Annotated in this window: 198 protein-coding genes and 6 pseudogenes (2 of these 204 only partly in view); 55 read left to right on the top strand and 149 right to left on the bottom strand. The window is 33.6% G+C overall.

Features of this window, described 5'->3' with window-relative positions; translation table 11 throughout:
- On the bottom strand, positions 1 to 806 hold the 5' end (the start) of the coding sequence (lip2, locus tag KI230_RS01515) for a YSIRK domain-containing triacylglycerol lipase Lip2/Geh (protein WP_045177499.1). It extends 1,270 nt beyond the left edge of the window; only the first 806 of its 2,076 coding nucleotides appear in the window; its start codon is at positions 804 to 806; its stop codon lies off the left edge, out of view.
- Positions 807 to 1,223: 417 nt separating this feature from the next.
- Between lip2 and KI230_RS01510 the strand changes: the two genes are divergently transcribed.
- Positions 1,224 to 2,537, top strand: coding sequence for a YjiH family protein (locus KI230_RS01510; RefSeq protein WP_001077730.1), 1,314 nt, complete (start codon positions 1,224 to 1,226; stop codon positions 2,535 to 2,537).
- A gap of 126 nt (positions 2,538 to 2,663) precedes the next feature.
- On the opposite strand, the gene KI230_RS01505 is transcribed toward KI230_RS01510, so the two are convergent.
- The gene (locus tag KI230_RS01505; RefSeq protein WP_000936720.1) at positions 2,664 to 3,332 is read right to left on the bottom strand and encodes an N-acetylmannosamine-6-phosphate 2-epimerase; all 669 of its coding nucleotides are present in this window, start codon (positions 3,330 to 3,332) and stop codon (positions 2,664 to 2,666) included.
- 139 nt (positions 3,333 to 3,471) lie between these two features.
- Here KI230_RS01505 and rpiRa point away from each other — a divergent pair, with 139 nt between their 5' ends.
- On the top strand, positions 3,472 to 4,272 hold the full coding sequence (rpiRa, locus tag KI230_RS01500; protein ID WP_000667382.1) for a pentose phosphate pathway transcriptional regulator RpiRA: 801 nt from the start codon (positions 3,472 to 3,474) through the stop codon (positions 4,270 to 4,272).
- Between the two features lie 276 nt (positions 4,273 to 4,548).
- Here rpiRa and KI230_RS01495 read toward each other — a convergent pair whose 3' ends face one another.
- Positions 4,549 to 5,409, bottom strand: coding sequence for an ROK family protein (locus KI230_RS01495; RefSeq protein WP_000291445.1), 861 nt, complete (start codon positions 5,407 to 5,409; stop codon positions 4,549 to 4,551).
- A gap of 157 nt (positions 5,410 to 5,566) precedes the next feature.
- Here KI230_RS01495 and KI230_RS01490 point away from each other — a divergent pair, with 157 nt between their 5' ends.
- Positions 5,567 to 6,448 carry an N-acetylneuraminate lyase gene (locus KI230_RS01490; protein ID WP_001030738.1) on the top strand — a complete coding sequence of 294 codons (882 nt, stop codon included), beginning with the start codon at positions 5,567 to 5,569 and terminating at the stop codon, positions 6,446 to 6,448.
- Between the two features lie 39 nt (positions 6,449 to 6,487).
- Positions 6,488 to 8,020, top strand: coding sequence for a sodium:solute symporter family protein (locus KI230_RS01485; RefSeq protein ID WP_045177497.1), 1,533 nt, complete (start codon positions 6,488 to 6,490; stop codon positions 8,018 to 8,020).
- Between the two features lie 104 nt (positions 8,021 to 8,124).
- Here KI230_RS01485 and KI230_RS01480 read toward each other — a convergent pair whose 3' ends face one another.
- The 4 genes from KI230_RS01480 to KI230_RS01465 form a co-directional block, all read right to left on the bottom strand.
- Positions 8,125 to 9,345: a NupC/NupG family nucleoside CNT transporter gene (locus KI230_RS01480; protein ID WP_001022967.1), complete on the bottom strand. Its 1,221-nt coding sequence runs from the start codon at positions 9,343 to 9,345 to the stop codon at positions 8,125 to 8,127.
- A gap of 10 nt (positions 9,346 to 9,355) precedes the next feature.
- Complete coding sequence (locus tag KI230_RS01475; protein WP_000002075.1) at positions 9,356 to 10,279, bottom strand: pseudouridine-5'-phosphate glycosidase; 924 nt, start codon at positions 10,277 to 10,279, stop codon at positions 9,356 to 9,358.
- Positions 10,254 to 11,372, bottom strand: a complete 1,119-nt coding sequence (locus tag KI230_RS01470) for a carbohydrate kinase (protein WP_001283968.1) — start codon at positions 11,370 to 11,372, stop codon at positions 10,254 to 10,256. Before KI230_RS01470 ends, KI230_RS01475 begins: the two co-directional genes overlap by 26 nt.
- Before the next feature lie 342 nt (positions 11,373 to 11,714).
- Positions 11,715 to 12,704: a PTS sugar transporter subunit IIC gene (locus tag KI230_RS01465; protein ID WP_001822575.1), complete on the bottom strand. Its 990-nt coding sequence runs from the start codon at positions 12,702 to 12,704 to the stop codon at positions 11,715 to 11,717.
- Between KI230_RS01465 and KI230_RS13725 the strand changes: the two genes are divergently transcribed.
- On the top strand, positions 12,655 to 12,795 hold the full coding sequence (locus KI230_RS13725; protein ID WP_072353785.1) for a hypothetical protein: 141 nt from the start codon (positions 12,655 to 12,657) through the stop codon (positions 12,793 to 12,795). The genes KI230_RS01465 and KI230_RS13725 overlap by 50 nt on opposite strands.
- 158 nt (positions 12,796 to 12,953) lie before the next feature.
- Here KI230_RS13725 and KI230_RS01460 read toward each other — a convergent pair whose 3' ends face one another.
- From KI230_RS01460 to KI230_RS01450, 3 genes are all read right to left on the bottom strand, one after another.
- Positions 12,954 to 13,631: an ABC transporter ATP-binding protein gene (locus KI230_RS01460; RefSeq protein ID WP_000911017.1), complete on the bottom strand. Its 678-nt coding sequence runs from the start codon at positions 13,629 to 13,631 to the stop codon at positions 12,954 to 12,956.
- 12 nt (positions 13,632 to 13,643) lie between these two features.
- Positions 13,644 to 14,693 (bottom strand): ABC transporter permease, encoded by a 1,050-nt coding sequence (locus KI230_RS01455; protein ID WP_000477931.1) that lies wholly within the window; start codon positions 14,691 to 14,693, stop codon positions 13,644 to 13,646.
- A gap of 248 nt (positions 14,694 to 14,941) precedes the next feature.
- Positions 14,942 to 15,832, bottom strand: a complete 891-nt coding sequence (locus tag KI230_RS01450; protein WP_001033876.1) for a 5'-nucleotidase, lipoprotein e(P4) family — start codon at positions 15,830 to 15,832, stop codon at positions 14,942 to 14,944.
- A gap of 583 nt (positions 15,833 to 16,415) precedes the next feature.
- Here KI230_RS01450 and brnQ2 point away from each other — a divergent pair.
- Together brnQ2 and KI230_RS01440 are read left to right on the top strand one after the other, a co-directional pair.
- Positions 16,416 to 17,723 carry a branched-chain amino acid transport system II carrier protein BrnQ2 gene (brnQ2, locus tag KI230_RS01445; protein WP_045177490.1) on the top strand — a complete coding sequence of 436 codons (1,308 nt, stop codon included), beginning with the start codon at positions 16,416 to 16,418 and terminating at the stop codon, positions 17,721 to 17,723.
- Positions 17,724 to 17,985: 262 nt separating this feature from the next.
- Entirely contained in the window at positions 17,986 to 18,810 is an 825-nt protein-coding gene (locus tag KI230_RS01440) for a formate/nitrite transporter family protein (RefSeq protein WP_000659770.1), read from the top strand.
- A 214-nt stretch (positions 18,811 to 19,024) separates the two neighbouring features.
- On the opposite strand, the gene KI230_RS01435 is transcribed toward KI230_RS01440, so the two are convergent.
- The 25 genes from KI230_RS01435 to esxA all read right to left on the bottom strand — a co-directional run bounded on the left by KI230_RS01435 (position 19,025) and on the right by esxA (position 40,982).
- On the bottom strand, positions 19,025 to 19,423 hold the full coding sequence (locus KI230_RS01435; protein ID WP_000415665.1) for a DUF4064 domain-containing protein: 399 nt from the start codon (positions 19,421 to 19,423) through the stop codon (positions 19,025 to 19,027).
- A 149-nt stretch (positions 19,424 to 19,572) separates the two neighbouring features.
- On the bottom strand, positions 19,573 to 19,947 hold the full coding sequence (locus tag KI230_RS01430; protein ID WP_000822161.1) for a DUF4467 domain-containing protein: 375 nt from the start codon (positions 19,945 to 19,947) through the stop codon (positions 19,573 to 19,575).
- A 622-nt stretch (positions 19,948 to 20,569) separates the two neighbouring features.
- Complete coding sequence (locus tag KI230_RS01425) at positions 20,570 to 21,058, bottom strand: antitoxin YezG family protein (protein ID WP_001837543.1); 489 nt, start codon at positions 21,056 to 21,058, stop codon at positions 20,570 to 20,572.
- Positions 21,059 to 21,068: 10 nt separating this feature from the next.
- Positions 21,069 to 21,569: a TIGR01741 family protein gene (locus KI230_RS01420; RefSeq protein ID WP_000142063.1), complete on the bottom strand. Its 501-nt coding sequence runs from the start codon at positions 21,567 to 21,569 to the stop codon at positions 21,069 to 21,071.
- Positions 21,570 to 21,579: 10 nt separating this feature from the next.
- Positions 21,580 to 22,080 (bottom strand): TIGR01741 family protein, encoded by a 501-nt coding sequence (locus tag KI230_RS01415; RefSeq protein ID WP_000142136.1) that lies wholly within the window; start codon positions 22,078 to 22,080, stop codon positions 21,580 to 21,582.
- Between the two features lie 10 nt (positions 22,081 to 22,090).
- On the bottom strand, positions 22,091 to 22,591 hold the full coding sequence (locus tag KI230_RS01410; RefSeq protein WP_214958302.1) for a TIGR01741 family protein: 501 nt from the start codon (positions 22,589 to 22,591) through the stop codon (positions 22,091 to 22,093).
- 10 nt (positions 22,592 to 22,601) lie between these two features.
- A complete protein-coding gene (locus KI230_RS01405) occupies positions 22,602 to 23,102 on the bottom strand; it encodes a TIGR01741 family protein (protein ID WP_000863384.1) in 501 nt (166 codons plus the stop codon).
- A gap of 10 nt (positions 23,103 to 23,112) precedes the next feature.
- Positions 23,113 to 23,613: a TIGR01741 family protein gene (locus tag KI230_RS01400; protein WP_000141966.1), complete on the bottom strand. Its 501-nt coding sequence runs from the start codon at positions 23,611 to 23,613 to the stop codon at positions 23,113 to 23,115.
- A 10-nt stretch (positions 23,614 to 23,623) separates the two neighbouring features.
- Positions 23,624 to 24,124 (bottom strand): TIGR01741 family protein, encoded by a 501-nt coding sequence (locus KI230_RS01395; RefSeq protein ID WP_000142152.1) that lies wholly within the window; start codon positions 24,122 to 24,124, stop codon positions 23,624 to 23,626.
- Positions 24,125 to 24,134: 10 nt separating this feature from the next.
- Positions 24,135 to 24,635 carry a TIGR01741 family protein gene (locus KI230_RS01390; protein WP_072384828.1) on the bottom strand — a complete coding sequence of 167 codons (501 nt, stop codon included), beginning with the start codon at positions 24,633 to 24,635 and terminating at the stop codon, positions 24,135 to 24,137.
- Positions 24,636 to 24,645: 10 nt separating this feature from the next.
- Complete coding sequence (locus tag KI230_RS01385) at positions 24,646 to 25,146, bottom strand: TIGR01741 family protein (RefSeq protein WP_000141964.1); 501 nt, start codon at positions 25,144 to 25,146, stop codon at positions 24,646 to 24,648.
- A 198-nt stretch (positions 25,147 to 25,344) separates the two neighbouring features.
- Entirely contained in the window at positions 25,345 to 25,956 is a 612-nt protein-coding gene (locus tag KI230_RS01380) for a DUF5080 family protein (RefSeq protein WP_045178243.1), read from the bottom strand.
- Between the two features lie 144 nt (positions 25,957 to 26,100).
- Positions 26,101 to 26,784: a DUF5079 family protein gene (locus KI230_RS01375; protein ID WP_045178244.1), complete on the bottom strand. Its 684-nt coding sequence runs from the start codon at positions 26,782 to 26,784 to the stop codon at positions 26,101 to 26,103.
- Positions 26,785 to 26,994: 210 nt separating this feature from the next.
- Positions 26,995 to 27,489 carry a TIGR01741 family protein gene (locus tag KI230_RS01370; protein WP_000142122.1) on the bottom strand — a complete coding sequence of 165 codons (495 nt, stop codon included), beginning with the start codon at positions 27,487 to 27,489 and terminating at the stop codon, positions 26,995 to 26,997.
- A 10-nt stretch (positions 27,490 to 27,499) separates the two neighbouring features.
- Positions 27,500 to 29,344: a DNA/RNA non-specific endonuclease gene (locus KI230_RS01365; RefSeq protein WP_000159026.1), complete on the bottom strand. Its 1,845-nt coding sequence runs from the start codon at positions 29,342 to 29,344 to the stop codon at positions 27,500 to 27,502.
- Positions 29,345 to 29,353: 9 nt separating this feature from the next.
- Positions 29,354 to 29,671, bottom strand: coding sequence for a type VII secretion system extracellular protein EsxD (gene esxD, locus KI230_RS01360; protein ID WP_000175723.1), 318 nt, complete (start codon positions 29,669 to 29,671; stop codon positions 29,354 to 29,356).
- On the bottom strand, positions 29,671 to 30,345 hold the full coding sequence (locus tag KI230_RS01355; RefSeq protein ID WP_000655877.1) for a DUF5081 family protein: 675 nt from the start codon (positions 30,343 to 30,345) through the stop codon (positions 29,671 to 29,673). The genes esxD and KI230_RS01355 overlap by 1 nt, the downstream gene beginning before the upstream one ends.
- Complete coding sequence (gene esxB, locus KI230_RS01350; RefSeq protein ID WP_000509667.1) at positions 30,345 to 30,659, bottom strand: WXG100 family type VII secretion effector EsxB; 315 nt, start codon at positions 30,657 to 30,659, stop codon at positions 30,345 to 30,347. Before esxB ends, KI230_RS01355 begins: the two co-directional genes overlap by 1 nt.
- A 15-nt stretch (positions 30,660 to 30,674) precedes the next feature.
- Positions 30,675 to 31,067, bottom strand: a complete 393-nt coding sequence (gene esaC, locus KI230_RS01345; protein WP_001010291.1) for a type VII secretion substrate EsaC — start codon at positions 31,065 to 31,067, stop codon at positions 30,675 to 30,677.
- A 29-nt stretch (positions 31,068 to 31,096) separates the two neighbouring features.
- Positions 31,097 to 35,536: a type VII secretion protein EssC gene (gene essC / locus KI230_RS01340; protein WP_000549283.1), complete on the bottom strand. Its 4,440-nt coding sequence runs from the start codon at positions 35,534 to 35,536 to the stop codon at positions 31,097 to 31,099.
- 21 nt (positions 35,537 to 35,557) lie between these two features.
- A complete protein-coding gene (essB, locus tag KI230_RS01335) occupies positions 35,558 to 36,892 on the bottom strand; it encodes a type VII secretion protein EssB (RefSeq protein ID WP_000240338.1) in 1,335 nt (444 codons plus the stop codon).
- Positions 36,893 to 36,904: 12 nt separating this feature from the next.
- Complete coding sequence (gene esaB, locus KI230_RS01330; protein ID WP_001071606.1) at positions 36,905 to 37,147, bottom strand: type VII secretion protein EsaB; 243 nt, start codon at positions 37,145 to 37,147, stop codon at positions 36,905 to 36,907.
- Positions 37,119 to 37,577, bottom strand: a complete 459-nt coding sequence (gene essA, locus KI230_RS01325) for a type VII secretion protein EssA (protein ID WP_000928935.1) — start codon at positions 37,575 to 37,577, stop codon at positions 37,119 to 37,121. Before essA ends, esaB begins: the two co-directional genes overlap by 29 nt.
- Positions 37,577 to 40,606, bottom strand: a complete 3,030-nt coding sequence (gene esaA / locus KI230_RS01320) for a type VII secretion protein EsaA (protein ID WP_000728952.1) — start codon at positions 40,604 to 40,606, stop codon at positions 37,577 to 37,579. The genes essA and esaA overlap by 1 nt, the downstream gene beginning before the upstream one ends.
- A gap of 82 nt (positions 40,607 to 40,688) precedes the next feature.
- Complete coding sequence (gene esxA, locus KI230_RS01315) at positions 40,689 to 40,982, bottom strand: WXG100 family type VII secretion effector EsxA (protein WP_001240826.1); 294 nt, start codon at positions 40,980 to 40,982, stop codon at positions 40,689 to 40,691.
- A 247-nt stretch (positions 40,983 to 41,229) separates the two neighbouring features.
- Here esxA and KI230_RS01310 point away from each other — a divergent pair, with 247 nt between their 5' ends.
- Positions 41,230 to 42,123 (top strand): CHAP domain-containing protein, encoded by an 894-nt coding sequence (locus tag KI230_RS01310; protein ID WP_000751200.1) that lies wholly within the window; start codon positions 41,230 to 41,232, stop codon positions 42,121 to 42,123.
- 140 nt (positions 42,124 to 42,263) lie between these two features.
- On the opposite strand, the gene KI230_RS01305 is transcribed toward KI230_RS01310, so the two are convergent.
- From KI230_RS01305 to KI230_RS01295, 3 genes are read right to left on the bottom strand one after another with little or no spacing between them, the layout of a single operon-like run.
- Positions 42,264 to 42,851 (bottom strand): DUF5080 family protein, encoded by a 588-nt coding sequence (locus KI230_RS01305; protein WP_045178250.1) that lies wholly within the window; start codon positions 42,849 to 42,851, stop codon positions 42,264 to 42,266.
- A 33-nt stretch (positions 42,852 to 42,884) separates the two neighbouring features.
- Positions 42,885 to 43,532, bottom strand: coding sequence for a DUF5079 family protein (locus KI230_RS01300; RefSeq protein ID WP_045178252.1), 648 nt, complete (start codon positions 43,530 to 43,532; stop codon positions 42,885 to 42,887).
- 27 nt (positions 43,533 to 43,559) lie between these two features.
- The gene (locus KI230_RS01295) at positions 43,560 to 44,210 is read right to left on the bottom strand and encodes a DUF5079 family protein (RefSeq protein ID WP_045178253.1); all 651 of its coding nucleotides are present in this window, start codon (positions 44,208 to 44,210) and stop codon (positions 43,560 to 43,562) included.
- A 270-nt stretch (positions 44,211 to 44,480) separates the two neighbouring features.
- On the opposite strand from KI230_RS01295, the gene KI230_RS01290 reads away from it, so the two are divergent.
- From KI230_RS01290 to KI230_RS01275, 4 genes are all read left to right on the top strand, one after another.
- The gene (locus KI230_RS01290; RefSeq protein WP_045178254.1) at positions 44,481 to 46,004 is read left to right on the top strand and encodes a DUF6583 family protein; all 1,524 of its coding nucleotides are present in this window, start codon (positions 44,481 to 44,483) and stop codon (positions 46,002 to 46,004) included.
- Positions 46,005 to 46,071: 67 nt separating this feature from the next.
- Positions 46,072 to 47,238 (top strand): ABC transporter permease, encoded by a 1,167-nt coding sequence (locus KI230_RS01285; protein ID WP_138277876.1) that lies wholly within the window; start codon positions 46,072 to 46,074, stop codon positions 47,236 to 47,238.
- The gene (locus KI230_RS01280) at positions 47,235 to 48,155 is read left to right on the top strand and encodes an ABC transporter permease (RefSeq protein WP_045178256.1); all 921 of its coding nucleotides are present in this window, start codon (positions 47,235 to 47,237) and stop codon (positions 48,153 to 48,155) included. The genes KI230_RS01285 and KI230_RS01280 overlap by 4 nt, the downstream gene beginning before the upstream one ends.
- 13 nt (positions 48,156 to 48,168) lie before the next feature.
- Positions 48,169 to 48,828: an ABC transporter ATP-binding protein gene (locus tag KI230_RS01275; protein WP_000570070.1), complete on the top strand. Its 660-nt coding sequence runs from the start codon at positions 48,169 to 48,171 to the stop codon at positions 48,826 to 48,828.
- A 51-nt stretch (positions 48,829 to 48,879) separates the two neighbouring features.
- Here the strand turns inward: KI230_RS01275 and lytM are convergent, their stop codons facing one another.
- Together lytM and KI230_RS01265 are read right to left on the bottom strand one after the other, a co-directional pair.
- Positions 48,880 to 49,830: a glycine-glycine endopeptidase LytM gene (gene lytM, locus KI230_RS01270; RefSeq protein ID WP_000736795.1), complete on the bottom strand. Its 951-nt coding sequence runs from the start codon at positions 49,828 to 49,830 to the stop codon at positions 48,880 to 48,882.
- Positions 49,831 to 50,155: 325 nt separating this feature from the next.
- Positions 50,156 to 51,148 carry a choloylglycine hydrolase family protein gene (locus tag KI230_RS01265; protein WP_045178260.1) on the bottom strand — a complete coding sequence of 331 codons (993 nt, stop codon included), beginning with the start codon at positions 51,146 to 51,148 and terminating at the stop codon, positions 50,156 to 50,158.
- 233 nt (positions 51,149 to 51,381) lie between these two features.
- Here KI230_RS01265 and KI230_RS01260 point away from each other — a divergent pair, with 233 nt between their 5' ends.
- On the top strand, positions 51,382 to 52,758 hold the full coding sequence (locus KI230_RS01260) for an MFS transporter (protein ID WP_045178262.1): 1,377 nt from the start codon (positions 51,382 to 51,384) through the stop codon (positions 52,756 to 52,758).
- A gap of 76 nt (positions 52,759 to 52,834) precedes the next feature.
- Here KI230_RS01260 and KI230_RS01255 read toward each other — a convergent pair.
- The 3 genes and pseudogenes from KI230_RS01255 to KI230_RS01245 all read right to left on the bottom strand — a co-directional run.
- A pseudogene (locus tag KI230_RS01255) lies at positions 52,835 to 53,185 on the bottom strand (IS1182 family transposase); the annotation flags it as partial.
- Positions 53,186 to 53,430: 245 nt separating this feature from the next.
- A complete protein-coding gene (locus KI230_RS01250) occupies positions 53,431 to 53,823 on the bottom strand; it encodes a hypothetical protein (protein ID WP_001159765.1) in 393 nt (130 codons plus the stop codon).
- 49 nt (positions 53,824 to 53,872) lie between these two features.
- Positions 53,873 to 54,053, bottom strand: a pseudogene (locus KI230_RS01245) (NADH-quinone oxidoreductase subunit L).
- A gap of 150 nt (positions 54,054 to 54,203) precedes the next feature.
- Here KI230_RS01245 and rbsR point away from each other — a divergent pair.
- The 4 genes from rbsR (at position 54,204) to rbsK (ending at position 57,676) form a co-directional block, all read left to right on the top strand.
- Positions 54,204 to 55,202 (top strand): ribose utilization transcriptional repressor RbsR, encoded by a 999-nt coding sequence (gene rbsR, locus KI230_RS01240; protein ID WP_000757881.1) that lies wholly within the window; start codon positions 54,204 to 54,206, stop codon positions 55,200 to 55,202.
- Between the two features lie 231 nt (positions 55,203 to 55,433).
- Positions 55,434 to 56,315 (top strand): ribose/proton symporter RbsU, encoded by an 882-nt coding sequence (gene rbsU / locus KI230_RS01235; RefSeq protein ID WP_000029204.1) that lies wholly within the window; start codon positions 55,434 to 55,436, stop codon positions 56,313 to 56,315.
- A 14-nt stretch (positions 56,316 to 56,329) separates the two neighbouring features.
- Positions 56,330 to 56,734, top strand: a complete 405-nt coding sequence (gene rbsD / locus KI230_RS01230) for a D-ribose pyranase (RefSeq protein ID WP_000747873.1) — start codon at positions 56,330 to 56,332, stop codon at positions 56,732 to 56,734.
- Positions 56,735 to 56,761: 27 nt separating this feature from the next.
- A complete protein-coding gene (gene rbsK, locus KI230_RS01225) occupies positions 56,762 to 57,676 on the top strand; it encodes a ribokinase (RefSeq protein ID WP_045178265.1) in 915 nt (304 codons plus the stop codon).
- Positions 57,677 to 57,773: 97 nt separating this feature from the next.
- Here rbsK and KI230_RS01220 read toward each other — a convergent pair whose 3' ends face one another.
- Positions 57,774 to 57,908, bottom strand: coding sequence for a hypothetical protein (locus KI230_RS01220; protein ID WP_001789470.1), 135 nt, complete (start codon positions 57,906 to 57,908; stop codon positions 57,774 to 57,776).
- A gap of 18 nt (positions 57,909 to 57,926) precedes the next feature.
- Here KI230_RS01220 and KI230_RS01215 point away from each other — a divergent pair, with 18 nt between their 5' ends.
- Positions 57,927 to 58,688 carry a class I SAM-dependent methyltransferase gene (locus KI230_RS01215; RefSeq protein WP_000031267.1) on the top strand — a complete coding sequence of 254 codons (762 nt, stop codon included), beginning with the start codon at positions 57,927 to 57,929 and terminating at the stop codon, positions 58,686 to 58,688.
- Positions 58,689 to 59,124: 436 nt separating this feature from the next.
- Here KI230_RS01215 and KI230_RS01210 read toward each other — a convergent pair whose 3' ends face one another.
- Positions 59,125 to 60,561, bottom strand: coding sequence for a 6-phospho-beta-glucosidase (locus KI230_RS01210; RefSeq protein ID WP_000164001.1), 1,437 nt, complete (start codon positions 60,559 to 60,561; stop codon positions 59,125 to 59,127).
- A gap of 15 nt (positions 60,562 to 60,576) precedes the next feature.
- The gene (locus KI230_RS01205; protein ID WP_000066933.1) at positions 60,577 to 61,368 is read right to left on the bottom strand and encodes a PTS sugar transporter subunit IIAB; all 792 of its coding nucleotides are present in this window, start codon (positions 61,366 to 61,368) and stop codon (positions 60,577 to 60,579) included.
- A gap of 148 nt (positions 61,369 to 61,516) precedes the next feature.
- On the opposite strand from KI230_RS01205, the gene KI230_RS01200 reads away from it, so the two are divergent.
- On the top strand, positions 61,517 to 62,221 hold the full coding sequence (locus KI230_RS01200; protein WP_045178269.1) for a GntR family transcriptional regulator: 705 nt from the start codon (positions 61,517 to 61,519) through the stop codon (positions 62,219 to 62,221).
- A gap of 107 nt (positions 62,222 to 62,328) precedes the next feature.
- On the opposite strand, the gene lrgB is transcribed toward KI230_RS01200, so the two are convergent.
- The 22 genes and pseudogenes from lrgB to KI230_RS01090 all read right to left on the bottom strand — a co-directional run bounded on the left by lrgB (position 62,329) and on the right by KI230_RS01090 (position 86,471).
- Positions 62,329 to 63,030: an antiholin-like protein LrgB gene (gene lrgB / locus KI230_RS01195; RefSeq protein ID WP_000607067.1), complete on the bottom strand. Its 702-nt coding sequence runs from the start codon at positions 63,028 to 63,030 to the stop codon at positions 62,329 to 62,331.
- Entirely contained in the window at positions 63,023 to 63,466 is a 444-nt protein-coding gene (gene lrgA, locus KI230_RS01190) for an antiholin-like murein hydrolase modulator LrgA (RefSeq protein WP_045178271.1), read from the bottom strand. The genes lrgB and lrgA overlap by 8 nt, the downstream gene beginning before the upstream one ends.
- Positions 63,467 to 63,578: 112 nt before the next feature.
- Entirely contained in the window at positions 63,579 to 64,319 is a 741-nt protein-coding gene (locus KI230_RS01185; RefSeq protein WP_045178274.1) for a response regulator transcription factor LytR, read from the bottom strand.
- Positions 64,320 to 64,321: 2 nt separating this feature from the next.
- Positions 64,322 to 66,076 (bottom strand): sensor histidine kinase, encoded by a 1,755-nt coding sequence (locus tag KI230_RS01180; RefSeq protein ID WP_000950281.1) that lies wholly within the window; start codon positions 66,074 to 66,076, stop codon positions 64,322 to 64,324.
- Positions 66,077 to 66,320: 244 nt separating this feature from the next.
- Positions 66,321 to 66,995, bottom strand: coding sequence for an iron-sulfur cluster repair di-iron protein ScdA (gene scdA, locus KI230_RS01175; protein ID WP_045178276.1), 675 nt, complete (start codon positions 66,993 to 66,995; stop codon positions 66,321 to 66,323).
- Positions 66,996 to 67,138: 143 nt separating this feature from the next.
- Positions 67,139 to 68,860, bottom strand: a complete 1,722-nt coding sequence (gene tarS, locus KI230_RS01170) for a poly(ribitol-phosphate) beta-N-acetylglucosaminyltransferase (RefSeq protein ID WP_045178278.1) — start codon at positions 68,858 to 68,860, stop codon at positions 67,139 to 67,141.
- Positions 68,861 to 68,892: 32 nt separating this feature from the next.
- Positions 68,893 to 70,581 carry a teichoic acid ribitol-phosphate polymerase TarL gene (gene tarL, locus KI230_RS01165; RefSeq protein ID WP_000240920.1) on the bottom strand — a complete coding sequence of 563 codons (1,689 nt, stop codon included), beginning with the start codon at positions 70,579 to 70,581 and terminating at the stop codon, positions 68,893 to 68,895.
- Positions 70,582 to 70,602: 21 nt separating this feature from the next.
- Positions 70,603 to 71,628 carry a ribitol-5-phosphate dehydrogenase gene (locus KI230_RS01160; RefSeq protein ID WP_000610203.1) on the bottom strand — a complete coding sequence of 342 codons (1,026 nt, stop codon included), beginning with the start codon at positions 71,626 to 71,628 and terminating at the stop codon, positions 70,603 to 70,605.
- Complete coding sequence (locus KI230_RS01155; RefSeq protein WP_000872486.1) at positions 71,621 to 72,337, bottom strand: D-ribitol-5-phosphate cytidylyltransferase; 717 nt, start codon at positions 72,335 to 72,337, stop codon at positions 71,621 to 71,623. Before KI230_RS01155 ends, KI230_RS01160 begins: the two co-directional genes overlap by 8 nt.
- 275 nt (positions 72,338 to 72,612) lie before the next feature.
- Positions 72,613 to 73,782 (bottom strand): teichoic acid glycerol-phosphate transferase TarF, encoded by a 1,170-nt coding sequence (gene tarF, locus KI230_RS01150; protein WP_000598262.1) that lies wholly within the window; start codon positions 73,780 to 73,782, stop codon positions 72,613 to 72,615.
- Between the two features lie 814 nt (positions 73,783 to 74,596).
- Positions 74,597 to 76,291 (bottom strand): teichoic acid ribitol-phosphate polymerase TarK, encoded by a 1,695-nt coding sequence (gene tarK, locus KI230_RS01145; protein WP_000167978.1) that lies wholly within the window; start codon positions 76,289 to 76,291, stop codon positions 74,597 to 74,599.
- 21 nt (positions 76,292 to 76,312) lie between these two features.
- Positions 76,313 to 77,338: an alcohol dehydrogenase catalytic domain-containing protein gene (locus KI230_RS01140; RefSeq protein ID WP_000610183.1), complete on the bottom strand. Its 1,026-nt coding sequence runs from the start codon at positions 77,336 to 77,338 to the stop codon at positions 76,313 to 76,315.
- The gene (locus tag KI230_RS01135) at positions 77,331 to 78,047 is read right to left on the bottom strand and encodes a 2-C-methyl-D-erythritol 4-phosphate cytidylyltransferase (RefSeq protein WP_000638475.1); all 717 of its coding nucleotides are present in this window, start codon (positions 78,045 to 78,047) and stop codon (positions 77,331 to 77,333) included. The genes KI230_RS01140 and KI230_RS01135 overlap by 8 nt, the downstream gene beginning before the upstream one ends.
- 527 nt (positions 78,048 to 78,574) lie before the next feature.
- Positions 78,575 to 79,618 carry a galactitol-1-phosphate 5-dehydrogenase gene (locus tag KI230_RS01130; protein ID WP_045178282.1) on the bottom strand — a complete coding sequence of 348 codons (1,044 nt, stop codon included), beginning with the start codon at positions 79,616 to 79,618 and terminating at the stop codon, positions 78,575 to 78,577.
- 23 nt (positions 79,619 to 79,641) lie between these two features.
- Positions 79,642 to 79,788 (bottom strand): hypothetical protein, encoded by a 147-nt coding sequence (locus KI230_RS01125; protein ID WP_000230358.1) that lies wholly within the window; start codon positions 79,786 to 79,788, stop codon positions 79,642 to 79,644.
- Between the two features lies 1 nt (position 79,789).
- On the bottom strand, positions 79,790 to 80,845 hold the full coding sequence (locus tag KI230_RS01120) for a zinc-binding dehydrogenase (protein ID WP_053520940.1): 1,056 nt from the start codon (positions 80,843 to 80,845) through the stop codon (positions 79,790 to 79,792).
- A 17-nt stretch (positions 80,846 to 80,862) separates the two neighbouring features.
- Positions 80,863 to 82,122 carry a PTS galactitol transporter subunit IIC gene (locus KI230_RS01115; protein WP_000120119.1) on the bottom strand — a complete coding sequence of 420 codons (1,260 nt, stop codon included), beginning with the start codon at positions 82,120 to 82,122 and terminating at the stop codon, positions 80,863 to 80,865.
- Between the two features lie 226 nt (positions 82,123 to 82,348).
- Positions 82,349 to 82,627 (bottom strand): PTS sugar transporter subunit IIB, encoded by a 279-nt coding sequence (locus tag KI230_RS01110; protein ID WP_000815795.1) that lies wholly within the window; start codon positions 82,625 to 82,627, stop codon positions 82,349 to 82,351.
- A gap of 22 nt (positions 82,628 to 82,649) precedes the next feature.
- Positions 82,650 to 83,117, bottom strand: a complete 468-nt coding sequence (locus KI230_RS01105) for a PTS sugar transporter subunit IIA (protein ID WP_045178286.1) — start codon at positions 83,115 to 83,117, stop codon at positions 82,650 to 82,652.
- Positions 83,102 to 85,198, bottom strand: coding sequence for a BglG family transcription antiterminator (locus tag KI230_RS01100; protein ID WP_001012736.1), 2,097 nt, complete (start codon positions 85,196 to 85,198; stop codon positions 83,102 to 83,104). The genes KI230_RS01105 and KI230_RS01100 overlap by 16 nt, the downstream gene beginning before the upstream one ends.
- A gap of 130 nt (positions 85,199 to 85,328) precedes the next feature.
- Positions 85,329 to 85,426: pseudogene (locus KI230_RS01095) on the bottom strand (hypothetical protein).
- A 109-nt stretch (positions 85,427 to 85,535) separates the two neighbouring features.
- Complete coding sequence (locus tag KI230_RS01090) at positions 85,536 to 86,471, bottom strand: nucleoside hydrolase (RefSeq protein WP_000823230.1); 936 nt, start codon at positions 86,469 to 86,471, stop codon at positions 85,536 to 85,538.
- Between the two features lie 361 nt (positions 86,472 to 86,832).
- Here KI230_RS01090 and KI230_RS01085 point away from each other — a divergent pair, with 361 nt between their 5' ends.
- The gene (locus KI230_RS01085) at positions 86,833 to 88,362 is read left to right on the top strand and encodes a PTS transporter subunit EIIC (RefSeq protein WP_000838204.1); all 1,530 of its coding nucleotides are present in this window, start codon (positions 86,833 to 86,835) and stop codon (positions 88,360 to 88,362) included.
- Between the two features lie 320 nt (positions 88,363 to 88,682).
- On the opposite strand, the gene KI230_RS01080 is transcribed toward KI230_RS01085, so the two are convergent.
- Both KI230_RS01080 and KI230_RS01075 read right to left on the bottom strand, forming a co-directional pair.
- The gene (locus KI230_RS01080; protein ID WP_001031882.1) at positions 88,683 to 89,636 is read right to left on the bottom strand and encodes an L-lactate dehydrogenase; all 954 of its coding nucleotides are present in this window, start codon (positions 89,634 to 89,636) and stop codon (positions 88,683 to 88,685) included.
- Between the two features lie 310 nt (positions 89,637 to 89,946).
- Positions 89,947 to 90,054, bottom strand: coding sequence for a hypothetical protein (locus KI230_RS01075; RefSeq protein WP_001791329.1), 108 nt, complete (start codon positions 90,052 to 90,054; stop codon positions 89,947 to 89,949).
- A 154-nt stretch (positions 90,055 to 90,208) separates the two neighbouring features.
- On the opposite strand from KI230_RS01075, the gene KI230_RS01070 reads away from it, so the two are divergent.
- The 4 genes from KI230_RS01070 (at position 90,209) to nikA (ending at position 93,738) form a co-directional block, all read left to right on the top strand.
- Positions 90,209 to 91,354 carry a globin domain-containing protein gene (locus KI230_RS01070; protein WP_045178293.1) on the top strand — a complete coding sequence of 382 codons (1,146 nt, stop codon included), beginning with the start codon at positions 90,209 to 90,211 and terminating at the stop codon, positions 91,352 to 91,354.
- Positions 91,355 to 91,379: 25 nt separating this feature from the next.
- Positions 91,380 to 91,553 carry a hypothetical protein gene (locus tag KI230_RS01065; RefSeq protein WP_000773985.1) on the top strand — a complete coding sequence of 58 codons (174 nt, stop codon included), beginning with the start codon at positions 91,380 to 91,382 and terminating at the stop codon, positions 91,551 to 91,553.
- Positions 91,554 to 91,708: 155 nt separating this feature from the next.
- Entirely contained in the window at positions 91,709 to 92,065 is a 357-nt protein-coding gene (locus KI230_RS01060; RefSeq protein WP_000215216.1) for a DUF488 domain-containing protein, read from the top strand.
- A 197-nt stretch (positions 92,066 to 92,262) separates the two neighbouring features.
- Positions 92,263 to 93,738 (top strand): nickel ABC transporter substrate-binding protein, encoded by a 1,476-nt coding sequence (gene nikA, locus KI230_RS01055; RefSeq protein ID WP_000669653.1) that lies wholly within the window; start codon positions 92,263 to 92,265, stop codon positions 93,736 to 93,738.
- A gap of 313 nt (positions 93,739 to 94,051) precedes the next feature.
- On the opposite strand, the gene KI230_RS01050 is transcribed toward nikA, so the two are convergent.
- Complete coding sequence (locus KI230_RS01050) at positions 94,052 to 95,194, bottom strand: PrsW family intramembrane metalloprotease (protein ID WP_010922818.1); 1,143 nt, start codon at positions 95,192 to 95,194, stop codon at positions 94,052 to 94,054.
- 455 nt (positions 95,195 to 95,649) lie between these two features.
- Between KI230_RS01050 and fadX the strand changes: the two genes are divergently transcribed.
- The 6 genes from fadX (at position 95,650) to KI230_RS01020 (ending at position 104,148) form a co-directional block, all read left to right on the top strand.
- Positions 95,650 to 97,212, top strand: coding sequence for a fatty acid degradation protein FadX (fadX, locus tag KI230_RS01045; RefSeq protein WP_000810042.1), 1,563 nt, complete (start codon positions 95,650 to 95,652; stop codon positions 97,210 to 97,212).
- A gap of 25 nt (positions 97,213 to 97,237) precedes the next feature.
- Positions 97,238 to 98,743: a long-chain-fatty-acid--CoA ligase FadD gene (gene fadD, locus KI230_RS01040; RefSeq protein ID WP_045178298.1), complete on the top strand. Its 1,506-nt coding sequence runs from the start codon at positions 97,238 to 97,240 to the stop codon at positions 98,741 to 98,743.
- 111 nt (positions 98,744 to 98,854) lie between these two features.
- Complete coding sequence (fadE, locus tag KI230_RS01035) at positions 98,855 to 100,066, top strand: acyl-CoA dehydrogenase FadE (RefSeq protein ID WP_000142189.1); 1,212 nt, start codon at positions 98,855 to 98,857, stop codon at positions 100,064 to 100,066.
- Positions 100,067 to 100,251: 185 nt separating this feature from the next.
- A complete protein-coding gene (fadB, locus tag KI230_RS01030; protein WP_045178300.1) occupies positions 100,252 to 102,513 on the top strand; it encodes a 3-hydroxyacyl-CoA dehydrogenase/crotonase FadB in 2,262 nt (753 codons plus the stop codon).
- Positions 102,514 to 102,542: 29 nt separating this feature from the next.
- The gene (locus KI230_RS01025; protein WP_045178302.1) at positions 102,543 to 103,727 is read left to right on the top strand and encodes a thiolase family protein; all 1,185 of its coding nucleotides are present in this window, start codon (positions 102,543 to 102,545) and stop codon (positions 103,725 to 103,727) included.
- 313 nt (positions 103,728 to 104,040) lie between these two features.
- A complete protein-coding gene (locus tag KI230_RS01020; protein WP_031762187.1) occupies positions 104,041 to 104,148 on the top strand; it encodes a hypothetical protein in 108 nt (35 codons plus the stop codon).
- A 181-nt stretch (positions 104,149 to 104,329) separates the two neighbouring features.
- Here KI230_RS01020 and coa read toward each other — a convergent pair whose 3' ends face one another.
- Positions 104,330 to 106,375, bottom strand: coding sequence for a staphylocoagulase (gene coa, locus KI230_RS01015; protein WP_045178304.1), 2,046 nt, complete (start codon positions 106,373 to 106,375; stop codon positions 104,330 to 104,332).
- Positions 106,376 to 106,564: 189 nt separating this feature from the next.
- Here coa and KI230_RS01010 point away from each other — a divergent pair, with 189 nt between their 5' ends.
- Positions 106,565 to 106,909, top strand: coding sequence for a complement inhibitor SCIN family protein (locus KI230_RS01010; protein WP_000211593.1), 345 nt, complete (start codon positions 106,565 to 106,567; stop codon positions 106,907 to 106,909).
- Between the two features lie 162 nt (positions 106,910 to 107,071).
- Here the strand turns inward: KI230_RS01010 and KI230_RS01005 are convergent, their stop codons facing one another.
- The 3 genes from KI230_RS01005 to pflB all read right to left on the bottom strand — a co-directional run bounded on the left by KI230_RS01005 (position 107,072) and on the right by pflB (position 112,198).
- Positions 107,072 to 108,835 (bottom strand): glycerophosphoryl diester phosphodiesterase membrane domain-containing protein, encoded by a 1,764-nt coding sequence (locus tag KI230_RS01005; protein ID WP_045178339.1) that lies wholly within the window; start codon positions 108,833 to 108,835, stop codon positions 107,072 to 107,074.
- A gap of 335 nt (positions 108,836 to 109,170) precedes the next feature.
- A complete protein-coding gene (gene pflA, locus KI230_RS01000; protein ID WP_031910327.1) occupies positions 109,171 to 109,926 on the bottom strand; it encodes a pyruvate formate-lyase-activating protein in 756 nt (251 codons plus the stop codon).
- 22 nt (positions 109,927 to 109,948) lie between these two features.
- Positions 109,949 to 112,198, bottom strand: coding sequence for a formate C-acetyltransferase (gene pflB / locus KI230_RS00995; protein ID WP_000894660.1), 2,250 nt, complete (start codon positions 112,196 to 112,198; stop codon positions 109,949 to 109,951).
- A gap of 587 nt (positions 112,199 to 112,785) precedes the next feature.
- Here pflB and hptA point away from each other — a divergent pair.
- From hptA to hptR, 3 genes are read left to right on the top strand one after another with little or no spacing between them, the layout of a single operon-like run.
- Entirely contained in the window at positions 112,786 to 113,754 is a 969-nt protein-coding gene (hptA, locus tag KI230_RS00990) for a hexose phosphate-binding lipoprotein HptA (protein ID WP_000837105.1), read from the top strand.
- The gene (hptS, locus tag KI230_RS00985; protein WP_045178310.1) at positions 113,751 to 115,307 is read left to right on the top strand and encodes a hexose phosphate transport sensor histidine kinase HptS; all 1,557 of its coding nucleotides are present in this window, start codon (positions 113,751 to 113,753) and stop codon (positions 115,305 to 115,307) included. The genes hptA and hptS overlap by 4 nt, the downstream gene beginning before the upstream one ends.
- A complete protein-coding gene (gene hptR / locus KI230_RS00980) occupies positions 115,300 to 116,058 on the top strand; it encodes a response regulator transcription factor HptR (RefSeq protein ID WP_023914547.1) in 759 nt (252 codons plus the stop codon). The genes hptS and hptR overlap by 8 nt, the downstream gene beginning before the upstream one ends.
- A gap of 358 nt (positions 116,059 to 116,416) precedes the next feature.
- On the opposite strand, the gene uhpT is transcribed toward hptR, so the two are convergent.
- A complete protein-coding gene (uhpT, locus tag KI230_RS00975; protein WP_001008722.1) occupies positions 116,417 to 117,796 on the bottom strand; it encodes a hexose-6-phosphate:phosphate antiporter UhpT in 1,380 nt (459 codons plus the stop codon).
- 232 nt (positions 117,797 to 118,028) lie between these two features.
- Between uhpT and KI230_RS00970 the strand changes: the two genes are divergently transcribed.
- Complete coding sequence (locus tag KI230_RS00970) at positions 118,029 to 118,523, top strand: isoprenylcysteine carboxyl methyltransferase family protein (RefSeq protein ID WP_000603755.1); 495 nt, start codon at positions 118,029 to 118,031, stop codon at positions 118,521 to 118,523.
- A gap of 360 nt (positions 118,524 to 118,883) precedes the next feature.
- Here KI230_RS00970 and KI230_RS00965 read toward each other — a convergent pair whose 3' ends face one another.
- The 8 genes from KI230_RS00965 to KI230_RS00930 all read right to left on the bottom strand — a co-directional run bounded on the left by KI230_RS00965 (position 118,884) and on the right by KI230_RS00930 (position 127,577).
- Entirely contained in the window at positions 118,884 to 119,852 is a 969-nt protein-coding gene (locus KI230_RS00965) for a sugar phosphate isomerase/epimerase family protein (RefSeq protein WP_000690411.1), read from the bottom strand.
- A 54-nt stretch (positions 119,853 to 119,906) separates the two neighbouring features.
- Entirely contained in the window at positions 119,907 to 120,947 is a 1,041-nt protein-coding gene (locus KI230_RS00960) for a Gfo/Idh/MocA family protein (RefSeq protein WP_000163820.1), read from the bottom strand.
- A gap of 24 nt (positions 120,948 to 120,971) precedes the next feature.
- Positions 120,972 to 122,048, bottom strand: a complete 1,077-nt coding sequence (locus KI230_RS00955; protein WP_000153466.1) for a Gfo/Idh/MocA family protein — start codon at positions 122,046 to 122,048, stop codon at positions 120,972 to 120,974.
- Between the two features lie 73 nt (positions 122,049 to 122,121).
- Entirely contained in the window at positions 122,122 to 122,961 is an 840-nt protein-coding gene (locus KI230_RS00950) for a sugar ABC transporter permease (protein WP_017804596.1), read from the bottom strand.
- Position 122,962: 1 nt separating this feature from the next.
- On the bottom strand, positions 122,963 to 124,231 hold the full coding sequence (locus KI230_RS00945; protein ID WP_000166899.1) for a sugar ABC transporter permease: 1,269 nt from the start codon (positions 124,229 to 124,231) through the stop codon (positions 122,963 to 122,965).
- A 2-nt stretch (positions 124,232 to 124,233) separates the two neighbouring features.
- Positions 124,234 to 125,505 carry a maltodextrin ABC transporter substrate-binding protein gene (locus KI230_RS00940; RefSeq protein ID WP_000034973.1) on the bottom strand — a complete coding sequence of 424 codons (1,272 nt, stop codon included), beginning with the start codon at positions 125,503 to 125,505 and terminating at the stop codon, positions 124,234 to 124,236.
- Between the two features lie 12 nt (positions 125,506 to 125,517).
- A complete protein-coding gene (locus KI230_RS00935) occupies positions 125,518 to 126,615 on the bottom strand; it encodes an ABC transporter ATP-binding protein (protein ID WP_000818910.1) in 1,098 nt (365 codons plus the stop codon).
- A gap of 383 nt (positions 126,616 to 126,998) precedes the next feature.
- The gene (locus tag KI230_RS00930) at positions 126,999 to 127,577 is read right to left on the bottom strand and encodes a M23 family metallopeptidase (RefSeq protein WP_000166919.1); all 579 of its coding nucleotides are present in this window, start codon (positions 127,575 to 127,577) and stop codon (positions 126,999 to 127,001) included.
- 208 nt (positions 127,578 to 127,785) lie between these two features.
- On the opposite strand from KI230_RS00930, the gene KI230_RS00925 reads away from it, so the two are divergent.
- Together KI230_RS00925 and KI230_RS00920 are read left to right on the top strand one after the other, a co-directional pair.
- Entirely contained in the window at positions 127,786 to 128,412 is a 627-nt protein-coding gene (locus KI230_RS00925) for an FMN-dependent NADH-azoreductase (protein ID WP_214958301.1), read from the top strand.
- A 188-nt stretch (positions 128,413 to 128,600) separates the two neighbouring features.
- The gene (locus KI230_RS00920; protein ID WP_000643623.1) at positions 128,601 to 129,374 is read left to right on the top strand and encodes a tandem-type lipoprotein; all 774 of its coding nucleotides are present in this window, start codon (positions 128,601 to 128,603) and stop codon (positions 129,372 to 129,374) included.
- A 297-nt stretch (positions 129,375 to 129,671) separates the two neighbouring features.
- Here KI230_RS00920 and ggt read toward each other — a convergent pair whose 3' ends face one another.
- Genes ggt through KI230_RS00900 form a run of 4 tightly spaced genes read right to left on the bottom strand, consistent with a single transcriptional unit; the run spans position 129,672 to position 136,155 of the window.
- Positions 129,672 to 131,678 carry a gamma-glutamyltransferase gene (gene ggt / locus KI230_RS00915; RefSeq protein WP_000236408.1) on the bottom strand — a complete coding sequence of 669 codons (2,007 nt, stop codon included), beginning with the start codon at positions 131,676 to 131,678 and terminating at the stop codon, positions 129,672 to 129,674.
- 37 nt (positions 131,679 to 131,715) lie between these two features.
- Complete coding sequence (locus tag KI230_RS00910; RefSeq protein ID WP_045172812.1) at positions 131,716 to 133,491, bottom strand: ABC transporter substrate-binding protein; 1,776 nt, start codon at positions 133,489 to 133,491, stop codon at positions 131,716 to 131,718.
- A 16-nt stretch (positions 133,492 to 133,507) separates the two neighbouring features.
- Positions 133,508 to 134,671 carry an ABC transporter permease gene (locus tag KI230_RS00905; protein ID WP_000240104.1) on the bottom strand — a complete coding sequence of 388 codons (1,164 nt, stop codon included), beginning with the start codon at positions 134,669 to 134,671 and terminating at the stop codon, positions 133,508 to 133,510.
- A gap of 5 nt (positions 134,672 to 134,676) precedes the next feature.
- The gene (locus tag KI230_RS00900) at positions 134,677 to 136,155 is read right to left on the bottom strand and encodes an ABC transporter permease (protein WP_072384831.1); all 1,479 of its coding nucleotides are present in this window, start codon (positions 136,153 to 136,155) and stop codon (positions 134,677 to 134,679) included.
- On the opposite strand from KI230_RS00900, the gene KI230_RS00895 reads away from it, so the two are divergent.
- Positions 136,112 to 137,704 (top strand): ABC transporter ATP-binding protein, encoded by a 1,593-nt coding sequence (locus tag KI230_RS00895; RefSeq protein ID WP_045178315.1) that lies wholly within the window; start codon positions 136,112 to 136,114, stop codon positions 137,702 to 137,704. The two genes, KI230_RS00900 and KI230_RS00895, sit on opposite strands and share 44 nt — an antisense overlap.
- 264 nt (positions 137,705 to 137,968) lie before the next feature.
- On the opposite strand, the gene KI230_RS00890 is transcribed toward KI230_RS00895, so the two are convergent.
- From KI230_RS00890 to mupG, 9 genes are all read right to left on the bottom strand, one after another.
- Complete coding sequence (locus KI230_RS00890; protein ID WP_000686460.1) at positions 137,969 to 139,081, bottom strand: RES family NAD+ phosphorylase; 1,113 nt, start codon at positions 139,079 to 139,081, stop codon at positions 137,969 to 137,971.
- Positions 139,068 to 139,991 carry a sce7725 family protein gene (locus tag KI230_RS00885; RefSeq protein WP_000291765.1) on the bottom strand — a complete coding sequence of 308 codons (924 nt, stop codon included), beginning with the start codon at positions 139,989 to 139,991 and terminating at the stop codon, positions 139,068 to 139,070. Before KI230_RS00885 ends, KI230_RS00890 begins: the two co-directional genes overlap by 14 nt.
- Before the next feature lies 1 nt (position 139,992).
- Complete coding sequence (locus tag KI230_RS00880) at positions 139,993 to 140,835, bottom strand: sce7726 family protein (RefSeq protein WP_000370334.1); 843 nt, start codon at positions 140,833 to 140,835, stop codon at positions 139,993 to 139,995.
- Positions 140,836 to 141,039: 204 nt separating this feature from the next.
- Positions 141,040 to 143,829 carry a type I restriction endonuclease subunit R gene (locus KI230_RS00875; RefSeq protein ID WP_214958300.1) on the bottom strand — a complete coding sequence of 930 codons (2,790 nt, stop codon included), beginning with the start codon at positions 143,827 to 143,829 and terminating at the stop codon, positions 141,040 to 141,042.
- A gap of 178 nt (positions 143,830 to 144,007) precedes the next feature.
- Entirely contained in the window at positions 144,008 to 144,862 is an 855-nt protein-coding gene (locus tag KI230_RS00870) for a hypothetical protein (protein ID WP_000422380.1), read from the bottom strand.
- 223 nt (positions 144,863 to 145,085) lie between these two features.
- Positions 145,086 to 145,961, bottom strand: a complete 876-nt coding sequence (gene rpiRb, locus KI230_RS00865) for a pentose phosphate pathway transcriptional regulator RpiRB (protein WP_000181832.1) — start codon at positions 145,959 to 145,961, stop codon at positions 145,086 to 145,088.
- A gap of 2 nt (positions 145,962 to 145,963) precedes the next feature.
- A complete protein-coding gene (locus tag KI230_RS00860) occupies positions 145,964 to 147,418 on the bottom strand; it encodes a PTS transporter subunit EIIC (RefSeq protein WP_031590257.1) in 1,455 nt (484 codons plus the stop codon).
- 11 nt (positions 147,419 to 147,429) lie between these two features.
- Positions 147,430 to 148,326 (bottom strand): N-acetylmuramic acid 6-phosphate etherase, encoded by an 897-nt coding sequence (gene murQ, locus KI230_RS00855; RefSeq protein WP_000432020.1) that lies wholly within the window; start codon positions 148,324 to 148,326, stop codon positions 147,430 to 147,432.
- Positions 148,326 to 149,381: a 6-phospho-N-acetylmuramidase gene (mupG, locus tag KI230_RS00850; protein ID WP_000145564.1), complete on the bottom strand. Its 1,056-nt coding sequence runs from the start codon at positions 149,379 to 149,381 to the stop codon at positions 148,326 to 148,328. The genes murQ and mupG overlap by 1 nt, the downstream gene beginning before the upstream one ends.
- A 589-nt stretch (positions 149,382 to 149,970) precedes the next feature.
- On the opposite strand from mupG, the gene ptsG reads away from it, so the two are divergent.
- Complete coding sequence (gene ptsG / locus KI230_RS00845; RefSeq protein ID WP_214958299.1) at positions 149,971 to 152,016, top strand: glucose-specific PTS transporter subunit IIBC; 2,046 nt, start codon at positions 149,971 to 149,973, stop codon at positions 152,014 to 152,016.
- Here the strand turns inward: ptsG and KI230_RS00840 are convergent.
- Entirely contained in the window at positions 151,995 to 152,096 is a 102-nt protein-coding gene (locus KI230_RS00840) for a hypothetical protein (protein ID WP_000979526.1), read from the bottom strand. The genes ptsG and KI230_RS00840 overlap by 22 nt on opposite strands.
- Before the next feature lie 192 nt (positions 152,097 to 152,288).
- Here KI230_RS00840 and KI230_RS00835 point away from each other — a divergent pair, with 192 nt between their 5' ends.
- From KI230_RS00835 to KI230_RS00800, 8 genes and pseudogenes are all read left to right on the top strand, one after another.
- Positions 152,289 to 153,929 (top strand): alpha-keto acid decarboxylase family protein, encoded by a 1,641-nt coding sequence (locus tag KI230_RS00835; protein WP_000813531.1) that lies wholly within the window; start codon positions 152,289 to 152,291, stop codon positions 153,927 to 153,929.
- A 66-nt stretch (positions 153,930 to 153,995) separates the two neighbouring features.
- A complete protein-coding gene (locus KI230_RS00830) occupies positions 153,996 to 154,553 on the top strand; it encodes an isochorismatase family protein (protein ID WP_001566877.1) in 558 nt (185 codons plus the stop codon).
- A gap of 275 nt (positions 154,554 to 154,828) precedes the next feature.
- On the top strand, positions 154,829 to 156,184 hold the full coding sequence (brnQ1, locus tag KI230_RS00825) for a branched-chain amino acid transport system II carrier protein BrnQ1 (RefSeq protein ID WP_000728169.1): 1,356 nt from the start codon (positions 154,829 to 154,831) through the stop codon (positions 156,182 to 156,184).
- Positions 156,185 to 156,436: 252 nt separating this feature from the next.
- On the top strand, positions 156,437 to 157,621 hold the full coding sequence (rocD, locus tag KI230_RS00820; protein ID WP_001084436.1) for an ornithine--oxo-acid transaminase: 1,185 nt from the start codon (positions 156,437 to 156,439) through the stop codon (positions 157,619 to 157,621).
- A gap of 38 nt (positions 157,622 to 157,659) precedes the next feature.
- Positions 157,660 to 158,691 carry an N-acetyl-gamma-glutamyl-phosphate reductase gene (gene argC, locus KI230_RS00815; protein ID WP_000598479.1) on the top strand — a complete coding sequence of 344 codons (1,032 nt, stop codon included), beginning with the start codon at positions 157,660 to 157,662 and terminating at the stop codon, positions 158,689 to 158,691.
- 11 nt (positions 158,692 to 158,702) lie between these two features.
- A pseudogene (argJ, locus tag KI230_RS00810) lies at positions 158,703 to 159,944 on the top strand (bifunctional glutamate N-acetyltransferase/amino-acid acetyltransferase ArgJ).
- Positions 159,945 to 159,959: 15 nt separating this feature from the next.
- Positions 159,960 to 160,724 (top strand): acetylglutamate kinase, encoded by a 765-nt coding sequence (gene argB, locus KI230_RS00805; protein ID WP_000668881.1) that lies wholly within the window; start codon positions 159,960 to 159,962, stop codon positions 160,722 to 160,724.
- Positions 160,725 to 160,991: 267 nt separating this feature from the next.
- A complete protein-coding gene (locus KI230_RS00800) occupies positions 160,992 to 161,471 on the top strand; it encodes a YagU family protein (RefSeq protein ID WP_001802886.1) in 480 nt (159 codons plus the stop codon).
- 327 nt (positions 161,472 to 161,798) lie between these two features.
- On the opposite strand, the gene ausB is transcribed toward KI230_RS00800, so the two are convergent.
- The 10 genes from ausB to KI230_RS00750 form a co-directional block, all read right to left on the bottom strand.
- On the bottom strand, positions 161,799 to 162,443 hold the full coding sequence (gene ausB, locus KI230_RS00795; protein ID WP_000215724.1) for an aureusimine biosynthesis 4'-phosphopantetheinyl transferase AusB: 645 nt from the start codon (positions 162,441 to 162,443) through the stop codon (positions 161,799 to 161,801).
- A 12-nt stretch (positions 162,444 to 162,455) separates the two neighbouring features.
- Complete coding sequence (ausA, locus tag KI230_RS00790; RefSeq protein ID WP_045178342.1) at positions 162,456 to 169,631, bottom strand: aureusimine non-ribosomal peptide synthetase AusA; 7,176 nt, start codon at positions 169,629 to 169,631, stop codon at positions 162,456 to 162,458.
- 446 nt (positions 169,632 to 170,077) lie between these two features.
- Positions 170,078 to 171,328: an MDR family MFS transporter gene (locus tag KI230_RS00785; RefSeq protein WP_000826862.1), complete on the bottom strand. Its 1,251-nt coding sequence runs from the start codon at positions 171,326 to 171,328 to the stop codon at positions 170,078 to 170,080.
- A 385-nt stretch (positions 171,329 to 171,713) separates the two neighbouring features.
- Complete coding sequence (locus KI230_RS00780; RefSeq protein WP_000706137.1) at positions 171,714 to 172,739, bottom strand: NAD-dependent formate dehydrogenase; 1,026 nt, start codon at positions 172,737 to 172,739, stop codon at positions 171,714 to 171,716.
- 173 nt (positions 172,740 to 172,912) lie between these two features.
- Positions 172,913 to 173,272, bottom strand: coding sequence for a Na-translocating system protein MpsC family protein (locus tag KI230_RS00775; RefSeq protein ID WP_001092004.1), 360 nt, complete (start codon positions 173,270 to 173,272; stop codon positions 172,913 to 172,915).
- Positions 173,273 to 173,488: 216 nt separating this feature from the next.
- Positions 173,489 to 174,520, bottom strand: coding sequence for an acyl-CoA dehydrogenase family protein (locus KI230_RS00770; protein WP_000171648.1), 1,032 nt, complete (start codon positions 174,518 to 174,520; stop codon positions 173,489 to 173,491).
- Positions 174,521 to 174,532: 12 nt separating this feature from the next.
- Positions 174,533 to 175,294 carry an ABC transporter permease gene (locus tag KI230_RS00765; protein WP_000197961.1) on the bottom strand — a complete coding sequence of 254 codons (762 nt, stop codon included), beginning with the start codon at positions 175,292 to 175,294 and terminating at the stop codon, positions 174,533 to 174,535.
- A complete protein-coding gene (locus tag KI230_RS00760; protein WP_000826671.1) occupies positions 175,291 to 176,265 on the bottom strand; it encodes an ABC transporter substrate-binding protein in 975 nt (324 codons plus the stop codon). The genes KI230_RS00765 and KI230_RS00760 overlap by 4 nt, the downstream gene beginning before the upstream one ends.
- 13 nt (positions 176,266 to 176,278) lie before the next feature.
- Complete coding sequence (locus tag KI230_RS00755; RefSeq protein ID WP_000590844.1) at positions 176,279 to 177,019, bottom strand: ABC transporter ATP-binding protein; 741 nt, start codon at positions 177,017 to 177,019, stop codon at positions 176,279 to 176,281.
- A 341-nt stretch (positions 177,020 to 177,360) separates the two neighbouring features.
- Positions 177,361 to 177,873, bottom strand: a complete 513-nt coding sequence (locus tag KI230_RS00750; RefSeq protein WP_000171919.1) for a DUF4242 domain-containing protein — start codon at positions 177,871 to 177,873, stop codon at positions 177,361 to 177,363.
- A gap of 177 nt (positions 177,874 to 178,050) precedes the next feature.
- On the opposite strand from KI230_RS00750, the gene KI230_RS00745 reads away from it, so the two are divergent.
- The gene (locus tag KI230_RS00745) at positions 178,051 to 178,254 is read left to right on the top strand and encodes a hypothetical protein (RefSeq protein WP_000356963.1); all 204 of its coding nucleotides are present in this window, start codon (positions 178,051 to 178,053) and stop codon (positions 178,252 to 178,254) included.
- Positions 178,255 to 178,548: 294 nt separating this feature from the next.
- Here the strand turns inward: KI230_RS00745 and KI230_RS00740 are convergent, their stop codons facing one another.
- Positions 178,549 to 179,508 (bottom strand): cation diffusion facilitator family transporter, encoded by a 960-nt coding sequence (locus KI230_RS00740; protein WP_001013481.1) that lies wholly within the window; start codon positions 179,506 to 179,508, stop codon positions 178,549 to 178,551.
- 645 nt (positions 179,509 to 180,153) lie between these two features.
- Complete coding sequence (locus KI230_RS00735; RefSeq protein ID WP_045178327.1) at positions 180,154 to 181,641, bottom strand: aldehyde dehydrogenase family protein; 1,488 nt, start codon at positions 181,639 to 181,641, stop codon at positions 180,154 to 180,156.
- 426 nt (positions 181,642 to 182,067) lie between these two features.
- Here KI230_RS00735 and KI230_RS00730 point away from each other — a divergent pair, with 426 nt between their 5' ends.
- On the top strand, positions 182,068 to 182,451 hold the full coding sequence (locus KI230_RS00730) for a YbaN family protein (RefSeq protein WP_001237005.1): 384 nt from the start codon (positions 182,068 to 182,070) through the stop codon (positions 182,449 to 182,451).
- A gap of 6 nt (positions 182,452 to 182,457) precedes the next feature.
- Positions 182,458 to 182,784, top strand: a complete 327-nt coding sequence (gene isdI, locus KI230_RS00725; RefSeq protein WP_000480603.1) for a staphylobilin-forming heme oxygenase IsdI — start codon at positions 182,458 to 182,460, stop codon at positions 182,782 to 182,784.
- Between the two features lie 64 nt (positions 182,785 to 182,848).
- Here isdI and cap8P read toward each other — a convergent pair whose 3' ends face one another.
- The 21 genes and pseudogenes from cap8P to KI230_RS00620 form a co-directional block, all read right to left on the bottom strand.
- Positions 182,849 to 183,994, bottom strand: coding sequence for a type 8 capsular polysaccharide synthesis protein Cap8P (gene cap8P, locus KI230_RS00720; protein WP_000723452.1), 1,146 nt, complete (start codon positions 183,992 to 183,994; stop codon positions 182,849 to 182,851).
- Between the two features lie 76 nt (positions 183,995 to 184,070).
- Positions 184,071 to 185,333, bottom strand: a complete 1,263-nt coding sequence (cap8O, locus tag KI230_RS00715; protein ID WP_045178331.1) for a type 8 capsular polysaccharide synthesis protein Cap8O — start codon at positions 185,331 to 185,333, stop codon at positions 184,071 to 184,073.
- A 53-nt stretch (positions 185,334 to 185,386) separates the two neighbouring features.
- Positions 185,387 to 186,274, bottom strand: coding sequence for a capsular polysaccharide type 5/8 biosynthesis epimerase CapN (gene capN / locus KI230_RS00710; RefSeq protein ID WP_045178333.1), 888 nt, complete (start codon positions 186,272 to 186,274; stop codon positions 185,387 to 185,389).
- Complete coding sequence (gene cap8M / locus KI230_RS00705) at positions 186,274 to 186,831, bottom strand: type 8 capsular polysaccharide synthesis protein Cap8M (RefSeq protein WP_000825098.1); 558 nt, start codon at positions 186,829 to 186,831, stop codon at positions 186,274 to 186,276. Before cap8M ends, capN begins: the two co-directional genes overlap by 1 nt.
- 10 nt (positions 186,832 to 186,841) lie before the next feature.
- Positions 186,842 to 187,994 (bottom strand): annotated as a pseudogene (cap8L, locus tag KI230_RS00700) (type 8 capsular polysaccharide synthesis protein Cap8L).
- Between the two features lie 33 nt (positions 187,995 to 188,027).
- On the bottom strand, positions 188,028 to 189,266 hold the full coding sequence (gene cap8K, locus KI230_RS00695) for a type 8 capsular polysaccharide synthesis protein Cap8K (protein WP_001238807.1): 1,239 nt from the start codon (positions 189,264 to 189,266) through the stop codon (positions 188,028 to 188,030).
- A gap of 8 nt (positions 189,267 to 189,274) precedes the next feature.
- On the bottom strand, positions 189,275 to 189,832 hold the full coding sequence (gene cap8J / locus KI230_RS00690) for a type 8 capsular polysaccharide synthesis protein Cap8J (RefSeq protein ID WP_000636147.1): 558 nt from the start codon (positions 189,830 to 189,832) through the stop codon (positions 189,275 to 189,277).
- Positions 189,829 to 191,223: a type 8 capsular polysaccharide synthesis protein Cap8I gene (gene cap8I, locus KI230_RS00685; protein ID WP_001034053.1), complete on the bottom strand. Its 1,395-nt coding sequence runs from the start codon at positions 191,221 to 191,223 to the stop codon at positions 189,829 to 189,831. Before cap8I ends, cap8J begins: the two co-directional genes overlap by 4 nt.
- The gene (gene cap8H, locus KI230_RS00680; RefSeq protein ID WP_001216935.1) at positions 191,216 to 192,295 is read right to left on the bottom strand and encodes a type 8 capsular polysaccharide synthesis protein Cap8H; all 1,080 of its coding nucleotides are present in this window, start codon (positions 192,293 to 192,295) and stop codon (positions 191,216 to 191,218) included. Before cap8H ends, cap8I begins: the two co-directional genes overlap by 8 nt.
- A 2-nt stretch (positions 192,296 to 192,297) precedes the next feature.
- The gene (gene cap8G, locus KI230_RS00675) at positions 192,298 to 193,422 is read right to left on the bottom strand and encodes a type 8 capsular polysaccharide synthesis protein Cap8G (RefSeq protein WP_045176813.1); all 1,125 of its coding nucleotides are present in this window, start codon (positions 193,420 to 193,422) and stop codon (positions 192,298 to 192,300) included.
- Positions 193,423 to 193,425: 3 nt separating this feature from the next.
- Positions 193,426 to 194,535 carry a type 8 capsular polysaccharide synthesis protein Cap8F gene (gene cap8F, locus KI230_RS00670; protein ID WP_001028286.1) on the bottom strand — a complete coding sequence of 370 codons (1,110 nt, stop codon included), beginning with the start codon at positions 194,533 to 194,535 and terminating at the stop codon, positions 193,426 to 193,428.
- A gap of 12 nt (positions 194,536 to 194,547) precedes the next feature.
- Complete coding sequence (cap8E, locus tag KI230_RS00665; RefSeq protein ID WP_000459062.1) at positions 194,548 to 195,576, bottom strand: type 8 capsular polysaccharide synthesis protein Cap8E; 1,029 nt, start codon at positions 195,574 to 195,576, stop codon at positions 194,548 to 194,550.
- Positions 195,566 to 197,389 (bottom strand): type 8 capsular polysaccharide synthesis protein Cap8D, encoded by a 1,824-nt coding sequence (cap8D, locus tag KI230_RS00660; protein ID WP_000940790.1) that lies wholly within the window; start codon positions 197,387 to 197,389, stop codon positions 195,566 to 195,568. The genes cap8E and cap8D overlap by 11 nt, the downstream gene beginning before the upstream one ends.
- Before the next feature lie 19 nt (positions 197,390 to 197,408).
- Positions 197,409 to 198,173: a type 8 capsular polysaccharide synthesis protein Cap8C gene (gene cap8C, locus KI230_RS00655; protein WP_000565293.1), complete on the bottom strand. Its 765-nt coding sequence runs from the start codon at positions 198,171 to 198,173 to the stop codon at positions 197,409 to 197,411.
- Positions 198,174 to 198,175: 2 nt separating this feature from the next.
- On the bottom strand, positions 198,176 to 198,862 hold the full coding sequence (gene cap8B, locus KI230_RS00650) for a type 8 capsular polysaccharide synthesis protein Cap8B (protein WP_138277871.1): 687 nt from the start codon (positions 198,860 to 198,862) through the stop codon (positions 198,176 to 198,178).
- A 15-nt stretch (positions 198,863 to 198,877) separates the two neighbouring features.
- Positions 198,878 to 199,546 carry a capsular polysaccharide type 5/8 biosynthesis protein CapA gene (capA, locus tag KI230_RS00645; RefSeq protein ID WP_000446299.1) on the bottom strand — a complete coding sequence of 223 codons (669 nt, stop codon included), beginning with the start codon at positions 199,544 to 199,546 and terminating at the stop codon, positions 198,878 to 198,880.
- Positions 199,547 to 199,890: 344 nt separating this feature from the next.
- A complete protein-coding gene (adhE, locus tag KI230_RS00640) occupies positions 199,891 to 202,500 on the bottom strand; it encodes a bifunctional acetaldehyde-CoA/alcohol dehydrogenase (protein ID WP_000955781.1) in 2,610 nt (869 codons plus the stop codon).
- 385 nt (positions 202,501 to 202,885) lie between these two features.
- Positions 202,886 to 204,061, bottom strand: coding sequence for a spr1629 family repressor/antitoxin (locus KI230_RS00635; RefSeq protein WP_045176823.1), 1,176 nt, complete (start codon positions 204,059 to 204,061; stop codon positions 202,886 to 202,888).
- A gap of 5 nt (positions 204,062 to 204,066) precedes the next feature.
- Positions 204,067 to 204,834 (bottom strand): spr1630 family ClpXP-sensitive toxin, encoded by a 768-nt coding sequence (locus KI230_RS00630; protein ID WP_045176825.1) that lies wholly within the window; start codon positions 204,832 to 204,834, stop codon positions 204,067 to 204,069.
- Between the two features lie 156 nt (positions 204,835 to 204,990).
- On the bottom strand, positions 204,991 to 206,526 hold the full coding sequence (locus tag KI230_RS00625) for a bifunctional metallophosphatase/5'-nucleotidase (protein WP_214958298.1): 1,536 nt from the start codon (positions 206,524 to 206,526) through the stop codon (positions 204,991 to 204,993).
- A gap of 50 nt (positions 206,527 to 206,576) precedes the next feature.
- Entirely contained in the window at positions 206,577 to 208,121 is a 1,545-nt protein-coding gene (locus KI230_RS00620; protein ID WP_045176830.1) for a DNA-binding protein, read from the bottom strand.
- Positions 208,122 to 208,349: 228 nt separating this feature from the next.
- On the opposite strand from KI230_RS00620, the gene KI230_RS00615 reads away from it, so the two are divergent.
- From KI230_RS00615 to phnE (KI230_RS00600), 4 genes are all read left to right on the top strand, one after another.
- Positions 208,350 to 209,306, top strand: a complete 957-nt coding sequence (locus KI230_RS00615) for a phosphate/phosphite/phosphonate ABC transporter substrate-binding protein (protein WP_000787672.1) — start codon at positions 208,350 to 208,352, stop codon at positions 209,304 to 209,306.
- A gap of 213 nt (positions 209,307 to 209,519) precedes the next feature.
- Positions 209,520 to 210,293: a phosphonate ABC transporter ATP-binding protein gene (gene phnC, locus KI230_RS00610; RefSeq protein ID WP_045176832.1), complete on the top strand. Its 774-nt coding sequence runs from the start codon at positions 209,520 to 209,522 to the stop codon at positions 210,291 to 210,293.
- A 1-nt stretch (position 210,294) separates the two neighbouring features.
- On the top strand, positions 210,295 to 211,095 hold the full coding sequence (gene phnE / locus KI230_RS00605; protein ID WP_001127863.1) for a phosphonate ABC transporter, permease protein PhnE: 801 nt from the start codon (positions 210,295 to 210,297) through the stop codon (positions 211,093 to 211,095).
- Positions 211,092 to 211,907, top strand: coding sequence for a phosphonate ABC transporter, permease protein PhnE (phnE, locus tag KI230_RS00600; RefSeq protein ID WP_000191092.1), 816 nt, complete (start codon positions 211,092 to 211,094; stop codon positions 211,905 to 211,907). The genes phnE (KI230_RS00605) and phnE (KI230_RS00600) overlap by 4 nt, the downstream gene beginning before the upstream one ends.
- Before the next feature lie 130 nt (positions 211,908 to 212,037).
- On the opposite strand, the gene deoB is transcribed toward phnE (KI230_RS00600), so the two are convergent.
- The 4 genes from deoB to deoD form a co-directional block, all read right to left on the bottom strand.
- Complete coding sequence (gene deoB / locus KI230_RS00595; RefSeq protein WP_000197806.1) at positions 212,038 to 213,216, bottom strand: phosphopentomutase; 1,179 nt, start codon at positions 213,214 to 213,216, stop codon at positions 212,038 to 212,040.
- Between the two features lie 27 nt (positions 213,217 to 213,243).
- Positions 213,244 to 213,906, bottom strand: a complete 663-nt coding sequence (gene deoC / locus KI230_RS00590) for a deoxyribose-phosphate aldolase (RefSeq protein WP_000667269.1) — start codon at positions 213,904 to 213,906, stop codon at positions 213,244 to 213,246.
- A gap of 80 nt (positions 213,907 to 213,986) precedes the next feature.
- Positions 213,987 to 215,339, bottom strand: coding sequence for a tetracycline efflux MFS transporter Tet(38) (gene tet(38), locus KI230_RS00585; RefSeq protein ID WP_001100300.1), 1,353 nt, complete (start codon positions 215,337 to 215,339; stop codon positions 213,987 to 213,989).
- A gap of 6 nt (positions 215,340 to 215,345) precedes the next feature.
- Positions 215,346 to 216,053 carry a purine-nucleoside phosphorylase gene (gene deoD, locus KI230_RS00580; protein ID WP_000843292.1) on the bottom strand — a complete coding sequence of 236 codons (708 nt, stop codon included), beginning with the start codon at positions 216,051 to 216,053 and terminating at the stop codon, positions 215,346 to 215,348.
- Between the two features lie 235 nt (positions 216,054 to 216,288).
- On the opposite strand from deoD, the gene KI230_RS00575 reads away from it, so the two are divergent.
- Positions 216,289 to 217,044, top strand: a complete 756-nt coding sequence (locus KI230_RS00575) for a GntR family transcriptional regulator (RefSeq protein ID WP_001789411.1) — start codon at positions 216,289 to 216,291, stop codon at positions 217,042 to 217,044.
- Positions 217,045 to 217,234: 190 nt separating this feature from the next.
- On the opposite strand, the pseudogene sasD reads toward KI230_RS00575, so the two are convergent.
- From sasD to sbnF, 14 genes and pseudogenes are all read right to left on the bottom strand, one after another.
- Positions 217,235 to 217,974 (bottom strand): annotated as a pseudogene (gene sasD, locus KI230_RS00570) (cell-wall-anchored protein SasD).
- A 367-nt stretch (positions 217,975 to 218,341) separates the two neighbouring features.
- Positions 218,342 to 218,941 (bottom strand): superoxide dismutase, encoded by a 600-nt coding sequence (locus tag KI230_RS00565; protein WP_000874681.1) that lies wholly within the window; start codon positions 218,939 to 218,941, stop codon positions 218,342 to 218,344.
- Positions 218,942 to 219,208: 267 nt separating this feature from the next.
- Entirely contained in the window at positions 219,209 to 220,639 is a 1,431-nt protein-coding gene (locus tag KI230_RS00560; RefSeq protein ID WP_000834084.1) for an oligosaccharide flippase family protein, read from the bottom strand.
- Positions 220,629 to 221,867 (bottom strand): O-antigen ligase family protein, encoded by a 1,239-nt coding sequence (locus tag KI230_RS00555; RefSeq protein ID WP_045176833.1) that lies wholly within the window; start codon positions 221,865 to 221,867, stop codon positions 220,629 to 220,631. Before KI230_RS00555 ends, KI230_RS00560 begins: the two co-directional genes overlap by 11 nt.
- Entirely contained in the window at positions 221,848 to 223,014 is a 1,167-nt protein-coding gene (locus tag KI230_RS00550) for a glycosyltransferase family 4 protein (RefSeq protein ID WP_000692509.1), read from the bottom strand. Before KI230_RS00550 ends, KI230_RS00555 begins: the two co-directional genes overlap by 20 nt.
- A 210-nt stretch (positions 223,015 to 223,224) precedes the next feature.
- Positions 223,225 to 223,917, bottom strand: coding sequence for a sugar transferase (locus KI230_RS00545; RefSeq protein WP_000736082.1), 693 nt, complete (start codon positions 223,915 to 223,917; stop codon positions 223,225 to 223,227).
- The gene (locus KI230_RS00540; protein ID WP_001789408.1) at positions 223,880 to 224,860 is read right to left on the bottom strand and encodes an NAD-dependent epimerase/dehydratase family protein; all 981 of its coding nucleotides are present in this window, start codon (positions 224,858 to 224,860) and stop codon (positions 223,880 to 223,882) included. Before KI230_RS00540 ends, KI230_RS00545 begins: the two co-directional genes overlap by 38 nt.
- A 69-nt stretch (positions 224,861 to 224,929) precedes the next feature.
- Positions 224,930 to 225,052, bottom strand: coding sequence for a hypothetical protein (locus KI230_RS00535; RefSeq protein ID WP_001805695.1), 123 nt, complete (start codon positions 225,050 to 225,052; stop codon positions 224,930 to 224,932).
- A gap of 143 nt (positions 225,053 to 225,195) precedes the next feature.
- Entirely contained in the window at positions 225,196 to 225,972 is a 777-nt protein-coding gene (locus KI230_RS00530; RefSeq protein ID WP_000183771.1) for a (S)-acetoin forming diacetyl reductase, read from the bottom strand.
- Positions 225,973 to 226,183: 211 nt separating this feature from the next.
- Positions 226,184 to 226,810 (bottom strand): DMT family transporter, encoded by a 627-nt coding sequence (locus KI230_RS00525; RefSeq protein WP_000414628.1) that lies wholly within the window; start codon positions 226,808 to 226,810, stop codon positions 226,184 to 226,186.
- Between the two features lie 195 nt (positions 226,811 to 227,005).
- Positions 227,006 to 227,770, bottom strand: a complete 765-nt coding sequence (sbnI, locus tag KI230_RS00520) for a bifunctional transcriptional regulator/O-phospho-L-serine synthase SbnI (protein ID WP_001015549.1) — start codon at positions 227,768 to 227,770, stop codon at positions 227,006 to 227,008.
- Between the two features lie 3 nt (positions 227,771 to 227,773).
- Positions 227,774 to 228,976, bottom strand: coding sequence for a staphyloferrin B biosynthesis decarboxylase SbnH (sbnH, locus tag KI230_RS00515; protein ID WP_001223709.1), 1,203 nt, complete (start codon positions 228,974 to 228,976; stop codon positions 227,774 to 227,776).
- A complete protein-coding gene (gene sbnG, locus KI230_RS00510; RefSeq protein ID WP_001186804.1) occupies positions 228,976 to 229,752 on the bottom strand; it encodes a staphyloferrin B biosynthesis citrate synthase SbnG in 777 nt (258 codons plus the stop codon). Before sbnG ends, sbnH begins: the two co-directional genes overlap by 1 nt.
- On the bottom strand, positions 229,727 to 230,686 hold the 3' portion of the coding sequence (gene sbnF, locus KI230_RS00505; RefSeq protein WP_072384832.1) for a 3-(L-alanin-3-ylcarbamoyl)-2-[(2-aminoethylcarbamoyl)methyl]-2-hydroxypropanoate synthase SbnF. It continues 891 nt past the right edge of the window; 960 of the gene's 1,851 nt are visible here — the last part of the coding sequence; its start codon lies off the right edge, out of view — the gene reads right to left on this strand; the stop codon is at positions 229,727 to 229,729. The genes sbnG and sbnF overlap by 26 nt, the downstream gene beginning before the upstream one ends.

Raw genomic sequence — 230,686 nt, 5'->3', positions numbered from 1 at the left:
AGTTGTTTATTATCAGTATTTTTATCTGTCGGTTTCTCTGGGGAATTTTGACCATCGATATGTTTACTTAAATCGCCAACTTGTGGTTTCTGTTCACTTTGGCGAACAGTATCATCTTGCTTTGCATCTATGATTTGATGCGCGGGTTGATGTGTATCTTGTTGATTTGGATGTTTGTCCGTGGTTGCATCTTGTGCTTTTGTTGATTTAGGTGCAGTTTTATCATTAGACGGGGGTGTAGTTGAAGTTGGTGCTGCTTTATCATGATTGGGTAATACCTTTTGTGCCGGAATGGATGGTTGTGATTTATCAACATCATTCGATTGTGACGTTGTCGATTGTGATCCATTACGTTCAGCATGATGGGTATTTTGAACCTGATCATTTTGACGTTCAGTATTATTAGTCGCATTATTTTGGTGTGACTGTTTAGAACCTTGTCGTTCAGAATCTTGCTTTACTTGATTATCATTTTGCGTTCTGATTGTTTTACTATTTTGTGTTGATTGATGCTTCGATGATTGAAGCGTGTCTTTACCTTCTGTCACTGTTCCACTTTTACCATTCTCTTTATGCATATCGTCTAATTGCTTTCCTGACTGCATTTGATGTGACGTTATCGCGTTCCCTTGTTCTCCCGGTTGATTTAGTGTTTCTTTTTGTGCCGCTGCATTGGACGTTGGTGTTTTTTCCGAGGCTTGTGCTTCATGTGATGACACAACAAACATTGTAGCCGCTAACACTGACACCACGCCTATTGAATACTTTCTAATACTATACTTTCTTTCTTCTTGTCCTCTTAACATATAATCACCTCAAAAGTATTTTTTTGACCCCCTCTTGAGAATGAAAAACAACTGCACCTTCAATATAACATGACATATATTATTTTTTGATTAAGACTACAAAATTAATAAAAATTTAATAATACGATATTAAATCGATACTAATCATTTACAAATATGTGCATTTCCAAATAATTTATAAACACTTTTAGTTGTGGCGTTGAATCAACACAACAACATTTAAGATAAATATTTTATTAAGTAATATAGTTTCAATCTATATATAATTAGTTAATTTGTATTGGTATGAAAATAATTCAAACTATACAATTATAGTAAGTTTTCAGATTTTTCTAAATTAAAATAATGATTCATCTCATTAAGGGGAAGATGCATCATACAGTTTTGTGTATTCATTTAAACAAAGGGGTTGCTTTAATGAATCAATATCATTCTAATGCACAACAACCAAGTGCATGGCGTTTTTTTGTCTATAGTTTAGTGGGCATACTATGTTTCTTTATTCCTTTTACGATTAATGGTAACAACACTATTTTCGTCGATCATGTTCATCTAGCCATTCGCTCAATCATAGGTCCACTTATGCCCTATGTTGCACTGATTATGATTTTAATTGGTACAGCGTTACCAATAGTGAGACGTACTTTTATGACTTCAATCACAAACTTGGTCATTACATTATTTAAAGTTGCAGGTGCAATGATTGGTATAATGTATGTATTTAAAATCGGTCCATCAATACTATTTAAAGCTAACTATGGTCCGTTCTTGTTTGAAAAATTAATGATGCCATTAAGTATCTTAATTCCAGTAGGTGCAATTGCGCTTTCTTTATTAGTAGGCTATGGCTTATTAGAATTTGTCGGTGTTTATATGGAGCCTATTATGAGACCTATTTTTAAAACACCAGGAAAATCCGCTGTCGATGCAGTAGCTTCGTTTGTCGGCAGTTATTCCTTAGGATTATTGATTACTAATCGTGTCTATAAGCAAGGGATGTACAACAAACGAGAAGCCACGATTATTGCGACTGGCTTTTCAACAGTTTCAGCAACTTTTATGATTATCGTTGCTAAAACTTTAGGATTAATGCCGCATTGGAATTTATACTTTTGGATAACTTTAGTCATCACATTTGTCGTGACTGCAATTACTGCATGGCTACCGCCAATCACCAATGAATCAACAGAATATTATAACGGACAAGAAGGAGAACAAGAAGTTGCTATTGAAGGAAGCAGACTGAAAACTGCATATGCAGAGGCGATGAAACAAAATGCATTAACACCATCTCTCGTGAAGAACGTTTGGGACAATTTGAAAGACGGTTTAGAAATGACTGTTGGTATTTTACCTTCTATATTATCGATTGGTTTTTTAGGACTGATTGTAGCGAACTATACACCATTCATTGATTGGCTTGGCTATATATTCTATCCATTTATTTATATCTTCCCAATTGCTGATCAGGCTGTACTTGCAAAAGCGTCAGCGATTTCTATTGTAGAAATGTTTCTACCATCTTTGTTAGTAACTAAAGCTGCAATGAGTACTAAATTTGTCGTCGGTGTAGTAAGCGTATCAGCCATTATCTTTTTCTCAGCATTAGTGCCATGTATACTAGCAACTGAAATTAAAATACCTGTCTGGAAACTCATCATCATTTGGTTTTTACGCGTGGCGTTGTCGCTATTAATCACCATCCCCGTCGCTTTACTTATTTTTGGATAAAGTTGAAAATAAAATCACTATCATAAACAAACAAAACGAGATGAACCCATTACATTCATTCAGCCACCTAAGATAATTAGGTGCCTTTAATTAATGATGGTCATCTCGTTTTTTTATCGTTATCATTTAATCTTCCATAATTTGAACAAAACGTTTCGTAATTTCTTTTGGTCGTGTTATCGCACCACCAACGACTGAACAATGAACGCCTAAGTCCATCACACGTTTATACATATCCGGTGTAATGACATTACCTTCCGCAATAACTTTTGCATCAACACTTTGTAGTACATCTTTTAAAAATTGGAAGTCATTTTGATAAAGTAATTGTCCTTGCGTATAACTAGTATAGCCATGTAACGTCGTGCCAATATAATCAAAGCCAAGTCGTGCGGCATTTTTAGCTTCTTCAACGGTCGCGATATCAGCCATGATTTCAACGTTCGGTGCATGTGTTCTAATATATGATACTAATTCGTCTAACGTTTCTTTCGGACGTTGCTGTAACGTTGCATCCAATGCAATGACTTCACATTGGCTTTCTATCAGTTCATCAACTTCTTTTGACGTTGCAGTAATGAAAACATCTGAGTGATCATAGTCACGTTTCACAATGCCAATAACTGGTAAATCTACCGTTTCTTTAATTGCTAAAATGTCTTCCTTAGTATTTGCGCGAATACCAACAGCACCACCTTCATACGCAGCTAATGCCATTTTCGACATAATAAAAGATGAATGCAATGGTTCATCTGGTAGTGCCTGACAAGATACTATTAATCCATGTGGTAACATTATTCCTCACTCCATAAGTCGTTTTTTCACGTAAAGTCATTTACAATATATCATTAAGATAATTTTTATCAATGCTTTTTACTATCTTGAAAATATTTTTCATATATAATAGTAATCATTAAGATGAAGGGGTGACACAATGAAATTTGAGAATCGTGTTCAACGTTATCAACATTTATTTACAAAAACTGATAAACGCATCGTCAATTATATAAGACAAAATGGTTATAGCGATGCCTTTTCAACGATTAACTCCTTAGCCCATGCGATTGGTACATCACCAGCAACGATGACACGCTTTAGTCATAAGCTGGATTATGAGAATTTCCAAGATTTAAAATTTAATATTCAACAAGAAATGACAGAGACAGTTATTGAAAATAGCCCAATTATTCAAAGAATTCATAAATATCATCAACAAATCATTCAACAAACTGGTGAATTTATTGATAACGACATTATCCAAACCTTTATCGACAAACTTCAATCAAGTCGACATATACTCTTTGCTGGACTAGGTAGCTCTGGTTTATCAGCGACTGAATTTTATTATCGTATGATTCGTATGGGGCTAAAAGGTAATGTTACTACCGATTCACATTTAATGAAAATATCGGCATCCCTACTATCTCATTCGGATATGTTTATTGCTATGTCAAATAGTGGTAATACTTCGGAATTAATTTCTGCAGCGGAAGTCGCCAAATCTCATGGTGCATATGTCGTTGCCATCACAAATTTTGAAGGTAGTAAACTTACAGATTGTGCAGATTTAGTACTTTTAACAACGGATCAATCGCGTAATACCGACCATCAATTTATCAACACACAAATTGCGACACTCTTTTTAATCGATATCGTGAGTTATCATTTATTAGAAAATACGAATCTGAGTCAAACTTATCAACATACTAAATCTATTATCCTAGACAACAAATAACTAGTAGTATATTCAAATCCACCTGCAACTGTAGACAATCATCGTGATTGTCCCAACGAGTTGCTAGGTGCTTTTTTAATTTCAATACCAAATATTTTTTTCATTTTCTAAAATTTTAATATCTCAGCTTCTTCAATTTAATATGTCTGTGGCACACTGTTGGTTGATATAGTTTAGATTGGTCCTAGATAGAGTGTGATGTGTGGAACTAACAACAGCTCTCATCTCTCGTAACGGTTTCAAATTCTATTTTAGAATGACTCCTTCTTTCAACTATCATTGCAAACAGCCATATAATGCTGCATCATTTTTACTCTTAGTCGTTTGTATTGGTGCATAAACATAGTCTTTTGGTAAATAGTGTGCAACTTTCGGCTCGATATATTTAATGAGATTATCTCCTTGTTCAGATATACCGCCCCCAATTAATATAAGCCCTGGATCATACATGACCTGTATTTGGGCAATCCCTTCTGCTACATCTTCTGCCCACTCATTCAATATTTGTTTTGCAATATCATCACCTTCTTCAGCTGCTTCAAACAATACTGGCACATGTGTGCTTCTCGTAAATCCTCCGGCAATCATGCGCTTTTTCAATGCACTCGTTGCAGCACGTTGCTCAAACGTTGTATTTTCAGTTGGACGATACAATAAATACCCAACTTCATTTGCCTTATGAAGCTCACCATTATCAATATGACCTTGATTATTCTTGTACGCACCCCCAATGCCTGTACCAAGCGTCATACAAAAGATCCGTTCTGCTTGATATTGATGTAATTTCAATTCGCCTAGTAATGCAGCGTTTACATCATTTTTTACTTTGACATAAGGAGACAGTGATTTTAATAATCGCTTAAAATTAGTACCTTTATAATTCGGAATGGTTGGCCCTGCGTATACAATTTCGCCTTTTTGTTCATCAACAACGCCTGCTGATGAAATACCTATGACAGGTTGGATCAACTGATATTGCTTCATATATCCTGTTACAATCTCATATACTTTGTCAGTAATAAGCTCACTTTTGTTGTCCGGCGTTGATATTTGTTGATAGTCAAACATATTCAATTGCTTATCAATAACTGCCGATTTAATTTGAGTGCCTCCAATATCGATTGCGATGTAATACACCTTACTCACTCCATTTCTATTGATTTTGAAAAACATTTTCATTAATTATACATAAATATGACTACAATTTTCAAAAAGATATTGTTACATTTTATGATAGCGTTTACAATTATAGCTGTAAACTATATTATCAAATGATTTTTGGAGGGACTTCATAATGAACAAAGATTTAAAAGGTTTATATGCAGCGTTACTCGTTCCTTTTGATGAAAATGGTCAAGTAAATGAACAAGGACTCAAACAAATTGCTCAAAATGCCATTGAAACTGAAGAATTAGACGGTCTTTATGTAAATGGTAGCTCAGGCGAAAACTTTTTATTAAATACAGAGCAGAAGAAGCAAGTTTTCAAAGTTGCCAAAGAGGCAGTTGGGGATAAAGTGAAATTGATTGCTCAAGTAGGTTCGTTAGATTTAAATGAAGCCATTGAACTTGGAAAATATGCCACAGAACTCGGTTATGATGCACTTTCTGCCGTAACACCATTCTACTATCCATTTACTTTTGAAGAAATTAGAGATTACTATTTCGATATTATCGAAGCAACTCAGAACAATATGATTATTTATGCAATACCAGATTTAACAGGTGTGAATATTTCTATTGAACAATTCAGCGAGCTATTTAATCATGAAAAAATTGTTGGTGTTAAATATACAGCGCCAAACTTCTTCCTACTCGAACGTATTAGAAAAGCATTCCCAGACAAATTAATCTTATCTGGCTTTGATGAAATGTTAGTTCAAGCTACGATTTCTGGCGTAGATGGTGCAATTGGTTCTACATATAACGTTAATGGTCGCCGCGCTAGAAAAATCTTCGACTTAGCAAGACAAGGTCAAATTCAAGAAGCTTACCAACTACAACATGATTCAAACGACATTATCGAAACAGTGTTATCAATGGGGATTTATCCAACATTGAAAGAAATATTACGTCATCGTGGCATTGATGCAGGATTACCGAAAAGACCTTTCAAACCTTTTAACGAAGCACATCGACAAACATTAGATCAACTCATTGCAAAATACGATTTATAGACATCAAAGAATCAATACATTGTAAAGGGGATGTTGCCCATGAAAGAAGTTGGATTTGGCACACTAAACTGGGTTGCCGTTATCATTTATCTACTAGCTATGTTACTCATTGGCGTTTATTTTACCAAGCGCGCGAGTCAAAGTACGAATAGTTTCTTTACCGCAAGTGGTCGCTTGCCATCTTGGGTAGTTGGTTTTTCCATTTATGCTACTACATTAAGTGCAATTACGTTTATGTCTACACCAGAGAAAGCATTTTTAACAGATTGGTCATATATTGCAGGTAACATCGCTATCGTAGCAATTATTCCATTACTCATTTATTTCTATGTTCCATTCTTTAAAAAGTTAAAGGTAACATCTGCATATGAATATTTAGAAGCTAGATTCGGCCCTAGCATACGTGTTATTGGCTCATTATTATTTGTCGTTTACCATTTAGGGCGTGTTGCAATCGTTATCTACTTACCAACATTAGCAATCACATCTGTATCAGACATGAACCCTTATATCGTTGCATCACTCGTTGGTTTACTATGTATTTTATATACATTTTTAGGTGGATTCGAAGGTGTGGTTTGGAGTGATTTCATTCAAGGCGTCATTTTATTAGGCGGCGCTTTAGTTATTATTATTCTAGGTGTTATGAACATTAAAGGCGGTTTTGGCACTGTCTTTGCAGATGCGATTGAGCACAAAAAATTAATTAGTGCAGATAATTGGAAGCTAAACACTGCGGCAGCTGCCATTCCAATTATTTTCCTAGGAAATATTTTCAACAACTTGTATCAATACACAGCGAGTCAAGACGTCGTGCAGCGTTATCAAGCTTCTGATAGTTTAAAAGAAACAAATAAATCGTTATGGACAAATGGTATCCTAGCTTTAATTTCAGCACCCTTATTTTATGGTATGGGTACAATGCTGTATTCATTTTATACACATGAAGCTGTTTTACCAAAAGGCTTCAATACATCATCTGTAGTGCCATATTTCATTTTGACTGAGATGCCACCATTTGTAGCAGGATTACTTATTGCAGCCATTTTCGCCGCTGCACAGTCTACCATTTCATCTAGTTTAAATTCTATATCTGCTTGTATTTCAATCGACATTAAGCAACGCTTCTTCGGAAAAGGTAGCGAGCGACACGAAGTTAACTTTGCACGTTTGATTATCATCATTGCAGGTATTTTCGGTTTTGGAATGTCACTATACTTAATTGCTTCTAATTCAAATGACTTATGGGATTTATTCTTGTTTGTAACTGGATTATTCGGTGTTCCATTAGCTGGTGTATTTGCAGTTGGTATTTTCACTAAACGTACGAATACATTCGGTGTTATTTGTGGATTAATATTGGGTATCATCTTTGCTTATGTCTATAATGGTGTTGGCAAAGGTAACTCACCTTTCTATGTATCTACCATTTCATTTACAGTTGCTTTTGTCTTTGCTTATATACTTAGCTTCATTGTCCCTTCAAAACATAAAAAAGATATAACGGGATTAACAATTTTTGAAAAAGATAAACCATCAACATACATTTCAAAAACGGCTACGAAAAAGTAGATTGTTATGATAAAACCCCGTCACTAAGTTATGATGCGCTGTTGCGCCAACTTGGTGACGGGGTTTAGCTTTGCCATGAATTTAATTTAGGTGCTTCGATTAATTTACAATACTAAGCCAATGATTGATCCTGAAATGATTGAAGCTAGAGTTGAACCAAGTAGCAACCTCATTGCAAAGGATGCAACTTTTTCTCCTTGCTTATCACTAATTCCTTTAATTGAACCAACGATGATACCAACAGTACCGAAATTAGCAAAACTCACTAAGTAAACTGAGATAATACCTTGTGTTCTAGCTGATACATCACCCAAAACATTTTTAAAATCTAGCATTGCTACAAACTCATTGGTAATTAATTTTGTAGCCATTAAAGAGCCAGCTGGAACAGCTTCACTCCATGGAATCCCCATTAAGAATGCGATTGGTGCAAACACATAGCCAATAAGCTGTTTAAAGTTCAAACCAACACTACCAAACATGATATTAATTGCTTCCATTAATGAAATAAATGCTAACAACATTACGGCTACTACAACAGCGATTTTAAACCCATCCATCGCACTATCACCAATCATTTGGAAAAAGGCAACTTTCTTAGGCTTTCCTGTTTTTCCATTCAATGTTTTAGTTTCTGTGGATTTCGTTAAGTTATCAATTTCAACATCAGTATCATCAGATTTATAGGGATTGATTACACTGGCGATGATAAGCGCACTAAAAATATTTAACATTACTGCTGTAACTACGAACTTAGGTTCAATCATTTGCATATATGAACCCAACATTGCCATACTAACAGCACTCATACCAGATGTCGCAATTGTATATAATTTTGCTCTAGACAACTTTGGTATAATGTCTTTTATAGTTAAATACACTTCTGGCTGTCCAAACATCGCTGTTGAAATAGCAAAGTAACTTTCTAAGCGCCCCATTCTCGTTATTTTATTAATAGCGATACCTACATATTTGATAATAAATGGTAATACCTTAATATAATTAAAAATGCCTATTAATACAGAAATGAACACTAATGGCAGCAACACATTTAAAAAGAACGTAAAGCCATTTTTATTTTGTATATCTCCAAAAACAAAGTTTATACCTGCTTTACTAACATTTATTAACCCTTCAAAAAATGAGCCTAATGCAGTTAAGATTGTTAAACCAATCGTTGTGTTCATCATAAATAACACAATCAACACTTGAATAAATATCATTATTAACGTCTTTTTGAAGTCTATGTTTTTACGATCAAAACTGAATAAAAACGCAACAAATAGTGCAAATGCTATCCCTGTGATAGCGAATAAAATATTCATGTATCATCACCTACAATAATTTATTAACAGCGACAGCAATTTTAGCACCCAACGCCGCATTGTTTTCAACAAGTTTTATATTTGCTGCTAAACTTTTACCATTCGTTTTTTCTACAATTTTCCCTAACAAGAACGGTGTGGCGTCCTTACCTTTAATACCTTGATTTTCCGCTTCAACAACAGCTTCATTTATGATTGCCTCAATATATGCTTTTGATAAGGCATGCTCATATGGAATTGGATTAGCAACAACAATGCCACCTTCAAGATTTAACTGCTGTTTTGTTAAATGAATGTCAGCAAGTCGTTCTGGCGTTTCAACCGAACTTGTTAACTTAACACCGCTTTCGCGAGTGAAGAATGCTGGCAATTCATTCGTTTGATATCCAATAACTGGAACGCCTTTTGTTTCTAAATACTCCATCGTCTTAGGTAAGTCTAAAATTGATTTGGCACCTGCACAGATAACAGTGACATTTGTTTTAGACAGTTCTTCTAAGTCTGCTGAAATGTCCATCGTATGTTCTGCACCTTTATGGACGCCCCCAATACCTCCTGTAACAAAAAATTGAATACCAGCCATTGCAGCACATATCATCGTCGTCGCTACAGTAGTAGCACCAACACACTTCATCGCAACAACTTCTGCTAAATCCCTTCTAGATACTTTAGCAACGTCTTTACTAGTTGCCATTATTTCTAAATCTTCGCTTTCTAAACCAATTTTAATTTTGCCATCTATAATGGCTATGGTTGCTGGAATGGCACCATTATTCCTGATAATTTGCTCTACTGTTGTTGCCATTTCAACATTTTGTGGGTACGGCATACCATGCGAAATAATTGTTGATTCTAATGCTACAATCGGTTGATTGTTCTCCCGTGCTTGCTGAACTTCTCGAGAATACTCAATATACTTTTGTAAATTTGCCATTTTTATAATCCTCCATATCGTGATAAAGTTGCTGTTGATCTAGGTTTTGCCTAACTGTATATTTCGTTTCTATCGTTTTCTTTGCGTTAACCATACCAGCAATTAATATATCTTCAGTAGACATCCCATTTAACCAGCTATATACTACTGCAGCACAGAATGAATCGCCTGCACCTGTAACATCTTTCACACTATTTGATGGCATAACTGACTTGATGATTTCTTCCTCACCACTTCGATAAATGAGTTCTTTCACGCCATTTGTCACAATAACATTTTTAACACCTAAATCATTCCAGCGTTTAGCAGCTATTTTTAAATCATCAGTAGATTCTATTTTTAAATTTAAGTATGTTTCTGTTTCATCTTTATTCGTGATAATCCAATCAATAGCATGTAATGAATCAGGCATATTTTTCATTTTTGGGGAAGAAACCGTGGTGATAACTAATTTGATTTGATGTTTCGTGGTATAGGCACATAAGAAGTTTAATGCCTCTTTGCCTAAATTCAAATCGACAATAATGCACTTAGCCTTTTTCAATAAGTGTGAACGCTTAATTAAAAATTCAGGCGTAATGTAGTCAAACACTTCCATATCTGCTAAGCCATATGTCATGTCGCCTTCTTTACTAATTAAAGCTGTATATGAACCTGTACTCGCATTTTCAAATTGTTGAACATGATCCAAATTCATAAATGGTGTGGACAATCGTTTAATCATTTCCCATTCACTATCTTGTCCACTAGCAGATAAAAAAGCGACCGTTTCGCCAAGCCTACCTAAGTTCTCAGCAATATTTCTTGCTACGCCACCAATAGAGCGTGTTGACGTTACAGGATTTGATGTTTCTGCAACTAAATCTTTATGCACATAAAACTTACGATCTACATTCGCTGCGCCAATACAAACAATAGGATAATCTTCATTTAAAACATATGCCTTTCCCATAACATATTCCTTTTGTATTAATCCTGAAATAATGTTTGCTACGCTGGGTCTAGATAATCCAATTGCCTCAGCAAGTTCACGTTGTGAAATAAACGGATTATCTTTAATTCTTTTTAAAATTTCTTTCTCAGAATCGCTCATAACATCCCTCCTCATATTGACTTAAAATACTTGAATCAGTGAATTTACAAAAATATCGTAGCATGCTGTTATTTCTGTTGTAAACGCTTACATTTGCCGTTATATCAATGATATTTGTTTATAAAATACGCATAATTTCGTAAAAAGTAAGTTCATTCCATCGTGTAAAAGGTACTTGAGAAAATGATAAATGTTTATACAGTATGATATTTGTCGACAATAAATTATGACATTTTTATGTCTTATATTTTTCTATAAAAAAACGTGACTCATTATCGATTTTTTCATCGACTGAATCACGTTACTATGTTTTATTTGTTTTTACTATTCAATATGATGATGCTATGCGTCAACTGCACCTCGATTAATCATGTCTTGCTTAGTAACAATTGGATATTTTTTAAATACGATTGAACCAAGATAACCTGCAAGCGCACCTACAATCGCCATTACTACACCATAAATTACAATAGTCATTGGATGATTAAATCCAAACATTACTAAAAATCCTGCAATCGGTGTAGCTGTACCTGTCGCATCGTTAATTAAACCTGACATAGCAATAATTAAACCAGCAATCGCACCACCAAAGAAATTTGTAATATAGATTGGAATTGGATTGGCTGATACAATATCTGCTTGTGATAAAGGTTCAATACTTACTGCAATCGTAGACTTACGATCACCTAATTTTAAGCGATGGAATAGCGTCCCATTCATAAATGCCGAACTAAATGCTGCCATGGCACCAATAGCCATAGGTACACCCGTTAAACCTAATAATGCTGTCAATGCCATTGAACTCAATGGCGCTGTGCCGACAACCGTGATAATACCACCTAAAATGATACCCATGATAATTGGATTCGTATTCGTACTACTTTGGATAATATCACCAATTCGAATCAATGTACTATTCACTACTGGCGTTAATAATACTGCAATAAGACGAGCTAATGGCGCTAAGATGACAATCGATCCAATTAAGTCGACACCATCCGGCACATATTTCTCTGTATATTTCATCACATATCCAATCATATAACCCGCAAAGAAACCTGGTAATAAATCCATACCACCGCACGCGGCTGCTATAACTAATGCATATACTGGTGATACACCGATAGCTAATGCTGTTAATCCAGCGGCAGCGACACCACCTAGACCTCCCGCAGCGTCTCCTAGCTCTTCTAAAAATTTAATACCGAATACTTCGCCACCAACATATTTATTAAATGCTTCCACTAAAAATGTTGCGATTGCTGCATTAGCTAATGCTCCCATGGCACGCATACCATTAGGTGCTTTATATGTAAATAATGTAAAAATCACTAAGACCAAAAATAAAAATAAAGTACCTATCATTAAATCCATAACCATTGACCCCCATTACGATAATTTTATATTCAATCCCCATATTTAAATATTGAATACTTAGAGGCCATTTTACTACAAAAAATATTATATTTCACGGAATATTTCTAATTTTCGATAATAATTATTATTAATTGAATGTGAAAGTTTATTCAAATAATACATAAACATAAAAATACCGGCACATGATGTACCGGCTTAATAAAACTATTCTACTGTTTCATTTTCAAGATTAAGGACGCCATCTTTCATATGATATGAACGATCACAATATGCTTTAAGTCGTTCATCATGTGTAACAATAATACATGCTTTCTTTCTTTTTTTGGCTTGATCACGTAGAATTTTAATGACTTCAATCGCATTTTCAGTATCTAACGCCGCGGTAGGTTCATCCGCTAAAATAATCGACGGATTCGTATATAACGCTTTGGCTATCGCCACACGTTGTTTCTGACCACCTGAAATTTCTGAAGGTAACTTATTAAGCAATGAAGTTAGACCTAATTGTGACATAAGTTGCTGATAGTCTTCATTAGACATAACATTCTTATTTTTCTTTTTCAATAATGTAAATTGTTGCTTTACCGTTAAAAATGGTACAAGGTTTGTAGCTTGTAAAATAAAACCTATTTCAGACATTCTAACTTTTGCCAATGCTTTTTGCTTCATTGTCGTAATATCTTGGTTATTGATTAAAATGTGCCCAGATGTCGGCGTTTGTAAAGCACCTGCCATAGTTAGAAATGTACTTTTACCAGAGCCAGAAGGTCCAACCAATGCTATAATATCACCTTTATTTATCTCAAAATTTGTATCTTTAACCGCTTCAATGTTACGATTCCCATCTTTAAATGACTTTGTTACATTTTCAAATTTCAACATTTGCTACACCTCCTACCCAATCGCCTTTAACGGATCTATTTTTCTAATTGTTAAAATGGAGAATAAACTTCCTAATACAGAGACAATCATTAACACAATTGCAAATACGAGCAATGTTAGTACATCGAATTTGACAGGTACTGCATCAGGTAAAAATGCACCTGTAACGCCTGTTAACAGTAAGCCAAATGCCGTACCAAATAATGCTAATATGAGCGTCTGCGAAATAACTACGTTCGCTAAATAGCCATTCGTAAATCCTTGAGCCTTTAATATGCCAAATAAACTTGTTTTTTGTAATGTCATGACATATAAGAAAATGCCTATAACTGTAGCTGAAATGACAAATAAGAATGAAATCATAAAGTTTAATGTTAAGTTCTGTGGTTTATAACCTGGTAAATTTTCAATAAAGTCATTAATACTTACCGCTTCAAGCTCTTGGTTTAATTTTTTGTCTTTCCAATTTGTATCACGTACAACAACTGCATTAATTTTATCTCCAGTCAATCTAGGATTGATCTTGGCAATGGTAGCGTCATTCGTGAAAATGACTGGTGACGCATTATATTTTGCACTTTCTGTAAAACCTACGATATGCAATTTTTCATCTGATTGAGATAGTGATAATGTGTCACCAATTTTAAATCCTTTATTTTTAAGCGTTTCATCAGCTAACACTTCATTATCTTTAGTCGCTTTATGCCCTTCTATTAAACTCGGAACTAAAAATGATGACTTTTCAACACCGAACACTAAAACATTGTCTTTTTGATGGCCATTAGACACAATTTCCCCTGTTTGCTTCAAAGTAGCTTGCTTCTTGTATTTATTTTCAATATCTTTCTTGTTAAAAACAGATTGTTGCACAGTTTGATTGGCATCTTTATTTAGAACAATGGCATCTGCTTGCCACTTATCAATGCCTTCTTTATTCATATTGATAAGACCATTCGCCAATCCAGATAATAAAAATAGCAAGTAACTAATCATCGTTAACACACCAATAATTAGTCCAAACTTCAATTTGTTGCGCCGTATTTCATTCCAAGCTAAAAACATGCATTTCTCTCCCTACTACTATGATTTAAACATTGTTTATATTCTTAGATGCACGTACGTCGTGTTGCGCTCTGTAATGTTATACATACACTTATCCTTCATTATACCCGAACTTTTTATATTAAAAGCAAATTTATGGAAAATGCAATTAATTGTCTATTATTTTTGTACGGTACATTTAAAATTAAGGATCAATTTAAAAACGCCTACATATACCTTTAAGTACATGTAGACGTCCAATTCATATATTATTTAACTTCGCCTGTTTTAGGATCGAATTGCTTAATAGCATTTTTACGTAATTTATCTTTTGCTTTGTCACTTGCTTTATAGTTATTGTTGTAAATCGTAGCTTCCCAACTACCATACATTGGGTTAGGGAAAATGATATATTTCTTACCGAAATCGTCTTTATGTTTTTCAATTAATGCTTCACGAGATTCAGCTGTAGCTTCTTTTGGATCTGTAAAGTCTAATAAATTATCTCCAAATAGCATGACAAGTTTATGATCCTTTTGAACCATTTGTCTGCGTGATTCTTTACTCTTATCATCTTTACCTTTTAGTAAAATATGACTCTTCTTAGCTTGAGGGATACCTTGTTGTTTTAAGTTCTTTTGTGTTGCCTTTAAATCTTTTTCTTTATCTCTATCAGAAATATAGTAGATATCGACACCTTTTTTGTCAGCATATTTCAAGAATTCTTTTGCGCCATAGACAGGTTTAGCTTTAGCAGCTTGTACCCATTCATGCCAACCTTCTGGGAAAGGTTTATTATGTATTGATGCATAGCCTTGATATGGAGAATTATCTAAAACTGTTTCATCTAAATCCAAAGCAATAGCTAACTTATGTTTACCTTTATTCTTTTTAATCTCTTTATCTAACTGTGTCTTTGCACTGTTATAACCTTGTAAATATAATGCTTTTGCTTCAGCTGAATTTTGATACCAAGCCACTGCCATAATATTTTGATTACCAAGATTCGCCTTTTGTGATGCTGGTATAGAAGCTTGTTGCGTTTGTTGAACTTCAGCAGAACTTTTGGCAAACGCTGTAGAATTTGTCGTTTGTGGTGCTGAAACTGTAACCGCTACCGATAATGATGCTATTGCAATATACTTTGAAATTTTATTCATCTTATCACCTCATGATTAATATTTAAAATACAGTTAAAATTATAAATGCATTTATTTAATATTGCTATACTATGAAAAGATATTTAATATTATTTCTTGAAAAGCTAACAAATATGTGAACATTTCATATAAGCATGATTTAATGGGAGACCTATCACATGAGAGAGATTTGTGATTTATCACGTAATAAACTTAAATTCATTTGAGTGACTAGGCCTTCCTATCAGACATATTCACTCATCCACGTATCATTATGTGTACAGTGTGCTATCTCTTATTTACCTATTGGAACAACCATAAACTCATCCATAGTTTACCTTTTATAAATAGCAGTCCTCACTCATACAATTTCTCATAAAAATCACAACGCTCCAACGTATTTCCAACTTACTTTCACCTATTTTAATTCATAAAAACGACACTTTAATTGTCATTATCCAATAATAGCAAGACGTTATTATTGCAATCTTTTTTATAAAATAATAGAATCATAGTATTGTCATTTAAAGATAAAGTAAGAACGTTTTTATTTTTCAGATTTTTTAAATTATTATGAATATCTAGTTTTAGGAAGGAAATTACATTGAAAAAACAAGTTATTATTTCGGGCCTCATGTTATTTTCACTATTTTTTGGAGCCGGAAATTTAATATTCCCGCCCATTCTTGGCCATACAGCGGGTCAAAATATGTGGATTGGTATGCTAGGCTTTGCCCTTACAGGCATATTACTCCCCTTTATTACTGTTATTGTTGTTGCATTTTATGATGAAGGTGTTGAAAGTGTAGGCAATCGTATACATCCATGGTTCGGGTTTATTTTTGCTGTCGTGATTTACATGTCTATCGGAGCATTTTACGGTATTCCACGTGCTGCAAATGTCGCGTACGAAATTGGTACAAGACACATTTTACCTGTGCATAACCAATGGACTTTAATTATATTCGCAGCAATCTTTTTTGCCATCGTTTACTGGATTAGTTTAAATCCATCGAAAATCGTTGATAATTTAGGTAAATTATTAACACCATTATTACTATTAATGGTCGCTCTATTAAGTATTGCTGTCATTTTCAACCCTGAATCTGCACTAAGTGCACCTAAGGATAAATATATAACACATCCTTTCATTTCAGGAAGTTTGGAAGGCTATTTTACAATGGATCTTGTTGCTGCGTTAGCTTTTTCCGTAGTCATTGTCAATGGCTATAAGTTTAAAGGCCTCACAGATCGCATGAAAATTTTAAAATATGTCTGCTTTTCAGGTCTTATTGCAGCCATATTACTTGGAATGATTTACTTTGCACTTGCATACGTTGGGGCATCAACGGCTCCAGGAAACTTTAAAGATGGTACAGATATATTGACGTATAACTCATTACGCGTATTTGGTTCATTTGGCAACATAGTATTTGGTATGACAGTGATACTTGCATGTTTAACAACATGTATAGGACTCGTCAATGCTTGCGCCACATTTACTAAGAAACACGTACCTAAGTTTTCTTATAAAATATTCGCACTTATTTTCTCTATCATAGGGTTCTTATTTACAACACTTGGTTTAGAAATGATTTTAAAAATTGCTGTACCATTGTTGACATTAATATATCCCGTGTCGATTGCACTTGTACTCATATCATTTGCTAACATGTTTAGCACATTCAGATTCAGTTGGGCCTATCGACTCGCAACTGTTATTACATTGATTATTTCAATTTTACAAATACTAAATAGTTTCAACTTATTACACGGTGTTATTTTGAAATCGTTTATGATGTTACCTTTAGCAGATATCGATTTAGCTTGGCTTGTACCATTCATGCTCTTGGCAATAATAGGTTTCATCATCGATGTAGTTATACGCCGTCCGAAACAAGCGACAACTTAATAGACGCATAATCTCCTAGTAATGATCGTCGCATAATCTCCTAGTAATGATCGTCGCATCATTACTAGGCTTTTTTATATGAAATTCATGGATTTTCAGCGATACTGTCTGTCTATTGATTATTTTAAAATAATTGATTTGCCAAAAAATCCTATCAGTTATTCAAAAATATTAGTTTTTAAAATTAATTTTGTGAAATTATTCACAAATAAGGCGATTCATAGTATACTCTGATTAACAAATGAAAAGTGAGGATGTCATTGTGAAGGAGAAACATATTAAATGGGATAAGATATTTTATGGGGACGACTGGGTAAATAACGTAGTCGAAACAATAAGAACAAAAGATATATTACAAAGCGTTTATTTAAAACGTTATTTATTACGCGCGATGATGGCAGGATTTATTATCGGGATTATTACGGTCTTCGTATTATCAGTTAAAGCAACACACGAACCAGATTTACCGCCAGGCATTGTGAATATGGCCAGTGCCATTACATTCAGCTTTGCGTTAGTACTCATTTTATTTACAAACTCCGAACTACTAACCAGTAACTTCATGTACTTTACTGTAGGCCTGTATTATAAAGTAATTAAACCAACTAGAGTATTGAAAATATTTTTATTATGCTTTGCAGGAAATATTTTAGGTGCTGCTATTTTATTTAGTTTCATGCGTTTTTCAAATGTAATGACGCCAGATATGTTAAATCAGTTATCAGCAGTTATAGAGCATAAAACGTTGTCTACTGGTTTTGTAAGTATATTAATGAAAGCGATATTCGCCAATTTCTTTATCAATATTTCATTAGTTATTGCCATGCAAATTGACGATGTACTTGCAAAAATGTTTGTCATGATGTTCGGTGTTACCATATTCGCCTTTATGGGTTATGAACATGTCGTTTACAACAGTTGCTTATTTATGGGTGGTTTAATTTATCAAGTTGATACATTGCACTTCATACCAGCTATTTCGAATATCGCTGCGGCTTTTATCGGTAACTATATTGGAGGCGGACTCATTATAGGTTTATTCTATGCTTACTTGAATGATCATCATCAATTTTATAAAAATAATTAACTATATTTGAACAATGCGTTAGTCGATGCCTTTAATATTTAGAAGTGCATTGTCTAACGTATTTTTTTAAGTTCGTCAATGGTTTTTATCCGATGCTATGAGCATTATCAAATACAAAATGCTCTCTTAAAAGCAGTTATTGACTGAAAATCTACTTCTAAGAGAGCACTTTATTTAATTACTTAAGAAATCTTGAAATTTCAATATACGATGTTTATGATAAGTCGCTTATTTCATCTTTAGGCTTGTTATTAGTAAGGAGTTTAATACCACTGACTAACCATAAAGCAAATGTAATTATGTTACCACTTATTACAGCTCCAATAATCAACAATATACCACTCATTTTTTTGTTTTTAGATGCTTTAAACATACCGATTGCACCTAAAATAATTGAAATGATTCCAAATATGAATAGGGATAAGAATAATACAGTGAAAATTGCTGCTGCTGTTTCTGCATCAACTGGGTCAACCTCACCATTAACTGTTGTTGACACATCTGTAGTCATTACACCTGATGCTGCTAAAACCATCAATAGTAAACTAAATACCGTTGCTAAACCCTGAATCACAATTCCTATTATTGTCATTATTTTGATCGATTTTTCCATTGACTTACTCCTTTATTATTATTTACAAACTTACGTTTGTGTTCTTATATATAAATGTTTAAATTTATATCGTGTTTATTTTAAAAATTATTGTCGCTAAAGCTCATTTATTTTTTGAAGCTGGTTAAAAGTTTTAAAGAAAGCATACGTTAATCTTTTTCCACTTCTACATTTTCATCTTCATAATCTGCTTTATGGTCTTTCATATACTTAATTGGGTCTATTTCTCTATTGATTTCTGCCTTACCATCTTTTATTTCATATGCGAAATAATACATTTTTTCACGATCTTTATATAATTGAATACCAATAACAATGACTTTACCATCTTTATAAACATGTGTATTACTGTCTTCTTGTTTAATGTCTGTTTTAATAGTGTTTTGTACTTTCGAGGCAATTTTATTCATTTGATTCTGTTCTTTGTACACTTTATCAATATCTTTTTGATACTTTTCACCTTTATTAGAACAACCTGCCAATATAATTGCTAACATTAAAAATACTACCAATATTCTTTTCATCATTTTTCTCCTTAGATGGCTGTCATTTTCCACACACTACAATACTGATAATACGCTTTATCATTGTGATGTTTGAACAATGTTTTGCCAATTGTTATCAACTTAAAATTCGTTTAAATGTTTGACGCAAGATTTTGATTAATTATGATATTAAAGTCTTCTTAATATAAACATCTATTTCAGTGTTAATTTACAACTATCTACTGAAAATTATGTCATCATAATAAATTATGCAATAACTATTTGATACCTTTACATTGCTATGTATCTCTAAAAATTGCCTCCTATATATTTATTTAATTCCCAAATATTTAACTATTTATAATTATAGTAAAAAACATTTTAATAGTATATACTTTTCTCATATTTTTTTGATATAAGTTTTAAAAAATAAGTCGATGTGCATCAACTTTATAAAATACACTACAATAACCTTTTCAATTAATGGCAATTTTAAATTTATATCGTGATTTATTAATTAGTTAAACTCATTTATCCATGATGTATGGATACCGATAAGCTAATTGACTTTTTAAGTTGCAAATAATCTTATCGTTTACCTTCTTCTTTGAGTCAAATGTAAAACGAGGGTGATTTTGCACAGCCTTCTATAACATATATGCTACTCTTGGTCTTTAACATACTTCTCTACTTCTCGAATTTCTTCCATTTCATATTCCATATCTGGTAAAATACCAAATTTTTTGTACATATAGTAGTTTTCCTTTCCTGATGGGCCAAAACCTAATTTAATCCAATCTATATAATCAAATGATACTTTTAAATTTCCCTTTCTTGTAAAGTCAAATTCACATGATGTCCACGGTTCTAAATCTTCTTTTTTAAAAGTTTCTCTTAACTCATCAAACATTCGATAAACTTTAAACCATGAATTCTTAAAAATATCTTTTGAGACATTGCAATCTTTAGGAATATCTGAATAATAATTCAAATCTTCACTTCCTGGTTTAGTATAATTAAAAACAACCTCTCCACCTTCATCATCTACGTAGGCAATTGTATATACTTTTTCCCATTCTACTGGTATCATTCCACTGATTTCATTTGCAATTTCATTGTACATTTGACTTAGCTTTTCTTCGAAAGTCATGTTATCGCCCCTATAGTTCAGCTTCATCTTGCTCTTTAATATATTGCTCGATTTCTTTAACTTTATTAATTTCGTATTCCATTTCTGGTAAAACACCAAACTTTTTATACATATAATAGTTTTCACGGCCTAATTGATCAAACTCTGTATTTATCCAATCAATATAATCAAATGAAACTTTTAATTTACCTTCGCTTGTAAAATCAAATTCACATGATGTCCATGGTTCAAGACCTTCTTTTTTAAATAAATCCCTCAAATTCATAAACAAGTAATAAAGATTCATCCATAAATCATCAAATATTTCTTCTGAAATATTATAATCTCTAGATATATCCGTGTAATAATTCAATTCATCGCTACCTGGTTTAGTATAATTAAAAATGACCTCTCCACCTTGATCAGTTACATAGGCAATTGTATATATATTTTCCCATTCTACTGGTATCATTCCACTGATTTCATCTGCAATTTCATTGTACATTTGACTTAGCTTTTCTTCGAAAGTCATGTTATCGCCCCTATAGTTCAGCTTCATCTTGCTCTTTAATATATTGCTCGATTTCTTTAACTTTATTAATTTCATATTCCGTTTCTGGTAAAACACCAAACTTTTTATACATATAGTAGTTTTCCTTTCCTGATGGACCAAATTCTGAATTCATCCAATCAACATAATCAAATACAACATTCAATTTACCATCTCTTGTAAAGTCAAATTCACATGATGTCCATGGTTCTAAATCTTCTTCTTTAAATGCGTTTCTTAACTTCTTAAACAATCTATATAAATCCGTCCACAAATCATAAAATACTTTTTCAGAGACATTATACTCTCTAGGGATATATGTGTAATAATTCAAGTCCTCGCTACCTGGTTTAGTATAATTAAAAACGACCTCTCCACCTTGATCATCTACATAAGCAATTGTATATACTTTTTCCCACTCTACCGGTATCATACTGCTAATCTTATTCGCAATCTCGTTGTACATTTGACTTAGTTTTTCTTCGAAAGTCATATTATCTCCCCTATAGTTCAGCTTCATCTTGCTCTTTAATAAATTGCTCGATTTCTTTAACTTTATTAATTTCATATTCCGTTTCTGGTATAACACCAAACTTTTTATACATATAGTAGTTTTCCTTTCCTGATGGACCAAAACCTAATTTAATCCAATCTATATAATCAAACGATACTTTCAAATTACCCTCTCTTGTAAAATCAAATTCACATGATGTCCATGGTTCAAGACCTTCTTTTTTAAATAAATCCCTCAAATTCATAAACAAGTAATAAAGATTCATCCATAAATCATCAAATATTTCTTCTGAAATATTATAATCTCTAGATATATCCGTGTAATAATTCAAATCTTCACTTCCAGGTTTTGTATAATTAAAAATGACCTCTCCACCTTGATCATCTACATAAGCAATTATATATACTTTTTCCCACTCTACCGGTATCATACTGCTAATCTTATTCGCAATCTCGTTGTACATTTGACTTAGTTTTTCTTCGAAAGTCATATTATCTCCCCTATAGTTCAGCTTCATCTTGCTCTTTAACATAATCTTTTATTTTTTTAACCCAATTTATGGCATATTCTTTTTCAGGCCAAATTCCAAATTTTTTATACATATAATAATGTTCTCTTCCCATTGGTCCAAATTCTGAATTCACCCAATCAATATAATCAAAAGATACATTCAATTTGCCATCTCTTGTAAAGTCAAATTCACATGATGTCCATGGTTCGAGTCCTTCTTCTATAAACAATTCTCTTAAATTATCAAATTGCTTATATAATTCATATACTGAGTCCATAAATTCTGATCTTGGTATATTATATTTATTTAACACGCTCGTATAGTAAAATAATTCATCACTGCTTGGTTCAGTATAATTGTAAAACACTTCTCCACTTCTTTCATTTACATAAGCCATTGCATATACCGTTTCCCATTCTACCGGTATCATACTGCTAATTTTATTCGCAATCTCATTGTACATTTCATTTAGTTTTTCTTCGAAAGCCATGTTATCTCCCCTATATTTCAGCTTCATCTTGCTCTTTAATATATTGTTCGATTTCTTTAATTTCTTTCATTTCATATTCCATTTCTGGTATAACCCCAAATTTTTTGTACATATAATAATTTTCACGGCCTAATTGATCAAACTCCGTATTAACCCAATCAATATAATCAAAAGATACATTCAATGTACCTTCTCTTGTAAAATCAAATTCGCATGATGTCCATGGTTCTAGTCCTTCTTCTTTAAATAAATTTCTTAATTCCTCAAACAAATCATATAAATCCATCCATAAATCATCAAATACTTGCACAGAAATGTTATACTCCTTAGGTATATCGGTGTAATAATTCAATTCATCGCTGTTTGGTTTAGTATAATTAAAGAATACTTCACCTCCTCCATCATCTATATAAGCCATTGTATATACCTTTTCCCATTCTACTGGTATCATGCTACTAATTTTATTCGAAATCTCGTTGTACATTTCATTTAGTTTTTCTTCGAAAGTCATGTCATCTCCCCTATATTTCAGCTTCTTCTTGCTCTTTAATATATTGTTCGATTTCTTTAATTTCTTCCATTTCATATTCCATTTCTGGTATAACCTCGAATTTTTTGTACATATAATAATTTTCAAGACTCAATTGATCAAATTCTGTATTTAACCAATCTATATAATCAAAAGATACTTTCAATTTACCATCTCTTGTAAAATCAAATTCACATGATGTCCATGGTTCATGTCCTTCTTTTTTAAAAGTTTCTCTTAACTCATCAAACATTCGATAAACTTTCATCCATAAATCCATAAAAATATCATTTGAGACATTGCAATCTTTAGGAATATCTGAATAATAATTCAATTCTTCACTTCCAGGTTTAGTATAATTAAAAATGACCTCTCCACCTTGATTATCTACATAAGCAATTGTATATACCTTTTCCCACTCAACCGGTATCATTCCACTAATCTCATTTGCAATTTTATTGTACATTTCACTTTGTTTTTCTTCGAAAGTCATGTTATCGCCTCTATTGTTCAGCTTCATCTTGCTCTTTAATATATTGTTCGATTTCTTTAATTTCTTCCATTTCATATTCCATTTCTGGTATAACCTCGAATTTTTTGTACATATAATAATTTTCAAGACTCAATTGATCAAATTCTGTATTTAACCAATCTATATAATCAAAAGATACTTTCAATTTACCATCTCTTGTAAAATCAAATTCACATGATGTCCATGGTTCATGTCCTTCTTTTTTAAAAGTTTCTCTTAACTCATCAAACATTCGATAAACTTTCATCCATAAATCCATAAAAATATCATTTGAGACATTGCAATCTTTAGGAATATCTGAATAATAATTCAATTCTTCACTTCCAGGTTTAGTATAATTAAAAATGACCTCTCCACCTTGATTATCTACATAAGCAATTGTATATACCTTTTCCCACTCAACCGGTATCATTCCACTAATCTCATTTGCAATTTTATTGTACATTTCACTTTGTTTTTCTTCGAAAGTCATGTTATCGCCTCTATTGTTCAGCTTCATCTTGCTCTTTAATATATTGCTCGATTTCTTTAATTTCTTCCATTTCATATTCCATTTCTGGTATAACCCCAAATTTTTTGTACATATAATAATTTTCACGACCCAATTGATCAAATTCTGTATTTAACCAATCTATATAATCAAAAGATACTTTCAATTTACCTTCTTTTGTAAAATCAAACTCACATGATGTCCATGGTTCATGTCCTTCTTCTATAAACAATTCTCTTAGTTTTTCAAATTGATCATGCAACTCATATACTGAATTCATAAATCCTGATCTCGAAATATTATACTTTTTTATCACGCTTGTATAGTAAAATAATTCATCACTTCTTGGTTCAGTATAATTGAAAAACACTTCTCCAGATTCTTCATCGATATATGCCATTGCATATACCTTTGCCCACTCTACCGGTATCATGCTGCTAATCTTATTCGCAATCTCGTTGTACATTTCATTTAGTTTTTCTTCGAAAGTCATGTTATCTCCCCTATATTTTCATTACCGTTAAATAAAAAGCATTAAACAACACCTCTACGTGGCTTAATGCTTCTTCAAAATAATATTACTCATTTTAAACCTAAATAAACTAATGAAACTAAAATAACTGAAACTATTGTTACAATAATAGAAATTCTCAATGATTTTTCACATTACAATTTATTCAACTTCTTATCATTATACTAATCTTGATAAAATCATATTCAGAATAAATAACCAACAACTGAATAATATTGGCCTTATTACAACAAAAGCAAACGCTCCTTTTCTAACTCTAATAATCAAATCCCAAACTACAAATATAATAATGATAAATAAGCTGAGTATGAAAAATGAGATACTTAAGTCACGTGTTTCTGCAGTAATTTGAGGTGTTGATTTTAATGTCATTAATACCGTTAATACTATAGCTACTATCAAAGAAATAATCCCTTTATACTTAGCTATTTCAATGTTTATACGTAAGCTTTCAACTGAATTGTATTCAGATTTATTAACTATTCCACTTGAACTATCTGTAATGTTCTTATATTTTAGTAATAGTGGTCTGTTCCAAAGATTTCTAAAAGCCATCCATGCATAAAACAAACTCCCCATATACAAAATCACATTGAAATTTGTTAACTGATCATAGCTGTCACCTATAAAAATATAAGTGATACCAATTACTACAAACACAATGGCATAGATGATTATAGGCAATACTACTATTTTTTCAGAATACATCACAGCAGTTAAATATATAATATAATACAGTCCGGCTTCGACAATTAATAATAAGAACTCCATATTCGCACCTCAACATTCCATAACTTTTACTTTAATATCGATCCATTTAAATCCATTCACATCATTGAGTATAAAATAATATGGTGATATACGTTGAAGTTGATTTTCTTATTTAAGTATACTTTAAAGAATTTACAAAATCATTTAGTCATCATCTTCTGTGTTTAATTCAAAAATATAGAATCTACTGTATTGCATAATAAATTGAAATGCCACAAATTGTGCTCCAGCGATAACCAACATGCTCACAATAATTATAAACTTGGATTCTACGACATTAGGAATCAATATATATTCGATAATTTTTTCAATATATATAAATGAGCTCAACGCAGTTAATAATAAACCGAAATGTGTTTTAGTTTTACCACCCCAACGTTTTGTTACTTTAGGTAATTTTAATAACGTGAACATTCCGCCAATTACTAATAATAAATAGCTAATTATGATTGAAATCGTACCCATTAACCAATAATTGAATAAATCATAATGGTTTTGTACAGCTGAAAAATAATAAAGGTTACACAGTGCAAATACTACAGTGATAGTAGTTAACACATTTATAACAACTAAAAATCGAGCATATATTTTTTTATATTTCTGTGCACTTTCTTTTTCGAAATCTATAAATCTAATCCATTGAAGTAAACTAATTATGATAATTATTAATTCTATAATTGTCGTTATCTTTAAATAATTAGGAAACCTTTCATAATCTAAACCAAAAAAGAAAGTCAGACATGAAAAAAGTATCAAAAACAATGATATTAAACTTAAGGCTTGTGCACCTGGCTTTCGAAGAGTATCAATATTTTCTTTAGTAGTCATATCTATCTCCTATACATTATCTTTTAAATAGCATATTACGTATTTAAAGCTATATATACTTAGATTCTTTTCGATTAAAAGTTTAAAAACCTAAAATTATCTTTATATTATTATTTGATGAGCATCAACTTTACGGTCTCTATTGCTTTTTACTTAACCGCCAAAAAAGACTAAACAAAGCTTTATTGTTTAGTCTCAAATTAAGATTGTCTATTCTTCTTCTTGCTCTTTAATATATTGCTCGATTTGTTTAACCTCCTCCATTTCATATTCCATTTCTGGTATAACCCCAAATTTTTTGTACATATAATAATTTTGACGGCCCAATTGATCAAACTCTGTATTTATCCAATCAATATAATCAAATGAAACTTTTAATTTACCTTCATTTGTAAAATCAAATTCGCATGATGTCCATGGTTCATGTCCTTCTTTTTTAAATATATTTCTTAACTTTTGAAATTGTTTATACAACTCATACGCTGAATCCATAAATTCTGATTCCGATATATCATATTTATTTAATACACTAGTATAATAGTATAATTCATTACTTCCAGGTTCTGTGTAATAGTAGAACACTTCGCCTCCTTCATCATCTATATATGCCATTGCATATACCTTTTCCCATTCTACCGGTATCATACTGCTAATCTTATTCGCAATCTCGTTATACATTTGACTTAGTTTTTCTTCGAAAGTCATGTTAATCCTCCTATTTATTAATTATATTTTTTAAAAACTGCTCACCATTAATATTATATCTAACTGAAAATTCGGTTGGCCTTTGACTATTACCTTTATATTTAACTTCAACTTTAACATTTTCTATTGACTTCCCAGACTTGATTGCTTTTTCCCATAGTTTTTCCAACTTATACCATTGTCCATTTTCCTTAAATGAACGGTTGATAAATTTACTTTGTGCCACAAGGTTATCTATGTCTTTTGACCCACCAAACATTCTAGCGATTAAATGACCTCCATCATCGTCTGGTAATCTATCCTCTCCCCCCACAGTTCTTTGTGCATGGTTATTACGACCGCCATCTTTTAGAGAAAGATTGTCTACATAAACTTCTTTTATGCGCCCTTTATGATCGGTCCGATATATGTGACCAGTTGGTGTTGTATATTCTATATTTGCTTTTAGTTTCTTAGGTCTAAGTCTTGCATAGTGTTCTCCGAATTCAACCTTGGTGTAGTTTGGTGATTCAACATATTTTGATGAATTTATTTCATGGCTACTTACACTATGTTTACCTTCACTTCTCACCATACTATCTTTCGGACCATGTGTCACGTGATTTTGTGGTGTAACAGCACGTTTCATGTTTTGACCCATGTTTCTCAAAGTAGTTGTTTCAGCAAATTTTATACCACCCATTCCCGCTGGTGCAAGTTGTTGTTTAAATGGATGTGCTATTTCTTTATCAAGTCCATTATTCACTATTCGTTTGACATTTTGTGCTTGTTGTCCAATCCAATTTCTACTTTGTTGAACAGTATGAGTTGCTTGACCACGCATGTTACTCAGCATTTGTCCAACATGAGTATTTTGAGCAAAGTTACGAGATTGATTCAACACACTGTTTTTCATCATTCCCATTTTAGGTGAAATACGACTAACCGCTTGTTGCATTGTCTTTTGCAATCCTGTTTTAACTGCAAATTTTTCTCCGCCTTTGAAGCCTAATTTCATTAAACTTTTCCCAGCACCTTTGAGGAAGCCCATACCTGGCAATGGAATAAGCGAAAGTCCTTCCATGATTCGTTCTTCTTTAGATAGCTTTCTTCCAGTTACAATATTTTTTCCTGTGGCTGCATTTGCTGCTGAATAGGCGGAATAAGCACCAATAGCTACTGCTCCAGCAACAGGATTAATACAAGATAAAACTACCATACCAGCTAGTGCTGCAATCTCTATAGCTTCTTCTTTTTTCTTTTGCTCCTCTAGCTCTTCCGCTTCAGCTACTGTCATGTAATCACAAGAAGCGCCCTGAGTCATCATTTTTTCAAAATCACTCTTAGATAATTTCTTATCTTCTTTTTTCATTTCTTTGTAATGCTGATCAATTACTTTTACAAATTCTTGATCCGATTTTAATATTTCATCGATGCTATAAACATCGCTGTCACTTTTCTTGGCATCTCCCTTTGCAATTTTCCCAGAAGCCCCATAGGTATCTCTACCATGACCACCGCCATTTTTAATTAATATATTTTCCAATTTAACATTCGTTATACCTTTGAATGCTTTATCTATATCTTCTATAAATGGCGTGTCAATAATTTCTTTCATTTTCGAATCTAATTGAGATGCATAATCATATAACTCATTTTGATAATAGCCCATTAATTTAGATCCTTGTGGACCTACTACACTACTTGTTAATGATATTGCGCCATCTTCGTCTAAAGAACTGACATCGCTTACCGCATCATCCATTGTTGTATCTACATCTAAGAAGTCTTGCCCCTCTATTGCATCTATTACACTTTGGATAGATGACTTTTCATTGTCATAATCAGCTGTTAAATATTCAATATCTTTTGTCATGTCATGCACCTATCCCTCAATATTATAGTAAAGCTTGGCAAATTCCGTACCCCAATGTTCATCTGCTTCAAAGAACTTTTGTGCTGAATTCATGACACCACCACCGAGTGTACTCAATGGACCTTTGAGACCACTAATGACTGTTGCAGCACTACTATAGCCGTTTTCCATAGAATGTGAAGCTTTTTCACTACTGTAGTAATTTAATTGCGCAATTTTTCCAAAGTTTTGAGCTATTTCATCATACTTTTGACTAATGCTTTCCAATTCTTTTACAACATGTGCAATCGTTTCAGCTTTAACACTAATTTTTCCACTCAACGTCATTACTCCTCTGCTTTATTAATATGATTTTCATCAGTATTGAATCCAAATAATTCTCGTATAAATGTATTAATGACGCCAATATGAACATTCAGTACTTTATCTTTTAATGGGTATCGAATGAGTAGCAAATCATTTTGTTCATAAATGTTATATAAACTTTGTTGAGGGTCACCTTGATGATTGTATATTTCAATTTCTAAAACACGCCCAATCGTATCGATACTTTCATTATTTAAGTTCTCCAATGTTTCATCGTCAATTTGTTTAAAGTCCCAATCATTGGACTTTTCTTGTCTCATTAATAAAGGATATGATTGTACAATCGACCACCATGCAATGTCTTTATTTATAATTCGTATTTGAAATCCATTATTTTTAAACCGGCTTAACAAAATATATTCATCTTTTTCATAGCTAAATGGTGCAAAATACATATCATTAATTCGAATATTTACAATTGCGCTAATATACTCTCTGACTAATGTAGCCACTTTAAAACCTGCATCAGTTAACTTGTCATTCTCTGTTACTAATTCCTTTTCAATTAAAGCCGCTTTAGCTTCTTCAAAATTTGATGGATCAAACAATTCAAAATTTACGAGAGGTAATTTACTACCACCTAAAATTGTTAATTCTTCGTAAGAAAAATAATCTATTCGCTTAACATCTTTCATCATGGGTTCACCCTATCAAGCCCTTGCTTAATTGATAATGTATCGTATTTCGCTAGATTTTGACTTAAGTTATCAATTGCTTTTTGATGGTCAGCAATCGGTTGTACTAATTCTTCTTGAAACTTTGCCATAATGAGTAACACATCTTTCACCTTATTGGCGAACTGTCCTTCCCAATCACTACCTTCGATATACTCAGCGAGCTGTTGCGTTTGCTTTTGACATGCTTCAATATCTTTAGCTGTTTTTGCCGCTAATTGTTTTGCTTGATCAACCTTGCCACCATCTGCTTTAATACCTTTATATCCACCCATATCTTCACCTCAATATTAATTCATTGCTTTATTAAAATATTCACTTGCCTTTTCTCCAGCAATTTCCTTAGCTTTTTGGAGGGATTCTTTATTTTTATCGATATCTTCACCCAACATTTCAAGCTTTTGTTTCATCAAATTTCTTTTTTCGATATATAACGTATTGGGCGCTTTTCCTTTAACAGTTACACTGTCCTTATTAGCACTAGTTTTTGCAGTTTGTACGTCCTTTGCTGTGCTTTCAATATCATCTAGTGCAAAACTCAAATTAAATTCTAATCGCTTATATTGTTCAGCTTTTCTTAAATATCCAGAACGAACTTCAATTTCATGCGCAATCTCTTCAGCATGCTTTTTAATATCTTTAAATTTCGACTTAACCATTGTTTCAATATCATTAAAATTCATAACATACCTCCCTCCTATTTAATTCATTGCTATTTAAACCATCTAATCTTTTGATAAGCTTGGTTTGCGACCATATATGCTTCATTTTCTTTAATAACAGGTTCTCGTTGAATAAATCTAAATTTAAAGAATTGTTGGTCTGAAATACGAATACCTATACTAAATTGGTTAATCATTTTACGTGCAACATCAATCTGTTTATCATAAGCATCTATTAATTCTTTATGAATGCCGACAAATAAAATGTTCAAGCCAAGTTCTGGTCCTTTTGTAATAAGTTTTTTAACATCATCTTCCGGAATATACGTGCAATCAATAAATGTTTTAAAATCATTGATAATGTAAAGTGAATCTTTTTCAAACGGACCGTCCATTTCTCTTTGTTTTAAGTCTTCAATCATTAGTTGATGAATCGCTTTAATGTCTTCTCTTTCTTCGGCAAAGTTAGCCACTTGATGTCTATAAGCTTTAAACTCTCCACTTGAATCTGCGATACAAATCGCATATTTTTCATTTAATATGTCAATTTCTTTCATCATAATTTCAGCAATATGCGCAATTTCTCTCGGATTTTCTGATGAAATCATTGCTGGTTCAGTTAATTTAATTTTTTGTAGTGTAACACCTTCATAATCTAATCCAATTGGTAAAGCACCATTTGCAACTATATCCGGTAAGCTTAATGATTCTCTGTAATCTTCATATTTAATTTCATCTGGCATCATAGGAATATCACTTGGTGTTTCACCTTTATAAAATTCTGTCATCGCCGATACTTCATCATTAATTTGATCATTATATGATTTGGTCTCATCATGTTTAAATGGTTGGCCAATATGGAATGATACGTTGTCATCGCTACTTAACAATGCTCGACCCACTACATCTTTAACCGCAAATTTTTGCTGTCCTACTACGTTCGACACTTCTGATTTATCATATAAAAACATGGCGATACGCGTTTTCATATTAATGTACATTGGTGTTTTCATAGCGTTAGCTCTTGAGGCAGTTAAGGTTACTTGCATGTCTAATGCTAGCCCTTCACGTGTCATTTTAATCATCATATTTTCAAAAACTTCTTGAAAAGGTGAATCTTTTACTGCGTCAAAGTTATCAATAAGAATAAAGACATGCGGAATTGTTTCACCAGTTAATTTTCGATATTCAGAAATACTAGTAACACGATACTGACTTAAAATCTTCTTACGGCGATCGATTTCATCATTAAATATACGTATCGCCTTAGCAATCTTGTCTTCTTGATCTACTGTAAAGTAATCAGCGACATGCGGTATGTCTGTGACTGGCATCAAACCATTGGTACCGAAATCGAACAAGTACATGTGTGCTTGATCAGGACGATGGTGTCTTGCAACATCGAAAATAATGTTGTGTAAGAACGTTGTTCTACCATATCCTGGACTTCCGATTAACGCGATGTGCCCAGCTTTTTTCAATTGCAATACCATCGGTCCTTGGTATTGTTCTTCTGGTACGTCTTTAAGTCCTAATGTTAATTCCACTTCTTTTGCATCATCTGACCATAATTTTCTGAAATCTGTTTCTACTAAATCTTCTTGATATACATTTTCTGGCAATGGTGGTAACCATGGACGCTTAACTTCTTCAATTTCTAATCGTGTTGTAATAGATTCGATATGATCGATAACCGCTTCTAACTCGGTTTGGTTTTCTTTCGTTTCTTCATCTTCAAGTCCACTCAAGTCTTTGTTGATTGCTTGAAGTTGACCATAGTCATTAATCATGTAAATCGTCTTATCTTCAACTTCTAATTTATCGCCTTCGATGTCATATGTTGCACCACTCCATGCAGATTGGAATAATTCATAAATTTCATTATTACCAACTTGTAAATACGCACGACCTGGTAATGTAATGTCTGCTGCATCTGGTGTTTTTAAAATTTCATTACTGTCTTGTCTATCTTGTACTTTTAATGCCAATTTAAATTTAGAGTTAGACCAAATTTGGTCATCAACAACACCCGATGGTTTTTGTGTCGCAAGTATTAAATGAATACCTAACGAACGTCCAATACGTGCCGTTGATACAAGTTCTTTCATAAAATCAGGTTGTTCTGATTTTAATTCGGCAAACTCATCGGAAATAATGAATAAATGTGGCATTGGTTCTGTTGCAACACCTTCTTTAAATAACTTATGGTATTGATTAATATGGTTAACATCATGCTCTCCGAATAAACGTTGACGTTTTCTCAATTCGGCTTTGATTGATGTTAAGGCACGCATCGCTTCATCGCCATCTAAGTTTGTAATCGTACCAACTAAATGGACTAAATCTTTAAATAAGTTCGCCATACCCCCACCTTTATAGTCAATCAATAGGAACGCAACTTCATGTGGATGAAAATTAATAGCTAAAGATAAAATGTATGATTGGATAATCTCAGATTTCCCTGAACCAGTGGTACCAGCAACTAAACCATGTGGCCCGTGTGCTTTTTCATGTAAGTTCAATGATAAAATATCATCTTTACCTCTTACACCTAAAGGTACTGCCATCGTTTTGTATGTTTCGTTTTGTCTCCATCGATTAACTACATCAAGCTGATCTACTTCTTTCACGTTATACATCTCTAAAAATGTAATACTATCAGGAATTGCATTTTTCAAATGTTCGACGTGTATCAAATTCGCCAAACGTCGCGCGATATATTCTTTATCGACGTTATCAATATTTTCAGGTGTAAATTTCAATTGAACTAATTCTTTTTCTTTCGTAATCAGTTCACCTTCAGTACGAGACTTGATATCAATAATGGTATCTACATGCTCTGGCAAACTTTCAATCACATCTTCAACAAAGATTAATGAAATACCATATTCTGATAAATCTTGGTTTACATATTCTAAAATGACATGATCAATAATTAATGACATATCTGTAATGACAAACACTAATTGCGGTGTGAAAATAATTTGCTCATTACTTCTGCTGCGTTCACGCACAGCTTGGATACGTTCTTTAATCATGCTATAAATTGACGTTAAAATTTGGTCACGTGTTCGTTGATTGTAAACAAACCCTCTAATGTTTTGACCTCTCAATGTCATATGTGGCAACCAACGTGCCCATTTCAATGTTTCAACTTCATCTTCACGTGTCACAAATAGAAACTCTAAATCATGATAACTATGGAACGTTGACAATTGGATTAGCATTTTCTCCAATTCTTCTAAAATGAGATGTCGTGCACCAATATATGCAATTGGTCCATGATTTAAATCATTGATTAATGGTGCTTGTTCTACATCTGTGTAAAATTCATACAATTCTTTAGCATCGTCGAATAGTTCATCACGACGTTGGTTAAATTCTTCTTCTTGGTAATCTAATTTGAATGACTTTTCTACATTCGCAATACCTAACTTATAATGTAAGAAATCGTGATGATGCGATGTTTTTTCATATATTCTTGGTGCTTTCGTTTCAACGATATCTTTAATTTCAGCAACCGTTGGATAATGGTAATTCAAACTAAAACGTTGTGCTTTAATCGCTTTATTAATTTCTTTAGATTTATTATCCAAATAAGCTTTGTAATCTTTCTCTCGTTTTTCAACATCTTTGTTATACTTTTTCTTTTCAGAGAAATACGTTGTAATACCAAATACTATCGTTACTGTACTCATACCAATCATCATTAAAATATAAATACCAATTGGTCTCACTAAAAAGATGACAACAGTTAAAGCAATCATTACTAATGGCGGTATAATGGAACGCCATATCACTGTATTGTTCTTCTGTATTGGCTGTGGTGGTCTTTCAATCTTAATATCATCGGTCGGTTCACGGTGAATAATCCTTGGCGAACGATGGTACGTATTGTAATCATCTGCCTGTGCATGTGGCATCTCTTGTGTTAAGCGAATTAATGACGATGCCACTGTATTCTGACTCAATACATTTAAACCATCAGCTTGTACTTCGAGCCATATCCCTTCAACATAAATATGATCACCAATGTAAGCTTTGTTTGTTAATTGCTCTTGTAGTTCATAGTTAATATACACATCTGTATTTTTATCGTGCACAATGCGTACGTATTGTGATTCTTGTATTGATTGAAAATCTTTAATAATGATGGCATTCATCAAGCTTTGAATGACCATGTCATCATACGCATTTGGTCCAATTGTCATCGTATCTTGAATTGAAGGATACGCAAATGATGCATAATCAGCTTCTGTATAAAGCTGTAATGTAATGTCATCAAGGTCACCTTTTCTAACAAGCACCTTATTAATAGAAGTATGATTCGCTTGCCAAGTACCTTGATTATTTTGTTCTAAATGAATGACTTCGCCTAACGATTTCAACGTAATATCTGCACGCTCGTCTTCGCTAATAGTATATGTCTTACCATCTCGCAAATTGAGCATCTTCAATTGTTTGTTATATTTTATAATCAATTTATGCATTGTCTTTGCCTCAGTCCTATACTATTTTTTTCTTTCAGCTTCTTGGCGTTTTTCTTTATCTTTTTGTGCTTGTTCTTTTTGTTTCTTTTCATTCTCTTCTTGTTGCTTTAATTTTTCATCTTTTGCTTTTGCTTTCTCTTCTTCAGATTTCGCTTTTTCATCTTTAACTTGCTTTTCTTTGTCTAAAATATCTTGCAATTTATCGTTATACTTTTTCGTTTCTTCAGAACGTTTATCATTCGATAAATCTCCGTTATTTTTAATCTCATTTAACTTATTAATCAACGCTAACTTTGTAATATCGTTATCATCTAAATAAGTGGCAATATTAATCGCTTCATCAAGATGTCCTTGTCCTAATTCCATCCAATATAATAAGTAGTCTTTGTTTGAATTTGGTGTCACGTTATTAAGCAAGTTTTCTTTCTTATCTTTTTCTAAACCTTGTTTATTTGTTTGAATATAGCTTTTGGCATAAATGTAAAGCGCTTCTTTGTCTAATTTTTTACCATCTAAATCATCATACGTATTTAGTACTTGCGTATAATCATCCTTCACAAATGCTTGGTATCCTTTTTCAATGCGCTCATTATGCTTCATTACTGAAAAATATAAAAAGGCTAAAAATGCAATTAATAACACACTTAACGTTGTCATACCGATAGCAACCCATTTAAAAACGGTATGCCCTACTTTACGAACATATGCATAATTTTGACTATAATCTTGTTCTTGTTTCTGATACTGTTCATCTAAAAATGCCGTTAGTAAATCTAACGTTGCCGCTTCAATAACTTTAGTTTCAAATGGCGTTCCTTTATGTAGTTCTAAGTTTCCTTCAACTAAAGCATCAAATGATTGTTTCTCATTGAATGCACAGATAACCAGCGCTTTATATCTTGTTAAAAATTCAGCTTCTGACACAGGTAATGGATCAACAACATTTTGTAACCCTCTTGTTTTAGCAATGGGTAATCCATCTCTTGTGAAAAATAATTCATCTGGTGCCAACACAAATGTGTAGCGTGTACGATTTACTTCTTCTAAATTTTTGATATTGAGTAAGTAACGTAATTTTTCATTTTTAGTAAATGATTTAATATTATCAAAAGGTGTATGATTGTCATTAATGTCATAATGTATTTGGAAACTGTCACGTAGTTCAGTTAATTCAGCATCTATAAAATATGGAGAATGTTGTTCTAATAAGTACATTAAATGAAAATGTTCTGGTTTAATTGAAGACTTAGGAATCTCTCTCATATCTAAGCGTAATTTTGTTTTAGCTGCTTCTTCAGCATCTAAAGGCGTTAACATATCTTGCATTTCATTTTTAGGGTTATGATTTTTAACCATCTATTTTTCCTCCTATAGTAACTTCAAAATATCTCCATCAGCGATTTGATAATCAATGAGTCGATCATTTTCAACAAGTAATTGACCTTTCGTCATCACTTTAATTTGTGTATTGACATCAAATATTGAAATGTCCAAACTATCCAATACTAAAGCTATTAAATTTTTTATCGGTAAATATGCTGGTACTGCTAAGTCATATGTGCCGTAATTATAATTAGTAAAATCAAATGTTACTTTTACGTGCTGATTCATTTTTCGTTCGTCTCCCTTTATGAATTGAAAAAATGACAAATCCTAAAGTCAAAAAAGCCCCTACAGACATCAAAATGTACGGGAATATTTTTTTCTCCTGCTTGTTTTGAATATAGGGGCTTTTATCACTCTCCGAAGTCTTTTCTAAGTTAGATTTGGAAAATAACACTTTTTTAGTTTCATTCAAGCGAGTCGAGTGACTCGCTTGATTTTGAAACATATCATTTTTTATTTGTTGTTGTCGTTCTTTTTTCTGCTTAGCAATCGCATCATTAACCGCTTTGCTGTCTTTATTAAATAGCGTTGTATCATATTGATTTAAATCATTATTGATTCGCTTTTCCTCTTCTTGTTGCACGTCAATATTAAGTCCGCCATTATTGCTAGATGCTGTTAAAAAAGTTAAAGCAATCACGCTATTCATCAACATTAGATTAATCTCTCTTTCTTAAAGTGTTTTATAAACATGTTCAGTACAAAACCAATAATCACAAGTACTGTTAATATTACTAGCGCCAAGCCTATAGGATGCTCTGCATTTAAATAATTGAAGAACATGTTATCGATATAAGACAATGGTGAAATTTTATTAGTCACACCTTGTCCAGCCGCTTTCAAATTATTCATAGCTACAAAATATAGACCCAATGCAGCAATCATTAAGAACATACCGATTGATTTTACCTGTCTTAGTAAATACGTATTAATAAGTACGAAGACCATCATAGTTAAAATCACCATTAAGATGAATTTTGCTCTATAGCCAGCTAATACATGGAACTTATTCATTGCAATTAAACCGACAATTAATCCTTCTACCAAACCAGTTGTACCAATAACACCTGACGTGATGACATTATTCCAAAGATGGTTTTTACTACTATAATCATCTTTAATGAAATTCATTTGTCCTTTGGCACGTTCATAACTATAGAAAATATATGCTGTAATCATTGATAGTAAATACATCAATAATACGAATAATGTCGGTGAAATCACGTCTGTATTACCATTATTAGCTAAAACATTTTCTAAGTTTTTCTTTTGAACCGGATTACTCATAAATGCTTTTAATGCTTGGTTTTGTCTGTCGCCATCTTTAGAATTTTGTAATACTTTTTTAAACTCTTTAGCGAACAACTCATTATCTTTATCGTTTTTAGCCATTTGACGGTTCAAATCATTCGCTCTTACGCCTAATGCTCGACCTGTCGCATGTAGTTTATTCACATTATTATCTAATTGATTTAATTGTCCACTAACTGAATCTGCAATTGTTTTTGATTCTTGTGTATCTGATAGCAATTGCGTACTTTTCTCAGAAATTCTACTAATTTCTTTATCTAAATTTGAAGACATCGTATTAAATTCATCATTTTTGCCTTTATCAATTTTTGGTTCTTGTGGCTCTTCAGCAAATGTCTTTTTAACGTTTTCTAACTGATCAATCAGCTTAGAAATATCTTCTTTATTTTTGGTTGTATTCTTTTTGTTATTTAAAATGTCATCAATCAGTTTGTCTGAGTTTTCTTCCATTGAATCAATTTGATGTAACACAGCTACTTTATCGTCTTTGAAACTTTCCATGTCATTGATAACTTGGTCAACCATCATATCAATTAAACGTTTGTTGTCGAATGGTTTATCTTCTCTGCCTTTTGTATCTGTGTACATTTTATAATGCGCATCAAACCTAGATAATGCACTCAATTGCTGGCTTAATGCATCTTTCGATAAGCGACCATCAAGGTTATGATTCAATGTTACGTCCACAACACTCGTTGCTTTCTTATCATTTGGTTCATCTTGACGATTTGCTTGTCCAAATAACAATTGTAAATGCATTGTTTTATCTTTTAAGAAATCTTTCTCAGCATCCTTTTTCAATTTAGCAACGCCATTGACTTCAACTTTATATTCCTTGTTAGATGTATCGAGTTGAACACTTTGATCCTTAATGTCATATTTTTTACCATTAATTTTAATGTCGCCTTCAAAATTAAAATGAGGATCTGTTGCAACAGTTAATTGATTAATATCATTACTTTTAATCGTTTCAGTACGTTGCACTTTGACACCATCATTAATCAAACTACTTGTGTCTTGCGCAACTTGGTTATCATAATCTGTTAAATTAATGTGTTCTGCTAACGGTTTTTTCAAATTATATTCGTTTTTATAACGTTTTGCTTCTTTGACAATTGCTTCGTATTTATTAGCTTCATCCTCATTTAAACCTGCAGCTATAAAGTCTTGTTTAGACATGTTATAGATAAATGTTGTATCTGTATCAGGTTCTTTGACAATATCATCATGAAGTTGTTTCTCTAAGTTTTCAGCGAATTGAGCATTGTTCATTTTAATGCTATTTAGCGCATCTTGTAAGTCTTTGTTGTTTGCAAGCTCATCTTGCAGTGATTCTGTTAATTGCTTACGATAGTCTTCAATCATACCTTTTGAAAATGGTGACTCTTGTGATTGAATGATTTCTCTTAATTTATCTAAGTTTTCTTTAACAGTTTGTTTATATTCTTCTTTACCTGTATCTTGCATACTTGATTGTTGATCAATTTGGCTGTCCATCTGTTTTAATGCATTGATATAGTTATCAAGTTCCACGCTATCTTTTTGCGATTTATAATCTTGTAACATTTTATCCATCGCTGTATTGTGCTCGTCAAATAATGAATTTTGTTTTTCAATTAAAGTCGAAACATTATAATCTGTGTTCACTCTGAACGTATCTGAATTCGCACTCAATAATGATTTATTGTATGTTTGGAACCATTTTGTAATATCTTTGTTTGCAGAAATCGAATTTACAAGCGTATCTGTAAATAATTCCGGGAAGTCGTTAATTGGATTTAATAAGTAATTCGAGAATTTACTATTCACACCATGTTCACGCGTCATAATAGCGCCAACATTTTTTTGTGCATTATGTAAATTATCAATGATGCTTGTTAAATAAATTTCGACTAAGTTTTTGTTAAAGTCGTTAAGTACATTACTTACAACTTTTTCTGTGTTTTTAGCTACTTCTTCTTTTTGTCCTACAGCTGTTTTATACTGTAGTGATATTTTCGATGGTGTTTTAGCGTCTAATTGCATTGCCAATTTTGAAAAGTTTTCTGGGATAACAATCATGACTTGGTATCCGCCATTTTTCAAACCAGACTCAGCAACGTTTCTTGTTACTGTTTCAAATTTATAGTTTTTCTCATTTGCTAACCTTTTAATAAAAGCTTGACCCAGCTCAACCTTTTTACCGTTATATGTCGTTGGTTGATCCTCGTTAACAATTGCGATATGTATTTTATTATTTTTATTACTTACACTTTGGGATCCTTTTTCTGATTGATCTCCATATTTTGTTTGAACAAAAAATATCATACTAACTATGGCAATTATAATAATTAAAGTGACAATTAATGCATAAATCCAATTTTTCTTTTTCATGCTTATTTCCTTTCAGTTGTTTTCTTAAAAAATGCTAAGCAAAGCCACATTAGAAAATGTGACTTTGCCAATTTCAGAATGCTTATTGCAAACCGAAATTATTAGAAAGTTGTTGGTCTTGCTCTTGAACGGCATCAGCAGTGCTATTCAATTGTTGTTTAATTTCTTCTAATAATTGTGCAAATTTTTCTACTTTAGGACTAAGTTGTTGGAATTGCTCTTCGAAACGGCTGAAAGCTTGACCTTCCCAGTTCGCTGCAATTTCACCTTGTGCACGTGTTAAATCAGATAAAATTTGACGGATTTGGTCTGAACCTTGCCCGTAAGATTGCGATTTTGCTCTGATTTCCTCTGGACTCATCTTAATCATTGCCATAACTAGAAACCTCCTGAATATTTTAAGTTTATCAAAACTTTTTAGGGACACTATTTTTTGAAAAAGTGCTCCTTACTCAAATAATATATAAATTATTAGTATATGTATATAGTTTTTTAAGTATTTTTAGCTTTTTTTAAATAAATATATTGAATATACCCATATATTTTTAATTAACCATTCATTTTTGTAATATAAATGTGTATACTAAAATTAAATTAAATACATAAAGGATTAAATGGTTATTATGAAGAAAACAATTTTACTGACGATGACAACTCTTACTTTATTTAGTATGTCGCCTAACTCGGCTCAAGCTTACACGAATGATAGCAAAACATTAGAAGAAGCAAAGAAAGCACACCCAAACGCACAGTTCAAAGTGAATAAAGACACCGGCGCGTATACTTATACTTATGACAAAAACAACGCGCCAAACAACAATCATCAAAATCAGTCACGTACAAACGACAATCATCAACACGCAAATCAACGTGATTTTAACAACAATCAGTACCATTCTTCATTAAGTGGTCAGTATACGCACATTAATGACGCAATTGATTCACACACACCGCCTCAAACGTCACCAAGCAATCCTTTGACACCAGCAATACCGAATGTCGAAGACAATGACGATGAATTAAATAACGCTTTTTCAAAAGATAACAAAGGGCTTATTACAGGCATCGATTTAGACGAATTGTATGACGAATTACAAATCGCCGAATTTAATGACAAAGCAAAGACTGCTGACGGTAAACCTTTAGCTTTAGGTAACGGTAAAATCATTGATCAGCCTCTTATCACAAGTAAGAACAACTTATATACTGCTGGACAATGTACATGGTATGTCTTTGATAAACGCGCCAAAGATGGACACACGATTAGTACATTTTGGGGAGATGCTAAAAACTGGGCAGGCCAAGCTTCAAGCAATGGCTTCAAAGTAGATAGACACCCAACACGAGGATCAATTTTACAAACAGTAAACGGTCCATTTGGTCATGTAGCCTACGTTGAGAAAGTTAATATTGATGGAAGTATTCTAATTTCAGAAATGAATTGGATTGGTGAATATATCGTTTCATCAAGAACCATCTCTGCTTCAGAAGTTTCTTCATATAGTTACATCCATTAAATTAATCATGACATCAATAAAAAGCGACCAGACAACATTTTACTAGATGTAAAATTTTAGCTGGTCGCTTTATTTTGTATGTTATTCGATTATAAAATTACAAAGAAATGTTCTCTAAATTCCCCATTAATCAAAATCGTTTACGAAAGTATAATTGTAGCTATAATAATCCAAGTCGTAACAACTAGTGGCACTATCGTCTTGAATAAGAATATACCGTATTTTTTCTTGCGATATATATCCAGTACTAGCCAAATTAAAATGATTATAACACCAACAAAAATAAATACAGGATTCATCGATATAGCATCTGCCTGTAACTCAGGTTGCATTCTTAATTTAGTGATAATTAACATCACTACTGAAATAATGAAAAAGTAGATACCTCTTATCTTTGATGTCTGTAAATCTAATTCCTGCTCTTCAATGACCTCTTTAGATTCACCCAATTCTTTTGCAATCAAATAATTTACTACCTTAGGTTTCACCCATAAACACTTAATTGCAAAGTACATAAAAATATATGATCCAGTATCCATAAACATTAAAAAGTTGCTTAAATCATTATCAACAAAGCGAGCGCCTATAAAATAGTAAAAAATCAATGTCCCCATTATAACACCATCTAATATTAAACCTATTATTGAAAAACCTTCACTTTTAAACAAACTAGCAATCATAGCTATATAATAAATAGCAAATATTGTTATTAAAATAAAAATTATCATGGTTAGACTCCTATTAATTTTTATGTCTTTCCTTTACATTGTCTTACCTTCATTTTCGATATCTTTCTTAACACTCTTGTATAACGCGTAATTAAAATATGACCTAACAAGTAGAGCATCAACACCTAAATTTATTAGTATACTTAAAAATATAAAGTTCTTTTCATCCGCAATACTAGGCGCAACTTTACTTATATAAAATATAGTTGCTAAAGCAAATAATTTTATAATAATTGCTATAAAGTTAACTGCAGGATTAGGATTTTCACTATCAAATTCATTTTTATAAAATAAAAATAAACCTAACCAAGAAATAAATAACATCAAAGCTACTCCGCACCAATAATAAAACACATCTATATCGTTTACTGCTGCACCAACAACATAAGTAGAAGCAATAAATAATGGCATTGAATAACCAGTTATAACATTTAGTGTCATATACCAAATCACATTCTTTTTCTCAACTTTTACCTTCTCACTTTTTTCTTGTAAATACAGTAAAATTGACACTACTATTGCAAAAATTAAAAATACGACTAAATATAATGGCAACTTATCATAAAGTTTACTATTGAAAAACATAATCGCATCAAAAAACAATGAGAGCAAAATCGTAAATATTACAAAAGGTGTTAAGTACGGTCTTTTTATATTTGCTACAATTTCCTTTATCTCCATTACACTTATCCCCCTATACAAAAATCTTTAATTATCTAAACCTTTTTCGATATCTTTCTTAATACTCTTATATAACGCGTAATTAAAATATGACCTAACAAGAAGAGCATCAGAAGCTAAATTTATTAGAATACTTGTATATATAAATTTTTCTTCATCTGCAGTGTTAGGTACAATTGTACTAATATAGAATAATCCACCAAATGCAAATAATTTTATAATAATTGCTATGACATTAACTGCTTTATTCGGATTTTCACTATCAAATTTATTTTTATAAAATAAAAATAAGCCTAACCAAGAAATAAATAGCATCATCACTATACCTAGCCAATAATTAAAAACGTCAAATCCAAAACCAGCTACCCCAAAAACATAAATAGATGCCAAAAGCAATGGCAAAGTATATCCCACAATAACGTTAAGTGTGAGATATCTAACCACATATCTTTTTTCAACTTTGTAATTTTCATTTTTCTCTTGTATGTACTTCATAATCAAAATTACAGCTGTAAAGGCCATAAACACCAGTAAATACATAGGCAATTTATCATATAGTTTAGCGTAGAAAAACATAATCGCGTCAAAAAATAATGAAACTGCAACTACAAATACTCCCAATACAGTCAAGTATGGTCTTTTTATATTCCTTACAAAATCATCGACTTTCAATTCCATAAATACATAATCCCCCCAATATAGCTTCAATATTTTCAATAAGTTAAATAAATCTTCTTCGCCAAAAAATGCTTATTATTAAGTTAACCGACATTTTTCAAGAATCATTATGTAATCAAACTATTTTTTGTAGTTTATTAGATTTTCAATAACTTATTAAACATTATTATAACTAAAATTCTATTAATTTAAACAAAATTTAAAATAAACCATTTAATAAAATGTATTGTTCTGATATGATTAACTCATAAATAATTGGGAGGAAACAAAATGTCTAAAAAACTAAAAATTATAATTCCTATTATTGTTGTCTTATTATTAATAGGTGGAATCGCATGGGGAGTTTATGCATTTTTTGCTAATACACCGAAAAATACATACCTAAAAAGTGAACAACAAACAGCAAAAATGTATAAAGATTATTTTAATGACCGTTTTGAAAATGAAGTGAAGTTCCAAGAAAAGATGAAAGATAATTCGTTTTTATCTTCATTAGAATTAAGCGCAGATGCATCAGATGAAATTGTTAAAGGGCTTGGCATTCCTAAATCTGTTGTTAATGCATCGAAAATTAAAATGTCATATGGACATGATCCTAAAAAAGAGAAATCAATGATTAATCTTGAACCAACAATCGCAGACTCTGCATTAGGGAAATTCCAGTTAGCTGCAGATAAAGATAAGCATTATTTCGAATCACCATTATTTAAAGGGAAATATAGTGTTAATAATTCTGATTTATTATCAACTTATTCAAAACTTACAGGTGAAGATGAAGAAACAGCAAAAGAAAATGGTATTACAAACCAACAACTAAATTTAAATACTCTTTTTAATAATGCTCAAGCACAACAAAGTGACTACAGCAAAATTGCCGAAAAATATTCCGAACTTATTGTCGACAAATTAGATGACGATAATTTTGATAAAGGTAAAAAAGAAGAAATTAAGGTTAATGGTGAAAAGTACAAAGTTAGACCTGTCACGTTAACACTTAGCAGAGCTGACACTAAAAAAATTACATTAGCTGTATTAGAAGAAGCTAAAAAGGATAAAGACCTTAAAAAATTAATGGAAGAACAAGGTGCTACAAAAGACTTTGAAAAAGACATCAAAAAAGCAATTGACGATGTCAAAGAAACTAAAAAGGATGAATTTGCTAAAATTCAATCTAAAATTTATACCGAAAAACATACGATTGTAAAACGAGAAATTACTATTACCGACAAAGAAAATAATAAAACTAAAATCAAAGGTACTAATACTTTAGAAGACGATAAGTTAAAACTAGATTACGCACTTGATTTCGATCAAGATAAATACACGTATGCTGAAGCGAAATATACAATTAAAGGCGTATCTTCTAAAGAAAAAGATAATAAATATAATGATAAATACGAATTTGGTAAAAAGACAGAATATGATGAATCAAAAATCAAATTAGATAACCAAGAAAAAGTAGATGGCACAAAACGTCAAGATAAAGGTAAAATCACTGTCGCATTAGATAAATATAGCGACGAAAATGAATTCACTTTTGAAAATAATATAGATTCTGACGTAAAAAATAACACTCAGAAATCTACGTTAAATATCGGTATCAAATATGCTGAAGAACCAATTAATTTCATTTTAAAATCTAGCACAAAATTGAAAGAAGATATTGATTTTGATGATAGTGGTGCGAAAGATTTCAATAGTCTATCTTCAAAAGACCGTGAAAAACTTGAAAAAGAAATCGAAAAAAATGGCGGCAAAATGTTTGAATCAATTTTAAAAAAGGCATCTAAATAACTAAAATATAAAAATAAGATTGGAAGGTCATCTTGCCTTTCAATCTTATCATTGGAGGAGTGGTTAAATGAAAACAATACATTTGTTTCGCATCTACCACTCTTTTTTATTGAAAAAGTGGTATTTGATTATCTATTTACTATTTATATTAGCGGCACTCGTTATTACATTAACGACGATCCAACATGTAACAGAAGATGACAATCATTTTAATATAGGTGTCGTAGATAAAGATCAATCAAGTGAAACGAAATTAATCTTAAACTCTATTGGTAAAGGGAGTAACCTAGGAAAAAACGTGAGCATTAAAGCATATGATGATAAGCAAGCACATACTTTGTTAAAAAAACATAAACTTCAAGGCTATTTTGTTTTTGATAAAGGTATGACCAAGGCATTTTATAAACAAGGCGAACTACCAATTTCAGTATATACATATGACCAACAATCCATGAAAAGTGTCGTGCTATCTCAGCTAACAGATTCTGTTTACCAACGTCTTATGCGATCAATGGGTGGCATCTTAGCTTTTCAAGACTTAGCACCGAAAGCATCACATTCTGACAGTATCAATGTTATGACTGATTTGCTGATTACAGGATTAAACCGTTCAGGTGCATTTAACTTAGAACCGATTCATTTATACGATACGGGCAGTTATTATGCAATTACCGGATTTTTAGCAACGGTATTCATCTTTGCACTATCTTTATTTACAGTTTTGAAAATGAATCAAGATACTGTATTGAAAGCGCGATTGAAAATGTTTCATTTTTCTAAAGAGCGTTTGTTAATCATTCGTGCGTTGATTACATGGTTTTATACTATGTTATGGAGTATCGTTGGTGTAGTTTGGATTGTGTTCAGTATTCCGAATACCTTTGAATTATATAATTGGCCAACGTTAGCCATTCATTTAAGCTATTATGTTACCTTTTTAATACTGTGGTTATTACTCATCGAACTTTTAACAACAGGCTTGTTGAATAGTATTAGTAAAGTCATATTAGCTATTGTCATCCTGGTGTTATCCGGTTTAACAATACCTACGATTTTTTTACAACATATAGCAAATGGCGTTTTCAATATTCAACCGTTCGCAGTTGTAACAAATCAATTGTTAGAAATTATTTTAAACAACTACATTTTAGAACTGCACCCTAGTTTCTATCTTAGCTTCATCGCACTTTTGATAATTAATTTAGCTGTATTGGTTTGGAAGTATCGTCAATGAAGCCTTATATACAACTTGTTTTGTTCAAGCAATGGTTACAATACATCTTGCTCGTAACAACCATTGTCATCGCACTCGTACTTATTGGTATCGGTTACCGTGTAGCACATGACAACTTCAAAATACCGATTACCATTCAAGATTTAGACCAAACCACTGCATCAAAATCATTCGTCAATAAAATTAAACAATCTGACTATGTAACTATTAAAAAAGTCGATGAAGATGAAAGCTATATTGAAGATGATGTTACTAAAAAGGAAGCTATTTTAAGCATGCAAATTCCTAAAGGTTTCTCTCAAAAATTAAAAGAGAACCGTTTAAAAGAAACGATACAGTTATATGGTAGAGATGACTTTATAGGTGGTATTGCTATAGAAATTGTTAGTAGTTCATTATATGAACAGCAAATTCCTAACATTATTTATGAACACCTTGAGGATATGAAACAGCATCAATCTATCGATGCTATCAACAAGTCCTATCATAAACATACACCTGAATCTAAAATCAAATTTGTGTCGCTTACTAAACAAGCACAACACTCTATTTCAATTAGCTTAATCTTTGCGGTGATTTTATTTGTTAGCGCTGTTCAAGTAGTACTTCATTATCGTTTAAACCAACAAGCAGCATTGCAACGATTATCACAATATCATTTAAGCCGTTTCAAACTATATAGTACTTATGTAATGACACATACGATCTTGTTATTGTTGGTACTATTGGCAGTTAGTCTATATTTGTCTCAACCACTCAGCTTAATATTTTACTTAAAATCACTGTTACTTATATTGATTTATGAGATAGGTATCGTCTTTATCTTATTCCATATTCAAACAATAAGTCATCGATTATTCATGACATTTATATATGCACTTGCTATGGGTATCGTATACTTGACCATTTTCATGTAAAGGAGCGTAACTGATGATAGAAATTAATAACCTTTCAAAGCGTTACCGTAACAAACAGATTTTCAATCATTTAACCATGTCCTTTGATAGTAATCGTTTAACCGTATTACTTGGCGATAATGGCGCTGGAAAATCAACATTACTTCGTATGATTGCTGGTATTGAAAAAGCTAATGATGGAACTATCAACTATTTCGGCGAAAAATGGAATCAAAGACAAATACAAAATCACATCGGTTATGTGCCACAAGACATTGCGTTATTTGAACACATGACAGTGGCTGAAAACATTAAATTTTTTAAATCACTTTGTAAAAATCCAATTAACGATACAACTATCAACGAATATTTACAGCAATTAAACTTTGATGATACGTCTGCCAAAGTATCTACATTGTCTGGTGGGAATAAACGTAAAATTAATATATTAGTAGGTTTACTAGGTCAACCTCGAATTCTCATTTTAGATGAACCGACAGTTGGTATTGATTTAAAATCTAGACATGACATCCACCAACTACTGAACATTATGAAATCTAAATGTTTAATTATATTAACTACCCATCATTTAGATGAAGTTGAAGCACTTGCAGATGATATCAAGTTAATTGGCCAAGATCCTTTTTATCAACATGTTTTAGAGGACAAGCAATGGGCTTATACCTATTATTAAAACGAAAAAATCCCAAGTTGCGTATGATATCGTAACTTGGGATTTACTGTATTATCTACTTTGCAAGTATGACGTTGGGTCTACTGCATATTGATTACCGATGCCACCAGACATACGTTGGAAGTGTACGTGAGGTGCTGTTGAATTACCCGTACTACCTGAATATGCAATTTGGTCACCAGCTTTGACTTTATCACCAGCTGAAACAGTTAAACGATTATTATGCATATACCATTGGTAGTTATTACTGTTCGCTTCTTTAATCGTTACTTGATTACCCCCACCATAGTTACTCCAACCTGCTTGTACTACTGTACCATCAGTTAATGAGTAAACTGGTGAATTTTCAGGCATTGCATAGTCGACACCGTAATGCGCACCACCACCGTGATATTGTCCATATGGTTGTAGTTGTTTACGACTTGTTAACCAGCTTGCGTCTTTCGCATGACCACTAGCTGTCGCTTTACTTGCTGATCCGCCATTTTGATTAGACGTGCCATTAGGGGAATTGACCTTTCCATTACCATCATGGCTGTTATACGCTTGGTTGTTGTTACTATGTGAATAATAGCTCGCGTCTGGACCTACATTTGATTGATAGCCATATTGATTAATATGCTGTTGGCTTTGACTCGCTGTGTAGTCATTGTTATCTCCTGCTGTTGCTGGATTCACATATGTTTGGCCGCTTCCATTGGCATTTGCATTTTTTGGATAACAGTTATAAAAATAATGCGTATGTCCTTGAGCATCTACGAATGTATAGCTATATTCTTTATTATCAAACATTGCTTGATTCCAGTTACCATCAGGTGTGTGATGATAATCCCCATTAGAATCAATTGTATAATAAGTACCATAAGATACGTCTTGTGATTGTGTTGACATTTGTGTATGTGCTTGTTGGGTGTTTGTCGTTTCTGCTGCATCTGCTTGATGCGCCATTGTAAATGTAGCGAAGCCCATCGTTGCAATCGCTGCTGCTGTTAATTTTTTCATGTATAAAACATCCTCCATTAAAGTTAAAGTTAGTTTTCAATTAAACTGTACTGCACATACTAAAAGAATTAGACAACTGAGTAAAGGATTTAATTCTCATTTTCCAACTATTTAATATTCCCGAAATGTTTTACTAAACTCATTACATTGTCATTACAAAATAGCCATACATTGATATTAAAATGACATCTCTCACTGCATTCGTTTAACCTTTTATAAATTTTCAAAACTAACAACTAATCATTCGTCCATGTTCGCGCTTCAACGCTAATGTATGATAGTAATCATCCATCAAATCATATCAACCAAATTCCATTATCAATCGCTATTGATTGTCATTCAACTTTCTAATAATGATATGCTTCTCAGGCTTAAAAATCGTCATATCTTTTCTATTAATTAAATCATCTGTGAGCTTTAATGCTACTAATTCATTGCTGCCATAATACTTAATATATAACGTTCTTGTAGTTAAATTTATTACGGTCTGATACATCGTATAGTGATTGTCAGCATCATGCGGACGTACAATTCCAATCGGTATATTTACCGCATCTAATAAATAAAATGCATTCATTAAATCCATTTCTTTATCATTGTTTTGAGCAATGTTTGCTTTCATAAATGCCATTCTCACAAAGCGCTCAGTTGAAGTAAATCCACCTGGCAATCCAAATGTACCTGCTTCATTGCCTAAAGGTTCAATCGTTACACCTTCCAATAAATTTGCTGTTGCTGGATAAGGAGAAATATTGATATATTGTCTTAAATTACTATAATGCCAATTTAAGTCTGGATGATTTGTTAAGACACCAATAGGATTATCTTTTATAACCACTTCACCCTCTTTAAATGAAACTTCGACTGTATGTCCAGTTGCATCGGAAACATGATAATGCAATGGCGGAACTTCACCGATGTCATTTAAATATACAGCTACAACATGTATTTGGGATGCTTGTTGTTTCATATCTTCAATGCTTGTTGTATATCCCAAAATCCATGTCACAATTTCATTTTGCGTAATATTCATCGCGTCCGCTTTGTGTGTTGATCCATATGAACTATAATCTCGGAAATATTGTGTTGAAATGGCAACGCCATGTTCATTAACACCATCACCATAAATAAAACCTTCCATATCTGTTCCTGTGCCAATAAAGCCATATTGCGTTTGGCCTGTCGTGCCAGTGCGAGATTTCCAACGATAATTTCTAGGCGTCACTGCTGGCGAACCATCTAATGGATAATCATAATCCATCGTGCGTCCAAGAAGTACTTGATTATTTAAAGTTTGTATTGTGAATCCTGTGCACATTGTTCTCATTCCTCTGTACCTTCATTTACTTTAATCACTTTCAAATAAAGCTGTTTCACTTAAACATACTATAAAAAATCAATTATACAAGCAATTAATTGATATTCATTCTCAATAACTGTGGTATGATATGTAAGGAAATCATGACTAATGTGTGAGTGAACGATCATCTATACATCCGTTCACTTCATCTCATGACTTTCTATATTTAATTTTTACAAGGAGTGACATCTGTGAATAACACACAATCTTCACCACGCAGTAATATTATTATTGCGATTATGTTGTCTGCATTAACATATTGGTTGTTTGCACAATCATTTATTAATATAGGACCTCTCGTTGGTCAAACGTATCAAACCTCTCCTGCCGTGTTAAATTTATCTATTAGTTTAACTTCCTTCGCCACAGGTATCTTCATGGTGGCTGCAGGTGATATTGCTGATAAAATAGGACAACTGAGAATGACATACATGGGTCTCATAATCAGTATGTTTGCATCTCTTCTATTAATTATATCGGACATCACTGCACTGCTCATCATCGGTAGAATTTTACAAGGTCTATCAGCAGCTATCTTGTTACCTTCAACAGTTGGCGTGTTAAATAATCAATTTAAAGGAGAACATTTAAGACGAGCGATTAGTTATCTAATGATTAGTACTGTTGGTGGCATCGGCCTAGCTGGTGTTATCGGCGGTTTAATTGCCTCAAATTTCGGATGGCAAACGAATTTCATCATTAGTATAGTCATTGCTTTCATTGCCATATTGCTTCTAAAAGGCACACCTGAAAAAGTAAGTCAACATAGCCACCGTCATCCATTCGATTACAAAGGTATGTCGATTTTCGCTGTTATGATTGGTAGCTTTACATTATTGTTAACACAAGGATTCGAACAAGGTTGGTTTAGTACATTTTCAATCATTTGTCTGAGCATTTTTATCATCACTACGTTGATATTCATCATCATCGAACGTCGACATGAAGTACCTTTTATTGATTTCTCAGTATTACGCAACCGTCCGTTCATTGGTGCATTTTTAAATAACTTTGTTTTAAATAGCGGTCTAGGCGTAACAGTGGTCTTTTTCATATATGCTCAAACACACCTTGGTTTATCAGCTGCGCAATCTGGACTTGTTACATTGCCATATGCCATTGTGGCAGTTGCGATGATTCGTTTAGGTGAAAAAGCAACATTACGTTTCGGTGGCAAATTGATGCTCATCATTGGTCCGTTGTTCCCTGTCATCGGCATCACTATTATTAGCATGACATCACTTCAACCATCACAATATATCATTGCTGTTGTTATTGGGTTTGTCATTTGCGCAATTGGAAATGGTTTAGTCGCAACACCCGGCCTTACAATTGCAATTTTCAGTATGCCAAATGAAAAAGTTGGTTTAGCTACAGGATTATATAAAATGAGTGGTACATTAGGTGGCGCCTTTGGTATAGCACTAAGTACTACAGTTTTCAGTATGTTACAACTAAACTATGCACCAAGTGTAGCTGCAACCGTAACATTTATCGTCAGCATTGTATTGATGATCCTTGGCTCATTGTCTGCATACATGATCATTCCAAAAACGGTTAAATCTTAAATATAATAGAAGCATCATGTTTCGAAATATCTGTATCACTTTAAAATGATATACAAGAAATTCAAGAAAAATAAGCGAACTGAATAAATAAAGATTCAATTAACGCATCAGTATTAGGATTCACTCTAAAACGATTAATAGTTTTATAAGAAGGTGTTTGATCTTGAGCTAACCACATCATTCGAATACTGTCATGAAGTAATTTCTCTATTCTACGACCAGAAAATACAGATTGAGTATATGCATATAAGATGATTTTTAACATCATCTTTGGATGATAGGATGTTGCGCCACGATGATGTCTGAATTCATCGAATTTGCTATCAGGTATCGTTTCAACAATTTCATTAACATGTCGCGAAATATCATTTTGAGGAATTCTAACAGAAGTTTCTATTGGTAGTGTAAGTTGGGCAAAGTGTCTTATTTTTTTAAAGTATTTCAAAGTAAAATTACATGTTAATACGTAGTATTAATGGCGAGACTCCTGAGGGAGCAGTGCCAGTCGAAGACCGAGGCTGAGACGGCACCCTAGGAAAGCGAAGCCATTCAATACGAAGTATTGTATAAATAGAGAACAGCAGTAAGATATTTTCTAATTGAAAATTATCTTACTGCTGTTTTTTAGGGATTTATGTCCCAGCCTCTTACTCTAATTATATTCACTATCAATTAGACAAAATGGCCATTTTCAAATATCACGCGTTGTTTCTGACCTTGAATATATTTATTATAATTCTCTTTTTGAAAATCAGTTAACATTAATTTAGATGTACCGTATTTTAACACTTTTTGCATTGTTTCTATTCTCATTTTTCTAAATAACCATCCATCTTTTAACACAATACGATTAACAGCATCATATGATAATTCTACTGTTTCTTTAATTTCAAATGTTTTGAATGAAATAATCGTGCACATTAAAAACGTATCACCAAAGTAATAAACATCTAAATCATCACGTTTATGTTGTCCAACTAACAAACGACCATATTCGAACTCTTTTTCTGGATATTTCAATTCTAAAAAACTAATAATCTCTTCTTCTTTTAATTTGAATTGCATTTAAAAACATCCTCTCTTAATTTTTAACAAGCCTTAATTAAAAATTTTTTCAATCACATAGTTCAATATACATCATTTCGTTATGTTTTTTAATACTTTTTTCAAAAACAAATATTTTATTCTTTAAAATAATGACTTTTGTATTTTTCATCACAATAAACATTTTAAAATTCTTGTTATCATAATCATTAAAAGTTATTTAACCTTAATAATATATTCTCTCGCCTCAACCTTAATCGCATACTATAGGCGTCTGTTTGTAGACAATAAAAGTCATGCACGTCTTCATATGTCATCCAATGTTTATCATGATATGATGAATATAATAATCGGGTATATAACTGTATGATTAATTACACAATAAAGAGAAGGAATATAATATGAAAAAAGTGTCAATTAAAGATGTTGCTAGAGAAGCTGGTGTATCAGTTACAACTGTGTCACATATTTTAAATCATAATGATAGTCGTTTTTCCGCAACAACGATAAAAAACGTACATGCTGTTTCAGAACGTTTAGGCTATGCCCCTAATAAACATGCAAAACAATTGCGCGGCAGTAAAATTCAAACTATTGGCGTCATTTTACCTAGCTTAACAAATCCGTTTTTCTCAGCACTGATGCAAAGTATTCATGACCATAAACCATCTGATGTTGATTTATGCTTTTTAACATCTACAGCAACTGATTTGTATGACAATATTAAACATTTAATTGATCGAGGTATTGACGGATTAATTATCGCACAATACATATCATCCCCGGACGCCCTAAATAACTATCTAAAGAAACATCATGTACCTTATGTCGTACTGGATCAAAATGACCATCAAGGCTATACAGATTTTGTTCGGACAAATGAATATCAAGGTGGACAACTTGCAGCACAACATTTAATAGAACTCGGTCACAACAATATGATAATTGTTGCACCATATGACATGATGGCGAATATGTCGACTCGTGTCGCTGGATTTGTCGATACTTTGCGCGCGAATCAATTGCCAGAACCACAAATCGTCCATACTGAATTATCTAAGCGCGGTGGGCTAACCATTGTTGATGACATCATGGTTCAATCTGCCACTGCAATCTTCGCTATTAACGATGAACTCGCTATTGGCATTTTACGAGGACTAATTGAACATGGCATCAGTATTCCGAAAGATATCTCATTAATAGGTTATGACGACATTGATTATGCAGCGTACGTCTCGCCACCTTTAACTACTGTGGCACAACCTATAACTGATATTGGCAAAACATCTTTAACCTTATTACTTCAACGATTACAGCACTTAGATAAATCCATTGATATGATTGAATTACCAACGACTTTAAAAATTCGTGCAACAACTGGCTATCATCTTTCAAACTAACTACGTATCTTCCGAAATATACTCATCATTGTTAGGCCCTTAGCGTTGCTTTAATGCTGAGGGTTTTTAATCATAATTATTTCACTAAGAAATTAAAATAATAATGTATGAATTTTTAAATATGATTTAAACGTTTTCAGTTTTTATGAAAACGCATGCATTTTGCAAATAAAAATGGTACGATGGCATTGGTAAAATGTTTTACTAAAAACAAATCGTGAGGTGTATAACATGAGCATTGTTGCATTACTTATCGGGTTAGGCCCCTTAATTGGCTGGGGCTTCTTCCCAACAGTCGCTTCAAAGTTTGGTGGTAAACCTGTACATCAAATTATCGGTGCTACTGTAGGTACGTTAATCTTCGCTATTATATTAGCCGTAGTCACATCAAGTGGCTTCCCTACTGGAACCAATTTGCTATTCGCCTTATTATCAGGTGCAGGATGGGGATTCGGACAAATCATTACATTTAAAGCGTTCGAATTAGTCGGCTCATCTCGTGCCATGCCAGTCACAACAGCATTCCAATTATTAGGCGCATCTTTATGGGGTGTCTTTGCATTAGGAAATTGGCCAGGCATTGGTCATAAAATCATTGGATTTACAGCTTTAGTCGTTATTCTAATTGGAGCGCGTATGACAGTTTGGAGTGAACGCAAAGAAGCAAGTAACGCCAAAAATTTACGTCGTGCAGTGGTACTTCTGTTAATTGGTGAATTTGGATACTGGTTATATTCAGCTGCACCGCAAGCAACTTCTATTGATGGCCTAACTGCCTTTTTACCTCAAGCAATGGGTATGGTAATTGTTGCAGTCATTTATGGCTTTATGAATATGAAAGCAGAGAATCCATTCCGTAATAAAATTACGTGGTTACAAATTATTTCAGGTTTCTTCTTTGCATTTGGTGCTTTAACATATCTTATTTCAGCACAACCTAATATGAATGGTTTAGCAACTGGATTTATTCTTTCTCAAACATCCGTTGTGCTTGCTACATTAACTGGTATTTATTTCTTAAAACAACATAAAACGTCAAAAGAAATGGTTATTACAATCATCGGCTTAGTACTCATTTTAGTAGCCGCTTCTGTTACAGTATTTATAAAATAAGGAGTGTAGATGTCATGAAAAAATCAGCTGTTTTAAATGAACATATTTCAAAAGCAATCGCGACAATTGGTCATTTTGATTTATTAACGATTAATGACGCTGGCATGCCAATTCCAAATGATCATCGTCGTATCGACCTAGCTGTAACTAAAAACTTACCACGCTTTATTGATGTCTTAGCTACAGTGTTAGAAGAAATGGAAATCCAAAAAATATACTTAGCAGAAGAAATAAAAGAACATAACCCTACACAATTGCAACAAATTAAACAATTGATTTCATCGGAAATCGAAATCATTTTCATTCCTCACGAAGAAATGAAAAGTAACTTAGCTCACCCATTAAATAAAGGTAATATTCGTACTGGTGAAACAACGCCCTACTCTAATATTGCATTAGAATCGAATGTTACTTTTTAAAAGTTATAACTTGAAAGGAGCGTACACATGACCAACAAAGTTGTTATTTTAGGTTCAACGAATGTCGATCAATTTTTAACAGTTGAAAGATATGCACAACCAGGCGAAACATTACATGTTGAAGAAGCACAAAAAGCATTCGGCGGAGGTAAAGGTGCCAACCAGGCTATTGCCACTGCACGCATGCAAGCAGACACAACATTTATTACTAAAATTGGCACTGATGGCGTTGCTGATTTCATCTTAGAAGATTTTAAAGCAGCTCATATTGATACATCATATATTATCAAAACAGCTGAAGCAAAAACGGGCCAAGCCTTTATCACTGTGAATGCAGAAGGACAAAACACCATCTATGTTTATGGTGGTGCGAATATGACGATGACACCTGAAGATGTTATTAACGCAAAAGACGCTATAATCAATGCAGACTTTGTCGTTGCACAATTAGAAGTACCCATCCCGGCTATTATATCTGCATTTGAAATTGCCAAGGCACATGGTGTGACGACAGTATTAAATCCTGCACCAGCGAAAGCATTACCTAATGAATTATTATCATTAATCGATATTATTGTGCCAAACGAAACAGAAGCCGAATTATTATCTGGGATTAAAGTAACTAATGAACAATCTATGAAAGACAATGCCAATTACTTTTTATCTTTAGGCATTAAGACTGTTTTAATTACATTAGGTAAGCAAGGTACATATTTTGCTACTAAAAATCAAAGCCAACACATCGAAGCTTATAAAGTAAATGTGATTGATACAACTGCTGCAGGCGACACATTTATTGGTGCATTTGTCAGTCGCTTAAACAAGTCGCAAGATAACTTAGCAGATGCTATTGATTTTGGTAATAAAGCGAGCTCACTCACTGTACAAAAACACGGCGCGCAAGCATCTATTCCTCTACTAGAAGAAGTAAATCAAGTTTAAATGAATCAAACACAGCTATGATATGAAGGTTTAGCATATAACTTGCAACATTCGTATATCATGGCTGTGCTTTTTTATCTTTATAAAACATCATCTATTAGAAATAATTTTCCACTAAACCTATGCTTGATGACTCATGTTTAGTTATAAATGAAGTGACAATTTTTTGTAATCTTTTTAACTTCCAAATTATCGCATATAAATATGCTATATTAATGATAATAATTATCAATTACAAGGAGGTTATGCTATGTCTAAAGAAGCTGGTCATACATTTTTAGCTAAATTAGGAAAAACTCGTCTACGCCCCGGTGGTAAAGAAGCAACAGATTGGTTAATACAACAAGGGGCATTTTCACAAGATAAACAAGTGTTAGAAGTGGCATGTAATATGTGCACAACATCTATTTATCTAGCTCATACATATGGCTGTCACATTCAAGGCGTTGATATAAATAAGAAAGCATTAGAAAAAGCACAGGAAAATATTTCAGCAGCAGGTCTTGAATCATATATTCAAGTTCAACAAGCGAATGCTGTTAAATTGCCCTTTGATGACAATCAATTCGATATCGTTTTAAATGAAGCAATGTTAACAATGTTACCCATCGCCATAAAGGAAAAAGCATTACGCGAGTACTACCGAGTCTTAAAGCCTGGGGGTATCTTGTTAACACATGATATTGTCATCGTTAATGAATCACATGCCACACATGTAGTTAAATCATTATCTGCAGCAATTAATGTCAATGTCTCACCGCAGACGAAACTTGGCTGGTTAGATTTATATAATCAAGCTGGTTTTAATCATGTGCATTATCATACTGGTCCAATGAGTTTAATGACACCAAAAGGTTTAATTTATGACGAAGGTATTGTTGGAACTATAAAGATTATCAACAATGCTTTAAAAAAAGAAAATCGACCAATGTTTTGTAAAATGTTTAAAACGATGACTAAATTGCGTAAAGATATGAATTATATTACTTTTGTCGCTAAAAAAGAGGACTAAATATAATGCCACTAACCGTACTTTGTATCTATGTTTGACTGCTACTTTAATTTCTTTGTGACACTAATCATCTACTTAACAATATCGTTATCGTTGATTAGTAAGTCATCAATTTTGGTTAAAGACTTTCATAAACACTCAAACATTAACACTATACATACTTAGTTAGTGGCATTATTTTTTTAAAAATTTTAACATCACGGGATTGGAACAGAAATGATATTTTCGCAAAATTTATTCCTGTCCTTCCCCAACTTGCACATTATTGTAAGCTGACTTTCCGCCAGCTTCTATGTTGGGGCCCCGCCAACTTGCACATTATTGTATGCTGACTTTCCGCCAGCTTCTATGTTGGGGCCCGCCAATATAACACTGTAGGTCCTACTATATTAATTTATGTCTCGGGCTCTAACCCTAAAATACTTATAATATACCTTTATAATTTATCTCCATTTGATGCTATCACTTGTTGATACCAATAGAACGAATCTTTTTTCAAGCGTTCCATCGTGCCATGACCATCATTATCTCGATCAACATATATTAAACCATAGCGTTTCTTCATTTCACCGGTTGTAAATGAAACAATATCAATGATTCCCCACGGTGTATAACCGATTAAATCTACACCATCTTGATCAACTGCTTCTATCGCTGCTGTAATATGTGCTTTTAAATATTCAATGCGATAATCATCATGAATATGTCCATCTACCACTTCATCAACTGCACCAAAACCATTTTCCACAATAAAAAGTGGTAACTGATAACGATCATATAACACATTCAATGTATATCTTAAGCCATCTGGATCAATCGCCCAACCCCAATCACTCGTTGCGATATGCGGATTCTCCACAGAATGATTCAAACCACCGTTGACGATGTTGTTTTCAACTGTAGTATCAACATCATGTTTTACAGCCGTAGACATGTAATAACTAAAGCCAATATAATCAACCGTGCCCTGCTGTAAAATACTGTCGTCCCCTTCTTGCCATCCAACATCATATCCTTTTCGTGCCAACATTTTTTTAGCATAGCTTGGATAATAACCTCTCACTTGGACATCCGGGAAAAAGAAACGTAAGCGATTCGCAATTTGTGCTTCCATCATATCTTTCGGATGACACGAATATGGATAAATGGGTACATGTGAAATCATTGTTCCAATCTTAAACTTCGGATTAATCTCTTTACCAAGACGAACTGCTAAAGCACTGGCTAAAAGTTCATGATGTGCTACTTGATACAAGACTTCTTCAGGATTATCATTTTCTGTCAATGCTACCCCAGAATTCGTCCATAAAAAGATAGGATTTGATGTGTCCATCTGATTATTAATTTCATTAAACGTCATCCAATATGTCACTTTATCTTTATATCTTTCAAATACAACACGCGCAAAATGCACAAAATAATCGACAACTTCTCTATTTCTAAATCCACCATAATGTTTCGCTAAATGAAGTGGCATCTCAAAATGTGATAACGTCACAACAGGTTCAATACCTTGTGCAATTAATTCATCAAAGATACGATCATAAAAGGCAAGTCCTTCTTCATTTGGCACACCTTCATCCCCATTCGGAAAGATACGTGTCCACGCAATCGACGTACGTAAACATTTCAATCCCATTTCTTTAAACAAGGCAATATCTTCCTTATAACGATGATAAAAATCAATACCTTCATGATTTGGATAATAGTGATTGGGATCTATAGATTCTGTAATCTGACGTGCTTTGCCATGTGCACCACTCGTCATAACATCAATTACACTTAATCCTTTACCACCTTTATCATATCCACCTTCAAATTGATTTGCGGCAAGAGCGCCACCCCACATAAAATTTTGCGGTAATTTTGTCATTATTACAACACACTCCTAGTTTTTAAATATTTTAAAAATAACATCTTCAGTCGTAATGATTTCATTCATTGTCAGTTCTACTTTTCCTAAATCGGCAGAGTTGCTAATAACGACAATAACGTCAGCATTGTAGCCTTGTTGTTGTATATATTGCTGGTCGAATTGCAACAACGTTTGCCCTGCTTCAACATGATCATTTTGCTTTACAAAGCACTTGAACCCTTTACCTTCCAAGTCAACTGTATTCACGCCAATATGAATGACTATGTCCACACCGTCTTCTGATTGAATACCAACTGCATGCTTAGTTGGTACAATCATAGATACTAAACCATTGAACGGTGCGATTACTTTGGATTCTTCATGAGCTTTAATTGCCAAGCCTTCGCCTACCATTTTCTCTCTAAAAATTGAATCTCTTACTTCTTTAAGTAAAATACGACGACCAGCGATTGGTGCTTTCACTAAAATTGGTGTTGTTACTTTTACTTGAGGTGTATAACTTGTATCTTGGCTATTAATGTTGTCAGTATTCTCACTCTCTTCAACATTAGCATTCTTAATTAATCGCTGTAATTGCTGATACACTTCATCGACATTTCCATTTAATTTTATGACTAACTGCGCATCATTTTCTGCTACAGATGTCACATCAACTATTTGTTTCACTTCATTTGCTGTAGAAGGAATTGTATGTTGCATATGAATTGTAATGCACTTCGTGTCATACGTTGCATCAACAATGTTTTCGACACCACCTACAGCTGTAAGAATGTCTTGGGCTTGTTCTTTATATTTATTGCTCATAAATATTACCCCCTCAACTTGATAGTAGAATGAAAATGTATTTACTTACCTCCAATTATAATTGTACCGGTTCAATTTGTAAACGCCGATACAATTATAATATTTTGTGCTATAATAATTACAGACAAAGTGAAATGAGGACAGAATATTGTTAAAGTATGAACATATTGCTAAGCAACTTAATGCGTTTATACATCAATCTAATTTCAAACCCGGTGATAAATTGCCAAGCGTGACGCAATTAAAAGAACGTTATCAAGTAAGTAAGAGTACTATCATTAAAGCATTAGGCTTATTGGAACAAGATGGTTTGATCTATCAAGCACAAGGCAGTGGTATTTATGTGAGAAATATTGCAGATGCCAATCGTATCAACGTCTTTAAGACTAATGGTTTCTCTAAAAGTTTAGGTGAACATCGAATGACAAGTAAGGTACTTGTTTTTAAGGAGATGGCAACACCACCTCAATCTGTGATAGATGAACTTCAGTTAAATCCCAATGATACTGTGTACTATTTAGAACGATTACGCTTTGTTGATGAAGATATTTTATGTATCGAATATTCTTATTATCATAAAGAGGTTGTAAAATATTTAACTGCAGAGATCGCTAAGGGCTCTATCTTCGACTATTTAGAATCAAACATGAAGCTTCGTATTGGTTTTTCAGATATTTTCTTTAATGTAGATCAACTCACTTCAAGTGAAGCTTCATTACTACAATTGTCTACAGGTGAACCATGTTTACGTTACCACCAGACTTTTTATACAATGACTGGCAAACCCTTTGATTCGTCTGACATCGTATTTCATTATCGTCATGCACAGTTTTATATTCCTAGTAAAAAGTAATAAATACATAAAAACGTCTATATCCCAGTTATAAACTGGAGTATAGACGTTTTTTTACGATAATAACAATGGCTCAAATTGCTATTATCTTGCTTAGGTTTTTCGTTTTAGAAGAATATTGCTACAAAGACAGGCACAACTGCTACAACAACTACACCAACTAACACTAAAGCTATACTTGCCATTGATTCTTCTACAGGTCCTAATTCTTTGGCTGGTGCTACACCTAATGTGTGACCACTTGTTCCAAGTGCTAATCCTCGGGCAATAGGGTTAGTAATTCGGAAAAGCTTCAAGAATTTATTACCTAGGGCATAAATAATGACACCATTTAAAATAACTGCTAATGATGTTAATTCTTTTATACCACCGATACCAGCTGATACTGGTAACGCAATCGCTGTAGTTGCTGCTTGAGGTAACATTGATAAAATAACATCATTGGCAAATTGTGCTAACTTCGCAAAAGTTAAAATAATTAATAACGCTACAACTGTACCGATACCAATACCTCCGATAATACGATGCCAATGTTTAACAAGCACTTCACGCTTTTTATATAACGGAATCGCAAAACAGATTGTTGCCGGTTCTAAGAAGAAATAAATAATGTCTCCACCTATTTTGTAAGTCTTATACGGAATGCCTGTTAAATAGAGGAAGGCCACACCAAATACCATACTGACAAATAGCGGTGCGAATAAGAAGAAACGATTAGTTTTTTCAAATAATATGGTCGCTAAGAAAAATGGTATAACGGATAACAGTATTCCGAAGTAAGGTGTGTTTAGTGCTAAGTGGTTAATCATGAGCTTGTGCCTCCTCTATTTTGATCTTTTTTTTGACTTTGTCACCTTTAGATCTCGAAGTAACTTTCATAATAATTTGTGTGACATAGCCAGTACAAATAAGTAATAGTATTGTTGAGACGATTATTAGTCCAATGATTAAAAATGGTGCTTGGCTAATGACACCTAAAGAGTTAACAACTGAGATACCGGCTGGTACGAAGAGTAAGCCAATGTTATTTGTTAGTGTCGTTCCTACTTTTTCGACTTCGCCTAACTTAACAGCACCAGTACATAATAATACAAATAATAATACTAAACCGATTACTGATGCAGGCATAGGAATTGGCATAAATGATTCAATTATTTTCGATACAAAGAGTACTAAAGCAATTACAATGACTTGGTGAAAAAAGTGTGCTGGTTTTGATGCGTCTTTTTGTTGTTTCACGACCATTGCCTCCTACGTTTGATTTAACTAAAGTATAGATGGCTCACTTCGATTTGCGTGATTTTTAGTCCGAAATACAAAATATCATAGGTAAAATGCATAAAAAAAAGGATTACTGTTAAAGTAATCCTATCGACGCTTTAAAATCTTTCATAAATGAACGTCCAACTTGCATCTTGACACCATTTGTCAATATTACCATATAAGTGTAGTTAAACCATTGTTGCACTTCTTTAATGTGTTTCGTGTTAATAATATATGAACGATGAATACGTATAAAATAAGTGGGATTCAATCGTTTTTCATAACGATTCAATGGCTCTGTTGTTTCGTATTTATGATTCGTTGTATGTATGGTTGTAATACCATTATGTGTGCCAATCCCAATAATATTTTGTTGCTTTAACATGTGAATTTTATCGTCAATTTCAACAGGTAAACTTTGATCAAAATTCGCCGACATATCATTCGCAATTGCACTTGCGCTATTATCATCTTTGGCTTTATTCGCACGAACTTTATTGACTGCTTGTTCAATACGTTTTTGACCAAACGGTTTCAAAATATAGTCTGTCGCATTTAATTCAAATGCCTGTACTGCGTATTGGTCATGTGCAGTTGCAAAAATAATCGCAGGTGGCTCTTTCATCTTTTGAATCTTAGCTCCTAATTCGATTCCATTTTCATCCATTAAATTGACATCTAAAAATATAATGTCATATTGATTGATCAGTAGTGCTTCCAATGTTTCTTTTACATTTTCTGCCTCATTAATTTCTTCAAAACCACCAATTTCATTTAATAAATATGTTAATTCATTACGTGCTAATGGCTCATCATCTATGATTAATGCTTTCATATTTATTCCTCCTCTTGTCTTTCATAAGGAAGTACACACCAAAAAGTGGTACCGCTCGATGTCGATTCAAATTGTAATGCTGCGGATTTTCCAAATAATCCTTTTAGGCGTAAGTTTAAATTTTCTAAAGCACTACCAGTTCCAGACTCTGATTCTACAGATGTTTCTCCCAACAAATGCATTTTATCTTTAGAAATACCCTGACCATTATCTTGTACAATAATACGTACATGTGTTGCAGTTTCTTTAATCACTGACACGTCAATATCGTTACCTTGCTTTCGATTCGTAAACGCATGTTTGATGGCATTTTCAACTAAAATTTGAATTAAAAATGGTGGTACAAGCACATCGCGATATTTGTCTTCAACATTAATATTGATATTAAATCTTCCTGGATAACGTGCTTGTTCGAGTGATAAGTATGCACGCACTTGACTTAACTCTTTATCTAAGGTAATCGTATGTTGCTTTGAGCCTTGTAAATTCGCTCTGAAAAAATAACTCAATTCTAATAGTAACTCTCGTGCCTTTTCGCTATTTATTCTAACTAAAGCTGAAATCGTGTTAATTGAATTGAAGAAAAAATGTGGACTCACTTGTGCCTGTAATGACTTAATCTCAGCATCTTTCAATAACTTACTTTGCGTTTCGGCTTCACCAAGTTCAATTTGGCTACTAAAAATATTTGCCAATCCTTCTGCAAGTTGACGTTCCACAAAAGTTAAATCATTAGGGTTTGTAAAATACATCTTCAATGTACCGACGATAGAACCATGCATCTCAAGTGGTATCACGATAGCTGCTCTAAGCGGGCAATTCGGATGACTACAACCAATCTCTTCTTTAGTATGAACTTCTTTCAACTTTCCTGATTTCAATACATCTTTAGACAGACTTGTTAATATTTCATTTGTTGGTATGTGATGATCACTACCTGCACCTACATGTGATAAGATTTCATTTTTGCTTGTAATTGCTACGGCAGATACTTTCATTAAATTTTTAATAATCATCGCAATTTGCTGTGCCGATTCTCTATTCAATCCTTCTTTAAAATACGGCAATGTCTGGTTCATCAATTGCAGTACATCATGTGTTTGAACAGCCTTCATTTGCTCCTCTTGCTTTAATGTTGAAATGATAATAGACATAAAAATCGCCGTACCAACGCTATTAACAATAATCATTGGTAGTGCAATTAATGATATGAGGTCAACCGCATATGCTTTGTCGTGGGAAAATGTTAAAATGCTCAACATTTGAATCATTTCCATAACAATTCCAATCATGGCACTTTTCGCAATACTCGGGTAACGTTTGCGTCTTTGAGCTTGTAAGCCAAAATAACCAGCAATTATACCGATAAATATAGATGAGATAAGATAAACTTGTGCATCCGCCCCACCCATATACACTCTGAAAATACCTGAAATAACGCCAACAAATAGACCTACAAAAGGTCCACCAACTAATCCTGCGACACCTATCGTTAATACACGTGTGTTAGCTAAAGATACATCATCATCTAAACGGAAGTACACACTTCCTGACAAACTATGTTGATGATCGATGACGATACCAGTTAAATTAGACATTAAGGCAAACAAACTGAAAATAATACATAATTGCCAACGTGCTTTCCATGTACGTCGACGATTCATTAAGTTTTTAAAATATGGAATATTCATCAACACATAGGCCAAAATAATAATTAAACCTACACGCTCAAGTAATAACATTGTTAGCGATAGCACGATAGCACCTCAGTGAATTATAATTATGTTTATTTTATCATAATAGTGCATGTAAAATTCATGAATAAATTATTAAAAAAACACGCTACTATTTAATTATCTATACCATTAAATTTTCATATCAATTTTTATGCTAAGTTGACCATTTTTCTTTTCAAATAATGCTGTTTATGTCACTAAATTTCTGTTAAGTATAGCGAAAAACTGCTGACATTACTTTGCCAACAGTTTCTAATCGCGTTATTTATGATACTTTTTTAAATAAAACATGATTCTCTAAATGAACATGCTCATGTGTTAAAACTTCAAGTGCTTTTAATCTCTGATAAACGAGTCGCCACGTACCACATGCCTCTATCGGTGGTTCATAGCTAGATGTTAAATCGCTCATTTTCACTAACAATTGTCCCGTTGCAATGTGATCAGATACTAAATCATCAATCACTGTATTAATATCGTCTACTACTTCACCTTGTTCATATTTAATTAGTTTTGGAAAATCAACATTATCTTCTTTTTGCATATGATCTAACATGCCATTTTTAAATGTATCATATGTTTCTTTTAACTCGACTAAATATGGATGGTTAGGTCCATGTACTTTCGATAATTTCGTCACATAAGGTGTTAAATTTTTAAATTCTTCTCTAAGAGGTTCATGATATGCTGCTTGAATATATTGAATAAGTGACGAAACATTTAAAAATTTAGGGTTAAGCGAACCTGGTGTATTCGTTTGTTCAACGTCATTGAGACGCTGTAATAATTCGTTCAAATCTACATTTTTCTTTTCTAAGGATGCTGCTTCTATACTTACATGCCCACCGCAACAAAAGTCTATACCTACGCTTCTAAAAATATCTGCTGCTTTCGGATAATCTGTTACTATATCTGCTACTATGTCATTTTTATTTATCATTATAGACGACCTCCTCATTTTCAGTGTATACAATTTAATGTATATGAAAATGAAAATCAGGGAAATGTCATAATCATTTCATAAATAGCAAAATAAAACCCTCAAATCATGTTAGTTCACATAGATTTGAGGGCATTTATTATTTATTTTAGCGAGTAAGTCATATGTGCAGTGTTTAACTTAACAATATTTTTGAAGTCTCGCTTCTTAATATCTTTACTAAGTAAGATTTCCACTTCGTTTTCTGACGTTTGGCTTAACATTCCCATAATCATGTCGTCTTTTAGCACGACACTAGCCATACCTTCTTCAAATACATAACCACGATCCAGACCAGTTAAAATGATTTTGTTTTTACCTTTTAACTTCAATGAGATTGAATCCGTTAATGTAATAGCTGTAAAGTATAACGAAATGTTATTAAAGTCTTTTGTGAAATACGGTGTTAATCTATAAAAATCATTATTCAAATGAATTAATGTACTTGTTTCTGCAGTATATGCATATTTATTACGTTGATTACCAACACGCACTTCAAATACTTCCGTACCTATTTGGACTTCTAAGAAAACATCCCAAATTTTTTCTTTAGGTAAATACGCTTTAATATCTTCTAACATAATGTTAAAACGATATTGTTTATTCGCATTGACACTTAAAGGTACATACATTGTGTGCTTCTTGTTTCGTGAATGTAATTTAAGTCTGACATCATAATGTCCTTCGCCAATCATAAATTCATTTAACGTTAGCTCTGTAACAATTTTATGATTATCAAATTTAAATGCTGTCATTTTCACTTTTGGCTTAGCGATATCAATGCCTTCAAAGTATGGTTCGCCATCATTGAATTGAATGTTTAATTTACCATCTACAATATCAAAACGGTAGTATTGACTTTGACGGTAACTTTCTTCTACAGTTCTATAGTTGTCTATATCTTTCGCTCTCGCGTAGTGCAACAATGGTCGTAATTTACTCATCACCAATGCATCTACACGTTCTGGAACTGCTTGTATAAAGTCTCCTAGAGCATTAATCCATTGCGGTTGATCTTCTAGTTTAACTTTAAGTGAGAAGCCATTCGTACGAGAAAAACTAAAATGACGATTTAAAAATTCTGCTAAGATTTGATCTTTATGGGCTTCTTCTAAATCTGCATTTAATATTTCTACAGCAATCAATCTCATGACTTCGTAAAAGTCTTCAGGTGAAACATACGCACTACTCATATGTTCCCCTTCACGCTTTGTAGCATAATAATACGCTTTATCACTTAACACACTGATTCGATTTGCATTCAAATATGCTTTCATTGTAAATAATTGATCTTCTGCACTCTTTAATTCTTCTGGAAAATAAATGTCATTATCTTTTAGTAATGCTGTTCTATAGATTTTAGTCGGGCTTAAAGTATAGATAATTCTTGAATTTAACAAAGTAACTTCAGGTGCTGTTTCTTTAAACATAGATTGTGGTACACCACGACCATTAACACCTTTCATTTTAATCAATAAGACATCTGAGTGATGTTCATCAATAAATGCTGCTGCATCCTTTAAAGTCTCTTTGTTTATATAGTCATCGGAGTCCACAAATAATACAAATTCACCTTCTGCTTGTTTTAACGCCACATTTCTAGGTTTACCTGGACCACCAGAATTTGTTTCGAGTTGACTTACTTTCAAGTTCAATTTATTGCGATACTTTTCAACTATTTGTAACGTTTGATCTGTTGAACAGTCATCAACTACAACCACTTCAAATTCAGTTTTCGGAAAATCTTGTTTCGCAAGGCTATTAAGTAATTCTGTTATATACTTTTCTGAATTGTATGTTGGAACTATTACTGAAAATTTCATCATTATACCTCTCCCACTTTGACTACTATATAAACTTAGCTACCAAATAAATTTCTGACTAAACGCTCACTTGATCGGCCATCTTGATATTTAAAATGTTTATCTAAGAATGGAATGACTTTTTCTCCTTCATAATCTTCATTGTCCAAGGCGTCCATTAATGCGTCAAATGATTGCACAATTTTACCTGGAACAAATGATTCATATGGTTCATAAAAATCACGCGTCGTAATATAATCTTCTAAATCAAATGCATAGAAAATCATTGGCTTTTTAAATACTGCATATTCATATATTAAAGATGAATAGTCACTAATTAATAAATCTGTTATGAACAGTATATCATTAACTTCTCTAAAGTCAGAAACGTCAACAAAATATTGTTTATGTTTGTCTGCAATATTAAGTCTATTTTTCACAAATGGATGCATTTTAAATAATACAACCGCGTTATTTTTTTCGCAATATCTTGCTAAACGTTCGAAATCAATTTTGAAAAATGGGTAATGTGCTGTACCATGACCACTACCTCTAAATGTTGGTGCGAAAAGAATGACTTTCTTACCTTTAATAATTGGTAATTCATCTTCCATCTCTTGTTTGATCTGTGTCGCATAAGCTTCATCAAATAGTACATCAGTACGTGGAACACCTGTAGGCACTACATTTTTCTCTTTAATACCAAATGCTTCAGCGTAGAATGGAATATCGGTTTCAGATGATACATAAGCTTTTGTATAGCTACGATGATTTAATGAATCAATAAATGGTCCACCCTTTTTACCAGTACGACTAAAGCCAACTGTTTTAAAGGCACCAACGGCATGCCATACTTGAATAACTTCTTGAGAACGTCTAAAACGCACTGTATAAATCAATGGGTGAAAGTCATCAACAAAAATGTAGTCTGCCTTCCCAAGTAAATATGGCAATCTAAACTTGTCGATGATGCCACGTCTATCTGTAATATTCGCTTTAAAAACAGTGTGAATATCATACTTTTTATCTAAATTTTGACGTAACATTTCGTTATAGATGTATTCAAAGTTTCCAGACATCGTTGGTCTAGAGTCTGATGTGAACAACACCGTATTCCCTTTTTTCAAGTGGAAAAATTTCGTCGTATTAAATATCGCTTTAAAAATAAATTGTCTTGTATTAAATGATTGTTTGCGGAAATACTTACGTAATTCTTTATATTTACGAACGATATAAATACTTTTAACTTCCGGAGTCGTTACAACAACATCAAGGACAAATTCATTAACATCGCTAGAAATTTCAGGTGTAACAGTATAAACCGTTTTCTTCGAAATGCCGCCTTTTCTAAATTCTTTTAGGTAAGTCTGCAATAAGAAATTGATTTTACCATTTTGTGTTTCTAATTCGTTGTATTCTTCTTCTTGTTCTGGCTTTAGATTTTGATATGCATCATTAATCACATCTGGGTTTAACTGTGCAATATAATCAAGTTCTTGCTCATTCACTAATAAGTACTTATCTTCAGGTAAGTAATAACCATTATCTAAGATAGCTACATTGAAACGACAAACGAATTGATTCCCATCTATTTTGACATCATTCGCCTTCATTGTACGTGTCTCAGTTAAATTTCTTAATACAAAATTACTATCTTCTAAATCTAGGTTTTCACTATGTCCTTCAACGAATAACTGAACACGTTCCCAATAGATTTTATCTATATATATCTTACTTTTAACCAACGTTAATTCATCCTTTTCTATTTACATAATCCATTTTAATACTGTTTTACCCCAAGATGTAGACAGGTCTGCTTCAAAAGCTTCTGTAAGATCATTAATTGTTGCAATTTCAAATTCTTGACCTTTTAACAACGCTAATTTATCTACAATATCTGGGTATTGAATGTATAAGTCTACAACATCTTGGAAATCTTTTGAACCACTTCGACTACTACCAATCAACGTTAGTCCTTTTTCCAATACTAGACGTGTATTAACTTCTACTGGGAACTCACTTACACCTAACAGTGCAATGCTTCCTTCTGGTGAAATGTAATCGATCATTTGATTTATGGCTGATTGACTACCGCGACCACCCACACACTCAAATGCATGATCAAATGTTAAGCCTTCAGGTATTTTATTAATAAAGAAGACATCATCAACAAATGAGAAGTGACTCAATTTATAATCTGTTTTACCAAAGACATATATTTTAGACTCTGGATATAATTTACGTAATAAAATGGCTGTAATGTAACCTAAGTTACCATCACCCCAAATACCAAATGTATTTTTATTTGAAATAGATTTCTTTTCAAAACGACGAATAGCATGCAAACTTACTGTTACAAGCTCTGTATATGAAATAATACTTAAATCAATATCATCAGGTAGTGGTACAGCTCTATCATGATTTAGCAACACAAAATCTTGCATAAACCCATCATGTCCACTTGATCTGAAGTAGCTCGATTTTAAATAGTTTTCAGCAATGACATCGTCTTTTTCTGTCGGCGTATTCGGTACCATAACTACTTTTGTACCTTTATTAAACACACCTTTACTGTCAAATACGACCTCACCAACACCTTCATGAATTAAAGACATTGGCAATTTCTGAGATAAGACATTCTCATCACGGCTACCAGTATAATATCTTTGATCGGCAGCACAAATTGACATATATAAAGGACGTACAATGACATAGTCACTGTAAATATCTACGTTGTTATACGTAACTTCAAATTGTCTAGGTGCAACTAATTGATATACTTGATTAATCATCGGCAATACCACCTCGAATAATAGCATTCGCTACTTTTAAATCGTAAGGTGTTGTTACTTTAATGTTATATAACTCACCTTTTACAAGTCGAACCGGTTTGTTTGTTTCTACAATAATCTTACAAGCATCAGATAAAATACTCTTTTGCTCATCACTCAACTGTGCATAGCTTTCTTTTAATAAATTAATATTAAACGATTGAGGTGTTTGACCTTGGTACATTTCATTACGCACTGGAATTGCATCAATCGTTTGATTATCTTTAGATGTAACAATCGTATCTATAGCATCAATCACTGTATCTACTGCACCGTACTCTAAAGCAGCTTGAATATTTTCTTTAATAATACGATGCGTTAAAAATGGTCTAACTGCATCATGTGTCACAATGACATCGTCATCGTTAATACCATTTGTTGATTCAATATGTTTAACGATATTCATAATTGTATCGTTACGATCGCTACCACCTTGAATGACTTCAATTCTTTCATCAGAAATTTTGAATTTTCTAAGTGTATCTTTCGTATGCGTCATCCATTGTTGTGGCGTCGCGATAATAATTTTTTCAAAATCATTAATTAAAATAAATTTTTCTAATGTATGGATTAAAATCGGTTTGTTGTCTAAATCTAAAAATTGTTTAGGTAAAGGTACGTTACCCATTCTTGAGCCTATACCTCCAGCTAGAATACCAGCGTATTTCATAAAATACTTCCTCCATTCAACTATATCTATATTTAATTATTTAAATTTCGTTGCATTTTCCAATTGAAAACTCATTTTAAAATCAAAACTCTAAATGTCTGTGTATTACTTAAAATTATACATATTTTGCTTATATTTTAGCATATTTTGTTTAAACCTATATTACATTATATCAGACGTTTTCATACACAAATAATAACATACAAGCAAACATTTCGTTTATTATTTATATCACTTAACTAATTAATTTATAATTTTTTATTGTTTTTAAGTTATCACTTAAAAATCGTTTGGCAAATTCGTTGTGACGCGTGTCCATCTTCTAATGAACAGAATTTTTGATAAAATACCGTTCGTGCTTCAATATACTCATTTGTAGTTTCATCGATTTGTTTTAATGCATCAATGAGTGCTGTTTGATTTTCAACAATTGGACCTGGCAACTCTTTTTTATAATCCATGTAAAAACCTCTAAGCTCATCGCCATATTTATCTAAGTCATACGCATAGAAAATTTGCGGACGCTTTAATACACCGAAGTCGAACATGACAGATGAGTAGTCGGTAACTAACGCATCGCTGATTAAGTATAAATCCGAAATATCTTCATAATCTGAAACGTCTTTCACAAAATCATCATGTTCATCAATACGTGTCACAACTAAATAATGCATGCGTAATAAAATAACATAATCATCATCCAGCGCTTGACGCAAAGCTTCTATATCAAAGTTAACATTAAATTGATATGAACCTTCTCGAATCGCTTCATCGTCACGCCAAGTTGGCGCGTACATAATCACTTTTTTATCTAATGGAATATTTAATCTTGTCTTAATACCATTAATATATTCAGTATCATTGCGTTTATGTGATAATTTATCATTTCTTGGATAACCTGTTTCCAAAATCTTATCTCGACTAACATGAAATGCATGTTGAAATATCGATGTCGAATATGGATTAGGTGACACTAGATAATCCCAACGTTGGCTTTCTTTTTTAAAACCATCTTGGTAATTTTGAGTATTTGTTCCTAGCATTTTAACGTTACTAATATCCAAACCAATCTTTTTCAATGGCGTGCCATGCCATGTTTGTAAGTACGTCGTTCGCGGTGATTTATATAACCAATCTGGTGTACGTGTGTTAATCATCCACGCTTTCGCTCTTGGCATCGCTAAAAACCATTTCATTGAAAACTTTGTAACATATGGTACATTGTGCTGTTGGAATATGTGTTCATATCCTTTTTTCACACCCCATATTAATTGGGCATCGCTATGTTCAGTTAAGTATTCATATAATGCTTTGGGATTGTCGCTGTATTGTTTACCATGAAAGCTTTCAAAATAAATTAGATTCTTGTTTGGCAATTTTGATAGTAATTTAAAAGTCGTATATATACTGTGTTCTATCAATTTTTTAATTGTAGTTTTAATCATGTCGTACCTCCGACGTGTTTTTGTAATTATATTAATATGTATGAGCAAGCTCATTGTAACCATGCCTATTATAGCATTTCATCATAAAATACATTTAACCATTACACTTGTCGTTAATTATCATACGAAATACATGATTAATGTACCACTTTAACATAACAAAAAATCGTTATCCATTCATAACGTATGTGTTTACACATTTATGAATTAGATAACGATTGGATTGATTATTTTATTTTACAAAATGACAATTCAGTTGGAAGGTGATTGCTTTTGATTGAATCGCCATATGCATGAAAAATCAATGTTCTATGCTCTACGAAATTATATTGGCAGTAGTTGACTAAACGAAAATGCGCTTGTAACAAGCTTTTTTCAATTCTAGTCAGGGGCCCCAACAAAGAGAAATTGGATTTCCAATTTCTACAGACAATGCAAGTTGGGGTGTGGGCCCCAACAAAGAGAATTTCGAAAAGAAATTCTACAGGCAATGCAAGTTGGGGTGTGGGCCCTAACACAGAAAATTCATTTTATTGAATTTTACATTTATGTGCCAGACGGGCAAAGCGAAGCCATTCAATACGAAGTATTGTATAAATAGAGAACAGCAGTAAGATAATTTTCAATTAGAAAATATCTTACTGCTGTTTTTTAGGGATTTATGTCCCAGCCTCTTATGCATGAAAAATCAAAAGGTTATTCTCATTGTATAGTCCTGCTTCTCATCATGACATGTTGCTCACTTCATAGTCAGAACCCTTCTTGAAAACTATGCCTTATGACTCATTTGCATGGCAAGTAATATATGCCGACATTAGCGTCTAAACAAATCTTTGACTAAACGTTCACTTGAGCGACCATCTTGATATTTAAAATGTTTATCTAAGAATGGCACAACTTTTTCAACCTCATAATCTTCATTGTCCAAAGCATCCATTAATGCATCAAAGGATTGTACAATTTTACCTGGAACAAATGATTCATATGGTTCATAGAAATCACGCGTCGTAATGTAATCTTCTAAGTCAAATGCATAGAAAATCATCGGCTTTTTAAATACTGCATATTCATATATTAAAGATGAATAATCACTAATCAACAAGTCTGTAACAAAGAGAATATCGTTAACTTCACGATGATCTGACACATCGATAAAGTATTGTCTATGTTCACGTGAAATATTAAGTCTATTTTTTACGAACGGATGCATTTTGAATAACACAACTGCATTATGCTTCTCGCAGTATCTTGCTAGACGTTCAAAATCAATTTTAAAAAATGGATAATGTGCCGTACCGTGACCATTACCTCTAAAAGTCGGTGCGAACAGAATAACTTTCTTACCTTTTATAATTGGCAATTCATCTTCCATCTCTTGTTTAATTTGTGTTGCATAAGCTTCATCAAATAGTACATCAGTACGTGGTACACCTGTTGGTACAACATTTTCTTCTCTAATTCCAAATGCTTCAGCATAAAATGGAATATCGGTTTCTGATGAAACATATGCTTTCGTGTAACTACGATGGTTTAATGAATCGATAAACGGACCACCTTTTTTACCTGTACGACTAAAGCCAACTGTTTTAAAAGCACCAACGGCATGCCACACTTGAATAATTTCTTGTGATGGTCTAAAGCGAACCGTATAAATTAATGGATGGAAATCATCAACAAAAATATAATCTGCCTTACCAAGTAAATATGGCAATCTAAACTTGTCTCTCCATTTACGTCTATCCGTAATATTCGCCTTAAATACCGTTTTAATATCATAATCAAAATCTACTTTTTGGCGAAGTAACTCATCATATACATACTTGAAATTCCCTGATAAATTCGGACGCGAATCTGATGTGAATAATATTGTTTTGCTTCTTTTAATATGTAGTAACTTTGTAATATTAAAAATAGCTTTAAATAAGAAACTTCTACTTTCAAATGAAGCTTTATGGCCTTGTTTATGAAGCCAGTGTGCGCTTGTCGCAATGACCCCTGATTTCTCTTGAGGTAAGGTGATTTCAATATCAAATACAAATTCGTTAACGTCACTTGCTATTTCCGGAGTAATGGTATAGACCGTATGTTGTGATACGCCACCTTTACGGAAAACTTTAGCATCATACGCTAATAAATAGTTCACTTTTCCATTTTGTGTAGTCAGCTCATTGTATTCTTCAATTTGCTCTTCATTTAATGCCGCATAAGCTTGATCAATAATATTTGGATTAAGTTGTCCAATATACTCTAACTGGTCATGATAAACAAATAAATATTTATCCATTGGTAAATAATACCCATCGTCTAATATTGCGACGTTGAATCTACATATAAATGTATTACCGTCTATTTTCATTTCATTTGCTTCTAATGTTTTTGTTTCGGTTAAATTCCTCAGAACAAATTGTCCTGATGTTAAATCGACACCTTCACTATGTCCTTCAATATATAACTGAACACGTTCCCAGTATATGTTATCAATATGTATTGCTTGTTTCGTTTTTGTCATTGTTATTCCCCCATCGGTTTATTAAATCGTCCATTTCAATACTGTTTTTCCCCAAGATGTCGATAAATCCATTTCAAACGCTTGGACGATATCTTGCATCGTACATACATTAATTTCATGTCCTTTTAATAATGCTAACTTTTCAACTATGTCTGGGTACTTACGATATAAATCAACAACTTGCTCAAAATCTTTAGAGCCGCTTCGACTACTACCAATCAACGTTAATCCTTTTTCAAGTACTAATCGTGTATTCACTTCCACGGGTAATTCACTTACGCCTAACAAAGCAATACTGCCTTCTGGTGAAATATGTTCAACTATTTGTTGAAGTGCAACTTGACTTCCTTTACCTCCAACACATTCAAATGCATGATCAATTTTAAGATCATCTGGTATTTGATTTACTGTAAAGATGTCATCTACAAATGAAAAATGACTTAATTTATAGTCTGTCTTACCAAATACATAAATTTTAGCTTCTGGGTACAACTTACGTAGCAAAATAGCAGTAATATAACCTAAGTTACCATCACCCCAAATACCAAAGCTGGTTTTCAAAGGTATAGATTTACGTTCAAATCGTTGTATAGCATGATAACTTACTGACACTAACTCTGTGTATGAAATCGTACTCAAATCAATGTCATTAGGCAGCGGAACGATACGATCATGTGCCATCACAACGTAGTCTTGCATAAAACCATCATAACCACTAGATCTAAAATAACTAGAGGCTAAGTAATTCTCCGCAATAATATGATGTTGCTCTGTAGGTGTATTCGGCACCATTACTACTTTCGTACCTTTTTCAAATACTCCTTTACTATCGAATACAACTTCACCAACAGCTTCATGAACTAATGACATTGGCAATTTTTTGCGCAGTACATTTTCATCTCTTCGACCTGTGTAATACCTTTGATCAGCTGCACAAATAGACAAGTATAAAGGTCTTACGATGACATGATTACCATAAATATCAACATTATTATATGTGACGTCGAACTGTCTCGGTGCAACGAGTTGATATACTTGATTAATCATCGGCAATATCACCTTGAATAATGGCATTTGCTACTTTTAAATCATACGGTGTTGTCACTTTAATGTTGTATAGTTCTCCACGTACCAATTTAACTGCATGTCCAGATTCGACAATAATTTTACATGCATCTGATAATATTTCTTTTTGTTCACTACTTAAGGCGCGATAACTATCTTGTAATAATTTAATATTAAATGATTGTGGTGTTTGGCCTTGATACATTTCATTCCTTACAGGGATACTGTGTATGTTCTGTTTATCTTTAGACATTACAATCGTATCAATTGCTTCAATGACTGTATCTACTGCACCATATTTTGCTGCTACTTCAATGTTCTCTTTAATAATACGTTGAGTTAAAAATGGTCTTACGGCATCATGAGTTACAATCACATCATCATTATTAATTCCATTTACATTGCGAATATGGTCGATAATGTTCATAATTGTTTCATTTCGATCCGTACCACCTGCAACTACTTTGACACGTTGATCTGTAATGTTATATTTTTTTAAAATATCCTGTGTATGGGAAATCCACTGTGCTGGCGTTGCGATAATAATCTCATTAAATTCACTCACTAAAATGAACTTCTCAATTGTATGGATTAAAATCGGTTTATTATCAATATCTAAAAATTGTTTTGGTAATGGCACGTTCCCCATTCTCGAACCAATACCTCCTGCTAAAATACCTGCATAAATCATGTTGTCCTCCATTCTGTCATTACATCATTTCCATTTATACATTACTGACCTATGCCCGCACATAAGCCTAACCTATTGCTCACTTGCCTCTTTTATTAATCCAAAGATAGTTGTCACAATAGTGTGATAATTTTTTATAAAAATGTATTTTTGTAACTGACCATTCTAAGTTGTTTTGCCATGCAGTTAATCATTAACTCTGACGATATTAAATTGTTAAAGGTATTAATGTTTACTCTTTTTCAAATTCATTATTACTGCCATCATTTTACCATATATTATAATAAATTTATCTTATTAAGTGGCTGTACTTGATTTTCACTTTAAAAATTATCAAATATTGCCATCTTATTTTAAGTATACAAAATGCAAAACAACCGATTCACAAGCATATTTCACACAAGTAAACCGGCTATTTATCAACGTATATTCGAAGATGAATTATTTCGATAGTATCTGTAGACCAGACGGCATTCGCACTTTCATAGCTATAACTATACCAGCGTTTTCGTCCTCAAAGGTGCATACTAATAAATCGTAAACATGACTTTATCAAATCGTTCTTTCTTGTTAACTAATTTATCAAATGTCTCCGGGCCTTTTTCTAACGGTAAAAAATGAGAAATAATAGGCTTTACATTAATATCTTTCGTCTTCATATAATGTAAGGTTGCCGTCCACTCTTTGCCCGGAAAATTACTGGACAAACAGTTCCAAGAGCCACATACTGTCAACTCGTTACGCAGAATTTTTTCAAAATGAACGCGATCAATCTCAATATCATCATATGGTATTCCGAGTAATACCACCTCGCCACCTTTTTTAGGTAGCGTCAATATTTGACCAATCGTAACTTTAGCACCTGATGATTCTATAGCTAAATCGATTTGATTGGCGTAATGATTTTCGATGAATTTCTCAAGATTTTCTTCTTTTGAATTGATTGTTTGATGTGCGCCCAATGATGTTGCAATATCTAGTTTATGCGCATCTATATCTATAGCGATGATATGTGCAGCACCAAATATTCGTGCCCATTGAATAGCTAACAAACCTATACTGCCACACCCCATTACTGCAACAGTCATACCAGGTTGTATATTCGATTTATAAAACCCATGCGCAACAACGGCTGATGGCTCAACCATTGCTGCTTCAATGTAATCAACATTTTCTGGAACCTTTAAAACATTTTGCGCTGGCAATTTGACATATTCCGCGAACGATCCAGGTTCATATGAGCCAATAACGAATAACTTTTCACATCGTGCATATTCACCTTTCAAACAATACTCGCATTGATAACAAGGTATTGCTGGGCAACCTGTCACTTTGTCGCCTACATTAACATGCGTAACATCACTTCCAATGGCATCTACAACACCTGAAAATTCATGACCAAATGGCATACCTTTAATGTATGGCCCCATTTTTTTGTATCGTGACGTGTCTGAACCACATATGCCAGTCGCTCGTACTTTAACAATAACGTCATTCTCACTTTCAATGACTGGCTTTTCATTATCCTCATACCGTAAATCTTCCACGCCATATAATTTCAATGCTTTCACTTGTAAATCACCTCAAATTTGATTTAATTCACAACTTTTTTCTTTTTAAAAATACCTGTCGCAAAATAACCTGCAATGACAATGGAATTACTTACGAGTAAATGTTCCATATAAAAATCAGTGATTTGTCTTAATGGCCCAAGCATAAAAGTTAGCATTGATTCTACCATATTAATTCTCTCCTTCATTTTCATCTAAATCGAGCGGCTTAAGTAATGCTTTAATACCTTCGCCGGATTTTAAATGTTGATACGCCTCGTCCCATTTCGAAATATCATATATTTTTGTCACCAAAGCTTCAGCATTTACTAAACCATCCGCCATAAGTTGCAATGAAGGTTCCCAATCTGCTGGCTTTTGACTTCTACTACCAACAACTGTTATTTCTTTTTGAATCACTTTTTCCATATCAAATGGAATTTCAGCATCCTTAAAAATACCTATTTGACTGTAGAAACCTTTTTTGCGTAAAATATCTAAACCTTGTCGTGCTGCTGGAACTGCACCTGAACATTCAACAACAACATCTGCACCGTAACCGTCTGTAATTCCATTGATATACGTTTTTAAGTCTGTTTGTTGTAAATTGACTACATAATCCATGTGCAATGCTTCTGCTTTATCTAATCTGACTTTGTCATTGTCCAATCCAGTTACCACAACAGTTGCGCCTTTACTTTTTAACACTTGTGCTACAAGTAATCCGATTGGCCCAGGTCCCATTACAACTGCTACATCGCCTGAATTGACTTGAATCTTAGAAACGCCATGATGTGCACATGCTAATGGTTCTGTCATAGCTGCAGACTGATACGATACTTCGTCTGGAATATGATGCAAACTTTCTTCACGTGCAATGACATAATTAGTAAATGCGCCATCAACTTGTGTTCCAATACCTTTTCGATGGTTGCATAAATTATAGTCTTTTGATTTACAGTATTCACACTCATTACAAACATAGAATGTCGTTTCAGATGTGACACGGTCACCAACTTTAAAATCTTTAACGTCTGCTGCAACTTCAACGATTTCACCAGAAAATTCATGACCTAATGTCACTGGAAAATTAACTTTATAATGACCTTCATAAGTATGAATATCTGTGCCACAAATTCCTGCATAATGTACTTTAATCTTTACTTTATCATCTAGCGGTGTTGCAACTTCTTTATCAAGAAGTTCTAAGTTGCCATGTCCTTCTCTTGTTTTTACTAAAGCTTTCACCACAAACACCTCGATTTTTAATTGAATAGACTAAATAGTTTAAAGATAAGATAGTTAACGATATTACCACCTTGATCAATACTTGAAATTTCAGATGAACCTTTTGGCATTTGTACATTCGTACCTTTCGCCATATCTGTGAAAATGGGTGCTACGTCTGTTGCAATATATAATGAAATTGCAATCATAATCGTACCCACAATGACAGAATGAATAATGTTTCCTCTTGCTGCACCAACAATAAACGCGACAACAAATGGTATCGTTGCTAAGTCACCAAAAGGTAGTACTTGGTTTCCTGGTAAAATAACGGCTAATAAAACAGTGATAGGTACTAAAATTAATGCTGTCGAAATAACCGCTGGATGACCTAATGCTACAGCCGCATCCAATCCAATATAAATTTCACGTTCGCCAAAACGTTTATTTAGCCATGTTCTTGCAGACTCTGAAACTGGCATTAAACCTTCCATTAAGATTTTTACCATTCTAGGCATTAATACCATTACTGCAGCCATTGACATTCCTAAATTAATGATGTCTCCAGGTTTGTAACCTGCTAACACACCAATACCTAAACCTAAAATTAAGCCGACAAATATAGACTCTCCAAATGCGCCAAAACGTTTTTGAATTGTTTCAGGATCAGCATCTAACTTATTCAGACCGGGTACTTTTTGTAACAATTTAACTAAGTAAATACCTGGTGCATAAGAAATTGTACTTCCTGTAGCAATCGATACACCTGGTAAATCAAAGAACTCACTCATCATCGGTGCTGTCCAATCTGCTACTTTCAAACAGATAATTTGGAAAATAACTGCTGCTAATAACGCTTGCCAAATACTGCCTGATACGGAATAAACCATTGCTGCTGTAAACGTATAATGCCAAAAATTCCAAATATCTACATTCATCGTCTTTGTCACTTTAGTTACTAGCAATACAACGTTAACTATGATTCCGAGTGGAATAATAAATGCTGCGACAGATGATGCCCAAGCGATAGATGATGTTGCTGGCCAACCTACATCAATCACATTCAGACTGACGCCTAAATTTTTAACCATCGCTTGTGCTGCTGGCCCTAAATTTTTAACTAATAAATCGATGACTAAGAAAATCCCTACAAAAGCCACACCTATTGTTAAACCAGACCTAAATGCCGCTCCAATTTTCTGCCTAAAGAATAGGCCAAGCAAGAATATGACAACCGGTAAAATAACAGTTGCACCTAAATCTAAAAATCCCCTTACAAAATCAGTGAAGTAACTCATATTTAAACCCTCCCTGTTATATATGCATTGTCACGATACTTTCCGATTGTGATTACATTTGACGTTACAGTCATTTCAACGACAACCCTTGCTACATTCGACTGCAGTCCTTTTGAATTACAGTCACTGCGTTTCTATGTCATCAACAATCATTTGTCGTGATAGTCATTTATATGCAATTTGCATATATTTATATGTTATTGACCCACGTTACATATCAATTCCGTTATTTTTGTAACTCTGTTAAGATTTGTTGTTTTGTTTCTTCAATACCAATACCAGTTAAGAAATTACGTGCGTTGATAACTGGGAATTTATATTCTTTTTTTGTCATTGCAGTTGTAACTAATAAATCTGCAGTGTCTTCATAAGGTCCAACTTCTGTAATTTTGATTTGTTTAATATCTACTTTAATATTGTGTTCCTTTGCCATTTCCTCAATTGCATTATTTACTACTGTTGACGTTGCAATACCTGCACCACACGCTACTAATACTTGTTTCATTTTCAATTCCTCCAATTAATTTTTAGTTATATTCCAAATAATCATTGATTAGTGTTGCTAAAATTGTTTCATCTTTCGTTCGTAGAATCTGCTCCAATTTTTCTTCACTTTGAAAAATTTGTATCAACTGTTGTAACAGCTTAAGTTGATCATCTACTTTATTCATTGCTAACATAAAAACGATTTTCACTTCTGTCTGTTGATCAAGTGTTCCCATTTCAATAAACGGCACTTCTTTTTCTAGAACAGCCACACCTATCGTTCTATGGTTAATATGTTCGACATCTGTATGCGGTATAGCGACCGAACATAGATGCGTTGGTAAACCAGTAGCAAATTCTTTTTCTCTGTCGATGACTGCATCTTTAAACGTTGACTTCACGAACCCATTTTGAAATAACACATCTGACATTTGTGACAATACGGATTCTTTATCAGTTGCCGACAAATTGAGCATTATATTTTCTTTATGCACTAATTGCTGTCCCATCCATTTCCCCTCGCTTCTTTATTTGAATAATTTTTTAAAATCTCATTTACATCAGAATTTTTGCGACTTTGTATGATGCGCTTAATTGCGTCATTGTCTTGCGCCACATCTCTCAATTGTAGTAACGCTCTTAAGTGTGTCACTTTATCAACAGCAGCAATAGGTACAATAATATGGATTGCTGTTCCATCTGACATGTATATTGGTTCTTGTAATATCAACATACTCATCGCTGTTTTATGTACATGCTTTTCAGAGTATGCATGTGGAATAGCAATATTTTGCATGATAACCATATACGAATCATCAAATACCTGTTGCATCTCATGAATATATTTAATATCAATAAAATGATTAGCAACTAACACATCACTTGCTTTAGCAATAGCTTCATCAATATTTTCAACATGATGCATTCTTTTCACGTGCCTTGCCGGTATCAAGTCAGCTAAATCTAATGTCTTATTTTGTGTGACAATCGATCCATTAATGGTTGAAATTGAATTATAATTGGCAATAAAATCTTCTAAACCATCACGTAGTTCTGTAATGTCATTAACTGTCGTTGTGCGTTCAATTAATGCCATTAACTTGTTTATTTCCTTATCAATGTCAGCCGATTCCTTATTAATGTACTTCATCACATCTTTACGTAACTTTCGTTGCTCATTTTCAGATAAAGCTACTTTTGTGATAAATAATTTTTTATGTGTTAGGACAAACATTGGTGAAAAGACGATGTCATAATCTAATGTGTAATTTTCAAATGTTCTAAGTGAAATCGCATCTAAGAAAATAATTTCTGGAAATAAGTTTCGCAACTCGTATAACATCATTTGTGATACTGACGTGCCTTGTGTACACACGATAATAGCTTTTATCTTGCCATCGAAGTTTTCATCTTGACGTCTCAAACTACCTCCGAACAACATGGTTAAATATGCTATTTCATTATCAGGCAACGATTTTCCGAAATATTCAGTTAACGATTGACATGATTGTTTCACCATATGAAATAAGGATTGATAATTTCCTTGTAAAGGATTTATTAATTCATCACGATCCGTTAAGTTATATTTAATCCTATAAAAAGCAGGCGTTAAATGTAACAAGAGTTGCTGTGATAATTTCTCCTTATCTTCAATGTTAATAAAAGTGATTTGTTCAAAATGGTGAATCATTTGAGCGATGGCCATCGTTAAATTCGATATGTTATCTGATTCCTGCAAATCAGTCCATTGCACACTTGTTGAAAGTAAGTGTAATGTCAAATATAACTTTTCCGCTTCTGGCAAATCCGGCTCATGTTGCGTCATAATCTCCGTTGCTTGATATTCTTTCGTATCCCTCAAATACTGATAATTAATATTTAATGGATTCATCACATGACCACTTTGAATTCGTCTACGAATCACACAAAGGACATAAGGCAATGAACTAAGTGATTTGTCTATAAAGCGACTCTTCAAAAATTGTTCTACCTGTTTGATCTTGTCTTTTTGATATGCGATATCTTCGAATGTTAAGTTGAGCGCCTTTAAAACTTCACTTTTAGTAATATCATGATTCAACCTTTGATCAATCAACTTAATGAAGAAACGGCGAACTTCAAATTCATCACCAACAATTTCATAACCATGCTTTCGAGAATACTTAAGTGACAAACCATGATCTTCCAATTGCTCTTTCACATGATTTATATCGTGAATGACAGTATTTTTACTGACTTGTAAATCAATTGAAAAATGGTTTAGAGACATTGCATTTTCCTTACTAAAAAGCATGAGCATTAAATAATAACGACGTGTTTCTATGCTAAAAATGACATTGTTGCCGTTTAACATTTGCTGCTCCGATACATCTCGCTTGAATAACGTCATGATTTCAGAACTTACAATAAAATTTCCTTGGCTTGTTCTTTCAAGTTTTGGATAACCCTCTTGTTCAAGCCACAAATTGATTTTTTGAATGCGGTATCCTAGTTGTCTACGAGACAAACCAAATATCGATTCAAGTTCTTTACCATGAATAGTAGGATTCAATACAATTTCTCTGAGTATTTGCTGATTATCCCCGTTCATGTTCGATCCTCCTTTGAGCATCTGAGCTCAATTTATCATCAATCGTCACACCGATGTACACACTTTGAACACATATTTTCAAAATGAGCATGTACATCATTGTGATGTTTTAACAACATTTCAATTATATCTATATTTTTTGTGATTTTAATCTTTTAAAATAAATCAATTGAAATTTTTACATATATTTTTGTGTTTTATGTTTTTTGAAGCATTTTTAACATACATATCTCAATCATTATCAAATTGTCATGACCAATGTAATCCAATACAAAAACCCTAAGAACGCTTATATCAGGCGCCTTAGGGCTAACTGTATCTATTTAATTAAGTATTATTATTCGTAAGTACGTAACTTATAATCTATCAAGTTCCACACTTCTTCAACATCAACTGCTGTAGCAAAATAAGCATTGGCAGGCTTACCTGTAACATGATTTAAATCGACAGCCATAGTGCCATAAGTTAGTGAACTTTGATGTTCAATGTCGATATTAACGGGTACCATTGTAAACAATTCTGGTTGTAACAAATACAAAATTGTACAAGCATCATGTATTGGACCACCATCCATATTAAAGTGAGTCTTGTATGTCTTCTTAAAGAATTGCAATAATTCTACGACGAACTGTGCAACAGGATTATTGATACTTTCAAAGCGTTCAATCACGTGATTGTCGGCTAAAACTTGATGTGTTACATCTAAACCAAACACATTTATAGTAATCCCACTTTCAAAAACACGCTTCGCTGCTTCAGCATCTACCCAAATATTGAATTCTGCTGTAGGCGTCCAATTTCCAAATGTACCACCACCCATCAAAGTAATAGATTCAATATGCTCAGCGATTCTTGGCTCACGAATCAATGCCGTTGCTACATTCGTAAGAGGACCTGTCGCTACAATTGTTACAGGTGTATCACTCGTCATCACTTTGTTTATAATCACATCTGATGCTGGCATTGCAACTGCTTGACGTGATGGTGTCGACGGTAGTTTCGGACCATCTAATCCAGATTCCCCATGTATTTCAGAAGCAAAGGCAGCTGATTTAATTAACGGCCTGTCCGCACCTTTCGCTACTGCTATATCTTGACGTCCCATAATATCCAATACGTTCAAGGCGTTTGTCGTATTCTTGTCAACTGATTGATTACCTGCGACTGTTGTTACAGCTAATATCTCTAGTGGACTGTCAATTGCCCCCGCTAAAATTAATGCTATTGCATCATCGTGTCCTGGATCACAATCCATAATAATCTTTCTTTTCATTTATATATCCACCTTTCTTAAGTTGTTATCGATAGCTTATGTATATTTATTTATGTGGTGAATCATGTTTATTTTGAAAAATAGTTTTAACTTTCTCATATTTTTGGATACAAACACTATTTATCTATTTTATGGCTTATAAATTTATCCGATATGCCTTATCAACCTACCTCGCTAAAAATAGGATGTCTACATATCTATACCGACTTTTGTCAACTCATTTTCACAACAATATAAACAGCAATTTATATGATTGTTACATGATTCAAACAATTTTTATGAAAAATATTTTCATACACAGAATATATATTGATATTAAATTTCTCAAAAGCTATATTGAGAATAATTAGGAGGGATGTTGATGAAATCTTTATTTGAAAAAGCACAGCAGTTCGGCAAGTCCTTTATGCTACCTATCGCAATCTTACCAGCTGCAGGTCTATTGTTGGGTATCGGTGGTGCATTAAGTAATCCAAACACCGTTAAAGCATACCCTATTTTAGATATTACCTTATTACAAAATATTTTTACATTAATGTCAGCTGCAGGTAGTATTGTTTTCCAAAATTTACCGGTCATCTTTGCCATTGGTGTCGCAATCGGATTATCTAGAAGCGATAAAGGTACTGCAGGTTTAGCTGCACTGCTCGGTTTCTTAATTATGAACGCAACTATGAATGGCTTATTAACTATCACGGGCACATTGGCAAAAGATCAGCTTGCACAAAATGGACAAGGCATGGTGCTCGGTATACAAACGGTTGAAACCGGTGTTTTTGGCGGGATTATCACAGGTATTATGACTGCAATACTTCACAACAAATATCACAAAGTGGTATTACCACCGTATTTAGGTTTCTTTGGTGGCTCTAGATTTGTCCCTATTGTCACAGCATTTGCCGCAATCTTTTTAGGTGTATTGATGTTTTTCATTTGGCCAAGCATACAAGCCGGCATTTACCATGTTGGTGGATTTGTAACGAAAACAGGTGCCATCGGTACTTTTGTTTATGGCTTCATCTTAAGATTGTTAGGTCCACTCGGTTTACATCATATTTTTTACTTACCGTTTTGGCAGACGGCACTTGGTGGTACTTTAGAAGTCAAAGGGCACTTAGTTCAAGGTACGCAGAACATCTTCTTTGCTCAACTTGGTGATCCAGATGTGACGAAGTATTATTCAGGTGTGTCACGCTTTATGTCAGGCCGTTTTATTACGATGATGTTCGGCTTATGTGGTGCCGCACTTGCAATTTATCACACAGCTAAACCTGAACATAAAAAAGTTGTCGGCGGTTTAATGTTATCCGCTGCACTCACTTCATTTTTAACAGGTATTACCGAACCTTTAGAGTTTAGTTTCTTGTTTGTCGCACCTATTCTTTATGTAATCCATGCCTTCTTTGATGGATTAGCATTTATGATGGCAGACATTTTCAACATTACAATTGGTCAAACCTTCAGTGGAGGCTTTATCGATTTCTTACTTTTTGGTGTGCTACAAGGTAATAGTAAAACAAACTACCTATACGTCATACCTATTGGAATTGTGTGGTTCTGTTTGTATTACATCGTTTTCAGATTCTTAATTACGAAATTTAATTTCAAAACACCTGGTCGAGAAGATAAAGCTGCAGCACAACAAGTTGAGGCTACTGAAAGAGCACAAACAATTGTTGCTGGTTTGGGAGGCAAAGATAACATTGAAATCGTTGACTGTTGTGCAACGAGACTACGCGTCACACTTCATCAAAATGACAAAGTCGATAAAGTATTACTCGAAAGTACTGGTGCCAAAGGTGTAATCCAGCAAGGCACTGGTGTGCAAGTAATTTATGGGCCTCACGTTACAGTTATCAAAAATGAAATTGAAGAATTGCTCGGGGATTAAGACTAACCGAAATATCAACAGAACTAATGGCAACGATGTACGAAGTAAGAAGTGACATCGTTGCTTTTATTTTTAATGTTACATTTGAAGCATTAAGTTCATCATGCACTGTAGTGAGCCCGCAAATCGCCTCTGCTAGACAATCATCTTAATGCTATGATTAAAGCTTAAGTGCCAGATTTGAATTTAATTTCAACAACGACTTTCACTACATTAAAAATAGGGCTACTCGACACATATAGTTGTATCAAATAGCCCTTTATACAATTTTTTGGGGTAAGGTTTTACAATTTTTGGAATGGTATAGATTTTATAAAAAGTTATTTAAGTTCTTCTGCTTCAGCCATAATATCTTTTAATGTTTTAGCTGAATGTGCGAACTTGCTTTGTTCCTCGTCGTTTAATGGGATTTCTACGACGTTGCGAATACCGTTTCTATTGATGACTGCTGGAACACCAATATAAACATCTTCTTCCTCATATTCGCCTTCTAATAATGCTGATACAGTCAATACGGCATCTTCATTTCTGAAAATCGCTTCAGTAATTCTAGCTAATCCCATTGCAACACCATAATAAGTGGCACCTTTAGCTTGAATAATGTCATATGCTGCATCACGTGTTTGAACAAAAATTTGTTCAATTTGCGCTTTGCCCTCAGGACGTTGTTCAAGTAATGTCTTCAAAGGTTGACCCGCAATATTAGCGTGTGACCATACTGGTAATTCAGTGTCACCATGTTCACCAATAATTTGAGCATCGACGCTACGTGGCGCAACATCGAACGCTTCGCTTAACAATAATCTAAAGCGTGCAGAGTCTAAAATTGTACCAGAACCTATAACACGTTCTTTAGGTAAACCAGAGAATTTCCATGTTGCATACGCTAAAATATCAACAGGATTTGTAGCTACCAAGAAAATACCATCAAATTTTGATGCCATTACTTCACCAACAATTGATTTGAATATTTTCAAGTTTTTAGATACTAAATCTAAACGTGTTTCTCCAGGTTTTTGTGCAGCACCAGCACAGATGACAACTAGATCCGCATCATGACAATCACTGTATTCGCCAGCTTTCACACGAACTGTTGTTGGAGAATATGGTGTGGCATGTTTTAAATCCATAACATCTCCTCGAACTTTTTCAGTGTCTAAATCAATGATGACTAATTCATCAACAATGCTTTGGTTCACTAATGAAAATGCGTAGCTTGAACCTACTGCACCATTACCTATTAATACAACTTTGTTCCCTTTAAATTTGTTCATTACAAAAACTCCCTTATGATTAATTCACTAACATACATGTAGCTTCAAATATGTTAGTTTAATGCTGCTTATTGACGATACAAAAGCAAATAAACATCTCTTTTATTTTCAACGCATAACTTAAAAGGTCATGTGTCATCCGCTTTTAAGTTTGTGATTTATTTCACATATAAAATGTAACATGCATTAAGTACTGGGTCAATATTAAATTGTGATTTATTTCACATTTTATTTTAATTTTTACACCTTTTTAATTTGTATACGATTACATCTTAGATGTCTTTAGTCTTCGTACTTCGCCAGTGATTATTTACACTTTCACATTTTTATTATCATGTTTACTTTTTTCTAAGAAAACAACAATGTTTTTTGAATTAGTCAAATAAATGCGCGCAATCGTCGGTGTGCAAACAGACAATTGTACACAATGCTTATTGATAAGTATTTAAAAAATTAAAAATGTCATACAATTATCAAATTTGCCATTTTATTTATATTTTCTCAAACCAATTAATTGAATATCGAAATTTTTAGTAGAATAATCAAAATAGACAGATTAAAGGAGGAGTATCATGCTTACAGAACAAGAGAAAGACATTATCAAACAAACGGTGCCTTTACTTAAAGAGAAAGGGACAGAAATTACGTCAATCTTTTATCCAAAAATGTTTAAAGCGCATCCTGAACTTTTAAACATGTTTAATCAAACGAACCAAAAACGAGGCATGCAATCTTCAGCATTAGCACAAGCTGTAATGGCCGCTGCGGTTAATATCGATAACTTAAGTGTTATTAAACCAGTCATTATGCCAGTCGCATATAAACACTGTGCATTACAAGTTTATGCTGAACATTATCCAATTGTGGGGGAAAATTTATTAAAAGCAATCCAAGACGTGACAGGTTTAGAAGAACATGACCCTGTGATTCAAGCTTGGGCAAAAGCATATGGTGTTATTGCGGATGTGTTCATCCAAATTGAAAAAGAAATTTATGATCAAATGATGTGGATTGGTTTTAAACCATTCAAAATTACCAATATTAAACAAGAATCTGAAGACATTAAATCATTTACAGTTGAAACTGAAGAATATGACTTTAGTGAATTTACACCAGGCCAATACATCACAGTTGATGTTTCTAGTGATAAACTTCCATATAGAGCTAAACGTCACTATTCTATCGTATCAGGTGAAAAAAACCATTTAACTTTTGGCGTTAAACGTGATGTCACAACAGAACATGAAGGCGAAGTTTCAACAATTTTACACGATGAGATTAAAGAAGGCGATATAATTAATTTAGCTGCGCCTGTAGGTGGATTCGTATTAGAGAATACGACTGAACCACAACTTTTCTTAGGTTCAGGTATTGGTGTTACACCTTTAGTAGCTATGTATGAAGCTGCCTCTGCCAAAGGTTTAGATACACAGATGGTTCAAGTTGCTGAAAATGAACAACATTTACCTTTCAAAGACAACTTCAACAGTATCGCAAGCCATCATGACAACGCTAAATTATATACACACTTAAAAGATAAACAAGGCTATATTGGCGCTGAAGAATTACAAGTATTTTTAGCAAATAAACCTGAAATTTATATCTGTGGTGGTACAAAATTCTTACAATCTATGATCGAAGCACTTAAATCTTTAAATTACGATATGGATCGCGTACACTACGAAACATTTATTCCAAGACTAAGCGTTGCAGTATAATTGAGAAAAGAGGTTTAGTGCTCATATGAAACTTAATCAACGTTACGTAAAAGTATTTGCATTATATTTCGCGAGTATTGTTACCGCAAATATTGTTGTCAAAAATAACAATTTAATCAAAACATTGATTCAAACACTTGCCGGTTACACCGTCTTTGCAGTTGGTTTGAAGTATTTAACTAAACGTAAAAATAAATGACATCTATAAAAAACAGCTATGACTTTACTTTGTCATGGCTGTTTTTTAATTGGGAGTGGGACAGTAATGAGATTTTCGCAAAATTTATTTCGTCGTCCCACCACAACATGCATTGATGTATGCTCACTGAATTTCATAAGAAAGGAGTTCACAAGATGACCGTAGATATTGGACGGATTTATGACAATAAAGATAATACCGACGCTATTCGTATCCTAGTCGATAGAGTCTGGCCGAGAGGTATTTCGAAAAGAACTGCTAACCTAGATTATTGGTTAAAAGACATTGCCCCTTCTACTGAGTTGCGACAATGGTTCCAACATGATCCTAAACTTTTTGGAGCTTTTAAAGAAAAATATGAAAAAGAATTACGTGATCAGGATGCGCAAAAAGATGCTTTTGAAAAATTAAAGGATATTGTAAATCAGCATAATCATGTTCTATTGTTATATGCAGCAAAAGATACTAAACATAACCAAGCTGTAGTACTACAGCAGTTGCTCAATACTTAGTTATATATGTTTATCGTGAATCACTATAAATGTTGCTAACTTCATTTCTAATATTTATTTTTAAAAAGCATAATTACTACAATTAATTGAACTTTAATGATTACTAAACTTGAACAACATTTTACTTTAACAAAATAAAGTTTTAAAATATTAATTGTTGGGTTTTACATAGTAATTAGAAAGAGAGTGTTAATGAAATGAAGTTTAAAAGACTAGCAACTATATTTTCAGCAGTATTAGTGTTATCAGGATGTGGCTCAATGCATTCATCTGGCAAAGACTTAAATATTTCGTTACCGTTAAAAACAAAGTCTATTGCACCTTATGAAACAGATGTACCAGTTAAGATTGGTGCTGCAGAATCATTATTTAAAACAAATGATCAAGGAAAAATAGAAAAAGCATTAGTGAAATCGTATCATCAACCAAATGATACAACGTTAGATATAGAATTAAAAGATAATATTAAATTTCAAAACGGTCAAAAATTGACTGCAGAAAAAGTGAAATCTAGCCTTGAAAATAGCATGAAAAAAAGCGACTTGGTCAAATATTCATTACCAATATCATCAATTACCGCTAAAGGTCAAAAACTGACAATTAAAACCAACTCCGCTTACCCTGAACTTGTATCTGAATTAGCTAATCCTTTTATGGCAATTTATGATACAGATGCTAAATCAGATGTTAATCAAACTCCTGTTGGTACAGGCCCTTACCAAATAAAAGATTATAAGCAATCTCGAAAAATATCATTGTCGAATTTTAAGGACTATTGGCAAGGTAAACCGAAACTTGATCATATTACTGTGACGTACCAAGAAGACGGCAATAATCGCGTCAGAAATTTAGAATCTCAAAAAGATGATTTAATAACTGATGTCCCAGTTAATAAAGTTCAAGACATAGAAAATAATCAAAATTTAAAAGTGTCAAAAGAATCTGGATTTAGAACTTCTTTACTTATGTATAATCATACTAATAAAAAAATGACTAAATCCGTTCGTGAAGCATTAGATCATATCATTGATAGACAAGGTATTGCAGATCATATTTATCAAGGTTATGCGAAACCTGCAACGAGTCCATTTAATGATAAAATTCCATATATTAAAGAACCTAAGTTAACCAAACAAAATATCGAACAAGCAAAAATGTTATTAGCTAAAGATGGTTATACAAAAGAACACCCTTTAAAAATTAAGTTAATTACGTATGACGGTCGTCCAGAGCTATCGAAAATTGCGCAAGTATTACAATCAGATGCTAAAAAAGCAAATATTGAAATCGACATTAAAAGTGTTGATGACATAGAAGGTTACTTAAAAGACCGTTCTGCATGGGATGCAACGATGTATAGTTTCGGAACAATTCCTCGTGGAGATACAGGTTATTTCTTTAATCAAGCATATAAAAAAGATGGTGCTATTAATAAAGGAGACTACAATAATAGCAACGTCGATGATTTAATTAATCAATTGAATCATACTGTAGATGTTAAGGAACGTCACAATATTTCTAATGATATTATTAAATTATCAAGTCGAGATGTACCAAACAGTTATATTGCTTACAACGATCAAATAGTCGCTGCTAACTCTAAGGTTAAAAATTATAAAGTAACACCTGAAGGTATCTATTTAATCGATTATCGAACAACGATTGAACGATAAAGGAGTGTGGGACATTGATTTATGTCTCAGCCCTGCTTCAACTATAAAAACCACGCCGAAGTCATCCAATATGATTATGGCGTGGTTTAATTTGCTTATATGATTGTATTAATTTCTGTTTGATGAATTTCAATAAAATGATTATTACATACTTTCAGTGAATCATGTTCATTTTATATAAATCTAATTGTCACTATTTGTTTAACGTGAAACACTTTTTTAACTCCGAAAAGTATTCCTATTCCACTCTTTTAAAGACAAATTATAAAAATAGCTTATGTCACAAACATATGAGCAACATAAGCTTTAATTATTATTCGTCTACTTTTTTCTGTTGTTCTTTAAATTCTTTCTGCAGTAAATTCACTTGTTTTAAACCTGCCCCCATTAAAATGAATACAAGTATCCACACAATAACGATTAAAATAAATATTTTCAACGTATCACTGCCAAGTACAGTTAAAGATGTATCCCAAATGCCATGTAAACCAACGGCTGATAAAAAGAATATTAAAAAGCGTTTATCAAAAATATCTTTGAATTCAAAGCCATGCTGTTCTTTCGCAATAACTATTGCAGCACCAACAATCGCTGACCAAACTAAATGACCACCAATCGCAGTCCACGCACGTGTGAAGACAATATCTAATAATGGGACATTTTCCCCTAAAGCGAAATTCAAAATATAACCTGCTGATTCAAAAACTGCGAACCCTGCACCAATAGCAGCACCGATTAATAATCCATTCAAAATCTTATTTGTTTTCAATTTATTGACGAAATAAACAATAATGAGTGCTTTTCCAGTTTCTTCAACTAATCCTACTAAAAATGCATCGAAAAATGTTAAAGAACCAAACCTTTCGAATTGATCACTAAAAACGACAAATCTATATAATACCATCGTACTTAGTAATGAAAATACGCCGCCAATAAAGAACATGATAATAACTTCAAAAATGCTAATATTTTTAAACGCATTTGATTCATAAAAGAAGAACAAACCCGATAATGGTACTGTTAAAGCCCCTATAAAAATGAGACCCGGAATCGCGTTAGTGTTATTAAAAATCGCTGCCATGACCCATAATCCAATAAATGTTACTGTGAAAGCGATGAATACTCGAGAAAAGAGCCATGGCTTCCCCCATTCTTCTGATATGTCACAAATTGCTGGCGTAGTTTTAGCAGTACCCGCTATAAATATTTCATCTGCTTCGTTTTTAGTATGCGGCTTAAATACTTCAGAAAACATATCTTTTAAATTAAGATTTAAGCTTTCATCATTGCCGGCTAGTCTACCGATTGATTTGGTTGCATTATCAAATAAACTTCTTGCTTCGGTTTTTAAATCTGCATTTTGCGCTGTTTCATGCGCTTTGGCTTCCATTTGTTTATTGATAGATTCATTATGTATGTCGGACGTCTTAGTTGATTGTGTACTTGCTGATGACATCCCCTCTTCACCTGTATTAGGTGCAACTGATTGCGTTTGTGTTGTCTCTTCTTTTTCTGTATTTCTTCGATGATTAAGACCTTCCATAGACTTACCTACTTTCACTTTTCATAATAAAACTATTTTAATTTAATATTGATGGATTTTCCATATTTTAATATAAATACTTTGTTCGATTGGGCGCTTTGTATTTCATATTTAAAACTCAAAACCTATTTAACTTTTTATATTCCGAGCAATATTTTTATATAAGTATTTTAATGATATTCAATTCATTACAAACCCTTGATATTACAATTGTTATCAACCATTAAAATGTGTCTATACTGTGTCTATTATCAGAATAAAAAGATATTTCTAATTGATTTTAAACGTCGTTATGTTATATTTCTTGTAAGGGTTTACACAAAGTGTAAAAACGCTATATTTTATCAAATGTGATGGAGGTGACTTGCTTGAAACAAATCACATGGCACGACTTACAACATATCATTAAAGATGGTGATGTGATTGGTTTACCAGCATTAGCTGTAGCCAACTTACCCGCCGAAGTTCTACGTGCTGTGTTAGCGCAACATGACACATATCATACGCCCAATGATTTAACGTTTATATTAGCGAATGATATCCATAGTTTAGGTGCCGCACCGGATTTAGATGATTTTATAGAACGTCGCATGATTAAACGTGTCATTATGAGCATTTTAACGGCTTCTTCCAAAACGGCACAAGCAATGAAAAATAATGACATTGAAGCTTATTTTTTACCACAAGGTATCATTGCAACTCATTATCGTCAGAGTAATCAATTATTACCTGGAGTTATTACTAAAATCGGATTAAACACAGCTGTTGATCCTAGATACGGTGGCGGTAAAGTAAATACACGAACAACTGATGATTTAGTTTCATTAGTAACCATCAACGATGAAACATACTTACACTACACATTCCCTAGCGTTGATGTGGCACTACTGAGAGGAACATACGCAGATCAACAAGGTAACATTTATTTAACTCAAGAAGCGTACTTGAGCGAGTGTTATCATGTCGCATTAAACACGAAAGCCAATCATGGGAAAGTTATTGTACAAGTTAAAGCTTTAGTTGACGACTATCAACTAAAACCGAATGAAGTTGTTATCCCAGGAAATCTTGTCGATTATGTATACGTCACAGAAGATGAAAAGAATCACCGCCAAGTAATTCAGAGTCATTATTTACCAGCCTTGTCTGGAGAAGAACGAATTGATGGAATACCTGAACCCGCATTACCTTTTAATAGTCGCAAATTGATTCTCCGACGTGCTGCTCAGTTTTTAACTTATGGCGATACAATTAGCATCGGTTATGGCATCAATAATGAACTCTCTAATTTATTGCACGAAGAATGTGTTGAACATGATGTGCAACCGATTCTAGATGTTGGCATTTTCGGTGGATTCGTTGGGAGTCGTGAACATTTTGGTATGAATTACAATGCAGATGTGCGCATGCCTCATGATCGAGCATGGGATTTTATTTATAACAATGGTGTATCAGTTGCCTATCTTAGCTTTGCTGAGGTTGATCAATACGGCAATGTCAACGTGTCTTACTTCAATGACCGACTAAATGGATGTGGCGGCTTTATAGACATTACGCAATCTGTAAATAAAATTATCTTTTCAGGTACTTTTGTAGCTGGCAGTCATGTCTCATGTCATAATCAACGATTAAACATTGAAACTGAAGGACAAAACCAGAAATTTGTATCAGATGTGAGCCATATCGACTTTAATGCACAATATTCACAATCACTCGAGCAAGAAGTCTATTTTGTTACTGATCGTGCAGTATTCGAACTCACCAATCAAGGCTTGAAACTAATTGAAATTGCACCAGGTCTTGATTTGCATAAAGATATTTTGAATCAAATGGCTTTTAAACCAATTATTGCTGATCATTTAAAATTAATTGATACCAGCATTTACAAAGAAAAATGGGGACAACTTAAACAATCAATTCATAAAGTATGAAAGTGAAGCTAAAGGGGGTATACTAATGAATTTCGATTGGATAAAAACGCGTTCAGACTTCGATGATGACAAGCCTGCCGTTATTGATCACGCAAAACAAACATCTTGGACATACCAACAACTCAATGCACGCGCTGATAATATGGCACATTATTTAACATCTCAAGGTGTTAAAAAAGGCGATGTTATCGGTATTTTTGCGCCAAATGATATTGCAATATTAGATTTATTATTTGCTTGTTTTAAAACAGGTGCGGTTTTTTTACCATTGAATTGGCGGCTTAACCCAAAAGAAATTGCAGCCATTGTGGAAGATGCACAATTAAAACTGCTCTTCTATGCTGAAAAACATTTAAGTTCACTCACCGATATTGACCAAAATTTATTGCATATGGATATTGATGTAGCGCAATATGATGAAATCGTAAATCCAGATTATCACCAACCTTTTCAAGCAACACCTGTTGAACCACAAGATCTTGCAGCATTAATTTATACAAGTGGTACAACCGGATCACCTAAAGGTGTGATGTTCTCATATGAATCATTTGTTCATAACGGTGCAAACTTAGAGCTGACGTATAAGTTCAATTCAAACTATATTACGATTGTATCAACACCAATGTTCCATGTTTTAGGGTTTAACGATACTGTATTACCAGTATTAATGTCAGGTGGCACACTTATTCTTCAACGTTACTTTAACGGCGAAGAATTGAATGACATGATTGCACAATATCACCCTACATTTATTATCATGATTCCGACAATGTATTATAGTACGCTACGTGCTAGTAATTTTAATCCTGAAAATTTTAGAGCTATGGATTATATCATCCAAGGTGGTTCACAACCATTACCAAGTATCCAAGCAGCTTTTAAACAATATGGCATAAACATTATTAACGGCTATGGTTTAACTGAAGCACCTCTTGTACTTGTTAATACACCGGAAAATTCAAAACGTAAGCCAATGAGTATTGGTAAAGCAGTCATGTTCGTTGATGCACGTATCCTTGATGATAACGGTGAGGAAGTACCTACTGGTGAGATTGGCGAACTTGCAATTAAGGCTAAAAATGTCACGCCAGGATATTGGAATAAACCAGCAGAGACTGCCAAAGCATTTCATGGTCGTTATTTATTAACTGGTGACTTAGCGAAGATGGACAACGATGGCGATATATTTATTATTGACCGCAAAAAAGAATTAATCATAACTGGTGGCGAAAATGTCTTACCATCCGAAGTCGAAAATGCTTTAGCTGAGCATCCACTAGTAGACCGGTGTGTGGTCGTTGGCTATGATCATCCAAAATATGGTGAATCAATTGCTGCAGCCATTATACTTCGCGAAGATGAACCTCATTATGCTGAAATTTTAGATCAACATATGCGAAGTCGTTTAGCAGGTTATAAAGTCCCAAGAATGTATGTACCAGTGACACATATGCCGTTAAACAGTACGCAGAAACCAGATAAACTTGCGATTCGACAAATGATGAATGACAAAGTCTCACAAACACTTTAAAGGTGATAAAAATTTTTGACATTTAGTGTAAGCGTTTACAAATAAAGCGTGTTGTTTTTGAATTAAATGCATTTCACATTAGTATTCATATTATTTTTAGGAGGAATTTATATGACATTTGAAAAAGAAACAGTCTTAAAAACATTATTTCCTGAAGATGTACTTAGTATTGCTAAAGGTTTAACAGACGGTGAAGTCGAATTTTTACAACAAGTAGACTCATTGCTAGAAAGTAAGTACCGTGAAAATATTAATCAACATTGGATAGACGCTACTGTACCCGAGGACTATTTTAAAGATCTGGGAGAATTAAATTATTTTAACAATCCATTACTTTACAAGGATCGTCCAAACGCCAAAATGCCTAGTCAACTATTTCAGTTTTTCATGTCTTACCTACTCGCGCGATTTGATATTTCCTTAGCTACCCTACTCGGTGTTCACCAAGGTTTAGGGCATAACACTTTCTATTTCGGAGGTAGCAAAGAACAAATTGCGAAATATGTACCTAAATTACAGTCACATGAACTGCGTACATGCTTTGCTTTAACTGAACCAGAACACGGTTCGGACGTTGCGGGAGGTCTTGAAACAGTCGCTGAACGCCAAGGCGATACTTGGGTTATCAATGGTGAAAAGAAATGGATTGGTGGTGCACATGTATCTGATGTCATTCCAGTATTCGCAGTAAATAAAGAAACTGGCAAACCCCATTGCTTTGTAGTCAGACCAGAACAAGATGGCGTCGATATTGAAGTCATTGATAATAAAATCGCACTTCGCATTGTTCCTAACGCCCTAATTAAATTAACTAATGTCAAAGTAGATGAAGCGGATCGCTTACAAAACATAACAAGCTTTAAAGATATTGCCAAAATTCTTTATTCAACGAGAGCAGGCGTTGCTTATATGGCTACAGGTGGTATGGCTGGCGCTTTACGTGCCACATTAGATTATGTCACTGAGCGTAAGCAATTCGGCAAACCAATTAGTAAATATCAGTTAATACAAGAAAAGCTAGCAATGATGCAAGGTAATTTAGCTCAAGCAATGGCAACATGTGCTCAATTAGCTAATATGCAAGCACATGGTGAATATGACGAGGTTGCAACTTCAACGGCGAAGATGATGAATGCCTTACGTTTGCGTGAGACAGTAGCTATGGGCCGCGGTATTACAGGTGGTAATGGCATACTAGCTGACGATTATGATATTGCACGTTTCTTCTCTGATGCAGAAGCGATTTACACGTACGAAGGTACACATGAAATTAATGCCTTAGTAATTGGACGCGCTTTGACTGGAGATTCTGCTTTCGTATAAATAGCAAATAATTATATGAGATGCATTAATTTCACTAAAAAAGACTTATTTTAAGCATAAAGCTTTTTCCTTAAATAAGAGGCTAAGATGACTGTCAAAGATACTTAATTAATTTTATAAAATAGCAACGTTATTCCAATTATCTTAATGGTTATCTTATCCTCAACTAAATTGGAGGAATCACTATGACAATTAATAAAGTAACCGTTCTTGGCGCAGGCACAATGGGCGCTCAACTGGCAGCACTCTTTGTGAATGCTGGACTTAAAGTAAAACTATTAGATATTGTAGTGGACAAAAACGATCCAAATCTCATTGCGAAAAAATCTTACGATAAAATTACAGATAAGAAACGGCCGCTACTATTCGACTTAAATCTAGTGAGTCATTTAACATATGGTAATTTTGATGATGACTTGGTAAATGATGATGCTGATTTATATATCGAAGCAGTCAAAGAAGATATTGAAATTAAGCATGCTGTTTGGCAACAAGTTCTACAACATGCTAAAGAAGATGCTTTATTTGCTACAAATACATCAGGTATTCCAATTAATGCGATTGCTCAAGCATTTAACGAGAAGGATCAAGAACGATTCTTTGGTCTACATTTCTTTAACCCACCACGTATTATGAAATTAGTGGAGTTAATACCTACGTCACACACGAAGGAATCTATCATATTAGATGTAAAAAATTTCGCGCAAAATGTGTTAGGTAAAGGTGTCATTGTCGTCAATGATGTGCCTGGCTTTGTCGCAAATAGAGTCGGCACGCAAACAATGAATGATATTATGTATCGCGCCGAGCAACACAAGTTAAGCATTGTAGATGTGGATGCTTTAACTGGGCAAGCGGTTGGTCGTCCTAAAACAGGTACATATGCCCTATCTGACCTAGTCGGTTTAGATATTGCAGTGTCTGTAATTAAAGGCATGCAACAAGTACCTGAAGAAACACCTTATTTTAACGATGTCAAAATTGTAAATACGTTGTTTGAAAATGGCGCACTCGGACGTAAAACGAAACAAGGATTTTACAAAAAGGATAAAGAAACTAAAGCTCGACTTGTTTACGATGTTGAAAAACAAGATTATGTACCTGTATCGCAACCACAATTACCAATTTTAAATGAATTTAATAAAGACTTAGTGCATAACCTTGATGTCATATTCAATGCGCAAGATGAAGCGGGACTATTTTTATGGGAGACATTACGTAATAATTTCTATTACTCTGCTATCAATGTACCTAAAGCTACCGATGATTTCCGAGACATAGACCGTGCGCTTGTCTGGGGGTTCAACTGGAAACTTGGTCCATTCCAATTATGGGATGCAATGGGATACGAACGTGTTAAAACACGTATGGAAGACGAACTTGGAGACTTACCACAATGGATTAGTGATTTAGATGGTGGCTTTTATAAACAAAATGAGACCATTGAATATGCAACACCTATTTCTCACTTCGTAAAAGATGAACTTTGGGATAAAGGTGATGCCAAACTTTCCGTAACTCATGATGATCAACTGTTACTGAAATTACAAAGTAAAAATAATGTCATTACCGATGAATTCAACGATGCGTTAGTTGATGCCATTGATTTACTGGAAAATGACCATTACACAAGTATGGTCATTTATACAGATGGTAACAATTTCAGTGTGGGTGCTAACCTTTTCTTAATGAAAAAGGCGCATGAAGACGGTCTTGTAGATGATGTCGTTGCACAATCAATTGATAAATTACATTATAGCTTTAATCGTTTGAAGTATAGTTTGAAACCAGTAGTCACAGCTGTTCAAGGTCGTGCCTTAGGCGGTGGCTGTGAGCTTGTACTTTACTCACCTATTGTTGTCGCTGCAAGTGAAACATATATAGGTCTTGTTGAAGCAGGCGTTGGCTTATTACCGAGTGGCGGTGGCCTTGCAGAAATGGCTGATCGCATATTACGCACATCGCATAAGTTTGATGACAAACAAGCTTCCATGACAAAAGTACTGACGAATATCGCATTTGCGAAAGTCTCTACAAATGCCTTTGAGGCACGTCGTTATGGTTATTTACGTGATACAGATACGATTATTTTCAATACAGCACAACGTGTCGAAGTTGCGCTCAAACGTGCGAAATATGAAGCAGAAACAAACTATATTCCGAATCCTAGACATCAATATATCGCTTTAGGTGAAGACTTCAAAGCATTGATCCAAGGACAATTAGATGCGCAAAGACGGGGTCATTTTATTAGCGACCATGATTATCATATCGCCTTAAATATCGCCACAATTTTAGCGGGTGGTGATTTACCAAGAAATACATTTATAAATCAACGTTACATTCAATCGTTGGAGAAAATTGGCTTTATTGACTTACTAAAATCTAAAAAATCATATGAAAGAATTGCACATATGTTAAAAACTGGTAAGCCATTACGTAATTAAAAGATAGTCATTAAGAGAGGATGATAACCATGCAAGAAGCATACATTGTAGCTTATGGGCGTTCAGTCGCAGCGAAAGCAAAGCAAGGCGCATTATTCCACGAAAGACCTGATGATGTCGCAGCCAAAGTATTACAAGGCGTATTGAAACGTATTGACGGAAAATTCAATAAGAATATGATTGAAGATGTCATTGTTGGTACGGCTTTTCCAGAAGGATTACAAGGACAAAACATTGCACGAACGATTGCATTGCGTACGGGATTATCTGACACGGTACCGGGTCAAACAGTGAATCGCTACTGCTCATCAGGATTACAAACCATCGCGATTGCAGCCAATCAAATTATGGCTGGTCAAGGAGATATACTTGTAGCTGGTGGCGTTGAATTGATGAGTGCCGTACCAATGGGTGGCAACGAGCCCACAAACAATCCTACCTTACAATATGATGATATAGGTGCGTCATATCCTATGGGTTTAACTGCTGAAAATGTAGCATCCCAATTTGACGTATCACGCGAAGATCAAGATGCTTATGCTGTCAGAAGTCATCAACGTGCCTATGACGCACAACGTGATGGTCGGTTCAAAGATGAAATTATTCCAATACAAGTAAACTCAGTTGAATATACAAACGCAGGACCAAAAGTACACACAAATATCTTTGACCAAGATGAATTTATACGACCTGACACCACGATGGAGGCATTAGCCAAATTACGTACAGTATTTAAAGCTGACGGCACTGTGACTGCGGGAACATCTGCCCCACTTTCTGATGGCGCAGGATTTGTAGTTTTAATGTCTGGAGATAAAGTGAAAGAACTCGGCGTGACACCTATTGCACGATTCGTTGGTTATAAGGCAGTAGGCGTTGACCCGAAAATTATGGGTATTGGGCCTGCATATGCGATTCCTGAAGTATTGTCACTCAGCAATCTATCTGTTGAAGACATTGATTTGATCGAATTGAACGAAGCATTTGCTTCTCAAACGATTGCATCTATTAAAGAAGTAGGTCTAGATATATCACGTACAAATGTGAATGGTGGCGCTATTGCTTTAGGTCATCCATTAGGTGCTACAGGCGCAATGTTAACCGCGCGTTTACTTAATGAAATGGGTAGACGTCCCGATAGCCGTTACGGCATGGTTACGATGTGTATTGGTGTCGGTATGGGTGCAGCTGCTATATTTGAATATGTGCGTTAGAATGGTTGATTTTGGATGAAGCGGATTCGTTTGGTTATTGAATGAAGTAGGCTGAAGTTGAAGTAGATTGAAGTTGAAGCGGATTGAGGCAATTTCGTTTTATTATTGAAGCTATATGAAATATAGTGATTGAACAAAATGGTGGGTTAATAGGACGGTGGGTATTTCCGTTTTAAAATTTAACATTTACACGTCTAATTTTAATCATTGTTTTAAATTTTATGAATCGAAGCCCTTTGATTTAATAATATTTGTTAATGCTAGTAACTTATCTGATTGTTCATGTTTAAAATAAAGAAAACCACTCACATCAGTGTGTGTTCGAACTAGACTTGTAAGTTCCAGTTCGGTACGACTTTCTAAAGCAATTATTATTGCTGTGATTGTCGTATATCACTTAGATGTGCGTGGTTTATTTTAATAGGTTAGTAATATATTAGGTCATGTTATGTTTAAGACTATAATGAATAAATAATTTAGAAATATGCTTCCGATTGTTCGATGCTTTAATTCAGTTAGAAGCATCATAGAATGCATGATTACTGTTGTATAGATACATAATTCTTTGTATTGACTGTATGTCTTTGGATAGAGTTACAAACTTATTTTGTTACTCTAGGCCCATATGTCGCAGTACCATCTGCATGTGTTGTTACATTGTATGCATTTGTTTCGCTTGGCTTCTTGTATGTCGGGCGAGCTCCGTATGATACTTGGCCATTTGCATGTGTTGTTACGTTATATGCGTTTGTTTCGCTTGGCTTGTTTTGTGTCGGGCGAGCGCCATATGATACTTGGCCGTTTGCATGTGTTGTTACGTTGTATGCATTTGTTTTGCTTGGCTTGTTTTGTGTTGGGCGGGCGCCATATGATACTTGACCGTTTGCATGTGTTGTTACGTTATATGCATTCGTTTCGCTTGGCTTCTTGTATGTCGGACGAGCTCCGTATGATACTTGACCGTTTGCATGTGTTGTTACGTTATATGCGTTTGTTTTGCTTGCCTTGTTTTGTGTTGGACGAGCGCCATATGTTACTGTGCCATCTTGATTTGTCGTTACGTTGTATGCGTTTGTTTCTGATGGCTTATTGAATCTTGGTCTCGCTTCATATCCAAATGTTCCATCGTTGTATTCACGGATACCTGTACCAGCATCTCTATATTTAACATATTTAGGTGTTTTGTTAAATTGAGGTCTCGCTGGATAATGTGATGCTTCTGTTGTTTCAGATGCTTGAGGTTTAACCTCAATATCACTTGATTCTCCTTGAATACCTTTCAACGTTGATTCAGTACCTTGTGGTTTTATTTCAAGTTTAGATGAGCTACTTTCAAGACCTTCTAAAATAGGGTTCGGTGTCGTCGGTTGAGTATAATTATCGCTTAAAGATGGTCTGTTTTGTTCCATTGTTGGGAAATCTGGACCTTGAACGATTTCACCTTGTAACGTTTTATTTTCCATCGTTGGATATTCCGGACCTTTTACAATTTCACCATAGATTGTGTGCTGTTCCATCGTTGGGTATTTTGGCCCTTCTACAGTTACACCTTGAATTGTACCTTCTGGAATCTTAACTAGAGGTTGTGCAACTGGTTGTGTTGTTTCTTCAGCTTTACCAGCCGTAGTTTTAACCTCTTGTTGGTTATCAAATTTAGGTGATTGAGGGTCTTCAACTTTCTTCTCTTCTTTTACAACAGGAGATTTTGTTTCAGATTCACCGTAATTTTTGACGGTTCTTGTTTTCCAAGATTCGTCAGCCTTAGCAACCGCTTCTCTTGTTTCTTTGACTAATTTATCGAAGTTATCTCTATTTTCAGGCTTATTAGTATAGTCATGAATATTCGGATTAAATTTAGTTATGTTTAATGGTCTATTCATGTTTGTATCCATAAAGAAATCATCAATAATAGAATTTAAATCATCCATCATTTCTTTTCTTATTCTTTCATTCGTAATTCTAACAGGATCTTTAGCATCACCAAGAATTATATCTAGTTTTGCTCTTAATTCTTTAGCATTATGACCATATTGGCTATGATTAAAATATGCTGCGTATAATGTGTCAATCTCGCAAACAAAATCATATATTCCATTTGTTACTCGATTTTCAGTTGCTTCATCATAAGGTAATAAATCCTTTTGTTTAGATTGAATATTTTTCACTTCACTATTAAACTCATCAACAGCTTCTTTTAATGATTGATGTAACTCATTGTATTCTTTCTTCGTTAATCTATATAAATCAAAATCGTCAAATTTAATCTTTTTTAAACTAGAATGTGGATTTTCACTTTTATGTTTTTCATACCATTTTTTGTATACTTCATATTGTGCTTTCTTTTTTTCTAATAGATAATGATCTTCTCCCAAAACTCTAGTCATCAATTTATCTATCGCTTTCTTATACTCTTTCTCACCATATTCGTATTTATTAGTTAATTCCTTAGCGTAGTATATTTGATCCCCTAATCTGTTTAAAATACTACCTAAATACCAATCTGAAATTGGTGTATCATATTTACTGTTCTCATTCACCCTAGATTCTTTGCTATAATCCTTTGTTACTATCGCATCTGCTTTGTTATCCCATGTAAATAAGCTAGATGCAACTGCTAATGCGCCTAGCGAAATTATTTGCTTTTTCATAATTTTTTAATTCCTCCAAAATGTAATTGCCCAATCTACATTAAAGAAACAAAATATTAAAAGACATTAACTATATATTAACTAGAATAAACAAAGCATTAACTATCTTTTTGTTATAGTTAATTAGCTTTGCAATATACAATAGTGTATAATTTTTTTGATTAATGTACATCAAAGGAGTAACAAAGCATGACAACACAAATGAAAATCAAAACATATTTAGTTGCTGGTATTAAAGCGGCGCTCCTTGATACGACTGGTATTAAATTAGCAAGCAAATCTGAAACTACATCACATACGTATCAACATCAAGCGCTTGTAGATCAATTACATGAATTAATAGCAAACACTGACTTTAATAAATTATCGTACCTAAATTTAGATGCGTATCAAAAACGCGACATTTTAGCTGCGCACTATATTGCTAAATCAGCTATACGCACTAAAAATTTGGATCAAATGACTAAAGCGAAACATAGATTAGAAAGTATTTACGTTTCAATTTCTAACCCTTTGCATTCACAAAACAATTAATAATTCACCAATAAATCATTTAAGTATTTGTGACGCCAAATTGCCTTATAAATACTTGACAGATGTTTATAAACGAATAAAACAATCGCTCATGCCATAGGCGCAACATTAAAAAGACCTCTGAAAGTATCATCTTGATAACTTTAGAGGTCTTTGTTTATATTATTCAAACAAAATTCTTATAGAACGATCGAAGTATGTTTCGTCTTTCTTTTCTTCTTTAATCTGATCAGCTAATGCTGGGTCATCTGTGATAATACCATCAACATTGGTTTGTAAGTATTTCGTTAAATCTTCTTCGCCGTTAATAGTCCAAGTATAGACTTCTTTATTTTCCAAGTGCGCTTGATTAACAAGTCTTGGCGAATAAGAAAAATCTTCGATGACAAAGAAATCTAATGATGTTTCTTTAAAATGACCAAACTGCAACGGAATGATATAACCACACTTGAGATATGGCGCTTCTTTTTTTAATTTAGTCATCACATCATAATCCAATGACATCACACGATATTGATGTTCAACACCATGCTTTTTCAAAATATCAATAACACGTTGTGTATAATCTGCTGGTTCTTTACCATGTGGCTTTAACTCTACTAGTAGCTTCACATTTGATTGTTTAGCCGTTTCAATAAATTCGTCTAAGGATACAAGTTTTGCTTCATGTCCATTTTGACGCATTTTCAAACCGACGACATCTTTGAAATTAGATTCAGAAATGTTTTTATTAACACCTGTTAAACGTTTCAAATTGTTATCATGACTAACAACAAATTGTTTATCTTTCGTCATAATTGTATCTAACTCAACGTATTCGACATTCGCTTTTGCAGCAGCTTTCAATGACGGAATAGAATTTTCAACGCCTTTATCTTCGAAACCACGATGGCCAATAATGGAGATATTTGTATTGATAGTATTATTGTAAAGTAAGTACATGTTATAAACGATAAAACATGTCACTGCAAGCACCATTGAAATTATAAAGAACCTAGACTTCCGTTTCGGTTTTGGGTATTTAAATTCTAAGCCCGGTTGGTCTAATACATTCTCTTGTTTTAAGTGCAGTACTAACACACTGATTAATGATAATTTCGTAAATAAATAATAGAAGAACAATGCGCTTTTCAATACAACAAATAAAATTGATGAGACTAAAAACTTATCTCCTTCTTCATCTACACAAATAGCAAGATATGTTGCTCCTGAAATAATTAATGTTAAAATCGCACCAATGATGAGTTCCAATATAACTATTTCTATAACAAGTCGAAACTTATTTCGCTTCGTAATTTGCCAACTTAGTCTCATATTTTTAAATAACGACTGACGGTTTAAAATCGTTAACGGTAAAGTAAATATTAATTTAAAGTTTAATATAAATACAGCAATCATAAAGGTACCGTAAATGATTATACCTTTCGTCGTTTTCATAAGTTCTTCCGTTAAAAATTTAGGTATGTAAATATTTTTTGTTAATACTGAACTTAGTCCTAGGTTGGCAATGGGTATCATTAGCATTAAATAAATGACAAAGAAAATAACTGGTACACCTATGAGTTTACGCACATTTACAAAGGCATTTTTAAAAATGGATTTAAATGTAATAATCTGTCGATCAAAGCCGGCATAAATCATATAAACTAACAATGAAAACTCTACATAAATCAGAAAAGCAACACTTAATATGAATATAATAAGAAGTATTACACTGGCAGGATGACTAACGATTTCCTTCCAATTGTTAATCGTAAGTTGGCTTTGCCCAGCTACTTTTAACATCATATTAAATAGTAAAATTAAGTATGTACTACTAATAAAAATCATGATTAACTGCAATAGTAAGGCATTAATGCTAAAACGCCCTTTATTTTGATACAGTAATTTAAATACTGCCCATATATCTTTACTAATTCTCTTCATAATCACGCTCCGCATTGCTTTAATATTAAGTTTCATCTTAATATTTTTCATTACTCAGGGTCAATAAAAATTTGAAAAGACTCATATTCATATGCAAGTAGCAAATAATAACCCATTCAACATCAGCTAAATGATGATATTGGAACCCCACCTTTAACAAGACATCACATTCTTTATCAGCATAGCTACTTACAAAAACGTCTTCCTTCAACCATTGTAGAAGTTGTCTCATATACCTACTACGTCTTGCTAATACTCTATACTCAATTGAAAAAGAAGCATATGCCCCTTCACTCTTGAAGTTACATATGCTTTCTTTTCGGTCTGAATTGTATTTATAATTCAACGGGAATTTTCCCTTTGAAGTTAACATAACGGTAGGCTGCTTTAACAGCTTCATCATCGGGCGCTTCGACATCTTCTAATTCATATACAATGCCCAATGTTTTCCACTTATGAACACCTAACTGATGATATGGCAGAATTTCAAACTTTTCGACGTTATCAAGAGAATTAATAAATTCCCCTAGTTTAATTAAATCGTCTTTATCATCAGAATAACCAGGCACAAGGACATGTCGAATCCATACAGGTTGTTTCATATCTGACAGTTTGCGCGCGAAGTTAAGGATGTGTGTATTAGGCTTTCCTGTCAATCTAATATGTTTGTCATTATCAATATGTTTTATATCTAATAATATCAAGTCTGTATGTTTTTGTAATTCTTCAAAATGCCTTTGAAATGCTTTTGTATCATTAGCACATCCAGCCGATGTGTCTAAGCAAGTGTGCACACCATTTTCTTTTAATTCTGCAAATAATTTTTCTAAGAATGGCATTTGTAACAATGGTTCGCCACCACTGACTGTTACACCGCCACCCGATGCATCAAAGTATGGTTTGTATGGTAATATTTCATTCACCATTTCATCAACTGTGACTTCTCTTGATGGCTCACTAATTTTCCAAGTATCTGGATTGTGGCAATACAAGCATCTAAGTAAGCATCCTTGTGTAAATAATATATATCTTAATCCCGGTCCATCGACAGTACCTAAACTTTCGACAGAATGTAAGTGTCCCTTAAGCATAGTGCTCCCACCTTAAATTTTGTTACATACTTTCATGGAATGTACGAGAAATTACATCTAATTGTTGTTCACGTGTTAATTTAATGAAGTTAACAGCGTAACCAGATACACGGATTGTTAACTGTGGATATTCTTCTGGATGTTCCATTGCATCTATTAATGTTTCACGGTTAAATACGTTAATATTTAAGTGGTGACCACATTGCATTGCGTAACCATCTAACATACTAGTTAAGTTACGGTTTTGATCTTCTGGTTCTTTACCTAATGATTTTGGTACGATACTGAATGTATTTGAAATACCATCTTTACAGCAATCGTAAGGAATCTTAGCTACAGAACTTAATGAAGATAATGCACCTTTTTGGTCACGGCCATGCATTGGGTTTGCACCTGGTGCAAATGGTTCACCAGCTTTACGTCCGTCTGGTGTGTTACCAGTTTTCTTACCGTATACAACGTTTGAAGTAATTGTTAATACACTCATTGTATGTTCTGAATCACGATATGTTTTATGACTACGTAATTTAGTCATGAAGCGTTCTACTAAATCAACTGCGATATCATCTACACGGTCGTCATTGTTACCGTATTTAGGGAAGTCGCCTTCGATTTCAAAGTCTACTACAAGGCCTTCTTCGTTACGAATTGGTTTAACTTGTGCATATTTAATTGCAGATAATGAGTCAGCTGCTACTGATAAACCAGCGATACCTGTTGCCATTGTACGTACAATTTCTGTATCATGTAATGCCATTTCAATACGTTCATAGCTGTATTTATCGTGCATGTAGTGAATAACATTTAATGAGTTAATGTAAACACCTGCTAGCCAATCCATCATTTGATCAAATTTCTTGAATACTTCGTCATATTCTAATACTTCGCTGTTAATACCTTCGAAGTTTGGACCAACTTGTGCACCAGATTTTTCATCTTTACCACCATTGATAGCGTAAAGTAATGTTTTAGCTAAGTTCGCACGTGCACCGAAGAATTGCATTTGTTTACCAATTGTCATCGCTGATACACAACATGCGATACCATAGTCATCGCCATAGCTTTCACGCATAATGTCATCATTTTCATATTGGATAGAACTTGTTTTAATACTCATTTTTGCACAGTATGTTTTGAAGTTGTCAGGTAAACGTACTGACCATAATACTGTTAAGTTTGGTTCTGGTGCTGGACCTAAGTTATCTAATGAGTGTAAGAAACGGAATGAGTTTTTCGTAACAAGTGGACGTCCGTCAATACCTACACCACCGATAGATTCAGTTACCCAAGTTGGGTCTCCAGAGAATAATTCATTGTAATCAGGTGTACGAGCAAATTTAACAATACGTAATTTCATGATGAAGTGGTCAATAATTTCTTGAACTTCGCTTTCAGTAATAACGCCTGCTTTAAGGTCACGTTCAGCATAGATATCTAAGAATGTTGATGTACGACCTAAACTCATTGCTGCACCGTTTTGTTCTTTAATTGCAGCAAGGTATGCTAAGTATAACCATTGAACTGCTTCTTTGAAGTTTTCTGCTGGACGGCTTAAATCAAAACCATATTTTTGTCCAAGTTCTTTTAATTCTTTTAATGCACGATATTGTTCTGATAATTCTTCACGTAAACGAATTACATCTTCTGACATTTCTGTAGACATCGTGTTGAAGTCGTGCATTTTTTCTTCCATTAAGAAATCTACACCATATAAAGCTACACGACGATAGTCACCGATAATACGTCCACGTCCGTATGCATCAGGTAAACCAGTGATTACACCTGCTTTACGGCAGTTCAACATTTCTCTAGAATATGCATCGAATACACCTTGGTTATGTGTTTTACGATAATCTGTAAAGATTTTTTCAGTTTCTTCGTCTAATTCGTAACCGTAAGCTTCACAAGCTGCTTTCGCCATACGAATACCACCGAATGGTTGCATTGAACGTTTGAATGGCTTTTCAGTTTGTACACCTACAATTGTTTCTAAATCTTTGTCTAAATAACCAGCATCATGAGATGTGATTGTTGAAGCTACTTTCGTGTCCATATCCCACATGCCGCCACGTTCACGTTCTTCTTTCGATAACTGCATTACTTGTTCCCAAAGTTTAGAAGTTGCTTCTGTTGGTCCTGCTAAAAATGAATCATTACCTTCATAAAGAGTGTAGTTTAATTGGATAAACTCTCTTACATCTACGTGTCTGTTCCATCTTCCATTTTTAAATCCTTGCCAAGCTGTTGCATGATTTTTATTTGTTTCTAACATACTAAACGCCTCCATCTGTATAATGTTGTGAATTTGAAATGCTATGTTAACGTTTTCATAGTCATTGTAGCATGTTTGTTGTGATTTTTTTCACATAAATTATGTACAATTTTCATCAAATGTATGTCAAAAAATAGAAACTGTACTAATTTGTGTAACAGTAATATGCTAATTGCATTCTGTTACACAACAGTTATAATGTTCACTATTTTCATTGCTTTAAAAGTTAATTTAGGAGTATATATTTGTTTATAAAAAATGATTGTTGATAAGCGTTAAATCAACACTTAGAAAGATTTACTTTTATATATGAAGAGACTGGATTAAATACTTTTATTGACGTAAAAATTCACTTTTGAACCGTTCAATATCTTGCCAATTTTTATATAACAGCTACAAATAAAATATAACAGTTTGATTTTACAACCTCGGTAAGTCATCTTGACAAACAAAAATTATGTGCTATCACAACATTTGCAACGTCTTAACAAGTCATCTTTAAACATTTCTAAATATTTAACATTACTTATGCGTCATTTATTGCTAAAATTATTGTATTAAAATATACATAGAATTGATGGGATATCATGAAATCAAAAATTTATATCTTGCTATTATTTCTCATTTTTTTATCAGCATGCGCTAATACGCGTCACTCTGAATCAGATAAAAATGTATTAACAGTTTATTCTCCGTATCAATCAAACTTGATTCGTCCAATTTTAAATGAATTTGAAAAACAAGAGCATGTCAAAATTGAAATCAAACATGGATCTACTCAAGTACTGCTTTCAAACTTGCATAACGAAGATTTTTCGGAGCGTGGTGACGTCTTTATGGGTGGTGTGTTATCAGAAACAATTGATCATCCAGAAGATTTTGTTCCCTATCAAGATACATCTGTAACACAGCAATTAGAGGATTATCGCTCGAACAATAAATATGTTACTAGTTTTCTATTAATGCCAACAGTTATAGTAGTGAATTCAGATTTACAAGGAGATATTAAGATTCGAGGTTATCAAGATTTATTACAACCTATACTTAAAGGTAAAATTGCGTACTCAAATCCAAATACAACAACGACAGGCTATCAACATATGCGCGCTATTTATAGCATGCATCATCGAGTAAGTGATGTGCATCAATTCCAAAACCATGCGATGCAACTGTCAAAGACGTCTAAAGTCATTGAAGATGTTGCAAAAGGTAAATATTACGCAGGTCTAAGCTACGAACAAGATGCACGCACATGGAAAAACAAAGGTTATCCTGTATCAATCGTTTATCCAATTGAAGGAACAATGTTAAATGTTGATGGTATTGCTTTAGTTAAAAATGCACACCCTCATCCTAAGCGTAAAAAGTTAGTGCAATATTTAACAAGCCGCTCAGTACAACAACGATTAGTTGCAGAGTTCGATGCCAAGTCAATTCGAAAAGATGTTAGTGAACAAAGCGATCAGTCTATCGAAAATCTTAAGAACATACCTTTAATACCGAAATCTAAATTACCGGACATTCCGCATCATAAATTTTTGGAGATGATTCAATGACGGCATACAAACCTTATAGACATCAGTTGAGACGATCGTTATTTGCGTCTACTATTTTTCCAGTATTTTTAGTCATTATTATTGGACTAGTAAGCTTCTATGCCATCTATATTTGGATTGAGCATCGTACGATTCATCAACATGTTGATGAAAGTCAGTCATCTTTACATCACACTGAAAAGCAGATTCAGACATTTATTACACAGCATAATAATTCGTTTCAAGAGCTCGATTTAACAAATCATCATGATGTGACCGCTACAAAACGTGAATTATTAAAATTAATACACCAACAGCCCGCAACACTTTATTATGAATTATCTGGACCAAATCAGTTTATAACCAATAATTATGAACATTTAAACACTAAAAATATGTATTTATTTTCAACGCATCAGCTTAAATTCAAAAATAGTACATATATGCTTAAAATTTATATGGCTAACAGCCCACGTTTAAGTGAAATTAAGAAAGATAACCGACAATTCGCACTTATCGTTGATCAATATGACAATATTTTATACGCCAACGATGACCGTTTTACTATAGGTGAAAAGTATAGACCACAACAATTCGGATTTATGAATGAATCTGTAAAATTAAACCATGCTGACCATCGTCTCATTATTTATAAAGATATACATGAAAACATTGAAGATGGTATCACGTTGTTAATTGTTATGGCCGTAGTTCTTGTTTTACTAGTAATATTTGGTTTCATTAGCGCAGATAATATGGCTAAACGACAAACAAAAGATATCGAAACGATTATTCAAAAAATTTACTATGCCAAAAATCGTCATCTAGGTACATATACGCCTTTAAAAAACAACAGTGAACTAGAAGAAATTAATAATTATATTTACGATTTATTTGAATCAAATGAGCAACTGATCCATTCTATCGAGCATACAGAACGTCGTTTGCGTGACATTCAGTTAAAGGAAATAGAGCGCCAATTCCAACCTCATTTCCTATTCAATACGATGCAAACAATACAATATTTAATTACGTTATCTCCTAAATTAGCACAAACTGTGGTCCAACAATTATCGCAAATGTTACGTTACTCATTACGTACAAACTCACATACAGTGGAATTAAACGAAGAGTTGAACTACATTGAACAGTATGTTGCGATACAAAACATCCGTTTTGATGACATGATTAAGCTCCATATCGAAAGTTCTGAAGAAGCGCGTCACCAGACAATTGGTAAAATGATGCTTCAGCCACTCATAGAAAATGCTATTAAACATGGTAGAGATACTGAGTCATTGGACATTACTATACGCCTGACATTGGCACGTCAGAATTTACATGTTTTAGTTTGCGACAATGGTATTGGGATGTCGTCATCTCGCCTGCAATATGTACGCCAATCTCTTAATAATGATGTATTTGATACTAAGCATTTGGGATTAAATCATTTACACAATAAAGCAATGATTCAATATGGTTCAAATGCACGACTCCATATTTTTTCAAAGCGTAATCAAGGTACGTTAATTTGTTATAAAATACCACTTTCAAGGGGGAATGTAGATGTTTAAGGTAGTTATTTGTGATGATGAACGAATTATTCGAGAAGGATTAAAGCAAATCATTCCTTGGGGAGACTATCATTTCAATACAATATACACTGCTAAAGATGGTGTTGAAGCATTATCACTAATTCAACAACATCAGCCAGAATTAGTAATTACTGATATTCGTATGCCACGTAAAAATGGCGTCGATTTACTCAATGATATTGCGCATCTAGATTGTAATGTCATCATATTATCGAGTTACGATGACTTTGAATATATGAAAGCCGGCATTCAACATCATGTTCTTGATTATTTATTAAAACCAGTAGACCATGCACAATTAGAAGTTATTTTAGGAAGACTTGTCCGTACCTTATTAGAGCGACAATCACAGAACGGCCGTAGCTTAGCATCTTGTCATGATGCCTTCCAACCATTATTAAAAGTAGAATACGATGATTATTATGTAAATCAGATTGTTGATCAAATTAAGCAATCTTATCAAACGAAAGTGACTGTTTCAGATTTAATTCAACATATCGATGTTAGTGAATCGTATGCGATGCGAACATTTAAAGATCATGTTGGTATTACAATTGTCGATTATTTAAATCGCTATCGTATTTTACAATCTCTGCAATTGTTAGATCGACATTATAAGCACTATGAAATTGCAGACAAAGTAGGCTTTTCAGAGTATAAAATGTTTAGCTATCATTTTAAAAAATATTTACAAATGTCACCAAGTGATTATTGTAAGCAAGCAAAATAGATTAACAAATAACTAATGATTATGGCGCCTCCATTTTGTTCTATGAAAAAGCGGACTGATAGAGAAGTTTTCACTTTTCTTTCAGTCCGCTTTTTAGAGAGTTTAAATATAAAACAATACTCCCTACAATATTGACACCGCTATATGTCTTTATTGTAAGGAGTAAATTCATTGAGTCACCCTAAGTCGGGCAAATAAGGATACTTCATAACAGGGAATTATGATCTGCCCCGAGACATAGAGATGATATATTTGCAAGGGTAGAAGCAGTATCTTTCATCTCTTCACGCACATGCCGTCGGGGCAGGATTGCCAACTATATTGCAATAGATTGGCGATACTTTTAATCCGATTGATATTAAATTTTTAAACTTCTAATTTTCTTTTCTTCATAGAAAGCAACGATTCCTAATAGAATCATGCCTAGGAATAATGCAACATAGAAGACGATGAAAACATCTGTCCATCCACTTAATGTATATCCAAAGATGTTTAAACCGTTACGTGTTGGATCAGCAATAGCCGCCAAACCAACTTTTGCCATTGAGTCACCGAATAGATACGCGAATGAACCTGTCATTCCGTTTGCTACACTGATGGCATTTTTAGGAACAAAACCAGTCAATGATACACCAATTAATAATTGCGGACCAAAGATTAACGCACCTAATGCAAACAATGAAATGTTAACCATCATGACACTTGTAGCATTTGTGTAGAATAAGACAACAAATGTAATCATAAACATACAGCCAATAGCTACAATTGCACGACGACCTTTTAATAAGTCTGATACGTAGCCCCATAATAAACTTGCAACTAATGCACCAATTTCAAAGTAGAATATCGTATTAACTGCATCGCCTTTACTAAAGTGTAAATGCTCTGACACATATAACGGTGCCCAGTTATCAATACCGATTCGTACAATGTATACAAAGACGTTTGAAACACATAGAATCCATATAACAGGATTTCCCAGGATATATTTTTTAAAGATCTCCCATTTCGTCATACCTTGAGAATCAATATTTTCTTTATCAACCGGCTCTTCCCAAATTTCTTCAGCACGATTCCATCCTAATTCTTCTGGATCATCTTTTCCGATAAATAATGTTGCGATACCAATAAGTAATGCAATCACCGATGGGAAAATGAACATCCCTATAACATTTCCATGGAAGAATACATTAGCACCCCAAAGTGCAACACCACCTGCAATGGCACCACCGATATTATGTGATGTATTCCAGAATCCTAAGTATCGGCCACGTTTCGTTCTTGGCGCCCATCTTGAAATCGTTGAATAACTTGCAGGTCCACCAACTGATTGGAACACCCCGTTAAGTCCCCAAAGTACAATTAATAATCCCATTACAGAACCAAAGTAACTTAAAACAAATCCCATAATTAAAACTGTAATCGCAGATAAGATAAGTAAGAACGAGATAATACGTTTTGTGTTACGTCCATCGACAAAATATCCAAGTAATGTTTTCCCTAAACCGTACGTGATACTAAATGCTAATCCGATATAACCAAGTTCTAATGTAGATAATCCAATTTCCTCTTTTAAAAACGGTTGTGCCGCCTTAAAATTGTTTCGAATTAAATACATAGCCATATAAACAAAGAACACTACAAAGAAAGCTTGCATAAAGTTTCTAAGCCATAATTTACGTTGTACCGATAATGGAATGCCTTTGTTCGGAATCTTATGGATATCAAAAAAGTTCATCTCTGTCACCTCAATCATTTTCGTTAAGCCAAATATATCACGTCGGTGTAAGCGCTTAATATCCTTAAAATTATTAAATTATCCAAAATACTGAACATAAACACATACTTAGAAACATATTTATGTACTAAAATTAATAAATAGTTAATAGTATTTGACAAGTTTTATCTATAAAATACTTTATGTTGTCAAAATCAACGCTTATACATATGACATAATGACGGAGGACATCATGATTCTATCTATATTACTTATCTTTTTCTGTATCAGACTTGTCAGCTTAAAGATATCTATTAATCACTCAAAACAATTAAAAGCAGACGGTGCAGTTGAATATGGCGTTAAAAATTCGAAGTTTTTAGCAATAACACACGTTTTAATTTATGTATTGGCTGGTGTAGAGGCATTTATTAATAAAGATACATTTAGCTTTGCAAATGGTATTGGCTTAGTTATATTAATCTTTGCTTATATCATGTTATTTATGGTTATTAAAACTTTAGGTGGTATTTGGACATTAAAATTATTCATTTTACCTAACCATCCTATTATTAAATCTGGATTATATAAAATTACAAAACACCCAAATTACTTCTTAAACATCATTCCTGAATTAATCGGTGTATTATTATTAACACACGCAACATATACAACTATTTTATTAGTACCGTATGCGTATTTCTTATATGTACGTATTAAACAAGAAGAGAAATTAATGAATATTTAAAAAGATGAAAGCCTGTCATCACATTAGTCGACATCGACGTCCATCTTTAAAGTGCGTTCTGAAATATTATATTCAGAAATCTTTAAAGTATGTCGTGTCTATGACCATTGTGACAACAGGCTTTTTTTATTATCATATACCTCACTATCGTAAAGGTTATATACTCTTTTCAATGGTGAGGATTGTTACTGTGAATGGGTATGATCATCGCTAAATACTTATATAAAATACACCTTCTTTACAAACAATGACATGATTTAAGGTGTGAAATTTTTGGCAATGGCTTGGCGACATATGCATTTATTCAACACTGCCACCAGTCTTACTTCAGACAAACTTCAGACTAACCTCGAGTTCGTATTATGCCCACCACATGTCTGCTGGCTTGTCGTAAATATTAACAGATTTCAAAGTTTGACAAGCTTTTTGGAAACCTTCTTCTACTGACATAATAGGATCTTCATGTTCAATACTTAATACATAATCATATCCATTAATAATAAGTTGACTTATGATATCTGCCCATACATATGGACTATGTCCATAACCAACTGTACGGAATGTCCATGCTCTTGTCGCAACGTTACCATATGGTTGCATATCAGTTAGACCATACATATTTACATTTTCTTGATTAATATACGTATCTTTAGCATGGAAGTGATGAATTGCATTTGCTTGGCCTAATATGCGAATCGCAGCAATTGGGTCAATACCTTGCCACCATAAATGACTAGGATCTAAGTTAGCACCGATATATTCATTTGTAGCCTCACGCAACTTCAACATCGTATATGGTGTATGAACTAAAAATCCTGCATGCAACTCTATGGCAATTTTTACATCTTGCTCTTTTGCAAACTCAGCTAAATCTTGCCAATATGGTATCAACTTTTCATTCCACTGATAATCATAAATTTCAGAGTAGGCTGTTGGCCAAGGTGTAACAGGCCAATTAGGCTTTTTAGCGGTATCATCTGATCCTGCAATGCCAGAAAATGTATTAACAACTGGCACGTCTAATAGATTTGCTAAACGGATTGTTTTACGTAACGTTTCATCGGCTTCTTTCGCTTCTGTCGGATCTGGAGAAATTGGATTGTTATGACAACTGAAACCACTTATTTGTAAGCCTCTGTCTGTGATTGACTTCATAAATGCTTGGCGCTTGTCTTCATTTTCTAACAACTCATCTAACTTACAAAATTTATCTCCTGGGTTACCACCTGTTCCAACTTCAATCATATCCAATCCAGATTCTGCGACATAATCTAACATATCTTCAAAATTTTTATCGTAAAATAATACTGAAAATACACCTATTTTCATTGAAAAGCACTCCTTCTTTTTATATTGAGAATTTTGTATCATATATGATAATCGTTAAAGTTGTATACTCTTATTATCAAGATCACTACGATAAATCGCTTCTATAAGGGCATTTACATTGCGTGCTTCTTCCGGTTTCACCACAATCTCTTCTATACCTAAACACGCATTGACAAAGTTACGCGCCTGTCTCTCACCAGCAATGTCTTCGTTATGCTCAACATTAGCTTTGCTTTCAAAAATAGTTCCAAAGCGGGGCTCATATATTTCAAATGGAAATAAATTGATACCGCCATCTTCTCCTGATAAACTAACGTGTACCTTATCTTCCTTTATATTTGCAGACCACGAACATTCAAACTGCATGCTTGCTCGATTGGCAAATGTCATATAACTAGTAACATGATCATCGACATCAAATTTAGTGTGATCAAATGTTCCCCAATCATTAATTTGATTCGGTTGTTTGCTCAATTGATTATATGTTTTTCCTAGCACTTCATGCGGCACCATATCTTTACCTAATAGCCACAAAGATAAGTCTAACAAGTGGCAACCATAATCGATTAAACTACCGCCACCTTGCAACGCTTTATTGGTAAAAACGCCCCACCCAGGTACTTTACGCCTACGCATCGCTTGTACACGTGCTACTAATGGTTTACCAACAACACCTGCTTCAATTGCTTTTTTAGCAGTCATAGCGACATCTGTGTGACGATAATGATAAGCGACAGTTAATAATTTGTGATTTTTATTAGCCGCTTCAATCATGCGATCACACTCTTCCGTCGTCATTGCCATTGGCTTTTCGCATAAGACATGGACACCATGGTTCAATGCTTCTATAGAAAGATCAGCATGGAATTTATTGGGTGTACAAATGACCACCGCATCAACAAGTTTAAACAGCTCGCTAGGTGTCTCAACTGCCTGAGGTATATTAAAGCGCTTCGCAACATCAATCATCTGAACTGTATTAATATCTTGCACTGCAACTAATGAGACTGTGTCTTTGAGTTTCAGCAATGCTGGAATATGACGGTCTTGTGCAATGCCACCAACACCTATCACACCAACTTTTAATTTTGTCATGATGTGCCTCCTTACCGTATGATGTTATTCAAAGTAAATTGCTTTGCCTGATTTTGCAGACTGATAAATCGCTTCAAGAATTTTTGTAACTACCATTGCTTGTTCCGGTTTCACAACTGGTTCAGTATCATTTACAACTGCATCAATCCAAGCTTTTGCTTCTTCTTCAGCTTCATCCACTTCATTACCTTCATAAAAGTCGACGCCTTTGTTTTCCAATTCAACGTGTTTGGTATAAAGTGTACCCATGTCTTCACCATGAATACGTAGACCATCTTTCATATCAGCACCTGCTTTAGTTCCTGATAATGAACATTTTGCCTCATCCACTTCTAAAGAATTAATCGCCCAAGCGGATTCTAAAATGATCGTCGCTCCATTCTTCATTTTAATAAATCCAAACGCAGAATCTTCAACTGTAAATTCATCTGGATTCCATGAACCCCAAGCGTTTGCCGCATGATGCTGTTTATTTAATTTATGGAATGTTGAACCCATCACTGATTCTGGCTCATAATTATCCATCATCCATAACGTTAAATCTAAAGCGTGTGTACCGATATCGATTAATGGTCCTCCACCTTGAGCTTCTTCGTCTAGAAAGACACCCCATGTTGGTACTGCTCGACGACGAATGGCATGTGCCTTTCCGAAGTAAATGTCTCCTAAGTCGCCACGTTGCGCTGCTTGATGTAAAAATTGACTATCTGCTCGGAAACGATTTTGATAACCTATTGTTAATTTTTTACCTGTTGATTTAGCTGTATCTATCATTTTTTGAGCTTCTGCTGTCGTTTTAGCCATTGGTTTTTCACACATCACATGTTTACCGGCATGCAACCCTGCTACAGTAATTTCACAATGCGAGTCATTTGGCGTACAAACATGGATAACATCAATCGTGTCATCTTTTAACAATGCTTTGTAATCATCATAAACCTTTGCATTGTCAGTTCCGTATGCTTCTGCCGCACTCGCTGCTTTCGAAATGTCTACGTCACAAAATGCGATCATTTCAACATTTTCAACTTTTTGTAAACTTGGCATGTGCTTGCCATTCGCAATACCACCACACCCAATGATTCCAACTTTAATCGTCATCATAACGTCCTCCTTTTAATCTTTATCGTCATTAGTGGTTCTTTATCAATTCTGCCCCACTCCTAATTTCAAACTAACCTTTTGTCGCACCTGTTGTTAAACCTGATACTAAATAGCGTTGCAAGAACAAGAATACGATTGCTATAGGTACTGCAATCATAATTGCCCCTGCTGCAAACACTGTGAAATTATTTGCATACTTATCATTAATAAAGTTGAACAATCCAACTGCTAATGTGAATTTTTCAGGACTTCTTAATAGTATTTTAGGTAATATAAAGTCCATAAATGGCCCCATAAAATTGAACAAAGCAACAACTGCTAAAATCGGCTTAGCTAATGGAAGCATAATTTGTAAGAAAATACGCATATGCCCTGCACCATCAATTTTGGCAGATTCATCAAGTTCTTTTGGAATCGTATCGAAGTAACCTTTCACTAAAAAGGCATTCATCGGTATTGATCCACCAATATATACCAGTGTTAGTCCAAATAAAGAATCTAATAATCCAATTGTATTTAGCAAAATATAGATTGCGACCATTGCCATTAATACAGGGAACATTTGTAAAATCAAAAATGTAATCAGCCCGTATTTACGACCAACAAAGCGATATCTAGAAAAAGCATATGCTGTTAACGTGACAAATATCACACTAAACAGTGCATTTGCAGATGCTACGATAAGCGTATTTTTATACCAAGTCAGGTATTGACTACTGTCATCGAATAGTAAGAATGCATAATTTTTAAATGTTGCATTGTCTGGTATCATTTTGGCACCATACAAGTTCGTACCTGGATTAAGGGAAATGCCAAATGTCCACAGTAGTGGATATAAAATGATGACAAACATCATCGCTATAAAACCGTAAATACCGATTGCTTTTAATATGTTTTTCTTCTTTGTCATCTTATAAACCTCCCTCATCTTTAAACGTACTTGTACGTCTGAATTGAATAAATGCGACAATAGCAACAATAAATCCAATAATTAATGACACAACTGCACCCATGTTGAAGTTGTTAAACTCAAATGTCAGATTATACACCCAAGATATCAAGATATCTGTACTACCAGCATTCTGCCCTGACACTGGTGGACCGCCTTTATTAAATAGATAAATAAGATTAAAATTATTGAAATTACCTGCATATTGCATAATTAACAATGGCGCTGTGGCGTAAATGACATGCGGGAATGTGATGTTTCTAAACTTTTGCCAACTAGACGCACCATCCATATCTGCTGCTTCGTACCAATCTGATGAAATACTTTGCAGTACTCCAGTGAACAGTGCAAAGACAAATGGGAATCCAAGCCATACTTGAATGCCGATTAATGCCACTTTTGCCCAAAACGGATCACTTAACCATGCTGGTGCTACACCTAATAAAGGTTGCAAAATATCATTATTTATCGCACCAAATTCATCATTAAATAACGCTACAAATATTAAAATTGTCACAAATGATGGTACAGCCCAAGGTAGGATTAACACAGTACGGATAAATTTCTTACCTTTGACGACAGGGTGATTTACAATAATTGCCAAAAACAGCCCTAATGCAATTTGAAGTGTCGTTGCAACAAGCGTCCATACTAATGTCCAAGTAATAACACTGAAAAATGTTTTACGCCAAACGCCAATTGTGAATAACGTTTTAAAGTTATCTAAACCAACCCATTCTAATGTGTGTCTCGGAGGCGCGTTGTATAAATTGTAATTTGTAAATGCTACTCCAAACATAAATATTAATGGAAATACAACTACAAATATCAATAAGAATGTACCTGGTGAGATTAATAAGTATGGGAACGTCTTGTCCCATGTTGCAACCATACGTGCCTTCGGATCCTTTATTTCTTCATTGCGATTAAATCGTTCAGCATTACGATATGCATCTAAAATATTAATGATATATAGCATGATTGCAAAAACAACGAGTAAGATAGAAATAATACCTTGTGCAAGTAAGACACGAGAATCGTCTAACTTAGGTACTGTCCCTAATGTGAACAATCCCCAAAAACCAATATTTAAAAAGCTATAAAATACAGAAATAAAACTGATGAAAAAGATAAAAAATATCGTACCTTTAATGGGTCTTTTATTATAAAACTGTCCCAAACCAGGTATAACAGATAATAATGCCGCTAATTTAGGGTTACGTTTCGTCATAACTAATCTCCTTTCTTATCATTTTGTGATGGATGAAGAATCTTAATATTTTGCGTTATATCATTCGTCGCCTCATCTAACGCTTGTTTAGGATTCTTACCATTTGAGATAAATATGCTTGCATTGCCCATCGGTTCCCAAACTTGTCGCATTTCAGGAATATTAGGCATCGGTTCAGCATGACGTGCTTGCTTTTCAAACACTTTTAAATTTGGATTAGATGATTTCACGTCAACACGTCCAGTAATTTCGCTCATTTCATCTGTATATTTTTGTAATGTATCTTTACTAGTGATATACAGCATTAAATCTTTAGCCCAATACTTATGTTTACTATATTCAGATAAATACCAACCACGTACACCGAGAAATGGTTTCATAGGTTTGCCACCATCTGTAGGTAATGTTGTTACTCCTAAATCTTTACCAAACGTTTCTTGATATTCATTAATGTTCCACGGTCCAGTGACAAATTGTCCTACTTTTCCTTCTTTAAAAAGACCAATCATGACATCATGTGTTGCTGCCTTAGGAAGATACCCTTTGTCGTACCATTTTTGTAATCGTTCAGCATTTTTGACGACATGTTTTGAATTTAGTCCTAGCTGATGAATATCATATTCACTGCCATTTTTCTTGAAAATATAATCATCATTGCCGAATAAAAACGGATAATTAAAATAGAAATTTTTAGCATCAAATAACATACCGTATTGTTTCTTTTTACTATCAGTTAGCTTGGCAGCATTAGCTTCAACTTCTTCTAACGTTTGCGGTGCATTTTTCACTAATTTTTTATTATAGAAAAGTGCGGTTGTTTCTACGATAGCTGGCAATGCTAGTTGCTTATTGTCATAATTCATCGCTTTAAGTGCTTGCTTATTGAAACCTTTCAACTCATCTTTTGATAATTTGATTTCAGCAGCTAAGCCTTGTAGATAGGCACTTCCAGTATTATCATGTGCTAAGAAAAAGATATCTGGACCTTTTCCTGCAGGAGCGTCTAGCGAAATATTTTCTAGTTGATCATTTTGACCAATATTTACAAGCTTTACTTTGATGCCAGTTTTTTTAGTATATTGATCCGTAATTTTTTTATAAAACGCCATTTGCTTGTCGCCATCCACCCACATCGTAAGTTGGTTAGGCTTGTCTTTAGAATTATCTTTATTCAATGCTTTATCAATATCTTCTTTCGAACGATTAGGGCCACATGCAGTTACGATTAATAACATTACCACGGCTAACGTGACACATTTTAAAATTTTAGACATGAATACTCCCCCTTAGACGATACGATTTCCTGTTTTTTCATCAAAAAAGTGACACTTATTCATATCAAATGCTAGTGTAATCTTGTCGTTCGTCATCACTTGGGTTCTTGAATCTAATTTAGAAATCAATTCCATTCCTTGGAATGTACTATGTACCATGATTTCTGAACCTAACAGTTCGGATACAACTACTTCAGATTCAAATTGTGTCTCTGGAGAAGTTTGAATAAATATTGGTTCTTCATGAATGTCTTCAGCTCGAATACCTAAAATAATTTCCTTGTCTAAGTAGCCAGCAGCTTTTAACTTTTCAAATTTTTTATTATGTAATTTAAAATGGTGTGCTCCTACCTTCAATCCGTCCATTTCAACTGTAGCATTCAACATATTCATTGCTGGTGAGCCGATAAATTGCGCCACAAATATGCAATTAGGGGCATCATATATTTCTCTAGGTGTGCCGACTTGCATAATGTCGCCATCTTTCAAAACAACAATTCGACTAGCCATCGTCAATGCTTCAGTTTGATCATGTGTAACATAAATTGTCGTAGTATTAAGTCGCTTATGTAATTTCAATATTTCTGTGCGCATTTGTACTCGAAGCTTCGCATCAAGATTCGATAATGGTTCATCCATTAAAAAGACTTTCGCATCCCTAACAATAGCTCTGCCCAAAGCAACACGTTGACGCTGTCCACCAGATAACGCTTTTGGTTTACGACCAAGATACTCAGTTAATCCTAATATTTCAGCTGCTTCATTGACTTTTTGTTCAATCTCTTTTTTATTTACTTTACGTAGCTTTAGCCCAAATGCCATATTTTCAAAAACAGTCATATGTGGATATAATGCATAGTTTTGAAATACCATCGCAATATCTCTATTCTTTGGTTCAACATCGTTCATGCGTTCCCCATCAATATAAAAATCTCCAGATGTGATAGACTCTAGTCCAGCAACCATTCGTAATGTTGTTGATTTACCACATCCCGATGGTCCAACAAATACAATGAATTCTTTGTCAGTAATATGTAGATTAAAATCTTTCACTACAGTATTGTTGTTATCATACGTCTTTTTAATATGCTCTAACTTTAGTTCTGCCATGTTATGCCTCCCATACTTTGTTTACAGTTTGATTGTGCAATACACTTTGTGAAAACGTTTGCACAAATACTTACATAAATCATATATTCAGTCATTATTAATGTCAATCATAAATTGTAAACGTTTACATTACTGTCAGAATTAAACTTTTATACAGAAAATTGATATAGTGCACAACTATTTTCTAGTGTGACAATAATGTTTTTTTATGTGCGATATTTCACTGCCAATGCTAACAACCTTGTCTTACATTTTAAGTAATATCTAAATCAAACAAGTATGACTTAGCATTACGATTTTCATTGAAAAAAGCAACCATTATGTAAGTATCATACTCACACAATGATTGCTTAATTTTTTAGACTGCGGGCACCCTTCTATAACTACAAATCATATAGGCTACGTTCCCCATCAGGTAACTGATCGATAAACGGTTTTGGATCTTCTGCATATGCATTACCTACGCCACCCTTCATTCTTTGAAAATGTAAATGTGCGCCTGTCGTTTGTTTACCTGTATTGCCTGAATATGCAATAATATCACCTGCTTTGACTCGATCACCTACTTTGACATTATATTTGTCTAAGTGTAGATACCACTGGTGATATTCTCCATTGTCTTCGGCAATCTGTAATACCTTGCCGCCCAATTCATTATTAAAGATACGTGTTACTTTACCATTCGTCGGCGCTTTAATTGGTGTACCTTTTGGCAATGCAAAATCAATGCCATAATGCTTACCATCAAATGGTGAATGTTGATATTTACCAAAAGTCTCAGTAATCCGACTCCCTCTAAAAAAGTCTTCCCATTTTGAGTGTCCTTGTCCTTTATGATTTTGTGTCAATTTATCGGTATATTGGTTAAACCATTTTTGAATGTCATCTATATAAATAATCGTAAATAATAGTGAAAGAAAAATGATAATTGTTGCCAAAATACGTTTTGGTCGCTTTGTCATAGTGGCATCCATCCTTCATATATTTTGGGTATTAAGTATATATTCTAAATCAACTATTTCATAATTAAATGCACTCATACTTTAGTAGTACTGCCAAATATAGATGAAGAAAATGATGGTAATTTGAATATTTTTATTGATATCAAATTTTATATCTAATATAATAATTATACTCAAGAAAATAACAGAAACAGAGGAGAATTTTCAAATGGCAAAAGTATTATATATTACAGCACACCCTTTTAATGAACTGGTATCAAATTCTATGGCGGCTGGTAAAGCATTTATCGAAACATATCAACAACAACATCCTGATGATGAAGTGAAACATATTGATTTATTTGAAACTTATATTCTAGTTATTGACAAAGATGTATTAACTGGTTGGGGAAAAATGAGTAATGGCGAAACGTTAACTGATGATGAACAAATGAAAGTTTCAAGATTGAGTGACATTTTAGAAGAATTTTTAAGTGCAGATAAATATGTATTTGTAACGCCTATGTGGAACCTTTCTTTCCCACCTGTAGTTAAAGCATATATTGATGCTATTTCAATTGCAGGTAAAACTTTTAAATATTCTGCTGAAGGACCTCAAGGTTTGTTAACTGACAAAAAAGTATTACACATTCAATCACGTGGTGGATATTATACTGAAGGACCTGCTGCTGATTTTGAAATGGGTGACCGTTATTTAAGAACAATTATGACATTCTTAGGTGTGCCATCATATGAAACAATCATTATTGAAGGACACAATGCTGAACCTCATAAGACTGAAGAAATTAAAGCAACTAGTATTAATAATGCTGAAAAATTAGCAACTACATTTTAAATTTTTAATTACACTGTGTGACTCCTCAACGTCATGCAGTTTTTTATTGTATCTCTTTTCCGCTTTTTATAAATATCTATTATTTTCATAAATTTAAAATTTGATATTCACTTTAATACTGATGTAAATATTTTTCAAAATATATTATTATAGTGTTAATGAAGTATTTTGAGAAACGGTGGGAATGTATGAAAGCACATAAAATTTTCTGGTTAAACTTAGCAGCAATTATTATTATTTCAATTGTAGTCAGTGGCGGTATGTTTTTGGCAATGAAGTGGGAACAAATTCATTTGAAAGATGGTCTTAAAAAAGTACTAAGTACGTATCCTATTAAAAACTTAGAAACGCTTTATGAAATTGATGGTCACGATAATCCCCATTATGAAAATAATGATCAAGACACATGGTATATAGAATCCTCTTATTCAGTTGTTGGATCAGATGAGCTTTTAAAAGAAGACCGTATGTTGTTAAAGGTAGATAAGAACACACATAAAATAACTGGTGAATATGACACAACTACAAACGATAGAAAAAATGCTACTGACTCGACATACAAAAGTTATCCAGTAAAAGTAGTTAATAATAAAATCGTTTTCACAAAAGACGTAAAAGATCCCGCGCTGAAACAAAAAATCGAAAACAATCAATTTTTGATTCAAAGTGGTGATTTAACAAGCATTTTAAATAGCAATGATTTGAAAGTCACACATGATCCTACCACTGATTATTATAATTTATCTGGTAAGTTGTCGAATGATAATCCAAACGTTAAACAATTAAAACGTAGATATAATATTCCCAGAAATGCATCAACAAAGGTGGAATTAAAGGGAATGAGTGATTTAAAAGGCAATAATCATCAAGATCAGAAACTTTATTTTTATTTTTCAAGTCCTGGAAAAGACCAAATTATATACAAAGAAAGCCTTACTTATAATAAATTAAGTGAACATTAATACTTATGATGTAATTATAGAAATAACCAAATCATTTATTAAAATCACACATTATAAAAACGCCTCACATCATTCATTTAATTGTACCGAATCACATCAAGTTAGATTTTAGACTAACTATTGTGGTGTACATCAAAAACGAATTTGTGGGGCGTTTTATATTTTACAAAGGCGACTAGCGTTTCTTATAACAACTTCAACATTACTACACTCAAGCATCACTCTAAAGTTTGAAATCGAACCCTTTCGTTCAACAAAAATCAAAATCCACTTCAAACTATATATCAAATACATAAATTATCTTGTGATACTATCTCGATCATATCTATAGTATGCATTTGTGTTTGCTTTCACTGAATGATATGTTTCATCAGTTAAGTATAAACTGTCATCCTTTAAGGTAACTTGATAACCTTTCTTCCGTGCCAACCAGGCAATATCTATATAATTTTTTCCGGCGATTTCATAACTTCTTAAATCTTCAATATGCACACTAACTTCAGGGAAAATGATTCTAATAACACTTTCATCAACCCAATATTTGTCATGCATCCACCGCACTTGTTCAGCATATAATGGCAACTGCATATCATTGAAATATACTCGATGGGTGTCATTATCGTATATTTTCGGACTAGGTAATGGTTGTTTTCTAATTGATAATACATCGCCACCTATCACTGTGCCTTCCCTCGTATCATCAGCACCTCCCGACGCGTCACGTGTATTCAAGTCAACCTGTAACCCATGTACATCTCCAATATAGGCATCTGGTTTATGTTCCATTGCATGTCCACGTGCAATCAATGCTAATATTGTAGATTGTGAAAATTGAGGCTCCCATTCAATGCGATTAGGATGGCTACTATAAATTCTAGGTTCATCTATAGCCTGCTGAATATCCATGCCAAACACTAATACATTGATTAATGTTTGCGCAACACTAGCAATGATACTTATGGCACCAGGTGCACCTACTGTTAATATCGGCTTCCCGTGATGCATCACAATCGTTGGAGCCATGTTACTTAGTGGTCGTTTATATGGTGCAATTTCGTTAATACCACCATCTACTACATCAAAACCATCCATTGTGGTATTCAATAACACGCCGTACCCTGGAATCGTAATACCCGATCCGTAAATCATACCGATTGATGTCGTAAATGAAGCAATATTACCTTCCTTATCAATCACACAAAAATGAGTTGTTTCGGTATGATTTTCTTCAACATCTGTATGACTAATGCAATCAGACACAACACCATGCTCTATATCAATATTTGCTTTATTGCTATCAATGAGCGTACTGCGTGCTTTTAAATAATCGTCATCAATTAATGACTGTACAGGCACCTCATGAAAATTATCATCCGCCAAGTATTGCGCGCGATCACTATATGCTAAATGCATCGCTTGTATCAAATGATGCAAGTAATCGACAGATCTTGGACCCATAGATGGTAAATCGACATGTTCTAATAACTTCAATATTTGAATTACCGTGATACCGCCAGAACTAGATGGTCCCATTGAATAAATGTCATAGTCTTTAAATGTTGCACTGATTGGCGCTTTAATCTGAATGTCATATTTGGCTAGATCCTCTAAAGTGATTGTCCCACCACATGCTTTGACAACATTGACTAATTGTTTCGCAATGTCACCTTTATAAAATGCATTAAACCCTTGTTCTCTTAATATTTGAAATGTCTTACCTAATTCGGGTTGTACAATCCAATCACCTTCACGCCAATATTGATTTTCATGCGTAAATACTTGTGCCGTTTCATAATACTTTGTCAATCGTGCGTGTTGCTGGCGCGAATATTTTTCAGTAGCCCAATTGGCTGCATGACCTTCAATAGCTAGTTCAATTGCAGGATTAATTAAATCTTCCAATGACAACTTAGCATAACGCTTGTGAATATAATCAAACAGCTTTGGAATTGCTGGCACAGCGACAGTTTTACCATGTGTAGTCATATCAAAAAATGATTTATATTCGCCTGAATCATCTAGATAAAATTGTTTATCTACATGTGCAGGGGCTGTCTCACGCGCATCAAACGCAGTTATACTGCCAGTACTTTGCTCATAATATAGCAAATACCCGCCACCACCAATACCTGATGCAAATGGTTCTACCACATTCAATGCCAGTTGAATTGCAATCACTGCATCCATGGCGTTGCCACCTTGATCTAATACATCCTTACCAATTTTAGCCGCAAGAGGATGTGATACGGAAATTAACCCTTCTTTAGATGTTTTTGTCTGTTTGTCATTTAAGTTAATGACCATACTATATCCTCCTACTTTCTGTTAAATATTTAAAACATTATTGATTGATGGCTTTTTCTACTTTTTCTAAATCTTGACGTTGCTCGTTACCAGTATCGACAAGTGGTGTAATCGGTGATGCAATTTTAAATTTATCGCCACGATAAAACTTAATAAATTGATCCTGATCTATCGCATTAACTACTGCTTGTCTCAAGTTTGGATGCGTCATAAATATACCTTTTTTAATATTTAGCATTAAAAAGACTGACTTGCGTCCATTTTTGCGAATAATGCTTAAATTTTTATCCGACTTAATTAAATCAAAATGTTTTTGATTCACATCTGCCAACATATCAATTGAATGATTTCTAAGTTCTGACAATGCATTATTCGGGTCACCATTAAACTTCAATGTAATATTTTTAATTTTAGCTGGTCCATAACTACCTTTTTCTGTTTCGTTGAATCCTGGATTACGTTGAAACGTTGCTTGATATGCATTTTTCTGTGTCATAATGTATGCGCCACTTGCATACAGCGCATTTTTCCCATCTGAATTTGCAGGAATTGTACTGCTATCCCCATATCCTTTTGGATATTCTTGATTTACTTGATTAACAAATTTTTTAGATAAAATGCCTGCCGAAGAGTGTGTTAAGTAATTTACCTCTCGAGGCATCGATTGATCTGTCGTAATTTTAACAATTTGATAAATACCGTCTTTATTATTTACTTTTTGACCATCTGTCGTTAACGATTTGACGTTATAAGCTTTAATCAACTTATCATAGATTGATTTATCGTCCTTGTCTTTCTCTTTACGCAACTGATCGATGTCCTCATCTTTTAATATCTTGATGTCATTTATATGTTTGTGCATATTGTAAGTATTATTGTTAGGCACAGACTTTTTATCACGTGCTCTATCTAAAGAAAACTTAACATCTTCAGCCGATACACGCTCTCCAGTATTACGTGCTTGTCCATTGACCACTTTCGCAAAATAATCATCATCTCTTAACAAGAAATAAAATGCTTTATTGTCCTTATTCACAGCATAATCATGACTTAACGAACCTTTCGTTGTTAAATGATCATTTTCATCTAATAATAATAACCTTGTGTACATATTCATATTAATTGAATATACTGACGGCGCAATTGAACGTATTGGATCCAATGTAGGAATTTCACCATCTTGTTGTGTCATCACAAGTGGCCGCGTATCTCGTTCTCTACTATTGTTGTAATCAAATTGTTGCCATATTAATGCACGTGAATTTGGCAATCCAACACTATTTTTATCTAACACTTTATTGTCATATACTAAATTCTTTTTTGATCCATATAAAGGCGCCATATACCCTTTATCAAATACAACTTCATCTTCAATTTGCTTATATGTTTGTTTAACATCTGCTTCATTTTGAGTAGAAGCTTTATTTAACAACTGGTCTACATGTTTATCTTTCAATAAACTATTTGATCCTGTAGAACTAAATAATGCCGTCATAGCATAGTTCGGGTCACCAAACACTGTCATCCAGTCATCAATTTGGATATCATAATTGCCGGCTTGACGTTGTGTACGATAGCTACCATAATCTGGTTGGATATTCATCTTCACGTTAAATCCTGCATTTTCCAATTGATCTTTAACGATATTCATATCATTTTCATAACTTGCTTGTCCTAGGAAATGTATTGTTGGTCGCTCGCCTTTCACTTCAACTTTCGATGACTTTTGAGCCACTTCTGATTTCGTAGGGACACCACAACCACTTAATACCAACGCTAAAACTATAATTGCGATACTAATGATTTTCTTCACATCTATCCCTACCTTTTTAATGAATTCTTGGATCTAGTGCATCACGCACTGCATCACCTATAAAATTAAATGCTAAAACGACGAACATAATACAAACACCAGGTACAATAGCTAAATTACTGTGCGTTTCCAAGTAGTTACTACCGGTACGTAAAATGTTGCCCCATTCAGCTACATCAGGTGCAACACCAAGTCCTAGGAAACTTAAACTACTTGTTGTTAATACAACCACACCTATATTTAATGAAAAACGTACAATCATAGGCGCAATCGCATTCGGTAAAATATAACGCCATATGATATTCCAAGTGTTTTCACCAGTGATACGTGCTGCATCTACATATTCCATGCGTTTAATTTCTAAAACACTGGCACGCATTGTCCGTGCAAATGATGGTATATTACCGATACTTAAAGCAATAATTAAATTTGGAATACTTGCTCCAAATGATGCAATAATTGCCACCGCTAACAATAATGATGGAATTGCAAACACTACATCTAAAATTCGCATTATTAAATTATCAATATGATTAAAATAACCTGCGATAGTGCCTAGTAACACACCAAAAATAACTGCAATAACTACTGAAATAATTGAAATTGAAAATGTCAGTTTCGTTCCGACAACTACGCGTGTAAATAAGTCTCTACCGAAATCATCAGTACCAAACGGATAGGCTAGACTCGGTCCATGTAACAGTGCATTGAACTGATTTTTAGTAGCCAATGTCGTATCAAATGTAAATTGTGACACAATTGATAATGTCAGCATGTAGACTAAAATAAGTAACCCGATAATCGCAATACGATGTCTAGTAGTTTTTCGTATAAACGATTCCCACCCGTTATAACTATGTATTTGCGATGTACGTTGGTAACGTCTAATACTTACAAACATTAATAATGTAAATACGTTGCCTGTTAATGTCATCAACAATAACAACACTTCGACGATACGTCGCCATAAGTCATGATGCTTCCATGTTTGTTCCGTTGTTAAAATGATAATTAAAATGATGGTTAAAACGATTAGCAATGTTTCAGCAATATAGAACGTATCGGCCACATAACCTTTAAAAAGATTTAATGCACTCGTTAATATAACTAAAATATAAGTTGCTATAGCATAACTTGCGAATAGTTTTAAGGAAGCTATCTTTGTTGTAAGTTTTACCATATGCCTCACTTCCTTTCGTTAATTTCACTACGTAATTTTGGATCGATTAAAGCATAAAATATATCAATAATTAAGTTTGCTAAAGATATTACAATTGATATATATACGACCCCACCCATGACTGCTGGGATATCAGGTATTAGTTGTTTTTGGACGATATAACGCCCGATACCATTAATGTTAAATACTTGTTCCGTCACTGCTGAACCGCCTAGTAACTCTGCCACTAGAAGACCAACTAACGTTACAATTGGAATAATGGCATTTTTCAAAATATGTTTAATAACAACTTGTGTCGTCGATAATCCTTTTGCATAAGCAGTTAAAACATAATCGCTGCGCATTACTTCAAGTACAGAAGACCTTGTCATACGCGTGATAGAAGCAGCAATACTTGTTCCAATGACAAGTACAGGTAAAATCAACGATATTGGATGTTCTGGCATATAAGATGGTGGCAAAATATCCAATTTCAATGAGAACGCTAAAATGAATAATAGCCCTTGCCAGAAACTTGGAATAGATAAACCAATTAATGCAATTATCATTAACGTGATATCAAGCCAACTATTTCGCTTCATCGCACTGATAATACCAATTGGTATTGCAATAATTAATGCCACAATTAGCGCTAATACTGCGACAATTATTGTAATTGGAATTCTTTCGCCAACTGCTTTAGTCACAACCTCATTCCCTTTGTAAGTCGTACCTAAGTCAAAGGTAAAAACACCCTTGATGGTATCCCACAATTGAATAAAATAAGGTTCGTTAAGATGATGTAATACATTGAATTGATGTATCTGTGCCTTTGTTGCATTTTGTCCCAGTATGCTATAAGCCGCATCAAGCGGTGAAAAATACAGAATGGTAAACACACTGACAATAACACCAATGATGACAATCACAGCCATGACAATTCTCTCAAAAATATATCTAACTAATGGCTGTAAATAAATAGTCAATAAGATGAACATCGGCAAGGCCAATATTACTTTGATCATGATGAACTTATGAAATAATAAATTTTCAAAGTATGTTGAAAAATGTGCTTGTTCAATATTCTTTGAACTCGTATTAGAACTTTGTGCCTTGAATATTTTTAATGCTTCTTTATGTATTTGTGTGGATGACTTTTGCTGCGATAAATATTTATATTTTTGATGTAACGCCTGTTCAATTTCTGAAATTTCAGAATTATTAGCGTAAAAATTTTTTCTCTTAGCAGAAAAGAAAAACTTTATCACTGCATATAAAAATATTGGCAAGCTTAATACCGATAATACAAACTTGTAAAATGCCTTGTGATACAACGACTTAAAAGATTCTAAATAAGTAATTATGATAATCACTCCTTGTAAAATAATCTTGAGTAGATTACTATGATATACAAAAGTATAGAATAAATTTACACATTTGTGAATAGGGAGGCACAACATCATGTCAAATTTATTAGAAGTCAACAGTCTGAATGTACAATTCAATTATGATGAAACTACAGTTCAAGCGGTAAAAAATGTCTCTTTCGAATTACGAAAAAAACATATCCTAGGTATTGTTGGTGAATCAGGATCAGGGAAAAGTATTACTGCTAAATCTATTTTAGGGCTACTACCAGATTATCCAGATCACACATTAACAGGAGAAATTATTTTTAATGGGCAATCGTTAAATAATTTATCAACTTCAGCGTTACAACAAATTCGAGGTAAGGATATTTCAATGATTTTTCAAGATCCACTCTCTTCGTTGAATCCAAGATTAACGATTGGCAAACAAATTACAGAAGTACTATTTCAACATAAACGTGTATCTAAATCTGAAGCAAAGTCGATGACAATAGACATTTTAGAAAAAGTAGGTATAAAACATGCAACTCGACAATTTGATGCTTATCCACATGAACTTTCTGGTGGTATGCGTCAACGTGTCATGATAGCAATGGCATTGATTTTAAAGCCACAAATTTTAATCGCAGATGAACCAACAACGGCATTAGATGCCAGTACACAAAATCAATTACTGCAGTTAATGAAGTCCCTTTATGAGTACACAGAAACATCTATTATTTTTATCACTCACGATTTAGGCGCTGTGTATCAATTTTGCGACGATGTGATTGTAATGAAAGATGGAAGTGTCGTTGAAAGTGGCACGGTTGAAAGTATTTTTAAATCGCCACAACATACCTATACAAAACGCTTAATAGATGCGATTCCTGATATTCATCAAACGCGTCCGCCAAGATCGTTAAACAATGATATTTTATTAAAATTCGATCGCGTGAGCGTGGATTACAAGTCACCAAGTGGCAGCCTATACCGAGCAGTTAATGATATTAACTTGGCTATTAGAAAAGGCGAAACATTAGGCATTGTTGGTGAGTCAGGGTCAGGGAAATCGACATTAGCTAAGACGGTCGTCGGTCTAAAGGAAGTGTCAGAAGGCTTTATTTGGTATAACGAATTACCATTAAGTTTATTTAAAGATGATGAATTGAAATCTTTACGACAAGAGATACAAATGATTTTTCAAGATCCATTCGCATCTATTAATCCAAGATTTAAAGTCATTGATGTGATTAAACGACCACTAATCATTCATGGGAAAGTCAAAGATAATGATGACATTATTAAAACTGTCGTATCGTTGTTAGAAAAGGTTGGCCTAGATCAAAGTTTCTTATATCGCTATCCACACGAATTATCTGGTGGGCAACGTCAGCGTGTAAGTATCGCGAGAGCACTTGCTGTAGAACCTAAAGTGATTGTTTGCGACGAGGCAGTGTCCGCTTTAGACGTTTCAATTCAAAAAGATATCATCGAGTTATTAAAACAATTACAGTTAGACTTCGGCATCACTTATTTATTCATCACACATGACATGGGTGTTATCAATGAAATATGTGATCGCGTTGCAGTTATGAAAAATGGCGAAATCGTTGAACTGAATAACACAGAAGATATTATCAAACATCCGCAGTCAGACTATGCAAAGCAACTTATTTCAGAAGTAGCAGTTATTGCTAAATAAAAGTCATGCGTTGTGCAACTTTATCACTGTATGGTCTGAAATAAATTGCGCGACTTCTGATGTGTTATGTTAGATGACTTTGTCATACTAACTATATTGTGCTAAGTTAGGGCTCGGCACCATATCAAGTTTTAAGTGCCTTGCCATGATTTAAGGGTCACACCCATACTCTGGGCATTTTGACGCCAGAATAAATCCCCCGCCACTATGTGAAGTGCGGGGGATTATTTATATTTTATTAGAATATTCAGATTTTCGAGTGTGTCAACTTAGCTTAGTCAATGTATATTTAACATCACTTACTCTTTTTCTTTCATAATTAACACATTCAAATAAATTTTGATCAAAAAACACAAAGTTAAAAGTACCATCTTGCAATATGCTCTCATACATTATCCCGTCATATTTAAGGCTTCGAATATAATCAGCTAAATATTGAAATGGCAAATAATCTATTCCTTGTTCATCGCTTGGATTTGTTATTCCTTTATGAATCTTTTTTAATGTTTGGTGATTTACAAAATACTTTCTAAATCCATCATCGCCAGCTTTGATTGCATTACTAGTTAAATTAGTTAAATTCGCAATTTTCAATTTCTCTTTTGTAACGTTTTTTTGTAACTTAACCTTACCTATATAAATAATGTCATTATGCTTAGGTTTAACTTCTTCTATACTGACCTGTTCTTTTGTACTAAGGTATAATACGCTTATCCATTTAGAATTCAATCTTCCTGCCGTTGCAAATCCCTTTGGTGGTGACATTAGTTCACTTTTCTCTGTAATGAACTTAACTATTCTAGATCTATATAATGGTTCAAATCTTTCTCTAAATTCCTCAATACTATAGTAATTAGTAGTGATATCGAGAAAGAACGCTAAATTCTCTAAATTGATCATATTATTATGAAATCTATTTTTATACTTCAAGCTCTCACAAAATCCATCCCAGTCATTATTTGCTACAATTAGATTTTCATTTGTATATTTTTTATCTTTAATGATTTTAGCGCTTACTAAACCTTCCAACACCCGTCTATCTATATTTTCATCATCTTTAAAAAGTTCATTTAAAATACAACTTATTTGAGCTTCTTCAACATTAAATATACTCCAATCATCTTTTAATGCTGTTTCAATTTTTTTACCTTCTTTTTGGCTAAAAGTATCTGGTAAATTTATACTAATATCATATAATTCTAACGCTGGTCTTAAATAATCTCTAATCTGCTCTAATTTATCTATGTGTCGAGTCGTATCAAATATTTTAACACCAAGATGATCGTTATCAATATCACAATTGTCAAATTTGCTATTATCATTTACAATGATTTCTACGATTTCAGTATTATTAAAACATTTTTCACATATTTTCATTTTGAGACTCCAAGTATCTATTCATAATTTCTAGATGATGCATGATAGATAACCTTTTAATTAAACCTAATCCTGGATACTTATTATTTTCATTTAATTCTTCAAATTGTCCGATTGCATAAGATCTATTTTTATTATCTAAGTTTTTAGACCAAGTTACTAATTTATCTACAGCCTCAAAAAACTTTTTAGCTGGATTTAATCTATCGTTATTAGAATCAGAGACAAAATGTTTAACTCTTAACTCATTAGCCTCATCAAAATAGACAATATGTATCGCAATAGCTAATGGCGAAAAGCCACCGTCTACATATTCTCCACCTATAACAGAATAGTCTGAAAATGCTACGTATCCATCTTCCTTATAATAAAGGTGATCGTCGCTATAAAACTCGTCATCATTATCTAAATAATCAACATTACGACTTAGTTTATTAAAAGGATCCATAATGATGCCTTTGTTTGGAATATTACGCAATTTACGTTTAATGTGTCTATCATCTGGTACAAAAACCATTTCAAGTTTATTTTTATCTCCAAACATTTCCCAGTCATCTACACTTGTTAAAATAGCTAAACTATTACTTGAAAATTGCTGTTTCAACCTATCATCGCCTTCATCAGAAGGACCCAAGTAAGCTTTTTGAATAACACTTTTGTTTTTTGTTATTATTTCGCTTAAGTCTTCAACAGTTTCGTTACTAATCTCTTCTTCAGTTAACTTCGAATTTACTACTAAATTTATACGAAATTCTTTTTCACCACAATATTTCAAAACATTTTTAAACGTGGTTGTATACTTAATCGGTTCAATTATAGGTTGAATACAATCACCAATCAAACCTTTCTCTAACAATTCTCTAATTGCAAATAGTTCATTTTGTTTCCCACGCAAATAAGGATAATACATATTAATCCTCCTTAAGAAAATGATATAGTTTATTTTTATCTTTCTTTGTCATTTTTGCGAAATATAACAAGAACTTAATTTCAGCCGGCGCTGCTAAAAATTCATCTTTGTATTCTTTCATGTTGCCTCTTTTTTTCAACTCAGAAATCATATTGTTATGCAGTTTCGTCATTGGTATTTCTTTAAACACGTCAAATAACACATCATACTCTGTGAAATCATTATAAGTTGGCACATCCATATGATTTTGTGCAATAACTCTTTTTCTTTCTTCTTTTCGTAAAAAGTTATACATCGCTTTTGTGTTTAAGAGACTATTGTTTTCTTTAGGTTTTTGAACTTCACTCAGTGTATTTCTAGTTGTTAACACTAAAATTCCAACTGTTGTATCTTTGTATCTAGCCATAACTTTATTCAGATGTTTGTCATTTGTAATAACTACTACATAATTAAACACTTCATAATAATCATTAATTTGATTATCTAATCTATCCAGCTTATCTAATTCTGTTTTAATCTCATAGACAACGCCTTTGCCGTTTAACAATATAAAATCAGCAATACTTTTCCCTATGGGCATCTCAGAAAGTGCAGTAGTTGTATTAATAGAATGTCGTCCTAGAAGGAGTTTATTAAGTATTGTGTTTTTGTAAAAATATTCGTTACGATAAGACTTTTTAAGATAATTATATAAAGATTTCATCTTCTGTATTACATTGATATTTTTAGGTCCCTGTATATAAAAATCATATGCCTCATCAACAACATCACTTTTATTTTTGATTGCAATTTGATGTAATATCTTTTGACTAAAAACACGATTAATCATATTTCTATTATCCATAGCTACGCACCTCCTTCAACATACATTTAATACTTATCCTGTTAATATTATAAACTATTTTAAATGCCTATAGACATTATTTCTATACGCATACGATGATAAAATTGTATTGAAACCAAGTGATGATTGCCAAATACATGATAACTTACAAAAGATAGAAAATAATAATGCCCCCTACACTAATCTAGCGAGGGGGCTGAATCATTACACACCGTATTTTTCAGTTGTTTCTGCCACGAAAGATTCAATGGCTTTTCTTGCTTTACGTTTTTCTTTCAATGGCAAATCACCAATCATTTTTTTAAGGTGATGTGGGTTTACAACACCACTATACTGGTAGTCATTTGAAATTGTTTTTAGGGCTTGTTCATCGATAGATCTCTCTCCAGCAAATCCTTTGAACTCCGCTTCTTTTTTAATACTTTCGAAATTGACATATTCTTGATCGATATCATCATCCTTATTTAAAGAGGGTACAACATTGTCTATGAATTCTCTAATTAGATCTCGTTTTAACCTCAATGTCGGATCATCTGCATGATCTAAAATACGTCTAATTTGTTCTTGGTTACGACGTTGTTCCGCCTTGTCTTCAAGATCAATTTGTCTCAATATGTTCATAATATAATTCACATTAATCGTATCATTACGCATCATTTCTATTTCGAAATCAATATCATTTAAAATGGATACTTTATTTTTCTCAGCCGTCGCTCTTTTTACTTGATCGTACACAGCTAAATATTTACTTTTATAGTCTTCATTCTCTTGTTCATCCATTCCAATTTCATCAATTGTAAACTCAAACTCGTCAAATGCTTTTAAACGTAATATTATTTTAGCTAATAAACGATAAGCTTCAACAAAGCGCTTTAGCTCTTCTTCATCTTGAATGTCATCAACCATGTGTGGTGTCGGCACAATCATTTTAAGCTCACGATAAGCGTCCATAAATTCTTTTTTATACTCTTCATAACTACGCATTAAAATTGTATCCGTATCATTTGTTTGTGAGAATACTCTCAGTGCATCGTCTGTCTCTTTTTTCAAGTCACGATAGTTTACAATTTTACCAAATGGCTTTGATTCTTTTTCAACCCTATTTGTACGTGAATACGCTTGAATTAAATCATGATACATTAAACTCTTATCAACATATAAAGTGTTCAGTACTTTACTATCAAAACCAGTTAAGAACATATTAACAACGATTAAGATATCAATTTTACTATCTTTAACGCCCTTTTTAACGTTTTTTGAAATATGATTAAAATACTCATTAGTCGTGTCTGTTGAAAAATTCGTCTCGAACTTTTTATTATAATCGCTAATCATTATCTCTAATTTTTCACGTGAATGATATGGCACTTCACCATCACGATCATCTTCATTAGGTTTAAACGTAAATATACCAGCTACCGTTAATGGTTGTTCCAACTTTTTGTTAAGTCGCTTAAATGTCTCATAATATTTAATAAGCGCGTGAATACTTTGGACTGTAAATATACTTGAATATTGACGATTACGTGTATATTTATCATGATTATTGATGATATGTCGTGTTACTAATTCCACACGTTTATCCGCTAACCATACTTCTTCCGTATCAATTGCTTCAACCATGCTGTTATCTTCTGCTTTTAAAGCTTTATTTTTAAAAGTATTAATATAGTCAACTGAGAAACCAAGTACATTACCATCATGAATGGCATCTCTAATTAAATACGTATGTAAGCATCTACCGAAAATATCTGCAGTTGTTCTACCATCTTGACTACTATTTTCTGGAAAACGTGGCGTACCAGTGAATCCAAAGTATTGGGCATTTTTGAAATGTTGTTTAACTAGACGATGCATGTCACCAAATTGACTGCGATGACACTCATCAATAATAAATACAACTTTATTCGTTTTATACTGTTCTAATAAATGGGCATTCCCTTGAATCGCTTTAGCCATTTTTTGAATCGTCGTTACAATAAGTGGCAAACTTTTATCATTTAGTTGGCGTACCAGTTGCGAGGTATTAAAAGTTTTGTCTACAGCACCCTTAGCAAATTTATTAAATTCCTCTTCTGTTTGACTATCCAAGTCTTTACGGTCAACCAAAAAGATAACTTTCTTAATGTCATCTTGCTGTGATAAAATCTGACTCGCTTTAAAAGAAGTCAACGTCTTACCACTTCCAGTTGTATGCCATACATATCCATTATTCCCTGTCTCAGTCGCTTGTTGAATAAGTGCTTCTACCGCATACACTTGATACGGACGCATTGCCATCAGTATTCTATCTGTTTCATTAATAATCATATAGCGCGATATCATCTTAGCTAATTGACAGGGTCTCATAAACGACTCAGCAAATGATTGTAATGTATTGATTCGGTTATTCTGTTTATCACTCCAATAAAACATGTGACTCTTCAATAGTTCGCTATCATTATTAGAAAAGTATCGCGTTTCAACACCATTACTAATGATAAACATTTGTATGTAGCGGAATAAGCCTGTGTAATTTTGTTTGCGGTAACGTTTTACTTGGTTAAACGCCTCATTAATATCAATACCTCGACGTTTCAATTCAACTTGGACAAGGGGTAGTCCGTTGATTAATATCGTTACATCATAACGTGCTTTATATGTATCCTCGACAGATACTTGATTCGTCACTTGAAACTTATTTTTACACCAACTTTTCGTATCTAAAAACGACAAATAAATCTCAGACTCATCATCACGTCTAAGTGGTAATTTATCACGTAAAATACGGGCACTCTCGAAAATACTTTTCCCATCAATCATCGTTAACAGACGTTGAAATTCTTTATCTGTTAAGGGATTGCCTTCTAATTTGTCCGCATGACGCTCATTTAAAATCGTTCTAAAATTATCAAGCAATTGCTTATTATCACGTATCGTTACTCTTTCGTAACCCAATTGTTCAAGTTGATTCATCATTTCATTTTCTAATGCGTATTCACTTTGGTATACCATTCATATCCCCTTCCATACACTTTCTATTGCTCTAAATATATCATAAACTTTAATGAAAAATGTTTGTTTTTTATCTTCAAACGTAAATTTATTCTAATTTTATTGTCTTATCTTTTAATATTTGTCTTTGAGGTAAGTCGTATACTAAAAACACCAACACACACTATCCTTTATATTTTTATACTTCTATGCCAGAGTTCAACTTTTGAATATATTGTGTCCTCAATTGTTTGTTCTCTGTATATATTTTATTGAATATGATTGATTGAAAAACAAAAGTGAAAATGTACATAACAATTGGAATAAAAGCATTATACATGTCATTATCAAAATAGGATAAAGAAAAAATAAATAAAATGAACACTATCGGCATTGTAAAACGACATAAAATAATAGACCAATTATTTATAAAAAGCCAACTTCTTATTAAGTTTTTTCTATTTAGCGTAATGATATGGAATATTTTGTCGTTTTTATTTTGATAAAAACTTTCAACTTTTTCATAGTGTCCATATATGGTTTGATTTAGGTCAATTATTTTGTAGTTTGATCCAGGTTCGTAAAGGTCATTATTGCCAACTTTAAAACAATCTTTAATTAATGTACTTTCTTTATTTACAACAAACCTATAGGGATGTATGTAATCACAATTTCCACACATTTTATATAATTGAAATCTATTAACAATCGCTAAATAATTTCGGTAAGTTGAAATAGCTATAAATAAGATTAATCCATAACTTATGACTATTAATAAAAACCATATTGTATTAATAAATTCACTATGAGGTCTCTCTAGCAGTTTAATATATATTTTATAATTCAAGAATCCTAAAAGAAAATACATTGGTAACACTGTGCCAATCATAATAATTGCCCTATCGAATATTCTATATTTGTTTTCAGTATTAATGATTTTTGAATACCAACTTTTTAACTCAGGAAATATTACAGACGTGAAAATTGTTAGCGATAAAGTAACAATTATCTTATTGTTTTCTTTTACAAAATTAATCATCTCGTTAAGTTCCAAATTAATTCCCCCATTAATAACAGCATTTAATTTCCATCTATGAAAAAAGCAAAGCTCAAATCTGAACTTTGCTTTAATTTGTCACGCCTTTATCATTTTCAAAATAGCCTCTATGCCAGTTTTACAAACTTGTAGCAACAATTTTTCATCAAGCAACTGAATCACATCAAAAACTTCAATTGTTTACGTTGCAACTAACTTTATGTTAGAACGCACACAATATCTAATGTTTAAAATCTATCGTCGCAAGATGCTTCCTGTAATTATCAAGTGCCATTTTCGATTGGGTTATACAATCTAGAATCGCATGATAATTTAATGCTACAAATCGATAGTACAATATATCTACCGTGAATAACTGTGCAAATAGTGACGTTGTAGCCGCCATACGCATTTCATTTTCATCAGTTCTGCCATAAATCAATGCATAGTCTGCAATTTGAGCCACTGGATTATTAGCTGTACTAGATATAGTTATGATGGGAATACTGTAATGTGTGGCCACCTGTGCAATTGACTGCAATTCACTATGACTACCTTGATTCGTCACAAAAATCATGCAATCTCTATCATCATGCGTCGCAAATGTTGACACAAGTAAATGCGTTTCATGTAATAACCTGACATTTAAGCCAATACGAGATAACTTTTGAAAAAGATCACCAATAGTCAAACTCGATGCGCCAAATCCAAATAAAAATATTGTCCTGGCATTTTTCAACACATCACAAATTGCATCAATTTGCGCATCCATAATATTAGTAGCTACAAATCGCATCGTATTCGTTGCTCTAGCAATCATTTTATTTTTCAAAGTTTCTACAGATTCATTTTCAATCAATTCTAAATGTGGATTGGTTGCAATATCTTCGGGTAAGTATCGAGATATCGCAATCTTTAGCTCTTGAAAACCTTGATGTGTCATTTTCCGACTAAATCTAACAATTGATGCTGTACTAACATTCGTAACATCTGCCAAATCATTCACAGTCATATCAATGATTTTATGTGGATTCTTTAAAATGTAATCAGCGATTATCTTTTCTGTCTTCGTAAAATCACTCAACTGCTTATCAATGCGATATAAAATATTTGTCATCATTAATCACCCAACAAATCTGTCTGTCGCATCGCCTTTGTCGTTCCAAATAAATATGTACAAACGAATCCACCAGCATACGCAGCAAGTAATCCTGCAATATAACCTAAATACATATTATCTGAGATTAATGGTAATAGTGACACACCACTTGGGCCTATTGCTTTGGCACCAATATGTCCAATTCCACCTATTACAGCGCCACCAATACCACCACCAATACAAGCAGTTAAGAAAGGTCGACCTAATGGCAAAGTCACACCATAGATTAATGGTTCTCCGATACCTAGGAAACCAACTGGCAATGCACCTTTTAAAGTATTACGTAATGTTGTGTTGCGTTTACATCTTACCCAAAGTGCTAATGCGGCACCTACTTGTCCAGCACCAGCCATCGCTGCAATTGGCAATAAGTAAGTAGCACCTGATTGGTTAATCATTTCTATATGAATTGGCGTAAAAATATGATGAAGCCCTAACATAACTAACGGTAGGAAGCTTGCACCAATGATAAATCCACTAAATACGCCACCAATACTAATAATTCCGTTAACTACTGAAACTAAACTGTCTGAAACAAAACCTGCTAATGGCATAAAGATAAAGATAGTTAATAGTCCTACAATCAACAATGCAATAGTCGGCGTTACAATAATATCAATCGCATTTGGCACAATTTTATGTAATCTCTTTTCGACAATACTTAAAATCCAAACGGCAAAAATAACGCCAATAATCCCACCTTGTCCAGGTTGCAATGGTTCTCCAGTGAAGACATTCATTAAAATATTTTTACCAGCAATACCCGTTAATAACGTTGTACCACCAATCACGCCACCAAGTCCTGGTGTCGCACCAAATTCTTTAGCCGCATTAATACCAGTGAAAATAGCTAAGTATGCTAACATACCGTCTTTAATGACATTGAATACTGTTATAAGTTGCGTAATCCAAGCACCTGAAATATAGCCTGCCACCATTAAGTTACTCAGTACTGCTGCAATACCACCAATTAATCCAGCTCCAATAAATGCAGGAATCAACGGTATAAAGATATTGGCAATTGATTTCAATACTTTATTCAACTTACCATTCTTTTGTTTTGCTTTATGCGCTTCCTTATTCGCCTTTGCTTTATCAGCTGCATATGATTTATAGTCCATTTTTTCACTATCATTGTGATGGTGTGGTATTGGGTCACCTAGTTTAACACCACTTAATTCCGCCATATGATTAGCCACTTTATTGACTGTACCAGGTCCAACCACAACTTGAATGCGTTCATCGTGTATAACACCCATGACACCATCAATATGCCTTAGTTCTTGGTCATCTACTTTATTCTCATCTAATACTTTAATACGCACACGTGTCATACAGTTCATGACACTATCTATATTATCCATACTACCTACTGCAGCAATAATTCGTTCTGCAAGTTGTTGTTCTTTGGTCATTTAAATCCCTCCTAAGGTTGTCTATCTCTGATTGCTCGTTTAACAATGTCACCATTGTTTAATAACCGTCTTGTTGCTTCTTCCTTAGAAATGCCACACATACCCATAACTGTCGCAACTTTCACATCATGCTCAGATACCTGATATAACGCCATTGCTTCATCATATGTGATAGCACATATTTCTTGAATAATACGCACTGAACGGTCGATCAGTTTTTGATTGGTTGCTTTAACATCAATCATGAGGTTATCGTAAACTTTTCCGACACCAACCATTGTGATGGTTGAAATCATATTTAAAATTAACTTTTGTGCTGTACCAGACTTTAAACGCGTTGAACCAGTTAATACTTCTGGACCAACTTTAACTTCTACTGGATACTGCGCAATTTCACTTATAACTGCATATTCATTGCATGAAATAGATACTGTTGTAGCACCGATTGTGTTAGCAAATGTTAAACCGCCTATAACATATGGCGTTTTGCCACTCGCGGCAATTCCTATAACGACATCTTTTGATGTTAAATCTATATTTTTCAAATCTTCTTCCGCTAATTTTTTGTGATCTTCCGCACCTTCTACAGCCATCGTCATAGCATGTTGTCCACCAGCAATAATACCTATAATTTCATGAGGGTCAGTATTGAATGTAGGTACACACTCCGCTGCATCTAAGACACCCAATCTTCCACTTGTACCTGCACCGATATAAATCAATCGTCCACCCTTTTTATACTGTGCAATTGTTTTTTTAATTACTTTTGTCAATTGTGGTATTGCCTTTCGAACTGCTAACGGGACTTGCTGATCTTCTTTATTCATCGTAATTAAAGCCTCTTCCACAGTCATTTCATCAAGATGCATCGTCGCTTCATTACGCGCTTCGGTCGTACTATTTTCCATCACTTCTTACACTCCCTAGTTTTTTGAAAATCAAATGTATCATTCGGCTCGATACAACTTAACAGTGGTAAGTCTTCTTTAATAATTTGTGCAACAACATTCACATTGTCATGTGCACTAAGCGTTTGTCTCACAATTTGCATTTCACCTTGATAACGTCCGTTATTCAAATTATCAACGGTTACTGAACCAATGCGTCGTTGCGTCGTAAACTGTGGTTGAATCGAATGTGGACATATTTGTCTTGACGTTTCCGAACGAATGACATTTTCCGGATTATCCGGGCGTACTTTATGACACATATCGAAAAGGTAAGTCACTGTCGTATCAAACACTTCTTCAATACATAACGTGAAATGCCTATGCTTGCAAAAATCTATAAGTTGTTTTGCCTGCCTCATTTCAATCAATGGGTCTCCAACTAACACTTCAGATACACCAGTTTCTTGTAATAATTTAGCTGCAACTACAGGATGACTATGTCTCGTTGCTTCAATTGTTGGCAAGCCTTTATGCAAAGGACCTCGCAAACCACTCCCTACAATAAAACCATATATTTGTGCCTTTGGATTAAATTGATAAATGAGTTCATTTTTCTTATTGACCAAGTCAACAGATAATCCCGTATCTGGTCTTGGATAATAGTTATGACAAAATGAAAGTAATGTAAAATCATTCAATTGTTGATGTAAGCTTGTTAACAATTCCCGGGAAATAATACTTGCATTCAAACAGCACTTTAAACCCTGTGCCATTATCGCTTCGATTGCCTCAATTGATGTACTATGATCGATACGAATCATAAATTGTGCATCATATTGTCGAAGATGCTCATAAAAAGATGGTGTTAAAATAGATGGATTAGCATCTATGAGGTAAGTCACTTGTTCATGTTTTAATAAATTGAGTAGTTTTGTGAAATAATGATATTTTGTCTCGTCATCTTCTTCTGGTATTTGTACAGATGTAAAAATCATTTGGTAACCTTGTTTAATCATTCGCTTAATATACGCTTCATCTAAAGGTTGTCCTAAATACACTGAAAAGCCTGTCAAAGTAGCCCTCCTTAACAATATAATTATTAGGAAAATATAGTTGAGTTGTGTAATCGCTTACATTTTACTATAAGAGAAAACACATTACAATATTAATCAGTTAAAGCCTGTTCATTGTAATAATCTTACATATTTCTGTCACAAGTTAATTATTACACCATCAAAGATTATCCTTTCTTTTAAGTGCTGATAATAGCTGCTACTGCTGAATTATTACAACAACTTTTATACATTTTATTCAGGATTATCTTATATTATGTTTTAATAATAATCTGTGAACAATTAAGAGAGAGATTTGAAATTGAATTTAATAATTGTATTGAAAACGCATACTTCACCATGCTAAAATAGGAGTCGCAAACAAATAAGATTCAATAAGATGTGATGGTAAGCTAGATAAACTAACGTATCAGTTTTATATACTACTTAGTCAATTGCTTCTTTTACATTAATTACATACACCAACGTGTTACTAAGTAAGATTAGGCATGAGTTAAATTAAGCTGTGATGGTTACCAACACAGTCTATTTGCTCGTGTCTTTTTTTATTGAATCTTAAATAATAAATACAACTTTGGAGGTTGGACAAGTGAGGAAGAAACTTTTCGGTCAATTGCAACGTATTGGTAAAGCGCTAATGTTACCTGTTGCGATTTTACCAGCAGCTGGTCTGTTATTAGCTATCGGTACAGCTATGCAAGGTGAATCATTACAACACTACTTGCCGTTTATACAAAATGGTGGCGTACAAACTGTCGCTAAATTAATGACAGGTGCTGGTGGTATCATTTTTGATAACTTGCCTATGATTTTCGCATTAGGTGTCGCAATCGGATTAGCTGGCGGTGATGGCGTAGCAGCTATCGCAGCATTCGTCGGTTACATAATCATGAACAAAACAATGGGCGACTTTTTACAAGTTACACCTAAGAATATTGGTGATCCAGCGAGTGGTTACGCTAGCATTTTAGGTATCCCAACATTACAAACAGGTGTGTTCGGCGGTATTATAATCGGGGCCCTGGCAGCTTGGTGTTATAACAAGTTCTATAACATTAACTTACCATCTTATTTAGGTTTCTTCGCTGGTAAGCGTTTCGTACCTATTATGATGGCTACAACATCATTTATTTTAGCATTCCCAATGGCATTAATTTGGCCAACGATTCAATCAGGATTAAATGCATTCAGTACAGGATTATTAGATTCAAATACTGGTGTTGCCGTATTCTTATTTGGTTTCATCAAGCGTTTATTAATTCCATTCGGTCTACATCACATTTTCCACGCACCGTTCTGGTTCGAGTTTGGTTCATGGAAAAATGCAGCTGGTGAAATTATTCACGGTGACCAACGTATCTTTATCGAACAAATTCGTGAAGGCGCACATTTGACAGCTGGTAAATTCATGCAAGGTGAATTCCCTGTTATGATGTTCGGTTTACCTGCAGCAGCTTTAGCAATTTATCACACAGCTAAACCTGAAAATAAGAAAGTAGTAGCAGGTTTAATGGGTTCTGCTGCTTTAACATCATTCTTAACTGGTATTACAGAACCATTAGAATTCTCATTCTTATTTGTAGCACCATTATTATTCTTTATTCACGCAGTACTTGATGGTTTATCATTCTTAACATTGTACTTATTAGATCTTCATCTAGGTTATACATTCTCAGGTGGTTTCATCGACTACTTCTTACTCGGTATACTACCTAATAAGACACAATGGTGGTTAGTTATTCCTGTAGGTCTTGTATACGCAGTTATTTACTACTTCGTATTCCGATTCTTAATTGTAAAATTAAAATACAAAACACCAGGTCGTGAAGATAAACAATCACAAGCGGCTACTGCTTCAGCAACTGAATTACCATATGCAGTATTAGAAGCTATGGGTGGTAAAGCAAACATTAAACATTTAGACGCTTGTATCACACGTCTACGTGTTGAAGTTAACGACAAATCTAAAGTTGATGTTCCTGGTTTGAAAGATTTAGGTGCATCCGGTGTATTAGAAGTCGGCAATAATATGCAAGCGATTTTTGGTCCAAAATCTGACCAAATCAAACATGAAATGCAACAGATTATGAATGGTCAAGTAGTAGAAAACCCTACTACTATGGAAGACGATAAAGACGAAACTGTTGTTGTTGCAGAAGATAAATCTGCAACTAGCGAATTGAGCCATATCGTGCATGCACCATTAACTGGTGAAGTAACACCATTATCAAAAGTGCCTGATCAAGTGTTCAGCGAAAAAATGATGGGTGACGGTATCGCTATTAAACCTTCACAAGGTGAAGTTCGTGCACCATTCAACGGTAAAGTACAAATGATTTTCCCAACAAAACATGCAATTGGTCTTGTATCAGATAGTGGTTTAGAACTATTAATCCACATCGGTTTAGACACTGTTAAATTAAACGGAGAAGGCTTTACTTTACATGTTGAGGAAGGTCAAGAAGTTAAACAAGGTGATTTATTAATCAACTTTGATTTAGACTACATCCGCAATCATGCAAAGAGTGATATTACGCCTATTATCGTGACACAAGGAAACATTACAAACCTTGATTTTAAACAAGGTGAACATGGCAACATTTCATTTGGCGATCAATTATTTGAAGCTAAATAATGCTTACTATAAACAGGTGCGTATACCTTCATAAGGTGACGCGCCTGTTTTTTCTTTGCTATTGTATTTTGCAGCATCATTGATAGTTCGCTCTCCCCTTAAATTTTGAATTTTAAGATCATCAATTAAAGCCCCCCTTCATACTCATTTCCTAAAAAATATTAATTGTTCACTATTGTTAGCGTTTTCACAACAAAGTCAACTTCCTTGACCTTACACTATATTCGAGGCTATCATTTTAAGTGTAAATATAGAGAAAAGGTGGTTTTTTTATGAAACAACGCATTGGAGCTTACTTAATTGACGCTATTCATCGAGCAGGCGTCGATAAAATTTTTGGTGTTCCTGGTGATTTTAATCTCGCTTTTCTAGACGATATTATCAGCAATCCCAATGTAGATTGGGTAGGAAATACAAATGAATTAAACGCAAGTTACGCAGCGGACGGTTATGCCCGTCTTAATGGACTCGCTGCATTAGTTACTACATTTGGTGTTGGCGAATTAAGTGCCGTCAACGGTATCGCAGGTTCATATGCTGAACGCATACCTGTCATTGCGATTACAGGTGCGCCGACACGTGCTGTTGAACATGCCGGTAAATATGTACATCACTCACTTGGTGAAGGTACATTTGACGACTACCGAAAAATGTTTGCACATATAACCGTTGCACAAGGTTATATCACACCTGAAAATGCAACAACCGAAATACCACGTTTAATTAATACAGCAATCGCCGAAAGACGCCCAGTTCATTTACATTTACCAATCGATGTCGCAATCTCTGAAATTGAGATACCGACACCATTTGAAGTAACGGCAGCCAAAGATACGGATGCATCAACATATATAGAGTTATTAACATCTAAATTGCATCAATCGAAGCAGCCTATCATCATTACTGGACATGAAATTAACAGTTTTCACCTTCATCAAGAATTAGAAGATTTTGTAAATCAAACACAGATACCAGTAGCACAACTTTCATTAGGAAAAGGTGCTTTTAATGAGGAAAATCCATATTATATGGGTATTTACGATGGGAAAATTGCCGAAGATAAAATACGAGATTATGTGGACAACAGCGATTTAATTTTAAATATTGGAGCCAAATTAACAGATTCAGCAACAGCAGGTTTTTCATACCAATTCAATATCGATGATGTCGTTATGTTAAATCATCACAATATCAAAATTGACGATGTTACAAATGATGAAATATCTCTACCATCATTGTTAAAACAGTTATCCAATATTTCACATACGAATAACGCAACGTTCCCTGCGTATCATCGTCCAACATCACCCGATTATACAGTTGGCACAGAACCATTAACACAACAAACTTATTTTAAAATGATGCAAAATTTCTTAAAACCAAATGATGTCATTATTGCTGATCAAGGTACATCATTCTTTGGTGCTTATGATTTAGCATTATACAAAAACAATACTTTTATAGGGCAACCGTTATGGGGTTCTATCGGCTATACATTACCTGCAACATTAGGTTCACAATTAGCAGACAAAGATCGTCGTAACTTATTATTAATTGGTGATGGCTCATTGCAACTAACTGTTCAAGCTATTTCAACTATGATTAGACAGCATATTAAACCGGTATTATTTGTGATTAATAATGACGGCTATACGGTAGAACGACTTATTCACGGCATGTATGAACCTTATAATGAAATTCACATGTGGGATTATAAAGCTTTACCAGCTGTATTTGGTGGTAAAAATGTTGAAATTCATGACGTTGAATCATCAAAAGATTTACAAGACACGTTTAATGCAATTAATGGTCATCCCGATGTGATGCATTTTGTCGAAGTCAAAATGTCTGTCGAAGACGCACCGAAGAAACTCATCGATATCGCTAAAGCTTTTTCACAACAAAATAAATAATTTCATCGTAAACAGGGTATAAGTTTAAGCGAATACTTTATTAAACGAAAAGGACTCTGATATAAGATGATTAATTTTAATAAAACCGCTTTAGTGTTAATCGACCTGCAAGAAGGTATACTTAAGATGGATTATGCGCCACATACAGCTGAAAATGTCGTTCAAAACGCTAATAAATTAATAGATGTTTTTAGAAAAAACAATGGCTTTATCGCTTTTGTTCGCGTGAATTTCTATGATGGTAAAGATGTATTGCAACCAAATGCAATGATCTCATTACCACCAAAAGAAGGCGACGACTACAGTCGTTTCCATCATTTATTAGACAAGAGAGATGACGATTTTGTCATAGACAAACGACATTTTAGTGCATTTGTAGGAACAGATTTGGACTTACAATTGCGACGTCGAGGAATTGATACGATTGTTCTTGGTGGTGTCGCAACGCATATTGGCGTAGATACGACAGCGCGAGATGCCTATCAATTAAACTACAATCAGTTTTTTGTTACAGATATGATGAGTGCACAAAACGAAACGCTACATCAATTTCCAATAGATAATGTATTCCCATTGATGGGACAAACAATAACTACAAACGACTTTCTAAATGTATTGAACTAAACATATACTTCCCCCCTTCAATCATGTTGAGGGGGATCTTTATTTCACAAAGTATTAATACGTCGGGTTGTCTAACCTTCTATATTTAACATATTCTATATCTGTTAAATCGTTCTTAACTTACGCCCCTACTACATAAAAAACAGTATTTATTCCGGAATTTTCAAAAAATTTAGTATTTATTGCAAAATTATGTATCACTTTATGTTTAATTTTTGATATTATCTTAATTAAGTAGATTTTTATAAGTTCTAAAAAGGAGAACAAATACATATATGAAGAAGAAACTAACATTTAAAGAAAACATGTTTATAGGTTCTATGTTATTTGGTTTATTCTTTGGTGCCGGCAATCTTATCTTCCCAATACACTTGGGTCAAGCTGCTGGTTCTAACGTTTTTATCGCTAACTTAGGATTTTTAATTACAGCAATTGGCTTACCATTTCTAGGTATCATTGCTATTGGCATTTCAAAGACATCTGGTTTATTTGAAATTGCATCGCGTGTTAATAAAACATATGCTTACATTTTCACGATTGCCTTATATCTAGTTATCGGACCATTTTTCGCCTTACCTAGACTGGCAACGACATCATTTGAAATTGCATTTTCGCCATTTTTATCACCAAAGCAAATCACTTTATATTTATTTATTTTTAGCTTCGTCTTCTTTGTGATTGCATGGTTTTTTGCGAGAAAGCCATCAAGAATTTTAGAATATATCGGTAAATTTTTAAATCCGGTATTCTTAGTATTATTAGCAATTATTTTATTATTTGCTTTTATCCATCCATTAGGTGGCATATCTGATGCACCTATTAGTAAACAATATCAATCACATGCCTTATTTAACGGCTTTTTAGATGGATACAATACCTTAGATGCGCTAGCGTCATTGGCATTTGGTATCATCATTGTTGCAACGATTAAAAAGTTAGGTATCGAAAATCCAACTGATATCGCTAAAGAAACAATTAAGTCTGGTACTATCAGTATCATTATGATGGGGATCATTTATACCCTACTAGCAATCATGGGTACATTAAGTATTGGTCATTTCAAACTTAGTGAAAATGGTGGTATTGCCTTAGCGCAAATTACGCAATACTACTTAGGTAACTACGGTATCGTCCTGTTGTCACTTATCGTTATGGTTGCTTGTTTAAAAACAGCCATCGGTTTGATTACGGCATTTTCAGAAACATTCGAACACCTTTTCCCTAAAATGAATTACCTAGCGATTGCAACAGTTGTAAGCTTTATTTCGTTCTTATTCGCGAATGTTGGTTTAACTAAGATTATTATGTACTCAGTCCCAGTGTTAATGTTCTTATATCCATTAGCAATTGCCTTGATTGTACTAACATTATTTAGTAGCAAATTCCATCATTCAAAAATTATTTATCAATGTACCATTTTCTTTACAATGATTGCTGCATTAGTAGATGGATTAAAAGCTAGTCCAGAGTTCATTTCAAGCACATCATTCTCACAAACTTTGATTAATTTCAGCCAAAAATATTTACCATTATCAGACATTGGTATGGGCTGGGTTGTTCTCAGTTTGATTGGTTTCATTATCGGCTTCATTATTTTTAAAATTAAGCATCGTAAAATTCCACAAGCATAATACTATGCCACAGTCATATGTTAAACATATGCTTGTGGCATTTTTTATTCATACTACATTAAACTGCAATCGTATACATACATATCAATGATTATCCACAAAAAATATTAGTACTTTCATTTTACAAATCACATTAATACAAACACAACCTTATCTTTATATTATTAAATTTACATTTGACACTTATATTGAACAACTGTAATATATTAATATTAATTCTTTAAATTGTATAAATATAAAGGAGGGAGACCGATGAATTCAATCATTGAATTAACTGATTATTATAGCTCTAATAATTATGCACCACTTAAGCTTGTCATTTCTAAAGGTAAAGGTGTCAAAGTTTGGGATACTGATGGCAAACAATATATAGATTGCATTTCGGGTTTTTCAGTTGCAAACCAAGGCCATTGTCATCCAACAATTGTTAAAGCGATGACAGAACAAGCTTCAAAGTTGTCTATCATTTCACGTGTCCTTTATAGTGACAATCTCGGGAAATGGGAAGAAAAAATTTGTCATCTTGCTAAGAAAGACAAAGTACTCCCCCTTAACTCTGGTACTGAAGCTGTTGAAGCAGCCATTAAAATTGCTAGAAAATGGGGCTCTGAAGTTAAAGGCATTACTGACGGACAAGTTGAAATCATCGCTATGAATAACAATTTTCACGGTCGTACACTTGGCTCATTATCACTATCTAACCACGACGCATATAAAGCAGGATTTCACCCCCTACTTCAAGGCACTACAACAGTAGATTTTGGAGACATTGAACAATTAACACAAGCTATTTCACCGAATACAGCAGCAATTATTTTGGAACCAATTCAAGGTGAAGGTGGCGTTAATATACCACCGAAAGGATATATTCAAGCTGTGCGTCAACTATGTGATAAACATCAAATATTATTGATTGCAGATGAAATTCAAGTTGGTCTTGGTAGAACTGGGAAATGGTTTGCTATGGAATGGGAGCAAGTTGTTCCAGACATTTATATTTTAGGTAAGGCATTGGGTGGCGGCTTATACCCTGTATCTGCTGTACTTGCAAATAATGATGTCATGCGTGTTCTAACACCAGGTACACATGGTTCGACATTTGGTGGTAACCCTTTAGCCATTGCAATATCGACGGCAGCGCTTGATGTACTTAAAGATGAACAACTGGTTGAACGATCAGAACGCTTAGGTTCATTTTTATTAAAAGCGTTGCTACAACTTAAACATCCTAGTATTAAAGAAATTAGAGGTCGTGGTTTATTTATAGGCATAGAGCTTAACACAGATGCTGCACCTTTTGTGGATCAACTGATTCAACGTGGAATCTTATGCAAAGACACGCATCGTACTATCATTCGATTGTCTCCACCTCTAGTCATTGATAAAGAGGAAATCCATCAAATTGTTGCAGCTTTTCAAGACGTTTTTAAAAATTAACAATTAATCATTTATATATGACATAGGAGGGATTCATGATGATTAAAGTAGGTATCGTTGGCGGTAGCGGTTATGGCGCAATTGAATTAATTCGATTGTTACAAACACATCCTCATGTAACGATTGCACACATCTACTCACATTCAAAAGTAGATGAACCGTTGAAATTAACATTTCCACATTTACAACATATTATACAACATTTCGAAGCACTTACAGTGGACAATAATGACTGTGATGTAATTTTCTTTGCGACACCAGCACCCGTAAGTAAAACATGTATCCCTCCCTTAGTAGAAAAAGGTATTCATGTTATCGATTTATCTGGCGCATTTAGAATTAAGAATCGTGAAATATATGAAGCATATTACAAAGAAACTGCTGCAGCACAAGATGATTTGAATCATGCTATTTACAGCATTTCAGAATGGCAATCGTTTGATAACAATGGAACGAAGCTCATTTCTAATCCTGGCTGTTTCCCTACAGCAACATTATTAGCATTACATCCACTTATTAGCGAAAAAATAGTAGATTTGTCATCTATTATTATTGATGCTAAGACCGGCGTGTCAGGTGCTGGTCGTTCATTATCACAACGTGTTCATTTTTCAGAAATGAATGAAAATCTAAGCGCTTATGCAATCGGAAACCATAAACACAAACCGGAAATCGAGCAATATTTATCTATCATTGCGGGTCAAGATGTATCAGTCATATTTACACCACATCTCGTACCAATGACACGAGGTATTTTATCAACAATATATGTCAAATTATCATCTGAATATACGACTGAATCATTACATAAATTAATGACCTCTTATTATGCTAATCAGCCATTTGTCAGAATTAGAGATATTGGGACTTTTCCAACCACAAAAGAAGTACTCGGTAGTAACTACTGCGATATCGGCATCTATGTAGATGAAACAACGCAAACAGCAATTTTAGTATCAGTGATTGATAACCTTGTCAAAGGCGCAAGTGGGCAAGCCATTCAAAATTTAAATATATTATATGATTTTGAAGTGACGACTGGCCTAAATCAATCACCAGTTTATCCATAAGGGGTGTTAGAATGAAACATCAAGAAACGACATCACAACAATATAACTTTTCAATTATTAAACATGGCGATATCAGTACACCTCAAGGCTTCACGGCTGGTGGTATGCACATCGGTTTACGCGCTAACAAAAAAGACTTTGGGTGGATTTACTCATCGTCTTTGGCAAGTGCAGCTGCCGTATATACTTTAAATCAGTTTAAAGCTGCACCACTTATTGTCACTGAAGACACTTTACAAAAGTCTAAAGGAAAATTACAAGCACTTGTTGTTAATTCAGCTAATGCAAATTCTTGTACCGGTCAACAAGGCATAGATGATGCACGACAAACACAAACATGGGTTGCTCAACAACTTCAAATACCATCTGAGCATGTTGCTGTTGCTTCAACTGGGGTCATTGGTGAATATTTGCCTATGGATAAAATTAAGACTGGGACCGAACATATTAAGGATGCTAATTTTGCAACGCCAGGTGCGTTTAACGAGGCAATTTTAACAACTGATACCTGTACAAAACATATCGCTGTATCACTAAAAATCGATGGTAAAACCGTTACAATTGGTGGTAGCGCCAAAGGTTCAGGTATGATTCACCCAAATATGGCTACCATGCTTGCTTTTATAACAACCGATGCATCGATTGAATCGAATACACTTCATCAATTATTAAAATCTTCGACTGACCATACATTTAATATGATTACTGTTGATGGCGATACAAGTACAAATGACATGGTATTAGTCATGGCAAATCACCAAGTTGAACACCAAATACTTAGTCAAGACCATCCACAATGGGAAACATTTGTTGATGCATTCAATTTTGTCTGTACATTTTTAGCTAAAGCTATAGCCAGAGATGGCGAAGGCGCAACAAAGTTAATCAGCGTCAATGTGTCAGGCGCTAAATCAATATCAGATGCAAGAAAAATCGGTAAAACTATCGTAAGTTCAAATCTAGTAAAATCAGCTATTTTTGGCGAAGATGCCAATTTTGGTCGAATCATTACAGCTATTGGCTACAGCGGATGTGAAATTGATCCTAACTGCACATATGTTCAACTGAACCAAATACCTGTCGTTGATAAAGGTATGGCTGTACTATTTGATGAGTAAGCTATGTCGAATACATTAACTCATGAAAATGTCACAATTGACGTTCAGCTTGGTTTAGGTAACGCTGCAGCGACTGCATACGGTTGTGATTTATCCTATGATTATGTGCGTATCAACGCATCATATCGAACATAAGGTGGTGTTGGTTAGATGAAATTTATTGTCATTAAAATTGGTGGCAGTACACTTAGTGACATGCATCCATCAATTATTAACAATATTAAGCATTTACGATTAAACAACATCTACCCTATTATCGTTCATGGCGGTGGCCCATTTATTAATGATGCATTATCAAACCAGCAAATCGAGCCACACTTTGTTAATGGCCTAAGAGTGACTGATAAAGCAACCATGACCATTACTAAACACACGCTCATTGCAGACGTTAACACTGCATTAGTAGCTCAATTTAACCAGCACCAATGTTCTGCGATAGGCTTATGTGGTTTGGATGCTCAATTATTTGAAATTAAACGTTTTGATCAACAATATGGATATGTCGGTGTCCCGACCGCTTTAAATAAGGATGCTTTACAGTATATATGTACTAAATTTGTACCTATCATCAATTCGATTGGTTTCAATAACCATGATGGAGAATTTTACAATATTAATGCTGACACGCTTGCCTATTTTATTGCATCATCATTAAAAGCGCCTATTTATGTATTAAGTAATATTGCAGGTGTACTCATCAATGATGTGGTTATACCTCAATTGCCATTAGTCGATATTCATCAATATATTGAACATGGTGATATTTATGGAGGTATGATTCCCAAAGTGCTAGATGCCAAAAATGCGATTGAAAATGGCTGTCCTAAAGTTATCATTGCATCAGGAAACAAGCCAAATATCATTGAATCTATTTACAATAATGATTTTGTTGGCACAACAATCCTTAATTCATAACTATGAAATTAAGGCCTAACAAGTTTTGACACGCGATGATTCCAGTTCGATTATCCATTGCGCTAAAACATTTATTTACCGTTCATCTCGTTAACAATTTTGAATACAGTACGATACAATATGAGATGTAAAAAACTAATAACCTTTTACAAATTTGTTCATCAAAATATTTTAAGTTTTGCAAAGCTTTTTATTGTGATTATTTTCACAAAATACTATAATGAGGATAGTAAATAGAGAGGAGTCCTTAAGTTGACGAAACGACAAATGGGTATATTCATTTATGCTGGAATTATCGGTGGCTTGTTATCTGGAATTGTAAAATTAGGTTGGGAAGTCATGTTTCCACCTCGCACACCAGAACGTAATGCAACGAACCCACCTCAAGAGTTATTGCAACAATTAGGATTTAGTAGTGAATTTACACATCAGACGTATACATTTTCAAATATGGAATTACCTTGGGTAAGCTTCATTGTTCACTTTAGTTTTTCTATCGTCATTGCAATTATTTACTGCATATTAGTTAAAAAATACGCTTACTTAGCAATGGGACAAGGTGCTGTTTTTGGTATTGCTATTTGGGTATTATTCCACCTTATCATTATGCCAATCATGCATACTGTACCTGCTGTGTGGGATCAACCATTCCAAGAGCATCTGTCAGAATTCTTTGGCCATATCGTCTGGATGATGACAATTGAATTAGTGCGACAACATTTTGTCTATCGCTATAAATTAAATTAATACACTGACTAACATTAACGTGAGTTTTAAATCATCGTTTGAGTATGATGATTGATGCTCACGTTATTTTATTAACTGACATGATATGATTCCAGCCAACTTACGTGAGCATTAAAGTCTCAAATGCGTCGTAACAAACTATTATTTTCGGTAATTTCAATATTGCTCAGTATATTTTCACCTTATCACTTACTTTAATCTCGTCATGATTTTGAATGATGCCATCGTGTATTCACCTTTCATTTTTCCAATAAAAAAACATCTAACAGTAAACATTTAGGCAGTATAGTTTAAAATCACTGCGCAATGATACTGTCAGACGTCATATTAACTACTCAATAACTGAAATACAGACACTTTTTTATAACCCCAGGGTGCCTGTCCTAAGAAACATACCTGTACCATAAACTGATCAAAAATAAATTGTTTGAACTTCACTTCACGTGATTGATAAAAGTGTGATTGTGTCATATCATAAATGTCCAATCCTTTGATTAAACCTTCACCAATCAATTTTGTAAAACTTTCTTTTTGTGTCCATATTTGATAAAAATCATTTAAACTACATATTTGATGTGCTTCGTTTGTAGAGAAACACGTCACTAACGTACGCCAGTCTAAACGTTGTGATATCTTTTCGATATCTATACCAACTGGTTCTTTATCGACAACACACACGATATAAGGATAACTATATGATAAGCTCACATAGATGGGCTGTCCATCACGATTGTGTTGAACAATATCTGCCTTACCTCGTGGCGAAATGTGATAATGCCATTCATGTGGTAATAAACCTGTGTCATGTTGAATTCCATATTGCACTAAAATATCTCCCAATCTGTGCATGAGTTTATCTTGATTGTATCTATAGTTGACTGTACGCGGTTTTTTATATGACCAACGACTTTGTGATATTAATTCTTCAATACTTTTCAAGTTACTCTGTAATTGCATTACAAATACTGTCATAACTTTCCCTACTTACTTATTGAATATTGTTTTGATATATTGTGCCCAATGATACAGCCAATTGTTAGTTATCGTTGGCCATTTTTCACTGATGTGATTCATTATTTTTAATGTTAATGTTGTATCTATCATTGCTAGTTGTTGTTCACGGTCAACACTAGTTAATCCAATCGTTTCGTACATGTCTTGTTTCTGTAAAATTTCATTAAATGATTCATCGCTGACGAGTTCAATTTCTTTGCGCTTAACGCATTCTAACAAAGATTTCACCGGCATTTTATTAGGTGATAGCACATGGTAAATGATTTGTGGTGTGTTGACTTGTGCTAATGCGACAATTTGTCTTGCAGTCGTATCCACAAAAGAAAAATCTACAGGCATTTCAGCCATGCTAACCCCGATACAATCCAGTTGTAACAAATCATTCATTACCATTGAAAAACGGTTAGTCTTTATATTTCTCATATGCCATCTTCCATTGTAAGGACTCGTCAAATTACCAACACGTACAATCCGACCATCTAAGCCATTATTTACAGCTTCTAATACTTTTAATTCACTATAAAATTTGCTCCGTGTATATGGTGATGTTAGTAGTTGCCCTTTATAGACATCCGCTTCTGAAAATGTCACATCTTCTGTGTCTATATCAAAATAAGTTCCCACACTTATCGTAGACACATATATTAACCTTGCATGATGTTGTTGTGCCAAACGTATGACATCAACAGTACCTTGAACATTTACTTTTTCAAATTCATCATCATCACCAAAGTGATCTGTACGAGCACCTGCATGAATAATCGTATCCATGTTTTCTGGTAAAACAACATCATCCATACACTCAAAATCACCAACAATGACTTCAATGTTTGATAACATCATTTCAACCGTCTCTTCTGAAAAATAATCATTTAAATTCGTCATCAACTTATACCATGCTATTTCCTCATTATCAGCACGTATGAAACAATAAATGCGATGACTGTATCCTTGTAGTACTTCAATCAGATAAGCACCTAAAAAACCTGTCGCGCCAGTCAATAGTGTATTTCCTAGAGGTCGATGACTTAGACTATCCTCTAAAATACCCAAGTTATAACGAGACATAACAATCTTTTGTAATTCCGAAAGATTATCCGGTAATGCAACTAATGATTGTTGATTTTGGTACATATAATTAACAATCTGTCGCACGGTTTTATATTGGTATAATGTCTGCATTGAAATATGATGGCCAAATCGTTTTAAATGCGAGACAACTAACATCGCCTCTAATGAGTTACCACCAAGTTCAAAGAAATCATCGTCAACACCGACATCATTTTGTTTCAATACCTCTCCAAATACATCAACAAATGTCTGCTCAATTTCATTAGAGGGTTCGCTATACACTTTATTAGACTGTTGTATAGGTGATGGATTTGGCAAACGCGTAGTATCCACCTTGTCATTCGTGGTTAATGGCATACAATCGATATGCGTTATAGTCTTAGGAATCATATACTTAGGCAGATGATCATTTAAATATTGCTTCAAATCTTGCTCCACTTGTTGCTCTCCGACATAATAAGCATTCAATATATCATGCATATCAAAGTGACTTACTGTGACAACACAATCAGATATACCACGAATAGCTAATATTGCATTTTCAATTTCATCAAGTTCAATACGGTACCCGTTAACTTTCACTTGTTTATCTATTCTTCCTAAAAATTCAATTTGACCATCAGATGTATAACGTGCTAAATCACCACTATGATACAACTTTCCTTTACCAAATGGATTATTTTGCCATTTATCAGCCATTAATTCTGGACGATTAATATATCCTATCGCTAAACTATCACCTGCAATACACAACTCGCCTGGCATACCAATACCGCATAACAAACCATCTGACATAATATATACTTGGATGTTAGATAAGGGTTTGCCAATTGGAATCGTCTCAGGTATCAAATCACCACAACGATGTGACCAATACGATGTGATGACTGTTGACTCAGATGGTCCATAGGCATTGAAATACGTGCCACAATGCTTCTCAATATATTTAACAAAGGATGCCGTACTAGTTGCCCCGCCTGTAATCAACTTTTCAATATAAAAGTCTTCCATAACACTACACATCTGTAACGGAATCGACGCAACCGTCACACGATGCTTATTAATGAGTTGTTGTAACTGTTCTGGATTAACACGTTCCTCTCTATCTGGAATCACAAGCGTATGACCATTTAACAAACAACAATAAATCTCCATAACTGATGCATCAAAAACAATATTTGCATGTTGCAAAAATACTTCATTGTCGCCTAATTGCAATTCAGTTGACCATGCATGCACTAAATTCAACAAATTTCGTTGTCGTATGGCAACCCCTTTAGGCATCCCGGTCGTACCAGATGTGTAAATAGCATACATCTCATTATCTAACATCGCTGTGTTTTCAAGTTGATTGCCATGTAAATCATCATATTGTTCATTTTCCTTTGATTCAACAAAGCCTTTAGCATTTTCCAATTGAATGACTGGTAATGTCGTTTCAATTTCAACGCCGTAAGACATGACTGCAGTTACTTTAGCATCCTCCAAAATTGCAGCTTGTCGTTTATTCGGAAAATCAATATCGATAGGTATATAAGATGCACCTACTTTAACTGTCGCCAACATCGCCGCAATCATTTCAAAACTACGTTCTGTAAACAAGGCAACCCGTTGACCATTGCCCACACCATTTGATAGGAGCATGTGCGCAATGGCATCCACATAGTTGCGTAATGTTTCATACGTCATTGTCAAATCATTCATGACTAGCGCAACATGATTACCTTGTCGTGAGACAACTTCATTAAAGTAACTTATGATAGATTTATTTCCCGGGACATTAAGCATTCGATCGTTAACATGCGTATTGACCCAATTTAGAAGTTCCTCCGTGCCGTTTGGTATATCACAAATTTGTAGTGTATCTTGATGCTTCAAAATATAATCAATCATAATCATACATTGATTACCCATGTGACGAACTGTTTCTGAGTGATATAAATCGGTATTATACTCGATATTGATTATATAGTCATCGCGATCTTCTTCAATGATGAAAGATAAATCAAATTTCGCCGTCACTGATTTGGGTTGAATGTGTGTTAATTTACTATGCCCAAAATGAGCATGATTCGTTTCATTGTTTTGTAGTACTAACATGACATCAAATAATGGATTCCGTGAGGCATCATGTGATTGATCTAAGTCATTTACTAAACATTCGAATGGGTATTCTTGATGCTCGTATGCCTCCAAACTCATTTCCTTAACCTCTTGTAAAAACTGTGTCCACATTTTATCAGGTGACGGTTGCCCTCTATATACCAACGTATTAGCAAACATGCCTAGCATTTGCTCCGTGCCTTTATGCATACGTGCACTCATCACACTACCGACAACAACATCATCTTTTCGAGCATATCTGCTTAACAACGTCATAACCACACTCATAAAGAACATAAAATCAGTAATTTGATGCTTTTCTACATACTTTTGAAGTAGCTGTCTCATTTGTTGATTCATTGTAAATGACATCATTGCTCCATTTGTCGTTTTAATATTTGGTCTAACATAGTCTGTCGGTAAGCTTAAAATAGGTACTTCATCTTTGAATTGAGATAACCAATATTGTCTATGTTTCGTCATATCACGATGCGACATCCACTCACTATAGTCTTTATATTGCAATTTAAGTGGTAACAATAATTTATGTTGATAAAGTGCGTTAAGATCATTCATTAATTGTATATTACTCATACCGTCATTAATGATATGATGTGTATCTATAAACAGGTATGCATGTAAGGGACTTCTAATGTATCTCACTCTAATTTGACTTGGCTTTTCCAAATTAAAAGGTGCCACAAATTGGCGCATAATTTCTTGTTCATCCGTAAAATGCGTGTTAACTTCTTCAAAGTCAGCTACAACATCTGCCACAATACGTTGTCGAACCTCATCATCTACAACAATATATTGTGTTCGTAGAATCTCATGTCGCGCTATCAAATGCTGAACTGCTTGTTGCAATTGAGCTACATTAAGTCCTGATGATAACCGCCATAAAAAAGGTACGTTATACACCGTATCTTTATGGTTTGATTTCCATAATAAATACATACGCTTTTGTGCAGAGCTCAGCACATAATCATCTTTAACTATAGCTTCTGGAATCACTTCATAGTTTTGTTCTTGAACCTTAGCAATCGCTTGTGCTAGTTCAAATACAGTTGGCTTTTGTAATAAATCACCAATTTGTAATCGTTTCCCAGTAGATGCCTCTATCCGATTCACCACTAACGTTGCTTTTAATGAATGGCCACCTAATTCAAAGAAATTATCATGAATACCTACTTGATTCACATGTAAAATATCTGCAAAAATTTGGCATAGCAAGTGTTCGGTATCTGTACTCGGTGCTACATAGGCATCCGTATCGACATAGTCCATGATAGGCAATGCCTTCTTATCTAATTTCCCATTAATAGTAATAGGAATTTGCTCAATATGCATGAAATTAACTGGTATCATGTACTCCGGTAAGGTCATACGTAATTGTGATTTAATCTTATTATGTGATAATGTATGCATCGCTTCATAATAAGCAACGATATACTGATCTTGATCATGATTTTGAACAATAACAACTGCTTTATTAATACCTTGTATACGCTCGAGCGCATGCTCAACCTCTGACAACTCAATCCTAAACCCTCGAATCTTAACTTGTTTGTCCTTTCGATATAAATAATCTATGTTGCCATCGGGTAACAAACGAACGATATCACCACTTCTATACATCAGCTGATTTATATTTGAATCTTTGATAAATTTATCTGCTGTCAATTCTGGCTGATTTAAATAACCTGCAGCTAACCCAAAGCCACTTGTACATAATTCTCCAGGAATACCAACGCCACACCGACGCTCGCCTTGCATGATATAAACATGAGTACCCAGAATCGGTTTACCAATAGGAATACGATTTGGAACTTTGTTAGGTATATTATACGTCGTTGTAAATGTTGTATTTTCAGTTGGTCCATAACCATTAATAATTTGAGGATGCTTCGGTTTTTGATTAAGCAAATCCACCCACTTAGCATTCAATACTTCTCCACCAATTAATAAATACTTTAACGGTACCAATACTTCTATTCGTTCACTAGCAATCTGATTAAATAATGAGGAGGTTAACCACATAGTATTAACGTCATTTTCATTGATTAATTGTTCTACCGCTATTGGATTTAATAATTGTTCTTTTTTAGCAACAATCAGCTTTCCACCATTGAGCAATGCACCATATATTTCAAATGTTGCAGCATCAAAGGCTATAGTTCCTGATAACAAAATTGTCGTCTCTTCATTTAATGGTACATAATGATTTCGATGGACCAAGCGAACAATACCTCGGTGCGGAATTAGTGTCCCTTTAGGGTTACCAGTTGTCCCCGACGTGTAAATAACATAAGCATGATCTTCTAACGTGTTACATTTAGAAAGATTATCAATATTTTTCCACGCTATCTTATTCAAATCAATGTGATTAATATTTTGTTTACCATTTTCATATAAAGCTTGGTACGTTATTACAACTTTAGGCGTTGCATCTTTTAAAATGTACTCCTGACGATCAATTGGATAGTTCGGATCAATTGGCACGTAAGCCCCACCAGCTTTCAACACACCTATCATCGCTATTATCATCTCAATACTTTTTTCAGCTATGACAGCGACACGATCATTAGGTTCAACACCATACTGGTTTCTCAAACGGTGTGCTAAATCATTCGCGCGTGCATTCAATGTTTGATATGTTATAAACACTCCGTCAAATTGCACAGCGACATGATTCGGCGTTGCTTCAACTTGTTGCTCAAATAAGGTAACAACTGTTTGCGCATCATCTATCTCAGGCAAACTTAAATTGATATCGTCATATAATTGAATATCACGTTCTGTCATCAAATTAAGTTCATCTACAGTTGTTCGTTTATTTCCATTTTCTTCAGTAATTTGCAAATAAATATTTCGAACTAAGTCACTCAGCGTCTCGATTGAGAGCAAATCATATGCTGCACTGTTATATATAATTTTGAACCCGTGTTGATGTGGAAAAATTTCAATATCCGCTAAAGATGTATGTGCATCATGTATTTGATGTACATCCTCAATAACATCATTACAACAAGACATCATATGATGATAACAATGAAAAATAGTCTCTAGTGAAAGCGAAGACTTCGCGCACTGTAATTGCGACATATTTTGCAACACACATTTATTAAAATCTGTTGTAAAACGTTGACATACATCTTTTGCATCGATTGTTAACGTTAACGGCACAATATTTCCGTGTAAATCATTTGGTAAATGTGATGGTACATGTATACCTAATGTGACATCATGTTGTTGACTCATTATATGATTAGCTAAATACACACTAACAGCCAACGATGCCATATCTATTGATGTCATATCATCAATCAAATACGTTTGATATAAAGCTTGCTCAAATGGCTGCTTAATTGGTAAATAACTATCAATATGGATGTCAGAGTTATTCTCTAACCGAAAATAGTTTGAGTCTAATGCTATATGCGATGCATCTTGATTGTCTTTATCATCATTTCTATTTAAATGTGCATGCTGTCGAGTATTGTTAATAACAGTATTGCCACGATATGCATTGCATAAATCATCAAGAAAAATATCAATTTGACTATCATCGAAAATGGACACATGAAAATCTAATAGTATATATGCAGCATCAGCGAACTGAAACAATTTAAATTTGAATAAAGGTGAATCATTAAAATGGTAAGTACTTAATTCTTGCTTAAAAAAAGCTTCTAAATCATAGTTTGCGGAAGAAGTTGGAACTTGTTTTATCTCAATAAAAGGCAGAAATTCATGAAGTATCATTGTTAAATTGTCATCGGTAGTAACATCAAAAAAATGTCTTATAGATGCATGTTGTTGCACAATTGTCGATAATGCATACATCATTTTAGTAGCTTCAACATTTTTAGCGAGTTTAACCCAATACGCATTACGGTGTGTCGTTGATTCTGTATTATTTTTGTATATACGAAAATATTCCTGTTGAAATCTCAAATTACCCATAATCATAAAAAGTCCTTCTTTCATATCATAATACTCATTACTTACTGAAATTGCATGATGATATGATAACCGACGAAATGTTAATTAACTCGTTATGTAATGATTAATATAAAACACCATTCGCAACATATGAGCGATATATTCTACCCTAAAATACATCTTGTATCATCGTTACAATTGGTATATTTTTCAATGTAAATTACATACATCTTCGATAAATAGCACACTACAACTCGTTAATCACTTTCTGTTGTTCATATCTCATTGCAAATTCAATATTGTTGTTACAAAATATCCATGAAGCAAGTTTATATTAAACAAACAACTCGCATAAAACAATTGTTATCCTTAAATTTTAACAAATTCTTAATAAATTTATCTCTATTTTAATTACGACCAAATTAATAGGTTTTCAATATAAAAAGATGCATAAAATAAATATTTAAATAAATTCAATTTGTATTCACTTGTTTTTGTCCCCCGAATACACCAGCAACAAGCATGCTAGCACCAATTGTTAAAACGATAAACATATACAGTCCCATTTGTAATGACGTTAAGAAAACACCCAACACAATCCCTAACCTAGCTAGTGTTTCTGAAAAATGAATACCTAATGCATTAACTGCACTATATGTTCCTCTTTTAGCTTTAGGAATAATTTTAAAGCGTTGTTCTGAAACTATAGGCGAATAAATAATCTCACCTACAGTCGCAATTATCATAAAAACAACTAATAAGCCAAACTGATTAAGATAGGTTAGACCACTATAGCCAACAATATAAATCAGCAAACCAGTGATTAAAGCTTTTTTAAAATCTATTTTCAATACAACTTTCGAGATTGAATACGTGAGTAAAATGACGACGACCGTATTAATCATTAGCAAGATTGCTAACATCTTAGCACCTGTAATATCATATGAACCTATACTTATTGTTTCAAACTGATCCTTTAGTCTAATAGCAATATATGAGGAGATTGAAAATTCACCCATCATGATGATACTGAACCCCGAAATCAATAACATATAATTACGGTCTTTCAAAACTAATTTATAACTGCGAAATATATTCATTATTTGTAATTTTTGATAACGACTTGCATGCCTCTTGTCATCACTTTGCTTTACTTGATTTCGGTCTTGAGGTAACCAAATATATAAAATAAAGAGTACAATTAAAAATATACAAGCTGCTATTAAGAAAAGTAGTAACATACTGTAGCCATACATCAAGCCACCTAACAATGCCCCAATAGCTACCGATAAGTTCGTCATCCAATAGCTAATCTTGTAAATATAATGTTCCACGTCTTCGGTAATTGCATCCATAATTAATGTGTCCATAACTGGAAATTGTAATCCCCAAACGATTGTAAATATGGCATATGCAACACAAAAACCAATAATTTGCCACAATTGATGTGACCCAAATACGCCCATGAACACAAGCATTATCACCATCGTCGCTTGATAAATAAGTACTAGCAACTTTTTCGGAAAAATCTCAATAAGGTAACCAGATATAATGGACAATGGAAATTTTAGAACCACTAAACCAACAAGATATATACCGACAATTGATTGACTTAACATATCTGTTAAATATAGTGCTATAAACGGTATAAATGCTGTCGTAATAATTAGCTGTAAAAAATTGCTAATCAATCGTACTTTCAAAGTCGTACTTAAGCGTTTCATTAATAACTACACCCCTATCCACATATATACACACTACCATTTATATAAAATCTATTATTAGATTATACGTTGAAACAAAGAATTTTTAGTTATACAAAGTTATTTAACAAACAAATGCATCGATTTTACAATGCATCTTGCATATAATGCCTCAAAAAAATTAGCACTATATGACTATATATTATTCCAAATGAATGAAATTTATCAATAATTGCGTAAGTGAACACATATGTGCGTAAATGTTAAATCATTGTCCTAACATAGCCGTGACTATACTTAGATGTAATCATAAAAAAACTACTGCCATCTTTACAACAGCAGTAGTGCTTATATGATTCATTTATATAAAATTGAAAGCGTTAATCGCTAGCCCAGCATCCTTATTCTATTTAGCTGTATAACTTTTACTAGCAATACGACCACTTGCAACAATAATATCTTTATCTTGGAAAGGTTCATGATTGAAGAAACGCTCTAAAATATCTTTAACTCCATCTTCAATACGTTTTTGTGCTTCTAAAGTCATACCTGAATAGTGAACCGTCATAGCATTTCTAGGCATTGTTCTCCATGGATGATCAGCAGGTGCAGGTTGTGGATACCAAACATCACCAGCATATCCTTGTAAATGCTCGGATGCTAACGCTTCAACTAACGCATCGCGATTTACAATTTTACCACGTGCAGTATTCACTAAATAACTGTGTTTTTTCATACGACTTAAAACATCTTTATCAAATAAGTTATCAGTTTCTGGTGTTAATGGTGCATGAATTGTAATCGCATCACTTGTTGAAACAAGTTCATCAAAGCTTACAAATTTAGACAATTTATGGTCTTGTTGATTGATTGGATCATAGTGTTGTAATGTTACATTAAATGGCGCTAATCTTTCAGCAACAAGTTGTCCAATTCGACCAAATCCAAAAATACCAATTGTTTTGTGTTGTAATTCATGCGCATGATTACCTACTTGAGACAAGTTCCATTCACCTTCTACTGATTGACGATGACCTTCTTCATAGTTTCTAAGAAGTATTAATAAATCCATAACCGCATGTTCTGCCACACTAACTGTATTACTTCCTGTAACTTCAACGACACCAATATTGTGTTCACTTGCTGCCGCTAAATCTACATGGTCAGATCCTACACCTGCTGTAATTGCTAATTTCAAGTTCGGTGCTTTTTCAATACGTTCACGAGTCATATATGCAGGATAAAATGGCGCACTAATAATCACATCCATATCTGGTAAATGTTTATCTAAGTCTTCACCATTATCTGCTAATATAATGAACTCATGTCCTCTTTCCTCTAAAAATGTTTTTAATCCTAATGCTTTTTTAGTATTAAGTAATTGATTTTCTTGACCTTCTACTGCTTCTGGAAATAATGCTACGATTTTCATATCCATCTCTCCTAAATGATAAATTTTGACTTCCTTAAAGTACGTGTTGCATGTTGCTTGTTTTAAAAATATGACAAAAAAAACGGCACCGTTTGACATACCACCCCCTTGAATTATTGTTAAATTCAAAGCGAAGTTAGCAAACAGCACCGTGTACCTTACACCAGCAACACTTATTCTATTGACTTATCGAAAACAAATATTGAAATGACTTCATCATCATTCAAATCAATATCTGTAAATAATTTTACAAACTTAGCGCCTACAAGACTTTCCATCTCATTTACATCTATTTCTTTATACATCTGTTTAATCTTCTCTGTGCGTGTATAATGGAGCATCGATTCATTGCGTTTGTCGTTTAGGTAAAAACTCTCAACTTTACTCAAAACACCTGTCATATGTGCAATCGCCCAATTATCTTTAAACGACACTCGAATACTATTGGGTCCTTTACCCACGTATTCTTTACGATAAGATCTTACTAGATTCGAGAATTGTTGTTCTTTAGTATGCGTATCTATAGTATTCACCTTCTTTAAAATAAGAAGTTCATTAATTGTTCACATTTTCATTATACACCTTATTAACACTTTTTCAATGATAACGATTATTATTATTACGAAATGTATATTTTCCTAGTTAAAAGGATATAACAAATTAACAGAAAATGTTTATAAACTAAGATTTATATTATTTTAAAAAATGTTTCAACAAACGCATCTAAACAAAAAATCAGCTTATCACACTTACCCCTTCAACTCTGCTTCAAGTTTACCTAAATGTCTTAATGTTGGTGTCAATGCTGCAAAGAAGAATCCTTCTTTTAACTTGCGAACTTGTGGCGAATATGGTGTGTACGCTCTTGAACCACCATTGACAACAGAAGCTTGATTTACATCTAGCAATAAATAGCCGATGTCCTTCTTCAATGATATTAATTCATTTAAATGTGAAGTTAAGTTACCGTCATCTAATATTGCATAATATTCTTCTCTAAGTTGACGATAACGTTTTTTAAAAGCTTCAACATCATACTCTAAATATTGATTTATTCCGTTTTGCACATTTGAAAATGCATCAATTAACTCTAAAGAACTTTTAATTGAGCCTAATCCTATTGGAATTTGGTAAGCAATAAATTGCGGGCGAATAGTTGCCGCAAACTGCTTCGCATCATGCGTGATAATTTGTGATTGTGGCACTACGACTTGATTCAATGTGATTTGATACGTTGCTGACCCGTTGACTCCTAAAAAATTGGTTTTTTCAACAAGAGTGATACCATCTTGATTGGCACGTAGAATGAACATGACAAATTCATCTGATGATTCATGTTTCGAAATCGCACCAAAATAATGGTCTTCTTGAATATTACTTACAGCTGGCATACGTCCACTGACAACCAATTGTCCATCAACATAAGTGTGTTCAAGGTTCAACTTTTCTAAATCATTAAATGACTTCATCGGATTAGACAATCCGGTAGCACCTAATATTTCTCCAGATAACAATTGCTGTTGTAAGTCATTATTTAAATGTGGCTGCGTGGCATTTTCTAAATACGTTGAAAAAGCTAATTGGCACCATAAACAAAATCCTGTTGTCAAACAAGACTGCGATACAGCTTCGATTACTTCAGCATTTTTTCTCAATGCCGCCTCACCGAAATAACCATCTACAAATAATTGCTGAATAAATGTTCTCGGATAATACGTCCCTTCATCAACTTCTACTAAATGAGGATCTAATTGTTCTTTGATAAGCGTTTCTAAAGTCATCATCATCTCTCCTTATTCACCAAATCTTCTAAGTATAAACTGCTCAATATAACTAATGAATCGATCAATAATAAAACCAAATAATCCGATAAAGAATATTGCTGCTAAAACATCTTCTAAGTTCAACATATTTCGTGCATCAACGATTAAAAAACCTAATCCCGATTGTGCACCAATCATTTCACCAGAAACTAAAAATATCCAACTTGTTCCTACCGCCATATGTATCCCAGCCATGATTTGTTTAAATGCCCCGGGAAATAATATATTGCGATACAATGACCACCCAGTTAAATTTAAATTTGCCGCTATTTTTAAATATTGAGGTTCAATGTCTCTAACGCCTTTAATAGTATTGAACACAATTGGGAAAAAAGCAGCGATAAAAATAATCGCAATCGCTGGCAAACTACCAATACCAAACCATAGAACAACAAATGGTGCCCATGCTATCGGAGATATCGGCCTAATCAATTGAAATAGCGGTTCGATAGCGTTGTATAGCCAACGATTCCTTCCAAGCAAGAAGCCCAATGGAATAGCAACCAACAATGCGACAACAAAGCCCGCTACAAATCTCCATAAACTAATTGCTAAATGTTGGAAAATTTCTCCAGTAACAATGAAAGTCCATATACTTTTTCCTACAAGAGCAGGACCAGGTAACAATACAGGTTGGTAATGCCCAATAATAATGACCATTTCCCAAATGCCTAAGAAAATAATAAATGTGATAATAGGTAATATAAATTTGTTATTTGTGGGACGTGTCATGAACGCGATGCCTCCTTATACAATGACGGTTCAACAAAGTCATCATATGCAGGTGGATTAAACAAATGATGTTGTTTTACCAATGTCGTAATTTCTTGATAGCCGGATGGCTTAATTGTTAAATCACCATAGGATGTCCATGCCGCTGACTGTGTTAAAACGTCACGACTTTGTTTAAAATGATGCGTCATAATGTCTACACTTTGCTTGCGATCATTCATTTTAAAGCCAGACTTTTTATAATCTTGTACAAATGCTTGCGCTACATCCTTGTGTTGATCAAGCAATTCCCCTCTCAGTACTAGCACACAGCAATACGCATCAGGTATAACGTCATCACCATGTTTCAAAGTCTTACCTTTGCCTAACTTTTCACCCAGTGCACCGAATGGTTCGGCTACAGAATACCCTGTAATTCTGTGTTCACTCAATGCGGCTGGCATTTCTGCTGGCGACATTTCATGATAGCTAAAATGCCCCGGTTTAATCTTTAATTGTTTACGTAATTCCTCAAGTAAAAGATAATGTGTTGAATAACGATGTGGTATACCAAAATGGTAATCATCGCCATTATTATTAAATTCATTTAAGTGCATACCTTTTTGTCCCATAATGACATTGCCTTCATGATGGCCCAATGCCACAGCCTTTATATTTGAGCCCTTCTGTTTTGATTTCATCGCTAGCTCTATTAAAGTTGATGCACCATCAATACGACCACTGTTTAATGCGTCCATTAAATCTGGCCAATTATTGAATTTAACTAATTCTAGTTTATATTTCGGATGATTGTATTGTGATAATAATTTTTTAGTCATCATCAAATTAGCTGAATGTGTAATCGGCAAATATCCAATTTTAATCACTTGCTGATTTTGGGCATTTTTAGACGGTTCTTTAGACGTCCTTTGCCAATCACATCCTGTAATTATAAAGATTCCAATGATGACGATTATGCTTAACCTTTTCATCGTCACTCACTCCTTATAAATAATATTCAGGTTCAACTTGATGATGATTCAATGCAAATGTTTCCATAATTTCATTACGAATCTTAAGTAGGTGGCTATCATTACGACTGCGTGGATGTGATGCTGTAATTTCATATTGAGAAATAATATTGCACCCTTCACCTAACAGAACAATGCGGTCGGAAAGATAAATAGCTTCATCAATGTCATGCGTCACTAAAATAATAGTTGATTGCGTTTTATGTTTTAGTTGCACTAGTTGATCCTGAAGTTTATAACGTGTAAATGCATCTAATGCACCTAATGGCTCATCCATCAATATAACGTTAGGCTTATGCACATGCGCTCGACATAGTGCCACACGTTGTTTCATACCCCCGGACAGTTGCTCGGGAAAATGCTTTCCCCTGCCTTCTAAATCAACTAATTTAAGCTGTGCGTTAATCTCTTCATCACTAATTTTCTGTTGAAATCCAATCCTAATGTTGTCATTAATCGTTTTCCATGGCAGCAAATTATGATGTTGAAATAGCATTAAACAATCTGGAGACGGCTGTTGTTTAATTTCGTTATCAATAATGACACGTCCAGATGATGGATGAATAAATCCACCGATGATATTGAGTAAAGTAGACTTTCCGCAACCACTTTTTCCTATGAAAGTGACTATTTCTCCTTTGCTAATGTCCAAATTAAAGTTATGAATTACTTTATGTGATCCAAAGTGATGTTGTAATTGTTGTATTTTAATCATGACAAGCCCCCTTTTAATCCCTACTATTTTAATAGGAATTAAGTGTATATCTAAAGGGCTATGCCAAACACAGCCCTTATATCGTGAATTGTTATATCTATAGATGATTATGGTTTGGTATGAGTGCTCTTATAACATAAGCGTTATTCAATTAACGACGTTATATTAATTTCAGCTCTACTAAATTTCAATAAAATGATTGTTTTAGACAATACTTGCATTTAGTTCATTAGTTTCTTCATATCAACTACTTACATTTATAGCATTGAGCTATTCTAATTAACTGCAATCGAAATCCACGTCAAACCTATATACATATATCTCATCAACTTGTTGTCTTATTAAAGTTTTTCGATGCCATCAATCGGTGTATCAACTGCTTTTCGCGCGCGACGTACCGCTTCTTCATCAGGTGCGTTGTATAAACAAATACATTTAGACATATCTTCACATACATATGTGCGTTTAAATTCAACTTCTGGCACTTCTTCATAATGAACAGAATTTTTCTTTTTACGTGCTAAATATTGATCCATCGTAATGCCTTCCGGAATGTTCCAAGTTACAAGGTAATCAACATGTGCATCACCATTTTTAACTTCATCTAAATCTTTACCAACTAAGCGTACTTCTTTGACTAATTGAATACTAATATCTGCTTCTGTTAAAAATTGTTTAGCTTCTGCTTCGTCATTTGCTTCCACAATAAAATAACCATGAGTTAAATTTTCAGTAGCTTGTACTTCAATTAATGTTGGAATTGTCTTCGTAGATAGTGATGCTGCCTTTGCTTCTAGTTCTTCTTTCGTTGATGCAAAATCAAGATTGTTAGCTTCTAATAAAAATAATGTCATTAATAAGACCTCCTATAACAATGGTTGAAAAAATATTACTATAATTCTTATCGGATTACAAGGATATTGAGCGATTTTTTAAATATTTAGATAAAATTCTGTAAAATATATTTTCAAAGAGTATAAAAATCATGTTAGGGTATAAGTAAATAAACATATATATAGGGGGCTATCATTATGGATAAAGAATCTGTCGTAGCAAGTTTAGCTAGAAACAAAAAGATTGCTGTAGAAACAATGGCCGGTCAAAGATACATCATAGAACGCATTTTACATACAAATGATGAAAAACATATTCATATTTTGAAACCTAAAGATGTCGTGTTAGATGTAGATAGCATCAAAGAAATTGACGAAAATCATTTAAATGATGCAACATAAGTATAAAACAAACGTGGGAGTGGGACAAAAATGATATTTTCGCAAAATTTATTTCGTTGTCCCACCCCAACTTGCATTGCCTGTAGAATTTCTTTTCGAAATTCTCTGTGTTGGGGCCAACACCCCAACTTGCATTGCCTGTAGAATTTCTTTTCGAAATTCTCTGTGTTGGGGCCCCTGACTAGAATTGAAAAAAGCTTGTTACAAGCGCATTTTCGTTCAGTCAACTACTGCCAATATAACTTCGTAGAGTATAGAACATTGATTTATGTCCCAGCCTGTACAATGTTTTATTTATGTTAATTTGTCGAAGTATGGCTCATCTAATGGATTCAATTGCAAGTTTTCAATTTGCAACGTTGAATGTGCAATGCCATATTTTTCTTTCAACAATGATGATACTTGATCAATCGCTTGATAATCATCACCCTCATATTTTTTATCTAACACAACATGGGCACTTAATGAATAATGCTCTGTTGTAATACTCCACAAATGAAATTCATGTACATCTAATATGCCATCTATGTTTTTAATATCTGCCATAATTTGATCAGTATCCAAATGTTGAGGCACACTTTCCATTAAAATTAACCACGCATTACGCGTAATTTTATAACCACCACGTAAAATGATGAGTGAAATTACAATACTAATGATTGGGTCGATGATGCGCCATCCTGTAAAGTAAATCAATACAACTGCAACGATGACACCAATAGAGTTCAATAAGTCTCCCATGAAATGCCATAATGCACTTTGAATATTGATATTGTCTTCTTGTTTTAAAGACCTTACAAGGATAATTGTCAAAATAATATTAACGAGTAAACCAATACTAGCAATCATAAACATAATGCCACTTTCAATTGGTTGCGGATAAATAATACGTACAATAGCTTCATATAAAATCCAGATTGAAATTACAATTAATGCTAAACCATTTAAAAATGCAGCTAATATCTCAAATCTTAAATATCCAAATGTGTATCGTGCAGTCGGCTTTTTACTTGCAAAATAAATGGCCAACATAGATAAACCAAGTGCTAATACATCACTAAGCATATGAAATGAATCTGACAGTAATGCCAATGAATTAGATACTAAACCTCCGACAAATTCAATCACTGTAAATAACAATGTGATGATTAGTGATGCCCACAGCGTCTTTTTAGAACTTTGTTGAATTTTTTGATGATTGACATGATGAAAATATTTGTATCTGTTTATCGTATTTGCCTTTTTCCCATTCATAGTTTGCCACTCCTAAATAAATGCGTCGTATTTAATATTGTCGCTTTTAAAAATAATTCTTTATAGCTTCTCAGATTAATATTAATGCTTCCGTAATTAACCATAATTTATACACCATCGTTCTTCACATGACAACTCATTAATCTTTACCCTTTATACCTTTATGTAATATCACCTTGGAAAAACTTTTACAGCACACTCGCTCTTTACTTTATCCCTATCATATAGAAAATTTTAATAATGTACGAGATTATTGTGTTAGTTACATAAAAATGACAAAAAAGTATCTCAAATTTATTGTTTAGTTTCATTAAGTTCAAAAAATCACAATAACTTTAATGATTGTTCCACATATTAAAACAAACGATGACTTTGCATATTGAACTTCATATTTCTAAATCACCATAATTAATAAACAACTCTGTCCTTATAATAGCCGCATCGCAAATTAGCATAATTAAAAAAAGCAGTAAGATGATTTGCAATTAAAAACCATCCTACTGCTATTATTTTAGTCATTATATCCTAATATCATGATACGTGTTCCTATATATTTTGTTTTGCTTAAAATCTAAACAACGCCGTTAAATGTTAAGACTTACCGCTAGACTGACCTACAAACACGCTTCAGAAACGATATTTATTCTAGTACAAACCTTTTAAAGCATTGCTTGTATCAATATAAATATTTTTAACTTGTTGATAGTTACTTAACGCACCTTTATAAGTTTCTCGACCGATACCTGATTTTTTATAACCACCAAATGGTGCGCCTTCTGGTACTTGGTTGTAAGTGTTAATCCAAATACGTCCTGTAAGTACAGCTTTAGCAATATTTAATGCACGTGTGATATTTTGAGAAAATACACCGCCTGCTAAACCATACTCAGAATCATTAGCTATATCAATTGCTTCTTGATCGTCCTTCACTTTAATCACTGTTAACACTGGTCCAAATATTTCTTCTTGTGCTAATTTGTGATGATTGTCTGGCACAGCAATTAATGTCGGCTCAAAGAAGAACCCTTTATCTAATCCATTTTCAGTTAAGCGATGACCACCTGCTAAAATTTGTGCATCTGATTCTTTTGCTGCATCAATATATGATTGAATTTTATCTAATTGATCCTTACCAGTTTGACTACCCATTTGTGTAGCTTCATCTTGTGGATCTCCAACTTTAATATTTGAAAATGCCTCTTGTAAACGTGGCACCAATTGATCATAAATTTTTTCATGAACTAATAATCGAGAACCTGCACTACATACTTCACCTTGGTTGAATAAAATACCTAACTGAATACCTTCAACTGCAAGGTCTAAATTAGCATCATCTAATATGATATTGGCGCTTTTACCACCAAGCTCTAATGTAGCGGGTACTAGATGTTTTGCTGCAGCTTCGGCAACTTGATAACCTACATCAGTTGAGCCCGTAAATGATAATTTATCTACACCATCATGATTGAAAATTGCATTACCTGATTCTGAACCTTTACCCGTTAGTATATTGACAACACCTTTAGGTAATACCTCTTGGAAAATTTTAGCAACTTCCAATAAACTTAATGGTGTTGAAGACGAAGGTTGAATCACAATTGTATTACCTGCAGCAATGGCTGGCGCAATCTTCCATGCAGCTAATAGCATTGGGAAGTTCCAAGCAACAACAGCACCTACGACGCCAATCGGCTCATGTCGTACGATACTCATTGTGTCTTTATCGATATCATTCACTGTACCTTCTTCTGTTTCAATAACACTTGCGAAATAATGGAAATGTCTTGCAGCAAATGGAATATCAATTGCTGTTGTCTCACGAATCGGTTTACCATTATTTAATGTTTCAATCATTGCAATTTTATCTTTTTGTGCCATTAATTTATCACCAATATCACGCAACATTTGTGCACGTTCTGATTTAGAAGTTAATGACCATGATTCAAATGCCTCTTGCGCCACTTTGACTGCATGATCGACATCTTTATCTTTTGCTCTTGTAATATGTGATAGTGTTTCTCCAGTTGCTGGATTAGTCACTTCGATTGTTTCGTCACTGCTACCTTTAACAAATTCCCCATTGATAAATAAACCATAATTCTCTGCAATATAATCTCGAACGTTTACTGCCATATTATCTCTCCTTTGTTTATTGGCTATAATATAAATCTCTTAGCATCATATTTAATAATGCTTTTAAACGATATGATTCACATTATATAGTAAGCGTTTACATTTTATAAAATAATCAGCTCACAGAAGTCTCATTTTTAAAACTTTTGCGTCGTTTTTGCACATAAAAATAATCTTATTTTCGAAAACATATTGCACTTTTCAAAAATAAAACACATAATATAACTATAATACTTGAGAATAATTCTCATTAAATAGTTTGGTTGTTATGAAAGTCGCGCTTAAAATGCGTTAATGGGACAAGAATAATTCAACAACGTTTCATTTTACTGAGTCATTGCACTTATCATACACATTATATTTAGCATGAGTTATATTACTAAAACAATATTACATGCGCATTAGTACTAGAATGGAGTTTTTTCAATGCGACTTATTTTAATCGTCATTGGCTTAATATTTACAGCGCTTGGTATTGCAGGTGCCGTATTACCTTTACTGCCAACGACCCCTTTTTTACTCGTAGCAGTTTTTTGTTTTGCTCGAAGTTCAGATCGCTTTTACAATTGGCTTATTAATCAAAAAATTTATAAAGAATATGTAGAAAACTTTTATTTACATCGAGGCTACACGCTACAACAGAAAATTAAAATTTTAATTAGCTTATACATTGTAATAGGTTTTTCAATTTATATGGTGGATGTTCTTGCAGTCCGTGTAGGATTAATCATAATGGTTATCATACAAACCGCTGTACTCTTTACATTTGTAAAAACATTACCCAAATCAAATAATAAAATAGAGGAGTGATTGCCCATGTTTATGGCAGAAAATAGATTACAATTACAAAAAGGCAGTGCGGAAGAAACGATTGAACGTTTTTACAATAGACAAGGTATTGAAACTATTGAAGGCTTCCAACAAATGTTTGTCACTAAAACATTAAATACCGAGGATACAGACGAAGTTAAAATCTTAACTATTTGGGAATCTGAAGATAGCTTTAATAATTGGTTGAATTCCGATGTATTTAAAGAAGCTCATAAAAATGTACGTTTAAAAAGTGATGACGATGGACAGCAAAGTCCAATATTATCAAATAAAGTATTCAAATATGATATTGGCTACCACTATCAAAAATAAATATATTAAAAACCCCTAGTCACCGCTGGTTGTCTAAACCAACTTCATGATTAGGGGTTTTTTATTATTTGTGACGTAAAGGTACGAATTCATCCGGCTTGTCTGTGCGCAATCCAAAATAATATTCTATTGCTTCACAAATACGTCGTGATGCTTGTCCATCACCATATGGATTATTCGCTTGACTCATACGTTGATACGCTTCATCATCCTCAATCAATTGTTTCACATTTCGAACAATATTGTCATAATCTGTGCCAATTACTCTCGATGTTCCCGCCTCAACGCCTTCGGGACGCTCTGTATGATTCCTTAATACCAACACAGGTTTTCCAAATGTAGGAGCCTCCTCTTGAATACCACCAGAATCTGTCAGCACGAGGTACGATTGATTTGTAAAATTATGGAACTCAATCGCATCTAATGGCTCAATTAATTCAATCCGATTTCTCCCAGATAAATATTTTTCGGCAATCGCTCTTACCTTTGGATTACGATGCATTGGATAAATGAAGACAACATCTTTATATTCATCTGCCAAATCTCTTACTGCTTTAAAAATCTGATGCATCGGTTCCCCAATATTTTCACGACGATGCGCTGTTAGTAAAATAACTTTCTTGCCTTTATGTTTATTAATAATCGTTGAAACAAAATCATTTTGAACTGTTGTTGACAATGCGTCAATAACTGTATTTCCAGTAATAAAGATACGCTCTTTGTCTTTGTTTTCAAAAAGTAAATTTTTAGCTGCAATTACTGTTGGCGCAAAATTCAATTCAGCAATATTACTTACCATGACTCGATTTAACTCTTCAGGAAATGGTGAGTATTTCTGATGTGTTCGAAGTCCAGCTTCTACATGTCCGACCGGAATTTGATGATAAAATGCTGCCAAACTTCCTACAAAAGTCGTTGTAGTATCACCATGTACTAAAATCATATCCGGCTGTTCCTCATTAATGATGCTATCAAGTTTAGCAAGCGCATTCGCCGTAAGGCCCGCTAACGTTTGTTGATCTTGCATAATATTTAAATCATGATCAGCTTGAATATCAAATATACTTAACACACTATCTAACATATCTCTATGTTGTGCTGTAATCACAATGTTCGCTTCAAAGTTCCCATTATGATCAATTTCTTTTACTAATGGTGCCATTTTTATTGCTTCGGGTCTCGTACCGAAAATAACCATAATTTTTTTCATAACATTATCCTCTCTGAAGTTCAAACACATGACAGCTTATCTTTCCTTAATCATGTATGCCCTAGTTTGACACATTTTATTTGTCGATAAAATTAAATATATTGCCATAATTATAATACGATACATCTTCAAATGATGATTTCGCAACATTTTTTGTATCAAAAATCACTTTATGCTTCATTTTATCAAAATGACTGTCCGATAAATTTTTAAATTCTGAGTGGTCACTTAAAATCAATACTAGCGATGCGTCTTTGACAGCATGTGACATATCATGTTCCACAAAATCTAATTTAACATGTGGATCATAAGCACATACTTCTATGTCTAGTTCTTGATTTAATAGCTCATAAATATCAAATGCTGGCGATTCTCTTATATCATCAACATCACCTTTATAAGTTAAACCAAAGACTGTGACTTTATTCCCGCTCAACGCTTTGATGATTTGCTTCGTTGTATCAACAACATAGGCCGGCATTGAATTATTAATTTCACGTCCAGTTTGAATTAACTTTGCATTTTCAGGGTCTTTAGCAATAATAAAGTACGGATCAACAGCTAAACAATGACCGCCTACACCTGGACCAGGTTGATGGATATTAACACGCGGATGTTTGTTTGCCATTTCAATCACATCTAATACATTAATATTTAAGTTATTGCAAATTTTTGTTAATTCATTAGCTAAAGCAATGTTCACGTCTCTATATGTGTTTTCCATTAGCTTACTCATTTCAGCAGTACGTGCATCTGTTTCAATCATTTCTCCCTGAACGAATGTGCGATAGACATGTTTACCCGCTTCAATACAAGCTTTAGTCACACCGCCAATGATACGATTGTTATGAACTAATTCTTCTAAAATTTTTCCTGGCAGTACACGTTCTGGACAATGCACTAAATAAATATCTTCACCTATTGTAAATCCTAAATTTTCGATGACTGGTTTTACAAAATCATCCATCGTTTTAGGCGCAATTGTCGACTCTACAATAATAGTATTTCCTTTTTCTAAAAATGGTAAAATACTATCTAATGCACGCATAACTAGCGAAATGTCACATGACCGGTACTGATCATCATTATTCGGCGTCGGAACGGCAATGATAAAAACATCAGATGCTTCTGGCGTTGTAGATACCTTCAATTTTCCCGATGACAGTACCTCTTCATAAACCTCTTGTAATCCAGGTTCTTCAATACTAATTTGACCATTTTGTAACTTATCAATCGTTTGCTGATTAATATCAACACCAAGCACATCGACGCCATGCTTTGCAAACATAATTGATGTTGGTAAACCAATATAACCTAAGCCAACTACTGTTAACTTCATACTATAACCTCCAAATAAAACGATTTGTATGTTGATTTTATTTAATAGATGACTTATGCCTTATCTTTGGTTGTCGTTTCATCCATGATGTCCGCAATAACAAGTGACATTTTTCCAGGAATAACTTCAAGCGCATTATTATTTTCATATAACGTATTGCTGTATGTTAAATTGCCGAATAATTTTCTAAAGACCGACAACTTATTAAAATACTTATTTAACACGGAAGGCATGTTGATCAATACCGTTTTACGATGTGATTGGTGACGTATTTCATACATTACTGACGATGTATCAAAGTAAAAACTATCTTGAGGATGATACATGCCTGTCACTTCTAATGATATTAATTGATCAATAAATGCTGTCAGATGTTTAATATATAATGCACTGCGCTGATTGTTAATATTGGGAATGATTGGCAGTCGCTTTGACAATTGCATTAACCGTTGGAAATTTCCTGGGCAATGTGCACCATAAATCATTGGTGGTCTCACAATTGCTACTTTAAACGAATCACTAATCAACTCTTGTAATGCTTGTTCAGCGAACTTTTTGGAAATACCATAGTTGGTCGTAGGGTTCATTGGTGTTTGTGTATCAATTTGATCTGATTTACCAACCTGACCTTCTTTTCCATAAACTGCCATAGTACTCATAAAAATAAATTGTTTAACGTCTTCAGCTTTAGCCTTTTGTGCCAATTGTTTCGTAAGCAACATATTCACTTGCATATAATCAGATAGCCTTGCTTGAGGTGAATTGTTGTGAACCAAAGCTGCTGTATGAATTAAAACATCATAATCTTTGAACGAGGTCGACTTCCATAATTGATTCCTAACATTAATTTGATCTACTTGATGTCCTTGTTCAATAAGCTTATCTTTTAAAGCATTACCGATATATCCATGAACGCCTGTAATTAAAATATTTTTTCTCATTAGTGATGCACACCTTCTGAAGTAACGATATTTTTAATTGTTTTATATATGATATACATATCAAGCATCATAGATTGATGTGTTAAGTAATAATGATCATACGCTACTTTTTGATCATCAGTAATATCATCTCTCCCCATCACTTGAGCTAGTCCTGTCACACCTGGTCTAATCGTATGCACGTTCGCTTTTGTACGTTTTTCGATTAATTCGTATTGATTATAAAGCGCTGGTCTAGGACCTACAATTGACATTTCTCCTTTTAAAACATTCAATAATTGTGGCAATTCATCAATAGAGGTCTTACGAATGACCTTCCCTGTCTTTGTTATATACGATGTTGAATCCATTAAATCAGTTGCAACATTAGGTGTGTCTATTTTCATTGATCTAAACTTATAAATATTAAACAATTCATTATTAATCGTCGGTCTTTTTTGTTTGAAAATGGCTGGTCCAGGTGATTCCATTTTAATTAGTAATGCTGTAATTAACAGAATCGGACTTAAAACTACTAAACCATATATTGAACTCACTACATCGAATAATCGCTTCATAATTATCTCCTCACTTCAACAGATTGTAATACTTCATAGTATTAATTTCTCTCGTATATTTATCTTTAAACAGTTGATGTGCGCGCTCACCCATCTCGTGCAATTCCTTACTCGAGTGAGTGTTGATGAAGTTATAAATGGCATGTGCATCGCCATTATCAATTTGGATACCCGCATCATATTGTTCAACATGTTGAACGATATCAGATTGCTTATCCATGATGAGTACCAACGGTTTCTTAGCTGCAAGGTAGCCATAATTCTTGCTCGGCACGCCTAAACCGACGCCTTCTTTAATCAGCGATGCAATACATACATCCGCAATTTTTAATACGATGGTCTTCTATTGCCGTTTTGACATCTGCAAATTTCTTACCATGACCACAAAGTATTGTTAACGTTTGAGGCTGATCCTTATTTAATTTTAAAAATGAGATAAGTGTCTCCATATCCTGTAACTGCCCCATATTACCGCTATACAATAAAATTTTGTCGTATTGCTCACGGTAAGCTTTAAATGTGTCATTATAGATACGATTGTCTTGTAATTGACGCATGTCATACCAGTTAGGAATCACATGGATATTGTCAGCATTTTTAGAAATTTGATGATTTAGTAAGTAGTTTTTCATTTCCGTACCAAGGACAATGACATTTTCAGCATTCTTGTAGACATGTCTATTAATGTAACGCATCAGTTTATCAATCATGCTACCTGGACGAGTTGCACCTGTCTTAATCGCATTATCAGGTGCTATATCATACACCACAAAAGAATATTTTTTCTTAATCAGTCTGTGTAAAACGTCTGGTATTAATGGCAAGATTGGTGGATTAGAGTAAACAAGAATCTGATCATATTTCAACATTTTAGGTATATTAATCACGAATTTTGAAAATAAACTAAAGAAATTGATGATCCTTCCAACCTTACTTTTGTTATTAAACCTCGAATACTTGAGACGTCGAATGCGAATACCACGATGCATCTCGGTTTTAGAAACCTGTTTATGATTACTATATTCATATGGCCATCCACACATGACATCGACATTAATGTGATTCGCAATTAAATCTTCCGCCAATTGAGTTGGTAACGTCGCAGAAGATACATATTCCGGATAAAAATACTGACATAAAATCAAAATCTTTTTTTCACTCATCTAATCGACGTCCTTTTTATTAATGAATTTAGACTAAGAATTTTTGAACTGTTTATTTTTAGCAAAATAATAGAGTGCTATGAAAAATATCATGTACGATACGATTAAAACAATTGTATTAATAGATACAAAGTTTAAAAAAGTTAAATTAAGCATTTTTGATATAACAAATGTTGCAGTAGTACCTATTAAAAATAACGCTTGTAGTATTAATTCTAACTGTTGTTTTTGTAATACAATCACAGAAAGTGATACCGTTGATACAATCAGCCTTATAACAAATAATGGGATAACAATTTTTATAACTGTAATTGCGTCAACCCAGCTGTGTCCTAATAATATATTGACTAATTCTTCACTGAACAAATAAAGTGGCACATAAAGAATTATAGAAACTATAACCAGTATGGAACTAAATTTAAGTAATAAATTTCGGAAGTTACCATGTTCAATATAATAGTCATTGGCTTGTTGCATAAATATTTTTGATAACCCTAATGAAATAATTGTCACTGGTATGCCTAGTACTCTTATGGCCATACCATAAATACCCACTTCTGTATTGGTATACAAAATACCTATAAAGAACACAACAACCGAGAAAGACAAACTATTTAATAATATTGATGGTGTTGAATAAACTAACTGATTTTTATTTTCTAAAAATAATGCTTTAGTTTCTTCTTTATCTCTCACAATATTAAAGTGCTTTTTAAACGTTTTATATCCTAGTGTAATGCCTGCGATATAGGATAATGAAAAACCAATAATTAATCCTAAACTTCCTAATGCTAAAAGTCCGAAAATGATTTGAAGTAAAGCCATTGATCCAGCTCTAAACACATTAATCAAACTTAACACTTTATACTTTCTTTCCTTATTTAGATAATTTGTAAAAATGTTTGTTAAACTTACCAAAAACAACATAATAATAATGAAAATAAAATCTAATATAAAGTTTGGGTATAAACATGCACTAATCGCAAATATTGGTATCAGTATTAATAAAATAAGCAATGATATCAAAAAACTGATTTGTGAAAGTATATTAGCACTACGGTCATTTTTAGTATTCACAATCAACAAATCGTATCTTGCATTTATTATTGGTATTAAAATCATTGCGATATTTGAAAAAATTGTAAACTCACCAAATTCTGTAGGTGAATATAGTCTTGTAATAATTGGGGTAGTGATGATTAATATGACTTGAGCGATGCCACTGCTTAAAATCATTAAGAACGAATCGCCAATAAATTTATTTAATCTCATAATTAACCTCAGATTTTCTTGATGATTTTCGCTGGATTGCCACCTATAACAACGTTACCTTCTGGAAAACTTTTTGTTACAACCGACCCAGCCCCTACAATTGTATGTTCCCCCAATTCTACTCCTGGTAATATAACTGAGTTCATTCCAATCCAACTATAATTCCCTATTTTGACATCTTCACCTGGTGCATGTGACTTCAAATTTTTAATATTATGATTAGCTGTAATAATACCTACGTTAGGCGCTATATAAACACCTCTACCTATATATATAACTGCTGAAAAATTATTAAAATACGTCCCGGGCGATTGAAAAATATGAATATCATTTTTATCAAAAACAATGTTATTAGGGTTATGCATTCTAACAGTTATATCTGCAGGAAATGGCAAACTCATATTTATTCCTAACAACTTGAACGGAACAGCTTTCCACGCCCATAACCATCCAGCCACTTTATTTTCAAAATAATATCCAGTTAAATATTCTTTCTTATAAAATAATAATAGTGGTGTATTCATTAATCTAAATATTTTCGATTTCATAAATGTTTTTACAATCATTCTATCCCTACTTTTTTAGTAAATTTTTTTATTATAATGCCTGGGATAATAGCTATAACATATACAACTAAAATCATAGAAATCAATGTGATTAATGGTGTCGGGTGACTAAAAATACTCGTAATAAGTCTCATATAAATATATGTACCAATAAATATCACTTCTAACGAATGACTCTTCCGAATAATATACTCACTCAGAAATGCAAAAAAGATATTTGCAATTAAATTCAAATAGAAGAATAAGGGTCCAAAATAAATAATTCCATATCCAGCACTCGAAATTAGATGACCAGTCAATTGTTTACTACCATATATCAATTGGTTAAAAAGTTGGCTAGTAATCAACTGCTTTTTATCTAAAAAGAAATTAAACCCAAAAACAGCTCTGGTATTATCAAATAAATATTGTTTGAACGAACCATTATAGTAATTCAAATAGTCTATAGAAGCTGCAATATTGCTAGGTCCATAAAAATATGACTGCAACGTGTCAACTATTTTAAGATTACTTACACTTGTACTATTTAACGCCTCGCTATATGAACTATAATTAAACACATACAATTCTTTATATAGTGTCATCAATGCTAATACGAAAATACCTACAGATATAATAATGATATTGATACGTCTTTTATGCTTAGAAAACAAGATTGACACCACTGTTAAAACAGCAACCATTGTATAAAGTTGATAACTTCTTCTTTCACCAACAATTAAACTAATATTTAAAATTCCTATAGCTAGCGGTAATACAACATAAATAATTTTAGGATTCTCTTTATACTTTTTATATGAAGCATATGCGATTATTAAGAATAATAACGCTAAGGCAAGTTGAAATAGCATTACAAAAAGAACATTTAAACCACTTGTTGCTTCGGTTCCTCTTCCCATTGCATCTGTTTTAATAATTAAAAATGATATGTTTTTGCGCACTTCGGGAAAAGCTACAAAAATCCCACAAATAACAAGACCAAACACAATGTAATAAATTGATGATCCAGAAAGTGTAAAGCTATTTCTTGATACCACTTCATGTTTGAATAATTTAGATAGTATCAATATAAATAGCGAGCCTATGATAAACTCCACACTCATATAAATAACCGCTTGATTAAAATAAGCTTGTCCTAATGGTAAATTATCTATAGTTGAATCCTGGAAAAACACTATCATAGCAGGTATAAATACTAATCTAAGAAAACCTAAAACATCGTATACAATTTTCGAAAATTTAAAATTCGGATTATTCGAGAAGCTTATAAAGAGCTTTCCTACTCCATAACTTATAGGTGCTAAAAATAATAAAGGTTTATCACCTAACATAAGGCAAGGAAACATTAAAATGGCAATAACATATGAAGTGACATTATATATCTTATTCATTAAATATCCTGCCTATCTCTTGATAGAACTGTTTATTATTTTCAATTACATCGTTTCTATAAGCTTCTCTTTTATGATTAATGTCCATTACATCCAAATTGTTATACCAATCCATCAATTCATCACCAATACCTTTTAAATTTTCTGGATTAATACTAAAACCCAGTCCGAATTTATTAGCTTCTGTAGCGGTGAATGTATCGTCTGTTGTAATAATAGGTTTGTTTAAAAACAACGCATAATACATTCTTATGGATAAAGCAGTATCTAAAGCAATATTTTGATTACCAAACAAATTATTAAGTATATCAATTTCATTTAAATATTTCGGTGTTTCTTTCAAGTCAAAGCCGCCAGAAAATGTAATATTATTAATAAAATTTTCTCGAGCAAAGACTTCTAATTTTTCCGACCCTGTTCCAAAATATTGCATATGGAACCTTGAATCATTTGCCAGTTCCTTTATCAATTTTTGATTTATCTCATTAAATCTAACATTACCAATAAAACCTATATTAATTGGCCATCTTTTTTTAAACCCATCGGTTACATTACTTTCTCTAATAATACTCATGTTATAACTATAAATAATTCTATATTTTTCAGATTTAGGTAAAAATTTAAGAAAACCTTCTGAAGATAATGTTGTCACCCTGCTAGCATCAACGATTTTTTTCATTCTATACTTAATAAGTTTATTATTTTCAAAAAAGTAGTCCCTTATATTTAAAATGAATTTATTTTTATAGTGTTTTTCTAAAAAACTTTTAAATAAGTGTCCTGTATAACTTCCCCATACTATGACAAAATCATAACGATTTTCTTTAAGAATTTTCATAGCGTATGGCCTAAATCGATAGTAAGCAATAGCTTTTTTGATAAATGTCCAATCTTCTTTAATATCTACTTTATATTTATAGTAATTATTGATGCCTTGGATATGTTCTTCGATATCATATTTGTCAGTGTATATAATGTCCACCTCATTGATATTCAAATCAATGTGGTTTAAATAATGTGATAATAATGACATATGCTTAATGTTAGTAGCGCCAAGAATCGCTATCCTCATCGTCATTTCCTCCAAGTATTTCGATTGATAATATCTTTATAACTTTGAATAATTTTAACTACCTTTGTCGAAACGTTAGTGTCTTTATAATCAATAGCATCAATCATCGGTTCATTATTTTTTTGCATCTCTCTTGCTAGTTCAACGGATTGGATTAGATTGTTATAGGTAATACCACCTACAATAACCGTACCTTTATCTAGTACTTCCGGTCTTTCTGTGGAAGTTCGAATAAGGACACCAGGGAACTTCAAAATAGACGACTCTTCTGACAATGTTCCACTATCTGATAGCACAACAAATGCATCTTTTTGCAATGCATTATAATCTAAGAAACCAAATGGCTTTAACTGTTTAACTAATGGATCAAATTCAAATTTACTTTCTTCAATTTTCTTCCAACTTCTTGGATGCGTTGAATAAATCACAGGCATTTTATACTTTTTGGCAATATCATTTATCGCATTCATTAATGATTTAAAATTCTTTTCATTATCGATATTCTCTTCTCTATGCGCAGATACTAAAATGTATTGTTGCGGTTCTAATCCTAGTTTATTTAAAACGTCACTGTGATTAATTTTATCTCGATGCGCTTCTATCACTTCTGTCATCGGTGATCCTGTCACAAAGATATTCGCTTTATTGAAGCCTTCATCTAATAAATAACGTCTGCTATGTTCCGTATAAGGTAGATTCACATCACTGACATGGTCAACAATTTTACGATTGATTTCTTCAGGTACATTCTGATCAAAGCATCTATTACCCGCTTCCATGTGGAAAACAGGAATCTTTAATCGTTTAGCAGATACTGCTGCTAAACAACTATTTGTATCACCAAGAATTAAAAGTGCATCTGGTTGTTCGCGTAATAAAACGTCATATGTCTTCGCAATAATATTCCCCATCGTTTCTCCAAGGTTACTTCCAACTGCCTCTAAGTAGTGGTCCGGTTGTCTTAATTCCAAATCATCAAAGAAAATTTGATTCAATGTATAATCATAATTTTGACCAGTGTGTACTAATATCTGATTAAAATATTGATCACATGCTTTAATCGTTGATGATAAACGAATGATTTCAGGCCTTGTACCAACTATTGTCATTAATTTCAGTTTTTCCATGCGCTATACCTCCAAGAAATACGTATCTGGCTGATTTGGATCAAACATTTCATTCACCCACATAATAGTTACCATATCTGTGTCGCCTAAATTTTCAATATTATGTGTGTATCCTACTGGTATGTCTACAACTTCTAATTTATCGCCAGAAACGTAATATTCAATGATTTCATCATCATTAACATGTCTAAAACGAATTACCCCTTTACCTGATACGACTAGAAATTTTTCGTTTTTAGTATGGTGCCAGTGATTACCTTTAGTAATACCTGGTTTAGAAATATTTACAGAAACTTGACCACGATCCGGTGTTTTTATAAATTCTGTAAAAGAACCCCTATCATCCACATTCATAAGTAAGGGATAACTAAAGTCTGTACTAGGTAGATAGCTTAAATACGTACTATACAAATCTTTTTCAAACAAGTTATCTAATTTCGGCAATGTTCGATCGAGACGTGACTGTTTGAACTTGTATAATAAATCTACAATTTCTCCCAATGTCACTTTAAATACGTTTGGTACTGTAGGTACACCATTTTCAATCGTTGGAGTTCCTTCAATAGCACGTTTTATTTCAGCGACGATATCATCCACGTAGTTTAGCGTTAGTTCAACATTCCGATCATTAACTTGAATCTCTTCGTTACGTGCAATTTTGTAACAAAATGTTGCTATCACTGAGTTATAATTCGGCTTACACCACTTGCCGAATAAATTTGGCCAGCGATAAATATAAACCGTATTGCCATACTCTTCGGCATATTGTCTTAATAGCTGTTCACCTTGCAACTTACTCTCACCATAAGGATTATCTTGTGTTGCTTGTATTGAAGACGATAATAATATCGCCGGCTTTTTCTTATTTCTAGTTAATATATCAAGTACATGATCTAAATAACTCACGTTTCCTAAGCTGAATTCTTTGTCGTGTTCAGGTCGATTAACACCTGCTAAATGCACGACAAAGTCTGCTTTCAACAACGCTGACTCTAATTCTTCCTCTTTAGTTTGTCGATGTACTTCGAAAATATGATGATCTGTCGTTGATGTTAAATCTGCTTTCAAGTTTTTTCCTACAAAACCTTTTGCTCCTGTAATTACAATATTCAACGTCAATCTCTCCTATCTCATTGAAGCTTTATAATCATTCAATTCGTTTCTAACATATTCTAGTGTTAAAAGTTTTTCTTTTATCTCTTCCACCGTTAAAATATGTGTATTATCGGAGTTATATTCATAAGATTGCGTAATCTTTTCGTTACCGGTTTCAACATAATTACTATAATTTAAATCTCTGGAGTCTGCCGGCACTCTAAAATAATCACCCATATCTTCACATTGTGCGTATTCTTCTCTCGTCAACAATGTTTCTGCTTTTTTCTCTCCATGTCGCGTACCAATGATTTCAATTGCATTATCAGCTTCAAACAATTCTAATAATGCAGTCGCAAGATCCCCTACCGTTGAGCTTGGTGCTTTTTGAACCATAATATCTCCTGTCTCTGCATGCTTAAATGCATGAACAACTAGTTCTACCGCATCTTCTAAGCTCATTAAAAATCTTGTCATATCAGGATCTGTAATCGTTAAAGGTTCTCCTGCTTTGATTTTGTCGATAAACAAAGGTATTACTGATCCTCTTGAAGCCATCACATTACCGTATCTTGTACCACAAATAAGCGTTTGTTCACTACGAATATTTCTTGATTTGGCTACGAATACTTTTTCCATCATTGCTTTTGAAATACCCATAGCATTAATAGGATACGCTGCCTTATCTGTAGATAAACATATGACTTTTTTAACATTTTGATGAATAGCACTTTGTAAGACATTTTCTGTACCAATAATATTTGTCTTCACTGCCTCAACTGGAAAGAATTCACATGACGGCACTTGTTTTAAAGCTGCTGCATGGAATACGTAATCAACATCTCGCATTGCTGTTTCTACACTTTGACTATCACGCACATCACCAATGTAGAACTTTAATTTTGAATTATTATATTTTTTTCGAATGTCATCTTGTTTTTTCTCATCGCGTGAAAAAATACGAATTTCTTTAATATTAGAATCTAAAAACCGTTTCATAACAGCATTACCGAATGATCCTGTGCCCCCAGTAATTAATAAAATTTTGTCATCGAACATAATTATCTCCCTTTTTGCCATTGGCATAGTTAATAATTTTTTCTTTACTAAAGTCATTGACGATGTCTTGAATAATGGCTTCAACTTCATTACATTTCATATGTTGTACTTTGCCACGATAAATTTTTTCAAATACTTGTTCAGGATGAACTTCATCTTTATTCATAAGCTCTTCAAACATTTTTTCGCCGGGTCTAATCCCTGTATAAGTAATGCGTATGTCGTCTTCTTTTTTACCACTTAGCTTAATTAAATTACGTGCCAAATCTACAATTTTCACTGGTTCTCCCATATCTAGCACAAATACTTCGCCACCTTCTGCTAATGCCCCTGCCTGCAAAACTAGTCTAGAAGCTTCAGGAATTGTCATAAAGTAACGTGTCATTTCAGGATGTGTCACAGTAACTGGCCCACCTTCTTCAATTTGACTTTTGAAAAGTGGAATCACAGACCCTCTCGATCCAAGTACATTACCAAATCTCACTGCAACAAAATTTGTTCGATGCGTTTCATCATTTAAACTTTGAATAATCATTTCTGCAATTCGCTTTGAAGCGCCCATGACATTAGGCGGATTAACGGCTTTATCCGTAGAAATCATAACGAATTTCTTTACCTCTGCATTTTTAGCAGCTTCAGCAGTATTTTTCGTACCTAAAATATTATTATGTACTGCTTCTTCAGGGTTGTCTTCCATTAACGGCACGTGCTTGTGTGCTGCTGCATGATAAACTGCGTATGGTTTATACGTTTCCATAATTTCAAACATACGCGCTCTATTTTGCACATCCGCTATAATAGGAACGATATCAACATTTTTTCCGAAGCGATTTCGCAATTCACGATTGATTAAATAAATACTGTTTTCACCATGGCCAAGTAGAATAATACGTTCTGGATAGAAATTACAAACTTGTCTACAAATTTCTGATCCTATTGAACCACCTGCACCCGTAACTAAAATAGTTTTATTCGTCAATTCATTTGATATCATATCCATATCTAATTCAACAGGATCTCTGCCTAGTAAATCTTCTACTTCAACTTTTTTCAGTTGATTCACTTCTAACTCACCAGACATGACGTCTTCTATATTTGGCATTTTCAATAACTCAACGCCATCCATATGGCAAATATTATTAATTTCTTTCAAACGCTCTTGACCAATAGTTGGAATTGCAATGATGATTTTTTTAATCTTATATTTCCTCACTAGTTCTGGAATATCCGCAATTTTACCTTGGACTTTTACACCCTCAGTAATTGTGATATTGCGTTTATGTTCGTCATCATCGACTGCTAATACCGGTTCAAGTTTCATTTCGTCACTTTTCAACATTTGTCTAATCAGCATTGAACCTGCTTGACCAGCACCAACAACTAAAGTTGGCTTCTTATTAAATGACTTACCTCCAAGGTATTTCCGATAAATACGCCAAAATAACCTTGAGCCACCTATTAAAATCAAGTGCATCATCCAAGTAATTAAATACAATCTAAAAAACGGTCTATTGCCTGTAACAATTGTCACGACCACCATCGTAATAACGATAGATGTCGTCACAGCTTTAACAATTAAAATCAATTCACTCACACTGGCATATTCCCACGCTCGATGATACATATTAAAAATAAATGCTGAAATATGATGCGATATGAATAGTGATATAGCTGCCAATATTAATAATTTGACAGAATATGTTTTGAAATACGGTTCTAAAATGTAATAACTTACGAATACTGAAAATGTCACTATCAGTGAATCGATTAATGCTAGTATTAAAAGCCGCAATTTCACAGATAAATGTGCCATAAAACCCCTCATTTGCTGTTTATAACCCAAACCATCTTTTCTGTTTATAATCTTGTTGTGGCATTCGTTTAGGAATTTTTTTATCATCAACAACTAACTTCGCATTACTAATAAATCCGTTCATATCTTCATAATAATCACGTAATTTCTTATCATTAAATAAGTCTTTCATTAAGAACGGTCTGATTTCTGTGTTATGCGCATCTGAACCGATGAAATGTGTCAGATTGTTTTCAATCATTTGAATTGCTAATTTTCTAATTTTTTTACCGGAAATACCCGCTAATGACGCCGTTGTCACTTGACTTAAAGCACCTTTGTTAATTAAATCGTATAGTATGTCAAGGTTTTGACTTATTGCTTTATTCCGCTCTGGATGTGCAATAATCGGTACAAAGCCTTTACTCTGTAATTCGAAAAATAATTGATCAGTATAGTGTGGAACTTCATTTGATGGAAATTCTATTAGTAAATAGCGTGAATCATTAATACCGGTAATAACTTTTCGATCAATATCATTAAGGATTTGATCGGTAATTCTTATTTCCTGACCATAATAAAACTTTAGATTTAGTGCTTGTACTTCCTCTAAGCTTTCAATATGGTTTAAACATGATTTCACTTTTTCTATAGGTGTGGTATATCGAGGATGTAAGTGATGTGATGTTACAATGATTTCTGTAACACCTTGTGTTGTCGCTTGTTTTAAAAGATCCAGCATCTCTGTTTCATTTGTCGGACCGTCATCGATATTAGGCAATATATGGTTATGAATATCAATCATACTTATTCATCTCCATAATAGTGATAATAACTAGAAGATTTATCGACCTTTGTCTTGTTCAAAATGACACCTAGAATGTTACTGCCTGCTTTTTCCATAAGTGCTTTTGCTTTTTTAACTTCATTTTTATCATTTTTTTCACTATCAATTACTAACAAACTATCTTTAATAGCACGCGCATATAGTTGTGCATCAGTCACAGTATTAACTGGCGGTGTATCGACAATAATAATGTCGTAACGTTTATTAAACAGATCAACTAATTCTTTAAACCTTTCTGAAGCTATTAACTCAGATGGATTTGGAGGTACAGGGCCAGCTGTTAGCAAATCTAAATTTTCAATTTCTGTCGACGTAATTGCTTCTGACATAGTCGTTCGACCAATGATTAAGCTTGATAGTCCATTATTATTTTGCTCATTAAAAATATAGTTTTGTGTTGGCTTACGCATATCGCCATCAATAACTAATGTCTTATAGCCTGCTTGTGCATAAGTAATCGCTACATTCGATACAACTGTACTTTTACCTGCACCAGGCTTTTCAGAAGTAACCAATAAGCGCTTTACTTCACCATTTGCTTTTGAAAACATGATGTTTGAACGTATACCTCGAAACTTTTCACTAATTGTTGATTTTGGTTTTTCATACACAAATAGTGTTGTTGTCGTATTTCCCTTTTTTGACATAAGTAGCAACCATCCTTAATTAAATTTTTGAATTGAACCCAATACAGGCAATCCTAATTCTTTCTCTACATCTTCTTCATCTTTAATTCGCTTATCGAAAATTACTTTGAAGAAGATATATATAAGCGCGACAACTAATCCTAAAAAGAATGCACCGATTAGATTCACTACAGTTTTTGGTGCGACTTTAACTGCTGTACCGTCTGCTTTAGATAAAATTGATACGTTATCCACACTCATAATCTTCGGAATTTGTTTACTTGTAACTTTAGCGAAGCTATTCGCAATTTTTTCCGAATCTTGTTTATGACCACTTTTAACTTGGATGTTGATAAGTTGCGTATTTTCTTGGTTTGTAATTGTCAACATACTCGACAATTTAGATGGTGAATACTTATCATTTAAGTCCTTTGACACCTCATCTAAAATTCTAGGACTTTTAACAATTTCTTTATACGTATTTACAAGTTGAATATTACTTTGAACCTCTTGTGCCATAAACTGAGGATTGTCACCCTTAGTTTGATTCACTAAGATTTGAGTATTAGCTTGATATTTAGGTGATAAGACGAAAAATGTAACAATAGCGCTAATAATTAAAAATAATAGCGGTAAAATAATTAAAATCTTCAAGTTTTTTTGTAATACTTCTTTAATTTTTGTTAATTCTAATGTACTTTCCATTATTTACCTCCCTTAAAAATTTTCATTAAAATTGGTATTATATATATAGTATTTACATATTACATATCGTTTAAACAATTAATTACTTTTAAACCGCATTATTTTAGACTTTTCATTTATATGAAATTAAAAATAATTATACTCTAAAGTAGTAATAGTTTGCGAAATGAGTATCAATCTTAATATTTTCTTTATTTAAAAAAATGATTGTCTAGTTTGTATCTCTCTGAAGATTTGGCAATAAATAAAAGCCGATAACCGTATAATGATTATCGACTTAAAGTTTATGTGGCATTTTTTACTTTTGTAATTTCAGGTGAGTTAGATGATTATTATCAGATAGATTATTGCTTATAATCATATGATGTTTGAATGATATCTTTGATTTCACTGATTAGTGCTTCTTTAGGATTAGCAGTTGTACATTGATCTTCAAATGCGAGCTCTGCCATTCTATCAATTGACTCATTTAATTCTTCTTCAGACACACCTTGTGATTTCAAATTCATTTCAATTCCGACTGATTGACCTAATTCGTAGACAGCTTTAGCTAATGATTCTACAAGTGCTTCTGTCGTATTACCTTTTAATCCTAAGAATTTGGCAATATCTGCATAATCTGTATCTGCTCTGAAGAACTCATATTTAGGGAATAACGCATGTTTTTGCGGGTCTTTGGCATTATAACGGATAATATGCGGTAGTAATATCGCATTCGCTCTACCATGCGGAATACCATATTCGCCACCAATTTTATGCGCAATTGAGTGTGCAATGCCTAAGAATGCATTTGCAAATGCCATACCAGCCAAAGTTGATGCGTTATGCATTTTCTCTCTTGAAACTTTATCACCCTTTTCAACAGATGATTTTAAATATTCGAACGTCAATTTAATCGCTTGTAGACTCAAACCTCTTGTGTAGTCTGAAGCCATTACAGATACATATGATTCCATTGCATGCGTTAGTACATCCATTCCTGTATCTGCTGTAACGCTTTTTGGCACACTCATCACAAATTGAGGGTCAATAATTGCAACGTCAGGTGTTAAAGCAAAATCAGCCAACGGATATTTTACATTTGTTTCACTATCTGTGATAACTGCAAATGGTGTTACTTCTGAACCTGTACCTGATGTCGTAGGGATACAAATGAACGTCGCATTTTCAGGCATGCCTATTTTATAAGTACGTTTACCGATGTCTAGGAACTTTTGTTTAGCACCGAAGAATGATGTCTCAGGGTGTTCAAAGAACATCCACATTGCTTTTGCAGCATCCATCGCTGAACCACCACCAAGTGCAATGATTGTATCCGGTTGGAAATCAACCATCATTTCCAGACCTTTATATACTGTATTAGTTGATGGGTTCGGTTCGACTTCGCTAAATATTTTAATTTGAGGCTGTTCCGTTCTTTGTCTTAATACATTCTCAACTGTTTTTGTATAACCGAATTCTACCATACCAGGGTCACAGACAATCATCACTTTTTCAATCTTGTCCATTGTTGTTAGACTCATGATTGCATTTTCTTCAAAATAAATTTGAGCAGGCACCTTGAAAATTTGAGTATTATTACGTCGTTTAGCAATCGTTTTAATGTTTAATAAATCTGTCGCACTAACATTATGTGAAATTGAGTTTCTACCGTACGAACCACAACCTAATGTTAAAGACGGAATCAATTCGTTATACATATCACCAATACCTCCAACCGCTGATGGTGTATTTACAAGTACACGACAAGCTTTCATTCTTAGTCCAAAATCTTTTTGTAATGTTTCATCTTCTGTATGGATAACGGCTGTGTGTCCTAATCCACCAAAATGTAGTGTGTCTTCACAAATTTGAAATGCTTGTTTTGTAGATTGGGCTTTTACTAAGGCTAATACTGGAGATAATTTTTCACGAGATAACGGATAGTCTGAACCTACACCGCTAATTTCGGCTATGATAAGTTTTGTATTTTCGGGGACAGGTATACCTGCTAATTCAGCTATTTCAACTGCAGATTTACCGACAATATCAGGCTTAATACCTGTTTTTTGTTCATTCATAATTGCATTTTCTAAGCGTTGTAATTCATCTTTTTTAACAAAGTATGCTTGATGTGCTTTAAATTCATTAGTAACATCTTTATAAATTTCTTTATCAATGACTACAACTTGTTCAGAAGCACAAATCATACCATTATCAAATGTTTTTGAACCAATGATATCATTTACTGCACGTTTAATGTGTGCTGTTTTTTCAATGTAAGACGGCACGTTACCTGGTCCCACACCTAATGCCGGTTTGCCAGTTGAATATGCAGACTTAACCATGCCCGAACCACCTGTTGCTAGAACTAATGCAATACCTTTGTGATTCATTAATTGTTTTGTTGCTTCGATAGAAGGCACTTCAATCCACTGAATAATATCTTTAGGTGCACCTGCCTTCATTGCCGCTTCTAATACAACTTCTGCTGCACGCTTCGACGATTCTTGTGCACTTGGATGGAATGCAAAAATGATTGGATTTCCTGTCTTAATTGCAATCATCGCTTTAAAAATAGTTGTCGACGTAGGATTTGTTGTTGGCGTAACACCACAAATAACACCAATTGGTTCCGCTACATACGTTAATCCTTTTTCTTTATCTTCACCAATAATCCCTACTGTCTTATTGTCTTTTATTGAATTCCATATATATTCAGAAGCGTATAAATTTTTAATCGCTTTATCTTCGTATATACCTCTTCCAGTTTCTTCATGTGCTAATTTTGCTAGCACCATATGTTGATCAACAGCTGCTAAGCTCATTTGATGAACAATATGATCAATTTCTTCTTGTGACTTTTTAGATAATGCTTCTAATGCTTTTTTCCCTTTGTCAGCTAGAGCATCAATCATAATTGCCACTTCTTGTTCTTTCGATCCACGATTTTCTTTTTCAGGTATAGTTAACATATACAACCACTCCTTTATACTTTGTGAATTATTTCACAAACATTATAGTACATGTCTCTCAGGATATAAAGAAAATTCTATACAAAAAAGTTTAATTTCGAATATTATTTGAACAAATATCAAATTTTAAAATAAATGTTTTCATGAAATCATTGTTATTTCGGTGTTTTTAGAATGATTTTATAATCATAATTTTTTCAATGACATAATTTATTCATAATTATATATTTAATTCTGAATATTCTTTAATAGCCTAAAAAGCTTATTATATCGCACAAAACACAACATTAAAAGGTCCTTGTCGATACCTATCAACAGATGTTACAAATAAAAACCTCGAACTGAAATGATGATCTTTTCAGCTCGAGGTTTAAATATTGGTACCTTATTTATATAGATTCGTTATATTATATTCTCTTTTTTCATTAACATAATCCTTAAAGAGTTTTAAATTAATACCTGCTAGTTGATTCAAAAATGTTTCATCAACTTTTAAATAATTCAATAATTTTTGTGGTGTCAGTATATTTCTATCAAAATACAACTTTAATAAACTATTCATTTTGACAGGGCGTGACATTTCAATCACGTCGTCTAAAGGCTCTTTACTTTTATAACCTTTTTTATTTAATGATGCCCAAAAATATCTGTACTGAGTACTAGACATTAGGCCTAGATAATAGGCTCTCATTGCAATTGCTTGTATAGAAACATACCATTTTTCTTTCAATACAGCTAAATAATCAGGATTTGATTTTTTGGTCATTTGATCAAAGTCTTTTTTAAACGCTTCTTCAGGTAGTAAAAATTCAGAGGCGAAAATATCTGCCTCATGTTCAATTGTCTTATATTCTTCAGGAGATAATAAGTCGAATTGAATATGACGATGTAGAACGAGATGTCCCAGCTCATGTGCAAGATCAAAATTCCTTCTAACTGCTACCCCCTTATTTGTACCCAGTATAATAAAAGGTGTCTGATCTTTACTCCAAAAACTATATGCGTCTATGCTATCATTAATTCGCTTTTCGTATATAACTATACCCGCTTTTTCAAGCATAAATAATAGTGCTTCGTTGCTTTCATCTTGAAGAATTTTAGCCCTCACAACTTTAGCAATTTCTTTTATGCTTTCTTTTTTATTTAGTGATTCTAAATTGCCATTCAACAATTCATCTAAATTATTTATTAAAGATAAAATAATATTATCCGGTATCGTTACAAAAGAAAATAAGTAGCTAGTTAAATTAGATAAATACATTGCTTGATAATATTGCTTATTTAATAGTTTCGTAGATACTTTATAATTTTTTGCTCTAAAAGCTATACTATGTTTATCGACAGAATTTATTAGGAGCTCTTCGGGCTGCTCGCTAATAAAGTAGCTAGATTTAACATTAAAAATAGATGTCATATCATAAATTTTACTAATTTCTGGCATCATATTTTTTGTTTCATATTGCCAAATTGCTTGTTCACTCACATTTATTTTTTCTGATAATTCTTTTCTACTTAGAGCATTAAGCTTTCTCACGTATTCTAAATTCTTGCCAATAAACATTAACTTCACCTTTCACTTTCAATCATATCGTTATCTTCATCGATACTGATACCAAATGCATGTTCCACATCTATGAGTTCTAACTCTCCATCGTTTTTAAGTACTTCTAACTCTTCTTCGTCAATATGATAATCTTCTCTTTCTACTATTACTTTTTCTATTAACTCTGTCAAATCATCAACCATAATTGCAGAATTTGTTTCTGGATTTGGTAACCATTGTTTGATTGCAGCTAATTGCTTTGATTCTTTATCAATACGATATGTAATAATTAAAAAATAAGAATTAATATCTCTATTACTGCCTTCTTTTATATTAAATAATATACTATCTGCAGTCATTTGATGCCCAATTTCAAAATCTTCTCCAACAGTACCAAAATTAATGTCCCTATTCTTAGCCATAAGTACCTCTAGGTAGTTTTTACTTTTTGGATTTTTATCAGCAACTAAACTCTTCCCTACGCTTACATTTTTTTCATCAAAGTAATCTTCATTTTTCAATATAAACATGATATTATTTTTCTCTTCATCTTTATTAAATATAAACTTTAAATACTTCCATGATGGTCCAGCATTTTCTTTAATATACTTAACAAAATTTTCCAAATGCTTAGCAACTTGATTTTCAATATGATTAGATTTGGTGTACACATAGGCATCACTAATCACCATACGTTTCTTGACTTCATTTCTCTCATTAACATAGTCCTTATATCCCGCGATAATTCCTTTAACAATAGATTCTCTTACTTCTTGTTTAATTGTTTCCAAATTAATCACTTCCTAATATTAAGTTATATAAAATACAAGCCTTATTTTTTGTAAAATCAACATTTTTCTTAAAGTATATTGGTTTTTAAGAGTGATTAGTTTAAACAAAAACAAAAACTTACCCGATTAAAATCAAGTAAGTTTTACATATATCCGTCACTTTTCAACTTTAAAATCAACAACTTGCGGGATGCGCATCAAATTATTATTTGATAAAAAATCAATAAGTAATTGTGCGCCTTCAACTTGAATATCTTTTACAACTGGCGCGTCGATATACATATCATACTGACCACCGCCAACTGCACGATAATTATTTACACAAATTGTATATGTCTGCTTTAAATCAACTGCGTGACCTTGAATCATCATATTACTCACACGTTGTCCCTTTGGTCTGCCAACATTAATGGTATAACTTACGCCACCATATATATCATAATTAAAGTGTTGTGGTTTGGGTTCAAGGAAGTCTGCGCTTACACTTACTTTATCATTTTTCACGTCAAAATATTCTGCTGATCGTTCAATGGCTTCTTTAAGTTTGGCACCACTTACAGCTAAAACTTTAAATGTATTTGGAAATGGGTAATTGTTAATAACATCTCGCATCGTCACGACTTGCTTGAAACCACTAGCAGAATCAAACAAAGCTGTACATGCAACATCTGCACCACTTTTTTCTAAAAAAGCGTACTTCATAAAATTAGTAAAAGGATGCGGAGCTACACGTGCCTCAAATGCATGATTAATCGTCATATCATATGGCAATGTAGTAATTTCGTAATCTAACCAGTCCTCTAACTGCTTTCGTATATGTTGGTCATCTTCATCAATAGTAAATGTGGAATCATCTATAACAGGAAGTAATTCACATGATTCAACGGATACATTTTCATATTCATCAGTACTCAAGACAACTTTGCCTACAGTTGTACCTCTCGTACCAGGTTGAATCACAGCCGTTTGCTTAAACCTTTCAGCAATTTGTCGATGTTGGTGACCCGTAATAAAGATATCTATATCTTTAGAAAACGCTTCTAACATGGCATATCCTTCATTTTCACCCGTTAACACTTCGGTCGGCGTACCACTTTCTAAATCCTTTTCAAATCCACCATGGTAACAAACCACAATGATATCTGCATGTCGCTTCATTTCAGGTAAGTGTTGTTGAAGTGTTTCAAAAGCACTATGAAACGTAAGTGACTGAATATGCTCTGGTTGTTCCCAATGGGGAATAAATTGTGTCGTTAAACCTATCACACCAACCGTTTGATCTCCAACCTGAAAATACTGCACACCGTTATCAGTCAATGTACTATCATTTTCATAAATATTAGCGCACAAAACTGGATAATTGAGTCTGCGTAAAGTGTCTTTTAAGTATGGTAATCCATAATTAAATTCATGATTACCAAGCGTACCAAAGTCGAATGCCATTCGATTATAAAAATCAACTAAAGGCTGACTACTGCCGCTATGCGCGATTAAGTAATTACAAAATGGTGACCCTTGCAAAAAATCACCATTATCTATTTTAAAACTTTGGTCATACTGCCTTCTGTCTTGTTCTATAACATGATTCGCTAGTAACAATCCCATAGGCTGATATTGATTTCTACTCGTAAAATCTGTTGGGAAAATATAACCATGTACGTCACTCACGACATAAAATGCTATGTTTGACATCCTCACTCACTCCTTCAATCACAAACATCTTTCTTATTTCTATTATATATTTATTTGAAGTCTGTTGTAATCAAGGTTTTGTCACCGAGTTTTAAACGAATCTTTGAACCTTCCATACTTTCAAGTACTTTAGCATTGATCTTAATTGTAGCATTTCCGTTTTCATCTGCTTTAACTGTTGGCAAAGTACTGTAACCTGGCGGGTTATAATCGTTATCTTTACTTGAAAATTGTCCGATTTGACGTCCGCCTTCTTTGTAAATACCAACTCTAAGATTTTCAAGTGTTTGATTTGCTTCAAATCCTTTTAAATGTATTGTCACTTCAAATGGCTCATTTACAGAAACATTTTGCGGGATATCAAATGATACTTTTTCGTTCTGATTTGGTGGCGTATGATCATCTGGTGTGTTTGGCTGAGGATCTGCGCCTTTTTCGCTGCCATAACTACCTGCTTTAAATGTTGTTGGATCATACCATTTATAACCACTCGGCGGCTGTGACCATGGCTCTTTTTCAGGCTCAGTTGAACGCTCTGGTCGTTCAAAATCAAGCAACTTAGTCTTTGTATCTAATGTTAGGCCACTCGCCTTAAGTGATTTCCCATCATTATCTTTAGACATCCAAGCCGTTATATTATTTAATAGCTTACCATTGTCTTGTTCTTTAAAACCATCATATGTTTTCTTCTTTTCTCCATTATCTTCTCTTACATATTTGGGCGAACTATCTTCCACAAGTGATGAATCACCGATAAATGCTGCTTTACCTTTTCCAACTTTAGAAATTGCTACATAGGGGCCTTCTGCTTTACCGCCCCCATTATAAATACCTTGATCTACAGCATGTGACCATTTACTTTTCGCTGGCAATTGTTCTGGTGTATACACAATACCTTTTGCTTTCTCTGGATTAGTAATTGCTAATGTCGATCCGGCATGCATAGAGACAGATTTCACACCTTCAGTAATACCGAAACTTTCTTTTGAAGAAACAATATTGCTCGTATTTAAATCACCTAGTGCATTATATCGAAAACGTACGCCAAAGTTTGTAGATAACCAATCTGAACTTTTCACACCTTGCATTGCAGTAGAACTTTTTTCTTCTGCATTCATACCTTTCGACATATCTTCATATGCTCCACGTCGATAACCATTCATTGCCTCCGATGAATCAATACGATTTAAATTTCGGTCAGCATTGTAATGATCTGAAATAAAGACAACATTGCCACCTTGTTTCACATAGTTAACAATTGCTGCCTGTTCTGATTCTTTGAAAGGAATGTTAGCCTCAGGAATTACAAATATTTTGGAACTTTTCAAACTTGCTTCTGTTATGTTCGAATGACCATCAATAGCTTTAACGTCATAACCTTGTTTTTGTATTGAATCCGCATAATCTGAAAATGCACCATCACTAACCCAATCTGCAGCACCAGCTGTTTGACCATGAGAACGATCGAATAATACCGTTCGCTGTTGCTTTGTAGGTTGCGATTCATGCGTTATAGCTAAAGATTGCGGTAAAGCACTTAATGATACCGTTGCAACAATTGCAGAGACAGTTAATGACTTATATATTTTTTTCATTTTGTGAGGCTCCTTTTAAAATAAATTTGTTCTTGAATTATAGGATAAAAATTCGTTGCATATGAGCAATTTAACGAAAAATTTACAAAATCTTATCAAACTCTTAAAGAAAGTTATTAAAATTCATTTTTATAAAATACTTTTTCGTATTTAAATGTGGTACGCTATAAGTGTAATTTCATTGCATACATATTACACGATTAAGAATGTGAAGGGGACAGTTATCAAATGAAAAATTTTAAGTGTTTATTTGTATTAATGTTAGCAGTCATTGTTTTTGCAGCAGCATGTGGAAATTCAAGTTCTTTAGATAATCAAAAGAACGCTAGTAATGATTCGGATTCTAAATCAGGAGGATACAAACCTAAAGAATTAACAGTACAATTTGTACCTTCGCAAAATGCTGGAACATTAGAGGCTAAAGCAAAACCATTAGAAAAATTACTATCTAAAGAATTAGGGATTCCAGTTAAAGTGTCTGTATCAACTAACTACAATACAATTGTTGAAGCTATGAAGTCTAAAAAAGTTGATGTTGGTTTCTTACCACCAACGGCATACACATTAGCACATGATCAAAAAGCAGCTGATTTATTATTACAAGCACAACGTTTTGGTGTAAAAGAAGATGGTTCAGCAAGTAAAGAACTTGTAGATAGTTATAAATCAGAAATTCTTGTTAAAAAAGACTCAAAAATTAAAAGCCTGAAAGATTTAAAAGGTAAGAAAATTGCCTTACAAGATGTAACATCAACTGCTGGATATACATTCCCACTTGCGATGTTAAAAAACGAAGCAGGTATTAATGCAACTAAAGATATGAAAATTGTGAATGTTAAAGGTCATGACCAAGCAGTTATCTCATTATTAAATGGAGATGTAGATGCTGCGGCTGTATTTAACGATGCACGTAATACTGTGAAAAAAGACCAACCAAATGTATTTAAAGACACACGAATTTTAAAATTAACACAAGCTATTCCTAATGACACAATTTCTGTAAGACCAGATATGGATAAAGATTTCCAAGAAAAATTGAAAAAAGCTTTTATAGACATTGCTAAATCAAAAGAAGGTCACAAAATTATTAGCGAAGTTTATTCACATGAAGGATACACAGAAACGAAAGATTCAAATTTCGACATTGTAAGAGAGTACGAAAAATTAGTTAAAGATATGAAATAATCATTATTTAACAAATGAATCATTAGCGAATTTGGTATTAAAAGCTTTCGTTCAATAGATATATTCTAGATTAATATTGAAAAGCTAGGCGCTAAACTGAAACAGATATAGAAAGGTGTCGCTGTACATTTGAAACCATTTGTACACAGAAACCCAATGTCTATGATATTTCAGTTTACCTTGGCTTTTCTTTATTAAAGAAAGGTGTCAAACATGAGTCAAATCGAATTTAAAAACGTCAGTAAAGTCTATCCTAACGGTCATGTAGGCTTGAAAAATATTAACTTAAATATTGAAAAAGGTGAATTTGCAGTCATTGTCGGACTATCTGGTGCTGGGAAATCCACGTTATTAAGATCTGTAAATCGTTTGCATGATATCACGTCAGGTGAAATTTTCATCCAAGGTAAATCAATCACTAAAACCCATGGTAAAGCACTATTAGAAATGCGCCGAAATATAGGTATGATTTTCCAACATTTTAATTTAGTTAAACGGTCAAGTGTATTACGAAATGTACTAAGTGGACGTGTAGGTTATCACCCTACTTGGAAAATGGTATTAGGTTTATTCCCAAAAGAAGACAAAATTAAAGCAATGGATGCACTAGAACGGGTCAACATCTTAGATAAATATAATCAACGCTCTGATGAATTATCAGGAGGTCAACAACAACGTATATCTATTGCACGTGCACTATGCCAAGAATCTGAAATTATTCTTGCAGATGAGCCAGTTGCTTCATTAGACCCATTAACTACGAAACAGGTTATGGATGATTTAAGAAAAATCAACCAAGAATTAGGCATCACAATTTTAATTAACTTACATTTTGTTGACTTAGCAAAAGAATATGGCACACGCATCATTGGTTTACGTGATGGTGAGGTTGTCTATGATGGTCCTGCATCTGAAGCAACAGATGACGTATTTAGTGAAATATATGGACGTACAATTAAAGAAGATGAAAAGCTAGGAGTGAACTAACATGCCTTTAGAAACACCTACAAAGTATGACTCCCTTTTAAAGAAAAAGGTTTCTTTAAAAACGAGTTTTACCTTCATGTTAATCATTGTGCTTATCATTTGGAGCTTCATTTATACGGGGTTTAATTTTGGAGATTTAATGATAGGAATACCTCAAATAGGTGATCTATTCAAACAAATGATTCCACCTGATTTCGAGTATTTACAACAAATTACAACGCCAATGTTAGATACTATTCGAATGGCTATCGTAAGTACAGTATTAGGTAGCATCGTTTCAATACCAATTGCGTTATTATGTGCTAGCAATATCGTTCATCAAAAGTGGATTTCAATACCCTCGCGTTTTATTTTAAATATAGTTCGTACTATACCGGATTTGCTATTAGCAGCAATATTTGTGGCTGTATTTGGAATCGGTCAAATTCCAGGGATATTAGCACTGTTTATTTTAACTATCTGTATTATTGGAAAATTATTATATGAATCATTGGAAACGATAGATCCAGGTCCAATGGAAGCAATGACGGCTGTTGGCGCTAATAAAATAAAATGGATTGTTTTCGGTGTTGTACCACAAGCCATATCGTCATTTATGTCATACGTATTATATGCATTTGAAGTAAATATACGTGCTTCAGCTGTGCTTGGATTAGTCGGCGCTGGCGGTATTGGATTGTTTTATGATCAAACACTTGGTTTATTTCAATATCCAAAAACAGCAACGATTATTTTATTTACTTTAGTTATTGTCGTCGTCATTGATTACATCAGTACGAAAGTGAGGGCACATCTCGCATGACACAGGAAATAGCAAAATATAATGTTCACACAAAAGCACACAAACGAAAATTGATTAAAAGATGGCTTATTGCAATTGTTGTCTTAGCTATTATCATCTGGGCATTTGCAGGTGTACCAAGTTTAGAACTTAAAAGTAAATCATTAGAAATCTTAAAATCCATATTCAGCGGATTATTCCATCCTGACATCAGCTATATCTATATACCAGATGGCGAAGACTTATTACGTGGTTTACTTGAAACCTTTGCGATAGCCGTTGTAGGTACTTTCATCGCCGCAATTATCTGTATTCCATTAGCATTTCTAGGTGCAAATAATATGGTAAAGTTACGCCCGGTTTCAGGTGTTAGCAAATTTATTTTAAGTGTTATACGTGTCTTCCCAGAAATTGTAATGGCACTTATATTTATCAAAGCTGTTGGCCCAGGTTCATTTTCAGGTGTATTAGCTTTAGGTATCCATTCCGTAGGTATGCTTGGGAAACTTTTAGCTGAAGATATTGAAGGTCTAGATTTCAGTGCTGTAGAATCATTAAAGGCCAGTGGTGCGAATAAAATTAAAACACTCGTATTTGCAGTCATACCACAAATTATGCCTGCCTTTCTATCACTCATACTTTATCGCTTTGAACTAAACTTACGTTCAGCTTCTATACTGGGGCTAATTGGGGCTGGTGGTATCGGGACACCACTCATATTTGCCATTCAAACACGTTCTTGGGACCGTGTAGGTATTATATTAATCGGTTTAGTACTAATGGTCGCAATTGTCGATTTAATTTCCGGTTCAATCCGAAAACGTATTGTTTAACATTAAATCAGGATACTCCTAAATAAGAGGTCCTACCGTCTTACGTTTCTCTATTATAATAAAAACAGCAGTGAAGAAAACTATTGTTATAGTTAACTTCACTGCTGTTTTTATAATATCTAAATTTATTCTATTTCAATTCCTTTAAATAACTTTTACCGAACTCTGGTAATGTTACGTTGAAATTATCTGCTATAGTTGCACCGATAGAACTGAATGTAGTATCACTTTCTAGTGCATGACCACCTTTAAATTTCGGACTGTACATAATTACTGGGATATATTCTCTCGTATGGTCCGTACCTGGCGCTGTCGGGTCATTACCATGGTCTGCTGTAATAATTACTAAATCGTCTTCTTTTAAGTTGCTAAACAGTTCTGGCAAGCGATCATCGAAATCTTTAATTGCTTGTGCATAACCTGGTTTATCACGACGATGACCGTATAATGCATCAAAGTCTACTAAGTTTAAGAAGCTAATACCTGTGAAATCTTTCTTAACAATTTTCATCAATTGATCCATACCGTCCATGTTACTCTTCGTACGAACCGCTTCTGTTACACCTTCACCATCATAAATGTCATTAATTTTACCGATGGCAATAACATCATAACCACCGTCTTTCAAATGATCTAAGACAGTTTTACCAAAAGGTTTTAACGCATAGTCATGTCGATTAGATGTACGTGTAAAGTTTCCTGGTTCACCAACATATGGACGTGCGATAATACGACCAATTAAATATTTAGGGTCTTTTGTCAACTCACGAACCTTTTCACAAATATCATATAACTCTTCTAATGGGATAATGTCTTCATGTGCAGCAATTTGCAATACTGGGTCTGCACTTGTATAAACAATTAAGTCACCAGTTTTCATTTGGTGCTCGCCCCACTCATCGATAATTTGCGTACCCGATGCCGGTTTGTTAGCAACAACTTTACGACCTGTCATTTCTTCAATTTGTTGAATTAACTCTTCAGGGAATCCATTAGGGTATACTTTAAAAGGTTGCATAATATTTAATCCCATAATTTCCCAGTGACCAGTCATTGTATCTTTACCAACTGAAGCTTCACTCAATTTAGTATAGTATGCTTCTGGTTGTTCAACTGCATTTACTACTGGTAATTTATCGATGTTCCCTAGACCTAACTTTTCAAGGTTTGGTAAAGTTTGATCGAAACCTTCTAAGGTATGTCTTAAAGTATGTGAACCTTCATCTTTAAAATCAGCTGCGTCTGGCGCTTCACCAATACCTACTGAATCCATTACGATTAAATGTACACGATTAAATGGTCTTGTCATAGCTATCACTCCCAAAATTTATATATATTAGTAATCTGAATCTGCTTCTAAACCTTGCATAATTTGAACACCTGCGCTCGCACCAATACGTGTCGCACCTGCTTCAACCATTTTATTGAAATCTTCTAAATTACGTACGCCACCTGATGCTTTTACTTCTACATCAGCACCTACTGTATCTTTCATTAATTTAACGTCTTCTGCAGTCGCACCGCCACCTGCAAAACCTGTTGAAGTTTTAACGAAGTCCGCACCAGCCGCTTTTGTTAATTCACTCGCTTTTACAATTTCGTCATGGTCCAACAATACCGTCTCAATAATCACTTTTACTGTGTGACCTTTCGCAGCTTTAACCACTGCTTCAATGTCTTGTTGTACATCATCAAAACGTCCATCTTTTAATGCGCCGATGTTGATGACCATGTCAATTTCATCTGCACCATTTTGAATTGCATCTTCTGTTTCAAATGCTTTCGTTGCAGTTGTCGACGCACCTAATGGGAATCCTATTACCGTACAAACGAGCACCTCTGAATCAGCTAGTCGCTCTGCTGCATATTTAACATGTGTTGGATTCACACATACAGATTTAAAATTGTATGCTTTCGCTTCATCGATGATTTGATCGATTTGCGTACGTGTTGACTCAGGCTTCAATAAAGTGTGATCTATATATTTCTCAAATTTCATACTTACTACTCCTCGTGTTATATAATCTCTTTATTTAATTTTACTATAAATACGAATATATCTCGCGAATTTATATCTATTTATTTTTCAGATTGTGTCCAACGATTTAAGCTGACGAATAAAACTAATCCGACAATACTCATTAAACCTAAAATAATTAAAATAATACCGAAATGTGAACTTAATGCATCATTGCCTGGGAAATTTAATGCTTTAAAATCGATTAGAGCCGCAGCAATCGCAATACCTACAGATACCGCCACATTAATAATTAAATTATAAAAACCAATAGCCACACCTGTCATATTAAGATCTATTGTTTTAATGGCTTCGTTAAGTAAAGGTGCATACATTAAAGCAAAGCTACCTGCAAAGAATATCATAGAAATGACGAAGATTGAAATGTGATTACCTACTGCAAATGCAGGTAAAATCAAGCTCAGTGCTATTAAAATAATTGCTGTGATAATCGCTTGTTTTGAATTCAGATATTCGCCGATTTTACCACTTAGTGCACCAACAATGACTGCTACTATATAACCCGGTACTAATAACAGTGATGTTGTGTCTAGTTGCAGATGATAAATTTGCTCCATTATGAATGGGAACGTAAAAATATAACCCAATTGGATAGCATACATTACAAATACTATAAATAAAAATGAAGCATAACGTTTATTTTGGAAAAATGATTTATTTACTAATGGACGTTGCGCATTTTTAATATATAGCGCAAAAACGATAATCGCAATTAAGGCACCAATCATATATAACCAATTAAAGTTCGTAATAAACAGCATGACTGTTGTAGCAATAGTTGCCACTAGAATTAAGCCAACAAAATCTAAATGAGCTTTATTCGTATTATTTTCTTTTGGTAATAATTTAAATAGGAATGGCAACGTAAATACTACGATTAATGCAATTAAAAACATATTTGTCCAGTGTAAATACGTAGAAATAAATCCACCTGATAATGTACCGATAACTAATGACAAGGAATAACTGCTCGTACTTAAGCCAAGGTAAGTCTTCTGGTCCTCTTTAGAAAGATACTTTGCAACATATATCACATATAATGTCTCTGCAGCAGCTAAACCGGCAGTTTGAATAATACGTCCAACTAAAAGTAATGGGAATTGATGTTGGAAAATGTAACCAATAATTGATCCGATAATGATTAATATCACGCCATAAATAAATAGTGTGCGTATACTAATGGCATCAGATAATGAAGCGTATACTACAGCGCCAATACCAATTACTAAACCGGCTAATGTCGCTTGCCAACTTACTGTCGTTACAGATATGTTTAAGTCATCAGCAATGGCTACAGAAATCAATTTAAATGAGTTGTCTATAACCAAACTGAATACAAATAAGAATAATAAAATAGGTACTGCTTTCTTTATTTTAGAATATTCAACATTCATAATCATCTACACCAATGACAGTGCAATTTCAATCATATCTGTAAATGCACGTTCCCTTTCCTCAGGTGTTGTTGACGTTTCATGAATTAAATGATCGCTCACTGTGAACACACCTAATGCTTCGACACCAGCGTAAATTGCATTCATGTATAATGCAGCTGATTCCATTTCTACACCTAAAATACCCATACGCATCCAACGTTCACTCGCTGTTGTATCCGCGTTATAGAAAATATCACTTGATAACACATTACCTACATGATGACGTACACCTTTGTCACGTGCTGTTTCAACTGCTTTTTCTAATAATTGATAAGAAGCAATTGGCGCAAAATGACCTGGTAATTGATATTGTTGAACGTAATTTGAATCAGTAGAGGCACCTTGTGCAATAATCACATCATATAAATCAATGTTTTCTTGCATCGCGCCACAAGAGCCAACGCGAATTAATTTTTTACAACCAAATGTATGAATTAATTCATAAGAGTAAATGCCAATAGATGGCATACCCATACCTGAACCCATGACAGAAACTTTTTTACCTTTATATGTTCCGGTAAAACCAAACATGTTTCGCACTGTATTGAACTGTTCCACATCATCCAAATAAGTTTCTGCAATGAACTTAGCTCTTAACGGATCTCCTGGCAATAGAACCGTTTCTGCAATTTCGACGTCATTCATTGGTTTAATGTGTGGTGTTGATTTCATAAAATATTCCTCCCAATATTTGTATAGTGATTTGTCTATTTGTCTAACCATGTATATAATAATATTTTTTAAAAGCGCTTTCAAGCATTACATTTTGACAATATTAAGAACATTTTACAGTTACAGCTACTAACCTTGTATAAAACTAATTTTCAAAGCCTATCTATATTTAATTTTTATAATTTTTCCAATTCGAGTAAAAATTATTGTATGATGAGAGTGATTAAGTAACTTTATGGAGGTTGTCTACGTGACGCAAACACAACCAAAATTTTTAACGATTTATAATACGTTATATAAAGAAATTCAAATAGGAAAATATCCGAGTGGCCATGCATTACCTACTGAAAAGGAACTTTGTGCGCGCTTTGATGTCAGTCGTATGACTTTGCGCCAAGCTATAAAATTGTTAGCCGAAGATGGCATCGTAGAGAGTACAAGAGGGAAGGGACACTTTGTTATTCCACAAACAAATGCCCAACACGCTTCAAGTATGGATCAATTTAAGCATCCACTTGATCAAATATTGCTAGCTCGCGTATCTATGTCATCAATTAATTATCGTGTTGATTTAGAAAGTGAATATACAAATCATTTGTTTGCAAACCATCCTTCTGCCGTCATTGCAATGGAACGCTATTATCAAAAAAAGGACAATCATTCTAAGCAAGCTGATGCATTTTGCTTTACCTTTATACCGTTAAATGTCATTGACACATTTAAAGTGAATACACAAAACGAAGACGACATGAAGACATTCGTTGAGCAAACGATTTATAGCAATGCATATCAATCAGATTTAAAAATGTCTATTACCAAAGCGCCCCACTTCAAAAATCATAGTCACGTGTTTGATGGTGATACACATTGTTGGCTGATTATTGAAACATTGTACGCACAAACACCTTATCCAATTATGATTAATAAGTGGTATATTCCACAGGAAATATCTGAATTAACACTGACACGTATAAGACAATCGGATTATTAAAATTATTAAAATATAAGAAATTTTTTGATGACTATTTAGGGAGTTGGTAAGAAATGGAAAAGCTTGTTACAAGCGCAATTTCATTCAGTCAACTACTGCCAATATAACATTAGCGAGCCTAGGACATTGATTTATGTCCTAGGCTCGCTCAGATAATCACACGATTTTTCTATTATTAATCGTATTATGTTTATTTATTTGTTGAACGTCGTCTAAATGCTAAGAATAACCCAGATACTAATAGTAGTGCGGCAATACTTGCAGTAAGAATACTTGATGTCATACTTTCACCAGCAGCTGGTAAAACTTTTTTGTTACTTTGGTTCATTTGATGATTTGATGAATGCATATTTGCTTTTGGACTCATCATTTGATGGTTTGATGATTGCATATGACCTTGTTGCATGTGTGGCTGTTGGTTCATGTGTGTGTTCTGATTCATATGGCCTTGTTGACTCATATGACCTGTTTTATTTTGCACCATTTCACTACCACCATGATTAATACCATTTGCATCTACATTCGTTTGATAAAAATTGCCATCTTTTGTTAAAGGTAACGCATGGCCATTCATATCTCTAACAGCATGTGGTTTAAATACCCCTACATTAGTTGTAATTATCACATTGTAATTATCACATTGTATTTATCAGCAATATTTTGCGTCGCATCATACAATTTCATATTATAGTCTTGCATATTACTGCCAGCGCTTAATTGGGATAAAGCTTTCTCTAATTCAGTATATTGTGCTTGCGTCATTCCTTGTGGTACTACTCCGCCATAAGGACGATGATTTTGTACATTTTGGCTTTGTTTATTCGACACATTCATTGAAGTTGTGTCGGCATGCGCATTTTGAAAAGGCATACTTGAGAATACTAAAGTGCTTGTTACAATTAAAGAACCTACTGTTGCTAATTTTTTCATTGTCTTGTCCCCTTATATTACAATTTGATTACATTTGCATTATCATACGATTACAAAAGAAATGCAACAAAATTTTTGAATCATTACATTTTTTTATAAAAATTTCACTTTAGATTCACAATAATTACTTATTTTGTCAATTTATTTAATGTCAATATGTTGATTAATTAATAGTATTGTCTGATGTGTATAACATTTAGGTCATCATTATAGTCAACAATAATAAGGTATTTCGAGTTGAAATTTATCTTATTATTTTGCCACTTTTACGTGCTATCCCATTACACAAAAACAAATAAGTAAAGATATTAAGTACAAAAAAGTGGAACACCTTGTAGATGCTCCACCTCAATTATATTAAGTTATATTATTTTGCTGCTTGGTATAATTCATCAACTTTTTTCCAGTTAACAATATTCCAAAATGCAGTCATATAGTCTGGACGTTTATTTTGATATTTCAGATAGTAGGCATGCTCCCAAACATCAAATAGTAAGATTGGTGTTTTGCCTTCTGTTAATGGATTATCTTGGTTTGGCGTTGTCACAATTTCTAATTTGCCATCATTAACAACTAACCAAGTCCAACCTGATCCAAATAATGTTGTTGCTTTATTTGCAAATTCATTTTTAAATTCATCTAAAGTGCCCCACTGCGCTTTGATGTCATCTATTACACCACCTTTTTCTTCAGAATTAGGTGATAGTATTTCCCAGAATAATGAATGGTTAAAATGACCACCGCCATTATTACGGACTGACATCCTCATCGCTTCCGGTACCTTGTCTAAGTTAGCAATCATATCCGCTAATGATTGATGCTCTAACTCTGTTCCTTCAACTGTTGCGTTTAATTTCGTCACGTACGTATTGTGATGTTTGTCGTGATGAAACTCCATTGTTCTTTGATCTATATATGGTTCCAATGCATCATATGCATATGGTAAATTTGGTAATTTAAATGCCATAAGTATATTCCTCCTTTTATGAATATACTTTTATAATAATTAATTTCGGGTGTGTTTTGCAATAATTATTATTTATTTGTTATATCCAATTATATAAAATTTAAATATTCGAAATTGATATAATATTTAATATTGAATGCAAAAAGGCATTTAACTGCTTTTGTTTCCCGCTTTTAAAGAGAATTAAAAAAGACAACTTCCATTTTTCAATAAGAAATTGCCTTTTCTTCTTAATCTTAAATTTCTAAAGTATAGCGTTACCGATACTTAAATTGTTTTATGTCGAAGATGCCTCAATATTTGCCATACGTATTGATTTTTCATAGTCATCATTAATAAAAGATAAACTACTATACCAATCGCAATTAATAGCAGCGTAGCGTACATTGTAGGGGGCAAATAATGATTGACCACACCAAGCACAATAAACATCATAACGGCAGCAATGACACATTGAATCGTACTTACAATATTCAACTTCACATTGATTTTAGTAATATCAATAAATCGCCAAATGAGCAAGAAAAACTCTGTAATTAAACGCGCAATAGCAGCACCGTAAATTCCATAAAAATATATCAAAATAATACATAATACTAGGTTTATCACCGCACCAATAGTAATTGACGCATTATATAATCTTATTTTATTCACTATTAATAAATATTGCCTGCTTATCAACATATTTAAAGGAATGATTAATACAAGTATCGCTAAAATGGTCATCAATGGGACAGTTGATGCGAATTCCTCACCAAAGAACCATAAATAAAATGATGGCATAATTGCAATTAAACCAAAGACCATAGGTATTGTTAATATCAATTGAATATTCATATTATTAGCTAACGTTTTAGTTAAACTATGTGATTGCTGGATAGACATTTTGGTAATACGCGGAATCATTACAAGATCAAATGTATTAATCATTATGATTGCGACCGTTAAAATATTAAATGCGTTAGAAAAGATACCAACTTGTTGGTATGTGCCTACTAAACCAAGAACAACGCAAGAAATACTAGTATATAAGTTGAGCTGTCCATTTGGTAATAAGTATGCTAATGACGAACGAAACAATTGCCAGACGTGTATCCAATTAACCGAAACAAAGCTAATGTATCGTTTTAAGTAGATAAACAAAGGTAATTGGTTTAATACCGTCACAATAGCAATAGTAAATACATACAATGATAAATCTGATTGATCTTTGACAAAGATAACAACTACACTTAATACAATACCAGACGCAACAATATTACTGAGGCTAGGAATTTTAAACTTTTCAGTTCCAGCATAAAACCATGAAATATCGAGTGCTGCACCTATAATATAGATTCCTTGTAGTAGGAAAATAAGATAGTAATCATCTATAAATATAGTAATTACGACCATATACATCGCAAAAACTGTTAACGCTAAAAATAATTTACTGACAAAGATATCCCAAAACTGCTGAGACAATTGCCGTTTGTCGTTAACGGACTTCGCGATAACTCTATTAAAATATAACTGAACGCCAACACTTGCAATCATCAAAAAGTATTGCACGATATTGAAAGAAAATGAAACAATACCCACACCACTGGGACCAAATGCACGTGAAATAATGGGTATTGTAATCAGTGGTGTCATCGTTCTAATCAATTGGTATAGCCCTTGATAAATAATATTTTCTTTTAGTGAATCACTCTTCATTACGATCCCTTTCCATCTTTTCATATTGAACAATAAAGACGATAATTCCTAAAATAAAAGCGACATATCTTGAGTTATTAAATGATACTGTTAAAAAGTAAATCAGCATCGTCAACATTACAACAATTGCTGTTACATTTTTCCCAGAAATGTTAAATCTAAATAATTCAAACAGTAAATAAAGCATAAATATGATAAATAATGCACCGAATAAAATGCCCCATTCCGCAAAAATCTGCAAATATGTATTATGGGCAACAAGTAAAATACCATTAATTTGCGAGCCAATATGTACATAATCCACTAATCCGACACCAAAACCTAGTGTATATTTAATTACTGAAATGGCATTTATCCATACAACACTTCGCTCAGACCCACTATCATTTAATGATGCAAAGCCCTCTTCAAAAATAGACGCCATTCGATCTAATGACGGTAAGGCATCAAGGTCGCTTAATTGGAATAAATAGTAGTTGATATTATAAAAGGTAAAACAAAGTAATATCAGCATAATCACTAACATACTCACAACACTTACCGCATTTCTACTAAATAACTTTTTAATAAAGAAATAAATGGCTAAGACGATTAATATGATAAACGCAGTCTTAGACCCCGTTGTATTTAAAGACCATAGCAAAATACCACATGCAAGGACCTTGAATATGTAATTATGAATATACTTGTAAGCAAGTACCAATGTAATAATCTGTGTCATCGCGAAATAGTTAGGGTCATTCATTAATCCTTTTGAACGTATTTCATCAAAATATAACAATTTCATTAGTAAAGGGGACTTGTTCAAACCAGCTATAATACAAAATAGACCTATAGTCACACTGCTTATAATATAAGAGGTAACGATCACTTTTTTGCTATTACCTAACTTAAAGATGATCATCCCTAAATAGAAATAAATGACTACAAATGCATATTTAACTGTAGATGCAAGAACTTCCTTAACCGTAATAAATATCAAATCATCAAAAAATAGCAAACAAAGCGTAATAATCATACGATATGTATACAAAATAATGAAAAACTGTAAAAAATGATTTGCCTTTAATAAATGGTTAGCGAAAAACAGTAAATAAACTAATATTAGTAATGTGATAAAGTCAGCTATAGAAACATTCACACCGGCAATAACCGAAGATTGCTGAATAAAAACCGCTAAACCGATAAGTAACAATGTTAGTAATTTACTATTGTGTTGATTTTCCATTATAAACGTCTTCCACTTCTTTAATCATTTTCTCCTCAGTAAAACATTCTAAATAACGTTTTCTAGATTGATTACTCATTTTGATGTAATCACTGTCTATTAAATATTTTTCCAGGACTTTAGCAATAGTTTCGGGTTGGTTGTTCATCATACATATACCATTATCAGCTACTAATTCTGAAATACCGCCAACATGACTGGCTATAACAGGCAAACCTGTAGCCATAGCTTCTATAATGCTAATTGGCAAACCTTCATGCTTACTTATTAAAATAAACGTATCGTATTGTGATAATAAATGACTCGCATTAATGACATTGCCCAAAAATGTGACATCATTTTCTAACCCAGCTTGTACAACTTGTTGCTGACAATCATTTAATGTAGGTCCATCGCCTATAAATGTAAAATGCGCATGATTACTGTTATGTAATTTCAATATCTCTATTGCCGCGATTAGATTTTGTGGCAATTTTGGATAAGCAAATCTTGCAATCATAACAAATTGATGCTTTGTCGGGGCATTAATCTGTAAATCTTGTTTATTAGGCAACATTCCAACTACTTCGCCAATATTGTTATGTGATTGGCTTTTTAGCGTTTGCTTAACAGCGGGAACATCTGCAATACCATTATGTATTGTGGTTAATTTCAATCGATTAAATCGATATTTTAACGCTAACTGTTTATCGAAATCTGAAACACAAATAATGCTATCTGTAATACGTGACATTAATTTTTCGATAACTAGATATAGAAATTTTTTAGCTGGTTTAACACCCTCTGTAAAAGCCCATCCATGCGCAGTAAAAACTACACGTGTGTCTTTCGATTTCGAAATGAACTTCGCAATTCGTCCGACCGTTCCAGCTTTAGAAGAATGTAAATGGATAACATCAGGCTTAATTTTCGAGAATAACTGTGCTAACACTTTGACAGCTAAAATATCTTGTTTAAAGTCAATTGGACCTACTAAATGTTCGAGAATAATTACATTAACTCTTGCATCTAGTTGTTCAATCATTGGTCCATGATTGCCTACAATGACATAAACATCATGGTGTACGCAAAAATGGTTGGCGAGTTGAATGAGATGTGTTTGTGCACCACCATTGTCTGCTTTAGTAATACAATATATAATTTTCAACTGTTACAAACCCCTTTAATGCTATACTTTCAATTTCTTAACATGGCTATCTCATCAGATGAATAGTATTTATAGCCATGCAAATCAATGATGGCACATATTTCTTAATGCCATTTGATACTGTCTCAAGGGATTCCTCGTTATACTGTAACAATTGGTCACAATCTTTAAAATGTAACTTTTATTTGAACTTAGTTAAGTAAATTAAGACTACCTTGAGCCTTCCCCTGTAATAACAACCATCAATGTTCTAATTGATATATATAGTTCCATCATTAAACTACCTTTATGTATATATTTCATGTCATATTTCAGTTTTTGTTGCGGTGTTAAGTCATATCCACCTTGAATTTGCGCAAGTCCTGTTAACCCTGGTGTAACAAGACATCTTTGCTCGAAACCTATCACTTCTGAACTAAATAATTCTACAAATTCCGGACGTTCCGGGCGTGGTCCAATAAAACTCATTTCCCCTTTAACAACATTAATTAGTTGTGGTAATTCATCAATGCGTGTTTTACGAATAAACTTCCCGACATTTGTTATACGATCATCATCTTTATCAGCCCATTGCGCACCATTTTTCTCTGCGTTTTTACACATCGAACGTAATTTGTATATTTTAATTAATTTACCCATCTTCCCAACTCTAACCTGACTATAAATAGGGTTTCCTGGCGAATCTATGACGATAGCAATGGCGAATATGAACATAATCGGAAATGTTAAAAATAATAAAACGATACTTAATACTAAGTCAATCGCACGTTTAATTGGGTAATAGCCTTTTCTCACTTCTTCGAGTGCATCTAATTTTCTTTGATAGGCATAACCCTTATTATTATGGACAGCTTCAATGTCATTTTCACGACATTTCCACTTCTTTAGCTGTAACTTCTTCAATATTATCTACCTCAAAATTAAAGTAATCCTTTAAACCTGTTTCTACTGTATATTTAGGAACAAATCCTAATGCCTTTAAGTTAGAAATATCTGCATAAGAATGCTTAATATCTCCTTTTCGTGCTTCTTTAAATTCATGCTCGACTGATTTTCCATATAATTCACCAATAATACGATAAACCTCTAATAAATTAGTAAAAGTGCCTGTACCAATGTTATAACCGTGTCCAATTGCATCTTTGTGTTCCATAATTAAGCGTACAGATTGAACAACATCATATACATATACAAAATCTCTAGTTTGCAGTCCGTCACCAAAAAATGTAAATGGCTTGTTATGCTCAAATGAATCGAACATCTTTGAAATCACACCTGAATATTGTGACTTAGGATCCTGTCTTGGCCCAAATACATTAAAAAATTTAACAACCGCTGTTGGTATGTTATATAACGAACAATAATTTAATGTCGTCCGTTCGCCGTAATATTTATCTATTGCATATGGTGATAATGGTAAGATTAATGATTGATCACTTTTAGGCAAATCAGGAAGATCACCATAAACAGCTGCTGACGAAGCAAAGATAAAACGTTTTATATGATTATTATATTTTTTAATGATTTCTAACAATCTTAATGTTGCTACGACGTTTATTTCTTGAGATAAGATAGGTTTCTCAACCGACTCAGCAACACTAACTAATGCTGCTAAATGAATAACATAATCAAATTGATATGTCTTCATGATTTGTTCAACTGCATCATATTCACGAATATCTAATTCAAACACATGATCGTCAGCCAAACTTTTAATATTTTCTCGTTTACCTGTTCTATAGTTATCTAGAACATAAACATCATAATCTTGTTGTAAATCATCTACTAAATGCGACCCAATAAAACCAGCCCCACCAGTTATCAAAACTCTTTCCAAATCTTCCACCTCATTTATACATTAAAAATATATCATAAAAACATAAAGTATTGTAAGCTTTTTATCGATATTTTTTATTTATAAAAATAAAATGAGATAACTTTGTGAATTTTTATTGAGATAAATTAGATAGTGACGTTTTTGTGTTGTTTTATAATATCTTGGGTGTGTTAATACTAATAATGCTTTCAACTGATGCATTAGACTGTGACATCATAACTCACTTAAGAACTTCGCTTATTAATTTTCTACCAATACACTCCCTTCTAAGTGCACTAAAAAATCCTTACTGCTAAGTGATTAAACTTAACAATAAGGATTTATTTATCATTAGTGGATGATTATTAACGGAATCTCATACCACCATCTACAATAATCGTTTGTCCAGTAATGTAATCAGAGTCTTTACCAGCTAAGAAGCTCACTACATTTGAAACATCTTCTGGTTGAGAAACTCTGCCCAAAGCAATCTGACTTGTAAATTGTTCCCAGCCCCATGCTTCAGGTTTACCTGCCTCTTCGGCTGTTGCCACTGCGATACTTTCCATCATTGGTGTTTGAACGATACCAGGTGCGAATGCATTCACAGTAATACCTTCAGACGCTAAATCTTGTGCGGCTACTTGTGTTAAACCTCGCACTGCGAATTTTGTACTGCAATATAAAGACAAGCCTGGGTTACCCTCAACGCCTGCTTGAGATGTTGCATTGATAATTTTACCGCCATGATTGAATTTTTTAAATTGTTCATGTGCGGCTTGAATACCCCATAGCACACCTGCAACGTTCACGCCATATACTGTTTTAAACTGTTCTTCAGTAATTGTATCGATTGGTGTTGTTGGTCCAAGGCCGGCATTGTTAACCATGACATGGAAATCGCCAAATTGCGCGGCAGTTTGTCTTACTGCGTTAAATACATCATCACGGTTTGATACATCTGCTTTGATAGCAATAGCTTTTGTACCATCACTTGATAATTTAAGTGCAGCTGCTTTTGCCCCTTCTTCATTGAAATCAACAACTGCTACTTTGAAACCATCTTCCACTAAACGTTCTGCAATTTTAAAACCAATCCCTTGTGCTCCGCCAGTTACTAACGCTACTTTGTTGTTTGTCATAAAGATCACTCCTCAAATTACTTTCCTTTAATTACATTTTACTCCTCTTCATTTGAATAGTACAACAAAGGTAGCTCCATTTAACAAAATATTCAGATATTTAAGGTATAGTTAAACGCACTACCATTAGTGATTGGCAATGCGTTTAAATGTCGTTTTAAAAGTTCTTATGTTGAATATTATTTTTTTAAGTCTCTCGATTAGTTTGTCATCAATCTTTTTTCGAGACATGGTCTTTTGATTCAATCGGCGGTTCCGTGTTATCACTGACAACTTTAGTTGTAGCTTCATCTTTATGTATTTCTTCGTTAAATCCTTCAAGGTTTTTAGTCGTGGGATTTTTAACCTCAGGATGTTCCATCATGTCTTGACTATCAAGTTCCTTTTTACACGTGTCTTTATGTGATGCTTGATTTGCGTTCCCTTTACTTTTTTGAATAGTGGTAGTATCTGCTGCAGCTACTAATTTTTTTCTACCTAAAATAGATATGGCTGAAACAAACCAGAGTATTGCAGATACAAAGTTGCATAATACTAAAGCAATAATAGCCAATACAATTAATATGACACCTTTTGAAATCCTTTCTTTAAATAAGTCAGATGCCAATACGATGACAGGTACGATTGAAAGTATAATTACAAATATAGAAATTATTGCCGATATAACTATTGTTACTATTAAATAATCAGCTCTGCTACCTGATAATAAATAGAAAAGGCCGAAAATTAGTCCATAGCAAATTACAAACCCACATAAAGTTATAGCCATGAGTACTATATAAGCTATTTGAAAATATAAACCTATCTTTATGAATGATTTTTCTACATTTTTTTCCATGTCTATTCCCCATTTATTTAATATTTATACTTTACCTTAATATACCTTATTTTATTTAATTTTTATATGCAAAATACAAAAATGGAGAACTTCAATATTTATAAAATATCAAAAGTTCTCCACACTATATTGTTTTATTATATTTTCGCTATCAATACGCTAAATCATCATATTTCCCTCAACATCACAGTAAAACTATTGCTCCACCAAGTATACTTTTTCAGTATAGCATCTCATATTGGCAAACTTATCTGCTAAAAACTGCTTCCAATTGCGCAGTTGTTCAACATCATCATCTTGTTTAAGTAATGCCAGTGGTACTTGAAGATTAAGACATCGTCCTGAAATATTAAAGCGTGTCACACCTGCTGGCACAGTTTCCCCTTTATGAACAACCGCTTCAATTTCCTTATAACTCAATGGCTGATACTTCATGAGTACATCTTGTTGAGAAAGACAAGGATATGTACCTTGTGCAATTCTCTCTACAGAACAACAACCACTATAACTTGCGACAACCTTTTCCCATACTTGAAAATGTGCTTCGCCTAAATCTTTCGTATACAAATATTGTTCTGTATCACCATGACACATCGTAATAAATGGCGCTTCTTGTCTTGTCTCAGTAGTCCATGGCAAGCGATGTTCTTGTTGTAACGTTTCCCACCACACACCAAATGGAACTTTATGTTGCCACGTACTAATTGAATATTGTGTTTCATGGATTTCTTGCACTGGAACTTTCTTACATCCTAACGCTTTCAAACTTGTATACCGATGCACACCATCTATAACCATATATCTACCATGTTGCATCGCTGTCACTAAAATAGGATGACGTATAAAATCATCTGCTTCAATACTACTTTTCGTCTTTTCCAATCTTAAAGGTTCGAATGTTTCGTGAAGATCAATCTTATCTACTGGTACCAATTTTAAATGTTCATGAATATGATTCAATAGTTATTCATCCTCCTTTGTTTGCGTTAAATAAATAAATTCAGGATGTGGATGGCTTAAGAAATCGTGATGTGAAATAGACCATCCGTATGCACCTGCATATTTGAAAACAATAACGTCGCCTGTACTGATTGCGTCTATCTGTACTTCTCTAGCAAAGACATCTTTCGGTGTACATAATTGACCGACTAACGTTGTGTCCTGTCTCGAAATTGAAACTTTTTCAAATGAATATGGATTGTCCTTATAGCGATAAATTTCAAAAGGATGGTTATGCTGCCAAGATACCGGCAGTCTAAATTGTTGCGTACCTCCTCTTAAAATGGCATACCAAGCACCATGCACTTTCTTAATATCTAGCACTTCTGTCACATAGTAACCAATATGTGCCACAATAAAGCGCCCACATTCAAAGTTCAATGTCACATCTTCCATTTCTTGCTCAACGATAAGTGTTTTAAAATTTTCTACAAAATTATCCCACTCAAATTGGCTAGTTAAATCTGCATAGTTAACCCCTATACCACCACCAAGATTGATATGTTTGAGTGGAAATCGATGTTTTTCAGACCATGATTTTGCTTTTTTAAAATAAAGTTTCACTACATCGACGTGTAAATTCGAGTCTAAATTGTTAGAAATAGAATGAAAATGAAAGCCATCTAGATGAATATTTGGCATTGCTAGCGCAGCTTCAATGACATCATCAACTTCGTCTTCAGAAATACCAAATTGTGTTGGGCGTCCTGCCATATGCAACGTTGCATTGGGAAATGGTCCTGCTAAATTAACACGCAATAAAATGTGTTGTGTCTTATCTTCATCTTCTAAGATGGCATTTAGCCGTTGTAATTCATGCATACTTTCAACATGAATACGCTGAACACCTTCACTTACTGCATATCTTAGTTCCTCGTCTGTCTTACCAGGGCCACCAAAAATAATATGATTTGCTGGTTTAAAAGCAAGACCTTTTGCTATTTCACCTTGAGATGCAACTTCGAATCCTTCAACATACTGACTAATTGTATCTAGGATTGTTCGTTCACTATTTGCTTTCATTGCATAGTACATTTGACAATTACTCGGCAATGACGATGTAATATGTTGCAAATGATGTTCCAGTCCGACTAAATCATAGATATAATGACAAACTGGATGAGATTGTGCTTTTAATTGTTCAATAACAGGTTGAACTATACGCATTAGCCATCATCCCCTTTCTGTTTAGACGTCGCTAGAGATGCACTTAAATGGCGATATATTTTTCCGCGATCATCACCTAAAATAAATGTTTGTACACCTTGTGCCTGCCATTTTGCAATATCTTCATCTTCACGTGGTAATGCACAAAAATGTTTACCATGTGCATTCACAACCTCAAAAATATGTTGAACATGTGATGTTACTTGATCATCACGCGTTTGCCATGGTATGCCAAGTGACTGCGATAAATCTGCGGCACCTTCGACTATCATGTCTAAACCTTCGACTTGAGCTATATCGTCAATGGCCATAACCCCTTCAACATCTTCTATCATGGCAATCACCATAATATGCTCATTAGCCATCTCCATTGCATCAAGTAATGGTGTACGTCCAAATCTTGCCATGCGACCACCATTCAAACTTCTTAATCCTTGCGGGTAATAACGACTTAATTTCACAATATGCTCAACTGTCTCACGATCTTTAACGTGTGGCACAATAATACCTCTCGCACCCATATCTAACACTTTAATGATATCTCTATCTATCACTGCAGTGACACGTACAATTGGTATAATATGCGCTGCTTCAGCTGCACGAATTAAATGCGCTAGTGTCTCATCATTAATCGCCACGTGTTCTGTATCAATCACAACAAAGTCATACCCGCTTGCTGCGATAACCTCGATCATCAATGGGTCCGGTATAGAATTAAAAATGCCATAAACTGAATCACCATTGTTTAATCTATGTTTCAGAGATAGTTGTTGCATCATTGATACCTCCTACACCTAATGGATTTGTAACATGATGAATTCTTAACTCGGAGTCACTTAATAATCGACGTGTCGTTAACTTTTCAACTTGAATCGTAGGTTCAAACAAATCGAAATGTTGATAGTTATTCAACTCTGGAAATGCTTCTTGATACGCCTCGATAATGTCTTTAACCCATTGCCATTGTCGCTGCTCATCGATACCATATTGCTTTTCAATAAATAAGATGATTTCGGCGATATTAATAAAGAAAAATGCATCATGTAAAAAGTCGCGTACTAAACGTTCGTCATCTGTTTCAATAAATGAATTACTATTCACTTTTTTATGTGCTTCTGGCATTGGCTTTAATGTCAGGTGTGAAGCAGCTTCACTTAAATGCTCACGCTTAAAACGAACACCATCATGGAAATCTTTTAAGGCAATACGTGTAGGCCAACCATTTTCATGAATGAGCATCATATTTTGTGCATGCGATTCAAAGGCAATACCGTGATAATAAAGCATATGAATCATTGGACGAATCGCTACAGCTAAAAATTGCTTTGTCCAAGCTTCAGAACCATATTGTTTAATCCAATTTTCAATGAATGGTACACCATCCTTATCACTTGCATAAAGTGCATTAAATGGTATCGCATCCTCTTCATCGATTAACATGTGATATATATTTTCACGCCATATAACACCTAACGCACCATAAACTTGAGTTTGTTTATAAGGCGAAAGTTGTGTATTTAAATAAGACTGTCCTAAGACTTCCCCTAGAAAAGCTGTCTTTAATTCATCTTTTAAATACGTATCTTGTTGCTGTATCTGCTTTAACCAATCCGTAATTTGCGCTGCATTTTCAATTGTATGAGGCGCCAACACTCGTTTCGTTGAAGTGTTCGTTATACTTATTGGTACCTTTAAATAATATTTTGTCGT

The organism is Staphylococcus sp. MZ3, from assembly GCF_018622755.1.
GTDB lineage: Bacteria > Bacillota > Bacilli > Staphylococcales > Staphylococcaceae > Staphylococcus > Staphylococcus aureus.
This window is presented reverse-complemented; position numbering and strand designations above follow the sequence as displayed.

Coding starts and splice junctions, on each gene's coding strand:
- KI230_RS01160 (WP_000610203.1), bottom strand. CDS start 71,628: ATGATTAATCAAGTATATCAATTAGTTGCACCTAGACAATTTGAAGTT.
- KI230_RS01285 (WP_138277876.1), top strand. CDS start 46,072: ATGAAAACAATACATTTGTTTCGCATCTACCACTCTTTTTTATTGAAA.
- sbnH (WP_001223709.1), bottom strand. CDS start 228,976: ATGCGTATAGTTCAACCTGTTATTGAACAATTAAAAGCACAATCTCAT.
- KI230_RS01135 (WP_000638475.1), bottom strand. CDS start 78,047: ATGATTTATGCAGGTATTTTAGCAGGAGGTATTGGTTCGAGAATGGGG.
- esxB (WP_000509667.1), bottom strand. CDS start 30,659: ATGGGTGGATATAAAGGTATTAAAGCAGATGGTGGCAAGGTTGATCAA.
- cap8C (WP_000565293.1), bottom strand. CDS start 198,173: ATGATTGATATTCATAACCATATATTGCCTAATATCGATGACGGTCCG.
- KI230_RS01300 (WP_045178252.1), bottom strand. CDS start 43,532: ATGGAGATAAAGGAAATTGTAGCAAATATAAAAAGACCGTACTTAACA.
- KI230_RS01425 (WP_001837543.1), bottom strand. CDS start 21,058: ATGACTTTCGAAGAAAAGCTAAGTCAAATGTACAATGAAATTGCAAAT.
- KI230_RS00860 (WP_031590257.1), bottom strand. CDS start 147,418: ATGACCAAAGAACAACAACTTGCAGAACGAATTATTGCTGCAGTAGGT.
- KI230_RS00840 (WP_000979526.1), bottom strand. CDS start 152,096: ATGATGCTGCAAAATACAATAGCAAAGAAAAAACAGGCGCGTCACCTT.
- KI230_RS00735 (WP_045178327.1), bottom strand. CDS start 181,641: ATGGCAGTAAACGTTCGAGATTATATTGCAGAGAATTATGGTTTATTT.
- murQ (WP_000432020.1), bottom strand. CDS start 148,326: ATGGAAAATAGTACGACCGAAGCGCGTAATGAAGCGACGATGCATCTT.
- KI230_RS01435 (WP_000415665.1), bottom strand. CDS start 19,423: ATGGAAAAATCGATCAAAATAATGACAATAATAGGAATTGTGATTCAG.
- esxD (WP_000175723.1), bottom strand. CDS start 29,671: ATGACGTTGAGTGGAAAAATTAGTGTTAAAGCTGAAACGATTGCACAT.
- ausB (WP_000215724.1), bottom strand. CDS start 162,443: ATGACAGTATTTGTAATGCAATTACAGAGTAACTTGAAAAGTATTGAA.
- cap8D (WP_000940790.1), bottom strand. CDS start 197,389: ATGGCACATTTATCTGTGAAATTGCGGCTTTTAATACTAGCATTAATC.
- KI230_RS00935 (WP_000818910.1), bottom strand. CDS start 126,615: ATGGCAGAACTAAAGTTAGAGCATATTAAAAAGACGTATGATAACAAC.
- coa (WP_045178304.1), bottom strand. CDS start 106,375: ATGAAAAAGCAAATAATTTCGCTAGGCGCATTAGCAGTTGCATCTAGC.
- KI230_RS01365 (WP_000159026.1), bottom strand. CDS start 29,344: ATGACAAAAGATATTGAATATTTAACAGCTGATTATGACAATGAAAAG.
- rpiRa (WP_000667382.1), top strand. CDS start 3,472: ATGAAATTTGAGAATCGTGTTCAACGTTATCAACATTTATTTACAAAA.
- argC (WP_000598479.1), top strand. CDS start 157,660: ATGATTAAAGTAGGTATCGTTGGCGGTAGCGGTTATGGCGCAATTGAA.
- KI230_RS01210 (WP_000164001.1), bottom strand. CDS start 60,561: ATGACAAAATTACCGCAAAATTTTATGTGGGGTGGCGCTCTTGCCGCA.
- KI230_RS01415 (WP_000142136.1), bottom strand. CDS start 22,080: ATGACTTTCGAAGAAAAACTAAGTCAAATGTACAACGAGATTGCGAAT.
- KI230_RS00625 (WP_214958298.1), bottom strand. CDS start 206,526: ATGTCAAACATAGCATTTTATGTCGTGAGTGACGTACATGGTTATATT.
- KI230_RS01050 (WP_010922818.1), bottom strand. CDS start 95,194: ATGTCATCAGCAAGTACACAATCAACTAAGACGTCCGACATACATAAT.
- hptA (WP_000837105.1), top strand. CDS start 112,786: ATGAAATCAAAAATTTATATCTTGCTATTATTTCTCATTTTTTTATCA.
- brnQ1 (WP_000728169.1), top strand. CDS start 154,829: ATGAAGAAGAAACTAACATTTAAAGAAAACATGTTTATAGGTTCTATG.
- KI230_RS00575 (WP_001789411.1), top strand. CDS start 216,289: ATGGAGGTTGTCTACGTGACGCAAACACAACCAAAATTTTTAACGATT.
- rocD (WP_001084436.1), top strand. CDS start 156,437: ATGAATTCAATCATTGAATTAACTGATTATTATAGCTCTAATAATTAT.
- KI230_RS01385 (WP_000141964.1), bottom strand. CDS start 25,146: ATGACTTTCGAAGAAAAACTAAATGAAATGTACAACGAGATTGCGAAT.
- KI230_RS00770 (WP_000171648.1), bottom strand. CDS start 174,520: ATGACTTTAGAAACGCTTATCAAAGAACAATTAGATCCTCATTTAGTA.
- KI230_RS01250 (WP_001159765.1), bottom strand. CDS start 53,823: ATGCAATTCAAATTAAAAGAAGAAGAGATTATTAGTTTTTTAGAATTG.
- KI230_RS00560 (WP_000834084.1), bottom strand. CDS start 220,639: ATGAAGAGTGATTCACTAAAAGAAAATATTATTTATCAAGGGCTATAC.
- cap8E (WP_000459062.1), bottom strand. CDS start 195,576: ATGTTCGATGACAAAATTTTATTAATTACTGGGGGCACAGGATCATTC.
- KI230_RS00875 (WP_214958300.1), bottom strand. CDS start 143,829: ATGGTATACCAAAGTGAATACGCATTAGAAAATGAAATGATGAATCAA.
- cap8P (WP_000723452.1), bottom strand. CDS start 183,994: ATGAAAAAAATTATGGTTATTTTCGGTACGAGACCCGAAGCAATAAAA.
- KI230_RS01470 (WP_001283968.1), bottom strand. CDS start 11,372: ATGAGCGATTCTGAGAAAGAAATTTTAAAAAGAATTAAAGATAATCCG.
- rbsR (WP_000757881.1), top strand. CDS start 54,204: ATGAAAAAAGTGTCAATTAAAGATGTTGCTAGAGAAGCTGGTGTATCA.
- capN (WP_045178333.1), bottom strand. CDS start 186,274: ATGAGAAAAAATATTTTAATTACAGGCGTTCATGGATATATCGGTAAT.
- KI230_RS01295 (WP_045178253.1), bottom strand. CDS start 44,210: ATGGAATTGAAAGTCGATGATTTTGTAAGGAATATAAAAAGACCATAC.
- KI230_RS00780 (WP_000706137.1), bottom strand. CDS start 172,739: ATGAAAATCGTAGCATTATTTCCAGAAGCAGTAGAAGGTCAAGAAAAT.
- KI230_RS00745 (WP_000356963.1), top strand. CDS start 178,051: ATGGATAAAGAATCTGTCGTAGCAAGTTTAGCTAGAAACAAAAAGATT.
- KI230_RS01505 (WP_000936720.1), bottom strand. CDS start 3,332: ATGTTACCACATGGATTAATAGTATCTTGTCAGGCACTACCAGATGAA.
- essB (WP_000240338.1), bottom strand. CDS start 36,892: ATGGTTAAAAATCATAACCCTAAAAATGAAATGCAAGATATGTTAACG.
- KI230_RS00740 (WP_001013481.1), bottom strand. CDS start 179,508: ATGAATGGGAAAAAGGCAAATACGATAAACAGATACAAATATTTTCAT.
- capA (WP_000446299.1), bottom strand. CDS start 199,546: ATGGAAAGTACATTAGAATTAACAAAAATTAAAGAAGTATTACAAAAA.
- esaB (WP_001071606.1), bottom strand. CDS start 37,147: ATGAATCAGCACGTAAAAGTAACATTTGATTTTACTAATTATAATTAC.
- sbnG (WP_001186804.1), bottom strand. CDS start 229,752: ATGCAACAACTATCTCTGAAACATAGATTAAACAATGGTGATTCAGTT.
- KI230_RS01215 (WP_000031267.1), top strand. CDS start 57,927: ATGTCTAAAGAAGCTGGTCATACATTTTTAGCTAAATTAGGAAAAACT.
- tarS (WP_045178278.1), bottom strand. CDS start 68,860: ATGATGAAATTTTCAGTAATAGTTCCAACATACAATTCAGAAAAGTAT.
- rbsU (WP_000029204.1), top strand. CDS start 55,434: ATGAGCATTGTTGCATTACTTATCGGGTTAGGCCCCTTAATTGGCTGG.
- scdA (WP_045178276.1), bottom strand. CDS start 66,995: ATGATAAATAAAAATGACATAGTAGCAGATATAGTAACAGATTATCCG.
- rpiRb (WP_000181832.1), bottom strand. CDS start 145,961: ATGACAAATATTTTATATCGCATTGATAAGCAGTTGAGTGATTTTACG.
- KI230_RS00940 (WP_000034973.1), bottom strand. CDS start 125,505: ATGTCTAAAATTTTAAAATGTGTCACGTTAGCCGTGGTAATGTTATTA.
- KI230_RS01460 (WP_000911017.1), bottom strand. CDS start 13,631: ATGTTGAAATTTGAAAATGTAACAAAGTCATTTAAAGATGGGAATCGT.
- KI230_RS00960 (WP_000163820.1), bottom strand. CDS start 120,947: ATGACAAAATTAAAAGTTGGTGTGATAGGTGTTGGTGGCATTGCACAA.
- KI230_RS01070 (WP_045178293.1), top strand. CDS start 90,209: ATGCTTACAGAACAAGAGAAAGACATTATCAAACAAACGGTGCCTTTA.
- deoD (WP_000843292.1), bottom strand. CDS start 216,053: ATGAAATCAACACCACACATTAAACCAATGAATGACGTCGAAATTGCA.
- KI230_RS00895 (WP_045178315.1), top strand. CDS start 136,112: ATGTCAAATTTATTAGAAGTCAACAGTCTGAATGTACAATTCAATTAT.
- KI230_RS00765 (WP_000197961.1), bottom strand. CDS start 175,294: ATGACACGTCCCACAAATAACAAATTTATATTACCTATTATCACATTT.
- tarF (WP_000598262.1), bottom strand. CDS start 73,782: ATGATTAAAACTACAATTAAAAAATTGATAGAACACAGTATATATACG.
- KI230_RS01420 (WP_000142063.1), bottom strand. CDS start 21,569: ATGACTTTCGAAGAAAAGCTAAGTCAAATGTACAATGAAATTGCAGAT.
- cap8K (WP_001238807.1), bottom strand. CDS start 189,266: ATGAGATTAAATAAATTTATTGGCGATTCGTTCTTAATGATTTTAAGC.
- fadE (WP_000142189.1), top strand. CDS start 98,855: ATGACATTTGAAAAAGAAACAGTCTTAAAAACATTATTTCCTGAAGAT.
- pflA (WP_031910327.1), bottom strand. CDS start 109,926: ATGCTTAAGGGACACTTACATTCTGTCGAAAGTTTAGGTACTGTCGAT.
- KI230_RS01455 (WP_000477931.1), bottom strand. CDS start 14,693: ATGTTTTTAGCTTGGAATGAAATACGGCGCAACAAATTGAAGTTTGGA.
- nikA (WP_000669653.1), top strand. CDS start 92,263: ATGAAGTTTAAAAGACTAGCAACTATATTTTCAGCAGTATTAGTGTTA.
- rbsK (WP_045178265.1), top strand. CDS start 56,762: ATGACCAACAAAGTTGTTATTTTAGGTTCAACGAATGTCGATCAATTT.
- hptR (WP_023914547.1), top strand. CDS start 115,300: ATGTTTAAGGTAGTTATTTGTGATGATGAACGAATTATTCGAGAAGGA.
- KI230_RS01410 (WP_214958302.1), bottom strand. CDS start 22,591: ATGACTTTCGAAGAAAAACTAAGTCAAATGTACAACGAGATTGCGAAT.
- KI230_RS00530 (WP_000183771.1), bottom strand. CDS start 225,972: ATGACAAACAACAAAGTAGCGTTAGTAACTGGCGGAGCACAAGGGATT.
- KI230_RS01400 (WP_000141966.1), bottom strand. CDS start 23,613: ATGACTTTCGAAGAAAAACTAAATGAAATGTACAACGAGATTTCGAAT.
- cap8B (WP_138277871.1), bottom strand. CDS start 198,862: ATGTCAAAAAAGGGAAATACGACAACAACACTATTTGTGTATGAAAAA.
- KI230_RS01085 (WP_000838204.1), top strand. CDS start 86,833: ATGAAATCTTTATTTGAAAAAGCACAGCAGTTCGGCAAGTCCTTTATG.
- KI230_RS01100 (WP_001012736.1), bottom strand. CDS start 85,198: ATGAACGGGGATAATCAGCAAATACTCAGAGAAATTGTATTGAATCCT.
- KI230_RS01185 (WP_045178274.1), bottom strand. CDS start 64,319: ATGAAAGCATTAATCATAGATGATGAGCCATTAGCACGTAATGAATTA.
- KI230_RS01155 (WP_000872486.1), bottom strand. CDS start 72,337: ATGAAATACGCTGGTATTCTAGCTGGAGGTATAGGCTCAAGAATGGGT.
- KI230_RS00755 (WP_000590844.1), bottom strand. CDS start 177,019: ATGATTAAAATACAACAATTACAACATCACTTTGGATCACATAAAGTA.
- argB (WP_000668881.1), top strand. CDS start 159,960: ATGAAATTTATTGTCATTAAAATTGGTGGCAGTACACTTAGTGACATG.
- KI230_RS00905 (WP_000240104.1), bottom strand. CDS start 134,671: ATGGTAAAACTTACAACAAAGATAGCTTCCTTAAAACTATTCGCAAGT.
- KI230_RS00955 (WP_000153466.1), bottom strand. CDS start 122,048: ATGACGATTAAAGTTGGAATCATTGGGTGTGGTGGTATTGCGAATGGC.
- KI230_RS00750 (WP_000171919.1), bottom strand. CDS start 177,873: ATGACATTATTTTTATTAGAAGCTAACAATCTTGATTTTGCATCAACG.
- KI230_RS01010 (WP_000211593.1), top strand. CDS start 106,565: ATGACAACACAAATGAAAATCAAAACATATTTAGTTGCTGGTATTAAA.
- cap8O (WP_045178331.1), bottom strand. CDS start 185,333: ATGAAGTTAACAGTAGTTGGCTTAGGTTATATTGGTTTACCAACATCA.
- KI230_RS00620 (WP_045176830.1), bottom strand. CDS start 208,121: ATGAAAAAAATATATAAGTCATTAACTGTCTCTGCAATTGTTGCAACG.
- KI230_RS00965 (WP_000690411.1), bottom strand. CDS start 119,852: ATGAAAATAGGTGTATTTTCAGTATTATTTTACGATAAAAATTTTGAA.
- KI230_RS00925 (WP_214958301.1), top strand. CDS start 127,786: ATGGCAAAAGTATTATATATTACAGCACACCCTTTTAATGAACTGGTA.
- deoB (WP_000197806.1), bottom strand. CDS start 213,216: ATGACAAGACCATTTAATCGTGTACATTTAATCGTAATGGATTCAGTA.
- essC (WP_000549283.1), bottom strand. CDS start 35,536: ATGCATAAATTGATTATAAAATATAACAAACAATTGAAGATGCTCAAT.
- KI230_RS01060 (WP_000215216.1), top strand. CDS start 91,709: ATGACCGTAGATATTGGACGGATTTATGACAATAAAGATAATACCGAC.
- KI230_RS01110 (WP_000815795.1), bottom strand. CDS start 82,627: ATGAAACAAGTATTAGTAGCGTGTGGTGCAGGTATTGCAACGTCAACA.
- KI230_RS01305 (WP_045178250.1), bottom strand. CDS start 42,851: ATGATAATTTTTATTTTAATAACAATATTTGCTATTTATTATATAGCT.
- KI230_RS01025 (WP_045178302.1), top strand. CDS start 102,543: ATGCAAGAAGCATACATTGTAGCTTATGGGCGTTCAGTCGCAGCGAAA.
- KI230_RS01310 (WP_000751200.1), top strand. CDS start 41,230: ATGAAGAAAACAATTTTACTGACGATGACAACTCTTACTTTATTTAGT.
- ausA (WP_045178342.1), bottom strand. CDS start 169,631: ATGATTATGGGTAATTTGAGATTTCAACAGGAATATTTTCGTATATAC.
- lrgA (WP_045178271.1), bottom strand. CDS start 63,466: ATGGTCGTGAAACAACAAAAAGACGCATCAAAACCAGCACACTTTTTT.
- rbsD (WP_000747873.1), top strand. CDS start 56,330: ATGAAAAAATCAGCTGTTTTAAATGAACATATTTCAAAAGCAATCGCG.
- KI230_RS00835 (WP_000813531.1), top strand. CDS start 152,289: ATGAAACAACGCATTGGAGCTTACTTAATTGACGCTATTCATCGAGCA.
- isdI (WP_000480603.1), top strand. CDS start 182,458: ATGTTTATGGCAGAAAATAGATTACAATTACAAAAAGGCAGTGCGGAA.
- KI230_RS01105 (WP_045178286.1), bottom strand. CDS start 83,117: ATGGGACAGCAATTAGTGCATAAAGAAAATATAATGCTCAATTTGTCG.
- KI230_RS01080 (WP_001031882.1), bottom strand. CDS start 89,636: ATGAACAAATTTAAAGGGAACAAAGTTGTATTAATAGGTAATGGTGCA.
- KI230_RS00945 (WP_000166899.1), bottom strand. CDS start 124,231: ATGACGAAACGTAACCCTAAATTAGCGGCATTATTATCTGTTATACCT.
- KI230_RS01485 (WP_045177497.1), top strand. CDS start 6,488: ATGAAAGAAGTTGGATTTGGCACACTAAACTGGGTTGCCGTTATCATT.
- cap8I (WP_001034053.1), bottom strand. CDS start 191,223: ATGAATAAGATATATAATGTCACTTCATATGTTATTGCCATTTTAATG.
- cap8J (WP_000636147.1), bottom strand. CDS start 189,832: ATGATTGTAAAAACATTTATGAAATCGAAAATATTTAGATTAATGAAT.
- KI230_RS01005 (WP_045178339.1), bottom strand. CDS start 108,835: ATGAAGAGAATTAGTAAAGATATATGGGCAGTATTTAAATTACTGTAT.
- KI230_RS00525 (WP_000414628.1), bottom strand. CDS start 226,810: ATGGAAAAAAATGTAGAAAAATCATTCATAAAGATAGGTTTATATTTT.
- cap8H (WP_001216935.1), bottom strand. CDS start 192,295: ATGAGGATAGCGATTCTTGGCGCTACTAACATTAAGCATATGTCATTA.
- KI230_RS01355 (WP_000655877.1), bottom strand. CDS start 30,345: ATGAAAGATGTTAAGCGAATAGATTATTTTTCTTACGAAGAATTAACA.
- esxA (WP_001240826.1), bottom strand. CDS start 40,982: ATGGCAATGATTAAGATGAGTCCAGAGGAAATCAGAGCAAAATCGCAA.
- KI230_RS01430 (WP_000822161.1), bottom strand. CDS start 19,947: ATGAAAAGAATATTGGTAGTATTTTTAATGTTAGCAATTATATTGGCA.
- KI230_RS01390 (WP_072384828.1), bottom strand. CDS start 24,635: ATGACTTTCGAAGAAAAACAAAGTGAAATGTACAATAAAATTGCAAAT.
- tarK (WP_000167978.1), bottom strand. CDS start 76,291: ATGACAAAAACGAAACAAGCAATACATATTGATAACATATACTGGGAA.
- KI230_RS01275 (WP_000570070.1), top strand. CDS start 48,169: ATGATAGAAATTAATAACCTTTCAAAGCGTTACCGTAACAAACAGATT.
- deoC (WP_000667269.1), bottom strand. CDS start 213,906: ATGAAATTTGAGAAATATATAGATCACACTTTATTGAAGCCTGAGTCA.
- cap8M (WP_000825098.1), bottom strand. CDS start 186,831: ATGAAGCGATTATTCGATGTAGTGAGTTCAATATATGGTTTAGTAGTT.
- adhE (WP_000955781.1), bottom strand. CDS start 202,500: ATGTTAACTATACCTGAAAAAGAAAATCGTGGATCGAAAGAACAAGAA.
- KI230_RS01510 (WP_001077730.1), top strand. CDS start 1,224: ATGAATCAATATCATTCTAATGCACAACAACCAAGTGCATGGCGTTTT.
- uhpT (WP_001008722.1), bottom strand. CDS start 117,796: ATGAACTTTTTTGATATCCATAAGATTCCGAACAAAGGCATTCCATTA.
- fadB (WP_045178300.1), top strand. CDS start 100,252: ATGACAATTAATAAAGTAACCGTTCTTGGCGCAGGCACAATGGGCGCT.
- KI230_RS01405 (WP_000863384.1), bottom strand. CDS start 23,102: ATGGCTTTCGAAGAAAAACTAAATGAAATGTACAATGAGATTGCGAAT.
- KI230_RS01450 (WP_001033876.1), bottom strand. CDS start 15,832: ATGAATAAAATTTCAAAGTATATTGCAATAGCATCATTATCGGTAGCG.
- KI230_RS00890 (WP_000686460.1), bottom strand. CDS start 139,081: ATGAAAATATGTGAAAAATGTTTTAATAATACTGAAATCGTAGAAATC.
- KI230_RS00950 (WP_017804596.1), bottom strand. CDS start 122,961: ATGACAAAGAAGAAAAACATATTAAAAGCAATCGGTATTTACGGTTTT.
- KI230_RS00885 (WP_000291765.1), bottom strand. CDS start 139,991: ATGTATTATCCTTATTTGCGTGGGAAACAAAATGAACTATTTGCAATT.
- phnC (WP_045176832.1), top strand. CDS start 209,520: ATGAGTCAAATCGAATTTAAAAACGTCAGTAAAGTCTATCCTAACGGT.
- lrgB (WP_000607067.1), bottom strand. CDS start 63,030: ATGATTAACCACTTAGCACTAAACACACCTTACTTCGGAATACTGTTA.
- KI230_RS01265 (WP_045178260.1), bottom strand. CDS start 51,148: ATGTGCACAGGATTCACAATACAAACTTTAAATAATCAAGTACTTCTT.
- esaA (WP_000728952.1), bottom strand. CDS start 40,606: ATGAAAAAGAAAAATTGGATTTATGCATTAATTGTCACTTTAATTATT.
- KI230_RS01115 (WP_000120119.1), bottom strand. CDS start 82,122: ATGAGTTACTTCACTGATTTTGTAAGGGGATTTTTAGATTTAGGTGCA.
- hptS (WP_045178310.1), top strand. CDS start 113,751: ATGACGGCATACAAACCTTATAGACATCAGTTGAGACGATCGTTATTT.
- fadD (WP_045178298.1), top strand. CDS start 97,238: ATGAATTTCGATTGGATAAAAACGCGTTCAGACTTCGATGATGACAAG.
- phnE (WP_000191092.1), top strand. CDS start 211,092: ATGACACAGGAAATAGCAAAATATAATGTTCACACAAAAGCACACAAA.
- KI230_RS00760 (WP_000826671.1), bottom strand. CDS start 176,265: ATGAAAAGGTTAAGCATAATCGTCATCATTGGAATCTTTATAATTACA.
- KI230_RS00930 (WP_000166919.1), bottom strand. CDS start 127,577: ATGACAAAGCGACCAAAACGTATTTTGGCAACAATTATCATTTTTCTT.
- KI230_RS01090 (WP_000823230.1), bottom strand. CDS start 86,471: ATGAAAAGAAAGATTATTATGGATTGTGATCCAGGACACGATGATGCA.
- KI230_RS01370 (WP_000142122.1), bottom strand. CDS start 27,489: ATGACTTTCGAAGAAAAACTAAGTCAAATGTATAACGAGATTGCGAAT.
- lytM (WP_000736795.1), bottom strand. CDS start 49,830: ATGAAAAAATTAACAGCAGCAGCGATTGCAACGATGGGCTTCGCTACA.
- KI230_RS00555 (WP_045176833.1), bottom strand. CDS start 221,867: ATGGAAAATCAACACAATAGTAAATTACTAACATTGTTACTTATCGGT.
- KI230_RS01475 (WP_000002075.1), bottom strand. CDS start 10,279: ATGGCAAATTTACAAAAGTATATTGAGTATTCTCGAGAAGTTCAGCAA.
- KI230_RS00635 (WP_045176823.1), bottom strand. CDS start 204,061: ATGTTTATTGGCAAGAATTTAGAATACGTGAGAAAGCTTAATGCTCTA.
- KI230_RS01375 (WP_045178244.1), bottom strand. CDS start 26,784: ATGACTACTAAAGAAAATATTGATACTCTTCGAAAGCCAGGTGCACAA.
- pflB (WP_000894660.1), bottom strand. CDS start 112,198: ATGTTAGAAACAAATAAAAATCATGCAACAGCTTGGCAAGGATTTAAA.
- KI230_RS01280 (WP_045178256.1), top strand. CDS start 47,235: ATGAAGCCTTATATACAACTTGTTTTGTTCAAGCAATGGTTACAATAC.
- ggt (WP_000236408.1), bottom strand. CDS start 131,678: ATGGTCATTAACTTAAATGACAAACAGACAAAAACATCTAAAGAAGGG.
- cap8G (WP_045176813.1), bottom strand. CDS start 193,422: ATGGAAAAACTGAAATTAATGACAATAGTTGGTACAAGGCCTGAAATC.
- KI230_RS00830 (WP_001566877.1), top strand. CDS start 153,996: ATGATTAATTTTAATAAAACCGCTTTAGTGTTAATCGACCTGCAAGAA.
- KI230_RS01480 (WP_001022967.1), bottom strand. CDS start 9,345: ATGAATATTTTATTCGCTATCACAGGGATAGCATTTGCACTATTTGTT.
- KI230_RS01140 (WP_000610183.1), bottom strand. CDS start 77,338: ATGATTAATCAAGTATATCAACTCGTTGCACCGAGACAGTTCGACGTC.
- KI230_RS00615 (WP_000787672.1), top strand. CDS start 208,350: ATGAAAAATTTTAAGTGTTTATTTGTATTAATGTTAGCAGTCATTGTT.
- KI230_RS00730 (WP_001237005.1), top strand. CDS start 182,068: ATGCGACTTATTTTAATCGTCATTGGCTTAATATTTACAGCGCTTGGT.
- KI230_RS01380 (WP_045178243.1), bottom strand. CDS start 25,956: ATGGAGTTCTTATTATTAATTGTCGAAGCCGGACTGTATTATATTATA.
- KI230_RS13725 (WP_072353785.1), top strand. CDS start 12,655: ATGGCACGCATACCATTAGGTGCTTTATATGTAAATAATGTAAAAATC.
- KI230_RS01125 (WP_000230358.1), bottom strand. CDS start 79,788: ATGGTAGAATCAATGCTAACTTTTATGCTTGGGCCATTAAGACAAATC.
- KI230_RS01065 (WP_000773985.1), top strand. CDS start 91,380: ATGAAACTTAATCAACGTTACGTAAAAGTATTTGCATTATATTTCGCG.
- KI230_RS00970 (WP_000603755.1), top strand. CDS start 118,029: ATGATTCTATCTATATTACTTATCTTTTTCTGTATCAGACTTGTCAGC.
- KI230_RS01290 (WP_045178254.1), top strand. CDS start 44,481: ATGTCTAAAAAACTAAAAATTATAATTCCTATTATTGTTGTCTTATTA.
- KI230_RS01395 (WP_000142152.1), bottom strand. CDS start 24,124: ATGACTTTCGAAGAAAAACAAAGTGAAATGTACAATAAAATTGCAAAT.
- essA (WP_000928935.1), bottom strand. CDS start 37,577: ATGTTGATGAATAGCGTGATTGCTTTAACTTTTTTAACAGCATCTAGC.
- KI230_RS01490 (WP_001030738.1), top strand. CDS start 5,567: ATGAACAAAGATTTAAAAGGTTTATATGCAGCGTTACTCGTTCCTTTT.
- KI230_RS00785 (WP_000826862.1), bottom strand. CDS start 171,328: ATGAAACGCTTAAGTACGACTTTGAAAGTACGATTGATTAGCAATTTT.
- phnE (WP_001127863.1), top strand. CDS start 210,295: ATGCCTTTAGAAACACCTACAAAGTATGACTCCCTTTTAAAGAAAAAG.
- KI230_RS01205 (WP_000066933.1), bottom strand. CDS start 61,368: ATGAGCAATAAATATAAAGAACAAGCCCAAGACATTCTTACAGCTGTA.
- KI230_RS00800 (WP_001802886.1), top strand. CDS start 160,992: ATGGGTATATTCATTTATGCTGGAATTATCGGTGGCTTGTTATCTGGA.
- KI230_RS00880 (WP_000370334.1), bottom strand. CDS start 140,835: ATGGATAATAGAAATATGATTAATCGTGTTTTTAGTCAAAAGATATTA.
- KI230_RS00565 (WP_000874681.1), bottom strand. CDS start 218,941: ATGGCATTTAAATTACCAAATTTACCATATGCATATGATGCATTGGAA.
- KI230_RS00535 (WP_001805695.1), bottom strand. CDS start 225,052: ATGCATCAGTTGAAAGCATTATTAGTATTAACACACCCAAGATATTAT.
- KI230_RS00920 (WP_000643623.1), top strand. CDS start 128,601: ATGAAAGCACATAAAATTTTCTGGTTAAACTTAGCAGCAATTATTATT.
- esaC (WP_001010291.1), bottom strand. CDS start 31,067: ATGAATTTTAATGATATTGAAACAATGGTTAAGTCGAAATTTAAAGAT.